Origin of the sequence: Barrientosiimonas endolithica (assembly GCF_030296655.1) — a bacterium.
In the GTDB taxonomy this organism is placed as follows: Bacteria; Actinomycetota; Actinomycetes; order Actinomycetales; family Dermatophilaceae; genus Barrientosiimonas; species Barrientosiimonas humi.
In genome coordinates, this window is sequence record NZ_AP027735.1 from 508,148 (window position 1) to 728,077 (window position 219,930).

Below are 219,930 nucleotides of genomic sequence, written 5' to 3' on the forward strand. Positions count from 1 at the left end.
GCATCGAGGCCGACCTCGCCTTCCACCTCGAGCTGGTGCGGGTCACCGGCAACGCGAGCCTGCTGCACTCCTGGCAGTCGCTCGAGGGCGCTATCCGTATGTCGTTCATGTGGGCGGGCCACGACAAGGCCGCCGGCAACATGCGCGTCGACCGGCACCGGGCCATCGTCGACGCCATCGCTGACGGCGACCCCGAGGCCGCGCGCGCGTGCGTGGTCGAGCACATGCGCGAGGCCGTGGCCAACCTGGTGCAGTGAGCCCGTCCTGCTGAACGGCGCCCGTCGAAAGTCGTTCAGTGCGTGGGGAACCCGAGGTTGACCTGGCTCTCCGACGGCTCCGGCCAGCGGGTCGTCACGACCTTGCGCCGGGTGTAGAAGTTGAACGACTCGGGGCCGTAGATGTGCGTGTCGCCGAACAGCGACTTCTTCCAGCCGCCGAAGCTGAACGAGCCGATCGGCACGGGGATCGGCACGTTGACCCCGACCATCCCGACCTCGACGTCGAACTCGAACTCACGGGCCGTCTTGCCGTCGCGGGTGAAGATCGCGACGCCGTTGGCGTAGTCGTTCGCGTTGATCAGCTCGACCGCCTCGTCGTAGGTGTCGACGCGCACGACCGACAGCACCGGACCGAAGATCTCGTCGTCGTAGACCTTCATGCCGGGCTTGACGTGGTCCACCAGCGAGACGCCGAGGAAGAAGCCGTCGCCGTCGAACTCGCGCTCGCGCCCGTCGACGACCACGGTGGCGCCCTCGTCCGCGGCGCCACCGACGTACGAACCGACCCGCTGCTGCGCCTCGCGCGTGATGAGCGGACCCATCTCCGACGCGGGGTCGGTGCCGTCACCGATGGTGAGCTTGTCCATGCGCTGCCTGATGCGCTCGACCACGTCGTCGGCGACGTCGCCGACGGCCACGAGCACCGAGATGGCCATGCAGCGCTCGCCGGCGCTGCCGTACGCCGCGGACACCGCCGCGTCGGCGGCCATGTCGAGGTCGGCGTCGGGCATCACGACCATGTGGTTCTTCGCCCCGCCCAGCGCCTGAACTCGCTTGCCGTTGCTGGCTGCTCGCTCGTAGATCGACGCGGCGATGGGGGTGGAGCCGACGAACGAGACCGCCTGGATGTCGGGGTGGTCGAGGATCGCGTCGACCGTCTCCTTGTCGCCGTTGACGACGTTGAACACGCCTGGCGGCAGGCCCGCCTCGGTGAACAGCTCGGCCAGCCAGACGGCGGCCGAGGGGTCGCGCTCGGACGGCTTGAGGATGACCGTGTTGCCCGCGGCGATCGCCGTCGAGATCATCCACAGCGGCACCATCGCGGGGAAGTTGAACGGGGTGATGCACGCGACGACACCGAGCGGCTGGCGCACCTGGTGCACGTCGACACCGGTCGCGACCTGCTCGGAGAACTCGCCCTTGAGCTGGTGCATCAGGCCGGCGCAGAACTCCACGTTCTCCAGCCCCCGCGCGACCTCGCCCGCCGCGTCGCTCACGACCTTGCCGTGCTCGCTGGTGATGATCCGCGCGAGCTCGTCGGTGCGCTCCTTGAGCAGGTGACGCATGCGGAACATCACGTCCGCCCGCTTCGCGAGCGGGACCGCCCGCCACCCGCCGTACGCCTGTGCGGCCGCGCCGACGGCGGCATCCACGTCGGCGGCGCTCGCCAGCGCGACCTGCGAGGCGACCTGACCGGTGGCGGGGTTGTAGACCGGGCCGGTGCGCTCGCCGCCGGCGACCTTGGCCCCGTCGACGTAGTGGCCGATCGTGCTGCTCATGCCTGCTCCTCGGGTCGGGCCGGCAGTCCGGGTGCCTCGGGGTCGATCTGCCGGATGATGATCGTGCAGTCCTTGTCGCCCTCGCCCTCCTCGAGCGCGCGGCGCAGCTGACCGGCCACCAGCTCGGCGGCCGGCAGCGAGAGCCCGACCGACGCGGCGCCCGCGAGCGCGAGCCCGGCGTCCTTGGCGGCCAGGTCGGCGCTGAACGTCGCGGCGAAACCGTTGTTGGACCCGGCGGTGTCGGTGATGCCGGGCACGGGGTACCACGTGCGCATCGCCCACGACTCTCCGGAGGACACGCGCGCGATGTCGTGGAAGACCTTCGCGTCGAGCCCCAGCCTGCGCGCCAGGACCGCGCCCTCCTGGGCGGCCATCATGCTGATGAACAGCATCATGTTGTTGCAGATCTTCGCGGCCTCGCCGGTGGTCGGGCCGCCTGTCGGGATCACGTTGCCGGCCATCGGCTCCAGCAGCGGCGTGGCTGCTGCGACGGCGTCGGGCTGGCCGCCGACCATGAAGGTCAGCGTGCCGGCCTGGGCGCCGCTCATCCCGCCCGAGACGGGTGCGTCGACGAAGGGCAGCCCCTTGGCAGCCGCCGCCTCGTGCAGCCGCGCGCTGGTCTCGACGTCGATGGTCGAGGAGTCGATCAGCAGGGTGCCCGGCGCGACCAGGTCGATGACCCCGGGGGCGCCCTCCGTGCCGAGATAGGCCGCCGCGGCGTGCTCGCCCTTGGGCAGCATCGTCACGACCGCCTCGGCGCCCTCGACGGCCTCGGCGGGGGAGCTCGCGGGCGTGACGCCCTGCTGCGCGGCGGCCTCGACCGCGGCGGGGGACAGGTCGAAGCCTCGGACCTGGTGGCCGGCCCGCACGAGGTTGGCGGACATCGGTCCGCCCATGTTCCCCAGGCCGATGAAGGCGATGTTCGCCATGCGCGTCTCCTTCGTCGCGTCGGTGCCCCCGACCGTACGACCGGAGCGGGTGCCGATCAATGCAGACGGACGCGCCGATATCGCACTCCCGCTGTGCGTTCGTGCACACTCGTGGCGTGCCCGCGAACCCCGACGACCTGCTCGTCCTGCTGACCGTCGCCCGGCTCGGCCGGTTCACGGCCGCGGCCGACGTGCTCGGGGTCAACCACACGACGATCTCGCGGCGAATCGCGTTGCTGGAGAAGGCGATCGGCGGTCGCGTGCTCGTGCAGACGCCGGGCGGCTGGGAGCTGACCGACCTCGGTCGCGACCTGCTCGGACCGGCCGAGGCCATCGAGCGCGCGGTCGCCGAGGTGGGGGAGCGGGCGACCGGGCGAGGCCAGCTGCAGGGCGCGGTGCGCGTCGCCTCGCCCGACGGCTACGCCATCCACTGGCTCGTGCCCGCGGTCACCCGGCTGCAGCGCGACCACCCGCAGCTGGACCTTGAGCTGATCACCGCGACGCAGCGGGCCCGCGAGGCGCGGTCGGGCGTCGACCTGGAGGTCGTGGTCGGCCGGCCTGCCGTGCGTCGCTCTGCCGCCGAGCACCTGCGCGACTACCGGTTGCAGCTCTACGCGACGAAGACGTACCTCGATCGGGCGGGCACGCCCACTGCGCTGGCCGACCTCGGCGAGCACACGCTCGTCTACTACATCGAGTCCGCGCTGCAGGTCGACGACCTCGACGAGGCCTCCCGGCGATTGCCCGCGCCGCGCTCGTCGCTGCGCTCGACGTCCGTGTTCGCCCACGTCGCAGCGGTGCTCGCCGACGGCGGCATCGGGCTGCTGCCCGACTTCCTCGCCGAGGAGGAGCCGAGCCTGCTGCGGGTGCTGCCGGACTACTCCTACGAGACGGGCTACTGGGCGGTGGTGCGGCGCGAGTCACGACGCAACCCGGCCGTGCGCGCGGTGCTGGCTGCGCTGCTCGAGTGATCCCGGCTGGTCCTAGGCTCCCGGCCGGCTCGACCCGCCGGCGCGGTCGCGGGCGGTGCGGCGCTCGGCGGTCTCGCGCTTGGTCTCGTTGACCGCCGCCTCGTAGGACGCGACCAGCGCCGCGATCGTCAGCGGCTTGAACCGCTCGACCATCGTGCGCAGCTGCTCGGGCGGCAGCCCCGACTCCTTGTACGCCGGCCACACCCGGGTGCGGAACAGCTCGGTGAGCTCGTCGGCGATCGCGCGGCCGTGCGCGGTGAAGATCTCGTGGGCGGCGACGGCGGCGTCGGTCGGCAGCCCCAGGTCGAGGATCGACACCCCGATCGACAGGTGCGCGCCCGCGACCTGGAAGCGGCCGGCGCCAGCAGGTTCGACGATGCCGAGCGTGCGCAGCGTCGCCAGGTCGCTCTTGCCGAGCCGCCGCCCGGCACGCTCGTCGAGCTCGCTGCGGCTGAGCGTCTCGGGCAGGTCGGACATCCACGGCGCGAGCAGCGTGCGGTGCAGCGCGATCGTCTCGGGCGCGGCATCGGCCGGGATGCGGGCGAGGTAGCTCTCGATCGCGGCGAGGGTGAACCCGTGCGCCTGCAGCTCGCGCACCAGCTCCAGCCGGGCGAGGTGGTCGACGGTGTAGTAGGCCGAGCGGCCCCGCCGGATCGGCGCGGGCAGCATGCGGCGCCCGGTGTAGAACCGCACGGTGCGCACCGGCACGCCGGAGCGCGTCACCAGCTCCTCGAGCGTCATCTCCGGCTCCGCCACAGCCCACACCTCCTCGTTCGGGGCCGACCCGACCCTATGCGTACGTCCACTTCTTGGACCGAAGCATAGTGACAGTGACACTGTCAGTGTTAACGTCGTCACATGGCTGAGACTCCCCAGGCGTACGTCTACGACGCGATCCGTACGCCGCGTGGCCGCGGCAAGCAGACGGGTTCGTTGCACGAGGTGAAGCCCATCGACCTCGTCACCGGTCTGCTGCGCGAGCTGCAGACGCGCAATCCCTCGCTCGACCCCGAGCGCATCGACGACGTCGTGCTCGGTGTCGTCACCCCCATCGGCGACCAGGGCTCGGACATCGCCAAGACCGCGGCGCTCGCGGCCGGGCTGCCCGAGACGGTCGCCGGTGTGCAGCTCAACCGGTTCTGCGCCTCCGGCCTCGAGGCGGTGAACCAGGCTGCGGGGCGGGTGCGTTCGGGCTTCGAGGACCTCATCGTGGCCGGCGGCGTCGAGTCGATGTCGCGCGTGCCGATGGGCTCCGACGGCGGTGCCTGGGCGATGGACCCGGCCACCGCGCTCGACCTGGGCTTCGTGCCCCAGGGCATCGGCGCCGACCTCATCGCCACGCTCGACGGATACTCCCGCGCCGACGTCGACGCCTTCGCCGCCGAGTCGCACCGGCGAGCGGCCGCCGCGCAGCAGCAGGGGCACTTCAAGGGCTCGGTGATCCCGGTCGTCGACCGCAACGGGCTCACCGTCCTCGACCAGGACGAGTTCATCCGTCCCGACACGACGGTCGACTCGCTCGCGGGGCTGAAGCCGTCGTTCAAGGACATCGGCGACATGGGTGGCTTCGACTCGGTGGCACTGGAGAAGTACCACTCGGTCGACGAGATCGACCACGTGCACCACGCCGGCAACTCCTCCGGGATCGTCGACGGCGCAGCCGTGACCCTCGTCGGCACCCCGCAGGTCGGTGAGGAGCTGGGCCTGCGTCCGCGGGCGCGGGTCGTGTCGACCGCCGTGAGCGGCTCCGACCCGACGATCATGCTGACCGGGCCGGTGCCGGCCGTGCGCAAGGCGCTGGCGAAGGCGGGCATGTCGCCGAGCGACATCGACCTGTGGGAGGTCAACGAGGCGTTCGCGGCGGTGGTCATGCGCGTCATGCGCGACCTGCAGATCCCGCACGACAAGGTCAACGTCAACGGCGGCTCGATCGCGATGGGGCACCCGCTGGGCGCGACCGGCGCGATGCTGCTCGGCACCCTCGTCGATGAGCTCGAGCGGCGCGACCTCGAGCGCGGCGCCATCACCCTCTGCGTCGGCGGCGGCATGGGCATCGCCACCGTCATCGAGCGCGTCTGACCTCTGAACTTCCATAGACCACAAGGGATTTCAATGACCACCAGCACCGACCAGGCCAGCGCGGTCCGTTACGACAAGGACGCCGACGGCATCGTCACGCTCACCCTCGACGACCCCGAGGCGAGCGCCAACACCATGAACGAGCGCTACTCCGCCGCGATGGGCGAGGCGCTCGACCGGCTCGAGCGCGAGGTCGCGGACGGCGACGTCAAGGGCGTGGTCGTCACCAGCGCGAAGAAGACCTTCTTCGCCGGCGGCGACCTGCACGCGCTGCAGCAGGTGCAGCCCGAGGACGCCGGCCGCTTCTTCGCCGAGGTCGAGGGCATCAAGGGGCAGCTGCGGCGGCTCGAGCAGATCGGGCGGCCGGTCGTGGCCGCGATCAACGGCACCGCCCTCGGTGGCGGGCTCGAGATCGCGCTGGCCTGCCACCACCGCATCGCGGTCGACGACCGCGGCACCAAGATCGGCTTCCCCGAGGTCACGCTGGGCCTGCTGCCCGGCGGCGGCGGGGTGACCCGGTCGGTGCGCATGCTCGGGCTGCAGGACGCCCTCATGAACTGGCTGCTGCAGGGCCAGCAGCGCGCGCCCCAGGAGGCCAAGGACAAGGGTCTGGTCGACGAGGTCGTCGCCTCCCAGGACGAGCTGCTCCCGGCCGCCCGCGCCTGGGTGCTCGCCCACGCGGACGACGACGAGGTCGGGCAGCCCTGGGACCGCAAGGGCTACAAGCTGCCCGGCGGCACGCCCAGCAACCCCAAGCTCGCCGCGTTCCTGCCGGCCTTCCCGGCCAACCTGCGCAAGCAGCTCAAGGGCGCCGCCTACCCCGCGCCGCGGGCGATCCTGTCGGCCGCCGTCGAGGGCGCCCAGGTCGACGTCGACACCGCGAGCCGCATCGAGTCGCGCTGGTTCACCTCGCTCGCCACCGGGCCGACGGCCAAGAGCATGATCCAGGCGTTCTTCTTCGACCTGCAGGAGATCTCCTCCGGTGCGCTGCGCCCGGACGGCATCGACAAGACCACGGTCGACAAGGTCGGGGTGCTCGGCGCCGGGATGATGGGTGCCGGCATCGCGTACGCCTGCGCCACCCGCGGCATCGACGTCGTGCTGAAGGACGTCAGCGCCGACGCGGCCGAGAAGGGCAAGTCCTACACCGCCAAGCTGCTCGACAAGAAGGTCGAGAAGGGGCGGATGACCGCCGAGGCGCGCGAGGAGATCCTCGGTCGCATCACGCCGACCACCGACGCGGCCGACCTGGCCGGCTGCGACGCGGTGATCGAGGCCGTCTTCGAGGACGCCGGGCTCAAGGCCAAGGTGTTCGCCGAGGCCGAGGAGCAGCTGCCCGACACGGCCCTGCTGTGCTCCAACACCTCGACCCTGCCGATCACCGAGCTCGCCGAGAACGTCTCTCGGCCAAGGGATTTCATCGGCCTGCACTTCTTCTCGCCGGTCGACAAGATGAAGCTCGTCGAGATCATCAAGGGCAAGGAGACCTCCGACGAGGCGCTGGCCCGCGCGATCGACGTCGTGCAGCAGATCGGCAAGATCCCGATCGTCGTCAACGACAGCCGGGGGTTCTACACCAGCCGGGTGTTCGGCACGCTGATCACCGAGGGCGTCGCGCTGGTCGAGGAGGGCGTCGACCCGGCGACGATCGAGCGCGCCGCGACCATGGCCGGCTTCCCCGCGCCGCCGCTCGCGATGCTCGACGAGGTCTCGCTGACGCTGACCCAGCACATCCGCGGGGAGGCCGAGAAGGCCGCGGCCGCCGCGGGGCAGCAGCTGCCCGAGCAGCCGGGCAGCGCCGTGGTCGACCGGATGGTCGGCGAGTTCGGCCGCAAGGGCCGGGCCGCGGGCGCCGGGTTCTACGACTACCCCGACGACGGCCCCAAGGTCTTCTGGCCGGGCGTGCGCGAGCACTTCACCAAGGCCGACGTCGACATCCCGCTGCGCGACATCCAGGACCGCTACCTGTTCGCGATGGCGCTCGAGACCGCCAAGACGTTCGAGGAAGGCGTCATCGAGTCGGCCGCCGCCGCCAACATCGGGTCGATCTTCGGCATCGGCTTCCCGCCGCTCACCGGCGGCGCCGTCCAGTTCATGCAGGGATATCCCGGCGGTCTGGCGGGGTTCGTGGCGCGTGCGCGCGAGCTGGCGAAGGCGTACGGCCCGCGGTTCGAACCCTCGGAGTGGCTGGTCGCCAAGGCCGAGTCCGGCGAACGGTTCTGAGGTGTCCGCGCCGCCCCTGGAGGGGATCCGGGTCGTCAGCCTGGCGATCAACCTGCCCGGACCGGCCGCGGCCGCGCGGCTGCGCCAGCTCGGTGCCGAGGTCGTCAAGGTCGAGCCGCCGAGCGGTGACCCGCTCGCGTTCGGCGTGCCCGACTACTACGAGCGGCTGACCGAGGGGCAGCAGGTCATGACGGTCGACCTCAAGGACGACCTGACCCCCGTCTGGAGCCTGCTCGAGACGGCCGACCTGCTGGTCACCTCGTCGCGGCCGGCGGCCCTGGCGCGGCTCGGTCTCGACTGGAAGTCGTTGCACGACAGGGTTCCTCGGCTGTGCCAGGTCGCGATCGTCGGGCACCCGGGGGAGCAGGCCGACGTGGCCGGGCACGACCTGACCTATCAGGCGAGCGCCGGCACCCTGCTGCCGCCGGCGATGCCCACGGTGCTCGTCGCCGACCTCGCCGGCGCCGAGCGAGCGGTCGCCGACGGACTGGCGGCCCTGCTCGCGCGCGAGCGGACGGGCGAGGGGCAGTTCCGGGAGGTCGCGCTCAGCGACGTCGCCGACGACCTCGCGCAGCCGGTCCAGCGCAAGATGACCGGCCCCGGCGGGTTCCTCGGCGGCGAGCTGGCGTCGTACCGGATCTACGCAGCCGCAACGGGATTCGTCGCCGTTGCAGCCCTGGAGCCGCACTTCTGGGACCGGTTGCTGAGCGAGCTCGAGCTGACCGAGGGATCGGTCGACGAGCTGGAGCGGGTGTTCGCCACGCGCTCCGCCGACGAGTGGCAGACCTGGGCGCGCGAGCGGGACCTCCCCGTCGCGGCCGTACGACAGATCACGCACGGAGAGGCTTGAGACGCATGGAGCTGACGCGGACATACCGGTCGCCGTGGCTGGACGAGGAGCTCGACGACGTGCGGCAGCTGGCCCGCACCTTCTTCGAGAAGGAGTCGGTGCCGAACCAGGAGCGGTGGGCCAAGGAGCACCAGGTCGACCGGGAGTACTGGAACGCCGCCGGCGACGCCGGGCTGCTGTGCATCGCGATCCCGACCGAGTTCGGTGGTGGCGGAGGCACGTTCGCGCACGAGGCCGTCGTCATGGAGGAGCAGGCCGCCGCCGGTGACGACGCGTTCGGCTACAGCGTGCACTCGACGATCGTGGCGCCGTACATCCTGAAGTATGGCACCCAGGAGCAGAAGGAGAAGTGGCTCCCGAAGCTCGCCACCGGTGAGCTGGTCGGCGCGATCGCGATGACCGAGCCGGGGGCCGGATCCGACCTGCAGGCGCTGCGCACGAGCGCCAGGCTGGACGGCGACGAGTACGTCGTCAACGGCTCGAAGACGTTCATCACCAACGGGACCCACGCCGACCTCATCATCGTCGTGGTGCGCACGGGCGAGGAGGAGGGCGGAAAGGGCCTGTCGCTGCTCGTGATCGAGACCGACGGCCTCGCCGGGTTCGAGCGCGGCCGCGTGCTGGAGAAGCTCGGCATGCCGGGGCAGGACACCCGCGAGCTGTTCTTCTCCGACATGCGGGTGCCGAAGGAGAACATCCTCGGCGGCGAGGAGGGCCAGGCGTTCCTGCAGCTCATGGAGCAGCTGCCGCAGGAGCGGCTGATCATCGCCGTGGCGGCCGCCAAGGGCGCCGAGCTGGCGATCGACCGCACGGTCGAGTACGCCAAGGAGCGGCAGGCGTTCGGCCGCGAGCTGATGAAGTTCCAGAACACCCGGTTCGTGCTGGCCGAGTGCGCCACCCAGGCCCGCGCCGTGCGCACCCTCGTCGACCACTGCATCGAGCTGCACCTCAAGGGCGAGCTCGACGCGCAGTCGGCCTCGATGGCCAAGTGGTTCTCCACCGACCAGCAGTGCCAGATCATCGACCGCTGCCTGCAGATCTTCGGCGGCTACGGCTACATGCTGGAGTACCCCATCGCCCGCGCCTACGCCGCCGCCCGCGTGCAGAAGATCTACGGCGGCACCAACGAGATCATGAAGGAGCTCATCGCCCGCACCCTCTGACCCGCGCAGGGCGCCCGGCCCGCCGCCCGCATTTCGTGCACCAGTGAACGATCTGCGGAGGCGGGCCGCGGGATTCCGGGCAGGCACGCCGCATTTCGTGCATCAGTGAACGATCTGCGGAGGGAGGCCAGGACATGATGGACGCGTGACCGAACCTGCCTCTCGCCGCTACGAGTTCATGGCGGTTCACGACGTCGTACGCCCCGCGCCGCCTGAGCCGGTCCCGCTCGACCTGCTCGCCCTGCGTCCGGGATCCTGGGTCGCCGACCTGGGGGCGGGATCCGGGCGGATCGCCCACCGGCTCCTGCTCGAGCACCCCGAGGTGAAGGTGCTCGCCATCGAGAGCGACGGCACCCAGCGGGCGCTGCTCCGGCAGAGCTTGGCCTCGATGCCGGCGGCCGCCGGGCGCATCACGGTGTGCCCGCAGCCGTTGCCCGACCTTCGTGCGCCCGCCCCTCTCGACGGAGCCGTGGTGCTGAACTTCCTGGCCTTTCTGCCCTGGGCCGAGCGGCCGAGGCTGTGGGCGGCGCTGCGCGAAGCGATGAATCCTGGCGGGAGGGTTCTCCTGAGCCGGGCGTTCGGGCCGTCATGGGAGACCCGGCCAGAGACGCTTGCGGAGAGTGTGTGCGTCGGTCTGGATGGCTACGAGCGCTTCTTCTCCGCCGAGGCGCTCCCGGACGGGGTCGTTCGGCTGACGCACCGGTACGTGGTCACCCTCGACGGCGTACTCGTCGACGAGTGGACCGAGACGCAGGACGTGCCGAGCGGTGACGAGATCCGGGTCGTCGCGCAGGTCGAAGAGTGCTTCTCGGTCGAGGAGGCCAGCCCCGGCTTCCTCCTCCTCACGGCGGACTGATCCACCTCGCCCGCCGCCCGCATTTCGTGCATCAGTGAACGATCTGCGGAGGCGGGCCGCGGGATTCCGGGAGGCGCGCCGCATTTCGTGCATCAGTGCACGATCTGCGGAGGCGGGCCGCGGGATTCCGGGTAGGCGCGCCATATTTCGTGCACCAGTGAACGAAATGCGGCCGGTCGGGCGGGCCTGGACCGCGAGGGCTGCCGGCCGGTCGGCGGGCGCGTCGCCGGCCCGGCATGATGAGGCGCATGAGCTCTCACACCGGACGCAAGGCCCTGGTCACCGGCGGCGCCAACGGCATCGGCGAGGCGGCGAGCCGGGCGCTCGCGGCCCAGGGTGCGACGGTCGTCGTCGCCGACCGCGACCAGCAGCGCGCCAGCACCGTCGCGGCCGAGATCGGCGGTCAGGTGTGGCCGATCGACCTGCTCGACACCGACGGCCTCGCGGGGCTGCGCCTCGACTTCGACATCCTCGTGAACAACGCCGGCATGCAGGTCGTCGCGCCGATCCAGGACTTCGACGTCGCGGCGTTCCGGCAGATCCAGCGGCTCATGGTCGAGGCGCCGTTCCTGCTCGTGCGCGCGTGCCTGCCCCACATGTACGACCGCGGCTGGGGCCGCGTCGTCAACGTCTCCTCGATCCACGGGCTGGTGGCCTCGCCCTACAAGTCGGCCTACGTCACCGCCAAGCACGCCCTCGAAGGCCTCAGCAAGGCCACGGCGCTCGAGGGCGGCCCGCACGGGGTGACGAGCAACTGCATCAACCCGGCGTACGTCCGCACGGCCTTGGTCGAGGGGCAGATCGACGCCCAGGCGCGGGAGAACGGCATCAGCCGCGAGCAGGTCGTCGGCGACGTCATGCTCGCCAAGTCGGCGATCAAGCGGCTCATCGAGCCGGCCGAGGTGGGCGCGCTGATCGCCTACCTCGCCAGCGACGAGGCCTCGATGATCACCGGTTCGTCGTACGCCATCGACGGCGGCTGGACCGCCGGCTGACCGACCCGCCGGCTGACCGATCAGCCGGCCGACCGGTCGGCCGGCTGACCGACCCGCCGGCCGAGATCGCTAGCGCCGCATGACCTTTCGCGACAACGCGTTGCCGGAGAACTGCGCGAGCTGCACCAGCACGATGATCACCACGACCGCCACCCCGGTGACGACCCAGTTGAACCGCTGATAGCCGTACGTGATCGCGAACTGCCCGAGTCCGCCGCCACCGATGGCCCCGGCGATCGCGGTCATGTCGACCACGGCCACGAGCGCGAAGGTGTAACCGAGCACCAGCGGCCCGAGCGCCTCGGGCACCAGCACGGTGCGGATGATCCGCCAGGGCGAGGCGCCCATCGCCTGCGCCGCCTCGATCACGCCGGGGTCGACGGCCACGAGGTTCTGCTCGACGATGCGCGAGATCCCGAACGTCGCGGCCAGCGCCAGCGGGAACAGCACGGCGCGCGTGCCGACGGTCGTGCCCATCACCTGCAGGGTCAGCGGCCCCACGGCGGTGATGAAGATGATGAACGGGATCGGGCGCACGATGTTGACGATCACGTTGAGCACCGTGTGCAGCCCGCGGTGGGCGAGGATGCCGCCGGGCCGGGTGGTCACGAGCAGCACGCCGAGCGCGAGCCCGAGCGCCCCGCCGACGAGCACAGTCACGCCGACCATCAGCAGCGTCTGCAGCAGGGACTCCTGCAGCAACGGCCCGAGCTGGGCCCAGTCGGTGCTCCCCATCAGGCCGACACCTCCTGCAGCGGTTCGCCCGCCGTACGTCCGTGGTCACCGGCCTCGTCGACCGCACCGATGCCGCGCAGCTCGGCGACCATCCGCTCCACCGCGTCCGGCTCGCCGCGCAGGCTCAGGGTGAACGTCGCGAGCGCCTCCTCCTTCATCGAGGTCACGCCGCCGTGCACGATCTCCAGCTCGACGCCCTGCTCGCTGGCGCGGCCGAGCACCGCGCCGAGGCTGCGGCCCGCGGCCACGGTGACGGTGACGATGCGCCCCCGGTGCCGCGTGCGCAGCTGCGCGAGGTCGTCGGCGTCGGGCACCGCGTCGAGCGTGGCGCCGACGAGGCGCCGGGTGGCCCCGGCCGTCGGGTTCGCGAAGATGTCGCGCACCGGGCCGAGCTCGGCCAGGCGCCCCGACTCCAGCACCGCCACCCGGTCGGCCAGGCTGCGCACGACCTCCATCTCGTGGGTGATCACGACGATGGTGATGCCGAGCTCCTCGTTGACGCGGCGCAGCAGCGCGAGCACCTCGCGCGTGGTGTCCGGGTCGAGCGCGCTGGTCGACTCGTCGGCCAGCAGGATCGGCGGGTTGGTGGCGAGCGCCCGGGCGATGCCCACGCGCTGCTTCTGCCCGCCGGACAGCTCCTCCGGGTAGGCCCACGCGCGCTCGGTCAGCCCGACGAAGTGCAGCAGCTCGGTGATCCGCCGATAGATCTGCTCCGGCTTCCACCCGGCGACCTCGAGCGGGTAGGCGACGTTGCCGTACACCGTGCGCGAGCGCAGCAGGTTGAACTGCTGGAACACCATGCCGATGTCGCTGCGCAGCGCGCGGATCTGCTTGGGGCGCAACGAGTTCAGCTGCTGGCCCTGCACGGTGACCGTGCCGCTGGTCGGCAGCTCCAGCCCGTTGATCAGCCGCACGAGCGTGCTCTTGCCGGCACCGGAGAAGCCGATGACGGCGAACACCTCACCCCGGCGTACGTCCAGGGTCACCTCGTCCAGCGCCGTCACCTGCGACCCGCCCCGCGAGAAGGTCTTGCCGACCCGGTCGAGGCTGATGATCGACTCGCTCATGACCCCGCCACGTCCTTCTCGAGCCGGGTCAGGATGCTGCCGAGCTGGTCGGCGGGGCGGTCGACGACGACCGACGTGCCCTTGGACTGCCGCTTCACCGCGGCGACGACCTCGGGGGAGTGGTAGAGCTGGGCGATCTTGCGGTAAGTCGGGTCGTCCTTGTCCTCGGCGCGGGCGACGACGACGTTGATGTAGGGCTCGGCCGCCTTGCTCTTCGGGTCGTCCTGGAACAGCGCCGACTTGGGGTCGAGGTTGCCGTCGAGCGCGAAGTTGTTGTTGACGACCGCGCCGTCGACCGACGGCAGCGACGCGACGGTCTGCGCGGCGTCGACCGGCTGCACCGTGACCTTCGAGGCGGCACGGTCGATGTCGGCCGGGGTCGACAGCGCGTTGCCGCCGCCCTTGAGCCTCAGCAGCCCCGCCTGCTGCAGCACGAGCAGCGCCCGCGCCTGGTTGGTGGGGTCGTTGGGGATGGCGATCTTGCCGCCCTGCGGGATCTGGTTCAGCGCCGTGTGCTTCTTGGAGTACAGCGGCAGCGGCACGACCTGGGTCGACCCGATCGGGGTGAGGTCCTGGTTGTCGTTGCTGTTGTAGCTCGCGAGGAACTGCAGGTGCTGGAACAGGTTGAGGTCGGTCTGCCCCTGCGCCAGCGCGGGGTTGGGCTGGGTGTAGTCGGAGAACGACACGAGCTTGATCTCGATGCCGTTCTCGCGGGCCAGCCGCTGCAGCGGCGGCCACCACTCCGCACTCGCCTCGGTGGTGCCGATGGTGACCTCGCGCGGCTCGTCGGCCGAGGCGCTGCCGCCGTCGTCCGCGGTCGCGCGGCCCAGGCCGAACCCGGCCGCCAGCGCGACGACGAGGCCGCCGGCGGTGATCGCCGTGCGCACACCCCGCCCGCGCGACCCGGGGTACGGCGGCAGCGGCGGGATCTGGCCCGTCGCGTCCGCGCCGGAAGAGGGGAAGACATGTCGGACGCACTCCTCGAGAAACTGCACGCCAGGATCACTGGCGCGCGAATGTGCTTGTCCGACAGGGCTGTCGGACCGGGTCTCACCTGGAGCACCCCGCCACATCCGTGAGGGTTGCCGCCCAGCCAGCCAGGGCTTGTCGCTGGGTCTCTCGACCGCCGTCCACGTTATGCATCGCATAAGGAGAGGTCAAAACGAGCGGGGGTGACCTCCCTCACCGACCGGCAGCGGATCGTTAGGCTCTGGTCCCGTGAAGGGTCCTCTCGTCGGCTATCTCGTCGTCGTCGCCGTCGCGCTCGCCGGAGTGCTGCTGTTCGGTGCGGCGATGCTGATGCGTCGGCTCCTGGCGCCGGTGTCGCAGACGCCCGCCCGGCTGACGACGTACGAGTCCGGCGTCGACCCGGTCGGTCAGGGCTGGTCCCAGTCGCAGGTGCGCTATCTCGGATTCGCTTTCCTCTACGTCGTTTTCGCGGTCGACGCGGTCTACCTCTTCCCGTGGGCGACGGTGCTGCGTGACGCCGACCTCGGGGTCGCGAGCCTGGTCGAGATGGGCATCTTCATCGGCGTGCTGGTCGTGGGGCTCGCGCACGCCGCGCGCCGCGGCCTGCTGAGGTGGACCCCGTGACCGTCGACCTGCCCACCCCGCGCGTCGGCCCGCTCCAGGCCGCCGCGCCCAAGCCGATGCGGCTGATCCTCAACTGGGGGCGGCGCTACTCGCTGTGGGTCTTCAACTTCGGACTCGCCTGCTGCGCCATCGAGTTCATCGCCGGCAGCATGGCGCGGCACGACTTCATCCGGCTCGGCGTCATCCCGTTCGCCCCCGGCCCGCGCCAGGCTGACCTGATGGTCGTCTCGGGCACGGTCACCGACAAGATGGCGCCGGCCGTGCGCCGGCTCTACGACCAGATGCCCGAGCCGAAGTACGTCATCTCCTTCGGCGCCTGCTCCAACTCCGGCGGCCCCTACTGGGACTCCTACTGCGTCACCAAGGGCGTCGACCAGCTGATCCCGGTCGACGTCTACGTGCCCGGTTGCCCGCCCCGCCCCGAGGCGCTGCTGCACGGCATCCTCGTGCTGCAGCAGCAGATCGCCGAGGAGCGCCTGACCACCCGGTCGTACGCCGACCGGCGCCGCTTCGCCGGCGCGGTCACCCGCCCGCTCGTGCGCCGGGACCAGCCGGCCGAGCCGACCGAGCCGCCGCAGGGCGACCCGTCATGAGCCTCGACGCCGAGCGGCGGGACTGCCCGCCGCAGGAGTGGTACGCCCTCCACGAGCAGCTGCGCGCCGAGGGCTTCGCGTTCTTCGACTTCCTCACCGCCGTCGACGAGACCGACCGTGACGAGGGCGGTCTCGACGTCGTGAGCCACCTCTACGACGTCACGCCCGGCGCGCTGCGGTCGGTCCTGGTGCGCACCCGCGTGCCGGAGACCGAGCCGCTGCGCAGCCTCACGACGCTGTGGCGCGGCGCCGCCTGGCACGAGCGCGAGACGCACGAGATGTTCGGCCTGGAGTTCACCGACTTCGACGACGGCAGCCGGCTCGGCATCCGCCCGCTGCTGCTCCCCGAGGGCTTCGAGGGGCGGCCGCTGCGCAAGGACTTCGTGCTCGCCGCGCGCGTCTCCAAGCCGTGGCCGGGCGCGAAAGACCCTGGGGAGTCGGGCGATTCGCCCGCGCCCCGCCGCGGCCGCCGCAAGAACCTGCCGCCCGGCGTGCCCGACACCTCGTGGGGGCCGCGGTGATGGAGATGACCTGGCTCGAGGCCGGCGTGCGCGCCGCGCTCGTGCTCGTGGCCTTCCTGGTGCTGCCGTTGCTCGTCGGCCAGACCGAGCACAAGGTGATGGCCCACATGCAGGGCCGCCTCGGCCCGATGCACGCCGGCGGGTTCCACGGCTGGGCCCAGCTGATCGCCGACGGCGTGAAGTTCACGCAGAAGGAGGACATCGTCCCGGCGGCCGCCGACCGATGGGTCTTCCGGGCCGCGCCCGCGGTGGCGCTGGTGGCGTACCTCCTCGCGATGGCCGTCGTGCCGTTCTCGCCGACCCTGGTCGGCGCCGACGTGCCCGCGAGCCTGCTGGTGCTGCTGGCCGTCTCGGGCGTCGGCGCCCTCGGCACGCTGATGGCCGGCTGGGGCTCGGGCAACAAGTACGCCCTCGTCGGCGCGATGCGCTCGGCCGCCCAGCTCGTCAGCTACGAGCTGCCGCTGATCCTGGCCTGCGCCTCGTTCGCCCTCGCCGGCGGCACCCTCTCGCTCACCGGAATCGCGCACGCGTGGACGCCGTGGTGGCTGCTGTGGCAGGCACCGGCGGCCCTGGTGCTGCTGGTGGCGGCGACCGCCGAGCTGCAGCGCCCGCCGTTCGACATGCCCATCGCCGACTCCGAGGTCGTGATGGGCCCCTACACCGAGTTCACCGGGCTGCGCTTCGCGTTCTTCCTGCTCGCCGAGTACGCCGGGATCGTCGTGATGTCGCTGCTGGTCGCCGTGGTCTACCTCGGCGGCTGGACGGGCCCGTTCGACGGCGCGCTCGGCTGGCTGTGGACGCTGCTCAAGGGGTTCGCGGTCGCGCTGCTCATCATCTGGATGCGCGTGTCGTGGCCGCGGCTGCGCGAGGACCAGCTGCAGCGACTCGCCTGGTTGGGCCTGGTGCCGCTGGCCCTGGTGCAGCTGGCGATCACCGGCGTCGGCGTCGTCCTCACCGCGTGATGTCCGTTCTCGGAGCGGCTGCTAGGTCACGTCCCTCCTGGCCGGTAGCGTGCGAGCGTTCCCGAAGGAGCCACCTCGGACGGATCACGTGATGCCTGGGCCCAGCAACCGACGCAGCCTCGTCCCGGGCCTCGTCAAGGGCATGGCCACCACCGCCCGGACGATGGCCCGACCTGCGCACACCCACCAGTACCCCGAGCGCCAGCCCGACCTGGCGCCGCGCACCCGCGGCGTCATCGCGCTGCTCGCCGAGAACTGCACCTCGTGCATGCTCTGCGCGCGCGAGTGCCCCGACTGGTGCATCTACATCGACTCGCACAAGGAGACGATCCCCGCCGGCCCCGAGGGCGGGCGCGACCGCCAGCAGAACGTCCTGGACCGGTTCGCGATCGACTTCAGCCTGTGCATGTACTGCGGGATCTGCATCGAGGTCTGCCCGTTCGACGCGCTGTTCTGGAGCCCGCACTTCGAGTACGCCGAGCACGACATCCGCGACCTGCTGCACGAGAAGGAGCAGCTGGAGGAGTGGATGCCCACCGTGCCGCCGCCCCCGCCGCTCGACCCCGGCGCGGCCGAGCCCACCGAGGCCCTCGCCGCCCGCAAGCCGGCGCGCGGCCCCCGCGTCATCCGTACGTCCGCCTCGCCCGAGGACCCGAAGGCCGGCGACGCCAAGACCGGCGAGGCCAAGACCGACCCGACGTCCGACGACCACAGGGCCGGCGACGCATGACGACGCACGACGTCTTCTTCGTGCTCGCCGGGTTGGTCACCGCTGGCGCTGCCGTGCGCGCCGTCACCACCAAGCAGCTGCTGCACGCCGCGCTGTGGCTCGTGGTGAGCCTGGGCGCGCTGAGCGGCTGCTACCTCGTGCTCGGCGCCGAGCTCGTGGCGCTGGTGCAGCTGATCGTCTACGTCGGGGCGATCGTCGTGCTGGTGATCTTCGCGCTCATGCTCACCCGCGCCCCCACCGGCCCGACCACCGCCCACGACACCAGCCCGCTGACCCGCCTCGCCGGCCTGGTCGTCGCCGCGGGCACCGGCGGTCTGGTCGCGGCGGTCCTGATCAGTGCGTACGCCGGCCGCGCCGACGTGCGCTCGCCCGGCACCGAGGCGCTCGCGACCCGGCTCTTCGGCACCTGGGTGTGGCCGTTCGAGCTGTTGTCGCTGCTGCTGCTCGTCGGGCTCGTGGCCGCGCTCGCGATGTCGCGGCTGCAGGTCGCCGCCACCCCCGAGGAGCTCGCGGGGGAGGAGCGGTGATCCACCTGCAGCTGCCGCTCGTGCTGGTCGGCGTCCTGGTCGCCACGGGGGTCTACGGCATCGTCGCGCGCCGCAACGCGGTGCTCATGCTCATCGGCGTCGAGCTGCTGCTCGCCGCAGCCGGCCTGCTGCTGGTCACCATGGGCGCCGCCCGGCCCGACCCGCTGGTCGCCGGCCAGACGCTCACGATCTTCCTCATCACCATCGCCGCCGCCGAGATCGCCGTCGCCCTGGCGGCCGTCGTCGCGGTCTACCGCGCGCGCGGCGACGTCGACCTGACCCGACGCGGCGAGGACGACGCGTGAACCTCGCCGTCGCCGGGCCGCTCCAGCCGAGCCACCTGGCCGTCCTCGCGCCGGCCGTGGGCGGTCTGCTGACCCTGCCGCTCGTGCGCCGCAGCGGCCGCGCCACCGCGGTGATCGCGCTGCTCGCCGCGCTCGTCGGGATGGCCGCGGCCGGGGTGCTGCTCGCCCAGCAGGTCACCGGCGTCGCCGTCACCGGGCCGCAGACCATCGGGTCGCTGCCGGTCGGACCCGCCCTCGACGTCCCGCTCCGGCTGCAGGTCAACCGGTGGAACGTGCTGGTCGCGGCGGCCGTCGCGGTCGTCTCGTTCGCGGTGCAGGCGTTCGCCCGGTGGTACCTGTGGACCGACCCGCGCTACCGCCAGTTCGCCGCGACCGTGGGCATCTTCACCGCCGGCATGCAGCTTGTCGTGCTGTCCGGCGACCTGCTGCTCACCCTCGTCGGCTGGGAGCTGATGGGCTGGTGCTCCTACCTGCTCATCGGCCACGACTCCGCCCGCGAGAAGGCGAGGCGGGCGGCGTACAAGTCGTTCCTGGTCACCCGGCTCGCCGACGCGCCGCTGGTGCTCGGGTTCGCGCTGCTGGCCACCAGCGCCGGCACCACGTCGATCCCCGCGGTGGTCGCCTGGTTCACCGAACCCCCGCTGGCCGGCGCGCAGACGGTGCTCACCGTCGCGATGCTCGGCGTCGTGTGCGGCGTGCTCGGCAAGAGCGCCCAGCTGCCCTTCCAGGACTGGCTGCCCGACGCGATGGAGGGTCCGACCCCCGCCTCGGCGCTCATCCACGCCGCGACGATGGTCGCCGCGGGCACCGTCGTGCTCGCCCACCTGCTGCCGCTGCTGCACGCCGCCCCGGTCGCCCGCAACGTGCTGCTCGTGCTGGCCGGCGCCACCGCCGTGCTCGCCGCGGCCCTGGCGTTCTTCCAGGACGACCTCAAGCGGCTGCTCGCCTGGTCGACCGTCAGCCAGGTGGGTCTGATGCTCGTCGCGCTGACCGTCGTGCCGAGCACCGCCGGCCCCGACCTGGCGATCATGCACCTGGTCAGCCACGCCGCGTTCAAGGCGTTGCTGTTCCTCATGATCGGCTGGCTCACCGTGCTCGTCGGCGGCACCGTCGTGCAGCGCATGTCCGGCGGCATCCGCCGATACCCGCAGACCCGCACCCTCCTCGCGATCGGGCTGCTCGCGCTCGCGGGCGTGCCCCCGACCGTCGGCTTCGTCAGCAAGGACCTGATCCTCGACGAGGCGGCCAAGCACGCCGCCGACGGCGCCCGCTCGGCGGCCCTCGGGTTCGCGGTCGTCGCGCTGACCACGGTCCTGACGGCGGCGTACGCCATGCGCGCCTGGCTCGTCGTCCAGCACCGCACGGTCTTCGAGCGGCGCTCGCTCGACACCAGCGTCGAGGACAGCCGGGTGGTCGCCGACGTCGGCATCGTCGAGCTGCTGCGCGACGCGCCGCAGGTCGACGAGTTCGGGCACGAGGCCGAACCCGCGGTCGAGTCCGACCCGCTCGAGGACGAGCCCGAGCCCACCGCCCTCGGCCGGCTCGGGCTGGTCGCGCTCGGCGCCGCGAGCCTGCTCGGCGGCGCGCTGGTGGTCACGCCGCTGCTGGACATCGAGTGGCAGCAGCCCAACTGGCTGCTCGTCGCCGCGGCGCTGCTGCTCATGCTCGCCGCCGCGCTGCTGGTGCGGGTGATGTCGTTGCGCACGCGCTACGGCGACGCCGCCGAGCACACCCCGCTGCGGTGGCGCTCGGCCGCGAGCCGGGGCCTCGGCGTCGACGGCCTCTACGTCGCGCTCGTCGCCCGGCCGGTGCTGGCGCTGGCGCGCCTCGTCGCGGCCGGTGAGCGGCAGCTCGACACGGGCGTGAGCGGACTGTCCTCTGCCGCAAGGAGACTCGGCGACTCCGGGGAGAGCCTGCACCGGCGTACGCCCTCGTCCGGGTTGGTCGCGATCCTCGCCGGAGCCCTGCTCGTCGCGCTCCTGGGGGTGGCGCTGTGGTGATCGCCATGGTGGCGGCCGTGCTCGTGCCGCTCGTGGTCGGCGGTGCGCTGGTGTGCTCCGATCGGATGCCGCGCCCGGTGGGGCAGCGCACCGCGTCGGCCGTCGCGCTCGCGGCGGCGGTGGCCTCGGCCGCGTGCGTCGGCGTGACGCTGGTCGACCGGCCGGTGCTGGACCGCCCGTGGGTCACCGCGGTCGGGATGCGGCTGCACCTCGGCGTCGACGGCATCAGCGCGCCGCTGCTCGCGCTCACCGCGGTGATCGGCGTGCTCGTGGTGCTCTACGGCATCGTGCGCCCACCGCAGGCCCGCTACGGCACCTACCTCGGGTGCCTGCTCGTCGTCGTCGGCGCCGCGCTGCTCACCTTCCTCGCGCGCGACGCCGTGCTGTTCTTCCTCGCGTTCGAGATCGTGCTCGTCCCGATGTGGTTGCTCATCAAGGGTTTCGGCGATCCGGCGACGCTCGACGCGGCCGCGGCGCGGTTCGTGCTCTACACCGTGCTGGGGTCGACGCTGATGCTCGTCGGCATCCTCGCGCTGACCTTCGCGGCCGGCACCGCCGACCTCACCGAGCTCGCCCGCACCCGCGGCTCCGCGCTCGGCACGACCCAGCAGACGATCGTCGCGGCGCTGCTGCTCGTCGGCCTCGGCATCAAGGTGCCGCTCTTCCCGTTCCACTCCTGGCTTCCGGCCGCCCACACCGCCGCGCCGACGACCGGGTCGGTGCTGCTCGCCGCCGTGCTGCTCAAGATGGGCACGTACGGCGTGGTCCGGCTGGCCGTCGGCGCCGTGCCCGACGGGTTCGCCCGGCTCGCGCCGGTGGTGGGGGTGCTCGCGGTGGTCGGGATCCTCTGGGGCGGGCTGGTCTGCCTCGTCGAGCGCTCGCTGAAGCGGCTGATCGCCTGGTCGTCGGTCGCCCACATGGGATTCGTGATGCTCGCGCTCGCCGCGGGCGGCACCCTCGGGGTGCAGGCCGCGCTGCTGGGCAACATCGCCCACGGGGTGGTCTCGGCGCTGCTGTTCTTCGTCGTCGGCGGGCTCAAGGACCGCTGGCACGGTGACGACCTCGACACCGCCCGCGAGGGGCTGCGCGACGTGCGTCCGCGGCTCGGGCTCGCACTCGTCGTCGGGATGGCCGGGTCGCTGGCGCTGCCCGGGCTCGCGACCTTCTGGGGCGAGGTGCTGACGATCCTCGCCGCCTGGGACCCCGCGCCCGGCCGGCCCGAGACGCTGTTCGGGTGGCTCGCGGTGCTCGCGGCGCTCGGCGGCGTCCTGGCCGCGGCGTACGCGCTGCGGGTGCTGCGCATCGTCTGGGCCGGCGGCGGCGCGACCGGGGCCGCAGCGGGCGACCCGCGCAGCGACGCCGACGAGACGGTCGTCGCCGAGTCGCTCGACGCCGGCGGCGCCGAGTGGGTCGTGCTCTCGGTGCTCGTGGTCGCCGTCCTGGCCGTGGGCGTCCTGCCCTCCGTCCTGCTCGCGATCAGCGAGCCCGACGTGCTGCGGATGCTCGGGGAGGTGGCCCGGTGAGCGTCACGCTCGACTACGCCGCGCTCGCCCCGGTGCTGGTCCCGGCGCTGGGTGCGCTGCTCGTGCTCGTCGTGGATGTCGTACGTCCTCGGCTGGGTGCCGCGCACTGGGCGCTCGCCGCGGTCGTGCTCTTCGCGGGCGCCGCGACCGCCGTGCCCGGGCTGCTTCCCGGCGCCGCCGAGCGGCGCACGATGTGCCTGTCCGACACCAGCTGCCTCTACGTCGTCGACCGGCTGGGCGCGGTCATCCAGGTCAGCGCGCTGGTCTCGGCCGGCGTCATCGCGCTGCTCGCCCTGCCGGTCCCGGCGCCGCGCGAGCGCGCACCCGTGTCGGTCGCGATGCTGCTCGCCTCGACCGCCGGCGCCACCGGGGTCGCCGCCGCGCGCGACCTCGGGTCGTGGCTGGTGCTGCTGGAGCTCGCCACCCTGCCGACCATCGCGCTGGTCGCCCTGCGGGCCCGGCGCTCTGCCCTCGACGGGGCGCTGACCCTGCTGGTCACCTCGCTGGTGTCGTTCGCGCTGCTCGCGATGGGCGCGGCGCTGTGGTTCGCGGCCACCGGGTCGCCGCTGCTCGATGGCGACGCGGTGCTGCGCGCGGCCGGCGAGCCGGAGACCCGGCGGGTGCTCGCGCTCGCCGTCGTCGTGCTCGTCGCCGGGCTCGGCTTCAAGCTGTCGCTGGTGCCGTTCCACGCGTGGACGCCCGAGGCGTACGCCGGGGCGTCGGTGCCCGTCGGCGGCTTCCTCGCGACCACGTCCAAGCTGGCCGCGCTCGGGGCGCTGCTCGCGGTGCTGCGCGGCGTGACCGCGCTCGGCGAGGGCGCGCTGGTGGCCGTCGGGATCGTCGCGGCGATCACGATGACCGTCGGCAACGTGCTGGCGCTGCGCGAGCGCTCGACGCTGCGGCTGCTGGCCTGGTCGACCGTCGCGCAGGCCGGCTGGGTGGTGCTGCCGCTCGCGACCGTCGCGCCGGGCGCGGTCAAGGCCGCCACCGGATATCTGTTCGTCACGAGCATCGCGACCCTGGTGGTGTTCGCCGGGGTCACCCTCGTCGCCCACGCCGAGGGCCGCGGCCGCATCCGCGACCTGACGACGCTGCGCGGGCTGTTCCGCCGCCGCCCGGTCGCCGCGCTCGCGATCTCGCTGGGGCTGCTGACGCTCGCGGGTCTGCCGCCCGCCGTGCTCGGGCTGGTGGCGAAGGTGCTGGCGCTGCGGCCGGTGGTGGTCGGCGAGCTGTGGTGGCTGGCCGTGGTCGCCGCGCTGAACGCCATGCTCGGCGTAGCGGTCTACCTGCGGGTGGTGCTCGCGATGGCCGGCCGCTCCGACCCCGACGCCGTCCACGACCGCCCGCACCCGCTGCACCTGGCCGTGGTCGCCGTGAGCCTCGTCGCGCTCGCGGTGATCAGCCTGGCCCCCAGCTGCCGCTGGGCCTGCTCGACTGACCCGCGCCGGACGTACGGCACCGCCCGGCCCTGCGAGCCCGGCGCACGGTTGGGCGGTGCTCCGCGGGAGGGTGCGCCCTGGCGCACGGTTGGGCGGGGGTCCGCGAGGGCGTACGTCTGTGCACGGTTCGGCGGTGCTCCGCCGGGGGTGCGCCCTGGCGCACGGTTCGGCGGTGGTCCGCGAGGGCGTACGCCGTCCGCGAGGCCGGGAACAACGTGGGGCTCCCGGCTCGTTCACGGGGCATGCACAACCATTTCAACGGCCTGAAGACCGCTGCCCTGTTCGGGGCGATCTTCGCCGTGCTGCTCGGCGTCGGCGCCGTGATCGGCGGCGCGAGGTATCTGTGGATCTTCGCGCTGGTCGGTGTCGCCATGACGGCGTACGGCTACTGGAACAGCGACAAGATCGCCATCAAGGCGATGCGTGCGCAGCCGGTGAGCGAGGCGCAGGCGCCGGAGATGTACCGCATCGTGCGCGAGCTGTCGACCAAGGCCGGCAAGCCGATGCCGCGGCTGTACATCTCGCCGACGTCGGCGCCGAACGCCTTTGCGACGGGCCGCAACCCGCAGAACGCCGCCGTGTGCTGCACCGCCGGCATCCTGGAGCTGCTCGACGAGCGGGAGCTGCGCGGGGTGCTCGGCCACGAGCTGATGCACGTCTACAACCGCGACATCCTGACCTCCTCGGTCGCCGCGGCGATCGCCGGCGTCATCACCTCGATCGCGCAGATGCTGATGTTCCTGCCGATGCTCGGCGGTGGCGGCAACAGCGACGACCGCCCCAACCCGCTCGCGCTGATCGCGATGGCGCTGCTCGCGCCGTTCGCCGCGATGCTCATCCAGATGTCGATCAGCCGCACCCGCGAGTACGACGCCGACGAGGACGGCGCGAAGCTCACCGGCGACCCGCTCGCCCTGGCGTCGGCGCTGCGCAAGCTCGAGCAGGGCGTCGCCGCGCGGCCGCTCGCGCCGGAGCCGCAGGTGGTCAACGCCTCGCACATGATGATCGCCAACCCGTTCCGCGCCCAGGACGTCTCCAAGCTGTTCTCCACCCACCCGCCGACCGCCGAACGCGTCGCGCGGCTGCAGGGCATGGCGGGCTACCGCGGCTGACCCGGGTGGCAGCATGAGCGTGTGTCCTCGCTCACCATCGCTGAAGCCCGTGGCCGTGCCGACCTGATCGGCGTCGCCGGATACACCGTCCACCTCGACCTCGACCAGGGCGACGAGACGTTCGCATCGCGCGCCGAGATCCGTTTCACCGCAAGCAGACCCGGCGCCAGCACGTTCCTCGACGTCGACGCGCGCGAGGTCTCCTCGATCACCCTCAACGGGCGCTCGATCGACCCCGCGACCGTCGCCGACCGGCGCGTGGAGCTGCCCGGCCTGCAGGCCGACAACACCGTCGTCGTCGAGGCGACGATGGCGTACAGCAGGTCGGGGAGGGCCTGCACCGCGCGGTCGACCCGGCCGACGGCGAGGCCTATGTCTACGGCATGAGCTTCCTCGACGCCGCGCCGTCGATCTTCGCCTGCTTCGACCAGCCCGACCTCAAGGCGCCGTACGACGTCACCGTCCACGCGCCGCAGGGCTGGACCGTCTTCGGCAACGGCGCGACCGAGCAGACCGGGCCGCAGGACTTCCGGCTCGCGACCACCAAGCCGCTGGCGACGTACTTCGTGACGGTGTGCGCCGGGCCCTGGGCCACGCTGCGCGACGAGCACGACGGGATCCCGCTGTCGATCAGCGCCCGGGCCAGCCAGCGCGACCTGCTCGAGGCGCAGGCGCCGCAGATGTTCGAGGTCACCAAGCAGTCGTTCGACCACTACCACCGGCTGTTCGGCGTGCGGTACGACTTCGGCGACTACGACCAGCTGTTCGTGCCCGAGTTCAACGCCGGGGCGATGGAGAACCCCGGCTGCGTCGTGCACTCCGACAGCATGATCTTCCGCGGCGGCATCAGCCGCGCGCAGCTGCTCGGCCGGTCCAACACCATCGCGCACGAGATGGCGCACATGTGGTTCGGCGACATGGTCACGATGACCTGGTGGGACGACCTGTGGCTCAACGAGTCGTTCGCCGAGTACATGTCGCACCGCTGCCTGGCCGAGTCCACCGAGTTCACCGAGGCGTTCGTCGACTTCGGCGCCAGCCGTAAGGCGTGGGGCTATCGCGCCGACCGGGCCCCCTCGACCCACCCCGTCGCCGGCGCGCCCGCGCCCGACGCCCACTCCGCGCTGCAGAACTTCGACGGCATCTCCTACGCCAAGGGCGCCTCGGTGCTGCGCCAGCTCATCGCCCACATCGGCGACGACGCGTTCGTCGTCGGGGTGCGTGACCACATCGAGCGCCACCTGTACGCCAACGCGGGCCTGGCCGACTTCATGTCGGCGATGGAGCGGGCCAGCGGCCGCGACCTGACCGCCTGGCAGCAGGCGTGGCTCGGGACGGCCGGCACCGACGTGGTCGCCGTGCACCTCGAGCGCGACGGCGACCGGGTGACCGGCGCGACCGGGACGCGGCACGCGCCGGTGGAGCGGCCCGCCGACCGGCCGCACACCTTCGACGTGGCCGGATACTCCGGTGGCGATCGGGTGCTGCAGGCCGACCTGACCGCCGAGCGCGACGAGCAGCAGGTGCCCGAGCTGGTGGGGCAGCGCGTGCCGGAGCTGCTGATCCCGAACGCCGCCGACCTCACCTGGGCCGAGGTCCGGCTCGACGACGCGACCCTGGCGGCCCTGCCCGAGCAGCTGGCCGGCGTGCCCGACGGGTCCGCCCGCGCCGTCGCCTGGTGCGCCCTCGACGCCGGCGTGATGACCGGCCGCGTCGACCCCCGTCTGCTGGCGGGCACCATCGCGCGCAGCTGGGGCCGCGAGAGCGACGACGGCATCCGTGCCGGCGTGGCGATGCGCATCGTGCCGCGGCTGCGCGCGTTCCTGCCCGCGGCCGAGGTGCCGGACGCCTACCGCGGCATCGCCGCCGCCGGGCGCGAGCTCTTCGACCGCTCCGCCGACGGGTCGCCCGACCAGCTGGCGGGCGCGCGGCTGGTCGCCGGGGCGAGCGACGACGTGCAGCTGCTCGGTCGGTGGCTCACCGGCGACGGCCTGCCGGAGTCGCTGCGCGACGACACCGAGCTGCGCTGGGCCGTGGCGCGGTCGCTCGCGCGCGTCGACGCCCTCGACGACGCCACGTTGCAGCGGCTCAGCGACGCCGACCGCACCATGCAGGGCGAGCTCGAGGGCATCCGCATCCGGGCGCTGCGGCCCACCGCCGAGGCCAAGGAGCAGGCGTGGGAGAGCCTCGCCCACGACGCCGACCTGTCCAACTACCAGCTCGTGGCGCACGCCGAAGGCCTTTGGGGCTCAGGCGATCCCGAGCTCCTGCGGCCGTACGTCGCGCGCTACTTCGCCGACGTCCCGCCCCTCGCCGAGCGGGTCACCGGCATGGCCCTCGGGCGAGTGGCGACCGCCGCCTTCCCGTGGCCGATGGTCGAGCAGGACACGCTCGACCGTTCGCGAGAGGCGCTGGCGCGCACCGACCTGGCCGACGACGTACGTCGGTCGATCGTGGACCAGTCGTTCCTGCTGGAGTGCGCGCTGCGGGCGCGCACGGCGTTCCCGGGTGGCGACACGCCATGACCGTGCGGTGGAGCGTGCTGGTGCAGCCGCTCGACGAGCCGTGGCCGTGGCTGGCGGAGGAGCCCGACGCCGTGCTGCGCACCGCCTCGGTCGGCAAGTGCCTGCTGCTGTCGGAGGTGGCGCGGCGCTGGGAGCGCGGAGACATCGACCCGGCGGCCCGGATCGCTTGGCGCAGCGAGGATTTCGTACGCGACTCGGGGTTGTGGCACGTGCTCGACCAGCGCGACCTCAGCGTGCTCGACGCCTGCCGGCTGGTGGGGGCGGTGAGCGACAACCTCGCGACCAACGCGCTGCTGCGCGAGGTCGGCGTCGCGCCCTGGCCGCGCTCGCGGCGCGCTACGCCCTGGCCCCGATGGCGCTGCTCGACCGGGTGCGCGACGACCGCGACCCCGCGCAGCCGGGGGTCGCCGACACGCTCTCGCGCGGCTCGGCCCGCGCCCTCGTGCGCTGGCTGCGGCTCACGCACGAGGGCGAGCTGCCCCGGCTGCCGCTGGAGTGGCTGGCCCTCGGCACCGACCTGTCGATGGTGGCCGGGGCGTTCGGGCTCGACCCGCTCGCGCACGCCGAGCCCGACCGCGGCCTGCTGCTGGTCAACAAGACCGGCACCGACGCCACCGTGCGCGCCGACATCGGGCTCGTGACCAAGCACGGCCGCACGGTGGCGTACGCCGTCGTCGCCGGATGGGAGCCCGGCGCCGACCCGCGTGACGACGTGCTCAGCCGGATGCGCGCCATCGGCGGCGCGATCCGCGACCGGTTGGGGTGAGGCGCCTCAGGGGACGACGACCGACAACGTCTCGGCGACGCAGGCGGGCTTGTCGGCGCCCTCGAGCTCGATGGTCACCTTGGTGGTGACGGTGAACCCCATCGAGGACGGCTCGACCGACACCAGCTCGACGCCGGCGCGCACGCGCGAGCCGACCGGCACAGGCGTCGGGAAGCGAACCTTGTTGGAGCCGTAGTTGACTCCCATCTTCACGCCCTCGACCTGATAGATCTGCCAGACCAGCATCGGGACGAGCGACAGCGTGAGGTAGCCGTGGGCGATGGTGCCGCCGAACGGGCCGTCCTTGGCCTTCTCGACGTCGACGTGGATCCACTGGTGGTCGCCGGTCGCCTCGGCGAACTGGTCGACCGCCTCCTGGGTGACCTGGTGCCAGTCGCTGTAGCCGAGGTGCTCGCCGACGACCTGCTGCAGCTCCTCGATGCCGTTGAACGTGCGCATGGTCATCAGTCCTTCGGCCCGCCGGCGACGTAGACCACCTGGCCGGACACGAACCCGGCGTCCTCGCTGGCGAAGAACGCCGCCATCGCGGCGATGTCCTCGGGGCGGCCGACTCGCTGCACGGGGATCTGCTGGGCCGCGGCCTGCTGGAAGGCCTCGAAGTCCATCCCGACGCGCTCGGCGGTGGCGGCGGTCATGTCGGTGACGATGAAGCCCGGGGCGATCGCGTTGGCGGTGACGCCGAACTTGCCGAGCTCGATCGCGAGCGTCTTGGTGAAGCCCTGCATGCCGGCCTTGGCCGCCGAGTAGTTCGCCTGGCCGCGGTTGCCCAGCGCCGAGGTGCTGGACAGGTTGACGACGCGGCCCCACTTGGCCTCGGTCATGTACTTCTGCGCCGCGCGGGTCATCAGGAACGCCCCGCGCAGGTGCACGCCGAGCACCGAGTCCCAGTCGTCGGTGGTCATCTTGAACAGCATGTTGTCGCGGATGATGCCGGCGTTGTTGACCAGCACCGTCGGGGCGCCGAGCTCGGTCGCGACCCGCTCGACGGCGGTGGCGACGGCCTCCTCGTCGGCCACGTCGCAGCCGACGCCGATCGCCTTGCCGCCGGCCGCGGTGATCTCGTCGGCCACCTGCTGGCAGGCGGCCTCGTCGAGGTCGAGCACCGCGACGTTCATGCCGTCGGCGGCGAAGCGCTTGGCCACGGCCGCGCCGATGCCGCGGGCGGCGCCGGTGACGATGGCAGTGCGTGTGGTCTCGGACATCCTTGCTGCTCCTAGGGATTCGCGGGTTCTGCTTCGGGTGTGGAGGTCTCGATACGGACTCGCCTAGCGGCTCGCCCTACTCGACCAGCTTGTGGGTGGTCTGGTCGACACGCTGCTGCAGGCGCTGCATCCCGCGCAACCACTTGTCGGTCTGCGCGCCGCGGAAGGCGAAGTAGTCCTTGACCTCCGGGTGCGGCAGGACGAGGAACTCCTCGGCCTCGACGGTGCGCACCAGCGCCTCGGCGACGTCGGCCGGCTGCAGCGCCCCGTCGTGCCCGATCACGTCGGCGAGCTCGCCGTCGCCCGGGCCGGGATACATGTCGGTGAGCACGCCCTGCGGGCAGATCGCGTGCACGGCGATCCCGCGATGGCCGTACGTCGCCGCCAGCCACTCCGCGAACGCCTCGGCGCCGTGCTTGGTGACGGCGTACGTCGGTTGGCCGAGGATCGTCAGCAGCCCGGCGGCCGAGGCGGTCACCACGAAGCGGCCGGACCCGCGCTCGAGCCAGCGGGGGACCAGAAGCTCGGCGGCGCGCACGTGCGCCATCACGTTGACCTGCCAGGAGTCGGCCCAGTCCTGCTCGGACGAGCCGGCCAGCCCCTCGCCGCGCGCGATGCCGGCGTTGCCGACCCACACGTCGATCTCGCCGAGGTGGTCGGTCGCGGCGTCGACGAGCGCGCGCACGCCCTCGGGCGAGGCGGCGTCTCCGGCCACCGGGTGCGCGCCCAGCCGGTCGGCGACCTGCTGCAGCGGCTCGGCCAGCACGTCGGCGACGACGAGGCGGGCGCCCTCGGCCTGCAGCCGCTCGGCGATCGCCGCCCCGATGCCGCGCGCGGCACCCGTGACGACGACCCCGGCGCCCCGCCAGTCCTGCATGCTCAGACGCCGCCGCGCAGCGTGATGCCGCCGTCGACCACCAGGGTCTGGCCGGTCGTCCAGGCCGCGTCGTCGCTCGCGAGGTAGGCGACGGCGGCGCCGATGTCCTCGGGCTCGCCCAGGCGCTTCAGCGGGTAGGGCTCGGAGACCTCTTCCTCCTTGCCCTCGTAGAGGGCCTCGGCGAAGCGGGTCTTGACCACGGCCGGCGCGACGGCGTTGACCCGGACGGTGGGTCCGAGCTCCATCGCGAGCTCCTCGGTGAGGTGGATGACGGCAGCCTTCGACACGCCGTACATCGCGATGCCGGGGGCGGGGCGCAGCCCCGCGATCGAGGCGACGTTGACGATCGAGCCGCCCCGCTCCTTCATCGACGCGGCGTACGCCTTCTTGACCCACTCGAGCGCGGCGATCACGTTGACCTCGAAGATCTTTCGCGACACCTCGACGTCGACGTCGAGCAGCGGTCCGAAGGCCGGGTTGATGCCGGTGTTGTTGACGAGCACGTCGAGCGAGCCGAACGTGTCGATCGCCGCCTTGATCGCCTCGTCCTGGTGGGCGGCGTCGTCGGCGCGGCCCGCGACGGCCAGCGCGACGTCGGGACCGCCGAGCTCGGCGACGGCGGCGTCGAGCGCCTCCTGCTTGCGCGCGGTGATGACGACCTTGGCGCCCTCGCTGACCAGGCGCTGGGCCACCGCGAGGCCGATGCCGCGGCTCGCTCCGGTGATGATCGCGACCTTGCCGTTCAACCGGTTGCTCACGCGTGCTCCTTCTGCCAGTGGCGGCTGGGAAATGCGACTAAGCGCTTGCTTAGCGTCCCGCATGGGGCCATGCTCGTCAATGGATTGCGGCATGATCCGTGCGGACCGACACGAGATCGCTCGAGGAAGGGGTGTCGATGGCACGCCAGACGCCGGCAGCTCGCCAGTCAGAGCAGGAGGCGCGCGAGCGGCTGGTCGAAGCGGCGCGAATCGCCTTCGGCAGCAACGGTTTCCACGGCACCACCACGCGACACATCGCGGCCGAGGCCGGCATGAGCCCGGCCGCCGTCTATGTCCACCACCCCTCCAAGGAGGCGCTGCTCTTCGCGATCTCGCGCGAGGGCCACCTGGCCTCGCTCGACGCGGTGAGCGACGCCGCCGCCTCCGCGGGCGCGCCGGGGGAGCGGGTGCGCGCGATCGTCCGGGCCTTCGTGCTGCGGCAGGCCGAGCACCACGACACCGCGCGCATCGTGAACTACGAGCTCGGCGCGCTCTCGCCCGAGCACCGTGCCGAGATCGACGTGCTGCGCCGCAAGATCCAGCAGACCCTGGTCGACGCCATCGTCGAGGGCGTCGACGCCGGCGCCTTCCCCGCCGTCGACCCCTCGCTCACCGCCACCGCGATCATGGGCATGTCGATCGACGTGGGCCGGTGGTACCGCGACGAGGGCACCTGGACCCCGCCCCAGGTCGCCGACCACCTGGCCGAGATGGCCGTACGCATGGTGCGCGCCTGACCCGCGCCCCCGTGCCGCTCGGGTCGATATCGACCCGGTCTGCCCGCTTCTCGCCCTCCGAACGTGTCGTTCGGGGTCGGTATCGACCCGATCTGCCCGGCTCAGCGGTAGTTCGTGAACTGCAGCGCCACGTCCAGGTCGGCGCCCTTGAGCAGCCGCTGCACCTCCTGCAGGTCGTCGCGCGACTTCGACGTCACCCGCAGCTCGTCACCCTCGATGCGCGCCTTGACCGACTTGGGGCCCTCGTCGCGGATCAGCTTGGAGATCTTCTTGGCGTTCTCCTGGCTGATGCCGTCCTTGAGCGAGGCGTCGAGGCGATGCTCCTTGCCCGACGGCTTCGGCTCCGGGTCGCCGTCGCCGCCGTAGTCCAGCGACTTCAACGAGACCCCACGCTTGACGAGCTTGGTCTGGAAGACGTCGAGCACCGCGAGGCAGCGCTCCTCGCTGTTGGCCTTCATGACGATCGCCTCGCCGGACCACTCGATCGAGGCGCCCACGCCGCGGAAGTCGTACCGCGTGGAGATCTCCTTGGCCGCCTGGTTCAGCGCGTTGCTGACCTCCTGCTTGTCGGTCTTGCTGACGATGTCGAACGAGCTGTCGGCCACGGGATCCTCCTGGACGATGACGGGTCGGCGGTCTGCGGGAAGTATGCCGGGCGCCGGGCGGGCGCCGATTGGAGCCCGGGGCGGGTTGGTTGCTATTCTCGCAGCGCTTCACGCCAGGTTGCCCGAGTGGCCAAAGGGAGCGGACTGTAAATCCGCCGCGCAAGCTTCCAAGGTTCGAATCCTTGACCTGGCACCAGCGCCGAAGGGCCTGACCGTCGCGGTCGGGCCCTTCGTGCGTCCGGCACCTCCCGGTCGGTCACCATGGACGGCGTGTACGCCACCCTCGCCCGCGGCGCCGACCTCACCGGCGAGATCGAGGTGCGCCGGTCGCGCTTCCGCGCCGTCGTGCGCCGGGTCGGCGACGAGGCCGCGGCCCGCGCGCTGGTCGAGGAGCAGCGCCGGGCCCACCGCGACGCCCGCCACCACTGCAGCGCCTTCGTGCTCGGCCCGCCGCCCAGCACCGAGCGCAGCAACGACGACGGGGAACCCAGCGGCACCGCGGGGGCGCCGATGCTGGAGGTGCTGCGCGGTCACGGCCTGAGCGACGTGTGCGCGGTGGTGGTGCGCTGGTTCGGCGGCACCCTGCTCGGCACGGGCGGGCTGGCCCGCGCCTACGCCGAGGCGGTCGAGACCGCGCTCGCCCACGCCCCGACCGTGCGCCGGGTGCGCCGCGAGCTGGTCACCCTGACCCTGCCGCACGCCGACGCCGGCCGGGTCGAGAGCGAGCTGCGCGCCCGCGACGTGCAGGTGCGCGACACGACCTACGGCGCCGACGGCGTACGCCTGCTGCTGGCACCCGCCGACGTCGCCGCGCTCACCGAGCAGGTGGCCGCCCTGACGGCCGGAGCCGTCGCGCCGGAACCGGCCGGCGCGACCTGGCTCGACCTGCCGCCGGGTCAGGGCGTGTAGACCGCGGCCTCGCCGTAGAGCTGCTGGGTGAAGCCGGAGACGTAGCCCGACTGGTCGCCCGCGCGCAGGTCGTAGGTGAGGAACATGCCGTAGCCCTCGCGCACCGTGCGCTGGGCGAACGACGCGGCCGTGCTGGCCGGGGTCTCCGACAGCTTGACCGCGGCGGGCGACAGCTGCGCCGCACCGAGCCCGGGCACCTGCGGCACGACGTACGTGCCGTAGATCGCGTTGCCGGAACCGGACAGGAACGCCCCGGCCTGCACCCCGTCGTAGACCGTGCGGGTCGTGACCGGGCCGTAGTAGTACAGGTGCAGGAACGCGTCCGGCAGCTCGGCGCGCAGCGCCTCGATGAAGTAGACGAACGAGAAGTCGTTCGGCTGGCCGGTGCCGTTGGCGCCGTAGCCGGCGTACTCGTCGTCGATGTCGACCCCGTCCAGGCCATACGCGCGGACGACGTCGGCCACCTCCCGCGCGAACGCGGCCGCCGCCTCGCGCGAGGGGAAGTTGCACACGCCCGCGCCCTGGTGGTTGCCGAGGATCGACAGCAGCACCTTGGTGCCGCGCTGCTGCAGCGGGCGGATCTGGGTGGCGGCCGCGTCGAGGGTGGCCTGCACCTGGGTGTTGAGGTGCACGTAGGCCTTGGTGCCGTCGTAGTTGATGTTGCCGGCGAAGATCACCGCCACGTCGAAGACGGGGGCGCCGCTGCTCGCCAGGGTGTACCTCCCCGCGTTGGCCAGGGCGTTGTCGTTGACCTCGACGTAGACCAGCGAGGTCGGCCCGGTCTTGCCCTCGACGGCGCGGGCGGCCGGGGCACCGAGCGGCACCAGCGGCAGGGCGAGCCCGGCGGCCGCGGTCTGCAGCATCCGGCGGCGGGTGAGGGGGAGGGGGTCTGGGCAGGCATGCGAACTCCTTCGCGAAGCGCGGTCAGTCCGGGAACTGTACCGGTTTAGCAACGGTCGCAGGGGGTTCCGCGACCCCGCTCCTGCCGCCGCGGGGCCCGGCGCGTGCTCAGTCCTTGTCGACCTCGGTGACGCCCTCGTAGAGCCCGATCTGGTTGCCGTCGGGGTCGACGAACGTCGCGAACCAGCTGGTCTCGCTGATCGGCGTCTTGTCCATGGCCACCTGGCCTCCGCCGGCCTTCACCTTCTCCAGCGTCTCGTCGATCGAGTCCACGACGACGTACGACCGGGGCTGGTCGAACCCGTCGCCGCGCGGGGCGAGCCCGCCCCCGCTGATGCCGTTGGGTGCCTGCCACATGGGGTAGCCCTCGAAGCCGGGGAGCTCGGCGATCTGCCAGCCGAACAGGTCGTGGTAGAACGCCGTCGCCCGCTGCATGTCGGTCACCGGGATGTCGAGGTGGGTGATGTCGCCGTGTGCCATGAGGCCCCCTTCGAGGAGTGCGGTCGCGGGGTCGCGCCCGTCGTTGACGACTCTGCTGCCCGAGCGCGTGCCGCGGCAACCGATTCGGCCAGGACCGGTGCTCTACGGTGCGCAGGTGAGCACCGAGCCCGCGCTGCTGCGCCTTGACCAACCGGCCGGCAGACGCCTGCTGGCCGCCGCCGTGCTGGGGTCGGGCATCGCCTTCCTCGACGGCACCGTGGTCAACGTCGCGCTGCCGCGCATCGGGGGCGAGCTCGACGCCGAGCTCGCCGGGCTGCAGTGGGTGATCAGCGGCTACACGCTGACCCTCGCGTCGCTGATCCTGGTCGGCGGGTCGCTGGGCGATCGCTTCGGCCGCAAGCGCGTATTCGCCTGGGGCATAGCGGGATTCGCGATCACGTCGCTGCTGTGCGCCATCGCCCCGACCATCCACACCCTGGTGGGCGCCCGGCTGCTGCAAGGGGTCGCCGCCGCGCTGCTGACGCCCGGCAGCCTCGCGATGCTGCAGGCCAGCTTCGCCCGCGCCGACCGGATGCGCGCGATCGGCGCGTGGACCGGGATGCTCGGCATCGCGACCGCCGGCGGCCCGGTGCTCGGCGGTTGGCTCGTCGGCATCAGCTGGCGCTGGGCGTTCGCGATCAACCTGCCGCTCGCCGCGATCACCCTGTGGCTGCTGCGCACCGCGCCGGAGTCGCGCGACGAGGAGGCCTCGGGCGAGCTCGACGTGCCGGGCATCCTGCTCGCGCCGATCGTGCTCGCGGGCCTCACCTGGGCGCTCACCGCCTGGCCCGACACCGGCGCGTCGGCGACCACGGTCGGCGCGGCCGTGCTGGGCGTCGCCGCCGCGGTGGGGTTCGTCGTGGCCGAGCGCCGGTCGCGGCACCCGATGGTGCTGCCGAGCCTGTTCACGAACAAGGTCTTCACCTCGATCAACCTGGTCACCCTGGCGATCTATGCGGCGCTGTCCGGCTCGATGGTGTTCGTCGCGCTCTTCCTGCAGGTCACCGCAGGGTGGACCCCGCTGGCCGCCGGCGCCGCGACCGTCCCGATCAGCGCGGTCATGCTGGTGCTCGCCTCGCGCTTCGGCGGCGTCGCGACGCGGCACGGCCCGCGCCTGCCGATGGTGGCGGGGGCGCTCCTGCTGGCCCTCGGGCTCGCCCTGCTGGCGCGCAGCCCCGACCAGCCGTCGTACGTCCTCGACGTCCTGCCCGGCATGCTCGCCCAGGGCCTCGGCCTGTCGATGCTCGTCGCGCCGCTGACCGGCACGGTGCTCGCGGCCGCGCCCGACTCGCACGCCGGCGTGGCCAGCGGCATCAACAACGCGGTATCGCGCACGGCCGGCCTGCTGGCCGTCGCCGGGCTGCCGCTGCTGGTGGGTCTCTCGGGCCGGGCCTACGCCGACCCCGCAGCCGTCGCCGACGCCTACCGTGCCGCGATGTGGTGGTGCGTGGGGCTGGTCCTGCTCGGGGCGCTGCTCACCGCCGTCACCCTCACCGGCCCGGCGGCGGAGCCCGCCGCGCAGCCGGCCGACGCCGATGGTGTCACTAACCCTTGACGTGACATCACTATGACGTCATAGTGGTGCGCATGGACCTCACGCCGTACGTCGACCTCCTTCGCCGCGACCTGTCCTCCGCGGCCGAGGTCGGGGGCGACCAGGGCCGGGAGGCGGCCCGCACCCTGCTCGTCGCGCTCGAGCCCGCGGCCCGACTCGCGCTCATGGAGGCGGTCGCCCAGGCGGCCGCCGAGATCAGCTCCGAGCTGCCGGCCGGGTCGGTCGAGGTGCGCCTCGCCGGCCGCGACCTCGACTTCGTCGTCGACGCCCCGCCGACCGTGCCCGAGCCGCCCGCCGCGCCCGCGCCGCCCGGCCCGCCGGGGAGGCCGACGACGGCACCCTGGCGCGCGTCACGCTGCGCCTGCCCGAGCAGGTCAAGAAGCGCGCCGAAGACCTCGCCGGAGACGCCGGCCAGTCGCTGAACACGTGGCTGGTCAACGCCGTTCGCGCGGCGACCGCCTCCGGCGGCACCGACTCGTTCGACCCGTTCCGCGACTCCGGTCGCAGTCGGCGGGGTCACTCCCGCATGAACGGCTGGCTGTAGCGCCCGCCTGACCCACCACCCACCCAGGAGCGTCGCCGCGGGCGACGCCCCGCGATGGCGTACGCCCGAGAACGCCACACCCATCCACCGCACGGAAGGCACAGACCCATGGACGAGTACGACTTCGAGACCCCCGAGCCGGTCGAGCTGCACGCCGAGCTCGGCAGCGGCTCCCTGCAGATCACGGCCGGCCAGGTCGGCGTCACCAAGGTCGCCGTCGACGGCGACGAGAGCGGTGACGTCACGGTGACGCAGGAGGGACGTCAGATCAGCATCAGGAGCCGCTCGGGGCGCCGCCTGTTCGGCGTCGGCCTCAGCGCCGACCTGGACGTCCGGGTGCTGGTGCCCACCGGCAGCGACCTGGTCGTCCGGTGCGGCTCGGCCGGCACCAGCGCCGACGGCACCTACGGCACGGGCAGCCTGCGCGCCGGCTCCGGCGGGATCCGCGTCGAGGCGTTCGCCGGCGACGCCACCGTCACGACCGGCTCCGGGGACATCGAGCTCGGGGCCGTCGGCGGCTCCCTGCGCAGCAAGACCGGCTCCGGCAGCCTCGCCGTCGGGCGCTGCGACGGCGAGGCCGTCGTCACCAGCGGCTCGGGCAGCCTCCGCTTCGACACCTTCGGCCGCCTGCTCGCGGCCAAGACCGGCTCCGGCGACCTCGAGGTCGGTCGCGCGGGGGAGCGGCTGGAGTTCAGCGCCGGCAGCGGCGACCTGCGCGTGCGCGAGCTGCGCGCCGGGCAGGTGCAGGCCAAGACCGGTTCGGGCGACATCGACCTCGCGATCCCCGCGGGCACCCCTGTGTGGACCGACCTGCGCACCGTCAGCGGCCGCGTCGACAACCAGCTGCCCAGCGTGGGTCAGCCCGCCGAGGGCGACCCGTTCGTCCACCTGCGCGTCGTCACCGCCAGCGGCGACGTCCGCCTGCAACCGTCCTGATCCGCTGCGGCGGCGGGGCCCGGATCCGCTGCACCTGCGGCCGATATCGGGGGTTGTGACGTGCGGCGGCCCGGATCCGCTGCACCTGCGGCCGATATCGGGGGTTGTGACGTGCGGCGGCCCGGATCTGCTGCACCTGCGGCCGATATCGGGGGTTGTGACGTGCGGCGGCCCGGATCTGCTGCACCTGCGGCCGATATCGGGGGTTGTGACGTGCGGCGCCCCTCCCGGTCAGACCTGCGCGATCGGGGCGGTGATCAGCCCGTCGGGGATGCCCAGCGCGTCGACCAGCGTCGACACGTGCGGCCGCAGCTGCTGGCACAGCGTGTTGACCTGCGCGGTCACCGCGCGCGACCGGGTGGTGTTCAGCCGGCCGTGCTCGAGGAACCAGGCGCGGTCCTCCTCGATCGAGGCGAGGGCGTACAGGCTGCAGACCTGGTCCATCAGCTCCTTGGCCGGGCCCTCGTCCATCTCGTCGACCGCCTCGGCGAACGCCTCCATGACCACTCGGTCGACGTGCGTGCGCGCGGCGAACAGCACGTGGTCCTGGGCGTTGTTGAACATCTCGAACGCGGTCTCCGGCGTCGCCTTGCGCAGCCGCCGGCCGACCCCTCGAGCGAGTGGTCGGCACGCTGCTCGAACATCGACAGCTGCCAGCCGCGGTCGTCCAGCGCGCTGTCGTCGTCGCGGCCCTTGGCCACGTCGAGCAGCCGCTGCAGCCGGGCGCGACCGGTGGTGCGCTCGACCAGCCCCTCGGCGACCTGCTTGCTGACCATGCTCACCATCGCGACCTGGTCCAGGTCGCCCCACATCTCCTTGTACTCGGTGAGCAGCCCCTTGGCGACCAGCTGCAGCAGCACCGTGTTGTCACCCTCGAACGTGGTGAACACGTCGACGTCGGCGCGCAGCTGGCCCAGCTCGTTCTCGGCCATGTAGCCCGCGCCGCCGCACGCCTCGCGGCAGGCCTGGATGGTGTCCAGGGCGTGCCAGGTCTGCACCGCCTTCAGGCCCGCGACGCGGGTCTCCAGCTCGCGCTGGGCCTCCTCGTCCTCCTGGCTGCGGGTGCCGGCCGTCCCCGCGCCGTGCAGCTCCTCGAGCCGCTCGGTCACCAGGTTCTGGGCCAGGCTCAGGGCGTACGACTTCGCGAGTCGGGGGAGCAGCTTGCGCTGGTGGGCCAGATAGTCCAGGACCACCGTCTCCTGCTCGGTGCCCGGCGCCTCGAACTGGCGGCGCTGGTCGCCGTAGCGCAGCGCGATCGCCAGCGCCTTCTTGGCCGCCGACCCGGCGCCGCCGCCGACGCACACCCGCCCGCGCACGAGCGTGCCGAGCATGGTGAAGAAGCGGCGGTTCTCGCTGTCGATCGGGGAGACGTACTGCCCCTCGTCGTCGATGTCGCCGAACGCGTTGAGCAGGTTGGCCTTGGGCACCCGCACCTGGTCGAAGGCGAACGTGCCGTTGTCGACGCCCGGCAGCCCGGCCTTGACGCCGTTGTCGCCGATCGTGACGCCCGGCAGTGCGTTGCCGGCCTCGTCGCGCACCGGCACGAGCACGGCGTGCACGCCGTGCGAGCCCTCGTCGGTGATCAGCTGGGCGAACACGACGGCCATCCGCCCGTCGCGGGCGGCGTTGCCGATGTAGGTCTTCACGGCCGACTCGGTCGGGGTGTGCACGACGAGGTCGCCGGTCTCGTGGTCGTACGTCGCGGTCGTCTCGAGGCGCGCCACGTTCGAGCCGTGGCCGACCTCGGTCATCGCGAACGCGCCGAGCAGCTTCCCGGTCATGATCTGCTCCAGGTGCTCGGCGTGGTGCCGCTCGGTGCCGAGCCGCGCGACGGCGCCGCCGAACAGGCCGAACTGCACGCCGAGCTTGACCAGCAGCGACAGGTCGCCGTAGCCCTGCATCTCGAACAGCACGCAGGAGGCGCCGTAGTCGCGCTCCCCGCCGTAGGCGTGCGGGAAGCCGACCCGGCCGTAGCCCTCGGCCGCGAGCTCGGTGAGCTGGCGGGTCACCCGCTCGCGCTGCTCCTCGAGGGAACCTCCGGGCTCCCCGAGCAGCTGGTCGGGGACGGCCCGCTCGCGGAACTCCTCGCGCAGGTCGCGCCAGGCTCCGTCGAGCACGGAGCGCAGCTGCGTGGCGGTCTCGGTGGGGCGGTGCTGGGTCATGTCGTGTCTCCTCGAGAGGCGGGGGGACCGTTCAGGATTCCGGCCACGCCGAAGGCGGCGAGGTCGGCGAGCTGGGCCACCACGACCTCGCGTGGCGCCCGGTCGGGCGAGACCAGCCAGCGGTCGGCCGACTCGCGGACGAAGCCGACCAGGCCGTGCGCCCAGGTCTCGGCCGCGTCGGCGTCGAGCCCGCGCGCGTTGAGCGCGGTGGTGAACACCTCCGCCAGCGCCGTCGCGACCGTGTCGGACAGGCCCGCCATCGGGTCCTCCTGCAGCGGGCCGTCGACGATGGGGCGGCGGGTGACGAAGCGATAGACCTCGGGGTCGCGCTCGACCAGGCGCAGGTAGCTGTCGATCACGGCGGTCAGCGCCGGCCGCGGGTCCCCGCCGGGCCGCAGCGCTGCCGCCTGCTCGCCGACCGAGTCGGCCAGCGCGCGCTGGATCTCGCTCAGGATCAGCTCGTCGACCGACTCGCACACCGCGAGGTAGAGGCCGACGCGATCGCCGAGGTGTCGGTAGACCACCGTCTTGCTGGTGCCGGCGACGGCCGAGATCTCGTCCATCCCCACGGTCGGGCCGTGCGTGCGGATCGCGCGCAGCGCGGCCTCGACCAGCTGGCGGCGCCGCTCCTTGCGGTGCTCGGCCCAGCGCACGTCACGGCCGTCGGGTCGGGGCGCTTCCTGGGGCGCCGGCTCAGCAGGGGTCATGGCAGAGAGGGTACCCGCTACGAGCCGTACCTGCTACTGTCGGTATCGGTAAATCTCGGTCGCCGCTCGGCGACCGACCGGGCACCCCGAGATCCAGGAGACATCGGCCATGACCCCACGCGACGCCGTCATCGTCGGCGGCAACCGCATCCCGTTCGCGCGCTCGGGCGGGCGCTACCTCAAGGCCTCCAACCAGGACATGCTCACCACCGCGATCGACGGTCTCGTCGCGCGGTTCGGCCTGCAGGGCGAGCGGCTGGGCGAGGTCGCCGCGGGCGCGGTGATCAAGCACGCCCGCGACTTCAACCTCACCCGCGAGGCCGTCCTGGGCTCGCACCTGTCGCCCGAGACCCCGGCGTACGACGTCCAGCAGGCGTGCGGGACCGGCCTGGAGACCGCGGTGCTGGTCGCCAACAAGATCGCCCTCGGGCAGATCGATGCCGGCATCGCCGGCGGGTCCGACACCACCAGCGACGCCCCGCTCGCGCTCAACGACGACCTGCGCCGCACCCTCATGCAGGCCAACTACGCCAAGACCCCGCAGCAGCGGCTCAAGGCGCTCACCAAGATCCGCCCCGCCCAGCTCGCGCCGGAGCAGCCGCGCAACGCCGAGCCGCGCACCGGGCTGTCGATGGGTGAGCACATGGCGATCACCGCCAAGGAGTGGGGCGTGCCGCGCGAGGCCCAGGACGAGCTCACGGTGCGCAGCCACCAGAACCTGGCGGCGGCGTACGACCGGGGCTTCTTCGACGACCTCGTCACGCCCTACCTCGGCCTGACCCGCGACCAGAACCTGCGACCGGACAGCACGGTCGAGGCGCTCGCCAAGCTCAAGCCGGTCTTCGGCAAGGGCGAGGGCGCGACGATGACCGCCGCGAACTCCACCCCGCTCACCGACGGGGCCGCCACCGTGCTGCTCAGCTCGCGCGAGTGGGCCGCCGAGCGCGGCCTGACCCCGCTCGCGCGGTTCGTCGACGCCGAGACCGCCGCGGTCGACTACGTCACCGGCAACGAGGGGCTGCTGATGGCCCCGGCGTACGCCGTGCCGCGCCTGCTCGCGCGCAACGGCCTGACCCTGCAGGACTTCGACTACTACGAGATCCACGAGGCCTTCGCCTCGACGGTGCTCGCGACGCTCTCCGCGTGGGAGAGCGAGGAGTTCTGCAAGGGCAAGCTCGGCCTGGACGCGCCGCTCGGCTCGATCGACCGGGACAAGCTCAACGTCAACGGCTCCAGTCTCGCGGCGGGCCACCCGTTCGCCGCCACCGGCGCGCGCATCGTGGCCTCGCTGGCCAAGCAGCTGCACGAGAAGGGGTCGGGCCGCGGCCTGATCTCCATCTGCGCGGCGGGCGGCCAGGGGGTCGTGGCGATCCTCGAGGCCGCATGAGCGGCATGAGTGGCATGAGCGGCACCAGCGACAAGCGACGGAACGTGACGAACGTGGAGGACCAGAAGTGACCGACACCTACTCCCAGCTGGTCAACAACGGCATGGGCAAGACCGTCGCCACCCGGCTCGGGCTGCCCCGGCCGGCGACGCTGCGGCGCTACGAGAAGGGCCAGCCGCTGCTCGAGGCGCCCGCGGCGGTCGGCACCGTCGCCGACGGCACGAGCGGCCAGGCCGCGCGCGGCATCGTCGTCGCCTCGGGTGCCGAGGCGGTCGACGCGACGCCCGAGACGACGTACGCCGGCAAGCTCGGCGCGGTCGTGCTCGACGCGACCGCCGCCGCGACGATCGACGACCTGGAGCAGCTGCGCGCGATCCTCGCGCCGGCCGTGAAGGCGCTCGGCAAGAACGGCCGCGTCGTGATCCTCGGCACCACGCCCGCCGAGATCGACGACGTCGAGCGGGCCGCCGTGCAGCAGGGGCTCGAGGGCATCATGCGCAGCATCGGCAAGGAGCTGCGCGCCGGCGGCACGGCCAACCTGCTGTGGCTCGACGGCGACGCCCAGGGCGACGCGGCGCTGCTCGCGGCTCCGCTGCGCTTCCTGCTCTCCAGCCGCTCGGCGTACGTCAGCGGCCAGCCGCTGCGCGTGCGCTCCGCCCAGGTGAGCGAGGCCGACGACTGGACCAGGCCGTACGTCGGTCAGACCGTCGTCGTGACCGGCGCCGCCCGGGGATCGGCGCGGCCATCGCCAAGGTCTACGCCCGGGCCGGGGCCCACGTGATCGCGGTCGACATCCCGGCGGCCGGCGAGGCGCTCGCCAAGGTCGCCAACGAGATCGGCGGCACCGCGCTGCAGCTCGACATCACCGCGGCCGACGCCGGCCGGCGGATCGCCGACGCGGTCGCCCAGCGCGCCGAGGCGCTCGACGTGATCGTGCACAACGCCGGCATCACCCGCGACAAGCTGTTCGTCAACACCGACGCCGACCGCTGGGGGAGCGTGCTCGACGTCAACCTGCGCGCCGAGATGCGCATCGACGACGTGCTGCTCGACCCGTCGGTCAAGGGCGGGCTGCGCGACGGCGGGCGCATCGTGAGCGTCGCCTCCACCAGCGGCATCGGTGGCAACCGCGGCCAGGCCAACTACGCCGCGTCCAAGGCCGGGGTGATGGGCATGGTGCGCCGGCTCGGGGAGCAGCTGCGCGACCGGCAGATCACCGTCAACGCGGTGGCGCCCGGCTTCATCGAGACCGAGATGACCTCCAAGATCCCGTTCGCCACGCGCGAGGTGGGGCGCCGCATCAACTCGCTGATGCAGGGCGGTCAGCCGGTCGACGTGGGCGAGACCATCGCGTTCCTGTCCGAGCCGGGCAGCGCGGGGGTCACCGGTCAGGTGCTGCGGGTCTGCGGCCAGAGCCAGCTCGGGGCCTGACCATGACCCGCACCATCGAGCTCACCCGTGAGCCGCGGCTGGCCGGTCTGTTCGCCAAGGCGGTCGCTACGTCCGCCGGCCGCGGCGGGGCGCTGCCCGACCTGGAGGTCGTGCGCCCCGACGTCAAGGTCGATCCTGCCGCGCTCGCGGCCTACGACCGGGTCTGCGGCTTCCCGCTGCGCGACGAGCTGCCCTCGACCTACCTGCACGTGCTGACCTTCCCGCTGCAGGTCGCGCTGTTCGCCGACCGCTCCTACCCCTACCCGCTCACCGGGTCGGTGCACCTGAGCAACCGGATCGTGCAGCACCGCCCGGTGGGGGTGCGCGAGCCGCTGCGGCTCAGCGTGCGCGCCACCGACGCCACCCCGCACCGGCGCGGCGCCACGGTCGACATCAAGGGCCAGGTGCACGCCGGCGAGGAGCTGGTGTGGGAGGGCAGCAGCACCTACCTCTACCGCGGGCAGAAGGCCGAGGGGAGGTGCCGCCCAAGGCCGACGAGCCCGAGGCGGTCGACGGCACCGGCGCGCTGTGGCGCCTGCCCGGCGACCTCGGGCGTCGCTACGCGGCGGTCAGCGGTGACGTCAACCCGATCCACATGTCCCGGCTCGGCGCCAAGGCGCTGGGCTTCCCGACGACGATCGTGCACGGCATGTGGAGCGCCGCGCGGATGCTGGCGGCGGTCGAGAACCGGGTGCCGCCGGCGTACGTCTACGACATCGCCTTCGGCAAGCCGGTGCTGCTGCCCTCGACCGTGAAGTTCGTCGCGCACGACGGCCCCGACGGCGTCTGGCAGCTCGCGCTGCGCAACGCCAAGAAGGGCACCGTGCTGGCTCGCGCGTCGGTCGGCCCGGCCGGCGCCGGCTCGATTTCGTGATCGGCGAGGTGAGCGTGTAACCTCGTCGCTGCGCTACCGCGGCGCACCACCCCAAGACCCAGCCGGTCAGGGATGGCGCGCGTCCGGTGGAGGCAGGCCCCCATAGCTCAGTCGGCAGAGCGTCTCCATGGTAAGGAGAAGGTCAACGGTTCGATTCCGTTTGGGGGCTCGGGTTCAGAGCAGCCGGCCCACCCGGGCCGTGCGGCTCGACCGCAAGGCGGGGTAGCTCAGCTGGTTAGAGCGCACGACTCATAATCGTGAGGTCGCGGGATCGAGTCCCGCTCCCGCTACTGAAACACTCGTAGCACCGACAGCACGCACGCTGCGCCGCCGCGGCGCGGCTCGAAGCACAGACCGTTTTCCGAGAGCAGGTTGCCCCGATGGCCAAGAAGAGCCTTGACGTCCGCCCCAAGATCACGCTGGCGTGCACCGTCTGCAAGGAGCGCAACTACATCACCAAGAAGAACCGTCGGAACAACCCCGACCGGCTCGAGATGATGAAGTACTGCCCGCGCGACGGCAAGCACACCCTGCACCGCGAGACCCGCTGACGCCGCGCGTCACACGCGTTCCGACGCCGCCCCGGCCCACCCGGCCGGGGCGGCGTCGTCGTTCTCCCCGGGCGCGGGACGCGCGGGTGCGGGTGTTCCCGGGCCCACGCCGTACGCCGGCCGCCACGGCCGTACGCTCGTCACCATGCCGGTCAACGCAGCGGTCGAGGGACGTCAGTATCCCCCCACCGAGCCCTACCAAGTCTCCCGCGCCAAGATCGCCGAGTTCGCGGCAGCGGTGGGCGCCACCGACCCGCTGCACACCGACCCCGAGGCGGCCCGCGCCGCGGGCTACGCCGACGTCGTGGCGCCGCCGACGTTCCTGGTGAGCGTCGCGCAGCAGGGTGAGGCCGCCGCGATCGTCGACCCCGAGGCCGGCATCGACTTCACCCGCCTGGTGCACGGCGAGCAGGCGTTCGAGCACCACCGCCCCGCCATCGCCGGCGACGAGGTGACCGCGCAGACCACGGTGACCAAGGTGCGCACGGCCGGCGGCCACAGCATGGTCACGCTGACCACCGAGGTGCGCGCGGGCGAGGACCCGGTGTGCACCACCACGTCCGTCATGGTCGTCCGAGGGAGTCCTGATGCCCGCGCTCGCCGACGTCGAGGTCGGGCAGCAGCTGCCCGGCCGCACGATCCACCTGGAGCGCGCCGACCTGGTGCGCTACGCCGGGGCCAGTGGCGACTTCAACCCGATCCACTGGGACGAGCGCACGGCCACCGGCGTCGGCCTGCCCGACGTCATCGCGCACGGGATGCTCACCATGGGCCGGGCGATGGACGTCGTCGCGGCCTGGGCGGGCGACCCGGCCCGGGTGGAGTCCTGCTCGACCCGGTTCAGCGGGATGGTGCCGGTGCCGCACGACGGCGGAGCCGACCTCGAGGTCGGCGGCGTCGTCAAGGCCGTCGACCCCGAGCGGGGCACGGTCGAGGTCGAGCTGACGGCCACCAGCGGCGGCGCCAAGGTGCTCGGCCGCGCCCGCGCGACGGTGCGTCTCGACTGATGCGCGAGCTGCACGACGCGCCGCTGGCGCCGCTCACCACCATGCGGGTCGGCGGACCCGCCCGACGGCTCGCGGTCGCCGACACGACCGACGAGCTGGTCGACACCGTCCGCGAGGTCGACGACGCCGAGGAGGCGCTGCTGGTGCTGTCCGGCGGCTCCAACGTCGTCATCAGCGACGACGGCTTCCCCGGCACCGTCTGCCGCATCGCCACCTCCGGCATCGAGGTCGAGCGCTCCGACGCCGACGCGGTGCTGGTGCGGGTGGCCGCGGGCGAGGTGTGGGACGACGTGGTCGCCCGCGCCGTGGCCGAGGACTGGTCGGGCATCGAGTGCCTGTCGGGCATCCCCGGGCTCACCGGCGCCACACCGGTGCAGAACGTCGGCGCCTACGGCCAGGACGTCGCCCAGACCATCACCGAGGTGCGCGTCTACGACCGCGCCGAGCAGCAGGTGCGCGCCATGAGCGCCGAGGAGTGCCGGTTCACCTACCGGCACTCGCTGTTCAAGGCCTCGGGCCGTTACGTCGTGCTCGACGTGGTCTTCCGGCTGGAGCGGTCCGGGCTGTCCCAGCCGATCTCGTACGCCGACCTCGCCGTCGGCCTCGGCGCCGAGAAGGGCGACCGGGTGCCGCTCGCCGAGGCGCGCGAGGGGGTGCTGGCCCAGCGGCGGCGGCGCGGCATGGTGCTGGAGGAGGCCGACCACGACACCTGGTCGTGCGGGTCGTTCTTCACCAACCCCCAGCTCGACCACGTGCAGCTGACCGAGCTGCTGCGCCGCTCGGCCGGGCTGCTCGGGCCCGACGTCGTGCCGCCGCAGTTCCCCGGCGCGAACGGCTCGACCAAGACCAGCGCCGCGTGGCTGATCGACAAGGCGGGCTTCGGCAAGGGCTACCGGATGCCCGGCCCCGCGGCCCTGTCGACCAAGCACACGCTCGCGATCACCAACCGCGGTTCGGCCACCGCGCGCGACGTCGCCGACCTCGCGCGCGAGGTGCGCGACGGCGTGCGCGAACGATTCGGCGTCACGCTGGTCAACGAGCCCGTCTTCGTCGGTCACTCGCTGTAGCGTTCCGCCCACGACGCAGGGGAGGGGTGGGCAGGTGACGCGACACGGTCGGCCGGACCGGCTCGGCAGGGGCGGCGCAGCGACGGCACTCGTGCTGGCGCTGCTGCTGGCGAGCGGGTGCACGACGAGCGGCGGGCAGGGGGCCGCCTCCAGCGCGAGCTCCACGCCCGGCGCGAGCAACAGCGCCGCGACCCGCGGCTCCTCGCCGAGCGCCGTGTCGACGAGCGCTCCGTCGATGAGCTCGACGAGCGCGTCCTCCCCGGGCAGCTCCACCACGAGCTCGGCCCCCGCCCGACCACCGACCCGCAGCAGGCCGCGGCGGCCAAGCCCTACCTCGACAAGGCCGACGCCGCCGGCGAGGTCGAGCAGGTGATGCCCGGATATCGCGTCGTGCAGAGCGAGCGCTGCGTGGTCGTGGGCGACCTGCTCGAGGGGCAGCTGCGGCGCCACCTGCGCGAGTGCGACACCGCGGTCCAGCGCATCCGGCGCGGCTGGCCGAAGCCGCTGCCGCAGGAGAAGGTCCTGGTGCTGGCGCCGGAGAGCGACCAGGCGTTCACCACCCTGCTGCGCGTGACCGCGGAGGATTCCGAGGGGCAGATCTCGGGGTGGACCGGCCAGTTCGTCGTCGCCCGGCACCTGGGCGGATTCACCACCGAGGACCAGGTCTATGAGCTGACCCAGGTGATCTTCCTGTTCCTGGCCATGCCCAACCCGTGGTCCGGGGGCGTCGCGTGGGTCAGCGCCGGGGCCGCCCTGTGGCTCGCGGAGGAGTCGATGCCGGACGGCGCGCTCCCCGTCGACGAGATGCTCCTGGACGTCATGCCGCCGGCCGACCGGCTCGACGCCCTCCCTGCCGACGAGGACGTCGACACCGAGGTCTTCGGCTGGCCGTACAGCTATGCGGCGGCGGTCTTCGTGGTCGAGAGCTTCGGCAAGGACGCCCTCGTGCGGCTGCTCGAGCGGCAGAACGTCACCGGCATCACCGACGACGAGGCCGTGCGCCCCGTGCTGGGCATCTCCTACGCCGAGCTCGACCGCCGCTTCTCCGCCTGGATCAAGCGCCAGCTGGCCGGGCTCGAGCCGGCGCCCGGCGACGAGGGGACGGCCTGACCTGCCCCGAGGGGTCTGGTGGCCGCGGCGCGCGCGACCTACCGTGGTGTGACCCAGGTCACCACGAGGAGGTGGGGCCGGTGCTGTCGCCCCTGGTCTGGTACGCCGCGCTGTGCGTCGGCCCGGCCGCGGCCTTCGCGCTGCTCGAGCGGGGGCGCGCGCCTGGACCGGGGCCGACCCGATCCGCCGGCCGGGCGTGAGCGCACCACCCGCCCCCGTCGTACGCCCTCCGCGCCCGATCGAGCTGCTCGCCGACGACCTCGGCCGGCTGCGCGACGAGCTGGCCCGGCTGCGCCGGTCCGGCGGCTACGCCCGGCGCCACCACATGCTCGCGACAGCCCTGGCCTACGACGACGCGCTGCGCGACTGCTGCCGCGCCCTGGACGTGCCGGTCGAGATGACCAGCGCGCCGCTCGACCCGGTCGAGCGGCTGCGCCTGGAGGCCGAGCTGGAGGCCGCCGGCCTCACCTGGTGACGCGGCGGCCCGGGCCATCGGCTCACGTCACCAGCGTGCCGAGCTGGGAGATCGAGGACCACGCCAGCCACAGGGTGACCAGCCAGGCCAGCACGCCGACGAGCAGCAGCGCGCGTGGGTAGGCGTAGCCGTCGAGCAGGTCGGCGCGGCGCCAGGCCACCCACAGCAGGATGCCGACCCCGACGGGCAGGATCAGCCCGTTGATCGCGCCGGCCAGGATGAGCATCGTCGTCGGGGTCTGACCCAGCGCGAGGAACAGCACCGCCGCGAGCGCGATGAACCCGGCGACCATGAGGTTGCGGCGCTGCTCGAGGCGCCGGCCGAACGAGACGATGAACGACACGCAGGTGTAGGACACCCCGATCACCGAGGTCAGCCCGGCCGCCCACAGCACGAGCCCGAAGAAGCGCCGCCCGATCTCACCGGCCGCCGCCTCGAACGCGGTGCCGGCCGGGTTGTCCGCGGCGAGCGTCGTGCCGCCGGCCACCACGCCGAGGATCGCGAGGAACAGCACGACCCGCATCGCCGCGGTCACCAGGATCCCGGTGATCGATCCGCGGGTGATGGCCGGCACCTGGTCGCGCCCGGAGATGCCGGCGTCGACGAGCCGGTGGGCGCCGGCGTAGGTGATGTAGCCGCCGACCGTGCCGCCCACGAGGGTCGTGATCACGACCAGGTCGATCTGCGACGGCGCGACCGTCTCGCGCAGCGCCTGCCCGACGGGCGGGTCGCTGACCACGGCGGCATAGGCCGTCAGCCCGAGCATGAGCAGGCCCAGCACGACCACGACCTTGTCCATCGCGGCGCCGGCCCGCCGGACCAGGAAGATGCTCACGGCCAGCACGGCGGACAGGGCCGCGCCGAGACGTACGTCGATGCCGAGCAGGGTGTTCAGGCCGAGGCCCGCACCGCCCACGTTGCCGATGTTGAACGCCACGCCGCCGAGCACGACGCAGGCCGCGAGCAGCACCCCGAGGCCGGGGCGCACCCGCTGCCCGAGCTCCTGGGCGCGCAGGCCGGAGACGCCGATGATCCGCCAGACGTTCAGCTGGATCGCGATGTCGATGAGGATCGAGACCACGATCGCGAACGCGAACGCCGCGCCGAGCCGCCCGGTGAACGTGGCGGTCTGGGTGATGAAGCCGGGCCCGATGGCGCTGGTGGCCATCAGGAACATCGCGCCCAGCAGCCCGGTGGGTGCCGCGCGACGCAGCCGCCCGCCCGTGCTGGAGGCGTCGCCGGCGGGTGCCGCGCCGGTCACCGCTCGCCCGAGGTCGCGGCGACCGCCCGCACCAGCAGGGCGCGGGTCTGACCGATGATCTGGGCGCGGTTGCGCTCGAAGCCCGGCGCGCTCAGCACGTCCCGGTCCTGCGGCAGCCCGTCGAGCACGGGGGTGTGGATGTGCCCGCCCGGCAGCGACGGACGTACGGCGTCGCGCAGCAGGGTGGCGCGGTAGGCGATCTCGTTGGACAGGTAGTTGCCGCCGCCCCCGGCGCGCGCCTTCGAGCCCGGCGTGGGCCCGTCAGCTCGCACCGTGCCCGGGCTCGGCGCGGCCCGGCACGCGGTCGTCACCGGCCCGTCCGGCGTGCTCGCGTCGACCTCGGTGACCTGCGTGTTGTGCGCCACCGGGAACGGCCCGGTGGAGCCGGCCGCCATCTGCGCCATCGGCAGGGTGGCGCTGGTCCACTGCGGCTGCGGCGTCACGGTCGGGATGCCCGCGCGGATCGGCACCCGGCCGCGGTAGCACACGCCCTCGTTGTCGCCGAAGCCCGCGCGCCAGGCGCCGTTGGTCTGTTCCAGGTCGAACCGGCCGGGCCGGCCCTGCGAGGTCGTGGCGAACAGGTCGATCCGGTCCCGCCCGACGTACGTCGGCAGCAGCGTGCGCTCGACCATCCCCTGCTCGAAGTCTCGCCAGCGCACCGGGAACAGCGCGGTCTCGATCCGGGCCGGCCCCGCCGGGGTCTGCACGACGGTCCCGTCGAGCGCCAGGGCGGTCGCGCCGGACGGGTTCCCCTGGCGGATGTCGCGGTCCAGCGTGAACGGGTCGAACCCGGTGAGCACGACCCGCTTGGTCCCGGGCCGGCCCTGCAGCCGGATGTCCTCCTGGCCGCGGCTGACCCGGTCGAGGCGCGCGATCAGGTCGGTGCGCTGGGTCTCGGTGAGCTCGAACCGCGGCTCCCACTGGCGCAGCGCGGCCACCATCGCGAGCCGGGTCCAGTAGAGCGGGCGGTCGTCGCTGCGGTCGAGGGTGCCCATCGGCACCTGCCCCTGCGCGCGCTGCACGGCGGTGCGCCACAGTCGCTGCGCGGTGGTCTGCACGACGCGCTCCGCAGCCTTCGCGCTGCCCGCACGGCACAGCCGGTCGGTGAAGTCGCTGCGCAGGTCCTCGAAGCCGCCCTCCACCACGAAGCGGCGCGCCTGCGGCTGCTCCAGGAAGGCCTCTTCGTACGGCAGCGCGACCGTCGTGTCGATGCAGCCGGCGCTCGTGGGGCGGGCTGCGGTGGCGGCGGGTGCCGGCGGTGCACCGAGGGCGAGGGCGCTGGCCAGGGCGGTGGCCGCGACGAGCGCGCGGCGTGCGGGCAGGGGCATGAGGGGGCTCCGATCGGCGAGGGGCGGCGCGGGGCCGGCCGAGCGGACCTGGTCCGCCGGGTCGCCCGCGCCGGGCACGAACGGAGGGGAGTCTAGGAACGCGCGCTGTCCGCGCGGGGTTGCGGCGCCGCGGATCCCGCAGATCGCGCGTGGACGTACGAAATGCGGCGGGCCACCCCGGAATCCCGGCGAGGCGCTGCTCAGATCGTGCGTGGACGTACGAAATGCAGCGGGCCGGGCCGAGGGCTACCGCGCCCAGGCGTCGATGTCCTCGAGCGCGCCGCGCTTGACGTCCTCGGGCGCGCGCGAGGCGCGCACCGACGAACGGGCCAGGTCGGCGAGCCCCGCGTCGTCGAAGCCCAGCTCGTCGCGGGCGGCGTCGTACTGGTCGACCAGGCGCGAGCCGAACAGCAACGGGTCGTCGGCGCCGAGGGCGACGGTGGCGCCGGCGTCGACCAGGCGCCGCAGCGGGACGTCCTCGAGGCCGGGGTAGACCCCGAGCGCGACGTTGCTCGCGGGGCACACCTCCAGCGCGACCCCCGCGTCGACCACCCGGTCCAGCACCACGTCGGACTCGGCGCTGCGCACGCCGTGCCCGAGCCGGTCGGGGCCGAGGAGTCCAGCGTCTGGCTGACCGCGGCCGGTCCGAGCAGCTCGCCGGAGTGCGGCACGCTGGCCAGCCCGGCGTCGCGCGCGATCTCGAACGCCTTCGCGAACTCCGGTGTGCTGCCTCGCCGTTCGTCGTTGCTCAGCCCGAACCCGACCACCTCACCGGGCCGGTCGCCGGCGTGCCGGGCCGCCAGCCGCGCGAGCGTGCGGGCGTCGAGCGGGTGCCGGATGCGCGAGGCGGCGACCACCACCCCGACCCCGGTGCCGGTGTCGTCGCTGGCCGAGCGGGCCTCGTCGAGGATGATCTCCAGCGCGGGCGTGATGCCGCCGACCGGCTGGGCGTACGACGTCGGGTCGACCTGCAGCTCGAGCCAGCGCGACCCCTCGGCCGCGTCGTCCTCGGCGGCCTCGCGCACCAGCCGGCGCAGGTCGTCCTCGCCCCGCACGCAGGCCCGCGCGGCGTCGTACAACCGCTGGAAGCGGAACCAGCCGCGCTCGTCGGCCGCCGACAGCTGGGGCGGCCAGTCCGCGAGCAGCGCCTCGGGCAGCCGCAGCCCCCGCGCGCGCGAGCTCGCGCAGCGTCTCGATGCGCATCGATCCCGTGAAGTGCAGGTGCAGGTGCGCCTTGGGCAGGTCGCGGGTCGAGCGCCGGGGCTGCGCGGGCTGGCCGGTCACGCCTCGTCGGAGTCCTCGTCGACCACGTGGACCGCGGCCTCCTCGGCGGAGTCGGCCGCGCCGTCGACCCCGACGTCCTCACCGACCAGCTCGGACTCGGCGTCCTCGTGGCTGCCCTCGTCCTCGGCGACCAGACGCCCGGCGCGCTCGTCGCCGACCTCCCCGTCGGACAGGAAGTCGTCCTCGGCGGGGATCGCGTCGGGGTCGTCGCCGCCGACGTTGGTCACGTCGGGGTTGGCCAGCGGGTCGTCGACGGCCAGGTTGGGGTCGGGCTCCTCCTCGGAGAGTCGCTCGTCGAGGCTCTCGCCCTCGAAGACCTCCTCGGCCGTGTCGAACGTGCCCTTGGCGGGCCGGTCGGCGGGGGAGTAGCCCTCGTCGAGGGGGTCGTCGACGCCGCGGTCGTCCAGCGTCTCGTCGGGCTGCAGCTGGCCGAGGTCGTTCAGGCCGTACGCCGTCAGCTCCTCGTCGGATGCCTTGTCGTACTCGCTGTTCGCGGCGTCGTCGCTCATGGTGCCGAACCTACCCGCGCTCGGCCCGCTGCCGCCGGGGTGGGCCGCCTCGCGGTTGCCGGGGTCGGCCCGCTCGGTTCGCGTCGTCCCCACCCGGTCGCGTATGCTCGTTCCTCGGGTGGTTGACGACAACCATGATGAGTGCTGTCCGCAGGCCACCCCCGCGCCGCCGGTCCCGCCCCGGCAGCGAAGGGCACTAGCTCAATTGGCAGAGCACCGGTCTCCAAAACCGGGGGTTGGGGGTTCAAGTCCCTCGTGCCCTGCACCGACCTGCTGTCCCGAGCAGCACCGACGAGGAAGAAGTGATCTGCGTGAGCACATCCAGCACCGCGGAAGACCGTGGCGCAGGGCGCAGCGCGCAGCAGAAGCCCAAGGGCAACATCTTCGTCCGGATGGCGCTGTTCGTCCGGCAGGTCATCGACGAGATGCGCAAGGTCGTCTGGCCGACGCGCCAGGAGCTCGCCCAGTACACCGTGGTCGTGCTGATCTTCGTGATCTTCGTGATGCTCTACATCGTCGGGCTCGACGAGCTGTTCAAGCGGTTCGTGAGCTGGGTCTTCGGCGCAGCCGGCTGACCCTGACCCGGCCGACCGCGCCGGTGGGGCCGGTGCGGGCAGCGCACGACCCACAGCACATCCACGCAGCGACAAGGAAGCAGGTCCATGACCGACCAGAGCCCCCAGGAGCAGGAGGCCGGCGTCGTCTCCGACGACACCGAGGCCCTGAGCGAGCCCATCGGGGAGCAGGCCGAGGTCGTCCTCGACGAGCCGCAGTCGCAGCAGGACGCCGACGCCGACACCGAGGCCGAGCTCGACGAGGCCGCCACCGCGGTCGCCGAGGGTGAGGGCGACCTGGCCCCGGTCGAGGACGACGAGACCGAGACCGAGGTCGTCACCGACGACGCGGACGGCGACGACGCCGAGGAGACCGGCGAGGCCGGCACCGACGACGAGGCCGACGAGCCCGCCGAGGACCCGCGCGAGGCGTTCATGGCCGAGCTGCGCTCGCAGTTCGGCGAGTGGTACGTCATCCACTCCTACGCCGGTTACGAGAAGCGGGTGAAGACCAACCTCGAGAACCGCATCGTCTCCTTGACCATGGAGGACTACATCTTCCAGATCGAGGTCCCGATGGAGGACTTCTCCGAGATCAAGAACGGGCAGAAGAAGACCGGCACCCGCGTGCGGATGCCCGGTTACGTGCTCGTGCGCATGGACCTCACCGACGAGAGCTGGGGCGCGGTGCGCCACACCCCCGGCGTCACCGGCTTCGTGGGCAACGCCCACCAGCCCTCGCCGCTGTCGCTCGACGAGGTCATGACGATGCTCAACCCGACCTTCGAGGAGCCCGAGACCAAGCAGGCCGCGGCGGCCGAGACCGGCGGCGCGGCCCCGCGCACCGGCACCTCCGCCCCGACCACCGAGGTCGACTTCGAGGTCGGCGAGTCCGTCACGGTCATGGAGGGCCCGTTCGAGACGCTGCCCGCCACGATCTCCGAGATCAACACCGACACCCAGAAGCTGAAGGTGCTGGTGTCCATCTTCGGCCGGGAGACCCCGGTCGAGCTGTCGTTCAACCAGGTCGCCAAGATCTGACCGCGCGACACCCCCGTCCGCGACGCGGGCGGGACTGCAACCGGGTCATCGCCCACGGCGTCGGCCCACGAACCGCAAGGAAGTAGAGCATGCCCCCCAAGAAGAAGGTCGCCGGCTTCATCAAGCTGCAGATCCAGGCCGGCCAGGCCACCCCGGCTCCGCCGGTCGGCCCGGCGCTGGGTCAGCACGGCGTCAACATCATGGAGTTCGTCAAGGCGTACAACGCCGCGACGGAGGGCCAGCGCGGCAACGTCGTGCCGGTCGAGATCACGGTCTACGAGGACCGCTCCTTCACCTTCATCACCAAGACGCCCCCGGCCGCCGAGCTGATCAAGAAGGCCGCCGGCGTGAACAAGGGCTCGGGCGAGCCGCACAAGGAGAAGGTCGGCAAGCTGACCAAGGACCAGGTGCGCGAGATCGCCGAGATGAAGATGGCCGACCTGAACGCCAACGACATCGACCAGGCCAGCAAGATCATCGCCGGCACCGCCCGGTCGATGGGCATCACCACCGACTGACGTCGGTGACCACCGTGGTTGGGCCGGCGCTGGCCCGTACAACCACACCTCCCACGAAGAACCAGGGCCGCGCGAGACGCGGCCGAAGGAGAGCACCATGAAGCGCAGCAAGAACTACCGCGCCGCCGAGGAGAAGATCCAGGCGGACAAGCTGTACGCCCCGCTCGAGGCCGTGCGGCTGGCCAAGGAGACGGCGAGCACCAAGTACGACTCCACCGTCGAGGTGGCGTTCCGGCTCGGCGTCGACCCGCGCAAGTCCGACCAGATGGTGCGCGGCACCGTCAACCTGCCCAACGGCACCGGCAAGACGGCCCGCGTGCTGGTCTTCGCCAACGGTGACAAGGCGGCGGCGGCCGAGGCGGCCGGCGCCGACTTCGTCGGCTCCGACGAGCTGCTCGACAAGGTCGCCGGCGGCTGGACCGAGTTCGACGCGGTCGTGGCCACCCCCGACATGATGGGCAAGGTCGGCCGGCTCGGAAAGGTGCTGGGCCCGCGCGGTCTGATGCCGAACCCGAAGACCGGCACCGTCACGATGGACGTGGCCAAGGCCGTGTCCGACATCAAGGGCGGCAAGATCGAGTTCCGCATCGACAAGCACGCCAACCTGCACTTCATCATCGGCAAGGCGAGCTTCGACGAGAAGGCGCTGGTCGAGAACTACGCCGCGGCGCTCGAGGAGATCCTGCGGCTGAAGCCGGCCGCGTCCAAGGGCCGCTACATCACCAAGGCCACGATGAGCACCACGATGGGCCCGGGCATCCCGCTGGACTCCAGCCGGACCAAGAGCCTGCTCAGCGAGGAGGCCGGCGAGTCGGCCTGACCGACCCGTCCGAGCTCGTACGCCAGGCGCCCGTCCCCACCCGGGGGCGGGCGCCCCGCGTTCTCTCAGGTTCGCGGCGCATACTGGCACCCACTCACGGCCGACCACCGTCGGATCCCGAGACCGAGGAGCCTCCATGAGCGCCACCACGAAGCGACTGACCGTCGGCGCCGGCGTCACCCTCGCCGCAGCGCTCGCCGTCAGCGGCTGCCAGTCCAGCCAGCAGGCCACCGACACCTCCGCGGCACAGCCCGCAGCCGCGCCGAGGGCCGGTGCGCAGGTCGACGGCAAGGACCTCGCCGGCAAGCTGCAGTCCGCCTCGCTGGCGGCGAAGTCGGTGCGGGTCTCGCTCACCGGGTTCGGGGAGTCCGCCGCCATCGGCAGCGCCGACCTGGCGTTCGTCTCGCCGCAGCGCACCGACCTGCAGGTCAGCGCCACCGACGCCCCCGGCAAGCAGCTGCGCATGGTCGACGGCACCGTCTACCTGTCCGCGCCCCAGGGCGTGGCGAACGGCGGCAAGCCGTGGGTCTCGGCGTCGCAAGACTCCCAGAACCCCTATGCCAAGGCCGGTGTGCAGCTGCTGCAGCAGGCGCTCCAGCAGGCCCCGACCGCCCAGGCCGGCATCGTCGCGCGCAGCAAGGTCACCACCGTCGGCAGCGAGAAGGTCAACGGCGTCGACGCCACCCGATACCGCCTCGCCACCCCGCTCGGCTCGGTCGTCGACCAGCTGGCCAAGGGGCTGCCCGCCTCGGTCCGCGAGGACCCGGAGGCCGGGCGGATGCTCGGCATGGTGCGGCAGATGACCCAGGGCGTCACGGTCACCCAGGACCTGTGGGTCGACGGCGGCAACCGTCCGCTGCGCCTGGAGCTGACCGTGCCCGACCTGCTGCGCAGCATGGGCCAGGGCGCGAGCGGCCAGGGCTCGGACAAGGCCGCGGCCGCTTCGGGCGAGAAGGTGACGCTGACGTACAGCCGCTGGGGTGCGCCGGTGCAGATCACCGCGCCGCCGGCCGGTCAGACCCAGCCGGTCGAGGACGCCTGGGGCGACCAGCTGCCCCGCAAGGGCGGCAGCCCCGCCTGACCCGACGGCGCTCGTCCACAGGTTCCGGCCCGTTCGGACGCACCGCCCGGCGGTCACGCCCTACAGTCCTGCTCACCTCCTGATGTCGACACCGGGTCGACGGGGGCTCTGAGGGGATCGAGGGTCATGACCGTTCACCGCTTCCGCCTGCCCGTGTGCGGTGTCGCCGCGCTGCTGGGCGCCACCGTGCTCACCGGCTGCCAGTCCGGCGGCGACGACGCCGCGACCTCGGCCGCGACGCCCAGTGCCGCCACGTCCAGCACCGCACGCGCCGCGAGTCCCGCGGCTCCTGCGGCCACCACCACCGCTCCGGCCGTGGCGACGAGCGCCTCGGCCGCCGCGCCCCCGCCGGGCACCGTGGTCGACGGCGCGACGTTCGGCCGGCGCATCGAGCAGGCCACCCGGTCCGCCAAGACGGTGCGGGTCAGCATGCCGGCCCCGGACGACCCCTCCCAGTCGCTCGACGCCGACATGGTCTTCGTCAGCCCGACCCGCACCGACCTGTCGATGGCCTTCCCGGTCGAGAACCCGCAGGACGAAGGCTTCGAGCTGCGGATGGTCGACGGCTCTCTCTACTTCTCCAACCCCGACCCCGAGATCGACGCACAGTGGCTCTCGGCCGACGAGGGCACCCGCAACCCGTTCGCGCAGACGCTGGTCGGGATGATGCAGGAGAGCGCGCGCGTCGCCCCGGCCGACCAGTCCGCGCTGTACGCCAAGAGCCGCGTCACCGCGGTGGGTCCCGAGCGGGTGGCCGGCACGCAGACCACGCGCTACCGCGTGGCGGTCCCGATGACGGTCGTGCTGGACGGCGTCGAGAAGTCCTACCGCTCCACGGGCGGGCTCGACCCCGAGCTGGAGAAGGAGCTGCCGCGGCTGCGCCAGCAGGCCAAGGGCCAGACCCTGACCCAGGACGTGTGGGTCGACGCGCAGCACCGTCCGGTCCAGGCGGAGGTGGCCACCCCTGACCTCGGCGGACCGAAGACCGAGCCGATGACGATCACCTACAGCCGGTGGGGCAAGCCGGTCACGGTCGAGCGCCCGCCGGCCGACCAGACGCAGTCGGTCGACACCGCGTGGGGCAGCGAGGTGCCGCCCTGGCTGGAGTGACGCGTGCCACCCGTTCGCGTTTTTGGCCTCTGTCCACTTTCGGTTACGGTGTTCTTTGTTACTGATCCGTAGCACCTGGGGGAGCAGAAGTCATGAGCGCTGTGTCGCGCCGCGCCGTCGCGCGGGGGCCGTCTGGAGCCTGCCGGTCGTGGCGGTGGGAGCAGCCGCTCCGACCTTCGCCGCGTCGCGGCCGTGCCCGACGTTCCCGCCGGGCTCGGACTGGAACACCCGCATCACCGCCGGTCGGCCGTCCTCCATCGGTGGGGGCTACGGCTGGGGCGGCAACACCTTCTCGGTGTTCCGTGACGCGACCACCAGCGGCGGGTTCACGCTCACCTCGAGCACCACCATCTCCGGCCTGATCGCGGGTCAGACCTACACGATGGAGGTGGCGATCGGCTGGAACTACGGCAACAGCAGCGCCTCGAGCAGCACCGCGGCCGGCGCGCGCATCCGGGTCGACGGCACGGAGGTGCTCAGCGGCCAGACCCGCACGGCGGACCTCGGCGGCACCCCGGGACGCAGACGTACACCGTCACGTTCACCGCCCGCGACGAGACCGCCAGCCTGGACCTGGAGATCTACGTCCTCGCGCGCACCTTCGGGCGCAGCGCGTCCGACGACGTCTACATCAACATGCCGACGTTCACGAACTGCATCCCGCGCTGAGCCCGGCGTCGCCGATTTGGTCCGCCGGTCGTCTCGGCCGTACGCTGGGACCACCAATGACCGCCGGTCGTCGGCGCACCGAGAGGTGCGACGACCGAAGGTCCCGCCAGGTGCGGGCGACCAGCGCAGGTGAGCAAGGCCCGTGTGCCGGTGGCGACACCGCGCACGCGTGCGGCACGCACCGCGTGCCCTGAGAGCCCCGCGCGCCTGCGCCGGGGCTCGTTCCATGTCCGGGCTCCTTCGTCCGACCGGCCTCGAGCCCGGAAGGAGGACCGCATGCCCAACGCTCAGAAGGACGCGGCGATCGCCGACCTCGCGGAGAAGTTCCGCACGTCGACGGCGGCCGTGCTCACCGAGTACCGCGGACTGTCGGTCGCCCAGCTGACCAAGCTGCGCACCGACCTGCGCGAGCACGCGACCTACTCCGTGGTGAAGAACACGCTCACCCAGCGGGCTGCGCAGGAGGCCGGCGTCACGGCTTTCGACGGCCAGCTGGAGGGCCCGACCGCGATCGCCTTCATCACCGGTGACCCGGTCGAGGCGGCCAAGGGCCTGCGCGACTTCGCCAAGGAGAACCCCTTCTCGTCATCAAGAGCGGTGTGCTGGACGGCAACCCGCTCACCGGCGACGAGATCAACAAGCTCGCGAACCTCGAGTCGCGCGAGACCCTGCTCGCCAAGCTGGCCGGCGCCATGAACGCCCAGCTCAGCCAGGCGGTCTACCTGTTCGCCGCTCCGCTGTCGCAGACCGCTCGGGTCGTCGACGCGCTGCGCGCGAAGGTGGAGACCGAGGGTCCCGTCACCGACGAGCAGGCCCCCGCGAACGAGCCCGAGGCCGCTGCGGCCGAGGGCAGCACCGACGTCGCCGAGGGTGGCGACGAGGGCTGATCCGCACCCCGCGGACCACCCAGCCAGAACCCACGCCACTCACGGCACCGAGCGGCCCCGGCCGCCCGGATCAGACAGAAAGGACGCCATCATGGCGAAGCTCAGCAACGACGAGCTCCTTGAGGCCTTCAAGGAGATGACCCTGATCGAGCTCTCGGAGTTCGTGAAGCAGTTCGAGGACACCTTCAACGTCACCGCCGCGGCCCCGGTTGCCGTCGCGGGTGCCGCCCCCGCCGCTGGCGGCGGCGACGCCGGTGCTGCCGAGGAGCAGGACGAGTTCGACGTCATCCTCGCCGCTGCCGGTGACAAGAAGATCCAGGTCATCAAGGAGGTCCGCGCGCTGACCTCCCTCGGCCTGAAGGAGGCCAAGGACCTCGTGGACGGCGCCCCCAAGCCCGTCCTGGAGAAGGTCGACAAGGCTGCTGCCGAGAAGGCCAAGGAGCAGCTCGAGGGCGCCGGCGCCACCGTCGAGCTCAAGTGAGCCTGATCTCCTAGATCACGCCGAACGGCGCGTGACCCCCATGTCGGGGTCACGCGCCGTTCGCGTTCCTGCGGGCTCTCGTGAGGCGGCTCGCGGGACGGGCGGCTCAGGCCGTCGTGGGCGCGACGGGCGCGACCACGCCGTCCTCGTCCGGCTCCAGCTCCCCGCGCAGCGAGCGCAGCGCGCGGTGGGTGTTGCTGCGCACGGCGCCGGTCGACATCCGCAGGGCCTCGGCCGTCTCGGTCACCGACAGCTCCTCGAGGTATCTCAGCACCACGACCGCCCGCTGCCGGGGCGGCAGCCGGGTCACGAGCCGCACCAGGTGGTCGCGCGTCCACGCGGCGTCGAGGTCGACGACCACGGCCTCCTCGTGGTCGCGCACCGCGGCGTCCGACACGACCTCCCGACTGGCCGCGCGCCGACGGCCGGTCAGGAACTGGTTGACCATCATGGTGCGCAGGTAGGCCCCGACCGACCGGCTCGCGACGACCCGCTCCCACCGGTGGATGGCCTGCGCGAAGGTCTCCTGCAGCAGGTCCTCGGCGTCCTGGCGGTGGCCGGTGAGCGACCAGGCGAGCGCGCTCAGCCGCCCGCCGTACGTCCTCAGCAGCTCCTCGAGGTCACGGTCCGTCGGCGTCGCGCGGCTCATGACGCGCCGCCGACCTTGCCGGCCGTCACGCTGCTCAGCCGGGTCGCGACGTCCCGTGCCGTGGCGGCCGCGGCGGGGTCGGGGGCCAGCGGCTCGTCGTAGCTGGCCCGCGGGTCGTCCCAGGCGATCTCGGCCGCGGTGCTGACGACGTACGTCCCGACCCGGACGACGGCGGTGGCCGCCGAGCGGTGCCGTCGCGGGTCCTCGCGCGCGACGTAGAGGAAGTGGGTCGCCGGGTCGGTGCCCGCCCAGCTCGCGCGAGGCATCTCGGCGCTGCCGGGCGTGGCCGCGCCGGGCTGCGCCCCGCTCTGCGGCGCGGAGATCTGCCCGGTGTAGGCCAGGATCGCCCGCTGCGCCTGCTGCTCGCTCGGGAAGACGTTGACGACGACGTACGCCCCGTCCAGCTCGCCGGCGCGCTCGCGGATGACCAGCCGGAACGTGGTGGCCGTGGGCACCCCGTCGCCGGTGAGCGGGCACGTCTCCAGCGTGCCGACGGCGACCCCGCCGGCCATGCACACGCCCTGCGCGAGGTTCCCTCCGCGGAACCCGCCCACGGGCGGCGCGCCCGTCGACCAGCCCTGCGGGAGCTCGGAGCCGACGGGGAGCAGCTCGGGAGAGATGACCTCGCCGCCCACCGGCACCGGCTCGGCCGACGGGTCCTTCATCGTGGTCTCGTCGCTGCCGGGCACCGCGCGGCCCTGGGTGGGCGGGAAGCCCGAGCGGCGCTGCAGGTCGGCGGTCGCGAGGGCCGCGCGGGTGGCGATCCGTTCGGCGAGCGGCTGGTTCTCGGCATAGCCGGCGGCGGTCACGAGCACGTCGCCGACGCGCACCACCGCGAGGGCCGCACCCGGGCCGATGCCCTGCGCCTGCGGGTCGGTGTCGTTGCCCTGACGGGGGCCGGCCGGCGGGTTCAGCTCGTACGGCTGCAGCCGCCACAGCTGGTGCGTCGCCGCGTCCTGCCCGGCCCACGGCCGGGACTCCGGGGTCTGCGGCCAGCGGCAGTAGCCGGTGTTGTCGCGCAGCTGCTGCAGGGCGGCGGCGCCCTTGCCGGTGGTGAACCCGAGCACCATCGCGCGCAGCTGGCGCGGGCTGCTGGTCGACTCGGTGAACGACATCGCGATCGGCTGCAGCGCCTGCTGGGCGCCCGGTGCCTGGCAGTTCATGCCCATCGCCGGCACGTCGCCGCTGGCCTGGGTGCCCGTCGCGCTCAGCCGCACGCCGTCGTAGTCGCCCGGCGCGAACTCCTCGGGGAAGACGTACCGCTGCTGCTGCAGGAGCCGCTGCCGGTATCCCTCGATCGCGGCCCGGTCGCCCTGGCTGACCGGGTCGTTCGGGATCGACGGCGCCGTCGCGACCCCGGTCACCTGCGAGTCCAGGCGCAACGGGGCGCCGCCGCCCGCGAGCAGCACGCTCGCGGCGAGCGCCGCGGCGGCCGCACCCACCCCGGCCGTGCTCCAGGCGCGACGACGGCGCTGAAGCCGGCCGGCCCGGCGCCGGGCGCCGGCGATGACGGCCGGCGCGGGCGGCTGCGGCGGCTCGAGCCGGTCGTACGCCTGCAGCAGCGCCCGTTCGAGGTCGTCCTGCGGTGCCTGCTGGCTCACTCTGGTCATGGTGCCCTCCCGGGGTCGTGGTGACCTGCCCTTCGTAGGAGGAGACGAGGTGAACCCGCCGGGCGTCACGCCCAGAGGTGCCGCCGGGGCCCGCTCAGCCGCCTGCGGCGAGCCGGTCGTCCGGCGAGCGCTCCTGCTCGGCGAGGCCGCGCAGGGTCTCGTACGCCCGGTGCGTCGTCGAGCGCACCGCGCCGGGCGACATCGACAGGGCCTGGGCGATCTGCTCGGTGGAGAAGTCCTCGAGGTAGCGCAGCACCAGCACGGCGCGCCGACGGCGGGCCACCTCGGCGAGGGCGCCGTCGACCCACCGCTCGGCCGGTGGCAGGGGAGAGCGGACGCGGTCGTACGCCTGCTGCAGCTGCTGCGCCAGCGCGTCGTCCCGGGCGGTCGAGGTCGCCGGTCCCGCGCGGGGGACTGCTCATGGCGTTCATCGTGGCCCTCCTGAGGGTGGTCCGTCGGGTTCTCCCTCCAGACGCGGTGGGCCGGCGCGGATGTCACGGCGCGTCCGCGGATGTCACGACACGCCGCGCGCCTCTTGACCGGTGACCCCGCGGCGGGCCACCATCGTCGGCAACAACGCGGATCGTCAGGCCGCCCGAGACCAGCACAGGGCCGGGCTGGAGGCGGTTCGCGACAGACGGCACGGGGCCTGCGGAGGCCCACTAGACATGCTGCCCTCCCTTCGGTATGCTGTCGCTTTGCGCTGCCCTGTGCTCACCCTCTCTCGCCATCACTGACGATGTTCGGCGCTCTTCGTGCTGCGTCCGTTGAGAACCACGTCGATGGCTGGTCCGGGAAGCCGGGCGGTGCTGCCCGCCGCTCAGTAAGGCTCTGGAAGGACCCCTTCGTTGGCTGCCTCGCGTACTGCGACTCAGACTCTGTCCTCGGCAAAGACGGCTTCTGGTCGTCTGTCCTTCGCGAAGATTCGCGAACCCCTCGAGATCCCTGACCTGCTCGCCCTCCAGACGGAGAGCTTCGACTGGCTGCTCGGCAACGAGCGCTGGCAGGAGCGCGTCGCCGCCGCCAACTCCGGCGGCAAGGTCACGGTTCCCGAGCGTTCCGGTCTGGAGGAGATCTTCGAGGAGATCTCCCCGATCGAGGACTTCTCCGGCTCGATGTCCCTCTCGTTCCGCGACCACCGGTTCGAGGACATCAAGTACTCCATCGAGGAGTGCAAGGAGAAGGACATGACCTACTCCGCTCCGCTGTTCGTCACGGCGGAGTTCATGAACAACAACACCGGCGAGATCAAGAGCCAGACGGTCTTCATGGGCGACTTCCCGCTCATGACCGACCGCGGCACCTTCGTGATCAACGGCACCGAGCGCGTCGTCGTCTCGCAGCTGGTCCGCAGCCCCGGCGTCTACTTCGAGCGGTCGGTCGACAAGACCTCCGACAAGGACGTCTACACCGCCAAGGTCATCCCGAGCCGCGGCGCGTGGCTGGAGTTCGAGATCGACAAGCGCGACATCGTCGGCGTGCGCGTCGACCGCAAGCGCAAGCAGTCGGTCACCGTGCTGCTGAAGGCCCTGGGCTGGACCGAGGCGCAGATCCTGGAGGAGTTCGGCGACTTCGAGTCGATGCGCCAGACCCTCGAGAAGGACCACACCGCCGGCCAGGACGAGGCCCTGCTCGACATCTACCGCAAGCTGCGCCCGGGCGAGCCGCCGACCAAGGAGGCCGCCCAGACGCTGCTGGACAACCTCTACTTCAACGGCAAGCGGTACGACCTGGCCAAGGTCGGTCGCTACAAGATCAACAAGAAGCTCGGCCTCGAGGAGCCGCTCTCGGAGTCGACGCTGTCGGTCGACGACATCGTCGCCACGATCCGCTACCTCGTCGAGCTGCACGCCGGCAACGAGACGATGCCGGGCCGTCGTGACGGCGAGGACGTCGAGGTGCGCGTCGAGGTCGACGACATCGACCACTTCGGCAACCGTCGCCTGCGCAGCGTCGGCGAGCTCATCCAGAACCAGGTCCGCACGGGCCTGTCGCGGATGGAGCGCGTCGTGCGCGAGCGGATGACCACCCAGGACGTCGAGGCCATCACGCCGCAGACCCTGATCAACATCCGGCCGGTCGTCGCCTCCATCAAGGAGTTCTTCGGCACCAGCCAGCTGTCGCAGTTCATGGACCAGAACAACCCCCTCGCGGGGCTGACGCACAAGCGTCGCCTCAACGCGCTGGGCCCGGGTGGTCTGTCCCGTGACCGCGCCGGCATGGAGGTCCGTGACGTCCACCCGAGCCACTACGGCCGCATGTGCCCGATCGAGACCCCCGAGGGTCCCAACATCGGTCTGATCGGCTCGCTGGCGTCGTACGGCCGGATCAACCCGTTCGGGTTCGTCGAGACTCCCTACCGCAAGGTCGTCAAGGGCAAGGTGACCGACGAGGTCGTCTACCTGTCCGCCGACGAGGAGGACGAGCACGTCATCGCCCAGGCGAACGCGCCGCTCACCGACGACCAGCACTTCGCCGAGGAGCGGGTCCTGGTCCGCACCAAGGGCGGCGAGGCGACCGACGTCCCCGCCGACGAGGTCGACTACATGGACGTCTCCGCGCGCCAGATGGTGTCGGCGGCGACCGCGCTGATCCCGTTCCTGGAGCACGACGACGCCAGCCGCGCGCTCATGGGCGCCAACATGCAGCGTCAGGCCGTGCCGCTGGTGCGCTCGGCCTCGCCGCTGGTCGGCACCGGCATCGAGTACCGCGCGGCGCTGGACTCCGGTGACGTCGTGCGGGCCGACAAGGCCGGCGTCGTCGAGGAGATCTCGGCCGACCTGGTGACGGTGGCTGCCGACGACGGCACCCGCCAGACCTACCGCATCGCCAAGTTCACCCGCTCCAACCAGGGCACCTGCTACAACCAGCGGGTCGTGGTGAACGAGGGCGACCGTCTCGAGGTGGGCGCCGTCATCGCCGACGGTCCCGCGACCGACGGTGGCGAGATGGCGCTCGGGCAGAACCTGCTCGTGGCGTTCATGCCGTGGGAGGGCCACAACTACGAGGACGCGATCATCCTGTCGCAGCGCCTCGTGCAGGACGACGTGCTGTCCTCGATCCACATCGAGGAGCACGAGATCGACGCCCGCGACACCAAGCTGGGCCCTGAGGAGATCACCCGGGACATCCCGAACGTCTCCGAGGAGGTCCTGGCCGACCTCGACGAGCGCGGCATCATCCGCATCGGCGCGGAGGTGCGCGACGGCGACCTGCTGGTCGGCAAGGTCACGCCCAAGGGCGAGACCGAGCTGACCCCGGAGGAGCGCCTGCTGCGCGCCATCTTCGGCGAGAAGGCCCGCGAGGTGCGCGACACGTCGATGAAGGTGCCGCACGGCGAGACCGGCACGGTCATCGGCGTCAAGGTGTTCGACCGCGAGGACGACGACGAGCTGCCGCCCGGCGTCAACCAGCTGGTGCGTGTCTACGTCGCCAACAAGCGCAAGATCACCGACGGCGACAAGCTCGCCGGCCGCCACGGCAACAAGGGCGTCATCGCCAAGATCCTGCCCGTGGAGGACATGCCGTTCCTCGAGGACGGCACGCCGGTCGACATCGTGCTGAACCCGCTCGGTGTTCCCTCCCGCATGAACCCCGGCCAGGTGCTCGAGCTGCACATGGGCTGGGCGGCCTCGCGCGGCTGGGACATCGAGGGCACCCCCGACTGGGCCGCGCGCATCCCGCAGGACGCGCGCACGGCCGAGCCGAACACCCGCATCGCGAGCCCCGTCTTCGACGGCGCCCGCGAGGAGGAGATCCGCGGTCTGCTCGACTCGACCACGCCGACCCGTGACGGTCAGCGCCTGGTCGACAACACGGGCAAGGCGCGGCTGTTCGACGGGCGTTCCGGCGAGCCGTTCCCGGACCCGGTCGCGGTCGGCTACATGTACATCCTCAAGCTCCACCACCTGGTCGACGACAAGATCCACGCGCGCTCGACCGGCCCGTACTCGATGATCACGCAGCAGCCGCTGGGCGGTAAGGCCCAGTTCGGTGGCCAGCGGTTCGGCGAGATGGAGGTGTGGGCGCTCGAGGCCTACGGCGCCGCCTACGCGCTGCAGGAGCTGCTGACGATCAAGTCCGACGACGTCACCGGCCGGGTGAAGGTCTACGAGGCGATCGTGAAGGGCGAGAACATCCCCGAGCCGGGGATCCCCGAGTCCTTCAAGGTGCTCATCAAGGAGATGCAGTCGCTCTGCCTGAACGTCGAGGTGCTCAGCTCCGACGGCCAGACGATCGACCTGCGCGACTCCGACCAGGAGGTCTTCCGCGCCGCGGAAGAGCTCGGCATCGACCTGTCTCGGCGCGAGCCGAGCAGCGTCGAAGAGGTCTGATCTCGAGCCCGGGCGCCGCGGCGACGCGGCGCCCGGGATGAGGTCGACAACGCGAATATCACTGACACTCAACTGATTTCAGACTTCTAGAACCACGAAAGAAGGACAGCGAACGTGCTGGACGTCAACTTCTTCGACGAGCTTCGGATCGGCCTGGCCACTGCCGACGACATCCGTCAGTGGAGCCACGGCGAGGTCAAGAAGCCGGAGACCATCAACTACCGCACCCTCAAGCCCGAGAAGGACGGCCTCTTCTGCGAGAAGATCTTCGGCCCCACCCGGGACTGGGAGTGCTACTGCGGCAAGTACAAGCGGGTCCGCTTCAAGGGCATCATCTGTGAGCGCTGCGGCGTCGAGGTGACCCGCTCCAACGTGCGCCGTGAGCGCATGGGCCACATCGAGTTGGCCGCCCCGGTCACCCACATCTGGTACTTCAAGGGTGTCCCGAGCCGGCTCGGCTACCTGCTCGACCTGGCGCCGAAGGACCTCGAGAAGGTCATCTACTTTGCGGCCTACATGATCACCTCGGTCGACGAGGAGCAGCGGCACGCCGACCTGCCCTCGCTCGAGGCGCAGATCGAGGTCGAGAAGAAGGAGATCGAGAACCGCCGCGACGGTGACGTGAACACCCGCGCGAGCAAGCTCGAGGCCGACCTCGCCGAGCTCGAGAAGGAAGGCGCCAAGGCCGACGCGCGCCGCAAGGTGCGCGAGTCCGCCGAGCGCGAGATGAACCAGATCCGCAAGCGCGCCGACCAGCAGGTCGAGCGGCTCGAGCAGGTCTGGGACCGCTTCAAGAACCTCAAGGTCCAGGACCTCGAGGGCGACGAGGTGCTCTACCGCGAGATGCGCGACCGGTTCGGTCTGTACTTCGAGGGCGGGATGGGCGCCGCGGCGCTGCAGAAGCGTCTCGAGACCTTCGACCTGGACGCCGAGTCGGAGTCGCTGCGCGAGATCATCGCGACCGGCAAGGGTCAGAAGAAGACCCGCGCCCTGAAGCGGCTCAAGGTCGTCACCGCCTTCCAGCAGACCAAGAACAGCCCCACGGGCATGGTCCTGGACTGCGTGCCGGTCATCCCGCCGGACCTGCGCCCGATGGTGCAGCTCGACGGTGGCCGCTTCGCGACCTCCGACCTCAACGACCTCTACCGCCGGGTCATCAACCGCAACAACCGTCTGAAGCGACTGCTGGACCTCGGGGCTCCCGAGATCATCGTGAACAACGAGAAGCGGATGCTGCAGGAGTCGGTCGACGCGCTGTTCGACAACGGCCGGCGCGGTCGTCCGGTCACCGGCCCCGGCAACCGGGCGCTGAAGTCGCTGTCCGACATGCTCAAGGGCAAGCAGGGCCGCTTCCGGCAGAACCTGCTCGGCAAGCGCGTCGACTACTCCGGCCGTAGCGTCATCGTGGTCGGCCCGCAGCTGAAGCTGCACCAGTGCGGTCTGCCCAAGCAGATGGCCCTGGAGCTGTTCAAGCCGTTCGTGATGAAGCGTCTGGTCGACCTCGACCACGCGCAGAACATCAAGTCGGCCAAGCGCATGGTCGAGCGCGCGCGTCCGGTCGTGTGGGACGTCCTCGAAGAGGTCATCACCGAGCACCCGGTGCTGCTCAACCGTGCGCCCACGCTGCACCGCCTCGGCATCCAGGCCTTCGAGCCGCAGCTGGTCGAGGGCAAGGCCGTCCAGATCCACCCGCTCGTCTGCTCGGCGTTCAACGCCGACTTCGACGGTGACCAGATGGCCGTGCACGTGCCGCTGTCGGCGGAGGCCCAGGCCGAGGCCCGCATCCTGATGCTGTCCTCGAACAACATCCTCAAGCCGTCCGACGGCCGTCCGGTGACCATGCCGACCCAGGACATGATCATGGGTCTGTTCCACCTGACGTCCGAGGTCGAGGAGGGGCAGACGGGTCGAGCCTTCTCGTCCGTCGCCGAGGCGCGGATGGCGTACGACGCCGGCGAGATCCAGCTCGGCACGCCGATCAAGGTGCGCATCGACGACTTCGTGCCGTCGGTCGACGCTCCGCTGCCCGAGGGTGCCCAGCTGGGCGAGGACGGCCGCGCCGTCAGCGCCCTGGTGGAGACCACCCTGGGTCGCGCGCTGTTCAACGACACGCTCCCGGAGGACTACGCCTTCGTGAACGTGCCCGTCGACAAGAAGGGTCTGTCGGCGATCGTCAACGACCTCGCCGAGCGCTACAGCAAGGTGCAGGTCGCGGCGTCGCTGGACGCGCTCAAGGAGGCCGGTTTCTACTGGGCCACCCGCTCGGGCACGACCGTGTCCATCGCCGACGTCGTCATGCCGGACAAGACCGAGATCCTGGCCGGCTACGAGACCAAGGCGGCCAAGGTCCAGCAGCAGTTCGACCGCGGTCTGATCACCGACGACGAGCGCCGTCAGGAGCTCATCGAGATCTGGACCCAGGCGGCCAACGACGTCTCCAAGGCGATGGAGGAGAACTTCCCCAAGAAGAACCCCATCTACCGGATGGTCTCCTCGGGTGCGCGTGGTAACTGGTTCCAGCTGCGCCAGCTGGCCGGCATGCGTGGCCTCATGGCCAACCCGAAGGGCGAGATCATCCCGCGCCCGATCAAGGCGAACTTCCGTGAGGGTCTGTCCGTGCTGGAGTTCTTCATCTCCACGCACGGCACCCGCAAGGGTCTGGCCGACACCGCTCTGCGGACGGCCGACTCGGGTTACCTCACGCGTCGTCTGGTCGACGTGTCGCAGGACGTCATCATCCGTGAGGACGACTGCGGCACCGAGCGCGGCCTGACCCTGCCGATCGCGCAGCGCAACGCCGACGGCGAGCTCGTCGAGCACGAGGACGTCGAGACCTCGGTCTACGCGCGGACGCTCGCGTCCGACGTGGAGGTCGACGGAGAGGTGCTGGCCGCGGCCGGTGCCGACCTGGGCGACGTCAACCTGGACAAGCTGGTCGCCGCGGGCGTCGAGGAGGTCAAGGTCCGTTCGGTCCTGACCTGCGAGTCGCGCGTCGGCACCTGCGCCAAGTGCTACGGCCGCAGCCTGGCCACCGGCAAGCTGGTCGACATCGGTGAGGCCGTCGGCATCATCGCGGCCCAGTCGATCGGTGAGCCCGGCACGCAGCTGACCATGCGCACCTTCCACACCGGTGGTGCCGCGGGTGACGACATCACCCAGGGTCTGCCGCGTGTGGTCGAGCTGTTCGAGGCCCGCACGCCCAAGGGTGTGGCGCCGATCGCCGAGGCCAGCGGCCGGGTGCAGATCGAGGAGACCGACAAGGCTCGTCGCATCCTGCTCACCCCGGACGACGGCTCCGAGGAGCACGCCTACCCGGTCAGCAAGCGTGCGCGCATGCTGATCGAGGACGGTCAGCACGTCGAGGTCGGCACGCTGCTGGTGCAGGGTGCGATCGACCCCAAGCAGGTGCTGCGCATCCTCGGCCCGCGCGCGGTGCAGAAGCACCTCGTCGACGAGGTGCAGAGCGTCTACCGCCAGCAGGGTGTGTCGATCCACGACAAGCACATCGAGGTCATCGTGCGGCAGATGCTGCGCCGCGTGACGATCATCGAGGCCGGCGACACCGAGCTGCTGCCCGGTGAGCTCGCGGAGCGTTCGCGCTTCGAGGACGAGTCGCGCCGTGCGGTCGCCGAGGGCGGCCGGCCGGCGTCGGGTCGCCCCGACCTGCTCGGGATCACCAAGGCGTCGCTCGCCACCGACTCGTGGCTCTCGGCCGCCTCCTTCCAGGAGACGACCCGGGTGCTCACCGAGGCGGCGATGCACGCCAAGAGCGACCCGCTGCTGGGCCTGAAGGAGAACGTCATCCTCGGAAAGCTCATCCCGGCGGGCACCGGCCTGACGCGCTACCGCAACGTCACGGTCGAGCCCACCGAGGAGGCCAAGGCGGCGCTGTACGCCCTGCCCGACTACCAGGCCTACGACTACCCGGTCTTCGGCCCGGGCAGCGGCGAGGCGGTGCGGCTGGACGACGCGAGCCTCGGGTTCTCCGACGGCTGACGAAGCGCGTAGTGAAGCAACGACCGTGCGGCGCAGCTCCCGGGAAGGAGCTGCGCCGCGCGGCGTTGTAGCAGGTGTACGGATTTGGCGGCGTGTCGGCGCGCCGGTACGCTTGATCCTCGTGCGTGGGCTCTGCCCTGCCCCGATAGATCGCCCGATGCTCGGCGCGACAGTTCGCGGGCATCAGGCCCCCACACGCCCCCGCCGGGCATCCGCAGGAGTTGTTCCTGCCGGAAGTGCAGGGGAGGGCGCTGGCTGACACACCCGACCGCGTGGGTCGGATGGGAAGCCGGACCAACCAAGGAGCTCGACGACGGCGTACGCGCCTGTCGCCGGCAGACAAGACGAAACGACAAGGTCGGAGAACAGGTTGCCTACCATCAACCAGCTCGTCCGCAAGGGTCGCCAGGACAAGGCCAGCAAGGTCTCCACCCCGGCTCTTAAGGGCAGCCCCCAGCGACGCGGCGTGTGCACCCGCGTCTACACCACCACCCCGAAGAAGCCGAACTCCGCGCTGCGCAAGGTCGCGCGCGTGAAGCTGACCTCGGGCATCGAGGTCACCGCTTACATCCCGGGTGTGGGCCACAACCTGCAGGAGCACTCGATCGTGCTCGTGCGCGGCGGTCGTGTGAAGGACCTGCCGGGTGTGCGCTACAAGATCATCCGCGGCTCGCTCGACACCCAGGGTGTCAAGGGCCGCCAGCAGGCCCGTAGCCGTTACGGCGCGAAGAAGGAGAAGAAGTAATGCCTCGCAAGGGCCCCGCTCCGAAGCGCCCCCTGGTCGTCGACCCGGTCTACGGCTCGCCGCTGGTCACCCAGCTGGTCAACAAGATCCTGCTCGACGGCAAGAAGTCGACCGCTGAGCGCATCGTCTACGGCGCCCTCGAGGGCTGCCGCGAGAAGACCGGCACCGACCCGGTCGTCACGCTCAAGCGCGCGCTCGACAACGTCAAGCCCGCCCTGGAGGTCAAGTCCCGCCGCGTCGGTGGTGCGACCTACCAGGTCCCGGTCGAGGTCAAGCCCAACCGTGCGGTGACCCTGTCGCTGCGCTGGCTGGTCGGCTACTCCCGGCAGCGCCGCGAGAAGACGATGACCGAGCGCCTGATGAACGAGATCCTCGACGCGAGCAACGGCCTGGGTGCCGCGGTCAAGCGTCGTGAGGACACCCACAAGATGGCCGAGTCCAACCGGGCCTTCGCGCACTACCGCTGGTGACCCGTCGGTGCGTCGCGACCGGCCCGCCGGTCGCGACGCACCAACGCAGCGGTTCCACCGCTGTTCGATACTGACGAACTCACGAGAGACGAGAAGAGACTCCTGTGGCACAGGACGTGCTGACTGACCTCAACAAGGTCCGCAACATCGGGATCATGGCGCACATCGACGCCGGCAAGACCACGACGACCGAGCGGATCCTGTTCTACACCGGCGTCAACCACAAGATGGGCGAGACGCACGACGGCGCCTCGACCACCGACTGGATGGAGCAGGAGAAGGAGCGGGGATCACCATCACCTCCGCCGCCGTCACCTCGTTCTGGAAGGGCTACCAGATCAACCTGATCGACACGCCCGGCCACGTCGACTTCACCGTCGAGGTCGAGCGCAACCTGCGCGTCCTCGACGGCGCCGTCGCCGTCTTCGACGGCAAGGAGGGTGTCGAGCCGCAGTCGGAGACCGTGTGGCGTCAGGCCGACAAGTACGGCGTCCCGCGCATGTGCTTCATCAACAAGATGGACAAGATGGGCGCGGACTTCTACTTCTCCGTGCAGACGATGGTGGACCGCCTCGGCGCGACCCCGCTGGTCATGCAGCTGCCGATCGGTGCCGAGTCCGACTTCGAGGGCGTCGTCGACCTCATCTCGATGAAGGCGCTGACCTGGCGCGGCGAGACCAAGCTCGGTGAGGAGTACGCCACCGAGGAGATCCCCGCGGACCTGCAGGCCAAGGCCGAGGAGTACCGCAACCACCTGATCGAGAAGGTCGCCGAGGCCGACGAGGAGCTCCTCGAGAAGTACCTCGGTGGCGAGGAGCTGACCGAGGACGAGATCAAGCAGGGTGTGCGCAAGCTGACCCTCGCCAACGAGGTCAACCCGGTCTTCTGCGGCACCGCGTTCAAGAACAAGGGCGTGCAGCCCCTGCTCGACGCGGTCATCGACTACCTCCCGAGCCCGATCGACGTCAACGGCGCCGACGGCCACCAGCCCGGTGACGAGGAGACGGTGATCCACCGCAACGCGGACGCCGAGGAGCCGTTCGCGGCGCTGGCGTTCAAGATCGCGGCGCACCCCTTCTACGGCACGCTGACCTACATCCGGGTCTACTCCGGCCAGATCACCGCCGGCTCGCAGGTCATGAACGCGACCAAGGGCAAGAAGGAGCGTCTGGGCAAGCTGTTCCAGATGCACGCCAACAAGGAGAACCCGGTCGACAAGGCCTCGGCGGGTCACATCTACGCGGTCATCGGACTGAAGGACACCACCACCGGTGACACCCTGTCCGACCTGAACGAGCAGATCATCCTCGAGTCGATGACCTTCCCGGAGCCGGTCATCCACGTGGCGATCGAGCCCAAGACCAAGGGCGACCAGGAGAAGCTCGGCACGGCCATCCAGCGCCTGGCGCAGGAGGACCCGACCTTCACCGTCCGCCTCGACGAGGAGACCGGCCAGACCGTCATCGGCGGCATGGGCGAGCTCCACCTCGACATCCTGGTCGACCGCATGAAGCGGGAGTTCAAGGTCGAGGCCAACGTCGGTGCGCCGCAGGTCGCCTACCGCGAGACGATCCGTCGCCCGGTCGAGAAGTACGACTACACCCACAAGAAGCAGACGGGTGGGTCCGGCCAGTTCGCGAAGGTGCAGATCACCTTCGAGCCGCTGGAGACCACCGAGGGTGAGCTGTACGAGTTCGAGAACAAGGTCACCGGTGGTCGCATCCCGCGGGAGTACATCCCCTCGGTCGACCACGGCATCCAGGAGGCCATGCAGCTGGGTGTGCTCGCCGGCTACCCGCTGGTGGGCCTGAAGGCCACGCTGCTCGACGGCGCCTACCACGACGTCGACTCCTCGGAGATGGCGTTCAAGATCGCCGGTTCGATGGCGCTCAAGGAGGCCGTCCGCAAGGCCGACCCGGTGCTGCTCGAGCCGATGATGGCGGTCGAGGTGCGCACGCCCGAGGACTACATGGGCGACGTCATCGGCGACATCAACTCCCGCCGTGGCCAGATCCAGGCCATGGAGGACATCAGCGGTGCCAAGGTCGTCCGCGGCCTCGTCCCGCTGTCGGAGATGTTCGGGTACGTCGGCGACCTGCGTTCCAAGACGCAGGGTCGTGCGAACTACACGATGCAGTTCGACTCCTACGCCGAGGTTCCCCGGAACGTCGCCGAGGAGATCATCAAGAAGATCCGGGGCGAGTGACGCGTATCCTCGCGTCAGCCCACCGGTAAGGAAAGAGAAACCCAACCGGCGCCGCCCCGGCGCCGCAAGCACGTCCTTGAAGGAGGACCCCAGTGGCTAAGGCCAAGTTCGAGCGGACCAAGCCGCACGTCAACATCGGCACGATCGGTCACGTCGACCACGGCAAGACGACGCTGACCGCTGCCATCACCAAGGTTCTGGCGGACAAGTTCCCGCAGTTGAACAAGGCTGCGGCGTTCGCTGACATCGACAACGCTCCCGAGGAGCGTCAGCGCGGTATCACCATCAACGTCTCGCACCAGGAGTACGAGACCGACAAGCGGCACTACGCCCACGTCGACGCCCCGGGTCACGCCGACTACGTGAAGAACATGATCACCGGTGCGGCTCAGATGGACGGCGCGATCCTCGTGGTCGCCGCCACCGACGGCCCGATGCCGCAGACCCGTGAGCACGTGCTGCTCGCGCGTCAGGTCGGTGTGCCCTACATCCTGGTGGCGCTGAACAAGGCCGACATGGTCGACGACGAGGAGATCCTCGAGCTCGTCGAGATGGAGGTCCGTGAGCTGCTGTCCAGCCAGGAGTTCGACGGCGACAACGCCCCGGTCGTGAAGGTCTCGGCGCTCAAGGCGCTCGAGGGCGACGCCGAGTGGGTCAAGTCGGTCGAGGACCTGATGGACGCGGTCGACGAGTCGATCCCGGACCCGGTGCGCGACACCGACAAGCCGTTCCTGATGCCGATCGAGGACGTCTTCACGATCACCGGTCGTGGCACCGTCGTCACCGGCCGCATCGAGCGCGGTGTGCTGAACGTGAACCAGGAGGTCGAGATCGTCGGCATCCGCCCGGAGAAGCAGACCACCACGGTCACCGGCATCGAGATGTTCCGCAAGCTGCTCGACGAGGGTCGTGCGGGCGAGAACGTCGGCCTGCTGCTGCGCGGCACCAAGCGTGAGGACGTCGAGCGCGGCCAGGTCGTCGTGAAGCCGGGTTCGATCACCCCGCACACCGAGTTCGAGGCGCAGGTCTACATCCTGGGCAAGGACGAGGGTGGCCGTCACACGCCGTTCTACGACAACTACCGCCCGCAGTTCTACTTCCGCACCACCGACGTGACCGGCGTCGTGCACCTCCCCGAGGGCACCGAGATGGTCATGCCGGGCGACAACACCGAGATGACCGTCGAGCTCATCCAGCCTGTCGCCATGGAGGACGGCCTGCGCTTCGCGATCCGCGAGGGTGGCCGCACCGTCGGCGCCGGCCGCGTCACCAAGATCATCAAGTGACGATCTGCTGACGCACTAGCTGCACGCGCAAGGCCCCGGGCTTCGGCCCGGGGCCTTTCGCATGCCTGCGCACGGGCGGCGCACGGTGCGGCGGTGGTCCGGCGGGGGTGCGGTGGGGCGCACGGTTGGGCGGTGGTCCGCGAGGGCGTACGGGCGGTTGGGCAGAGCACGGTGCGGCGGTGGTCCGGCGAGGGGTGCGGTGGGGCGCACGGGTCGGCGGTGGTCCGGCGGGGGTGCGCTGGGGCGCACGGGTCGGCGGTGGTCCGCGAGGGCGTACGGGCGGCTGGGCAGCGGTGGTCCGCCCGGGGGTGCGGGGTGGTCAGCCCTTGTCGGCGCCGCTGGTGAGGCCCTCGGTGAGCCAGCGCTCGGCGATGCCGTACAGCACGATGATCGGCACGGTGAGGATGACCGAGCCGGCCATGAGGACGGTCTTGGGGACCTCGATGCCGTTGGACAGCTGCGACAGGCCGAGGAGACCGTCCAGTCCTCGCGCTTGGCGGCCAGGAACAGCAGCGCGAACAGGAACTCGTTCCAGGCGATCATGAACACGAACAGCGCGGTCGACATGATCGAGGGCAGCGACAGCGGCAGCGTGATGCGCAGCAGCGTCTGGGCGCGACTGGCGCCGTCGATCGCCGCGGACTCCTCGATGCTGACCGGGATGGTCTCGAAGTAGTTGCGCAGCATGTGGATCGCGATCGGCACGGTCTGCACGACGTAGACGAGCATCAGCCCGACGAGCGAGCCGGCGAGGCCGAGCTTGCTGAACCCGATGACCAGCGGGATCGCGAGCACGATGACCGGGAACAGGTAGACCGACAGGAACAGCGCGCTCACCGTGCGGCGACCGAAGAAGTCGAGCCGGGCGACGGCGTACGCGCCGAGGACCGACACGATCATCGTCAGCACCATCGCGAGCAGCGCGACCTCGAGCGAGTTGCGCATGAAGCCCAGGAAGCCCTGGCCGCCCTCGTCCTCGGGGGCGAGCACGTCGCGGTAGGTCTGGGTGGTGAAGACCTTGGTGTCGTACCAGAGCCGGCCGGGGTTCTTCAGCAGCTCGTCGATGGGGACGAACGACAGCAGCACCATGTACAGGAACGGGAAGACCGTGATCACGACCAGGCCGGCGATGACGACCCAGCGGCCGATGCCGAAGACGCGGTTCTGCAGGGCGTGGCGGTTCATGCGTCCTCCCGCTCCGTGCGGTTGAGCCACTTCAGGTAGAGCAGCAGGAAGACCACCATCACCAGCGACAGCACGACCGCCTGGGCGGCCGCCGCGCCGGCGTCGAACCGGCCGGTGAGGTAGTCGTACACCCGGACGGCGGCGACCTCGGTGCCGGCGGTGCCGCCGGTGAGCAGGTAGACGTCGTCGAACTTGTTGAACGTCATGATCAGGCGCAGCACCGCGAGCAGCGCGATGACCGAGGCCAGCTGCGGCAGCAGGATGTGCCGGAAGCGCTGCCAGGGCGTCGCGCCGTCGACGATGGCCGCCTCGGTGATGTCGCGCGGGATCGCCTGCAGCCGGGCGAGCAGGAACATGAACGCGAACGGGAAGTAGCGCCAGATCTCGAACGCGATCACGGTCAGCAGCGCCAGCGGCTCGACGCCGAGGAAGTCCTTGGCCTGGTCCCAGCCGAGGAAGCGCTGGCCCCAGACGTTGGCGATGCCGTACTGCGTGTTGAGCATGACCTGCCAGACGAAGGCGACGGCCACGACCGGGGCGACGTAGGGCAGCAGCATCGCCGAGCGCACCAGCCCGCGGCCGGGGAAGGCGTCGCGCAGGGCCAGGGCGGCGAGCAGACCGAGCGCGATGGAGCCGACGGTCGCGGCGACGCTGTAGACCACCGTGGTCAGCATCGAGCTCCAGAAGCCCCGGGCGCCGAGCACCTCGCGGAAGTTGTCGAGGGTGAGCGGGCGGAACGGGCTGGCCTCGCGGATCTGCAGGAACGACAGGTCCTGGAAGGCGATGAGCACGTTCCACAGCACGGGGATCACGACGACCGCGATGACGACGATGACGGTCGGGGAGACCATCAGCAGCCCGTCGCGGTTGTCCTTGCGGCTGCGGCTGAACGTGCGCTCGCGGTCGTTGTCCGCGCCGCGCGGCGCGGCCGGGGTGGTGGGGACCTCGGGTGTCGGGTCCGAGGCGGTGGTCGCAGGCATCGCAGTCCTCCTCAGCTGCCCGACGTGGCGATCTCGTCGACGGCGTCGCGCGCCTCGCGCGCCGCGCCGGTGGGGGTCATGGAGCCGTTCGCCATGCCGGCCACCGCCTTGGAGATCGGCAGCTCGGCCGAGACGGGGCCGAGGATCGAGCCCTGCCCCTGGGGGATGGCCCACCGGTTGAGGTTGGTCCAGACCCCGGAGATGGCGTTCATCGTCTGCGGGTCGTAGACCGCGTCGAGGCGGCGCTTGGTGTCGACGCCCGAGGGCAGTCGCCGCCAGGCCTGGACGTACGCCTGCGACCCGGGGGTCGGGCCGAGCCGGGCCGGGAACTTGCCCTCCGGCGCCATGCCCATCCACTGGGTGTAGCCGTCACCCAGGGCGTAGCTGATGAGCCGCTTGGCGCCGGTGGTGTTCTGGCCCTTGATCACCGCCCACGACGCGACCTCGCCGAAGCCGCCGGCGCCGGTGCCGTCGGGACCGTTGACCGCGGTGACGACGCCGCTGTTCTTGGCCAGCCACGTCCGGTCGCGCTGGCACGGTCCGCAGGTGGGCAGCGCGTCGTTGCGCAGCCCGGCGAGCTCGTCGAGGATGAACGTGGACCACAGGACCATCGCCGACTGGCCCGAGAAGTAGCTGGCCCGGGTGGTGTCGACGTCCTGCCGGCCGTCGGGGAGAAGGAGCGGGCGAGCTGGTCGTACGTCGACCAGGTCCGCTCGCAGGGCGGGTCGGTGATCTGCACGGCGCCCGCGCGGTCGACCAGCTGGCAGTCGTTGCCGAGCGCGAGCGACTCGAACGACTGCTGGGTGAACACGTCGGCCGGGTCGGTGCTGAGCGTGATGCCGAACTGCTTGTCGCGGGTGAGGGTGCGCGCGGCGCGCACGAGGTTGTCGTACGTCGTCGGTGGCTGGAGCCCGGCCTGCCGGAACAGGTCCTTGCGATAGACCAGCACCTGCGCCCACCCGTCGGAGGGGACCGCGAGCGACTCCTGGCCCTCGCTGGTCATCTGCACGGTGCGCGGGGCGAAGGTGTCGCGGCCGAGCTGGTTCATCACCTCGGTCGCGGCCGGGCGGTCGAGCACGTCGAACCGGTCGAGCTGGCGGACGTAGCCGAGCGGCAGGCCGCCGACGACGTCCGGAAGGTCACCGGTCTGCGCGGCGCTCGCGATGAGCTGCGGCAGCTGGGCCTCGTCGACGGCGACCAGCTCGGCGCTGACACCGGTGCTGCGGGTGAAGCCCGCGAGCATCGCGCGCTGCGCGGCGATGCGGTCGGTCTGGGCCTCCAGGCTCCAGACGACGATCTGGTTGGGCGGGCGCGGCTCGTCGTCGGCGCATCCCGCGAGCGCAGGGGTCAGCGCCAGCGCTGCCGCGGCGGCAGCGGTCGCGGCGCGAGCACGTCGGCGCATGAGACCTCCCTCGGTGTGGACCACCCCTCATAGGACCGCGTGGGGGGCCTGCTGGGAAAGGCTTTTCGCAGAATTTCACCCCTGCGGGTACGCGTGACGTGCGTGACAGCAGTGACCGGTGTGCCGTCAACGGCGGCGCGCGCGGTGGGCCGCGGCCTTGACCCGGTTCTGGCAGCGGGTCGAGCAGAACCGGCGGTGGGCGTTCTTGGACAGGTCGACGTAGACCCGGTCGCAGGCCGGTGCCGCGCACACCCCCAGGCGGCTGCCGAGGTCGCCGCCGATCGCCATGGCCAGGCCCGCGGCGATGCCGGCGGCCCAGCCGCGCTCGAAGCTGTCGTCGGGGCCGTGGAAGTGCAGGCCGTAGCCGCCGTCGGGGCGCAGGTCCAGCTCGGGGCGGGCGCGGGTGTCGCGCAGCATCCGGTTCACCAGCTCGGCGGCCCCCGCGAGGTCGTCGCCGTCGAGCAGACCGAAGACCGAGCGGGCCCGGCGCACGTGCGGCAGCAGCGACTGCGCCTGCTGCTGCGTGGGCGAGCTGTCGTAGCCCGCCGCGGTCAGCGCCACGCGCACGGCGTCGCGCAGCGGCGCGCCCGCGGGCTCGGCCACGGCTCGTCCGCCGTCCTCCCCGGGGGACAGGGCGTTCACCAGGGCCACGGTCGCGCCGATAATGCGTCGAACGTGACTGTTGAAGTGCATTTCGGTAGTCATCTAGCCTCCGGGTCATGTCACTGGACAACGAGCGTACGACAGTCACGGGCCGGTCGCGCGGCGGCACCACGCGAATGCTGCTCCCGCTGGTGGTCGCCCGCGTGGTCAACCGGCTCGGCGGCTTCTCGATGGGCTTCCTCGGCGCCCGGCTGAGCGTCGACCTGGGCGCCCCGATGTCGCTCGTCGGGCCGGTGCTCGCGATCTTCGGGCTGTGCACGATCCCCTCACGCGTGCTCGGCGGGGTGCTGGCCCACCGCATCGGCTCACGGCGCACGCTGGTCGTCGGCCTGCTCGCCTGCGCGCTCGCCCAGGCGGTGGCGGCCCTCGCCGGCAGCGTGGCGACGGTGGTGCTGGGCGCGGTGCTGCTGGGGCTGGCCCAGGAGATCATCGAGCCGGCCACCCAGGGCTTCGTCGCCGAGCAGGTGCCGGCCGAGCGGCGCGCGTCGGGGTTCGCGCTGCTGTCGGCGGCGATGTCGGTCGCCGGGGTGCTGGCCGGCGCGGTCGCCGGGCTCGTCGCGCCGTTCGGCGTCGCCTGGCTGTTCGGCGTCGACGCGATCACGAGTCTCGCGGCGGCGGCCGTCGTGGCCGTGCTGCTCGTCGACGTCCGGCCCCCGCGCGAACCGGGCCGCTCCTGGCGGCGCTCGCTGTCGCCGCGGCTGCTCGCCTGGACCGGGGTCGGCACCGTCTACGGCACGCTCGTGATGGTCGTCGTCCTCTTCTTCCCGCTGTCCGTGGTGCGCGCGGGCCATCCGACGGCGTACGCCGGGTGGCTGCTCGCGGTCGTCGCCGGCTTCGCGGTGCTCGCCCAGCGGGCCGTGGCGCACCTGGAGACGCGCGTCCGACCAGCGCTGCTGCTCGTCGCCGGCTACGTCGTGCTCGCCGGCGGGCTCGCGCTGTGGGCGACGGGCACGGTGACCGGCCTGCTCGTCGGGGCGGCCCTGGAGGGGGCGAGCGGGTCGCTGCTGCTCGGGACGCAGCAGGCGGTCGCGGCCGGGATGGCCCGGCCGGGTGACGAGGCGGCGGTGATGACGACGTACGGCCTGTCCTGGGGTGTCGCGGCGGTGCTGGCTCCGCTGGTCGGCGCCCCGCTGCTCGAGCGCGGGCCGCAGCTGCTGTGGGGCGCGGCGGCCGCGCTCGCCGGGCTGCTGGCCGCCGGGCACCTGGCCGCCCACCTCGCCGGGAGGGTGCGAGGTGGGCGGAGCCGGGTGCGGGCGGTGGCTCAGTGACCGACCCAGCAGCGGGTGGGACGGAACCCGGTGGGCGCGTCGTCGAGCGACAGCTCGAACGTGGACCACCCCGGCGCGTCCTTCTCCTCGCCGACGCCGCTGTCGGTCAGCGTGCGGCCCGAGGCGTCGGAGCACACGACCGACAGCAGGTTCGCCGACCCCTTGCCCACCGTGCGGTAGCGGCCGCTGACCTTCGGCGTGCCGGTGTCGGTCTGTCCGAACGAGAACGACGGGTCGACCTCGGCGACCGTCGCGTAGTCGTCGGGCTGGTTGTCCTTGATGCGCAGCGAGACCCGGGTGGCCGACGTCTCCGCGCCGCTGAGCGTCTTGCTGGACGCGAGCACCTTGATCTCGTCGGTCAGGCCGCCGACGGGCACCTGCTCGTCCTGGATGGCGACCACGTCGCCGCGGGCGTCGCGCAGCACGAACTGCACGGTCACGGTGCCCCGCTCGGTGGAGGTCGCGCGCAGCACGGCGAACAGGTTGGTCGTCGAGCTGCTGCCGGAGCTGTACGCCCCCAGCCGCTCCACCGTGACCCGGGTCGCCGGGCCCGGTCCCAGGTTGCCGAGGGTGGCGTTCACCGTCGTGTCCGGGGCGAGCTCGCCGTGCTTCACCGGCGCCTCGGGGAGGCGCCGCCCGTCGCGGGCGGGCCGGGGTTGTCCGCGGGCGGGGTGGTCGCGCCGGTGCCGGCGGAGCTCGGGGTCGCGGTGCTGGAGCCGGGGGCCGTGCTGGGTCCGGAGGTGCTGGACGGTCCGGACGGGGCCGCGCTCGACGAGGTGGTCGTGGGCGGCGCGTAGTCGGTGATGGTGTCCGGCGCGTCGTCCCCCTGGCAGGCGGTCAGCCCGAGGGCGAGGCTCGCGGCGAGGGCGAGCGAGGCGGTGGTGCGGGAGGTGCGCATGGCGGGCGTCCTTTGCGATCGTGAACACGGAACGCCGGTATGAGTGTTTGCAGCTGCGAACGGTTCCATCGACTTCTGCGCGGGGCCGGCGACGCCGGTGAGACGCCCGGGAGCGAGGCCCGCGGCCCCTGCGACAATCGAGGGACCGCCCGTCTGAACCAAGGAGACGTCCCGTGGCTCTTGCCGACCTGTCCGCCGCCGAACTCGCCGACGCGCTCGCGACCCAGCGCACGGCGTACGACCGGATCCGCGAGCAAGGGCTGACGCTCGACCTCACGCGCGGCAAGCCGTCGAGCGAGCAGCTGGACCTGTCGGAGGAGCTGATGCGGCTGCCGCAGGGGCACACCGCGGCCGACGGCACCGACGTGCGCAACTACGGCGGGCTCGCGGGCCTGCCCGAGCTGCGCGAGATCTTCGCCGAGCTGCTCGGCGTCGAGCCCCGCCAGCTCGTCGCGGGCGGCAACAGCAGCCTGACGATGATGGCCGACACGCTGAAGAACCTGCTGCTGCACGGCGGCGTCGACTCCGAGCGGCCCTGGCTGCAGGAGGAGAAGGTGACCTTCGTCTGCCCGGTGCCCGGCTACGACCGCCACTTCGCGCTGCTGGAGTCGCTCGGCATCGAGATGGTCACCGTCCCGATGAACGCCGACGGTCCCGACGTCGAGGCCGTACGCCGGCTGGTCGCCGACGACCCGTCGGTCAAGGGCATGTGGCTGGTCCCGACCTACGGCAACCCGACCGGGATCACCTGCAGCCAGGAGGTCGCGGCGGAGCTGACCGCCATGCCGACCGCCGCGCCGGACTTCAAGATCCTGTGGGACAACGCCTACGCGCTGCACCACCTGACCGAGGACGAGACCAAGTCGGCCGACGTGCTGTCGCTGGCGTCGGCCGCGGGCAACCCGCACCGGCCGGTGGTGTTCGCCTCGACCAGCAAGATCACCTTCGCCGGGGCGGGCGTGGCCTTCCTGGCCGGGTCGCCGGAGACCGTGAAGTGGTTCACCGGCCACCTCGGCAAGAGCTCGATCGGCCCCGACAAGGTCAACCAGCTGCGGCACGCGCAGTTCTTCGGCGACGCCGACGGGGTGCGCGCCCACATGGCCAAGCACCGCGAGATCATCAAGCCCAAGTTCGACGCGGTCGAGCGCATCCTGAGCGACGACCTCGGCGACTCCGGCGTCGCGCGCTGGACCACGCCGGAGGGTGGCTACTTCGTGAGCCTCGACGTGCTGCCCGGCACCGCCGGTCGCGTGGTCGAGCTGGCCAAGGACGCCGGGGTCGCGCTGACGCCGGCAGGGGCGTCGTTCCCCTACGGCCAGGACCCCGACGACACCAACATCCGGCTCGCGCCGACCCTGCCGCCGCTCGCCGAGGTCGAGTCGGCGATGGCGGTCGTCACGACCTGCGTGCTGCTCGCGGCGGCCGAGAAGCTCAGCGCCGGCTGAGCCGAGGGCGTCCACCGAAGCCGAGAGCGGCGGCGGCCGCGAGGCGGGCGCTGATCAAGGGGCTGGCGCGGCCCGGCCGCGCAGGCTTGAGCAAGTCTTGAACCTGCGTTCACCCGGGCCTGACCGACGCGCGAGCAGCATGGGGCTCGTCCGTCCCCCTCCGGAGGAGCCCCATGCTCACCTGCGCCCGTCGCGCGCTCGCCGTGGTCGGCGTCGCCGCACTCGCCGCCACCACCCCGACCTGGACCGCCGGCCCGGCCAGCGCGGCGACCTCGCCCCCGGCGGCCGTCAGCGTCGCCGACTACTACGCCGGCACCGAGGGCCTGACCGGTCTGCCCCTGAAGAACAAGCTCAACGACATCGTCAGCACCCAGTCCGTGCTGACGTACGACCAGGTCTGGGACGCGCTGCGCCGCACCGACGAGGACCCGGCCAACCCGAACAACGTCATCGAGCTCTACACGGGCAGGTCGACCCCGAAGACGAACAACGGGGGAGACGTCGACAACTGGAACCGTGAGCACGTCTGGGCCAAGAGCCACGGCGACTTCGGCACGACTCCCGGGCCCGGCACCGACCTGCACCACCTGCGCCCGACCGACGTGACGGTCAACGCCGACCGCGGCAACCTCGACTTCGACAACGGCGGCACGCAGAACGACGAGGCGCCGGGCAACTACGCCGACGGTGACTCCTGGGAGCCGCGCGACGCGGTCAAGGGCGACGTGGCGCGGATGATCCTCTACATGGCCGTGCGCTACGACGGGGACGACGGGGCGCCCGACCTGGAGGTCAACGACCAGGTCAACAACGGGTCGGCGCCCTACCACGGCCGGGTCTCGGTGCTGGTCGCGTGGAGCGCGCAGGACCCGCCGGACGCGTTCGAGCAGCGGCGCAACGAGACGGTCTACGCGATCCAGGGCAACCGCAACCCGTTCGTCGACCGCCCCGAGTGGGTCGAGGCCATCTTCTGACGCAGGCGGCGCACCAGCGGTGCGTCCCCCTCCCCTCACGGGAGCGCGCCGCCGGTGCGCCTCGTGAGCGCGACCGACCCGCAGGTCTCCACCCCTGGGCGCGCCCGCGGACCAGCCTTCGGGAGCGAGGACCGCGACGGCAACCCTGCGGGCCGAAACTGCCGCCAGACTGCCGCTCGCGCCGGCCCCGGCGTCAGGTGCCGGGCTCCTCCCAGTCCCAGGCGAAGCCGTACGACCCGGGCGGCACGTCCTTCAGCGCCAGCTGGACGAGGGGCTCGCGCTCGTGGCTGACCGCGCCGGTCACCTCCTCGCGGCCGGCGGTCGCGGTGACCTGCCACAGCCGAGCCGGCGGCGCCTCGAACTCCACGCTGACGGCGAGCGAGGCCATGCCGCGACGCGAGCCGCGCAGGACCCGGTGGGAGGGCTCGCCCGCGTCGTCGGGCTCGAGCACGGTGTAGTCGATGACCGCCGACTCGCCCTCCTGGAGCGGGCGGGCGAACTGCAGGCCGAAGATGACCAGCCCCAGCGTCGGGACCTCGCGGCGGCCCGCGACGGTGCAGCCGTGCACGTCGCTCAGCTGGACCCGGGGAGCACCAGGGGGTCGGCCGCGTTGATCAGGCAGGTCCCGCGCACGCCGTCCTCCAGCGCCAGGATCACCGCGTGGTAGCGACACTCGACCATCCGTCGCGAGGCGGAGATGCGCGCCCGGCTGGAGACGTGGGTGTAGCGGATGTCCTTGCCGTACTCCTCGGCCAGGAAGCGGCTGACCTGCTCGTCGTCGGTGACCCCCGTCCGGGCGAACAGCCGCTCGAACGGAGCCATCGGGACCTGGGCCCAGGTGCGCAGCAGCCGGGCGCGCTCGGCGCGCGGCAGCGCCAGCGCGGTGGCGAGCGACTCCAGCGTCGCGAGGTGCGGCTCGCGCACCTCGTCGCGCTCGAGCGCGCGCAGCGTGCGCACCGACACGCCCGCTCGTTCGCTCAGCTGCTGCTGGGTGAGTCCGTGCTCGCGGCGCAGGGTGCGCAGGAGGGCGGCGCGCTGGTCCATGTGCCGAGTATCACCGCCCCGGGGGCTGGTGCTCGGAGGCCGGGACGGTCGTCTCGCAGGGCGAGGAAGGTCCAGGCCTGCTGCACGGGCGGGGGAGCGACCTGGGAGACTGCCGCTCATGACCCCCGACCAGGCCGAGCAGGTGTCGGCGACGCCGGCGTTCTTCCTGGCCGGTGGCACGGGCATCTCGGCCGAGACGCTGGGCAACATGATCCTCGGGCAGTTCCCGACGGTGTCGTTCCAGACCCGCAAGATCCCCTTCATCAAGTCGGTCGAGCAGGCCCGCCAGGTGGTGGCGCTGGTCGACGCGGCCAAGACCGACGCGGTCACCCCGCTGGTCTTCTCCACGGTGGCCGACGAGGAGATCCGCGCCGAGCTGATGAAGACGGTGTGCGCGTTCATCGACCTGTTCGGCTCGCACCTGGACATGGTCGAGCGGGTGCTGCACGTCAACGCCGCCCACGACGTCGGGAGCGTGCACGGCATCGCCGACCAGCGGGCGTACGAGGCCCGGATGAAGGCCATCGACTACTCCATGGAGCACGACGACGGGCAGAGCCTGCGCGCGCTGGAGCAGGCCGACCTGATCCTCGTCGCGCCGTCCCGGTGCGGCAAGACGCCCACGTCGATGTACCTCGCGATCCAGCACGGCCTCAAGGTCGCGAACTACCCGTTGGTCGAGGAGGACTTCGAGTCCAGCGACCTGCCCCGCCCGATCCGGCCGTACGCCGACCGCATCTTCGGCCTGTTGTCGACCCCGCAGCGGCTGAGCCAGGTGCGCAGCGAGCGCCGACCGGGCTCGCGCTACGCCACGCTCGCGCAGTGCAGCTACGAGCTGCGCCGGGCCGAGGCGCTCTACGCCACCCACCGCATCCCCTCGGTCAGCTCGGCGAACATGTCCGTCGAGGAGATCGCCGCGGTGATCCTGCAGAACCTCGACCAGCGCCCACGCAGCTGAACCCGGCCGCGACGACCCCAGAGCAGCACCTCGGAAGGACACCGCAGATGACACGCAACGTGGAGTGGTTCGCCGACCTCGGCCTCGACGACGTCGAGCGGGTCGGGGGCAAGAACGCCTCCCTCGGCGAGATGGTGCAGCACCTGGCCAAGGCCGGGGTGCAGGTGCCCGACGGCTTCGCCACGACGGCCGAGGCCTACCGCCGCTTCCTGACCGAGGGCGGGCTCGCCGACGACATCAACGCCCAGCTGCGCGCGCTCGACGTCGACGACGTGCGCGAGCTGGCCCGGTCGGCCGCAGCATCCGCGAGACCATCGAGTCCCACCCCTTCCCGGAGGACCTCGAGCAGGACATCCGCGACAGCTACGACCGGCTGGTCGAGGAGAACGGCGAGGAGGTCTCCTGGGCGGTGCGCTCCAGCGCGACCGCCGAGGACCTGCCCGACGCGAGCTTCGCGGGGCAGCAGGAGACCTTCCTCAACATCAAGGGCATCGACAACGTCCTGCACGCGATCAAGCTGGTCTACGCCTCGCTCTACAACGACCGGGCGATCGCCTACCGCGTGCACAGCAACTTCGACCACGAGGCCGTCGCGCTGTCGGCCGGCATCCAGCGGATGGTCCGCTCCGACGTGGGCGCCTCGGGCGTGATGTTCACGATCGACACCGAGTCCGGCTTCGACGACGCCGTGTTCATCACCTCGTCGTACGGCCTCGGCGAGGCGGTCGTGCAGGGCGCCGTCAACCCCGACGAGTTCTACGTCTACAAGCCGGCGCTGCGCGCCGGCCGCCCGGCGATCCTCAAGCGCGGCGTGGGCTCCAAGGCCATCAAGATGGTCTACACCGACGACGCCGGGGTCGGGCGCACCACCGAGTTCGTCGACGTCGAGGAGGCCGAGCGCCCGCTGCTGTCGCTGACCGACGACGAGGTCACCCAGCTGGCCGAGTACGCCCTCAAGATCGAGGAGCACTACGGCCGCCCGATGGACATCGAGTGGGGCAAGGACGGCGTCGACGGCGGGCTGTACATCCTGCAGGCCCGGCCCGAGACGGTGAAGTCGCGCCAGGCCGGTTCGACCCTGCAGCGGTTCAGCCTCGCCGAGCGCGGCACGGTCGCCGTCGAGGGCCGCGCCATCGGTCAGAAGATCGGCGCCGGCGCCGTGCGCACGCTGCGCTCGGTCGAGGACATGCACGAGTTCCAGACCGGCGAGGTGCTGGTCGCCGACATGACCGACCCCGACTGGGAGCCGATCATGAAGCGCGCCAGCGCGATCGTCACCAACCGCGGCGGGCGCACCTGCCACGCGGCGATCATCGCCCGCGAGCTGGGCATCCCGGCCGTGGTCGGCACCGGCAGCGCGACCTCCGCGCTCACCGACGGCCAGGAGGTCACGGTCTCGGCGGCCGAGGGCGACACCGGGTTCGTCTACGAGGGCAAGCTCGACTTCTCGGTCGACGAGACCTCGCTGGACTCCATGCCCGACATCCCGGTCGGCATCATGATGAACGTCGGCACCCCCGACCAGGCGTTCGAGTTCTCCCGGCTGCCCAACAAGGGCATCGGCCTGGCGCGCCTGGAGTTCATCATCAACCGGCAGATCGGCATCCACCCCAAGGCGCTGCTCGACCTCGAGGCCGGCGGCGGCAACCTCTCGCCCGAGCTCAAGGCCGAGATCGAGGCGCTGACCGCGGCCTACGACAGCCCGCGCGAGTTCTTCGTCAAGCGGGTCGCCGAGGGCGTCTCGATGCTGGCGGCCGCCTTCGCGCCCGAGCCGGTCATCGTGCGCATGTCCGACTTCAAGTCCAACGAGTACGCCAACCTCGTCGGCGGGACGGCGTACGAGCCGGACGAGGAGAACCCGATGATCGGCTACCGCGGCGCCTCGCGGTACCTGTCGGAGGACTTCGCCGAGTGCTTTGCGATGGAGTGCGCGGCGCTGCGCCACGTGCGCGACGAGATGGGCCTCACCAACGTCAAGGTGATGATCCCCTTCGTGCGCACCCTCGGGGAGGCCCAGGGCGTCACCGACCTGCTGGCCGAGCACGGGCTCGAGCGCGGCAAGAACGACCTGCAGGTCGTGATGATGTGCGAGATCCCGAGCAACGCGGTCAACGCCGCCGAGTTCCTCGAGTTCTTCGACGGGTTCTCGATCGGCTCCAACGACATGACCCAGCTGACGCTGGGGCTGGACCGCGACTCCTCGCTGGTCGCCGACAAGTTCGACGAGCGCGACCCGGCCGTCAAGCAGATGCTCAGCATGGCCATCACCGCCTGCCTCGACCAGGGCAAGTACGTCGGCATCTGCGGCCAGGGCCCCAGCGACCACCCCGACCTCGCGGAGTGGCTGATGGAGCAGGGCATCCAGACGATGTCGCTCAACCCCGACACCGTGGTCGAGACGTGGATGCGGCTGGCCCGCAAGGTCGGCACCGCGCCGGCGGAGGAGTCCGAGGCGCCCGCAGGCTCGTGAGCCCCGGCGGGGGCGTGCTGCGCGGGCCGGCGGCCTAGTCGTCGGAGAGCGTCATCGAGACGATGCGCCGCCCGGCCAGCAGCACGCCGCCGGCGAGCACCACGAGCGCGGCGAGGATGGCGTACGCCGTGGGCACGGGCTGAGCGGCCTCGGCCGTGACGTCGCTGGCCGCCTGGAGCACCGAGGTGCCCCAGCTGCGCGCCGACAGCCACTTCGTCGGGCCGATCAGCCCGGCGATGGTCGACTCCCAGATCAGCCAGTAGGCCAGCGCGCCCACCACGCTGCGCCGCAGCGCGACCGCGAGCGCGGTGAAGATCCCGACGTACGCCACACCCGAGACCGCGCTGCCCGCCACGATCGCGAGGGGCAGGCCGTCGCCGGGGTGCAGCACCATCGCCGAGATCCCGAGCGGCAGCACGCCGAACACCACCACCGCGCCGAGGATCACCAGGGCCTTGCTCAGCACCAGGGCCACCCGGGAGATCGGCTTCACCAGCAGCTGGATGATCGAGCCGTCGTCGAACTCCGTGGAGATCAGCGTGGTGGTGCAGATCAGCGTGACGACCGGCACGACCACGCCGATGCCGAAGGTGCTCAGGAAGTTCTGGGTGGCGGTGCCGTCCATCGCCGCGAACCGCTGCTGCACCAGGGTGAGCGCGATCAGCAGCACCGGCAGCGCGAGCAGCAGGAGCACCCGGGCGCGGCCGAGGAGCGAGCGCAGCGCCAGGCGCACGACCGGTCCGCTCAGCGGGGACGTGCCGCTCGGCGCGGCGTTGCCGGCGGGCAGGGGGCCGGGCGGGGCCGGCTGCGGGGTGGCGGGCGGTGGGGTCGTCATGCGTTCACCAGGTAGGAGAAGACGCTCTCGAGCGACTCGTCGGTCGGCGTGAGCTCGAGCAGCCGGATGTCGTGGGCGCGGGCGATGCGGGGGACGGAGTGGGCGAACCGGCCCAGGTCGTCGGTCTCGACCTCGAGGGTGTGCCGGTCGCGCAGCCGGGCGCCGCGCACCGACGGGTCGGCGAGCAGCAGGGCCGCGAGCCGACGGTTGTCGGAGGAGCGCAGCCGGTACTGGTTGGGCCGGTCGGTCATCAGCCGGCGGATCTCGGCGAAGTCGCCGGAGGCGGCGTGCCGGCCCGCGACCACGACCTCGACGCGGCGGGCCAGCTGCTCGACCTCCTCGAGGATGTGCGAGCTGAACACGATGGTGCGGCCGCGCTGCCCGAGGTCGGTGAGCAGGTTCATCATCTGCCGCCGCTGGATCGGGTCCATGCCGTTGAACGGCTCGTCGAGCAGCAGCACCTGCGGGTCGTGCACCAGCGCCGAGGCGACCTTGATCCGCTGCCGCATGCCCTTGGAGTAGGTGTGCACCTTGCGGCCGGCCGCGTCGGCCAGGTCGACCAGCTCGATCGCCCGCTCGGTCGCGGCCGCCGGATCGGACACCTGCTGCAGGTCGGCGCTCAGGCGCACCAGCTGACGGCCGGTGAGGAAGTCGTACAGCTGCTCCTGGACGGGCACCAGGCCGATGTCGCGATAGACCGACACCCGCTCGCGCACCGGCCGGTCGCCCAGGGTGACCGACCCGGCCGACGGCGGCAGCAGACCGGCCATCATCGACAGCAGGGTCGACTTGCCGGCGCCGTTGGGGCCGAGCAGCCCGGTGATGCCCGGGCTGAGCACCATCGAGACGTCGTTGACCGCGACGACGTTGCCGTACCACCGGGACACGCCCGCGAGCACCAGGTCGGTCACAGCGAGGCCGCCTTCCGGGTGCGGGCGAGCAGGATCGCGGTCGGGACCAGCACCCAGGCGGCCGCCACCACGACGAAGAAGAGCGTCCACCCGGGGGTCGTCACGCGGGGGAGCAGCTCGATCGGCGTCGGCTGGTCGAACAGCCCGCTGACCAGCGCGGCGACCGCGGTGAACGGGTTGAGCGCGGCGGCGACGAAGGCGAGCGTCTCGTTGACGTTCTCGTACGCGATCCCCAGCAGCGCGGTGACCATGCCCGAGGTGATCATCAGCGTGACGATCACGCCGGTGACCGACAGGCCGGTGCGGGTGGTCAGGGCCGAGACCATCGCCGAGATGGCCGCCAGCATCACCGCGAGGATCGCCATGCCGGCGAGGGCGGCGAGGTAGGCCTTGGTGTGCTGGCCGACCGGCAGGTCGGAGCTGATCGCGACCCCCACCAGATCGTCAGCGGCACGGCGACGATCGCGAACACCGCGGTCGCGAGGGCCGCGAGCCGCACCAGGATCAGCGTCGTGCGCGAGACCGGGCGGGCGAAGTAGAGCACGATCGTGCGGTATCGCAGGTCGCGCGCGAAGAGCACGGGCGCCTGGGCCGCGACGAAGACGGTGAGCAGCAGCTGGGTCCAGAACGGGTAGCCGAAGTAGGTCGACAGCGGCCCGAACAGGTCGGCCCGGTCCGACAGGGACATCCGCTTCAGCTGGATGATGATGCCGGCCAGCACCAGCGCCGGCACGAACATGATGATCGTCACGACCCAGGGCACGATCTTGGCCTTGCCGGTGCGGCCGATGCCGAAGCAGTGGGCGAGGGCGGTGCGGAACAGCGAGCCCGCGACCGCCCCGGGAGAGCGGCGCTGCCCGGTGAACCGGCGGTAGCCGATGTCGTGGATGACCCCGCTGGGCCCGGACGTGCTCATCGGGCGCCTCCCGTCGCCTCGAAGACCTCTTCGAGCGTGTGGTGGATCTCCTGCACCCGCACCAGCCCGAGGCCGAGGTCGGTGACGACGTCGCGGACCACGTCGAGCGCGCGCGGGTCGTCGATCCGCACCCGGATCCGGTCGCCGTCGGGCGCGGCCTGGATGCCGCGGTCGAGCAGCGCCTGGCCCACGCGCCGGTCGGAGCCGGACGGGCCGAGCACCTCGACCAGCACGGTGCCGGTGGTCTGGGTCAGGTCGGTGGTGGCCGAGGCGCGCAGCAGCCGGCCGCTGTCGATGACGACGACGTGGTCGGCCGTGCGCTCCAGCTCGCCGAGCAGGTGGCTGGTGACGATCACCGAGATGCCGAAGTCGTGGCCGATGCGCGAGATCAGGTCGAGCATGTCGTCGCGCGAACGCGGGTCGAGCCCGTTGGTGGGCTCGTCCAGCAGCACCAGGCGCGGGTCGTGCACGATCGCCTGCGCCAGCTTGACCCGCTGCCGCATGCCGGTGGAGTAGCCGCCGATGGGCCGGTGCCGCTCCTCGGCGAGCCCCACGTGGCGCAGCACGTCGGCGGTGCGCTCGCGGGCGTCGGTGCGCGGCAGCCCCGACACCTGCGCCATGTGCAGCACGAACTCGGCGGCCGAGACGTCGGGCGGCAGCGCGTCGTGCTCGGGCATGTAGCCCACGACCGCGCGGATCGCGGCGCCGTGCGTGCGGGTGTCCATGTCGAGCACCCGCGCCTCGCCGGCGGTCGGCGCGAGCAGCCCCAGCAGCACCTTGATGAGCGTGGACTTGCCGGCGCCGTTGACGCCCACGATCCCGGTGACCCCGGCCGGCACGCCGACGCTGAGCGCGTCGAGGGCGCGGACCCGGGGATACTGGACCGTCAGATCTCGGGTCTGTACGACTGGTGCCCCCACGCGAGGCACCCTAGCCTCCGGGGCGGCCGGTTCCGGCTCGATTTGGCCGCGTGCCGCGGACTCTGGCACACTGGACAAGTTGCTTGTTGCGCGGCGCTGACCTCGGTCGGCCCGTCACCCCCGAGCAGCGCGCAGGACCCGTTCGCGGGGCCGCCGCACATCGGAGCAAGCCCCGGTCCGTCAGGACCGACCCACACCATCGGATCGATCGTTCCGGTGTGCCGCGAGGCCACCGCGACACACCCGAGCGCGTGGGTCGGAGCACAAGCCCGACGCACCGGCCACGGACGTTTGTTGTTGTTGGACGCGAGAGAGAGACGCGAGCGAATGGCGGGACAGAAGATCCGCATCCGGCTGAAGTCGTACGACCACGAGGTCATCGACAGCTCGGCGCGCAAGATTGTCGACACGGTGACCCGTGCCGGTGCCACGGTCGTGGGCCCCGTGCCGCTGCCGACGGAGAAGAACGTCTTCTGCGTCATCCGGTCGCCGCACAAGTACAAGGACAGCCGCGAGCACTTCGAGATGCGCACCCACAAGCGCCTGATCGACATCGTGGACCCGACCCCCAAGGCTGTCGACTCGCTGATGCGTCTGGACCTCCCGGCCGACGTCAACATCGAGATCAAGCTCTGACCGGGCAAGGGAGGAACGACTCACCATGACTCACATCACGGAGCGCCCGGTCAAGGGCGTCCTCGGCGAGAAGCTCGGCATGACCCAGGTCTGGGACGCCGAGAACCGCCTCGTCCCCGTCACCGTCATCCAGGCGGGCCCCTGCGTCGTCACGCAGGTCCGCGGTGACGACGACGGCTACCACGCGGTGCAGATCGGCTACGGCCAGATCGACCCGCGCAAGGTCACCAAGCCGCTGAAGGGCCACTTCGACAAGGCCGGCGTGACCCCGCGTCGTCACCTCGTCGAGGTGCGCACCTCCGACGCCGCCGAGTACGCCCCCGGCCAGGAGATCACCGCCGAGGCCTTCGAGGCCGGCGCGGTCGTCGACGTCGTCGGCACCACCAAGGGCAAGGGCTTCGCCGGTGTCATGAAGCGTCACGGCTTCTCCGGTGTCGGCGCCTCGCACGGTGCGCACCGCAACCACCGCAAGCCGGGTTCGATCGGTGGCTGCGCCACCCCGGGTCGTGTCTTCAAGGGCATGCGCATGGCCGGCCGCATGGGCGGCGTGCGCCAGACGACCCAGAACCTCACCATCCACGCCGTCGACGCCGAGAAGGGTCTGCTGCTGGTCAAGGGCGCTGTGCCCGGTCCCCGCGGCGGCATCGTCCTCGTCAAGTCGGCCGCGAAGACCGCTGCGAAGGAGGCCTGAGCGAGATGACGACCGTCGACATCCTGGGGCCGACCGGTGCCAAGTCCGGCACCACCGAGCTGCCCGCCGAGATCTTCGACGTGCAGACCAACGTCCCGCTGATCCACCAGGTGGTCGTGGCCCAGCTCGCCGCTGCGCGCCAGGGCACCCACGCCACCAAGACCCGCGGCGAGGTCCGCGGCGGTGGCCGCAAGCCGTACCGCCAGAAGGGCACCGGCCGGGCGCGTCAGGGCTCGACCCGCGCGCCGCAGTTCGCCGGCGGTGGCACCGTCCACGGCCCGCAGCCGCGTGACTACAGCCAGCGCACCCCGAAGAAGATGAAGGCTGCCGCGCTGCGCGGCGCCCTCTCCGACCGGGCGCGGCACGGCCGCATCCACGTCGTGGCCGGTGTCGTCGAGGGCGACGCCCCGTCGACGCGGTCCGCGGCGACGCTGCTGGACGGGCTCAGCGAGCGCAAGAACCTGCTCGTGGTGCTGCACCGCGACGACGAGGTCGGCGCCAAGAGCGTGCGCAACCTCGCCGACGTGCACCTGATCTGGTCCGACCAGGTCAACACCTACGACGTGCTGTGCGCCGACGACGTGGTCTTCACCCAGGCCGCGCTCGAGCACTTCCTGAGCTTCGGCGAGCAGGCCCGGGTCGCGGCGAAGGCCGCCAAGGAGGCCAAGAAGGCTCCGGTCGAGGCCGAGCAGAGCGAAGGGGACAACTGACCATGAGCACTGGACGCAAGGACCCGCGCGACATCCTGATCGCGCCGGTCGTCTCGGAGAAGTCCTACAGCCTGCTCGACGAGGGCAAGTACACCTTCCTCGTCGACCCGCGGGCCAACAAGACCGAGATCAAGGTGGCCGTGGAGCAGGTCTTCGGCGTGAAGGTCGACTCGGTGCACACCATGAACCGCCCGGGCAAGACCCGCCGGACCCGCTTCGGCACGGGCAAGCGCAAGGACACCAAGCGCGCGATCGTCTCGCTGCGCGAGGGCTCGATCGACATCTTCGGCCAGGTTGGCTGAGGAGGGACTGACTGATGGCTATCCGTAAGTACAAGCCGACGACCCCCGGTCGTCGCGGCTCGAGCGTGGCCGACTTCGCCGAGGTCACCCGCTCGACGCCGGAGAAGTCGCTGGTCCGCCCGCTGACCAAGTCCGGCGGCCGCAACGCCTCGGGCCGCATCACCACCCGGCACATCGGTGGTGGCCACAAGCGCGCCTACCGCGTCATCGACTTCCGTCGCGCCGACAAGGACGGCATCCGCGCGAAGGTCGCTCACATCGAGTACGACCCCAACCGCACCGCCCGCATCGCGCTGCTGCACTACGCCGACGGCGAGAAGCGCTACATCATCGCGCCGAGCCGGCTGAAGCAGGGCGACTGGATCGAGAACGGCCCCAACGCCGACATCAAGCCCGGCAACAACCTGCCGCTGCGCAACATCCCGACCGGTACGGTCGTCCACTGCATCGAGCTGCGGCCCGGTGGCGGTGCGAAGATCGCCCGCTCGGCCGGCGCCCGCGTGCAGCTCGTCGCCAAGGACGGCCCCTACGCGCAGCTGCGCATGCCCTCCGGTGAGATCCGGAACGTCGACGTGCGCTGCCGCGCCACCGTCGGCGAGGTCGGCAACGCCGAGCAGAGCAACATCAGCTGGGGCAAGGCCGGCCGCATGCGCTGGAAGGGCAAGCGCCCGACCGTGCGCGGTGTCGCGATGAACCCGGTTGACCACCCGCACGGTGGTGGTGAGGGCAAGACCTCCGGTGGACGCCACCCGGTCAGCCCGTGGGGTCAGCCCGAGGGCCGCACCCGCCGCCCCAACAAGGAGAGCGACAAGCTCATCGTGCGTCGCCGCCGTACTGGCAAGAAGCGCTGATAGGAGCCATTCGAGATGCCACGCAGCCTGAAGAAGGGCCCCTTCGTCGACGACCACCTTGCCAAGAAGGTGGAGGCGCAGAACGAGGCGGGCACCAAGAACGTCATCAAGACCTGGTCCCGCCGGTCGATGATCACCCCCGACATGCTCGGCCACACCCTCGCGGTGCACGACGGCCGCAAGCACGTCCCGGTCTTCGTGACCGAGGCGATGGTCGGTCACAAGCTCGGCGAGTTCGCCCCGACCCGCACCTTCAAGGGTCACGAGAAGGACGACCGGAAGGGGCGCCGCCGCTGACGCGGTGGCCCGTGACGAGCCATGACTGAGACGAACGACAGTAGAGGTACAGCGATGGAAGCCAAGGCGCAGGCGCGGTACGTCCGTGTGACGCCGCAGAAGGCCCGCCGCGTCGTGGACCTGATCCGTGGGAAGCAGGCCACCGAGGCCGTCGCGGTGCTGCAGTTCGCGCCCCAGGGGCGAGCGAGCAGATCCGCAAGGTGCTGGAGAGCGCGATCGCCAACGCGCGCTATGCAGCCGACCAGGCTTCCGCGCCGTTCGATGAGCGCACGCTCGTGGTGAGCGAGGCGTACGTCGACGAGGGCCCGACCATGAAGCGGTTCCGCCCGCGGGCCCAGGGCCGCGCGAGCCGGATCAACAAGCGCACCAGCCACATCACGGTGCGTGTCGCACAGCCGCAGAAGACGACCGCCGAGGAGGCAACTGATGGGTCAGAAGGTCAACCCGAACGGCTTCCGACTCGGCATCACCACCGAGCACAAGAGCCGCTGGTTCGCTGACAGCAACAAGCCGGGTCAGCGTTACCGCGACTACGTCAAGGAGGACGTCGCGATCCGCCGCCTCATGTCCACGGGCATGGAGCGGGCCGGCATCAGCCGGGTCGAGATCGAGCGCACCCGCGACCGGGTCCGCGTCGACATCCACACCGCCCGTCCGGGCATCGTCATCGGCCGCCGCGGCGCCGAGGCCGACCGCCTGCGCGGTGAGCTGGAGAAGCTCACCGGCAAGCAGGTTCAGCTGAACATCCTCGAGGTCAAGAACCCCGAGGCCGACGCTCAGCTGGTCGCCCAGGGCATCGCCGAGCAGCTCTCCGCCCGCGTGTCGTTCCGACGCGCGATGCGCAAGGGCATGCAGTCGGCGAGCCGGGCCGGTGCCAAGGGCATCCGGGTGCAGGTCTCCGGTCGCCTCGGTGGCGCCGAGATGAGCCGCACCGAGTTCTACCGCGAGGGTCGGGTTCCGCTGCACACGCTGCGCGCGAACATCGACTACGGCTTCTACGAGGCCCGCACCACCTTCGGCCGCATCGGCGTGAAGGTCTGGATCTACAAGGGTGACCTCACCGCCAAGGAGCTGGCGCGCGAGCAGGCCGCCGCCCCGTCGCGCCCGTCGCGCGGCCGCCGTGACGGCGACCGTCCGGGCCGTGGCGACCGTGGCGACCGGGGTGGCCGTGGCCGCCGCGACGCTGCTCCCGCGCAGGAGACCCCGGCCGCCGCTCCGGCGACCGAGGCCGCTCCCGCCGAGGCGACGAGCACCGAGGAGGCGAGTCCTGATGCTGATTCCCCGTCGAGTCAAGCACCGCAAGCAGCACCACCCCAAGCGTGGCGGCGCTGCCAAGGGCGGCACCACCGTGGCGTTCGGTGACTACGGCATCCAGGCCCTGGAGCCGGCGTACGTCACCAACCGTCAGATCGAGTCCGCTCGTATCGCGATGACCCGCTACATCAAGCGTGGCGGAAAGGTCTGGATCAACATCTACCCGGACCGCCCGCTCACCAAGAAGCCCGCCGAGACCCGCATGGGTTCCGGTAAGGGCTCGCCCGAGTGGTGGGTCGCCAACGTCAAGCCCGGCCGCGTCATGTTCGAGCTGTCGGGTGTGTCCGAAGAGGTGGCACGCGAGGCGCTGCGCCTGGCGATGCACAAGCTGCCGATGAAGTGCCGCTTCGTCGCGCGTGAGGGTGGTGACTTCTGATGGCAGTCGGTTCCAAGGACCTGATGCCCGAGCAGCTGCGCGGCATGGACGACGCGGCGCTCCGTGAGGAGCTCGGCAAGGCCAAGCAGGAGCTGTTCAACCTGCGGTTCCAGTCGGCCACCGGCCAGCTGGAGAACAACGCCCGGCTCCGGGCGGTCCGCAAGGACATCGCGCGGATCTACACCGAGATGCGTGAGCGCGAGCTGAGCATCGGCCGCGCGCCGCAGGCCGAGACCGAGCCGGCCGAGCAGAACGAGAAGGAGAGTGTGGGCTGACATGGCCGACAACACCGCCGACGTCGAGACCGGCCAGGCCGACACCGACCGCAACTACCGCAAGACCCGTCGGGGTTACGTGGTGAGCGACAAGATGGACAAGACCGTCGTGGTCGAGGTCGAGGACCGCGTCAAGCACGCGCTCTACGGCAAGGTCATGCGCCGCTCCAGCAAGGTGAAGGCGCACGACGAAGAGAACACCGCCGGCATCGGCGACCGCGTTCTCATCATGGAGACTCGCCCGATGTCCGCCACCAAGCGGTGGCGTCTGGTCGAGATCCTCGAGCGCGCCAAGTAAGACGTCCGGGGCCAGACCCCGAACCAAGACCCGTATCCGTTCCACCAGGCTCGCGCCGCCGCGGCGGTCCGAGAACCAGTGAGACGACAGGAGAGAAACTGTGATCCAGCAGGAGTCGCGACTTCGCGTCGCCGACAACACCGGTGCCAAGGAGATCTTGTGCATCCGGGTTCTCGGCGGCTCGGGCCGTCGCTACGCCGGCATCGGTGACACCATCGTGGCCACCGTCAAGGACGCCATCCCCGGCGGCAACGTCAAGAAGGGCGATGTCGTCAAGGCCGTCATCGTGCGCACCGTCAAGGAGAAGCGCCGCCCGGACGGTTCCTACATCAAGTTCGACGAGAACGCCGCCGTCATCCTCAAGGGCGACGGCGACCCGCGCGGAACGCGCATCTTCGGCCCGGTGGGTCGTGAGCTGCGTGACAAGCGCTTCATGAAGATCATCTCGCTCGCGCCGGAGGTGCTCTGAGGCCATGGCGACCAACAAGCCGAAGATGAAGATCAAGAAGAACGACCTCGTGCAGGTCATCACCGGTCGCAGCCAGGACAAGGGCGGCGACAAGGGCAAGCAGGGCAAGGTCATCGCGGTCTACCCCGAGAGCCAGCGCGTGCTGGTCGAGGGCGTCAACCGGATCACCAAGCACACGCGTGCCGGTGCCGGTGGCTCTGCCTCGGGTGGCATCGAGGTCGTCGAGGCGCCGATCCACGTGAGCAACGTGGCCATCGTCGACCCCGAGGACAACAAGCCGACGCGCGTGCGCATCCGCGAGGAGCAGGTGGAGCGCGACGGTCGTACCAAGACGGTCCGCACCCGGGTTTCCGCGCGGACCGGTAAGGACCTGTGATGACTGACGTGACCGAGACCACCGAGACCGTGGCCGACGCTCCGGCCGAGAAGGTCACCCCGCGGCTCAAGCAGCGCTACCGCGAGGAGATCAAGGACGCCCTGCAGGAGCAGTTCAGCTTCGCCAACCCCATGCAGGTGCCGACCGTGACCAAGGTCGTCGTCAACATGGGTGTCGGCGACGCCGCCAAGGACTCCAAGCTGATCGAGGGCGCCATCCGCGACCTCGCGACCATCACCGGCCAGCGGCCGGCGGTGACCAAGGCGCGCAAGTCCATCGCGCAGTTCAAGCTGCGCGAGGGCATGCCGATCGGTGCGCACACCACGCTGCGCGGCGACATGATGTGGGAGTTCCTGGACCGGCTGATCGCGATCGCGCTGCCGCGCATCCGTGACTTCCGTGGCCTGTCGCCCAAGCAGTTCGACGGCAACGGCAACTACACCTTCGGTCTCAACGAGCAGTCCATGTTCCACGAGATCAACCAGGACAAGATCGACCGCGTCCGCGGCATGGACATCACGGTCGTCACCACCGCCACCAACGACGACGAGGGGCGGGCCCTGCTCAAGCAGCTGGGCTTCCCGTTCCGGGAGAACTGAGAACGATGGCCAAGACTGCGCTTGTCAACAAGGCGAACAAGAAGCCGAAGTTCGCGGTGCGCGCCTACACCCGCTGCCAGCGGTGCGGCCGCCCGCACTCGGTCTACCGCAAGTTCGGCCTGTGCCGGATCTGCCTGCGCGAGATGGCGCACCGGGGCGAGCTCCCGGGCGTCACCAAGAGCAGCTGGTAAGCACCCCACCTTTCACCGACTCACCAACACCGTAGGTCGGCCGCGGCGAACCGCCCGCAGCTGAAACCCCGGTGAGGAAGGGCAGAAGCCCACCATGACCATGACCGACCCGATCGCGGACATGCTGACGCGAGTGCGGAACGCCAACTCGGCGCACCACGACTCGACGTCCATGCCCTTCTCGAAGCTGAAGTCGCACATCGCGGAGATCCTGGAGGCCGAGGGCTACATCGCCGGCTGGCAGGTCGAGGACGCCGAGGTGGGCAAGACTTTGACCATCGACCTGAAGTACGGCCCCAACCGGGAGCGCTCCATCGCGGGCGTCCGGCGGGTGTCCAAGCCAGGTCTGCGCGTCTACGCCAAGTCCACGAACCTCCCGAAGGTTCTGGGCGGGCTGGGCGTCGCCATCATTTCCACGTCGTCCGGCCTCCTGACCGACAAGCAGGCGGCCGCCAAGGGTGTGGGCGGGGAAGTCCTCGCCTACGTCTGGTGATCTAGGGACCAAGGAGGAGATCTACAGATGTCACGAATCGGACGTCTTCCGGTCCCGGTGCCGAGTGGTGTCGAGGTGACCATCGAGGGGCAGGACGTCAGCGTCAAGGGCCCCAAGGGCCAGCTGGCGCTCACCGTCGCCGAGCCCATCACTGTCGCCAAGGGTGAGGACGGTGCCGTCGAGGTCGCCCGCCCCGACGACGAGCGCGAGTCGCGTGCGCTGCACGGCCTGACCCGCAGCCTCATCAACAACATGGTCGTCGGGGTGACCGACGGCTTCACCAAGAAGCTGGAGATCCACGGCACCGGTTACCGCGTCACCGCGCGCGGCACCGACCTGGAGTTCGCTCTCGGCTACAGCCACTCGATCACGGTGAAGGCCCCCGAGGGGATCCAGTTCGCCGTCGAGAACCCGACCCGATTCTCGGTCTCGGGCATCGACAAGCAGCTCGTCGGTGAGGTCGCGGCCAACATCCGCAAGCTGCGTCGTCCCGACCCCTACAAGGCCAAGGGCGTGCGCTACGAGGGCGAGCACATCCGCCGCAAGGTCGGAAAGGCCGGTAAGTAAGCCATGGCAAAGATCATCAAGCGCGCCAGCAGCAAGAGCGCCGCTCGCGACCGTCGTCACCTGCGCGTGCGCAAGCACGTCACGGGCACGCCCGAGCGTCCCCGCCTGGTCGTGTCGCGCTCCAGCCGCCACGTCTTCGTGCAGCTGGTCGACGACACCGTGGGCAAGACGCTCGCGTCGGCCTCGACGATGGAGAGCGACCTGCGCGGCTTCGACGGCGACAAGACCGCCAAGGCCAAGCGCGTCGGCGAGCTGCTCGCCGAGCGGGCCAAGGCGAGTGGAGTCGAGGCCGTCGTTTTCGACCGTGGCGGCAACCGCTACGCCGGTCGTGTCGCGGCGATCGCCGACGGCGCCCGCGAGGAGGCCTGACCCTGTGAACGTCGCCCTGAACAACCGCTTCGAGAAGAGGAACCACTGATGGCTGGACCACAGCGTCGAGGCGCCGCTGGTAACGCCCAGGGTGCGAGCGACAACACCAACAGCAACGACCGCGACAACCGCCGGGGTGGCGGCCGCGGCGGTCGCGACCGCGACAACCGTCGCGGTGGCGGCGACGACCGCAACCAGTACCTCGAGCGCGTCGTCACCATCAACCGCGTGGCCAAGGTCGTGCAGGGTGGCCGCCGCTTCAGCTTCACCGCGCTGGTCGTCGTCGGTGACGGCGACGGCACCGTCGGTGTCGGCTACGGCAAGGCCAAGGAGGTCCCCGCCGCGATCGCCAAGGGTGTCGAGGAGGCGAAGAAGAACTTCTTCCGCGTCCCGCGCATCCAGGGCACCATCCCGCACCCGGTGCAGGGTGAGGCCGCGGCCGGTGTCGTCCTGCTCCGTCCGGCCTCGCCCGGTACCGGTGTGATCGCCGGTGGTCCGGTGCGCGCCGTGCTGGAGTGCGCCGGCATCCACGACGTGCTGTCCAAGTCGCTCGGCTCGGACAACGCGATCAACATCGTCCACGCGACCGTGGCCGCGCTGCAGGGCCTGGAGCGGCCCGAGGCCGTCGCCGCGCGTCGTGGCCTGCCGCTGGACGCCGTCGCCCCCGCTGCCATGCAGCGCGCGATGGCCGAGGGCCAGGCCGAGAAGGCCGAGAAGGCGGCTGCTGCCGCCGGGACGGGGGCGTGATGTCGCAGCTGAAGGTGACCCAGATCCGTTCGGAGATCGGCGGCAAGCCGCAGCACCGCGAGACCCTGCGTTCGCTGGGTCTGAAGCGCATCGGCCACACCGTCGTCAAGGAGGACCGGCCCGAGTTCCGCGGCATGGTCCGTTCGGTCGCCCACCTGGTGACCGTGGAGGAGGTTGACTGATGGCCGACAGCACGAAGGCCGAGAAGGGCGCGGACGAGAAGGTCCACGCGCTGAAGCTGCACCACCTGCGTCCGGCCCCCGGCGCCAAGACCGCCAAGACCCGCGTGGGTCGCGGTGAGGGCTCCAAGGGCAAGACCGCCGGCCGCGGCACCAAGGGCACCCAGGCCCGCTACCAGGTGCCCGCCGGGTTCGAGGGTGGTCAGACGCCGATCCACATGCGGCTCCCGAAGCTGCGTGGGTTCCGCAACCCGAGCAAGGTGTACTACCAGGTCGTGAACCTCGACACCATCTCGACGCTGTTCCCCGAGGGCGGCGACGTGACGGTGGCCGAGCTCGTGGCCAAGGGCGCGGTCCGCAAGGGCCGCCCGGTGAAGGTGCTCGGCACCGGCGAGCTGACCGTGGCGGTCAACGTCACGGCCGACAAGTTCTCCGGCTCTGCCAAGGAGAAGATCGAGGCTGCGGGCGGTTCGGTCACCAACGCGTGACCCCGTCTCAGTAGTGCGACGCCCCGGGTGAACCGGCCCTGCACGGGCCGGAGCGCCCGGGGCGTCGTGCTGCAGGTATCGTCTCTTTTCGTTCACGACCAGCCACCGACGGTGGCACGCAGGAGGACCAGTGCTCACCGCCCTCGGCCGCGCGTTCCGGACGCCGGATCTGCGCAAGAAGATCTTCTTCACCCTCGCGGTGATGGCGCTCTTCCGCCTCGGCTCGCACATCCCGACCCCGGGCATCAGCTACGACCTGGTGCAGCAGTGCCAGCGGGCTGCGTCCTCCAGCGGCAACCTGCTGGGCCTGGCCAACCTGTTCAGCGGTGGCGCGCTGCTGCAGCTGAGCATCTTCGCGCTCGGGATCATGCCGTACATCACGGCCAGCATCATCGTGCAGCTGCTGACGGTGGTCATCCCGCGCTTCGAGCAGCTGAAGAAGGAGGGGCAGAGCGGCACCGCGAAGATGACGCAGTACACGCGTTATCTCACGATCGGACTGGCGCTGCTGCAGTCGGCCACCCTCGTCACCACCGCCGCGCGCAACCCGGGAGCGCTGCTCGGCGCGCAGTGCACGCAGATCATGCCCGACCAGAGCCTGCCGACCCTGGTCATCATGGTGCTCACGCTGACCGCCGGCACCGGCCTGGTCATGTGGCTGGGTGAGCAGGTCACCGAGCGCGGCGTCGGCAACGGCATGTCGCTGCTGATCCTCACCTCGATCGCTGCCAGCGTGCCCGCCTCGATCTGGGCGATCCGCACCCAGGGCTGGGGCCGCTTCGCCCTGGTGATCGTCATGGGCCTCGCGATCACCACGGCCGTGGTCTTCGTCGAGAACTCCCAGCGCCGCATCCCGGTGCAGTACGCCAAGCGGATGATCGGGCGCCGGTCCTACGGCGGGACGACGACGTACATCCCGCTGAAGCTGAACATGGCCAACGTGATCCCGCTGATCTTCGCCAGCTCGCTGCTGTCGCTGCCGACGCTGCTCGCGCAGTTCACGATGCCGGCGCCGGGCTCGACCGAGGAGCCGGCCGCCTGGGCGCAGTGGGTCACCGAGAACCTCTCGCCGACGACCGGCGGTGTCTGGTACGCCGCGCTGTTCACCGGCATGATCCTGTTCTTCACGTTCTTCTACGTGTCGATCACCTACCAGCCCGACGAGGTCGCCGACAACCTCAAGCAGGCCGGCAGCTTCATCCCGGGCGTGCGCGCGGGCAAGGCCACCGCGCAGTACCTCGGCTACGTGCTCAACCGCATCACGACCGTGGGTGCGATCTATCTGTCGGTGCTGGCGCTGATCCCGCTCGTCGCGTTCGACGTGCTCGGGGCCGACCAGAACTTCCCGTTCGGCGGCGCCTCGATCATCATCCTCGTCGGTGTCGGGCTCGAGACCGTCAAGCAGATCGACGCCAAGCTGCAGCAGCACCACTACGAAGGGTTCTTGCGGTGACGGCTGCGGCCGACCACCGTGCTCGTTCTCGATCGCTCAGGGAGTCTCCGTCATGCGCTTGATCATCCTTGGACCGCCCGGTGCCGGAAAGGGCACGCAGGCCGAGCGGCTCGCTGCCGAGCGGGGCATCCCGCACATCTCCACCGGCGACATCTTCCGCAGCAACATCAAGAACGAGACCCCGCTGGGGCTGCAGGTCAAGGGCATCCTCGACTCGGGCGGCTACGTGCCCGACGAGGTCACCGACCAGATCGTCGCCGACCGGCTGGCGCAGCCCGACGCGCAGCAGGGGTTCCTGCTCGACGGCTACCCGCGCACCATGCCGCAGGTGCAGGCGCTCGACGCGCTCATGGAGCAGCAGGGCCAGCCGCTGGACGCGGTGCTCAAGCTGACCGTCGTCGAGGGTGAGCTGGTGCAGCGTCTGCTCGAGCGCGCGCGCACCTCGGGTCGCACCGACGACACCGAAGAGGTCATCCGCGAGCGGCAGGCCATCTACGAGCGGGAGACCGCGCCGCTGGCCGCCTACTACGCCGAGCGCGGCCGGCTCGTGGAGATCGACGGCATGGGTTCGGTCGACGAGGTCGCCGGCCGCATCGGGGCCGTCCTCGACGGCCTCGGCCGCTGACCCGCGGCCTGTCCATGGTTCGCCTCGGTCGATCGACCCTGCCCGCCAAGACCCCCGACCAGGTGCGCACGATGCGCCGGGCCGGGCTGGTCGTCCGGCAGGCGCTGGACGCCGTCGCGGCCGAGCTGGCCCCGGGGCGCACCACCGGTCACCTCGACGCGGTCGCCGCGCGGGTCATCGAGCAGGCCGGGGCGACGCCGAGCTTCCTCGGTTACCACGGCTTCCCGGGCGTCGTGTGCGTCAGCGTCAACGACGAGGTCGTGCACGGCATCCCCGGTGAGCGGGTGCTCGAGGCCGGCGACCTGGTGTCGGTCGACTGCGGCGCGATCGTCGACGGCTGGCACGGCGACGCCGCGTTCACCGCGGTGGTCGGGGAGAGGCCGCCGCCCGGCCCGAGGACCTCGAGCTCAACGCCCTGACCGAGGACGCGCTGTGGGCGGGCATCCGGGCGCTGCACCCGGGGGAGCGGCTGCACGAGGTCGGCGCGGCCGTGCAGGACCTGGTCGAGGCCGAGGCGGCCCGGCGCGGTCGCACGTTCGGGATCCTCGACGGCTACACCGGCCACGGCATCGGCACCGAGATGCACCAGGAGCCCTCGGTCTACAACGAGCGGGTGCGCGAGCGCGGGCCCAAGGTGCGCGTCGGCGCCACGATCGCCATCGAGCCGATGATCACCCTCGGCACCCACGAGTCGCACGAGCTCGACGACGACTGGACCGTCGTCACCGACGACGGCTCGCGCGGTGCGCACTGGGAGCAGACCGTCGCCGTCACCCCCGGTGGGCTGTGGGTGCTGACCGCCGCCGACGGCGGCGAGGCGCGCCTGGGCGACCGGTACGCCCCGCTCGACGGCTGACGTACGCCCTGCACCGCCCGATTTCGCGGAACGACACCCCTGCGCGTAAACTTGATCCTCGGTCACGTCTGTGCGTGATCGTCCTGGTCGTTCCCATCCGAGGGGCGGCCGCCAACCAACGGATTGTGGAGGACATGGCCAAGAAGGACGGTGTCATCGAGATCGAGGGCACGATCGTCGAAGCTCTCCCGAACGCGATGTTCCGGGTGGAGCTGACCAACGGTCACAAGGTGCTCGCTCACATCTCCGGGAAGATGCGTCAGCACTACATCCGGATCCTCCCCGAGGACCGGGTCGTGGTCGAGCTCAGCCCGTATGACCTGTCCCGCGGCCGGATCGTCTTCCGCTACCGCTGACCCACGCGGGACCGGCCAGCCGGCCGGGCCCGTGCGCACCACCCAGAGAAAACCCACCCGTCGACTCACGTCCCCGTGATTCGGCCTGACTTCGAGACGGTAGGCAGATGAAGGTCCAGCCGAGCGTCAAGAAGATCTGCGACAAGTGCAAGGTGATCCGCCGCAACGGCCGGGTCATGGTGATCTGCGACAACCTGCGCCACAAGCAGCGTCAGGGCTGAGCACCAGCACGACTCGCGGTCTTCGACCGCACGCCACAACTGCATCCACGCACCACCCGACCCCTGCCGGTCAGCTCCGGCCGACCGCAGGACGTCACCCCCGGCGCGAAGGCCGGGGACCCAGCAACCAGCCACTCCGGCTGACGCGGGACCGGCGGTGCGTCTCACACCTTCGCACCGCACCCAAGGAGAACCCGCCACCATGGCACGACTCATCGGAGTCGACCTGCCGCGCGAGAAGCGCGTCGAGGTCGCCCTGACCTACATCTTCGGCGTCGGCAAGACCCGCGCCGCCGAGACCCTCGCCGCGACGGGCGTCAGCCCCGACACCCGCGTGCGCGACCTCAGCGAGGAAGAGGTCGTCAAGCTGCGCGACCACCTCGAGAGCAGCTTCCGCCTCGAGGGCGACCTGCGCCGTGAGGTCGCCGCCGACATCCGCCGCAAGGTGGAGATCGGCAGCTACCAGGGTCTGCGCCACCGCCGTGGCCTGCCGGTCCACGGCCAGCGCACCAAGACCAACGCCCGCACCCGCAAGGGTCCGAAGCGGACTGTGGCTGGCAAGAAGAAGGCCACCAAGTAAGTCCCGCTGTCATCGGTCCGACTGAGACGAGACAGCACAGCCGGACGTACCCCAAAGCCTTATTCCGCTAGCACAGGAGAAACACCATGCCTCCCAAGACCCGAGGGTCCGCGGGCGCCAAGAAGGTGCGCCGCAAGGTCAAGAAGAACGTCGCCGCCGGCCAGGCGCACATCAAGAGCACGTTCAACAACACCATCGTGTCCATCACCGACGAGACCGGTGCCGTGATCTCGTGGGCCTCCGCCGGCCAGGTCGGCTTCAAGGGCTCGCGCAAGTCCACCCCGTTCGCCGCGCAGATGGCGGCCGAGGCCGCCGCCCGCCGCGCCATGGAGCACGGCATGCGCAAGGTCGACGTCTTCGTCAAGGGCCCGGGCTCCGGTCGTGAGACCGCGATCCGCTCGTTGACCGCCACCGGCCTCGAGGTCGGTGCCATCAGCGACGTCACCCCCACGCCGCACAACGGCGTTCGCCAGCCCAAGCGCCGTCGCGTCTGACCGGCCGACCTTCCTAGGAGATACGAACCATGGCCCGTTACACCGGCCCCATCACCAAGAAGTCGCGCCGGCTCAAGACCGACCTCGTCGGCGGCGACAAGAACTTCGAGATGCGCCCCTTCCCGCCCGGCCAGCACGGCCGTGGCCGGGTGCAGGAGAAGGAGTACCTGACCCAGCTGCAGGAGAAGCAGAAGGCTCGCTTCACCTACGGCGTCATGGAGAAGCAGTTCGTCCGCTACTACAAGGAGGCGGCGCGTCGCCCCGGCAAGACCGGTGACAACCTGCTCATCCTGCTGGAGTCGCGGCTCGACAACGTCGTCTACCGCGCCGGCCTCGCCCGCACCCGGCGTGCGGCCCGCCAGCTCGTGACGCACGGTCACTTCGAGGTCAACGGCCAGCGCGTCGACGTCCCGTCCTACCGGGTCGAGCAGTACGACATCATCACCGTCCGCGAGAAGTCGCGCGAGACCTTCCCGATCCAGCTGGCTCGGGAGACCTTCGGCGAGCGTCCCGTCCCGGCGTGGATGCACGTCTCCGACGGCACCCTGCAGATCCTGATCCACCAGCTCCCGGTGCGCGAGCAGATCGACGTTCCGCTCACCGAACAGCTGATCGTGGAGCTGTACTCGAAGAACTGACGCTCCTTCGTCGCGTCGTTCTTCGTCGTACCGCTCCCCGCTCAGCTGCCGCGCTCTTTGGCTCGGCTCCTCGCAGGCCGGGCGGCGGACGGGCTCGCACGCTCGCTCCGTCCGCCGCCCGCCCTGGTCGTCGCCTCGCGGCCGTCGACCTTCTGAGGTGGCCGGGTCTCCCGGGCTCTTGCCACACGCTGGTCGAGTAGGGCGAGGCGCTAGCCGAGCCCGTATCGAGACCGGCACACGTTGGTCGAGTGGGGCGAGGCGATAGCCGAGTCCGTATCGAGACCGGCACACGTTGGTCGAGTGGGGCGAGGCGATAGCCGAGTCCGTATCGAGACCGGCACACGTTGGTCGAGTAGGGCGAGGCGCTAGCCGAGTCCGTATCGAGGCCAGTGCAGAACCACAACCGAATACGGCAGTTCACGGACCGATGTGACTGCCGGTCTTCACGAGGCGTCATATAGCGGTCGCCCGTGGGAAGGAAATCACCGTGCTCATCGCACAGCGCCCCACCCTCAGCGAGGACGTTGTCTCCGAGAACCGGTCCCGGTTCGTCATCGAGCCGCTGGAGCCGGGCTTCGGCTACACGCTCGGCAACTCCCTGCGTCGTACGCTGCTCTCCTCGATCCCCGGTGCCTCGGTCACGAGCCTGCGGATCGACGGTGTGCAGCACGAGTTCTCCACGGTCCCCGGGGTCAAGGAGGACGTCACCGAGATCATCCTCAACATCAAGGGCCTGGTCGTCTCCTCGGAGCACGACGAGCCGGTCGTGATGTACCTGCGCAAGCAGGGCCCCGGCGCGGTCACCGCTGCCGACATCGCGCCGCCCGCCGGTGTCGAGGTGCACAACGCCGACCTGCACATCGCGACCCTGAACGACAAGGGCAAGCTCGAGATGGAGCTGACCGTCGAGCGCGGCCGCGGCTACGTCTCGGCGCAGCAGAACAAGTCGGCCGACAACGAGATCGGCCGCATCCCGGTCGACTCGATCTACAGCCCGGTGCTGGCCGTGACCTACAAGGTCGAGGCCACCCGAGTCGAGCAGCGCACCGACTTCGACAAGCTCATCGTCGACGTCGAGACCAAGAACTCGATGGCCCCGCGCGACGCGATGGCCTCCGCCGGCAAGACCCTGGTCGAGCTGTTCGGCCTGGCCCGCGAGCTCAACGTCGAGGCCGAGGGCATCGACATGGGCCCGTCGCCGACCGACGCGGCCCTGGCCGCCGACCTGGCGCTGCCGATCGAGGACCTCGAGCTGACCGTGCGGTCCTACAACTGCCTCAAGCGCGAGGGCATCCACAGCGTGGGTGAGCTCGTGGGTCGCAGCGAGGCCGACCTGCTCGACATCCGCAACTTCGGGGCCAAGTCGATCGACGAGGTCAAGGACAAGCTGCGCGAGATGGGTCTGCAGCTCAAGGACAGCCCGCCCGGGTTCGACGCGAGCGCCATCGCCGACCGTTACGAGGACGACGACCTGCAGGGCGAGGGCGACGACGCCAGCTTCGCCGAGGACGAGCAGTACTGAGCCGCTGAGACCGGCCGAGCCCGCGAGGGCGTACGCCGGAGCGAGAAGGAGACACCATGCCTACCCCCACGAAGGGCCCCCGCCTCGGCGGCGGCCCCGCGCACGAGCGGCTCATCCTGGCCAACCTGGCTACGCAGCTGTTCGAGCACGACCGCATCACCACCACCGAGGCCAAGGCCAAGCGGCTGCGTCCGCTCGCCGAGCGTCTGGTGACCTTCGCCAAGCGTGGCGACCTGCACTCGCGCCGTCGCGTGCTCACGGTCGTCCGTGACAAGGGCGTCGTGCACCGGCTGTTCGAGGAGATCGCGCCCGACATGGCCGAGCGTCCCGGCGGCTACACCCGCATCACCAAGATCGCGCCGCGCAAGGGTGACAACGCCCCCATGGCCGTGATCGAGCTGGTGCGCGAGGCCGTCGTGAGCAAGCCCAAGCGCGCCGTCGTCGCCGAGGCCGAGGGCGCCACCAAGCGCGCGGCCAAGGAGTCCGCCGCCGAGGAGACCACCGAGCCGCAGGCCACCGCCGCCGCGCCGGTCGTCGACGCCGAGACCGCTGCGGCCACCGAGGCGCCGGTCGACGACGCCGCCGCGGCCGACGAGGCCAAGGACGCCGGCGAGGGCACCGACGGTGGCTTCGGCCCCGACTCGGCCGCCCCGACCGCCGACGGCTCGGCCCCCGAGGGCTTCGACGTCAAGGGCAACAAGGACTCGATGAAGTACCACGTGCCCGGTTCGCGCTGGTACGACTCCACCGAGGCCGAGGTCTGGTTCCGCACCGCGGACGCCGCCGTCGCCGCGGGCTTCGCGCCCGCCGGTGGCGAGGACGCCCAGCAGACCGACAAGGACGCCTGACCGGTCGCGCACCCGCGCAGCACGCACCGCCGCCCCGGCACGACTCGATCGTGCCGGGGCGGCGGTCTGTCGTGGGTCAGGCGTTGAGCGCTAGTATTTGCGCATGCATGCAAGTACGCATCCTCCGGCCTGGAGCGACGATGTCGTGACCCTGGCGGTCGAGGTCCTGCGGGTGCTGGCCGACCCCACGAGGCTGCAGCTGGCCGGTCTGCTGCTCGACGAGGAGCGCTCGGTCTCCGAGCTCGCCGCAGCCCTGGGGAAGCCGACCCCCGCGGTGTCGCAGCACCTGGCGAAGATGCGGATGGCGCGCCTGGTGATCACGCGCAAGCAGGGGACCTCGGTGCTGTACCGGGTGGAGAACGACCACGTGCGTCAGCTGGTCACCGACGCGATCGGGCACGTGGAGCACCTGCTGGACGACGTCCCGGCGCACCACCGCGTCGCAGGAGAGTCATGACCGGCCGGCACGAGCACGGTCACGACCACGAGCACGAGGTGGGCGCCTGGGCGCGCGTGCGGCATGCCACCTCGGAGCTGCTCGGCGGCCACTCGCACGATGCTGCCGACCAGGTGGACGAGGCGCTCGAAGCCGACGCCCGGGGCCGTCGGGCGCTGTGGATCAGCCTGGCGGCGCTGCTGGTCACGGCCGTGCTGCAGGGGGTCGTGGTGGTCTTCACCGGGTCGGTCGCCCTGCTGGGCGACACGCTGCACAACCTCGTCGACGCCGCGACGGCCATCCCGCTGCTCGTCGCGTTCTGGCTGGCGCGGCGCCCGGCGAACGACCGGTTCACCTACGGTTACGGCCGGGCCGAGGATCTCGCCGGTCTCTTCGTCATCGTGATGATCGCCCTGTCCAGCGTGCTCGCGGGGTGGGAGGCGATCTCCCGGTTGATGGACCCGCGCGGGGTCTCCTACGTCTGGGCCGTGGCGCTCGCCGGACTCATCGGGTTCGCCGGCAACGAGCTGGTCGCCCGATACCGCATCCGGGTGGGGCGGCAGATCGGTTCGGCCGCGCTGGTCGCCGACGGGTTGCACGCCCGCACCGACGGCTTCACCTCGCTGGCGGTCGTGCTGGGCGCGATCGGCATCGCGGTCGGCTGGTCGTGGGCCGACCCGGTCATCGGCCTGCTGATCGCGGTCGCCATCCTCGGGGTGCTGCGCTCGGCCGCCAAGCAGGTCGGGGCTCGCCTGATGGACGCCGTCGACCCCGACCTGGTCGGGCGCGCGCGTGCCGTCATGCGCGACACCCCAGGGGTGCTGGGTGTCCGGTCCGTGCGGCTGCGGTGGATCGGCCACACGCTGCACGCGGAGGCTGACGTGGAGGTGGCCGGGCGTGCCACCGCCGAGGCGGCGCACGACGTCGCCCATCGCGTCGAGCAGCGCCTCATGGGGCAGCTTCCGAGGATGACCGCGGCCGTGATCCATGTCAGTCCCAGGCCCGCGCGCACCGAGCTCAGCGGCTGCACCGAGGGTGAGGACGCCGCCTAGACTCGGCGGGTGCGCCTCCGAGTCGACTTCGCCTACGACGGCACCGACTTCTCCGGGTGGGCCGCCCAGCCGGGGCGGCGGGCGGTCGAGAGCGAGCTGTCGGCGGCGCTGAGCCGGGTGCTGCGCGCCCCGGAGCCCGTGCGGCTCGTGGTGGCCGGGCGCACCGACGCCGGGGTGCACGCGGCCGGCGCGGTCTGCCACGCCGACGTCGACGAGACCGCGTTCGCTGCGCTGCCCGGCCGCTCCGACCGGACGCCCCAGGAGGCGGCCGTCACCCGCCTCAACGGCGTGCTGCCGCCCGACGTGGTCGTGCGGGGCGTCCAGGTGGCGCCGGAGGGGTTCGACGCGAGGTTCTCCGCGCTGCGGCGCCGGTACCGCTATCGGCTGTGCGACGACGTACGTCGGCTGGACCCGGTCCGTCGGCGCGACACCGTCGTGCACAAGCGGGCGCTCGACGTCGCCGCGATGGACGCCGCCGCACGAAACCTGTTGGGGTTGCACGACTTCGCCGCGTTCTGCAAGAAGCGGGAGGGCGCAACGACGGTGCGCACGCTGCTGGACTACTCATGGGTGCGCGGGGCCGACGGGGTGCTCGAGGCGACCGTGGTGGCCGACGCGTTCTGCCACTCGATGGTGCGTTCGCTGGTCGGGGCCGTGGTGCCCGTGGGCGAGGGGCGGCGGGAGGTCGACTGGCCGGCGCAGGTGCTGGCGGCAGGTCGGCGCGACCCGGCGGTGGCGGTGATGCCCCCGCACGGCCTGTCGCTCGTCGAGGTGGTCTATCCGCCGGACGACCGGCTGGCCGAGCGGGCTACTCAGGCTCGCGCGACCCGTGAGCTTCCGGCGACTGCGCGTCGCGCGCCCGACGAGCCCGGACCCGGCGAACCACCCACCAGATGATCAGGATCGCGAGAACGACGACGACGACCTTCTGCATCGGGCCGGTGACGTTCTCGACGAGGTACCACCGCCGGCCCAGCTGGTAGCCGGCGACGATGAACACGCTGTTCCAGATCAGGCTGCCGAGGCCGGTGAGCAGCGTGAAGCGCAGCAGGTTCATCCGCTGGACCCCCGCGGGGATCGACACGAAGCTGCGCACCAGCGGCACCATGCGGCCGAAGAAGACGGCCTTCTCGCCGTGCCGGTCGAACCAGCCGACCGACTTGTCGACGTCGGCCGCGTCGAGCAGCGGCATGCGCTCGGCGATCAGGCGCAGCCGCTCGACCCCGACCAGCGCACCGATCCAGTAGAGCGTCAGCGCCCCGACCACCGAGCCGATCGTCGTCCAGACGATGGCGCCGACCAGCGACATGCTGCCCTGCGCCGCGGTGAACCCCGCGAGCGGCAGGATGACCTCGCTCGGGATCGGGGGAAGAGGTTCTCGAGCGCGACGGCGAGTCCGGCACCCGGAGCCCCGAGCGCCTCCATCATGTCCACGGTGAACCCGGCGATCCCGCCGGGCTGGCCGGGGTCGGCGGCGGACGTCGGCAGGGCGTGCAGCGCCTGCTGCGCCGTGCTGGCGATCATGGAGGGGCTCCTGGGAGGTCGTCGTCGCACGGCGGCGATCTGGTGTCGGGTCGAGGTGGCAGTCCAGCACACCCGGCTGGATGGTTGCTGGGCGTCTGCCGAACGTGTCACCCGGCGTGCCGGCCGTCACGATATCCCCGCGAGCCGGCTCGGGCGCAGCCGAAGGCGTACGTCGGTGCCGGGGGTGAGCTGGGCCAGCAGGTCGGTCTCGGCCGGGTCGAGCACGGCGACCACCGGATAGCCGCCGGTGGTGGGGTGGTCGGCGAGGAACACGATGGGGCGGCCGTCGGGCGGCACCTGCACGCAGCCGCGCACCACCCCTCGCTGGGCAGCTGGTCGTCCCGGCTGCGGTCGAGCGCGGGTCCGTCGAGCCGCACGCCCACCCGGTCGGTGTCCGCGGAGACGGTCCAGGCGCCGTCGAGGCGGTCGCGGCTCGCGCCGGTCAGCCAGTCGGCGCGCGGGCCCCAGGTGGCGCCGAGCGTCAGGCCGGTGGTGGGCAGCGCGAACGGCGCGACCTGCTGGTCCACCGCAACGGCGCCGGCGGGTCGGCCGACCTCGAGCCGGACGCCGGGGCGCAGCGGGGCGGGGCCGAGTCCAGAGGTGGGGTCGCTGCTCAGGCTGCCGAGAACCGTGGGGACGTCGACGGACTCGGCGACGCCGCCGCGCACGGCGAGATAGGTGCGCAGGCCGGCCGAGGCCGCTCCCAGGGTGAGGGTCTGTCCGGCGGCGAGGGCGACCGGCAGGCCGAGGCCGACCTGCTGGTCGTCGACCGTGACCACGCACGGCGCGCCGCCGACGGCGACGGTCACGGGCGCCTCGACCTGCAACCGCAGCCCACCCAGCAGCGTCTCGACGGCCGCCGCCCCGGGATCGTTGCCGAGCAGCCGGTTGAGCGCGCGCAGCGTGGTGCGGTCGGCCGCCCCGGACGGGGGCACGCCGAGGGCGCGGTGGCCGGGGCGGCCCAGGTCCTCGACGAGCGCGAGCCGGTCGACCTGCTCGACGAGGAGACTCACGGTGCCTCCCTGTCGGTGAACCGCACGAGGGTGCCGGGCTGCAGCAGCGAGGGCGGGTCGCGGTCGGGGTCGAACAGCGTGACGTCGGTGCGCCCGACGATCTGCCAGCCGCCGGGGGAGTCGGACGGGTAGACCGCGCTCAGCCCGGCCGCGAGGGCGACCGAGCCGGCGGGGATGCGGGTGCGGGGCGTGTCGCGGCGCGGCACGGCGAGGTCGTCGCGCTCGCCCGAGAGGTAGCCGAATCCCGGTGTGAACCCGAGGAACTCGCAGGTCCAGGCCTGAGCCGTGTGCCGGCGTACGACCTCCTCGGGCGACACGTCCAGCAGGGTGGCGACCTCGGCCAGGTCCGGGCCGTCGTACGTCACGGGGACGGTCACGGTGGGCGCGTCGGCTGCGGGGGCGGTGGGCGTCTCGAGCGGGCGGCTGCGCAGGTCGTCGGCGAGGGCGCTGGGGTCGACGCCCGGGTCGAGCACGAGCAGCACGGTGCGGCTCGCCGGGACGATCTCGCGCACGCCCGGCGGCGGTTCGGCGTGCAGCGCGGCGGTGAGGGCGCGGCGGTGCCCCGGCTCGTCGAGCTCGACCAGCAGCGCCTGCTCGCCGACGGGCAGCAGCCGCATCACGCGAACGGCCGGATCGTCACTCCGGCGTCGGCGAGGACCGCGCGCACGGCGGTGGCGGCAGCGACCGCGTCGGGGGAGTCGCCGTGCAGGCACACCGAGTCGGCGTCGACCGCGACCGTGTCGCCCGAGGTCGTCTCGACGACGCCCTCGACGACCATCCGGCGGGCGCGATCGGCGATCTCGTCGGCGTCGTGCAGCACGGCGCCGGGCTCGCTGCGCGGCGCGAGCGTGCCGTCGTCGGTGTAGGCACGATCGGCGAAAGCCTCACGGACCGTGGGGATCCCGGCGTCCTCGGCCAGGTCGAGCAGCACCGACCCGGGCAGGCCGAGCAGCGGCAACGTCGGGTCGAGCTCGCTCACCGCGCGCACCACCGCGGCCGCCTGCCCCTGGTGGTGCACGACGGTGTTGTAGAGCGCGCCGTGCGGCTTGACGTAGCGCACCCGGGTGCCCTGGCTGCGGGCCACGGCGTCGAGCGCCCCGATCTGGTAGACGACGTCGGCGTAGAGGTCGTCCGGCGAGACGTCGACGAAGCGCCGCCCGAAGCCCGCGAGGTCGTGATAGCCGACCTGCGCTCCGACGCTCACCCCTGCTCGGACGCCAGCGCGCAGGTGCGCACGAGCGTGGCCGGGTCGCCCGCGTGGAAGCCGCACGCGACGTTGGCCGAGGTGACCACCCGCAGCAGCGCCTCGTCGTCGCCGAGCTGCCAGCGGCCGTAGGACTCCCCGAGGTCGGCGTTGAGGTCGACGGTCGCCATGGGGCAAGCCTGCCACCTGCCCCCGCCCGTACGCCCTCCTCACCGCGGCACGTCACGGAACCAGACCTCCCGGTCGGCGGGGTCGGGCCCGCGCCGGGCCCGGACGGGCGGGGTGCCGCGCACCGGGGCGTGGTGGTCGAGTGCCGTGACCAGCAACCCCTCGCCGCCGGTGAGGTCGGGCAGCCGGGCGGCGAGGCGAGGCACCTGGTCGGTGGCGAGGTGGGCCTCCAGGTGGGCGTGGCTGCCGTCGGTGGTCGAGGTCTGCAGCGTGCCCCCGAGCCGGCCGAGCAGCGACACGACCGTGCCGAACGCCGCGTCCGGCAGGTCGACCTCGACCCGGTCGACCGGCTCGCACACCCCGGTGCCCGCCTCGTCGAGCGCCGCGCGCAGGACGACCGGGGCGAGGTGGCGGAAGTCGCCGGCCACCGACGAGACCGACTTGTCGAACTTCTGGTGCGGCTTGCTCTGCCGTGGGTAGTACCCCGAGGCCGTCATCGTGACGAGGCAGTCGGTCACCTCCCAGCCGAACCGCCCCTGCCGCAGCCCCGCGCGCACCCCCTCCTCGGTCGCGGCCACGAAGGCCGGCGGCAGGTTGCCCCGCTCGGTGCCGGGGGAGAACGCCACGCCGGAGCCGACCGGCGCCGGCTCGACCCGCAGCCCGATCGTCGCGAGATAGGGGTTGCCGCCGGTCTTGATCCGGTCGAGCCCGGTCCCGGTGCCGGCGACCCGTTCGACGCAGACGACCGAGGTGGGGAGGAAGCGGGTGGCCACGGCGTACCGCTCGCGCAGCAGCGCCTCGATGACCTCCTCTGCACCTCGCCGTGCAGCCGGACCGCCGCCTCGCCCGCCTCCTCGTCGAGGGTCAGGTCGATCAGCGGATCCTCGTCGGCGAGCTCGGCCAGCCCGGCGAACATCGCGGTGCGCTGCGCGGGGTCGAGCGGCTCGACCAGGGCCTGGAGCGTGGCGGGCGGGAAGCGGTGCGCTCGTCGTCGCGGCGGTCGGCCGATCACGTCACCGACGCGCGCGGCGGGCAGGCCGCGCAGCACCGCGATCTCTCCGGCGCGCACGCGCCGTTCGTCCTGCAGCCCGCCCGGGCGACTCACCTCGATGCGGGTGACCCGGCGCGCCGCGGAGTCACCGACGACGAGCTGCTCGCGCACCCGGATCTGACCGGACCACAGGCGGATCCACGCCCGGCGTGCACCCTCGGCGTCGTGGTCGACGGCGAACACGCTGGCGGCGGTGGGGGTCTGCTGCTCGCTCGCCCGGGGCAGGACCTGCCGCAGCGCGGACCGCAGCTGGGGAGGCCGGCGCCGGTCACGGCCGACCCGACCAGCACGGGAGCGAGCCGACCGGCGGCGGTGGCCCGGCGCAGCGCCTCTGCGACCTCCACCTGGTCGATGGGCCCCTCGTTCGCCCACCGCTCCAGCAGGCGGTCGTCGGAATCGGCGACCGCCTCGACGGTCGCCTCGTCGGTCAACGAGATCGTCTGCGCCGCAGCGGTTCTCGTACCCTCGCCGAGCGCGTGGGTGAGAGGCGCGACGTGCGGACCCAGCCGACGACGTACGTCGGTGAGGACTCGACCGACATCGGCACCTGATCGGTCGATCTTGTTGACGAACAACAGGGTTGGGACTCCGATGCGTCGCAGCGCGCGCCACAGCACGACGGTCTGCGGCTGGACCCCCTCGACGGCGGACAGCACGAGCACCGCCGCGTCGAGCACGGTGAGCGAACGCTCGACCTCGGCGATGAAGTCGGGGTGGCCGGGGGTGTCGAGGATCGTGACGGCCAGGTCGTCGAGGGCGAAGGAGGTGACGGCCGCGCGGATGGTGATCCCGCGGCGCCGCTCCAGCTCCATCGAGTCGGTGGCGGTGGTGCCGTCGTCGACCCGGCCGAGGGAGTCGACGGCACCGGCCTCGAAGAGGAGGCGCTCGGTCAGGCTGGTCTTGCCGGCGTCAACATGCGCGACGATCCCGAGGTTGAGCAAGGACATGGGGCAGCTCCAGGGCAGAACGGATGGGGGTCCGGAACTGGCTGGGAGCTGCGCGCACGAGGGTGCCCTTCTGACTCGGTGACTGGTGCGCCCAACCTGGCACGGGTGCGGGACGGGGCGCACCCGGTTTTCCCGGTCGGTGTCACACCTGGGCCGCGGGCGGTGTCTCCCCCTGTGACCGCCGGAACGAAAGGACCCGCCTCATGGCCCGCATCAGCCTCGACCCGCCCCGGACGCTCGTGACCCGAGCCGTCTCGTGGTTCTCCCGCCGGACGTACGGCGCCGACCTCGACCCCAGCCGCGCGATGGGCCATCACCCGAGCCTGCTGCTCACGGTGGGCCGCTTCGAGCAGCGGCTCGCTCGCTGGGACGCGCTCGACCCGCGGCTGAGGCACCTCGCCGTGATGGGTGCCGCCCACGCCATCGGTTGCCGGTGGTGCACCGACTTCGGCTACTGGCTCTCCGCCACCGACGGACTCTCGGAGGACGTGCTGCGCGACGTGCCGACCTGGCGCACCAGCGACCGCTTCACGCCGGTCGAGCGGCAGGTGCTGGCGTACGCCGAGGCGATGTGCGCCACCCCCGACGAGGTCACCGACGAGATGGTCGCCGCCCTCGACTCGGCGCTCGGCACCCGTGCCCTCGTCGAGCTGACCATGATGGTGGCCGTGGAGAACCAACGGTCGAGGTTCAACAGCGCGATGGGCCTCACCAGCCAGGGGTTCGCCGACCGCTGCGGGGTGCCGGCATGACGGATCCGCAGTCGTTGCAGGCGGATTCGACGACCGAGTTCGAGCAGCTGCGCCCGCGGCTGTTCGGCGTCGCCTATCGGATCCTGGGGGTCGTGGCCGACGCCGAGGACGTCGTCCAGGAGACCTGGATCGCCTGGCAGGCTGCCGACCGCACCGGTGTCGCCGCGCCGTCCGCCTATCTCACCAAGGTGGTCTCCAACCGGGCGCTCAACCGGTTGCGTGACACCCGCCGGCGCCGCGAGGACTACGTCGGTCCGTGGCTCCCCGAACCGCTCGACACCAGCCGCCGACCCGACGAGGCGGCCGAGATCGCCGACTCGGTGTCCTACGCGCTGATGGTCATGCTCGAGCAGCTGACCCCGCTCGAGCGGGCCGCCTTCGTGCTGCGCGAGGTCTTCGACGTGCCCACCTCCGAGGTGGCCGAGTCGCTGGCCAGCACCCCCGCCGCCGTACGTCAGCTGGTCGCTCGTGCCCGCGCCCACCTCACCGAGCGGGACCGGGCGTACGACGTCGACCCGAGCGAGCACCAGCGGATCGCCCGCGCCTTCCTCGTCGCGCTGGCCGGCGGCGACCTGGACGGCGCCACCGCGCTGCTCGCGCCGGACGTCGTGCTCGTGACCGACGGCGGCGGGGTGCGTCGTGCGGCGCTGCGGCCCATCGAGGGCCCGGACCGGGTGCTGCGCTTCGCCGTCGGGCTGGCGACGAAGAACCCCGGGTACACGGTGGAGGTGCGCGAGCTCAACGGCGTCCCGTCCGCGGTGATCCGGCGCGGCGAGGAGGTCACGACCATGCACCTGCGCATCGTCGACGGCCGCGTGGACCGGATCTTCTTGGTGCGCAACCCGGGCAAGCTCGGCGACCTGGGGCTGACGCCGAATCCGGGATGACGTCCGGGGCGCGCAGCAGCCAGACTGCTGACCCCGTGGGCCACATCGACGTCAACGACATCGTCTTCTCCCTCCCCGACGGCCGGCCGCTGCTCGGCGGGGTGAGCCTGCGCGTCGGCGACGGCGCGAAGGTGGCGCTGGTCGGACCCAACGGCACCGGCAAGACCACCCTCATGCGGATCATCAGCGGCGAGCTGGCGGCGCAGGACGGGGCGATCACCCGCACCGGAGGGCTCGGCGTGATGTCGCAGTTCGTCGGGCGCACCGGCGAGGGCACCCGCAGACCGTGCGCGACCTGCTGGTGAGCGTCGCCCCGCCCGACGTGCGCACCGCGGCCCGGGCGGTCGACGCCGCCGAGCTCGAGATCATGGAGCGCGACGACGAGCCGGCCCAGATGGCGTACGCGCAGGCCCTGGCCGACTGGGCCGACGTCGGCGGCTACGACCACGAGACGCTGTGGGACGTCTGCACCGTCGCGGCGCTCGGGGTGCCCTTCGAGAAGGCCCAATGGCGTGATCTGACAACGCTTTCCGGCGGCGAGCAGAAGCGGCTGGTGCTCGAGGCGCTGCTGCGCGGACCCGACGAGGTGCTGCTGCTCGACGAGCCGGACAACTACCTCGACGTGCCGACCAAGCGCTGGCTCGAGCAACAGCTGCAGGCGTCCGACAAGACCGTGCTGCTGATCAGCCACGACCGCGAGCTGCTCGACCAGGTCGCGACGAGCATCGCGACGCTCGAGCCGACGGCGGCAGGAAGCATCGCGTGGGTGCACCCAGGTCGGTTCGCGACCTACCACCAGGCGCGGGCCGACCGGATGGCGCGGCTGGAGGAGCTGCGCCGGCGCTGGGACGAGGAGCACGCCAAGCTGAAGGCGCTGGTGCAGATGTACAAGCAGAAGGCGGCCTACAACTCCGACATGGCCGCGCGGTACCAGGCCGCGCAGACCAGGCTGCGCCGCTTCGAGGACGCGGGCCCACCCGAGGCGACGCCGTACGAGCAGAACGTGAAGATGCGGCTGCGCGGCGGGCGGACGGCCAAGCGGGCGGTCGTCGCCGAGCGCCTGGAGCTCACCGGTCTGATGAAGCCGTTCGACCTGGAGGTCTGGTACGGCGAGCGGGTCGCCGTGCTCGGCTCGAACGGCTCGGGCAAGAGCCACTTCCTGCGGCTGCTGGCAGCGGGCGGCAGCGACCCGGACGTGGAGCACCAGCCGGTCGGGGACGTACGCCCGGAGCCGGTGGCGCACGCCGGCGCCGCCCGCCTCGGGTCACGGGTGCGACCGGGCTGGTTCAACCAGACCCACGAGCACCCCGTCTGGTCCCGCCGGACCCTGCTGGAGATCCTGCACCGCGGCGACGACCACCGCGCCGGGATGCCGCGCGACCTGGCCTCGCGCGCGCTCGACCGCTACGAGCTGGCGCGGGCGGCCGAGCAGCGCTTCGGGTCGCTGTCGGGCGGGCAGCAGGCCCGCTTCCAGATCCTGATGCTGGAGCTGTCCGGCGCCACGCTGCTGCTGCTCGACGAGCCCACCGACAACCTCGACCTGCACTCGGCCGAGGCGCTGGAGGACGGGCTCGCGGCGTTCGACGGCACGGTCGTCGCGGTCACCCACGACCGGTGGTTCGCGCGCGGGTTCGACCGGTTCCTGGTCTTCGGCGCCGACGGCAAGGTGCGTGAGTCGCCCGACCCGGTCTGGGACGAGACCCGGGTGCGTCGGGACCGGTGACGGAGCTGCATCTGGCGTGACAGACCGGGTCGGTATCGACCCGAACTGCCCGCGGCCGCCGGGTCAGTCGGCGTCCGGGTCGCCCTCGCGGAACGGAATTCCGCGCTGCGCGGTGGCGGCGCCCAGTGCGTCGACCAGCTCGCCGAACTGCTGCTCGGTCACCATGCCGAGCCCGACGTCGACGCGGCCCTGGCCGTTCGTCGTCGGCTTCAGGGAGAGCCGCTGGTCGTCGGTCAGCGTCGAGGCGAAGCCGTCGTGGTCGCGCACGTGGATGCGCACCGAGTGCGGCGCGTGCCCGGCCGTGCTGCGCTGCGCCTTGCCGTGCGTCAGGTGCTCGACCCCCGACACCGCCTGCCACGGGATGCGCATCTGCTCCGGCCCGACCAGCCCGGGCTCCTCGACCGCGATGGTCAGCAGGTCCTCGCCGGTCCTGCGCGCCAGCGCGAACCCGTTCACCGCCATCAGCCCGGCGGCCAGGCCGCCGCCGAGCCCGATCAGGACGAAGGTGACGTTGCGGATCCGGAAGCCGCCGCCCGCGATGTCGATGACCGCGAGTGCGAGCAGCAGCAGCATCGCGACCGTCACGACGCTCATCCGCACCGCGACCTTCCGCTCGCGCGCGGGGTCGGTGTAGAGGGCATAGCTGCGGCCGGGCGTCGCCGGCGCGGGGTGGGGCACGGTCACGGGGGAGCCTCCTCGGAGGGGTCGGGGCGGGACGAACCTACAGACGCACTCGCCGGCCGATCCGCTCCACGCGGGACTGCTCACCCGGCGCTGCCGGCGCTCGCAGGCTCAGCGCGGGTCGACCGGCAGCAGAGCGGTGTACGCCGTCACCCGCCGGGCGCCGGGCGTCCCCGCTCCGATGCGCCGGTATCGGGCGACCACCTCGCTCAGCTCCGCGCGCAGGGCGGCCAGCTGCTCCTCGCTGACCAGCACGAGGGCGTCCTGCAGCCCCGCCTCGTCCTGCCACACCGGCTCCCACGCCTCACGGTCGTCGATCCAGGCGTGCGCCTTCTCGGCGAAGTGGTCGACGTAGTCGTGGGCCAGCCAGGCGCCCATGCCGTCGTCGTCGCCGAGGTTCGCGGTGGCGAGGTCGTCACCGTCGTCGTCGGCCTCGGCCAGCGCCCACACCCGGGTCTTGGCGTTGCCGAGCCCGGTGTCCTCCACCAGCCCGGCCCCGGCCAGCACCCGCACGTGATAGCTCGTCGCCCCCGTGTGCGTGCCGAGCGCCTGGGCGAGCTCGGTGGCGGTGGCGCCCCCGTGCAGCCGCAGGTGGGCGACGATGCGCGAGCGCAGCGGGTGGGCCAGCAGCCGCCACGCCGGCGTCGCCTCGGGGGTGTCCGCGGGGGTCATGTTTTGCACAATACGTGTGCAAAAGCCGGCGAGCAAGGTCTGCCGGCCCCCGACGTACGACCGAAAAGCCTTGTGCGACAACGTGATCCGGGCGGTTGGCACGATTTGGGAGGGGTGTCTGCACCCCCGTAACATGGTGGGTCGGTGCTGAACCGGGTGCGCAACCCGCAGCACGAGCAGACCCCGAAGCAACAACGACCGAAGGTGACGAACCGTGCGTACGTTTACCCCCAAGCCGGCCGAGGTCAACAAGGACCGCGTCTGGCACGTCATCGACGCCACTGACGTGGTGCTCGGCCGGCTGGCCAGCCAGACGGCGATCCTGCTGCGCGGCAAGCACAAGCCGACCTTTGCCCCGCACGTCGACACGGGTGACTTCGTCATCATCGTCAACGCGGACAAGGTGGCGCTGACCGGCGCCAAGCTGGAGCAGAAGAAGGCCTACCGCCACTCGGGCTTCCCGGGCGGGCTCAAGGCTGTCTCCTACACCGACCTGATGGCCAAGGACCCCGCCAAGGCTGTCGAGAAGGCCGTGCGCGGCATGCTGCCGAAGAACTCCCTCGGGCGTCAGCAGCTGAGCAAGCTCAAGGTCTACGCCGGCGCCGAGCACCCGCACGGTGCGCAGAAGCCGGTCCCGTTCGAGATCACCCAGGTCGCGCAGTAAGCCCGGCCCCCTGAGCCTTTAGACAACCAAGGAGAACCGTGGCTGACCAGACCCAGCTCGACGCCCTCGAGGCCGACGAGCCGCAGCTTCAGAACTACACCAGCGAGAGCACCGAGGCCCCGGCCGAGGGCGAGGAGGTGCGCCGTCCGAGCGCGTCCGCGCCCGGTTCGGGCACCGGCCGCCGCAAGCAGGCCATCGCCCGCGTGCGCATCGTCCCGGGCACCGGCGTGTGGAAGATCAACGGCCGCACCCTGGAGGAGTACTTCCCGAACAAGGTGCACCAGCAGGAGGTCAACGAGCCCCTGAAGGTGCTCGAGCTCGACGGTGCGTACGACGTGCTCGTGCGGGTGCACGGCGGTGGCCCCTCGGGCCAGGCCGGTGCCGTCCGCCTGGGTGTCGCGCGCTCGCTCAACGAGGTCGACGCCGAGCTCAACCGCCCGGCCCTGAAGAAGGCCGGCTTCCTGACCCGTGACGCCCGCGTCCCGGAGCGCAAGAAGGCCGGTCTCAAGAAGGCCCGCAAGGCGCCGCAGTACAGCAAGCGCTGATCGCGCGAGCCGCCTGGAGCGGCACCCGGTGTGTCCGGGTGCCGCTCTCGGCATGTCCGGGGGAGTATTTTCCGATGCACCGCCGACCGGGGGTCGGGCGGGGGACTGAGCGAGAGGTGTCCTGAAGGATGAGCCGACTTTTCGGAACCGATGGGGTGCGGGGCCTCGCGGGCGTCGACATCACCGCGGAGCTGGCGCTGTCGCTCGCGACGGCAGCCGCCCGGGTGCTCGGCGACGGGCCCGACCGCCGCGCCAAGGCCGTGGTCGGGCGCGACCCGCGCGCGTCGGGGGAGTTCCTGTCGGCCGCGGTCGTCGCCGGCCTGGCGTCCGCCGGCATCGACGTGTACGACGTGGGCGTGCTGCCCACGCCGGCCGTGGCGTACCTGACCGCCGACACCGGCGCCGACTTCGGCGTGATGCTGTCCGCGTCGCACAACGCGATGCCCGACAACGGCATCAAGTTCTTCGCCCGCGGCGGGCACAAGCTGCCCGACGACGTCGAGGACCGCATCCAGGCCGCCATGGACGAGCCGTGGACCCGCCCCACCGGTCCCGACGTGGGCCGGGTGCACACGATGGACGACGGCGCGACCCGCTACATGTCGCACCTGCTCAAGGCGCTGCCGCGCCGGCTCGACGGCCTCAAGGTCGTCGTCGACGCGGCGCACGGCGCGGCCAGCGAGGTCTCGCCGGAGATCTTCCGGCTGGCCGGGGCCGAGGTCGTGACCATCGGCGCGCGGCCCGACGGGCTGAACATCAACGACGGCTACGGCAGCACCCACCTGGAGCGGCTGCAGGTGGCCGTGCTCGCCCAGGACGCCGACCTCGGCATCGCCCACGACGGCGACGCCGACCGCTGCCTCGCGGTCGACGCCGAGGGCACCGAGATCGACGGCGACCAGATCATGGCCGTCCTCGCGCTCGACCTGCTGGAGCGCGGCCAGCTCGCGCAGGACACCCTCGTCGCGACCGTGATGAGCAACCTCGGGCTGCTCAACGCGATGAAGGAGCACGGCATCCAGGTCGAGCAGACGGCGGTGGGCGACCGCTACGTCCTGGAGCGGATGCGCGAGGGTCGCTTCTCCCTCGGGGGCGAGCAGTCCGGCCACGTCATCCTGCTCGAGCACGGCACCACCGGCGACGGGGTGCTGACCGGCCTCATGCTGGCCTCGCGGGTCGCCGCCACCGGGCGCTCGCTCGCCGACCTCGCGGCGGTCATGACCCGCATGCCGCAGGTGATGATCAACGTGCGCGACGTCGACAAGAACGCCCTCGGCGGCAACGCCACCGTGCAGGCCGCGGTCGCCGACGCCGAGCGCGACCTCGGCGACGACGGGCGGGTGCTGCTGCGCAAGTCCGGCACCGAGCCGGTCGTGCGGGTCATGGTCGAGGCCGACACCGCCGAGCGCGCGGAGGCCGTGTGCGAGCGGCTGGTCGAGGTCGTCCGCTCCGAGCTCGCCCTGGCCCCCGCGGTGTGAGACCGGCGACGGCGGCCCAGGCACCTGCGCGGACCTACCCCCGAACGCCCCCGACCAAAGGCGGTCGAGTAGGCCAGACCCACGGTGGTCGAGTAGGCCAGTCCCACGGTGGTCGAGTAGGCCAGTCCCACGGTGGTCGAGTAGGCCAGTCCTACGGTGGTCGAGTAGGCCGGAGCGAAGCGGAGGCCGTATCGAGACCGGGTCACCTTGTCGCGTGGTGACCGAACGGCGCCAGGAGGCGTGAGTACGCCTGTGGTGACGTCGGAATCGCGAGTCGCCGAGGGCGTACATCGCCAGAGTGGTCACGACCTAACAAACTGGTCGGTTGCAAGTGGCCAGTCTTTTAGTTCGTGACCAGCCTGGGCGGGGTCGTTCCTGACCCGACCGCGCGAAGTCGACACGACCCTGCGCTGTTGACACACAGTGCTGCTACAGCACGCAGATCTGTCAACAACGTCAGTCCGTGTCAACAACGTCGGGGGCTGTCAGGAACGTCATCACCGCGACCCGGCAGACCGGGCCATCCACGGGCCGGCTTCCGCCCCCGGCGGCATCTCTCCGACCAACCCGTGGATCGCGGAGGTCGTCGTGTGCTCGTGGGCTCTGGCGAGCGGGTCAGGCCGCCTGCGCCTCGCGTACGTCGTCGGCCAGGCGGGTGAGCACGTCACGCAGGGCGGTGACGACCTCGTCGTGCTCGGCGGGGTTCTCGCCGAGGCGCGAGATCGGCAGCGAGGCGGTCGGCTCGTCGTGCGGTGCGCCGCCCGCGATGCCGGCGGCCTTCAGCGCCTCCTGCTGGGCCCACTGGCCGCCGTACTGCGACAGGGCGGCGCCGATGGCGCCGACCGGCTTGCCCTTGATGGGGGCCTCGCCGTAGGGCCGGGAGGCCCAGTCGATCGCGTTCTTGATCACGGCGGGGAGGCCGCCGTTGTACTCCGGGGTGATCACCAGGAGCGCGTCGGAGTCGGCGACCTGACGGCGCAGCTCGGTGACGGTCTCGGGCACCTCGGGACCGTCGACGTCGTCGCTGTAGAACGGCAGCCGCTCCAGGCCGCGGGCGATGCGGACCTGCACGCCCTCGGGCGCGGCCTCCTGGGCGGAGTGGGCGATGGCTCGGTTGACGGAGTCGGCGCGCAGGCTGCCGACGAGGACCAGGACGGTGGTCACGGGATCTCCTGGGGAGGGGTGCGGGCGGAACAAAACGGACTGTAGTCCGCTTCGTGGTCGCCGTGCACGTCGGGCGTCCACCGCGTGGGACGATGCGGGCATGCAACGAGGCGGTGCCGAGACCCTCTGCGGGTCCGCCCTGCCGCTCGTCGACTCCCCGCTGGTCGCCGCCGCGGGCGGGCGCGAGGTCCGCCAGGACGCCGCGCGCAACGCCGCCAAGATCCTCGACGCCGCGACCCGCCTGGTCGACCGCGACGGGGTCGAGTCGGTGACCATGGACGCCGTCGCCGAGGCGGCCGGGGTCGGCAAGGGCACGGTGTTCCGCCGCTACGGCAGCCGGGCCGGCCTGATGGGCGCGCTGCTGGACCACACCGAGCTGCAGTTCCAGCGGGCGATGCTCACCGGCCCGCCCCCGCTCGGCCCGGGCGCGCCCCCGCGCGAGCGGCTGCTGGCGTTCGGCGCCGCCCGGCTCGAGCTGGTGCTGCGCCACCGCTCGGTGCTGCTCGCCCGGGGCGACGCCCCGCACGGCGCCCGCGGTGCGTACGACCTCGCGTGCACCCACGTCCGTCACCTCCTGCGCGAGGCGGGCGTCCAGGGTGACCTGGAGCTGCTCGCCGAGCAGCTGGTCAGCCTGGTCGAGCCGGGCTGGGTGCACCGCCAGGTCGGACCGGCCGGGCGCTCGCGCGAGCGCACCCTCGCCGCTTGGGAGGACCTGGTGCGCCGCGTGCTCGACGCGCCCGCTGCGACCTCCCCCGCCGCCTCCGGGGCGCGGTCGTGACGCGGTTGTCGCGACGTGGCGAGGTCGAGCCGTTCCACGTCATGGAGGTGCTCAAGGCCGGTGCCGAGCGCGCCCGCACGCACGGTGACGTGATCCTGATGTGCGCCGGTCAGCCGTCCACCCCGGCCCCGGCGGTCGTGCGCGAGGCGGCGGCCCGCGCGCTCGACGAGCACGTCCTGGGCTACACCGAGGCCACCGGCATCCGGCCGCTGCGCGAGGCGATCGCCGCGCACCACGCACGGACGTACGCCATCGACGTCGACCCCGACCAGGTGGTCGTGACGACCGGCAGCTCCGGTGGTTTCACCGCCCTCTTCCTCGCCGCGTTCGACCCCGGCGACGTGGTGGCGATGACGCGACCCGGCTACCCGGCATACCGAAACACGTTGCAGTCGTTGGGTGTTCGCGTGCACGAGCTGGCCTGCGGGCCCGAGACGAGGTTCCAGCCGACGGTCGAGATGCTCGAGCAGCTGCCCGAGCCGCCCGCCGGTCTGATCCTCGCCAGCCCGGCGAACCCCACCGGCACGGTCATCGACGAGCACGAGCTCGCGGCCATCGCCCGCTGGTGCTCCGAGCACGGCACGCTGCTGGTGAGCGACGAGATCTATCACGGCGTCTCGTTCGGCCGGCGCTGCGCGAGCGCGTGGGAGACCTCGCGCGACGCGGTGGTCGTCGGGTCGGTGAGCAAGTTCTTCTCGATGACCGGGTGGCGGCTGGGCTGGATGTTGCTGCCCGAGCCGCTGGTGCGCCCGGTCGAGCTGCTGTCGGGCAACCTGTCGATCTGCCCGCCGGCGCTGGCCCAGCACGCCGCGCTGGCCGCGTTCAGCCCCGAGGCCCAGGCCGAGCTCACCGGCCACGTCGAGCGGTACGCCGTCAACCGGCAGCTGCTGGTCGACCGGCTGCCCGAGCTCGGCATCACCAGCTATGCCCCGCCCGACGGCGCGTTCTACGCCTGGTGCGACGTCGGCCACCTCACCGACGACTCGACCGCCTGGTGCGCCCGGCTGCTGGCCGAGACGGGGGTGGCGATCACCCCGGGTGTCGACTTCGACCCGGTCGACGGTCGCCGCTTCGTGCGGCTCAGCTTCGCCGGTTCGACCGCCGAGGTCTCCGAGGCGATGGACCGCCTCGCTGCGCGTCTCAGCAGGTGACGCCGCGCGGGAAGCACCCGGCCACGGTCGTACGTTGGACCAGGCACCATCCCCTGCACCCGAAAGGACGTTGTTGTCATGGCAGAAGCCATCACTGACGAGCTCTACGCCACCGCCGCCACCGCCAAGGGCGGCCGCGAGGGCACGGTCAAGAGCGCCGACGGCGTGATCGACCTGCCGCTGGGCAAGCCGGGCAGCACCAGCAACCCCAAGGCCAACCCCGAGACGCTGTTCGCGGCCGGCTACGCCTCCTGCTTCTCGGGTGCGCTCGCCGCGGTCGCGGGCAAGGAGGGGCTGGACGTGTCGGAGTCGACCGTCACGGCCAACGTGCACTTCGGCAAGACCGACTCCGGCTTCGGCCTCGCGGTCGACATCTCCGCCGACATCCCCGGTGTCGACGCCGCCAAGGCGCAGGAGCTGGTCGAGGCAGCCCACCAGCTGTGCCCCTACTCCAAGGCCACCCGCGGCAACATCGAGGTCAACGTCAGCGTCGCCTGACAACCTCAGAAATTGATCGAGACGACCAGGCACGCCTGGTCGTCTCGATCAATTTTGAGGTACGCGCGTGGCCGGGTCCGCCTTCAGGCAGCCAGCCGACGGCGTACGCCCGCGGACAGCTGGTCCACCGCGACGATCAGCACCAGCACCACCAGGATCTGGGTCAGCATCTGGTCGAACTGGAAGGTCTTGATCGAGCGGGTGATCAGCAGGCCGATGCCGCCCGCGCCGACCAGGCCCAGCACCAGCGAGCTGCGCACGTTGACGTCGAAGCGGTAGAGCAGGAGGCCGACCCACTGCGGCATGACCTGCGGCAGCGTGGCGTTGGCGATGCGCTGGCTCGGGCTCGCGCCCGCGGTGGCCAGCGCCTGCCCCGGGCCGGGGTCGACGTCCTCCATCGACTCGGCCCACAGCTTGCCCATCACGCCGGTGTTGTGGCAGATGATCGCGAGGATGCCGGCGAACGGGCCGAGCCCCACCGCGGTCACGAAGATCAGCGCGAACACGATGTCCGGGACGGCGCGCAGCACGCTGAGCAGCCACCGCGCCGCGTGGTAGGCCGCGGGGTGGGCGGTGCCGCGCGCGGCCACGGCGGCGAGCGCCAGCGAGAACGGGATCGACAGGGTGGTGCCGAGCAGCCCGATGGCCAGGGTGATCAGCGACGCCTCGATCGCCGGCCGCAGCACGGTGGCCCAGTCGAGGTCGGGCGGGATGGTGTCGGCGAGGAAGGCGGCCATGCCCTGCCACCCGGTCACCAGCAGCGAGGGGCTGACGTCGGTGAGCAGGAACGCGGCGACGTGCGCGGCGACCAGCACCGTCAGCAGGGTCGCGACGAGGGCCCGGCGCCGGCCGCGGCGGGGGTCGGCCGGGACGGGCAGCGTCCGGGCGGAGCCGGTGAGCGTGGTCATGCCGCCACCTCCAGCGGGGTCGCGCCGGCGTAGAGCAGGTCCAGGTTGGCCGCGGACACGGTGCCCGCGGGCTGGTCGAGCAGGAGACGCCCGTCGCGCAGCCCGACCGTGCGGTCGGCATGGCGTGCGGCGAGCGCCGGCTGGTGCAGCACCGCGACGACTGCGAGACCCTCGCTCCGGGCCAGGTCGCGCAGCAGCGACATGACCTGCTCGGCCGCGCGCGGGTCGAGCGCGGAGACCGGTTCGTCGGCGAGCAGCACCGGGGCCCGCTGGCACAGGGCGCGCGCGACCGCGACCCGCTGCTGCTGCCCGCCGGAGAGCCGCCCGGCCCGGTCGTGCGCCCGGTCGGCGAGGCCGACCCGGTCGAGGCAGCCCATCGCCTCCTCGCGCAGGGCGGTGGGGAACAGCGCCGGAGCGAGGCCGCGCCAGCCGAGGCGGCCCAGCCCGCCGGCGCACACGTTGTCCAGCACCGACCGTCGCGGCACCAGGTGCACCCGCTGGAACACCATGGCCACCGGTCGCCCGCTGACGTGCTGCTCGGCGGCCACCTCGACGGAGCCGGCGTCGGGGACCTCCAGCCCGGCGACGCAGCGCAGCGTCGTGGACTTGCCGCACCCGTTGGGGCCGAGCAGCGCCAGCAGCTCACCGGACCGGACGTCCAGGTCGAGCCCGTCGAGCACGGTGCGCCCGGCGTACGCCTTCGTCAGGCCGCGCAGGCGCAGCGCGGCGTCGCGCGTGGTCATCTCAGACATCCTCTTCGCTCAGCTTCATCGTCTTGGCCAGGTCGAACATCGGCCGGTAGGACTCCTTGGTCACCGGCACCATCGGGCCGGGCGGGGTCACGTCGAGGAACCCGGCGACCTTCTCGACGTCCTTGGGCGAGAGCTGCAGCAGCGCCTCGCGCACGGCCTTCTTGAACGCCGGCGGCGCGTCGCCGCGCACCGTGATCGGGTCGTTGGGGATCGGCTCGGAGGTCCAGATCCGGCGGTAGTCCGCGGGCCGGAAGGTTCCGGCCTTGGTCGCGGTGGCCAGCGTCTGGCTGTTGATCTGGGCGGCGTCGACGGTGCCGCCGGTCAGGGCGAGCAGCGACTCGGGGTGCCCTCCGCTGTACGTCGTGCGCACCTGCCCCTCCTTGAGGCCGGCGCGGGTGAGGGCATAGCGCGGGAGGGCGTCGCCCGAGGTCGAGCCGGGGAGCCCAGGGCGAGCGACCGGCCGCGCAGGTCGGCGAGAGTGCGGACGGGGAGTCCTTCTTGACCCAGATGCCCGCGGTGTAGGTGGACGGCTTCCCGTCGGCGGTGCCGAACGAGGCGACCGGCTCGGCCCCCGCGCGCTGACTGGCGAAGACGAAGCCGAGCGGTCCGAACTGGCCGAGGTCGAGGCGCTTGTTGCGCATGGCGAGCACCTCGGCGCTGTAGTCCTCCACGATCTGCAGCGAGACGGGGCAGTCGAGCTTCTTCTCCAGGGCGCCCGCGAGGACGCGGTAGGCCGGCTCGAGCTTGGCCGGGTCTTCGTAGGGCTCGACGCCGAAGCGCACCTCGCCGCCGGGGCAGGTGTCGCTGCCGCCGGCGGCCTCGCTGGAGGAGCAGGACGTGAGGGCCAGGGGCATGGCGACGGCGAGTGCGGCGGCACAGGCGCGCAGGCGGTTTCTGGACATGGCGGGGCCTTTCAGGGGAGGCAGGGGGTGGCGGAGCAGGGGTTGCGAGGTCGAGGAGGTCAGGGGCGGGGGAAGGTGCGCCGGGCGAGTCCGAACGAGAGCGTCATCCCGACGCCGGAGGTCACGGTGATCACGCGCAGACCCGGCCACGGTTCGACGTCGAGCACGTCGGTGGCGGGGCTGCTGGCGTACACGCCCTGCCAGCGCTCGAGCACGGGCAGCGCGGCCGTCTTGAGCAGCCGGGCGAGCGCGGTGTGCAGCTGGTGCTCGACCGCGGCCGACAGGAACGGCTCGGGCGTCGCGGCGTAGTCGTGCGAGTCGCCGACGAGCAGGGTGCCGTCGGGCAGCTGGGTGAGCATCAGGTTCGCCTGGGCCGCGAGCAGCCTCGGCGCGGTGGACTCCAGGTGCCGGCGCAGCGGCACCAGGTCGGCGACCTCGCCGAACGCGCCGTAGCGCAGCACCGAGGTCGCCGTCAGCAGCGCCGGCCGCACCTGCGGCCCGGGTGCGGCCAACCGGGTCATCTGCAGGCTGCACCGCTCGACCCGGTGCTCGTCGGCGACCGCGGGGAAGAGGTGGTCCAGGTCGTGCCCCGAGCAGAGCACCACCTGCTCGGCGCGGATCGTGCCGCGGTTGGTGTCCACGCGCGTGCCGATCGAGTCGGTCTGCACGCCGATCACGTTGTGCCGCCAGCAGATCGGCACGCCGGCAGCCTCGAGCCAGCCGGCCAGCCGGGGCGCGGTGGTGCGGGGGTCGACGCGCAGGTCGTGCCGCAGCCGCAGGCCGCCGCGCAGCTGCTCGCCGGCCAGCCCGGCCAGCTCGTCGTCCAGGTCGGAGCGGTCGAGCAGGGTGGCGTCGCCGGGCCTGGCCGCGGCGAACGCCTCGAGGACGTCGAGGTCGGCGCGGTCGCCGGCGAGCACCACGGCGCCGGCCTCGTCGACCGGGATGCCGGTGCGCCGCGACATGGTGAGCCAGCCCTCGCGGGAGGAGCGGGCGAGGTCGCGCAGCGACTCGGGCTGGGCGGTCACGCAGGCGTGGCCGAAGTTGCGGATGCTGGCGCCGGCGGGTCGTGCGTCACGGTCGAGCACGACGACCGATCGGCCCTGGCGGTGGGCCTCGAAGGCGTGCGCGAGGCCGACGATGCCGGCCCCGACGACGACCACGTCGGCGGCGGAGGGGAGCAGGGTGGGAGAGCTGAGCACGGCTCCACTGTGCGTGCTCGTCGGGCTGGTACGCCAGCCAGAACGGCACTTGTACAGACAAGTTTGACGAGCGTTCACTGTCGGACAGATCCCGTTCACTTCAAGGAAGATTCGGGGATAGACGAGGCCGCACGATCCTGTGGCGGCCGGCTTGCGCGGGCCGAATCGACACTTGTACGGTCAACTCGTGACCCCGCCCCACAGCACGAGTCCGCTGCACGTCCGGCTGGCCGACACCCTGCGCGAGCGCATCCGCTCCGGCGCCTGGCCGGCCGGCTCCTCGCTGCCCAGCGAGGCCGAGCTCGGCCAAGAGTTCGGCGCCTCGCGCGGCACCGTGCGCGCTGCCGTGCAGGCGCTTCGCGCCGAGGGGCTCGTGGTCGGCGGCCGCGGCCGGCCACCGGTCATCCGCAACGCCCCGCCGGCCCAGAGCTTCTCGTCGTTCCTGTCGTTCACCCGCTGGGCCGAGTCGATGGGTCGGGTGCCCGGGCAGCGCACGCTCGAGGTCGCGCGCCGGCCCGCCGACGACGAGACCGCGGCGGCGCTGGGACTCGGTCCGGGGCAGCCGGTGGTGCAGGTGCTGCGCCAGCGCCTGCTCGACGGCGCGCCGTGCCTGGTCGAGCGCACGAGCTTCACGCTCGAGGCGGGGTCGGCGCTGTTCGGTTTCGACGCCGACTCCGGCTCGATCTTCCAGTTCCTCATCGACCAGGGCGTCGACCTCTATCGCGGCCAGCACGTCATCGACGCGGTCGGGGCCGACGCGACCGACGCCGACCTGCTCGGGGTGCAACCGGGGGCGCCGCTGCTGCGCGTGCGCCGCACCACCTCGTCCCGGGAGGGTGCGCCGCTGGAGTTCTCCGACGACCGCTACCTCCCGGGCCTGGCCAACTTCACCATCGAGAACACGATGGACGCCGCGCCGGCGCTGGTGCGCGTCCAGACCGTCGAAGGGACCGCCTCGTGACCCGCCCCGCTCTCGCCGCGCTCGACATGGCCGGCACCACCATCGACGACCACGGCCTGGTCTACGACGTGCTGCGGGAGGTGGTGGAGGACGTCGTGCCATCCGTGCGCGCCGACGACCTGCAGCGCCACATGGGCACCGAGAAGGCGCACGCGATCCGGGCGCTCGCGGCAGCCGGCGGCGTCGAGCTCACCGACGAGCAGGTGGCCGAGCGGTTCGACACGTTCCGCAGCCGGCTGGCCGGCCGCTATGCCGACCGGCCGCCCGTGCCGCTGCCCGGGGTCGAAGACGCGCTCGCGGCGTTGCGGGCCTCCGGTGTGCGGGTTGCGCTCACGACCGGCTTCTCGCGCGACATCGCGAATTCCCTTGTGGAACAGCTGAACTGGCGTGACAGCATCGACGCGCTCGTCTGTGGTGACGAGGTCGCGCAGGGCCGGCCCGCGCCGTACATGATCTTCCGGGCCATGGAGCGCACCGGCGTGCTCGACCCGCGCGAGGTGCTGGCCGCGGGCGACACCGCCGTCGACCTGCAGGCCGCCACGCACGCCGGTTGCGGGTGGCGCGTGGGGGTGCTCACCGGGAAGGCCGACCGCGCCGCGCTCGAGGCGCAGCCGCACACCCACGTCGTCGAGGGCGTACGCCTGCTGCCGCAGCTGCTGAGGCTCGCCGCCGCCTGAGGAGGGGAGGCGGCTCAGTGGGCCAGCACCTCGTCACCCACCCGGATCTCGCCGGTGGAGTCGGGGATGAGGTTGGTCGCGAACAGCGTCTTGCTGCCGGAGCGGCGATAGCGCGCCAGCGTGCGGATCGGCTCCTTGCCGGTGTCGAGGCTCGTGAGGTCGATGGTCGTCATGACGCAGCGCTCGTTGGGCTTGGCGTTGCGCATCCGGACCCCGCCGATCGTCAGGCCGGCCCAGCGGTCCTCGGCGAACGGCTCGTCGCAGTCGAGCACCAGGTTCGGCCGAAAACGCTGCATCGGCAACGGATCTGGAGCCTCGTCCCCGCGCTCGAGGGCGTCGGACACCATCCACTCGTTGAGCTGGCGCAGCGAGCCGGTGGTGGCGACGGTGACCGGATAGCCGTCGGCGAACGCGGTGTGGTCGCCAGCGCGGGCATGCGCCGGGTCCAGGCGCCGGGCACTCGGGTCGGGGCACCACACCAGCCGTACGTCCTCGCGGCCGATCGCGCGCCCGACCCACTCGTGCGCCTCCGCCGCAGCAGGGAGGGCGCCCAGCCGTTGCGAGAACAGCTGCACCTCGACCCGGTCGCCGTCGACCGGCTCGTCCACCTCGAGCGGGGAGTCCGGGTGCGCGCAGCCGCAGCGCCGAGGTCACCTGCGGGTCGGTGCGCGCGGTGTCGGAGGTGATGCGGAACAGCGCATGCACCTCGCGCGCGGTGACGGCAGCGCCGTCGCCGTCGACGACCATCCACGAGCGGTCGTCGACGAGCCCGCGCAGCTGCACCTGGGCCGCCTCGACCGGCCGGATCGCGCTGCTCTTGAGCGGGTGCAGGTTGATCGCGAGGATCTTCACGAGCGCCTCACCGGTGCTGGGTGAGCAGGCCGGTGTCGACGTCGTAGAGGAACCCGCCGACCTGCACCGTGTCGGGGATCAGCGGGTGCGAACGCACCTTGGCGACGTCCTGGGCGAGGGCGTCGAGCTGGTCGCTGATGACGTGGAAGCTCTGCCACGAGGCGTCCTGACCGGCCGACTCGCCGATCGTGCGGCGCAGCTGCTGCTCCGACGCCGAGGCCATCGCGCAGCGGGTGTGCGGCACGACGAGCACCCGCTGCACGTTGAGCAGGTGCACCCCGAGCACCATCGCCTCGAGCGCCGAGTTGTCCACGCGCCCACCGGGGTTGCGGAAGATCTTCGCGTCGCCGGGAGCGAGCCCGATCATGCCGAGCGGGTCGATGCGCGAGTCCATGCACGTCACGATCGCCACGCCGGCGCGCGCCACACCGTCGAAGCCGCTGAGCGAGAACGACTGTGCGAACTCACGATTCGCCGACAACAAGTCGTCGAACGAGCCGTTGATCTGGGAGTTGTCGGTCACGTCGCTCACAGTCCTGGCCTCGTCGTGATGGTGAATGCGGTCGGCTTCGCGGTCGCGGCGAAGAAGTCGTTGCCCTTGTCGTCCACCACGACGAAGGCGGGGAAGTCCTCGACCTCGATCTTCCAGATCGCCTCCATGCCGAGCTCGGGGTACTCCAGCACCTCGACGCTCTTGATGCAGTCCTGCGCGAGCCGCGCCGCCGGGCCGCCGATCGAGCCGAGGTAGAAGCCGCCGTGCGCGGCGCACGCGTCGGTGACCTGCTTGCTGCGGTTGCCCTTGGCGAGCATCACCATCGAGCCGCCGGCCGCCTGGAACTGGTCGACGTAGGAGTCCATCCGTCCCGCGGTCGTCGGGCCGAACGACCCGGAGGCGTAGCCGTCGGGCGTCTTGGCCGGCCCGGCGTAGTAGACCGCGTGGTCGCGCAGGTAGTCGGGCATCGGCTCGCCCGCGTCGAGCCGCTCCTTGATCTTCGCGTGCGCGATGTCGCGGGCCACGACCAGCGGGCCGGTGAGCGACAGCCGGGTCTTGACCGGGTGCTTGGTCAGCTCGGCGCGGATGTCGTCCATCGGCCGGTTGAGGTCGATGCGCACGACGTCGTCGTCGGCGCCGTCGGACTGCTCGCCGCCGAGCTGGGCGTGGGTGGTGTCGGGCAGGAACCGCGCCGGGTCGCGCTCGAGCTCCTCGATGAACACGCCCTCGGGCGTGATCTTGCCGAGGCACTGCCGGTCGGCCGAGCAGCTGACCGCGACGGCCACGGGCAGCGACGCGCCGTGCCGCGGCAGCCGCACCACGCGTACGTCGTGGCAGAAGTACTTCCCGCCGAACTGCGCGCCGATGCCGAACTGCCGGGTCAGCTCCAGCACCTGCTCCTCGAGCTCGCGGTCGCGGAAGCCGTGGCCGGTGACGGCGTCACCCTCCTTGGGGAGCTCGTCGAGATACTTGGCACTGGCGTACTTCGCCGTCTTGAGCGCGAGCTCGGCGCTGGTGCCGCCGATGACGATCGCGAGGTGGTAGGGCGGGCACGCGGCCGTGCCGAGCGAGCGCAGCTTCTCGTCGAGGAAGGCCATCATCCGCTCGGGGTTCAGGATCGCCTTCGTCTCCTGGTAGAGGAAGGACTTGTTGGCCGAGCCGCCGCCCTTGGCCATGAACAGGAACTTGTACGCCGTCTCGTGCCCGGGCGCGGTGTCGGCGTACAGCTCGATCTGGGCCGGCAGGTTGGAGCCGGTGTTCTTCTCCTCCCACATGCTCACCGGCGCCATCTGGGAGTAGCGCAGGTTGAGCCGGGTGTAGGCGTCGTAGACACCGCGCGCGATGGACCGCTCGTCGGGCGGGCCGCCGGCGTCGCCGACCAGCACCTGCGAGCCCTTCTTGCCCATGACGATCGCCGTGCCGGTGTCCTGGCACATCGGCAGCACGCCCGCCGCCGCGATGTTGGCGTTCTTGAGCAGGTCGAGCGCGACGAACTTGTCGTTGTTGGACGCGGCGTCGTCGTCGAGGATCGAGCGCAGCTGGGCCAGGTGCGCCGGCCGCAGGTAGTGCGCGATGTCGTGCATGGCGGTGTCGGTGAGCAGCCGCAGCGCCTCGGGGTCGACCTCGAGGAAAGTACGCCCGCCGGGGCCCTCGACCGTGCGCACGCCCTCGCGGGTGAGGAGGCGGTAGCTCGTCTCGTCGGGGCCGATCGGAAGCATGTCTTCGTACGCGAACTCCGCCATGCCCCAAAGGGTATCCGCGGATCGGGACCACCCCGACACGGGCGAATCGGAGTGGCCTAGTTGGTGGCGGTCGTCACAACGCCGGGTGTAGACCTGGTGCCACCAACTTCATGGAGGAGGAGGCTCGATGCAGCACGGAGCACGCCACAGGCGTACCGCCGTGGCCGTGGCCGTCGCCCTCGCAGGGACGCTCGGTCTGGCCTCCTGCGGTGACGACAGCTCGTCCGGCGGCGGCACCCAGACGCTGACGTGGTACATCAACCCCGACGTCGGTAACGCCGACCCCAGCGCCGAGAAGGGCGGGCAGGCCTACCTCGCGAAGGTCTGCTCCGACGCCTCCGGCGGGCGATACCGGATCAACGTGCAGCTGCTGCCCAACAGCGCCAGCGACCAGCGCATCCAGCTGCTGCGCCGGCTCGCCGCGGGCGACCGCACGATGGACCTGATGAGCATCGACCCGGTGTTCGTGCCGGAGTTCGCCCAGGCCGGCTACCTGGCCCCGGTGCCGGAGTCGCTGACACCGCAGTTCACCCAGGACCGGGTGCGCTCGGCCGTCCAGGCCTCGACGTGGGACGGCAAGCTGGTCGCCGTCCCGTTCTGGGCCAACACCCAGCTGCTCTGGTACCGCAAGTCCAAGGCGCAGCAGGCCGGCCTCGACATGAGCCAGCCCGTCACCTGGGACCAGCTCATCCAGGCGGCGCGCTCCAGCGGCACCGACCTCGGTGTGCAGTCCTCGCTGTACGAGGGCTACGTCGTGTGGATCAACGCGCTCATCGCCGGCGCCGGCGGCAAGATCGTCAACAACCCGGGCGCGATGGGCGAGGACGTCCAGCTCGGCATCGACAGCCCCGCTGGCCGCGAGGCCGCGCGGATCATCAGCACGATCGCCAAGGGCGGTCTCGGCGGTCCGTCGATGAGCACCAGCGAGGAGACCGAGTCGCTCGACCTGTTCAAGGCCGGCGGCGCCAACTACCTGGTCAACTGGCCCTACACGTACGGCGCGCTGACCGGCGACAAGTCCGACGTCGCGGCGACCACCTACCCCCGGACGGTCGAGGGTCGCAACGCCGCACCGCCGTACGGCGGGATCCAGCTGGGCGTCGGCGCCGAGAGCCGCAACCCCGACCTCGCCTACCAGGCCGCCGCGTGCATCACCAACGAGAAGAACCAGGCGACCTACATGGCCAAGGCGGGCAACCCGGCCAGCCGCAAGTCCTCCTACCAGGACCCGGCCGTGCTCAAGGCGTTCCCGAACGGCATCGCCCAGACGATCTCCCGGTCGCTCGACCAGGCGGTGCCGCGCCCGCAGTCGCAGTACTACGGCGACATCTCCACCGGTCTGCAGCAGCGGTTCAGCCCGCCCAGCTCGGTGACCCAGCAGACGCCGAAGACCGCGCAGAATTTCATCCAGGACGTGCTGAAGGGTGAGGCCCTGCTATGAGCACCATCTCCACCGCGGTCGAGTCGCCGGAGACCGACGAGCGCAAGCGCAGGCCGGGCCTCAGCGACCGCGCCAGGGGTGAGCGCAACCTCGGCTGGAAGCTGGCCGGGCCGGCGTTCGTCATCATGCTGCTGGTCACGCTCTACCCGATCGCCTACGCGATCTACCTGTCGCTGTTCAGCTACCGCCTCACCGACCCCGAGGCGCGACGGTTCGTCTTCCTGCAGAACTACACGACCGCGCTCACCGACCCGCTGTTCTGGGAGGCGTTCGTCACCACGTTCATCATCGTGGTGGTCACCCTGGTGATCGAGCTGGTGCTCGGCATGGCGATCGCGATGCTGATGCACCGGGTCGTGATCCCGCGCCGCACGCTGCGCACGGTGGTGCTGATCCCGTACGCCATCATCACCGTGGTCTCGGCGTTCTCCTGGCTGTTCGCGGCCCAGGTCGGCACCGGCTTCTTCAACCACTGGCTCAACGCGTTCACGTTCGGTGCGTTCCCGCTGGACTACGACTGGTTCGGCGGCCGCTGGTCGGCGCTGACGATCATCTGCCTGTCGGAGATCTGGAAGACCACGCCGTTCATGTCGCTGCTGCTGCTGGCCGGGCTCGCCCAGGTCGACAGCGCGATGGAGGAGGCGGCCAAGGTCGACGGCGCCACCTGGTGGCAGCGCTTCCGCAAGGTGGTGCTGCCCAACATGAAGGCCGCGCTGATGGTGGCGGTGCTGTTCCGCACGCTCGACGCCATCCGGATCTACGACAACCCGCAGGTGATGACCGGCGGTGCGAACAAGACGATGACGTTATCCATGCTCGTCGCGAACGAGACGATCAACCGCGTCGAGATCGGCATCGGGTCGGCGCTCGCGGTGATCCTGTTCGTCATCGTGCTGATCGTGGCCGCGATCTTCGTGCGCGGCTTCAAGGTCGACCTGACCGGTGGAGGAAGTAGGCGATGGAGACCAAACCCAGCCCCAAGACCCGCAACTGGTTGTTCGTCGCGTCCATCGTCATCATGATCTGGACCGCGATCCCGCTGCTGTGGATCCTGGCCACGTCGTTCAAGGGCACCGAGGCGCTCGCCGACTCCGAGCAGAACCGGTTCGGCAACTTCTGGCCCAAGGACCCGACGCTGGAGAACTACAAGCTGATCTTCACCGGGGAGGCCAGCGACCTGTTCAACCCGGCGCTGCGCAACTCGCTGATCGTCTGCCTGGTGGCGACGCTGATCAGCGTGGTGCTGGCGACGTTCTGTGCGTACGCCATCTCGCGCCTGGACTTCCCCGGCAAGAAGACGATCCTCACCACGGCCCTCGCGGTGTCGTTCTTCCCGGTCATCGCGATGGTGACGCCGCTGTTCAACCTGTGGCGGCAGATCGGTCTGTTCGACACGATCCCGGGTCTGATCATCCCCTACCTGGCGCTCACCCTGCCGCTGTCGATCTGGACCCTGACGGCGTTCTTCCAGCAGATCCCGTGGGAGATGGAGCAGGCGGCCCAGGTCGACGGGGCGACCAGCTGGCAGGCGTTCCGCAAGGTCATCGCCCCGCTGGCCGCGCCGGGCGTGTTCACCACGGCGATCATCGCGTTCTTCACCGCCTGGAACGACTTCGTGTTCGCCTCCAACCTGACGTCCTCCAACAGCGCCCGCACGGTGCCCGCCGCGCTGGCGTTCTTCACCGGCGCCAGCCAGTTCACCCAGCCGACCGGTGCGATCGCCGCCGCGGCGGTCGTCGTCACCATCCCCGTCGTGATCCTGGTGCTGCTGTTCCAGCGCCGCATCGTCGCCGGCCTCACCTCGGGCGCGGTCAAGGGCTGACCGCCCGCCGTCCAGCCCTCGCGCCAGAAGGAGCAGAACGCAATGTCCAGCATTGAGCTGAAGAACATCTCCAAGCAGTACGACGACGGTTACCAGGCCGTCACCGACGTCAACCTCGACATCGCCGACGGGGAGTTCGTGATCCTGGTCGGCCCGTCCGGGTCGGGAAAGTCGACCCTGCTGCGGATGATCGTGGGGCTGGAGGACATCTCCTCCGGTGACCTGCTCATCAACGGCAAGCGGGTCAACGACCTGGCGCCGCGCGACCGCAACCTCGCGATGGTGTTCCAGAACTACGCGCTCTACCCGCACCTCACCGTGTTCGAGAACATCGCCTTCCCGCTGCGGCTGTCCAAGGGGTCGCACAGCGAGGAGGAGATCAAGAGCAAGGTCAACGCCGCCTCGTCGATGCTCGAGCTCGACGACCACCTCGAGCGCAAGCCGGCCAACCTCTCCGGTGGTCAGCGCCAGCGCGTCGCGATGGGCCGAGCGATCGTGCGCGACGCCGACGCGTTCCTGTTCGACGAGCCGCTGTCCAACCTCGACGCGAAGCTGCGCGGCCAGATGCGCACCGAGATCGCCCGCATGCAGCGCCGGCTCGGCGTCACGACCGTCTACGTCACGCACGACCAGACCGAGGCCATGACCCTCGGTGACCGGGTCGCGGTGCTGAAGAAGGGCGTGCTGCAGCAGGTCGCGAGCCCGCGCGAGCTGTACGAGCAGCCGGTCAACCTGTTCGTCGCGGGCTTCATCGGGTCGCCGCCGATGAACTTCCTGCCGGCCGAGGTCGAGGGCGGGGTGCTGCGCCTGCCGTTCGCGGACGTACCCGTCAGCGGTGCGCTCGCCGACCGGGTGCGCGACCTGGACCTGGTGATCGTCGGCATCCGCCCGGAGTACTTCAAGGACGCCTCGCTCGGCGGCTCCGAGGGCGTCGACTTCACGGCGGTCGTCGACCAGACCGAGTGGCTCGGCAACGAGCAGTACGCCTACATCCCCTACGAGACGCACCCCGGGGTGCAGGGACGGCTCGACGAGCTGGACCGCGAGCTCGACGGTGAGGGCATGCGGCCGCAGGTCGTGGTCAACCTCGACTCCCGCTCGCGGGTGCGCGAGGGCGCCGAGGCGCAGCTGACGTTCGACCCGAGCCTGATGCACGTCTTCGACCCCAACACGGGCGAGAACCTCACGCGCGACGAGGACAAGGCCGCCGAGATCGCCCGCGACAGCGAGGAGCAGCGCAAGTCCGCGCTGGAGCGCGCGCAGCGGCTGGCGAGCGAGCAGAGCGAGCGCCCGCAGCAGCGCGAGCAGACCGCCTGATCGCGACCCCGCCCGCCGACGACGATGGGCGGCGGGGGAGCGTACGCCTTCGCCGGGCTTACGTTGGTGCCATGAGCGATCGCAAGAGCGTCCTGATCACCGGCGGCACCCGAGGCATCGGGCGTGCGTGCGTCGACGCGCTCGCCGACGACTGGCACGTCATCGTGGGCGGGCGAGACGAGAGCGCGGTGCGTTCCCTCGTCGAGTCGCTGCCCTCTGCCGCGCCGTTCGTCGCCGACCTGGGTGACGAGCACTCCACCGCCGCGGCGGTGGAGGCTCTCGGGCTCGACCGGCTCGACGGCCTGGTCCACTCGGCGGGGGTTGCGGGCGGCGCGGCCACGCCCGAGTCGAACCGCGCGATGTGGCGAAACATGTTGGAGCTCAACGTGATCGCCGTGTCGGAGCTGACCCGGCTGCTGCTGCCCGCGCTGGTCGCCGCGCAGGGCACGATCGTCACGATCAACTCCGGCTCGGGTCTGCGCGCGAGCGGCAAGGGTGGGCACTACCCGGCGTCGAAGTTCGCGCTCACCGCGCTCACCGACGTGCTGCGCGAGGAGCTGCGCCCCGACGGGGTGCGGGTGAGCTCGGTGCACCCCGGACGGGTCGACACCGACATGCAGCGCGAGCTCGTGGCCGGCGAGAACCGGGCGTACGACCCCGAGGAGTTCCTGCGGCCGGAGTCGGTGGCCGTGGCGGTGCGCACCGCGCTGACCGCGACGCCCGACGCGACCTACGAGACCATCTCGATCCGTCCGGGGCCGGCGGCGACCAACCGACGCACCAGCTGAGTCCCGTTGTGGCTCAACCGAGCTCGTCGCGGCGCGGCGGCTGGGCACCCTGGCGCGACACGGTGATCGCCGAGCTGCGGATGGCCAGGTCGACCGCCTGCAGCAGCTGGTCCTTGGCGGCCATGCGCAGCCGTTCGCGCGCGTCGACCCCGCCGAGCAGACCCTGGTCGAGCAGCCCGGCGATCAGGCCGGACATGAACGAGTCGCCGGCGCCCACCGTGTCGGCGACCTCGGCGCGCACGCCCGGCACCTCGACGGTCTCGCCGGTGGCCGTCACGTGCACGAGGGCGCCGTCGGCACCCCTGGTCGCGACGACGAGGGCGGGGCCGAGGCGGCCCCACAGCCGCAGGATCTCGGCCGTCGACGTCTCGTCGCCGTGCAGCCAGGAGATGTCCTCGTCGCTGGCCTTGACCACGTCGCTGAGCCCGACGATCTGCTCCAGGTCGGAGCGGACGTCCTGCGGCTCACCCATGAGCGTGGGACGCACGTTGGGGTCGTACGAGATCGTCGACTCGGCCCGACCGCGCAGCAGGGCCTCGCGCACCTGCGTCGCGCCGGGCTGCATCAGCGCACCGATCGATCCGGTGTGCAGGTGGTCGAAACCGGTGGGCACCTCCGCGAGGTCCCACGCCAGGTCGAACTCGTAGGTGGCAGAGCCGGATTCGTCGACCGTGGCGGTCGCGGTCGCGGTGCGCTCGGCGTTGCGGCTGCCAGGGGTGAGGCCCACGAAGTCGTGGCCCAGGTGCTCCTCGATCAGCCGGCCGTGGTGGTCGGTGCCGATGCTCGTGGCGAGCTCGACGTGGTGGCCGAGCCGGGCCAGGCCGACGGCGACGTTGAGCGGGCTGCCGCCGACGTGCTCGCGGGTCTCCCCGGAGGACTCCTTGACGATGTCGACGAGCGCCTCGCCGACGACCAGGCTGCGGGCGCCCACGGTCACGGGGTCCGGCCGGGGCCGGCGTAGCCGGCGAGCTTCTCGATCTGGTGCTGGGCCTCGATCAGCCGGATCGTGCCGCTGCGCGAGCGCATCACGAGCGACTGCGTCGTGATGCCGCCGGAGCGGTATCGCACGCCCTTGAGCAGCTCACCGTCGGTGATGCCGGTGGCGACGAAGAAGCAGTTGTCGCCGCGCACCAGGTCGTCGGTGGACAGCACCCGCTCGAGGTCGTGACCGGCGTCGACCGCGCGCTGCTTCTCGTCGTCGTCCTTCGGCCACAGCTTGCCCTGGATGACGCCGCCCATCGACTTCATCGCGCACGCCGCGATGATGCCCTCGGGGGTGCCGCCGATGCCGAGCAGCAGGTCGATGCCGGTGCCCTCGCGGGCCGCCATGATGGCGCCGGCCACGTCACCGTCGGTGATGTAGCGGATGCGCGCGCCGGCCTCGCGCACCTCGCGCGCCAGCTGTTCGTGACGGGGGCGGTCGAGCATGACGACGGTGACGTCGGAGACGCTCTCGTGCTTGACCTTGGCGACCCGGCGGATGTTCTCGGCGACGGGCAGGCGGATGTCGACGACGTCGGCCGCCTCCGGGCCGGTCGCGAGCTTGTCCATGTAGAACACGGCGCTGGGGTCGTACATCGAGCCGCGCTCGCTCACGGCCAGGACGCTGACGGCGTTGGTCATCCCCTTGGCGGTGAGGGTGGTGCCGTCGATCGGGTCGACCGCGACGTCGACGTCGGGGCCGGTGCCGTCACCGACCTGCTCGCCGTTGTAGAGCATCGGGGCGTCGTCCTTCTCGCCCTCGCCGATCACCACGGTGCCGTTCATCGACACGGTGGAGATGAGCGTGCGCATGGCCTCGACCGCGGCGCCGTCGGCGCCGTTCTTGTCGCCGCGGCCCACCCAGCGGCCGCCGGCCATGGCCGCGGCCTCGGTGACCCGTACGAGCTCGAGCGCCAGGTTGCGGTCGGGAACTCGGGTGCTCGTGCTCGGATCTTGGGTCATGTCGCTCCTCGGGACGGCAGCTTCGGCGCCGAGCGCCGGCGCTGCGCCGACTCTATCGACCGGCTCAGGCGTGCGGACCGGCCCGTGGTGAGCCCGGCCAGGAGCATCGGGGACCATGGGGGCGTGCCCGCCACCCTCGCCCAGCAGACCCAGCCGTCCCCGCAGACGCCCGCCCGGCGCCGGGGGATGAGCGGCTCGGCCCGCAGCATGATCATCTCGATGCTCGTGGTGCTCGCGGGGTGCGCGGTCTGGATCGCGATGGTCCCGCGGGTGAGCACCACCGCGCAGCCGGTGCAGAACGTCCCGGCCATCGCCCGGGAGGTCGGCATCCAGCAGCGCTGGGACGTCGCCGTGCCGGCCGGGCTCGGCGAGCAGTGGGTGCCGGTCAACGTGCGGCTCATCCGGCTGGAGAACCAGCCGCCCACCTGGCACGTCGGCTATCGCGCACCCTCGGAGGACTTTCTCTCGATGGAGCAGACGCAGCGCGGCGACGCGGCGTGGGTGGCCAAGCAGACCAACAACGGCACCCCGCAGGGACAGGTCTCGCTGGACGGCGCGACCTGGCAGCGGTTCACCGCGGGTGACCGCCGCAGTCTCGTACGCACCGAGCCGCTCAGCGGGCTGCGCACCGTGGTCCTGGGCGAGGCCGACTGGCCGGAGCTGGAGGCGTTCGCGAAGTCGCTGGAGCCGACCCGTCAGGGCACAGCCACGGGTCGCTGACGGGCGGACCGTGTCAGGGGACGCAGGCGGTCGGCTACCTCGGCTGCCGACCTCAGCCGACCCTCGGCGATGTCCAGAACGAGGTCGAACTTCTCGTCGTCGGAGGCGACGACAGGGACACCGTTGAGCCCGAGGAACAACCGGGTCGCCAGGAGGGCCGTCCGCTTGTTGCCGTCGACCAGTGCGCGGTTCGTGATCAAGGACGACAAGAGCGCGGCGGCCTTGGTGACGACGTCGGGGTAGGCCTCGTTGCCCAACGCGCTGGCCCGCGGGCGGGCGAGCGCGGACGCAATCAGTCCCCAGTCGCGCACCTGGGGCGGCCTCCCGAGCGCCGCGCGGGCACACGCCAGCACGTCGTCGAGGTCGAGGTAATCGACCTGGTCGGTCACGCGTCCTCGAAGCGACGAAGCACGTCGGCATCCTCGGTGACGATCTGTGTCAGGAGTTCGTCCCGCAGCTGTCGCCGGTGCGCGGTGTAGTCCTCGATCGCCTGGACGACGACGGCGTGCATCGACCGGCCCTCGCGCTCGGCCGTGTCGCGCAACGAGGCGGTTTGCTCATCGGTGAGCCGAAGCGTCATGGCCATGACCGGATGATACCGCGCGGTATCATCCCTCGTCGGTCGTGGCGGCGTCGAGGCGCTGCTCGGCGGAGTCGAGGCGGCGCTGGCAGTGCGCCGCGAGCTTCTCGCCGCGCTCCCACAGCCGCATGCTCTCGTCGAGCCCGGCCGAGCCGCCCTCGAGCTTGCTGACGATGCTCACCAGCTCGTCGCGGGCGTCCTCGTAGGACAGGTCGGCGATGTCGGCGTCGGCCTCGTCGTCGGAGCCCTCGGACCCGACGGCCGGGTCGTCGGCGTCGTCGAGGCTGGCGTCGTCGAGACCGGTGTCGTCGAGACCGGTGTCGTCGAGCGTCTCGTCGGACTCGTCAGGATCTGCCATGCCCGCAGCCTAGGAGACCGGGGTGACAGCGAAGTCGCCGTGGGCGACGGTGACGCGCAGGGTCTCATCGGGGTCGACGTCGGCCCGGTCGAAGACGACCTGCCCGTCGGCGTGGCGGACCACGGCATAGCCGCGGCGCAGGGTCGCGTCGGGGGAGAGCGCCCGCAGCTGCGCGCGCAGGTGGCCCAGGCGGTCGTCGGCGCGCTCGAGCCGCAGCTGGGCACCGGCCCGGCCGCGGCGGTGCAGCTCGACGACCTCGCCGCGGCGGATGGTGACGAACGTGCTGCGGTCGGCGAAGGCCGGGCGGGTGCGGGTGGCCTCGAGCCGGTGGCGCTCGTGGCGCACGCGCGAGCGCAGCGCCTGCATCGCGCGACCCCGGGCGGCGGCGATCTGCTGCAGCTCGGCGGCGATGTCGGGCACGACCACCTTGGCCGCGTCGGTGGGCGTGGAGGCCCGCACGTCGGCGACGAAGTCGAGCAGGGGCGCGTCGACGTCGTGCCCGATCGCGCTCACCACGGGGGTGCGCGCGTCGGACACCGCCCGCACCAGGGCCTCGTTGCTGAACGGCAGCAGGTCCTCGACCGAGCCGCCGCCGCGCGCCACCACGATGACCTCGACCTCGGCCAGCGCATCGAGCTCGGCCAGCGCCCGGCTGACCTCCTCGACCGTCGTGGGCCCCTGCACCGCGACCTCGCGGATCTCGAACTGCACCGATGGCCAACGGCGGCGGGCGTTCTCGACGACGTCACGCTCGGCCGCGCTGTTGCGCCCGGTGATCAGGCCGACGCGGCGGGGCAGGAACGGCAGCGGCCGCTTGCGGCCGGCGTCGAACAGGCCCTCGCTGCGCAGCAGCTGCTTGAGCTGCTCGACGCGGGCCAGCAGCTCGCCGATGCCGACGTGGCGGATCTGGCGGGCGTCCATCATCAGCGAGCCGCGCTTGGTCCAGAAGACGGGCTTGGCGTGCACCACCACGCGGGTGCCCTCCTGGATGCTCGGGCCCATCGCCGCGAGCGTGGTGGCCGGGGCGGTGACCGACAGCGACATGTCGGCCTCGGGGTCGCGCAGCGTGAGGTAGCAGGTGGCCCCCGGCGGTTGAGCTGCATGATCTGGCCCTCGACCCACAGCGGCACCATCTTGTCGACGTAGTCGGAGATCTTCAGGCTGAGCTTGCGCACCGGCCACGGCTGCTCGGCCGTGGTGTCGGAGGCGCGCTCGGGCAGGGGAAGACTCACGGGGGCAGCGTAGGCGTCGCCGCCGACACGGGGGCGCTGACGCAGGCGGTGGCTACGCTCCCGACCCGTGCACCCGATCGCCCAGGCCGTCGTCGCGGCGCTGGACGACGCCTTCCCGCCCGTCGACGGGCGCTGGACCCGGGTGCCGCTGTGGCGGCCCGGCCTCGAAGGTGTCGTGGCGATGACGGGCCACGCCTTCGTGGCAGTCGGCGACGACGTCACCGACACCCGCCTCGACGAGCTCGGGGCCGACGGCTTCGGCGGCGCGGCCGACGCGCGGTTCACCGTGGCGCTCGCCGGCACCGGATATCTCGAGGTCCACGACCTGCTGCTGGCACGGCGCGCCGAGCGCACCCCGGCACCGCAGCGGTGCCGCGGCCCGACCTGGCCGACCACCCGCGCGTACGTCTGGCTCGCCTGCTCCGCGACGACGTCACCGTCCACGGGTCGCCCGACCCGGCGCTCGGCGACGTGATCACTCTTGGCCGTGGCGTCGCCGGGCTCACCGAGCTCGGCCTGGAGCTCGACCCGGACGGGCCTGCGCGACGGGGCGCGGGCGTACTCGCTGCGGCCCTGGGCATCCCCGAGCCGGGGACGCCCGTCGTGGCGGCCTGCGCGCCGGGCAACACGCGTGCGGTGCGGCGGTTCCTCGCGGCGGGATTCGTGCCCGTCGGGTCGGTGCAGCTGTGGCTGCCGGAACGGCCGTCCGGAGGCGTTGCGACCGGCGTCTAGCATGGAACGCATGACCGACACCGCCGCCCCGGCCCAGGCCAGCGACGCCGCGACGCCCGACGAGAGCGCCACCAAGCGGGTGCTGCTCGCCGCGCCCCGCGGCTATTGCGCCGGCGTCGACCGCGCCGTCGTGACGGTCGAGAAGGCGCTCGACCTGTACGGCCCGCCCGTCTACGTCCGCAAGCAGATCGTCCACAACAAGCACGTCGTGACCACGCTGGAGAAGCGCGGCGCGATCTTCGTCGACGAGACTGACGAGGTGCCCGAGGGCGCCACCGTCATCTTCTCCGCCCACGGCGTCGCGCCGGTGGTGCACGACGAGGCGAAGGCCCTCTCGCTGAAGACGATCGACGCCACCTGCCCGCTCGTCACGAAGGTGCACCGCGAGGCCGTGCGCTTCGCCGACGACGACTACGACATCCTGCTCATCGGCCACGAGGGCCACGAGGAGGTCGTCGGCACCTCCGGCGAGGCGCCCGAGCACATCACGCTCGTGCAGAGCCCCGACCACGTCGACGAGGTCGAGGTGCGCGACCCCGAGAAGGTCGTCTGGCTCTCGCAGACCACGCTGTCGGTCGACGAGACCATGGAGACCGTGCGGCGCCTGCGCGAGAAGTTCCCCCAGCTGCAGGACCCGCCGAGCGACGACATCTGCTACGCCACGCAGAACCGCCAGCTCGCGGTCAAGCAGATGGCTCCCGAGACCGACCTGATGATCGTCGTCGGCTCCACGAACTCCTCGAACTCGGTGCGCCTCGTCGAGGTCGCGATCGAGCACGGCGCCAAGGACGGCCACCTGGTCGACTACGCCGACGAGATCGACGAGTCGTGGCTCGAGGGCGTCCAGACCGTCGGCGTCACCTCCGGCGCGTCGGTGCCCGAGGTGCTCGTGCGTGACGTGCTCGACTTCCTCGCCCGGCACGGTTTCGAAGACGTCAAGGCCATCACCGCCGCCGAGGAGAGCCTGCTGTTCGCGCTCCCCAACGAGCTGCGCCGCGACCTCAAGGCCCGCCAGGGCAAGGAGGCCGACAAGATCCGCCACGACGCCGGTTCGCTGCACTGATCGACTGACGCGCCGGTCCGCGTGACGTCACATCCCCCGATATCGGCGCTTGTGACGGTTACCGCGGGTCGCGCGACGTCGCAACCCCCGGTATCGGCCCTTGTGACCGCTTCCGCGGGTCGCGCGACGTCACAACCCCCGATATCGGGTCTTGTGACGCGCTCCTGGCCACCCCACCCCCGCCGTACGTCCTCAGCCGGCGTCGCGCGTCCGCTCGCTCTCCCCGCGGCGGGGAGCGGCGTGGGGAGGTAGCCCGGCGCCGGCCAGCCCCAGATCGAGCTCGGGGCGGGCGTCGTCGGCGGTGGCTGCGGCGAGCAGCTCGGGCGCGGACAGGCTGCGCGGGGTGGCCTCGATGGGTGGCACCTCGGGCAGCTCGGAGTCGGCCAGCCCCAGCTCGTGCATCTTGCGGCCGGTGGCCAGCACGCGCGACTCCAGCGACCCCACCAGCTGGTTGTAGTTCTCGACGCTGCGCCGCAGTGAGCCGCCCATCGCTGCGACGTGCTTGCCCATCGTGCCGAGCCGCTCGTGCAGCTGGCGGCCGAGGTCGAGCAGCTCGCGCGCGTTGCTGGTGAGCGCGTCGTGCTGCCAGGCCAGGGCCACGGTGCGCAGCAGCGCCATCAGCGTGCTCGGCGAGGCCAGCACCACCTTGCGGGCCAGGGCGCGGTCCATCAGCGACGGGTCGCTCGTCAGGGCGTCGGCGAGCATCGCGTCGGCGGGCACGAAGCAGACGACCATCTGTGGCGCGTCGTCGAACGCCGACCAGTAGGCCTTGGCCGCCAGCGTGTCGACGTGGCCGCGCAGCGCCCGCGCGTGCGCCGCCAGGGCGTCGGCGCGCTGCGTCGCGTCGAGGCCGTCGGCCTGCGCGTCGAGGAAGGACGTCATCGGCGCCTTGGCGTCGATCACCAGCACCCGCTCCCCGGGAAGGCGCACGACCACGTCGGGCCGGACGCGCACGTCGTGGCGCGTCACCGCGCTCACCTGCTCGTCGAAGTCGCAGCGGGACAACAGCCCGGCGTGCTCGAGCACGCGGCGCAGCTGCAGCTCGCCCCAGGCGCCGCGCGCCGTCGAGGAGTTGAGCGCACCGGCGAGGCTCGCGGTCTCGCGGTGCAGCGAGGCGGTGCTGGTGGCGACCTCGCCGAGGCGGGAGGTGAGCCGGCCGTACTGCTCCTGCCGGTCGCGCTCTAGCGTCTGCACCTGCTGCTCGACCCGGCCCAGCGCGTCACGCAGCGGGCTCAGCGCTGCCGCGGTCTGGGCGTCGTCGGCGACCGTGGCCTCGAGGTCGACCACGCGCTCGCGCAGCAGGTCGCGCTCGGTGCTCACCGCAGCGGTGCGCGCGGCGAACGACTGGCGCAGCCACGCCGCCGCACCGAGCGCGCCGACGACGAGGCCGACGAGCAGGCCCACCAGGGCGATCACGATCTCCATGCCGAGCAGGCTGCCATCCGGCACCGACAACGGTGGCCGCTAACCTCGCTCCGATGCCAGAGGGACACGTCACGCACCGCATCGCGGGGGCGCTCAACCGCGCGTTCGCGGGCCGCGTCGTGCGTTCGACCAGCCCGCAGGGCCGCTTCGACGAGGGGGCCGCGCGCTTCGACGGGCACGTGTTCGACCACGCCGAGGCCTACGGCAAGCAGATGTTCCTCGCCGCGCAGGATGTCGACGACATGGTCAACATCCACCTGGGGCTCATCGGCAAGTTCGCGCTGACCCCGACGTACGACCTGCCCGAGGTGGGTCAGATCCGCTGGCGTATGCAGACCGAGGACCCGCCGATGACGATGGACCTGCGCGGCGCCACCGTCGTGGCGCTGCGCACGCCCGAGGAGGTCGAGCAGATCGTCGCGCGGCTCGGCCCCGACCCGCTGCGCACCGACGCCGACCCCGAGGTCGCCTGGGCGCGAATCCATAAGAGCGCCAGCCCGATCGGCGTGCTGATGATGGACCAGAAGATCTTCGCCGGCGTCGGCAACATCTATCGGGCCGAGACGCTCTTCCGGAACCGCATCGACCCGTTCATGCCCGGAAAGTTCTTGCGGCGCAACGAGTTCGAGGCGCTCTGGGACGACCTCGTCGAGCTGATGCCGCTCGGCGTGCGCGACGGGCGCATCGACACCGTGCACACCGACCACACGCCCGAGGCGATGGGGCGTGCCGCGCGCGTCGACCGGCACGGCGGCGAGGTGTACGTCTATCGACGGGAGGCGCAGCCGTGTCTCGTCTGCGCAACGCCGGTCAGCAGGGTCGAGCTGGCGTCGCGAAACCTGTTCTGGTGCAAGCGGTGTCAGCCTCGGTCGCGGCGACGGGCCGTGCGCGGCTGACTGACCGACGAGCGTGCGCCGGGCAGGGCGCGGCTCAGTCGTGGACGTGGGCGCGGCGTTCGACCATCCGGCTGCGCGCCCGGTGGAAGAAGGCGGCGTCACGGCTCTCGGCGTAGGCCCAGCCGGCGCGCAGCGAGAGCACCGTGAGCAGGCCGGAGGCGATGAGTCCGCCGAAGTTCAGGCCGAGCTGTGCGGCGCTGCCGACGAACTCGTCGACGTCCCACAGGGCGAGGCCGAGCGCCATCCCGCCCGCGGCCGGCACGGTCGTGACGGAGATGAAGACGCCCACCATGGCGTTGGACTTGTCGGTGGCCATCGCGAGCACCCCCGCCGCGCCGGCCAGCAGGGCGACCACGAACGACCACTGGTCGGGTTTCCAGATGAAGCCGGTGAGCGGTCGAGGGCCGGTGATGGACAGGGTGTCGATGAACCCGGTGCGCAGCCCGAGCCAGGCCAGCGCCGCGGTGGTGAGGATCGCGAAGACGAACCCGGAGACGAGCAGGACCAGCGACCGGCGGACCAGCTGGAGGTGCCCGAGCCCGAGCCCGGTGCAGATCGCGGCGATGAGCATGAACTCCGGCCCGACGACCATCGCGCCCACGACCAGCACGGGGGAGTCGGTGATGATCGCGACCCCGGCGAGCAACGTCGCGAGCAGCAGGAACAGGTAGTACGACACCGTGGGGGTCGCGGCGGACTCCGCCTGGTCGAGCACGACGTCCCAGATCACGGCGTCGTCGGCCTCGCCGGGCGCGTCGTGCTCGATGCGGGCCGCCTGGTCGAACGGCGTGGCGGCCGGCCGGGTGAGAACGATGCCGCCGCGCGTGGCCACCCCGATCTGGCGCAGCTGGCCCACGACCGAGCCGACCAGCTCGCGGGCCACGTCGGCCTCGAAGACGTCGCCGACCGGCTCGAGGGAGGCGCCGCGGACGTACGTCACGTTGCAGATGCCGCCGTTGTCGGTCAGCAGGTCGCGCACGTCGTCGCCGAGCTCGGTCGGGACGGTCAGCCGGAGGTGCAGGAGCCCGCTCATGCGGGTGATCCTGCCGCAGCCGGCACCGGATCAGCTCTCGTAGTTCTCCACGACGCTCTGCGGGCGGACCTCGGCCTCGCTCGCCGGCTCGCCGAACTCGCGCTTGGCGTCGCGCTGGCGCAGCAGGTCCCAGCACTGGTCGAGCTGGCGCTCGATGTCGGCCAGCTTGCGCTGCTCGTCGGCCGCGGAGATCTCGCCCTTGCCGAGCTGGCTGCGCAGCTGGTGCTCGGCGTCGACGAGGTCCTTGATGCGGGTGTGGATGTCGGGGTCGCTCATGGGGGCATCGTGCCACTCGGCGCCGACATCAGTCCTGCAGCACCCCGAGGTAGCGGCGGGGCACGTGGGCCAGCAGGCCACGGTCCAGCGCGATCACCGTCGGCGAGTGCTCCTGGGTGGGGTGCAGGTCGGGCAGGTCGTCGTGGTGGGAGAAGGGTGCCTGGCTCTCGGCCTGCAGGACGGCCGGCGCCGCTCCTTCGAGCAGCAGCAGCACGCTGATCCGGCGTCGGCGGTTGATGCCGGTGCCGCGGCTCGCGGCCAGGCGTGAGCGCTCACGCACCCGGATGCCGACGGCGCTCACCTGCGTCCAGGACAGGTCCCACCCGCGCGGGCCGGTGCGGCGGATGCCGGCCGCGTCGATCTGCAGCTGCTGCGGACGGATGGTCAGGCCGCCGAGGAGGAGGAACAGGCTCAGACCGGTGAACATCGCCCCGACCAGGCCGCCCATCACGCGCTCACCCGTCCCGCTCAGCCCGTTGGTGGCGAAGGCGGCGGACCACAGCGTGGAGCTCCCGAGCAGCAGGCAGCCGGCACCCGCCAGCAGGATCAGCAGCCGGGTGCGCTGCGGGGCCAGCTCGATCGACACCGGCCCGTACGCCGGTTGCCGGCTGGCGGAGTCCGGCGCCGGGAGCGGGGGCGCAGCGCTGGGCCGGGCGGGTTCCTCGAACGTCGGACCCGGCGGCGTGGTGACGGGCGCCGGCTCGGCCAGCGCGGGCGTACCGCCCTGCAGCTGCGGCTCCGACGGTTCGGGCAGCAGCGGCGCCCGCCGCAGCCCGAGGAACGCGAGCACGGCCAGCGACAGGGCGAGGAGGGCGTACCGCTCGTCGGCCTGGAGGGCGTACGCCGAGCCCAGCATGAGCCCGAACGCGCCCGCCACGACGGGCAGGGGCAGGCGCCGAGTGCCCGGTCCGAGCTGCCAGAGCATGGCCGCCACCAGACCCACGACGAACAGGACCCCCACCCACCCGGGCAGCCGCCCGACGATCTCGGTGAGGCCGGCGGCGGTCGTGACCATCAGGTTGCTGCTGAGGAAGGCGACGGTCAGCAGGGTCCGCCGGGGGTGGCTCATGGCGGCATGCTGTCAGCAGTCCGGCGACGGCGACGTAGGATGCATGTCTCGTGGCACTCACCATCGGGATCGTCGGCCTGCCCAACGTCGGCAAGTCGACCATGTTCAACGCCCTGACCAAGAACAACGTGCTCGCCGCGAACTACCCGTTCGCGACGATCGAGCCCAACGTCGGGGTGGTGCCGCTGCCCGACCCGCGCCTCACCCAGCTCGCCGAGGTGTTCAGCAGCGAGCGGATCGTCCCCGCCACCGTGTCGTTCGTCGACATCGCCGGCATCGTCAAGGGCGCGTCCGAGGGGAGGGGCTCGGCAACAAGTTCCTCGCGAACATCCGCGAGGCCGACGCGATCTGCCAGGTCGTGCGCGCGTTCGTCGACGACGACGTGCACCACGTCGACGGCAAGATCGAGCCGGCGTCGGACCTGGAGACCATCAACACCGAGCTGATCCTGGCCGACCTGCAGACCCTCGAGAAGGCGGTGCCCCGCCTCGACAAGGAGGTCAAGGGCAAGAAGACCGACAAGTCGGTCCTCGACGCCGCGCTCGCCGCGCAGGCGGTCCTGGAGGAGGGGCGTACGCTCTTCGCCGCCGGCGTGGACACCGCGCCGATCCGCGAGCTCGGACTGCTGACCGCCAAGCCGTTCCTGTACGTGTTCAACGTGGACGAGGACCAGCTCACCGACGAGGCGTTCCAGGCCGAGATGTCGAAGCTGGTCGCCCCCGCCGAGGCGATCTTCCTCAACGCCAAGCTCGAGTCCGACCTCGCCGAGCTGTCCGACGAGGAGGCCGCCGAGCTGCTGGAGTCGGTCGGTGTCGAGGAGCCGGGCCTGCACCAGCTGGCGCACAAGGGTTTTCGCACGCTGGGGCTGCAGACGTACCTCACCGCTGGGCCGAAGGAGTCGCGCGCCTGGACGATCCCGGTCGGCGCCACCGCCCCCGAGGCCGCGGGCGTCATCCACACCGACTTCCAGAAGGGCTTCATCAAGGCCGAGGTCATCTCGTTCGACGACCTGGTCGACGCCGGCTCGGTCGCCGAGGCCCGCTCGCGCGGCAAGGCGCGGATGGAGGGCAAGGACTACGTGATGCACGACGGCGACGTCGTGGAGTTCCGCTTCAACGTCTAGCGATGCCGGCCGTGTTGGCGTTCGTGCAGATGGCTGACGTGCTCCAGGATCCACCGATGTTGGTGCTGTACGACCTGTGTCGGGAGTCGCGAGGCCAGTGGGGTGGTCTTCAGCGAGTGCTAGCATCGATGCAATCAGGCCGGAGGTGATTGACGTGTCGTCCATCGTCGTTCGCGGGCTCGACGAGTCCGTCAAGGCCAGGCTTGCCGCGCAGGCGAAGCAGCATGGTCGGTCCATGGAGGCCGAAGTCCGTGACATTCTGACCAAGGCCGCGACCCGACCCAACATCGGCCTCGCACTCCTCGAGGCGGGGCAGGCTACGGGCGGTGTCGAGGAACTTCCGGTGCCTGAACGTGCCGACACCGCTCGGGCTGCCGACTTCTCGTGATCATCCTCGACACCAACGTCGTGTCCGAGGTGCTCAAGCCTCAGCCCGACGCGCGCGTAGTCGCGTGGTTGGAATCACTGACCGACGACGTCGCAATCACTGCTGTCACTCTGGCCGAACTCCTTGCGGGCCTCCGCCGCCTGCCTGCCGGCATGCGGAAGGAAGATCTCACGGCCCGGGTTGAGTCCGCGATCAGGCCCTACCGCGACACCGGGGCGATCATTGCCTTCGATGTACTTGCAGCACCTCGGTATGCAGAGATCCTGGCGGTCCGCGAACGCGGTGGTCTGCCGATCTCGACCGGGGACGCGCAGATCGCGGCGATCTGCCGAGCCCACGACGCGACCTGCGCGACGCGCAACGTGAAGGACTTCGTGCACACGGGCATCGCGCTCATCGACCCGTGGACGGGGAAGCGCAGTCGCCGACTCCGTGACGCCCGCCCCTACCGAAAGGCTCTGCTCATCCCCGTCATCGTCCCTCGCCCTCGCGGGCCGAACTCGGTGGCGGTGGAGGGCCGTCCGCTGCGAGGGTCCTCTGTATGAGCCTTCCCACCCCGACGCTGGAGACCGAGCGGCTACGGCTGCGGCCGTTCGTCGACGGTGACGCCGACGACCTGTTCGCCCTGCAGAGCGACGCTCATGTGCTGCGCTACTGGGACTCCTCGCCGTGGACCGACCGCAGCGCGGTCGCGAGGTTCATGGAGGGCAACCGCGCGATGGAGGCCGGCGGGACGGGTGCTCGGGTGGTGATGGAACGTACGCCTGACGGCGCCTTCGTGGGCTGGTGCACGTTCAACAGCTGGAACCCTGGTTTCCGCAGTGCCACGCTCGGCTTCTGCCTCGTCGAGCCGGCGTGGGGTCGCGGCTATGCGGCGGAAGGAGCTGGTGCGTTGCTGCGCTGGGCCTTCTCGACGTTGGACCTGAATCGCGTTCAGGCCGAAGCGGATACGCGCAACGCGGCCTCCGCGCGCGTGCTCGAGAAGCTCGGCTTCGTCCTCGAGGGAACGTTGCGCGAGGACTGCATCGTCGACGGCGTCGTCTCCGACTCGTGGGTCTACGGGCTCCTGCGGCGTGACTGGGACCAGCGAACGTCCTAGCCCGGGTGCGCCCGCACCCCGCGCAGCACTGGCCGCCGGATGCCGGGTCTCGGCCTCACCTGGCATCGAGCGGTATCCCACTTGGTATACTCGCCGTCGTGGCGGCGACGATCAAAGTGAGCGAGGAGCTGCGCGACCGGATCAACCGGGATGCGCAGGAACGGGGCGTGACTGCCGCCGGTCTGATCGAGCGTCTCCTCGACGCGCACGAGCGTCGTCAGCGCATGGCGGCCGTCGGTCGCGCGGCCCGAAGTGCCGACGCCGACTACTGGGACGAGGCACACGCATGGGATGTCGCCCTCGAAGATCCTGGCCGCGGTGAGTGAGCTGCGTCGGGGCGCCGTCGTCTGGGTGGAGCTGGACCCCGTCCGCGGCAGGGAGCAGGCGGGTCGGCAGCCGGCTCTCGTGGTGGCGAGCGACCTCTATCTCGAGCAGGTTGATTCGCTCGCGATCATCCTTCCGGCGACGACCACCGATCGTGGCTGGCCCAACCACGTGCCGCTGACGGGCTCGCGGCTGCGGCTGTCGAAGCCGACCTACGCCATGACCGAGCAGCCTCGGACCGTGACGCGAGACCGGATCGCCGAAGAGGCGGGGCAGGTCGACGCGGCTACGATGCGCGAGGTCGACATGTGGCTGCGCGACTTCCTCGCGCTGCCGCAGTAGCGCCGGGTCTCGAGCCTCCTGGGCGGATGTCCCGACGGGGACGAGGCCCGGTGCCTCGGCCGACTGACGCACATGAGTGGTCCCGGACGACGGACCGGCACAACACCCGGATGCGGCCCTCTGCGACCGGATTCGACCGGTTGTGCCGGTCGGTTGTCGGGTCCGTCGACCGACAGGCGCTAATCGATGTCCGATCTGTTCGGACAGCGTGGTCAGTCGCGCCGCGCCTCGCGGATCTGCTCCACCAAGATGTCGCCGTGGCCGGCGTGCCGGGCCAGCTCGGCGATCATGTGGCCGTAGACGAAGCGCAGGTTGACCGGACCCTGGTGCCACATGCACTCGTCGTCCAGCTCGTGCTCGGCCGCGATGGTGCGCGAGCGGGCGCACGCGTCGAGAAACCCCTGGCGCACGTTCTCGATCGTGTCGTCTTCGGTGAGCACGAAGCTCTCGTCGACCGTGTCCGGCAGCCCGAGCTCCTGGCGCGGCACACCGGCCACGCGCGAGTGGAACCAGATGCGCTCCACGAAGGTCGCGTGCTTCACCAGGCCCATGGGCGTGGTCAGCGAGGGGACCAGCCGCGAGCGCGCCTCGGCCTCGTCGGCGTCGTCGAGGATCCGGGCGATCTCGGCCCGCTGGACGTCGAGAAGGCCCTCGAGCAGCTCCCGCTCGGTCGCGACGTGGAGGTTCATGCTCCGAATGCTAGGTGCGGCGTGCATCTGGACAGGACAAAGCTGCGCGTGCCCACGAGATGCCGCGGGAGTCGTGGCCCCCGGCCGCGTTCGTCCCGTCCAGATGCACGCCCGGTCGCCCCGTGGGTGCCCGTTGACTCCGCCCCACCCACGACCTACCGTCGTCGCAGCCGCGCGAGGCGGTTCCTGGATCGGCAGACAGGCCCACTGAGCCGCCGCCCGCACGCCGCGGGCGAGCCGCCCGGGCCGCGACGGCCCCGCACGTGGGAGGGCCGATGACGCGCCTCTGGATCAAGAACCCTCTCGGGGTCTTCACCGCCGACGACACCCCTGACGCACCCGACGCATCCGGCGGTCTGGTCGTCGAGAACGCTGTGATCACAGAGGTTCTCGCGCGCGGCGCTGAACCGTCGGCGCCGGTCGAGGAGGTGTTCGACGCCTCGCAGCACGTGCTCACGCCGGGGCTGATCAACACCCATCACCACTTCTACCAAACCCTCACCCGCGCCTGGGGGCTCGTCGCCGACGCCGAGCTGTTCCCCTGGTTGACCGGCCTCTATCCCGTATGGGCCCGACTCACCCCGCGCGCGCTCGAGCTGGCCACGACCGTCGCGCTCGCCGAGCTGTTGCTCTCCGGCTGCACGACCGCGGCCGACCACCACTACGTCTTCCCGCCAGGGCTCGACGAGGCCATCGACATCCAGGTCTCCGCCGTACGCCGGCTCGGACTCCGCGCGACCCTCACCCGCGGCTCGATGACGCTCGGTCAGGACGACGGCGGCCTGCCGCCGCAGTCGGTCGTGCAGCCCCTCGACACGATCCTGGAGGACAGCGCGCGGCTGGTGCGGACGTACCACGAGACCGGTCCGGGCGCCCAGGTGCAGATCGCCCTCGCGCCCTGCTCGCCGTTCTCCGTCACCACCGACGCGATGCGTGAAAGTGCCCGTCTGGCAACGGAACTCGACGTCCGGCTGCACACGCACCTCGCCGAGACGCTGGACGAGGAGGACTTCTGCCGCGAGCGGTTCGGGATGCGCACGGTCGACTACCTGGAGTCCGTCGGGTGGCTGACCGACCGCACCTGGCTCGGCCACGGCATCCACTTCGACGACGAGGAGATCAGCCGGCTCGGCGAGGCGGGGACGGCCGTCGCTCACTGCCCGACGTCGAACATGCGCCTGGCCTCGGGGATCGCCCGCGTGCTCGAGCTGGAGGACGCCGGGGTGCCGGTCGGTCTCGGGGTCGACGGGTCGGCCTCCAACGACGCCTCCACGATGGTCGCGGAGGTGCGTCAGGCGCTCTACCTGCAGCGGCTGCGCTACGGCGCCTCGGTGCCGGTGCACCGCGCGCTGGCCTGGGGGACCCGCGGCTCCGCGCGGGTCCTGGGCCGCGACGACGTGGGCGTGCTCGCCGTGGGCAAGCAGGCCGATCTCGCGCTGTGGCGCCTGGACGAGCTGCGCTTCTCCGGCAGCCACGACCCGGTGGCCGCGCTCGTGCTCTGCGCGGCCGACCGCGCCGACCGCGTCATGGTCGGCGGGCAGTGGCGGGTGGTCGACGGGCGCATCCCCGACCTCGACGTCGACGCGCTGGTCGCCGAGCACAGTGCTGCCGCTCGTGGCCTGATCTCAGGCTGAGCCAAGCCGCCCCGGCTAGCCTGGCTCCATGGGCTCCGGAGAGGGTGGTCGCTTGTCGCCCCAGGAGGTTCCGGGCGAGGAACCCAAGGTGGTGTTCGACCAGATGCTGCGCACCTTCGCCCCGGCCCGCGAGGACGAGCTGGTCACGTTCGTGCGCGAAGACCTGCGCACGATGCGGGTCGAGCTGCAGCGCTTCATGCTGGAGTACGAGTTCGGGCTGCGTGAGGTCGAGACCAAGCTCGACATCCTGCGCGAAGAGTTCCTGCACATGCACGAGTACAACCCGATCGAGCACGTCTCGACGCGGGTCAAGTCGCCCGAGAGCATCCTGGAGAAGGTCGCCCGGCGGGGGACGGCGTACGACCTGATGTCGATCCGCCGCGAGATCACCGACATCGCCGGTGCGCGCGTGACGTGCAGCTTCAGCCAGGACGTCTACCGCATCTTCGACCTGCTCACCCAGCAGCACGACGTGACGGTGCTGCGCGTCAGCGACTACATCGCCGAGCCCAAGCCCAACGGCTACCAGTCGCTGCACGCGGTCGTGCAGGTGCCGGTCTTCCTGTCCAGCGGCGCGGTCGACGTGACGGTCGAGATCCAGTTCCGCACGATCGCGATGGACTTCTGGGCGTCGCTGGAGCACAAGATCTACTACAAGTACGACCGCAACGTCCCCGAGCGCATCCTCACCGAGCTCGCCGACGCGGCGACGACCGCCGCCGAGCTGGACGTACGCATGGAGCGGCTCCACCGCGAGCTGCACGGCCGGGGCGACCCGGCCTGAGTCGTACGCCCGCTCGCCGCTGTTGACCCGGCGGCCACGTGGCGTTCGCCGCAGGTTCCCCGAGGGCGTACCGGTGGCACCCGGTCGTGCGATGGAATGCCCTCATGGTGCAGCACATGAACCTCCGCGAGTACATCGACAAGCTGCGGATCGAGGGTTACACGGTCCAGGACGCCGAGGGTGAGGACCCGGTCCTGATCACGCCCGACGGCAAGGCGGTCGAGACCTGGCGGCAGGGCTACCCGTACGAGGAGCTGCTCGACCGGGAGACCTACGACGAGGAGAAGTACAAGCTGCAGGTGGAGCTGCTGAAGTTCCAGTACTGGAGCCAGGAGGTCGGCGCCAAGCACGTGCTCGTCTTCGAGGGCGCGACGCCGCCGGCAAGGGCGGCACGATCAAGCGGTTCATGGAGCACCTCAACCCGCGCTCAGCCCGGGTCGTCGCGCTGAACAAGCCGTCCTCGACCGAGCAGGGGCAGTGGTACTTCCAGCGCTACGTCAACCACCTGCCGACCGCGGGGGAGATCGTGCTGTTCGACCGCAGCTGGTACAACCGCGCGGGCGTCGAGCGGGTCATGGGGTTCGCGACCGACGAGGAGTACGACATCTTCATGAAGCAGGCGCCGCAGTTCGAGCGGATGCTCGTCGACAGCGGCATCACCGTGACGAAGATGTGGTTCTCGGTCACCCAGGACGAGCAGCGAACTCGCTTCGCGCTCAGGCAGATCGACCCGGTGCGCCGGTGGAAGCTGTCGCCGATGGACCTGGAGAGCCTCGACCGGTGGGAGGAGTACACCGCGGCCAAGGAGGCCACGTTCGAGCTCACCGACAAGAAGTACGCCCCGTGGATCGTCGTGAAGAGCAACGACAAGAAGCGTGGCCGGCTCAACGCCATGCGGGCGTTCCTGCACCAGTTCGACTACGACGGCAAGGACACCGACGTGGTGTTCGCGCCCGACCCCAAGATCGTCAGCCGCGCGAAGCACACCGAGGGCGACTGAGGCCCGGGGCGGTGTGCGGGGGCCGGTCAGGCCCGCCGGTCGGTCAGGCCTGCGCGCGCTGCGGCCAGGCGCGCGCCCACGCGACGACCTGCCGCACAGTCTCGTCGTCGTCCTCGGCGAGGGAGTCGAGCAGCTCCTCGCTCACCGACGGGTTGGCCGCGACCCACGTGCGCACCTGGGGCGCGGGGTCGGCGGCCAGTCGGGCCAGCAGCTCGGCCGGGGCGGCCGGCTGCCGCGCCACGCACGTGCGCACCGAGTCCTCGTCGTCGCCGGCGAGCCGAGTGAGGACGTCGGCGGGGCAGTGGTGGTTGAGCGCCGCGCTCTCGCGGATGCGCGGGTCGGGGCTCTCGGCGAGCAGGCGCAGTCGCCGCACCTTGCCCTCGGTCACCGGCGGCGTCGGGTGCACCGCGCGAATCTCCTCCGGGGACAAGCGTTCTCCCGCCGAGCTGCGCAGCTGGGCACGCTGCTGCTCGCTCAGGAAACTCACGCACGACATCGCGATCCTCCGAGTGGTGGGCTGCAGGAACTCCACCGTAACCATGGCGGCGGCCATAGCCTGAACGGATGCGACGGACCATGGCAGCGGGCGCGGCCTCCGCTCTCCTTGTTGCCGGCTGCAGCGGCGACGCGGGCGACGGCTCGCCGGCGAGCTCGACGCCCGGTGGGCAGAGCGCGGCGTCGTCGTCTGCGGCTGCGCCCAGCGGGCCGGCGACAACGACCTCGTCTGGTCGTTCTCGGCTCGACACCGTGCGAGCGACCAAGCGGCTGCGGGTGTGCACGACCGGTGACTACCGCCCGTTCACCTACCTCGATCCGGCGACGAAGGCGTACAGCGGGATCGACGTGACCATGGCGAAGAGCCTCGCGGCCTCGCTCGGGGCACAGATCACCTGGGTGCCGACCACTTGGAAGAACCTCATGCCTGACTTCCTCGCGAAGTGCGACATCGGGATGGGCGGCGTCTCGATCTCCACCGACCGGGCTCAGCGGGCGTTCTTCTCCGACCCCGTGCTGACGGAGGGCAAGACGCCGATCACGCTGTGCCGCAACGTATCCAAGTTCGACACCGTCGCCGAGATCAACCGACCGGGAGTTCGATCGATCACTCCCGAGGGCGGCACCAACGAGGAGTTCGCCGTGGCGAACTACCCCAAGGGGAGGTGATCAGGTGGAAGGACAACAACACGATCTTCGACCAGATCATCGCCGGGAAGGCCGACGTCATGACGACCGACGCCAGCGAGACCGTCTGGGTGGCCAACGAAAAGCCGCAGCTGTGCGCCGTGCACCCCGACAAGCCGTTCAACTTCAGCCAGAAGGGCTACCTGCTCCCGCGCGGGGACGTCGACTTCAAGGCGTACGTCGACCAGTGGCTCAACATCGCGCGCAACGACGGCACGTGGCCAGCGGCCACGAAGCCCTGGTTCGGCGACCAGCAGCTGCGCTGACTTCGGAAATTCGGCTGCGGGGGCGCGCGGCCGGGTTATAGCGTCAGGGATTCCCCCACCCCCGAGGAGTCCGCGCACGCATGCCCGTCACCGACCCTGCCGACCTGCTCGCGGCGTACGACGAACAGCTGCGCACCGAAGCCGAAACGCCTTCTGCCATATCGGTTTCCGCGAACGGACCGTTGCGGTTGGTCACGTTCTCCGGCGGGAGGGGTTTCATCACGTATCGCGACCTGGGCGACCTGAACGAGGCTGGCATCCGACGGCTGGTGCCGAGTGCGCTGGCGCATTTCCGGGCCGACCCGCAGATCTCCCGGGTCGAGTGGAAGACCCGAGGGCACGATCGTGCCCCTGGGCTGCACGACGCGTTGTGCGACAACGGGTTCGCGCCCGGCGAACCGGAGTCGATCATGATCGGTGACGCGGGGCTGCTCGACGTCGAGGTGCCGCTGCCCGAGGGCGTCACCGTCCGAACCGTCAGCGACGAGAACGACGTCCGCGCGATGAGCGCGATGCAGGACGAGGTGTTCGGCGACCCGGTGACACCGGCGCACGCCGACCAGCTGCTGGCGCGCCTGGCCCGCGGCGACGGCATGACGCTGTGAGTCGCCAAGGTCGACGGCCAGGTGGTCAGCGCCGGTCGCCTGGAGCCCGTGCCGGGCACCGACTTCGCCGGGATCTGGGGCGGCGCGACGCGACCCGAGTGGCGCGGCCGTGGCATCTACCGCGCGCTCACCGCGGCGCGGGCGCGGGCCGCGCTCGCCGCCGGAAAGACCCTGATCCACAGCGACTCCACCGAGTTCTCGCGCCCGATCCTCGAGCGCGCCGGCCTGGTCAAGGTGTCCACCACCACGCCGTACGAGTGGCGCCGCAGCTGAGCCGTACGCCCTCGCTCGGCCGGGAATGACCCACGTCACCGGGCACATACTTCACTCCGGGAACAACTGAGCCGCCTTCTGCCTTGATATGGCAAGACTCAACTTTCAAGGAGTGGCATGACCCAGAACCTCAGGCTGCCGGTCCTGTTCCTGCAGGACCAGGTCGCCCTACCCGGAATGACCATGCCCATCGAGCTGGACGACCAGGCGCGCGCCGCGGTCGAGGCGGCCCGAGCGGGCTCCGACGGCAGGCTGCTGCTCGCCCCGCGCGTGGGCGACCGGTACCCGACCTTCGCCGTCGTCGCCAGCATCGAGCAGATCGGCCGGATGCCCGGTGGCGCCCGCGCCGCCGTCCTGCGCGCCGAGAGCCGCGCGCGCATCGGCCAGGGCGTGACCGGCCCCGGCGCCGCCCTGTGGGTCGAGGCCGAGACGGTCGACGACCCCGACGTCACCGAGCGGGCGCGCGAGCTGGCCACGGACTACAAGCGCGTGCTGGTCGCCGTGCTCGAGCGGCGCCAGGCGTGGCAGATCATCGACGTCGTCAATGGCGTCCAGGACCCGGCGCAGCTGGCCGACATGGCCGGCTGGGCGTCCTACCTCACGCTCGACCAGCGTGTCGAGCTGCTGGAGCAGCTCGACCTGGAGCAGCGGCTGGAGTCGCTGATCGCGTGGACGAACGACCACCTCGCCGAGCAGGAGGTCTCCGACAAGATCGCCGACGACGTGCGCGAGGGCATGGAGAAGAGCCAGCGGGAGTTCCTGCTGCGACAGCAGCTCGACGCCATTCGCAAGGAGCTCGGCGAGGGCGAGCCGGAGGGTGCGGACGACTACCGCACCCGCGTCGAGTCCGCCGACCTGCCCGACGCGGTCCGCGAGGCCGCGCTGCGCGAGGTGGGCAAGCTGGAGCGCGCAAGCGACCAGAGCCCCGAGGGCGGCTGGATCCGCACCTGGCTCGACACCGTCCTCGAACTCCCTTGGAACGACAGGACTTCCGACCGCACCGACATCAACGCGGCGCGCGAGGTGCTCGACGCCGACCACCACGGGCTCGACGACGTGAAGGACCGCATCGTCGAGTACCTCGCCGTGCGCGCCCGTCGCGCCGAGCGCGGTCTCGAGGTCGTCGGCGGCCGCGGCTCCGGCGCGGTGCTGGCGCTCGCCGGTCCGCCCGGCGTCGGCAAGACCTCCCTCGGGGAGTCCGTGGCACGCGCGCTCGACCGGAAGTTCGTACGCGTGGCGCTGGGTGGCGTCCGCGACGAGGCCGAGATCCGTGGTCACCGGCGGACGTACGTCGGGGCCCTGCCGGGCCGCATCGTGCGGGCGATCAAGGAGGCCGGCTCGATGAACCCGGTCGTGCTGCTCGACGAGATCGACAAGGTCGGCAGCGACTTCCGGGGCGACCCGGCGGCCGCGCTGCTCGAGGTGCTCGACCCGGCGCAGAACCACACGTTCCGCGACCACTACCTCGAGCTGGACCTCGACCTGTCCGACGTGCTGTTCATCGCGACGGCCAACGCGCTGGAGACCATCCCGCCGGCCCTGCTGGACCGCATGGAGCTGGTCTCGATCGACGGCTACACCGAGGACGACAAGGTCGCCATCGGCCGTGACCACCTGCTCCCGCGGCAGCTGGAGCGCGCCGCGCTCGGCGCCGACGAGGTGACGATCACCGACGCCGCGCTGCGCGAGATGGCCGCCAACCACACCCGCGAGGCGGGCGTGCGTCAGCTCGAGCGGCTCATCGGCAAGGCGCTGCGCAAGGTCGCGACCGAGCTGGCCACCGACAAGGCCCAGGTCCCGGTGACCGTTGACGTCGCCGACCTGCGCGGCTACCTCGGGCGGCCACGGTTCACGCCGGAGTCCGAGGAGCGTACGGCCGTGCCCGGCGTCTCCACCGGCCTCGCCGTGACCGGCATGGGCGGCGACGTGCTGTTCGTCGAGGCCAGCGCGCCCGTCACCGACGAGCCGCTCCAGCCGGGGAGGGCGGCACCCGCCTGACCCTCACCGGGCAGCTCGGCGAGGTGATGAAGGAGTCGGCGCAGATCGCCCTGTCCTACCTGCGGGCGCACGGCGCCGAGCAGGGCATCGACGCGGCGCGGCTGCGCGGCTCGGTCCACCTGCACGTGCCCGCCGGGGCGATCCCCAAGGACGGCCCCTCGGCCGGCGTCACGATGGTGACGGCGCTCGCGTCGCTCGCCTCGGGGCGCTTGGTGCGCGGTGACGTCGGCATGACCGGCGAGGTCACGCTGAACGGTCGCGTGCTGCCGATCGGCGGCGTGAAGCAGAAGCTGCTCGCCGCCCAGCGGGCCGGGCTGAAGACCGTCTTCGTCCCGCAGCGCAACGAGCCCGACCTGGACGACGTGCCCGACGAGGTGCTCGCCGAGCTGGACGTGCGTCCGGTCAGCGACGTGGCCGAGATCCTCGAGTACGCCCTCGAGCCGGCCGCGCAGCAGGGTGGCGCCGTGGCGGCGTGACCACGCCCACCCCGCAGGTGATGGCCGGCGCCTTCCGGGCGCCGGCCGTCACCGTTGTCCACCGGGTTCCTGGGGCGCGCACCGGGGCCGCGGAGAAAAAGTTCTTGAAACGTGTAACGCCCCGCAGACCCCTAGCGATATGACCAGTGAAGCGAGGCGCCACCCGGACCCCCGAGCGGGTGGCGCCTCGCTTATTCATGAGCTCAGCTCCTCCTCCGGCAGTCCGTCGCAGGCTCGGTTCGCCTTTGTGAGCTCGGCTCCTCCTCCGGCAGACCGTCGCAGGCTCGGTTCGCCTTTGTGAGCTCGGCTCCTCCTCCGGCAGACCGTCGCAGGCTCCGGCCTGCCGGCATCGTCGCCGAGCTGGGCCTGCCGGCATTGTCGCCGAGCTGGGCCTGCCGGCATCGTCGCCGAGCTGGCCGTTCCGGTCGCTGGGCACCCGGTCCCGTGGACGTACGCCGTGAGCGACGATGAGCGCATGGACGCCGAACAGCTTCGGGCGCAGCAGGCGCCGCTGCGCGAGAAGTACGCCGCCGACCCCACCGCCGCCAAGACGCCCGTGCGGGCGCAGGGCAGCTTCCGCGAGCCCGGCGTGACCGCCACCATCGAGGGTTTCGCCGGCCCCGTCCGCGCCGGGCTGCACGAGTCCACTGGCGGCGACGGCTCCGACGCCTGCTCCGGCGACATGCTGCTCGAGGCGCTGCTCGGCTGCGCCGGCGTCACGCTGCGCGCCGTCGCGACCTCGATGGGCGTCGAGCTGCGCTCGGCCGACCTGCGCGCCGACGGCTTCTTCGACGCCCGCGGCACCCTGGGCATCGACCGCAGCGCCCCGGTCGGCCTGACCGACGTGGTGGTCACGGCCACGCTCGACACCGACGCCGACAACAAGGCGCTCGAGCGTCTGGCGCGCTCGACCGAGCGGTACTGCGTCGTCGGTCAGTCGCTCAAGGAGCCGGCGCGCTTCGAGGTGCGCCGGGCGTAGTCACAGCGTGCGCCGCTGCGCAGCGTCGAGACACCCAAAAATGATCGAGGCGGATCGGCATGCCGATCCGCCTCGATCATTCTTGAGGTTGGGGCCCGGCTTCAGGCCAGGACGTCGACCATCTCGTAGTCGGAGACCCCGGACGCCAGCGCCGCGAGGTGCTGACGGGTGTCGCCGAAGGTGCGGTCGATCTCGGCGAGCCGCCCGGCGAGGTGGCCGACGGCGTACTCCGCCGTCATGCCGATGCCACCGTGCAGCTGGATCGCCTCCTGGCCGACGCGCCGGCCGGCCTGCCCGATCACGACCTTGGTGCGCGACGCGGTGACCGCGTCGCCCGGGTTCTCCGCGATCGCCATGGCCGCGAAAAGCGCTGTGCTGCGGGCGAGCTCGAGCTCGGCGTACATATCGGCGGCGCGCTGGGTGAGCGTCTGGAACGTCATCAGCGGCACGCCGAACTGCTTGCGCGTCTTGAGGTACTCGGTGGTCAGCTGCAGCGCGCCCTCCATCGCGCCGAGCGCCTCGCCGGCCAGCGCGACGATGCCGAGGCACAGCGCCTCGGTGAGCACGTCCGCGGCGCGGTCGGGGCCGACCAGCAGCGTGGCCGGGGTGTCGGACAGCGCCACCAGCGGACCGGAGCCCTCGGGCACCTGAGCCAGGAACAGTCCGAGCCCGCCGCCGGTGCTCGCCGGCACGACGACGTACGCCGCGCTCGCCAGCGAGGGGACCGGCCCCTTGGTGCCGGTGAGCTTGGCCTCCTCACCCGTGCCGGTTGCGGTCACGGCGGTCTCGAGCGGCGACCAGGCTCGGCCCGGCTCGGCCAGGGCCGGCAGCACGAGGGCCTCGCCGGAGAGCGCCTGCTCGAGCACGTCGGAGCTCGAATCCGCCTTGGTGAGAACGTAGTTCGCGACCAGGGCATCGGCGTACGCCGTGCGCACCCCGCGGCGTCCGAGCTCGGACGCGACCACGCTCACCTCGACCGGGGAGGCGCCGAAGCCGCCGTCCTCCTCGGGGAAGGGCAGGCCCAGCGCGCCCAGCTCGGCCAGGGCGGCCCAGGTCTTCTCGTCGTTGTCGGTCGGGCCGACGGGGGCGTTGCCGTCGCCGTACTGCGGCGCGTGCCGCTCGGCCAGGGTGCGCACCGCGTCGCGCAGCGCCTTCTGCTCAGCGTCGATCGTGAAGTCCATGGTCAGCCCTTCAGTCCGAGGATGCCGGTGGCGATGATCTGGCGCTGCACCTCGTTGGAGCCGCCGTAGATCGAGGCCTTGCGGAAGTTGAGATAGGTCGGCATCGCGCTCGCGGTCCAGTCCCACTCGGCGCCGAGCGCGCCGGACTCCCAGGACAGCGCCGACGGACCCGCGATGTCGACGATGAGCTCGAGCACGTCCTGCTGCAGCTGCGAGCCGCGCAGCTTCAGGATCGACGACGCGGGGTCGGGCTTGCCCTCCTTGGAGCCGGCGGCGACCCGCAGCACGGTGAGCTCCAGCGCCATGACCTGCGTCTCGAGCTCGGCGATGCGGGCGGCCAGCAGCGGCTCCTCGAGCAGCGTGCCGTCACCCGAACGCACCTGGGAGGCATAGGTTTTCGCGTCGGCGAGGCGTCGCTTGATCGAGCCGACCGGGGCCACACCGACCCGCTCGTTGCCGAGCAGGAACTTGGCGTAGTCCCAGCCCTTGTTCTCCTCGCCGACCAGCTGGTCGGCAGGCACCCGCACGTTCTCGAAGAAGACCTCGTTGACCTCGTGGCCGCCGTCGATCAGCTGGATGGGGCGCACGGTCACGCCGGGGGACTTCATGTCGATGAGCAGGAAGGAGATGCCCTGCTGCTTCTTCGGGGCGTCGGGGTCGGTGCGCACCAGCGCGAAGATCCAGTCGGCGTGCTGGCCCAGGGTGGTCCAGGTCTTCTGCCCGTTGACGACGTACTCGTCGCCCTCGCGCACCGCGGTCGTGCGCAGCGACGCGAGGTCGGAGCCGGCGTCGGGCTCGGAGAACCCCTGGCACCACCAGATGTCGAGGTTGGCGGTGTCGGGCAGGAAGCGCTTCTTCAGCTCTTCGCTGCCGAACGTCGCGATGACCGGGCCGACCATGTTGGCGTTGAACGCCAGCGGCGGCGGCACCGACGCGGCCTGTATCTCCGAGAGCCAGATGTGGCGCTGCAGCTCGGTCCAGTCCTGGCCGCCGTACTCCGTGGGCCAGCCGGGCACCGCCAGACCGGCGGCGTTGAGCAGGCGCTGGCTCTGGCGTACGTCGTCGGGCTCGACCTCACCGCCCGCATGCCAGCGATCGCGCAGGTCTTGGGGGATCTCGGTGGTGAAGAACTCCCGCATCTTCGTCTGGAAGGCGGCGTCCTCGTCGCTGAGCTTGCGATGCATGCGCATCCTCCTGAGGCGTGGTCGACGCGACCATACTAAGCGGTTGCTTACCTGATGTGGGAAGGGATCTGCGCGATTCACCGGCGTGGCGGGCGGGAGCGGCGTGCCAGGATGAGGCATGGCTGACGAGAGCACCCGCGAACCCGCCCCCGAGGTCGCCGTCCCGGCCGACAGCGCGCCCGACGGCGCCGTGATCGTCGGTGTCGACGGGCAGGAGCACGACGCCACCGTGGTCACCTGGGCCGCCGACGAGGCCGCCTCGCTGGGCCGGCCGCTGCACCTGCAGGAGGTCGTCGACCTCGGCATCAGCCTGATGGCCGGCGAGGGATACCTGCCCATGACCTCCCTGCCGGCCGACACGCTGGAGGGGAGGCCTCGACGCTGGCGCGCGCAGCGCAGGTCGCGCGCGCCCGGCAGCCCGAGCTCGCCGTGACCGCGTCGTCGGTGCCGGGGTCGGTCGCCGGGGTGCTCGTCGAGCTGAGCCGGACCGCCGCGGCCGTCGTCGTGGGCGGTGGCGGTGAGCCGAGCCGCCCGTTCGTCGGCTCCACCGCGCTGTCGGTCGCCGCGCACGCGCAGTGCCCCGCCGTCGTGCTGCCCGACCGGCTGACCGGCGCGTCCGGCCGGGTCGTGGTCGGCGTCGACGGCAGCAAGCAGAGCGGCGCCGCCGTCGACTTCGCGCTGTCCTACGCCGCCCGCCACGGCGCGACCCTGCGCTGCGTGGTGGCCTGGTCGATCGAGGTCGTCGACGGCGCCGTCGTCACCGAGCCCGGCACCCCCGAGTGGGAAGCCGTCGAGACCAAGCACCGGGCGCTCGTCGAGCGCGTGCTGGCCGACCGGCGTACGGCCTTTCCCGACGTGCCCGTCGAGATCGAGATCCGCCGCGCCAAGGCCGCGACCGCGCTGCTCGAGGCGGCCGCGGGCGCCGACCTGCTGGTCGTCGGAAGCCGGGGGCGCGGCGGGTTTACCGGCATGCTGCTGGGCTCGGTGAGCAAGCGCGTGCTCGAGGGCTCAACGATGCCGGTGGCGGTGCTGCACAAGGGCGAATGACGCGACTGCCCCTGTCCCGGCCCTTGTCCCTGCCCCCTTCTCCGGATGAAACCGGGTTTCGTGCGTCTGACCCCGATGCATTGAGGTCTAACGCACGAAACCCGGTTTCATGCGCTCCGACTCCGCTGGGGTGCGGTCAGAGCGCTAGAACCGCGTTTCAGCGGGTGGGGGAGGGGGCGGCGGTCGTACGCCCGGCGCGGGTGAGTGCGTAACCCACCACCACGAGGGCGGCCCCGACGGCGGGCACGAACCGCATGCCCACCAGCTCGATGCCACCCGCCTCGAACGGCGCGACGAAGCCGGCGCAGGCGACCATCACCAGCCCGACGAACGCCACGGCGGTGCCGAGCACGGCGAGCGGGGCGGGTGGCGCCGCCACCTGGCCCGCGCCCTGCTCGGCCCGGCCCAGCGCGAGCACGAAGGCCACGGTGACGAGCGCGGACAGCGCGATCCACACCAGCTTCCAGGCCCACCAGGCGCCGCTGGCGATGGCGGGCAGGGGCGCGTCGAGCGCCAGCAGGATGCCGGCCGCGGCGGCGAATCCGCTGAGGTGCCAGAGGAACACGGTCATGATGCGCAGGTTCACCCCGACCGTCGCGGCCCACGGGCCGGGGCGCTGCAGCCACCGCGCGAGCGCCGGCCGCAGCAGCATGAGCAGCGACAGCTGCAGCAGCGCGACCAGCACCACGCAGATGCTCGGCGGCATCATGTTCGACACCTTCTGCCCGGGCAGACCGATCATGCTGACGGGGTAGTCGCCCAGCTGCGTGGCCACGAGCAGCAGCGCCACGGCCGCCGCGGCGCCGGCCACCCACGCGAGGCGGGGCAGCCGCTGGAGCCGGCCGTCGGCGTACCAGAACCCCAGCTCCTGGCAGAGCCCGAAGACGAGCGCGTAGTTGAGGAAGGCCAGCGCCGCCCAGCCGGTGCCCTGCGCCTGGTCGAGCAGCAGCACCCCGGCCGGCAGCACCGTCGGCAGCAGCAGTGGCCACCGGCGGTGGACCGCCAGCTGCGCGGGCGCGAGCAGCGCGAGGAGCAGGTAGATCGCGAGGAACCACAGCGGCATCGCGGCGGCGGTGCCGGCGGCGTCGAGCGCTCGCTCGGGTGCGCCGAGCGCGACCGCCACCCAGGCCCCGACCAGCCAGACCGCGAGGAAGATCAGCGTCGGCCGCAGGACCCGGTCGACCCGGCCGGCGAGGTAGGCCGCGACCGGGCGGCGGGTGCCGTCGGCGCGCGGCGCGAGCGAACGGTGGTTGGCGAACCCGGCGGCGAGGAAGAACAGCGGCATGACCTGGAAGAGCCAGGTGAGCGGCTGCGCCCAGGTGGCGACCTCGAGCACGTTGCGCAGCCGCAGCGATCCCTCGACCCGCTCGGGCGCGGCCATCGTCCAGTGGCCGAGCACCACGACGAGGATGCTCGCCGCGCGCACCGCGTCGACCACCCGGTCGCGGTCGGCCGGGGTGCGGGCGTCGAGCTCGGCGGGGCTCGGGCGGGCGGTGGTCACCTGGTCGAGTCTGCCGCGTCCTGCGCCCGGGAGCGCGCCGATCACGAACCCTGACGGGCCAGCGGCGCTCCCACGATCGCGGCGAACCGGTCGGCGAGCAGGTCGCCGAGCGCCCGCAGCTCACCCTCGGCGGCACGTACGTCGTCGGCGGCTGCCGCGACGTCGATGCCGTCGGCGCGGGGCAGGTTGGCCGACGGCTTGTCGACGGTCCAGGCGTCGAAGATCTGCGGGCCGGCCTCGGGGTGGAACTGCACGCCCCACGCCCGCGGCCCGACGCGGATGGCCTGCGGCGAGCCGTCGGGGGCTTCGGCCAGCAGCGTCGCCGCGGCGGGCAGCCGCACGACGACGTCGTCGTTCCACTGCACGACCGGGCGGCGGTCGAGGTCGTCCAGCAGCGGGTCTCCCGCGCCCTCGCCGGTGAGCCGGATCGGGGTGACGCCGGTGGCGTGGCCGTGCGGGTTGCGCCGCACCTCGCCACCCGCGGCGACGGCGAGGAGCTGGTGACCCAGGCATACGCCGAGAGTGGGGACGTCACGCGAAAGCGCTTGCTGCAGCAACGATTTCACCTGCGGCAGCCACGCGAAGTCGGCGTCGTCGTCGGCCCCCATCTCGCCACCGAGCACCACCAGCGCGGTGTGCTCGTCGAGCGAGTCGGGCAGCTGCTGGTCGGCCTCCGGGCGGTAGGGCCGGCGCACGTCCAGCTCGAGCCCGGTCGCCGCCCACCGCTCACCCAGCCAGCCGGGCGGGCAGGAGTCCTCGTGCTGGACCACCAGCACGCCGCGCGCCGCCACGGCTCAGAGCTCAGCGATCGACGCCGGCGCCTCGGGCTCGCCGCCGATCGGCACGTCGGCCGACGGGTCGGTGAGCAGCGTCTCGACCGAGTGCGGCTGGATCGTGCCGGCCTGGATGTCCTCGGCCCAGTGGCAGGCGACCCGATGGCTCTCGGGCACCCCCGCGATCTGCACCGTGCGCAGCTCGGGGCGCTCGTCGTCGCAGCGCGTCTCCTGCCGCCACGGGCAGCGGGTGTGGAAGCGACAGCCGCTCGGCGGGTTCGCCGGGCTTGGCAGGTCACCCTGGAGCAGGATCCGCTCGCGCCGGTCCTCGACGGTCGGGTCGGGCACGGGCACCGCCGACATGAGCGCCTTGGTGTAGGGTGCAGCGGCTCGGCGTACAGGTCGTCGGCCGCCGCCTCCTCGACGATCGACCCGAGGTACATCACCCCGACGGTGTCGCTGATGTGCCGCACCACGGCCAGGTCGTGCGCGACCACCAGATAGGTCAGGTCGAACTCGTCCTGCAGCTGCTCCAGCAGGTTGATCACCTGCGCCTGCACCGAGACGTCGAGCGCGCTCACCGGCTCGTCGGCGACGATGAGCTTGGGGTTGACCGACAGCGCCCGGGCGATGCCGATGCGCTGGCGCTGCCCGCCGGAGAACTCGTGGGGATACTTCCGCAGCGCCTGCGGCGGCAGCCCGACGGCGGCCAGCAGCTCGCGCAGCCGCTCCTGCGCCTCCCCCTTGTTCTTGGTGAGCCCGTGCGCCTCCATGCCCTCCAGCAGCAGCGACTCCACCGTCTGCCGCGGGTCGAGGCTCGACAGCGGGTCCTGGAAGATCATCTGCATGTCCTGCCGGCGGCGCCGCAGCGGCTCGCCGTCGAGCTGGGCCAGGTCGGTGCCGTCGAACTCCACCGATCCTGCGGTCGGCTCCTCCAGCTTCAGCAGCGCTCGGCCCAACGTCGACTTGCCGCAACCGGATTCGCCGACAAGGCCGTACGTCTCGCCCCGCCGGATCTGCAGGTCCACCCCGTCGACGGCATAGACATAACCGATCGTCTTGTCGAAGATCACGCCCCGCTTGATCGGGAAGTGCACCTTGACGCCGCGCGCGTCGAGCAGCACGTCGTCACCCGCGGGCGGGCGGGTCTGGTCGGTCTCGGTGGCCACGGTCGACATCAGGCCTCCTGGGGGTTGCGGGCGGGGGCGTCGCCGGAGTCGGGCGGCAGCGGGTTGAAGCAGCGCAGCAGGTGCGGCCCCTCGACACCCTGCTCGATCGGCTCGAGCGCAGGGGCCGCCTCGACGCACCGGTCGATCGGCTGCGAGCAGCGCGGCTGGAACGCGCACGCGTGGGTCCACGGGAGGTTGTCGGCGACCGAGCCCGGCACCGGGTTGAGCGGTTCGTGCCGGTCGGCGTCGAGCCGCGGGATCGAGCCGAGCAGCCCGCCGGTGTAGGGGTGGCGCGGGTCGGCGAACATGTCGTGGCGACCGGCCCGCTCGACGATGCGGCCGGCGTAGAGCACGTTGACCTCGTCGACGAGACCGGCGACCACGCCCAGGTCGTGGGTGATCATGATCAGCGCCGTGTCGGACTCGCGCACGAGGTCCTGCAGCAGGGTGAGGATCTGCGCCTGGATCGTCACGTCGAGCGCCGTGGTCGGCTCGTCGGCGATCAGCAGCCGCGGCTTGCAGGCCAGCGCCATCGCGATCAGCGCGCGCTGACGCATCCCGCCGGACAGCTGGTGGGGATATTCCTTGAGCCGCCGGTTGGGGTCGGGGATGCCGACCTTGTCGAGCAGCTCGCGCGCCTCGGGCATGGCCTGCTTGCGCTTCTTGCCCTGGTGGCGCTCGATGACCTCGGTCACCTGGATGCCGATCGGGATCACCGGGTTCAGCGACGACAGCGGGTCCTGGAAGATCATCGCCAGGTCGCGCCCGCGCCGGTCGCGGCGCTCGCGGTCGCTGAGCGACAGCAGGTCGGTGCCGTCGTAGAGCACCTCGCCGGTGATCCGGTTGCCGCGCTTGGGCAGCAGCCCCATGATCGCCATCGACGTCACCGACTTGCCGCAACCGGACTCGCCGACGAGTCCGACCGTCTGGCCGGGGCGTACGTCGAAGCTCACCTTGTCGACGGCGGTGAACGGCTCGTCGCCGCGCCGCTGGAAGACGACCGACAGGTCGCGCACCTGCAGCAGCGGCTCGCCGCCGGTGCCGCCTGCTGGCCTGCGGTCGGTGGTGGGGGCGGTCATGCGCCGATCACCTCCTGCTCTTGGGGTCGAGGGCCTCGCGCAGCGACTCACCGAGCAGGGTGAAGCCGAGGGCGGTGACGATGATGCACGCGGCCGGCCAGAAGGCCAGGTGCGGATACGTGTCGAACAGCGACTGCGTCTGACGCGAACCGAGCATCTGGCCCCACTCCGGCGAGTCGTCGGTGACGGCGCCCAGACCGATGAAGGTCAGGCCGGCGGCATCGATGATCGACGTCGCGAGCACCAGGGTCGCCTGCACCAGGATCGGCGCGAGCGAGTTGGGCAGCATGTGCCGCAGGACGATCGCCCGCTGCCTGACCCCGAGCGCCCGTGCCGCGAGCACGTGGTCGCTGTGCCGCTGGGCCAGCATCGAGCCGCGCAGCAGCCGCGCGAAGATCGGGATCTGCACGATCGCGATGGCCACGATCAGGGTGTTGTTCGAGGCGCGGCCGTAGAGGGTCGCGATCGCGGTGGCCAGCAGGATCGAGGGGATCGACAGCATCACGTCGACCACGCGCATGATGGCCGAGTCGATCCAGCCGCCGAACGCACCGGCGAGCGTGCCGAGGATCAGGCCGCCGATGAACCCGCCGATGGTGGCGAGGAAGCCGATCTGCAGCGTCTGCCGGCTGCCCCAGATCAGGCGGGAGAGCAGGTCACGCCCGAACGGAGACCCGTCGGCTCCCAGCGGTGAGCCGGGCTCGGGACCTGGCACCGGGTTGTTCGCGGAGGACACCTTGTCGATGAGGACGCGTGCGGCCGGGTCGTGCGGGGCGAGCCACGGCGCGAAGATCGCCAGCAGCACGACCAGCCCGGTCAGCACCGCACCGATCCAGAAGGCGGGGTTGCGGCGCAACCGCTTCCAGGCGCTGGCCAGCAGGCTGGTGCCCTCGCCGCCGGCGACCTTGCCGGCCTCGGCGACCTGGCCACCCCTCGGGAGGGGCCGGCGGTGGACTCCGCGAGCGCGTCGATGCGCTCCTTCTTGCGGGTCATCGGGTTCAGGGAGCTCATCGCGGCCTCACCGGGTCCTGACGCGCGGGTCGATGATGGCGTAGCCGATGTCGACGAGCAGGTTGACGACGACATAACCCGCGGCGGCCATCAGGATGAACACCTGGATCACGGCGTAGTCGCGCAGCTGGATGGCGCTGGCCAGCGACTCGCCGATGCCGCCCCAGACGAAGACCCGCTCGGTGAGCACCGCCCCGCCGAGCAGCGCGCCGATCTGCAGACCGAGCGTGGTGGTCACCGGGAGCAGGGCGTTGCGCAGCACGTGCCGCCACCGGATCGTGCGCGCGGTGAGGCCCTTCGCCTCGGCGGTGCGGACGTAGTCCTCGTCGAGTACGTCGAGCACCGCGGCGCGGGTGATCCGGAAGATCACCGCGAACGGGATGGTGGCCAGCGCGATCGAGGGGAGGATCAGGTGCTGGATGGCGTTCCAGGCGGCGTCCCACTCGCGGGTGAGGATCCCGTCGAGCACGAAGAAGCCGGTGACCCGGGTGGCGTTGATGTCGCCCTGGCGCCCCTGCAGCGGCAGGATCTGGTTGTCGATCGCGAAGAAGTACTTCAGCACGAACGCCAGGAAGAAGACCGGCACCGCGACGCCGACGAGCGAGCCGATGATCGACATGTTGTCGAAGATGCCGCCGCGGCGGCGCGCCGCGAGGTAGCCCAGCGGCACCCCGAAGAGCACCGCGATGAAGATGGCCGTCACCGACAGCTCGAGGGTGGCCGGCAGCCGCCGCAGGAACAGGTCCATCGCGTCGGTGCCGGGCAGCACGCCGGTGGAGGTGCCGAAGCGTCCCTGGAAGGCGTTACCGAGGAACGTGAGGTACTGCTGGAAGACGGACTTGTCGAGCCCGAGCTGAGCGCGCAGCGCGGCGCGCTGCTCGTCGTTGCAGCGCTCGCCGCAGATGGCGTCGACCGGCCCACCGGGCAGGGAGCGCGTCCAGGCGAACAGCAGGATCGACAGCACGAACAGCACGCCGATCATCTGCAGCACGCGGCGCACGATGAATCTGAGCACAGCGACCTTCCGGGGACGGGAGTCAGGCGGGGCAGCAGCGGGGTGGCCGCCCACGACGTCTGCGTGCGCGGCCACCCCGGCTAGGTCACTTCTTCTCGGCGGTGGCGAAGTCCTCCGCGGTGAGCGGGCTCGGCACGACACCCGTCACGTTCTTCGCGAAGACGATCGCCGGCGGGCTGCTCGAGATCGGCAGACCGACCATGTAGTCCTTCATGAGCTTGCCCATGAGGTTCTTGTAGGCGGTCGTGCGCTGACCCTCGTTGACGATGCCGTCGGCGTCCTTGATCTCCTTCAGCAGGGTGTTGCCGAACGGGTAGCCGTCGACGCCGAAGGCGCCACCGGGCGAGCCGAAGAAGTTGGCGACGAAGTTGTCGGCCGTGTTGTAGTCACCGGTCCAGCCCAGGAAGAACGCGTCGGCCTGGCCCTGGTCGGTGCTGGTGAGGTAGCCGCCGTTCCACGGCTTGGTGACCGGCTGCACCTTGACGCCGATCTTCTCCCAGTCGCTCTTGACCTGCTGGAACACCTTCTGCGGGTCCGGCATGTACGGCCGGCTCACCTCGGAGGGGTACCACAGCTTGATCGTGAGGTTGGACTTGCCGGCCTGCTGCAGCAGCTGCTTGGCCTTGTTCGGGTCGTAGTTGTACTTCGTGACGTCCTTGTTGAACCCGTCGACCGTGCTCGGGATCCACTGCGTCGCGACCGTCGCGCCCTCGGGCAGCTGGGTCTTGACGAACTGGTCGCGGTTGATGCCGTACATCAGCGCCTGGCGGACCTTGAGGTCCTTCAGGTCCGGGTTCGCCTTGGGGTTCAGGCCCAGGTAGAGCAGGTTGAACGCCGGGCGGATCTGCAGGTTCTCGTCCTGCTTGAGCTTCGGCCAGTCGACCGGGTTGGGCAGGTCGTAGCCGTCGATCGTGCCGGCGGCCAGCGCCTGCTTGCGGGCGGTCTCGTCGGGGATGATCTTGAAGACGAGCCGGGCCGGCTTGGCCTTGTCGCCCCAGTAGTCGTCGTTGCGGACCATGGTGATGGTCTTGTTGGCCTCGTCGTACTTCTCGAGCTTGAACTTGCCCGTGCCCGTGGGGTACTTCAGGGCGTACTCGGAGTAGGTGTAGCCGTCGCCCTGCGGGGTGATGTTGTTGGCCTTGTACTTGTCCATCGCGGTCGGGCTCTGCATGGAGAACGACGGCAGACCCAGCAGCGCGGGGAACTTCGAGGTCGGGCGGTTGATGTCGATGACGACCTGGTTCGCGCCCTTGGGCGTGCAGCTCTTGTAGAGCGCCTCGGCCGCACCCTTGGACTTGAAGCCGCCCATGTTGTCGGCCCAGTAGGACGCGGCGGTCTGGCCGGCGGCGTTCTGGTCGAACATGCGGGTGAAGTTCTTGCAGACCGCGTCGGCGTTGAACGCCGTGCCGTCGGTGAACTTGACGTTCTGCTGCAGGTCGAAGGTCCAGGTCTTGCCGCCGTTGGACGGGGTCCACTTGGTGGCGAGGCCGGGGGCCAGGTCGGCCGTGCCGGGCTTGAAGTCGACGAGCGTCTCGAAGATCTGGCGCGCGGGCCGGAACGTCTCGCCGTCGGTGCCGTAGAAGGGGTCGAACATGGCCGGGGCGCCGGCGGCGCCGAAGGTGATCGTGTCGCCGCCTCCGCCGGAGCCGCTCGCCCCTGCTGAATCCTCGCGATCGGACGATGCGCACGAGGCGAGCGTCAGGGTGACTGCGCTCACCGCGGCCAGGGCTGCGACCCTGCGGTTGACCGTCATGGGTACCTCTCATGCTGGGACGGGCTCCAGGCCGTGCGGGCACGCCTGAGGCACGTGATCGAAGTGGTGTGACCCTACCCACACGGCCAGGTTCGCGCGGGGCAGTTGCGCAGGCCCGTGTCCGAGTCGAGACCTCCCGCGAACGCCTCGATACGCTCGCCCGGTGGCGCGGCGACTGGTGGTGGGGGCGGCGCTGGTCGACGACCTGGTTCGCCCCACGGTGCTGCTCGCCGCGCGGCGCACCGAACCCTCGCGCCTGGCCGGCGGGTGGGAGCTGCCGGGCGGCAAGGTCGAGCCCGGCGAGACGCTCGAGGCCGCGCTGCACCGGGAGATCGCCGAGGAGCTCGGGGTGCAGGTCGAGCTCGGCGACGTCGTCCCGGGACCGCTCACCGGTGAGCAGGTGAGCGGCCTGTGGCCGCTGGGGGAGGCGTACGCCATGCACGTGCGCTGGGCGCGCACGACCCGCGGCGAGGCGCGGCCTCTGGAGGACCACGACCAGCTGCGCTGGCTGACCAAGAACGACCTGTACGACGTCGCCTGGCTGCGCGACGACCTGCCGGTCGTGCGCACGCTCGAGTCGCGATTCGGAGCAACGCGCCCGGCCTGAGACACTGACCGTCGTGCCAACTCAGACCCGCAGCGACGTGCGCAACGTCGCGATCGTCGCCCATGTCGACCACGGCAAGACCACCCTCGTGGACAAGATGCTCTGGCAGACCGGGGCGTTCGGCGAACGCGACACCGTCGAGACCACCGGTGAGCGGGTGATGGACTCAGGCGACCTGGAGCGGGAGAAGGGCATCACGATCCTCGCCAAGAACACCGCGATCCACTACACGGGTCCGGCGGCGCAGGACTCCGGCATCACCATCAACATCATCGACACCCCCGGCCACGCCGACTTCGGCGGCGAGGTCGAGCGCGGCCTGTCGATGGTCGACGGCGTGGTGCTGCTGGTCGACGCCTCGGAGGGCCGCTGCCGCAGACCCGGTTCGTGCTGCGCAAGGCGCTCGCCGCGCGCATGCCGGTCATCCTGTGCATCAACAAGGTCGACCGTCCCGACTCGCGCATCGAGGAGGTCGAGGACGAGACGTACGAGCTGTTCATGGACCTGCTCGACGACGCCGAGGGGCACGCCGACCAGCTCGACTTCCCGGTGGTCTACGCCTCGGCCAAGGCCGGCGTCGCCTCGACCGTGCGTCCCGCGAACGGCGAGCTGCCCGAGGGCGACGACCTGGAGCCGCTCTTCCGGACGATCGTCGAGACCATCCCGGCGCCGGCGTACGACGACGCGAAGCCGCTGCAGGCACACGTCACCAACCTCGACTCCTCCAACTTCCTCGGGCGCCTGGCGCTGCTGCGGGTGCACAACGGCCAGATCCGCAAGGGGCAGCAGGTCACCTGGTGCCGCGCCGACGGCAGCCAGCAGAAGGTGAAGATCACCGAGCTGCTGATGACCAACGGTCTGGAGCGCGAGCCCGCCGAGCAGGCCGGGCCGGGCGACATCATCGCCGTCGCGGGCATCCCCGACATCACCATCGGCGAGACGCTGGCCGACCCCGACAACCCCGAGCCGCTGCCGCTGATCACGGTCGACGAGCCGGCCATCTCGATGACGATCGGCACCAACACCTCCCCGCTGGCGGGCAAGGTGCGCGGCTCCAAGGTCACCGCGCGGCTGGTGAAGGAGCGGCTCGACCGCGAGCTGATCGGCAACGTGTCGCTGCGCGTGCTGCCGACCGAGCGCCCCGACGCCTGGGAGGTGCAGGGCCGCGGCGAGCTGGCGCTCGCGATCCTCGTGGAGCAGATGCGGCGCGAGGGATACGAGCTGACCGTCGGCAAGCCGCAGGTGGTCACCCGCGAGGTCGACGGCAAGGTGCACGAGCCGGTCGAGCACCTCACGATCGACACCCCCGAGGAGCACCTCGGCACGATCACCCAGCTGATGGCCGCCCGCAAGGGGCGCATGGAGCAGATGACCAACCACGGCACCGGCTGGATCCGGATGGAGTTCAAGGTGCCCTCGCGCGGGCTCATCGGCTTCCGCACCCAGTTCCTCACCGACACCCGCGGCACCGGCATCGCCCACCACGTGTTCGACGGCTACGAGCCGTGGCACGGCGAGATCAAGACCCGGCAGTCGGGCTCGCTGGTCGCCGACCGCACGGGCGTGGCGACGACGTACGCCATGTTCAACCTGCAGGAGCGCGGCACGATGTTCGTCGAGCCGACGACCGAGGTCTACGAGGGCATGATCGTCGGCGAGAACTCCCGCGCCGACGACATGGACGTCAACATCACCAAGGAGAAGAAGCTCACCAACGTGCGCTCCTCCACGGCCGACGTGCTCGAGCGGCTGATCCCGCCGAAGCACCTGTCGCTCGAGGAGTCGCTGGAGTTCTGCCGCGAGGACGAGTGCGTCGAGGTGACGCCCGAGGCCGTGCGCATCCGCAAGGTGCAGCTGAACGCCAACGACCGTGCCAAGGCGGCCTCCCGCGCCCGGCGCGACGGCTGAGGATTTTTCGCGAGGAGGCGCAATCCCTTTGCGGTGGTTGCTGATTCACGCACACCCCGACGACGAGACGCTGTGGACCGGGGTCGCTGCCGCGCACCTTCTGGAGCGCGGCGACGAGGTGCACGTGCTCACGATGACCCTCGGCGAGGAGGGCGAGGTCATCCCTGCCGACCTGCGTCACCTCGAGCTGCCGGCCGGGCAGCCGCGTGCCGCCGACGCGCCCGACCCGCTCGCGGACGTACGCCGGGGTGAGCTCGACGGGGCCATGCGGGCGCTGGGCGTGACCTCCTGGGCCGTGCTCGGCGACGAGCCGGGGGAGCCGCGGGTGCGCGACTCCGGCATGGTCGGGACGCCGTCGGCCGAGCATCCACGGGCGTTCGTCGGGGCCCCGCCGGAGCAGGTCGCGCCGGCCGTGGCCGAGCGGGTGCGCCGTCTCGCGCCCGACGCCGTGCTGACCTACGACCGCACCGGCGGCTACGGCCACCCCGACCACGTGCGCACCCACGAGGTGACGCTCGCGGCGCTGCGGCTGCTGGACGACCCGCCCGCGCTGTACGCCCGGGTCACCCCCGAGTCGTGGTGGCAGCAGGACCTCGCGCGGGTCGGTGACCTGCTCACCCCCGAGCGGCGCGACGCCTGGCGGGTCGGCGCGCCCGCCGACGACCACACCGCGCGGCTGTCGGTCGTGCCCGACGAGCAGGTGACCCACGTCGTCGCCGACGCCGCGGCCGTGCCGCGGCAGGTGGCCGCGCTGACCCAGCACCGCACCCAGGTGCGGTTGCTGGGGAGCCGGCGCAGGCGTACGCGCTGAGCAACGACATCGCCCTGCTGCTCACCGGCCGGGAGGCCTATCAGCAGCTGGACGTCGCGACCGGTGAGCCGCTCGCGGCGGGCGGTGACCCGCGTCCGCTGGGAGGGCAGGCATGACCGACGACGTCGACCCCGACTTCTACCGCCGGGCCGTCTCGCGGTTCGCCTCCGGCGTCACCGCCGTGACCACGGTCGCCGACGGGCAGGACTACGCCATGACGGCCAACGCGATCGCCTCGGTCTCGCTCGACCCGGTGCTCATGCTGGTCTCGGTCGAGCAGGAGGCGCGCTTCCACGACGCCATCCTCGAGGCGGGGGTCTTCGGCATCAGCGTGCTCGCGGCCGACCAGCGCCCGACGGCGGCCTGGCTGGCCACCCGCGGGCGCCCGCTGCACGGGCAGCTCGACCGCGTGCCGCACCACCGCGGCGAGGCGACGGGGGTGGCGCTGCTGGACGACGCGCTCGCGACGTTCGAGCTCGCCACGACCGCCGTGCACCCCGCTGGTGACCACTCCATCGTCGTCGGGCACGTACGCTCGGTGCAGGCGAGCGAGCGGCCGGGGAGGCCCTGCTCTACTACCGCGGACGATTTGGAGCAGCGAAGTGACCCACGGCGACCCGGGCGGGCCCGACGTGCCCCGCACGCGCGCGACCGCGCGACCGACGGACGAGCAGCCGGGGGCCGCTCGGTCTGGAGCAGCATCTGGCTCCGGCTGGGGCTCACCGCGCTGGTGCTGGTCGGCGCCTACCTCGCCCTCGCGCTCTGGCAGGGCGACCGCATCGCGTCCGGCACCCAGGTCGCCGGGGTCGACGTGGGCGGCCTGAGCCAGGACGACGCCCGCGCCAAGCTCACGAGCGAGGCCTCGACCCTCGCCACCCGCCCGGTCACCGTCGAGGTCGGCGACGAGCGGGTGCAGGTCGTCCCGCGCGACGCCGGCCTGGCCATCGACGTGCCGGGCTCGCTCGCGGGGCTCGGTGAGCGCAGCCTCAACCCCGCCGACGTGCTCGGCAAGCTCACCGGCGGCAGCGAGCGCGACGCCGAGGTCACGGTCGACCGCACCAAGCTGGGCGACGCCCTCTCGGCGGCCGCGGGCACCGTGCTGGAGTCGGCCCCCAAGGACGGCAGCGTCTCGATCGAGGGCGGCAACGTCTCGGTCGTGCGCTCGACCCCCGGTCAGGGCATCGACGCCGAGGCGGTGGCCGAGGAGATCGCGTCGGGCTGGCCGGCCAAGACGCAGTTCTCCGCGCCCGTCGCGTCGCGGCAGCCGCGGCTGACCAACGCCGAGATCGACCGGTTCGTGCGCGACGTCGCGACCCCCGCGACCAGCGGTGCGGTCACCGTCAAGGTCGACGACACCAGCGCCGAGCTCTCGCCGCGCCAGCTCGCGACGGTCACGACGATCAAGCAGAGCGGCGGCAAGCTCGCCGCCACCGTCGACGGGGCCGAGGCCGCCGACCTGCTGCTGGAGCAGAAGCCCGACCTCACCGTGCCGGCGCGCAACGCCAAGGCCACCATCACCGACGGCAAGCCGCAGGTCACCCCCGCGCAGGACGGCAAGAAGCTCGACGAGGCCAAGCTCGGCCCGGCGGTGCTCAAGGCGATGACCTCCAGCGACAGCCGCACCGTGAACGCCCCGGTCGTCGTCGAGAAGCCGCAGGTCACGACCGACGACCTCAAGGGCATCGACCTCACCAGCCAGATCAGCGAGTTCCGCTCGAAGTTCCCCAACACCCCGAGCAACAAGGTGCGCACCCAGAACATGCGGGTCGCCCTCGCCGCGATGAACGGCACCGTGGTCGGGGTCGGGCAGCAGTTCAGCCTGATCCAGACGCTCGGCGGCGAGCTCACCCCCGACAAGGGGTACGGCGCGGCGCCCACCATCCAGGGCGGCAAGGAGCGCGCGGCCCAGGGCGGCGGCGTCTCCCAGGTGTCGACCGCGCTCTACAACGCGGCGTTCTTCGCCGGCGTCCAGCTCGACGAGCACAAGGCCCACTCGTTCTGGATCGAGCGCTACCCCGCCGGTCGCGAGGCGACCCTGTGGGTCCCGAAGATCGACAACAAGTGGACCAACGACACCGACAAGCCGATCGTCGTCCAGAGCTTCATCGAGGGTGACGAGGTGGTCATCCGCTTCCTCGGCCAGCGCAAGTACACCGTCGAGACCTCCTCGAGCGAGAAGTACAACATCCGCCAGCCCAAGACCGTCCGCGACGACGACCCGGGCTGCCTGCCGGTGCCCACCAACATCGGGTTCGACATCGACGTGACCCGGGTGCTCAAGCAGGGCGACAAGGTCGTACGCACCGAGAAGGAGACGACCAAGTACGCCGCCGCCGACCGCGTCATCTGTACGAACACCTGATGGGTTCAGCTCCTCCTCCGGGAGCCGCTTGCTGCGCTGCGTTTGCGGATTGTTCTGTCCCGGCTCCTCCTCCGGGAACCGCTTGCTGCGCTGCGCGGCTCCCGGCATCGTCGCCGAGAGGCCCGGCATCGTCGCCGAACCGCCGGACCGTCAAGATGGGGCGATGACCACCGAGCTCGTGTCGCGGTTGCGCGCCGCCGGGGTGCGCGACGTGCTCGACGACAGCACGAACCGCGCGGCCTACTCCTCCGACGCCTCGCTCTACCGCCTGGTGCCGAGCGCCGTCGTGCGACCCCGCGACCGTGACGAGGTGCTGGCGACGCTCGCCGTGTGCCGCGAGCTGGGCGTGCCCGTCACCGCGCGCGGCGGGGGACCTCCATCGCCGGCAACGCGGTCGGGACCGGCGTGGTCTTCGACTTCAGCCGGCACCTCGGGAACGTGCTGTCGGTCGACCGCGAGGCGGCGCGCGCGGTCGTGCAGCCCGGCACGGTGCACGCGACCCTGCAGAAGCAGGCGCTCGCGAACGGGCTGCGCTACGGCCCCGACCCGTCCTCGCACTCGCGCTGCACGATCGGCGGGATGATCGGCAACGACGCCTGCGGCAACCGGGCGCTCGGCTACGGCAAGACCTCCGACAACCTGCTCGGCCTCGAGCTGGTCACCGCCGGCGGCGAGGTGCTGCGCGTGCGGCACGGCGACGAGCGGGCGCAGGTGCTGGCCGGGTCGCCGCTGCTGAGCGGCCTGGACGAGATCGTCGGCCGGCACCTGAGCACCATCCGCACCGAGCTCGGCCGGTTCAACCGGCAGGTCTCCGGCTACGCCGCGCAGCGGCTGCTGCCCGAGCAGGGGTTCGACGTGACCCGGCTGATGGCCGGCAGCGAGGGGACGCTCGGCATCGTCACCGAGGCCGAGGTCGCCCTGGTCACCGAGCCGGAGCACCGGATCCTGGCCGTGCTCGGCTATCCGGACATCTCGACGGCCGGGGCCGCCGCCGTCGCCCAGCTGGAGTTCGGCCCGGTCGCGGTCGAGGGCATCGACCGGCGCATCGTCGAGATCCTCACCGCGCGCCGTGGCCCGCAGGCCGTGCCCGACCTGCCGCTCGGCGACGGCTGGCTGCTCGTCGAGCTCGCCGGAGACGACCGGGCCGAGGTCGTCGCGCGCGCCGAGGCGCTGTGCGCGGCGTCGGGCGCCGTGGAGGCCAAGGTCGTCACCGACCCCGCCGAGGCCGCGATGATCTGGCGGGTGCGCGAGGACGGCGCCGGTCTGTCCGGCCGCAGCCCGCGCGACCGGCCGGCGCACGCCGGGTGGGAGGACGCCGCGGTGCCGCCCGAGCGGCTCGGCGACTACCTGCGCGACTTCGACGAGCTGCTCCTGCAGCACGACCTGACGGGGCTGCCCTACGGTCACTTCGGCGACGGCTGCCTGCACATCCGCATCGACTTCCCCTCGAGAAGCCAGGCGGCACAGAGGGATTCGGCGACTTCCTCAACGACTCCGCCGAGCTGGTCGCCTCCTACGGCGGGTCGCTGTCGGGGGAGCACGGCGACGGCCGCGCGCGCAGCGGGCTGCTCGACCGGATGTACTCCGCCGACGCACTCGGGCTGTTCGCCGAGATCAAGCGGCACTTCGACCCCGACAACCTGCTCAACCCGGGCGTGCTGGTCGAGCCCGCCACACCCACCGCCGACCTGCGCGTCCCGCAGGCGCGGCCGGTGCGCGAGAAGCTGGTGCTGGCGTACGTGCACGACGGGGGTGACTTCAGCCAGGCGGTGCACCGGTGCACGGGCGTCGGGCGCTGCCGCGCCGACAGCACCGGTTCGGGCGGCGTGATGTGCCCGAGCTATCTGGCCACGGGGGAGGAGAAGGACTCCACCCGCGGCCGGGCCCGCGTGCTGCAGGAGATGGTGAACGGCACTGTCGTCAAAGGGTTCTCGGCTCCCGAGGTGCACGACGCGCTCGACCTGTGCCTGTCCTGCAAGGGGTGCCTGTCGGACTGCCCGACCGGCATCGACATGGCGAGCTACAAGTCCGAGGTGCTGCACCAGACGTACAAGAAGCGGGTGCGGCCGCGCGCGCACTACGTGCTCGGGCAGCTGCCGCGCTGGGTCCGGCTGGGCAGCCGGATGCCCAGGGTCGTCAACGCGATGTTCGGGGTGGGGGAGCGGTTCGCCCAGGCCAAGAAGCTGGCCGGGGTGGACCCTCGGCGCAGCATCCCGCCGCTCGCGACGGAGACCTTCCGGTCGTGGGCGACGGCGAACGGCGTTGGTGTCTTTGCGAACTCGGCCGATCCCATCGACGGTCGGGAGCCGGTGCTGCTGATCGTCGACACCTTCTCCGACCACTTCTCTCCCGACCTGGCGAAGGCCGCCGTGCGGGTGCTGTGGCAGGCTGGTTACGAGCCGCTGATCACCGAGCGGTCCGGCTGCTGCGGCCTGACCTGGATCTCCACCGGGCAGCTCGACGCCGCGCGCAAGATCCTCGGCAGCCACCTCGACGACCTGCTCGGCGCCGCCCGGCTCGGGCTGAAGCTCGTGGGCCTGGAGCCGTCGTGCACCGCCGTGCTGCGCTCCGACAGCCTCGAGCTGACGCCGGGCGAGACCGCGGAAACCGTTGCGGTGCAGGTGCGCACGCTCGCCGAGCTGCTGCGCGACACCCCGGCTGGGAGCCGCCGCAGCTCGACGGGTTGCGCGTCGTCGCGCAGCCGCACTGCCACCACCACGCCGTGATGTCGTGGTCCGCCGACGCCGAGCTGCTGCGCCGAGCCGGCGCGGACGTACGGCGGTTGGGCGGGTGCTGCGGGCTCGCCGGCAACTTCGGCGTCGAGCTGGGCCACCACGACGTGTCGGTCAAGGTCGCCGAGCACCAGCTGCTGCCCGCGCTGCGCGACGAGCCCGACGCGGTGCTGCTCGCCGACGGCTTCTCCTGCCGCACGCAGGCGGCCGACCTGCTCGACCGCCGCGGCGTCCACCTCGCCCAGCTCCTGGACCCCGAGGCCACGGTGGTCGAGTAGCCGCCCCACGGTGGTCGAGTAGCTGCGCGAGGGACGAGCGCGGCGTATCGAGACCCCGCACCCCACGGTGGTCGAGTAGCTGCGCGAGGGACGAGCGCGGCGTATCGAGACCCCTCACCCCGGGGTGGTCGAGTAGCTGCGCGAGGGACGAGCGCGGCGTATCGAGACCCCGCCGTTATCCGGAGGCGCCGCCGGCCGAGGCTCGATACCGTCACGCCGTGACCACCGAGCAGCCGACCATCCTGGCCACGTCCGGGGGCATCCGTCCCGGCGACCGAACCCGTTGGGAGTTCAGCGAGCTCACCGATCTGGCGGTCGACCTCGCGGGCATCAGCGGACGCGCGCCGAAGGTGTGCTTCCTCGGCACCGCCGGTGGCGACGACTCGGCGTACGTCTCCTTCTTCTACGAGGCGGCGGTCGCGGCCGGCTTCGCGCCGAGCCACGTGGCGGTGCTCTCGATGCCGAACGTCGCCGACATCACCGAGCACCTGCTCGCCCAGGACGTGGTGTGGGTCGGCGGCGGCAGCGTCGCCGGGCTGCTCGCGCTGTGGCGCCTGCACGGTGTCGACCAGGCGATGCGCGCGGCGTGGGAGGCCGGAGTCGTCCTGACCGGCGTCTCGGCCGGGTCGATCTGCTGGCACGTCGGCGGCACCACCGACTCCTTCGGGCCGGACCTGCGCGTGGTGTCCGACGGCCTGGCGCTGCTGCCGTTCTCCAACGGCGTGCACTACGACTCCGAGGAGCAGCGCCGCCCGAAGTTCCAGGCCGCGATCGCCTCCGGTGAGCTGCCGGCGGGCTACGCCACCGACGACGGCGTCGGTCTGCTCTATCGCGGCACCGAGCTGGTGGAAGCGGTCAGCGAGAGCGACGGCAAGGGCGCCTACGAGGTCCGCCGCGGCGAGGACGGCCTGGCGGTCGAGACGCCGCTGGACGTACGCCGCCTCTGAGGCCCGCCGCTGCCGATCTGCCCACAGCAGAATCGCGAGCCCGGACGGGCGCGCGCGACGTACCGTCGAGGCATGACCCGGTTGTGGCGCGAGATCCTGGGCGAGACCATCCGCGAGGAGCGGCTGTGTCGCGGGCTGCGGCTGGTCGACGTCGCCGCGGCAGCAGGCATCTCGCCGCAGTATCTCTCGGAGGTCGAGCGGGGCCGCAAGGAGCCGTCCTCGGAGATGGTCGAGGCGGTGGCGGGGGCGCTGCTGCTCAGTGCGGTCGACCTGATCCGCCTGGCGGCCGGCACCGTCGAGGTCGTTCGGGACCTCGCCGCCCGCACCGAGGTGGCGCCTGCGCAACGCGTGGAGGCCCCGGGTCAGGTGCTCGCGCTCGTGGCTTGAGCGACGAGGTTCGCTGCCGTCGCCCTCGGCTGCATGACGTAGTCCACCAGCCCGTACGCCTTCGCCGCCTCCGCGTCCAGCACGGCATCGCGGTCGGAGTCCAGGCGCACCTGCTCGGGCGCCCGGCCGGTGTGCAGCGCCAGCACCTCCTCGAGCTGGCGCCGCAGCCGCAGGATCTCGTCCGCCTCCACGATGAGGTCCTGGATCGCGCCGCGGCTGCCGCCCTTGGGCTGTTGCAGCATGACGCGTGAGTGCCGCAGGATCGCCCGCTGGCCGGGCGCGCCGCCGGCGAGCAGCGCCACCGCGGCCCCGCACGCCTCGCCCACGCACGTCGTGCCGACCGGCGCGCGCAGGAACTGCATGGTGTCGTAGATCGCCAGCGCCGCGTTCATCTCGCCGCCGGGGGAGTTGACGTAGAGGTTGATCGGCCGGTCCGGCTCGTCGGCCTCCAGGTGCAGCAGCTGCCCGATGATCGCGTTGGCGACGCCCTCGTCGATCGGTGTGCCGACGTACACGATCCGCTCGCGCAGCAGGTGCGTGAACAGGTCGACGACGCGCTCGCCGCGGCTGTCGCGGGAGACCACGTTGGGAATGAGGTAGGAGCTCACGCCGCCGCCCCCACCTGGTCGAAGTCGGAGACGACGTGGTCGAGGAAGCCGTACGCCTTCGCCGCCTCCGCGCTGAACCACCGGTCTCGTTTGGCGTCGTCGAAGACCTTCTCGAACGGCTGCCCGGTGCGCGCGGCGGTGATCCGCATGACCTGGTCGATAAGCTCGCGCAGGTCCTCGGCCTGCAGCTCGATGTCGGCGGCCGAACCGCCGAATCCGGCCGACCCCTGGTGCAGCAGCACGCGCGAGTGCGGGAGGGCGTACCGGTGCCCGGGATCGCCTGCGGTCAGTAGGAACTGGCCGGCGCTCGCCGCCATCCCGAGGGCGAGCGTCGACACCGTGCACGGCACGGCGTCCATGGCGTCGGCGATCGCCAGCATCGCCGGCACGGAGCCGCCGGGGGAGTTGATCCAGAGCTGGACACCCTTGCGCGGGTCGCTCTTGGCGAGCACCCACAGCTGGCTGATCAGCTGGGTGCCGCCATGGTCGTCGAGCTCGCCGTCGAGCAGCAGGATGCGGTGGAAGAACAGCTCGTCCTGGATCCGCTTCTCCAGCGGTGCGTACGTCGTCGTGTCGGTCATGCGCCCAGCGTCGGCGAGTCCCGCGGCCGGGTGAAGAGCGCGCTGCCGTCGGCGGATCTGCCTGGGGCAGAACGGGGTTCGTCTGCTGGTCGAGCTGGGGGGACTGCGCGAAGCGTTCGGACGCGCTCGCACAGGGGCGGGCGTAGGCCGATCCTTCTTGCCGGATCCGGTTGAACCGTTCGTCCGGTCTTGGGGGTCGCGCCCCGAGAGTCAGGCGTGGCCGCCGCGGACCTGCCGGTACGCCTGTGTCGCCAGCACCAGTCCGGTCACCGACAGCGGCACGCCGACCGCACGCTCCGCAGGGGAGCGGGACAGGGCGTTGGCGGGAATCCCTATGGCGCAGTAGGCCGCTGCGCCCGCAAGCGTCCGGCGCCGGACGGTCTGGCCGCCGAGCCGCCCAGTCGCGGCAGCAGCGACAGCCAGCGCGGCGGGCGCCGCTGCGGCGCTGGTTGCTCGAAGCGTCGGAGGCAGCACCCCGGAGTGCCGGCCACCCCACGCGGCCGAGCCCCACGGCGCCCCGCCCGCCAGAGCAGCCTGAAAGGCGGCGACGCCTGCCGCCCACGCCGCGAACCCCCGGTCCCACCGCATGCGGTCCACGCTAGGCCGCGCAGGCGTACGCCTGGGGCCGATATCGGGGGAAATGACAGCTGCCGGTGGCGTACGCGTGTCACGAAGGCCGATGTCGGGGGATATGACAGCTGCCGGTGACGTACGCGTGTCACGAAGGCCGATGTCGGGGGATATGACAGCTGCCGGTGGCGTACGCGTGTCACGAGGGCCGATGTCGGGGGATATGGCAGCTGCCGGGTCTCGATACGCGGCTCGGCTAGCGCCTCGCCGCTACTCGACCGGCTTGGGGCGCTGCTCGACCGGCTTGGGGCGCGGGGTGGGCGTAGACGTAGTCGTGGTGCACGGTGAACCCGAGCGACCGGTACAGCGCGACGCCGGGCTCGTTGTCGGCCGTGACCTGCAGGTACAGCGAGCCCGCGTCGGCGCGCTGCGCCTCGCGCACCAGCGCCGCCAGCACGCGCCGCGCCAGACCCTGCCGCCGCAGACGCTCCTGCACGTGCACCGCGAAGACGCCCGCCCACCCGGGCGAGACCGCCAGCCGTCCGACGGCGTCGGGCACCTCAGCGGCACCGAGCGTGACGTGGCGACCGTCGCGCACCTGGCCGAGCATCGCGGTCAGCGTCGTCTCGTGCTGCTGCTCGCGCGGTGTGGCGCCGCTGATCCACCGCGCGTCGACCGCCTCGGCCACCCGCGCCGTCGGGTCGTCCGGCACCTGCGCCAGCGCCAGCGCGACGTCGTCGGTCGCGGCCGTCATCACGAGCGTCCGCGGCATGGTCTGCCACCCGCGCGCGAGCACCGCGGCGCCCAGCGGATCCTCCGCAACCTCGAAGCCGACCGGCCCGAAAACCTGCACCAGTGCTGGCTGTTCGCGGTCGGCGTACCACTGCTCGACCTGATCCAGAGCCGCCTCGACGTCCAGCCCGGGGTCGCCGAGCGGCAGCGCGCTGTTGCCCCGCCCGGTGTAACCGTCGGCGGCCCGCAGCAGCCACCGGCCGAGCCACTGCGACTCCAGCGGCGGCATCCCGCCGACCATCAGCTCCTGCAGGTCGGTCGCCGAGATCGCCCGGTGCGGCCGGCCGCGCCGGCTCGGCGGAGGCGGCACCCGCTTGGCGGCGACCACGGCCGCCCGCGGGACGCGCACGTCACCCCGCCGAGTGCGTACGACCGCCGTCGACTCGTCCAGCCCGACCAGGTCGCCAAGTGCATCGGTGAGCGATCCGTCCGCATCGCGGAACCGCAGGACGACGCGGTCGCCCACGCTGACGCGGGACTCGGCGGGAGTGAGGCAAGGCTCACTGCGCGGGTCCGGGGTCACCTCGGCATACTAGGTACTGCTCGTGCACAGCACCCGGCTCGGACCGGTGCGCACCGTTTGCCAGGAGGATCCTTCCGTGACCTATGTCATCGCTCAGCCGTGCGTCGACCTCAAGGACAAGGCCTGCATCGAGGAATGCCCGGTCGACTGCATCTACGAAGGCAAGCGGTCGCTGTACATCCACCCTGACGAGTGCGTCGACTGCGGCGCCTGCGAGCCGGTCTGCCCCGTCGAGGCGATCTACTACGAGGACGACACCCCCGAGGAGTGGGCCGACTACTACAAGGCCAACGTCGAGTTCTTCGACGACCTCGGCAGCCCCGGCGGTGCGGCCAAGCTCGGCATGATCGACAAGGACCACCCGATCATCGAGGCGCTGCCTCCGCAGGAGCACGACGAGTGAGTCCGTCGGGCCGCCACCACCGGCTGACCCGGCGTTCGTGATCGCGTGACGCTCCAGCTCCCCGACTTCCCGTGGGACAGCCTGGCCGCGGCGAAGGCCCGCGCCCAGGCGCACCCCGACGGCATCGTCGACCTGTCGGTCGGCACGCCCGTCGACCCGACGCCGCCGCTGCTGCAGGACGCGCTGCGCGCCGCCGCCGACGCCCCCGGCTACCCCCAGACGTGGGGCACCCCCGCGCTGCGCGAGGCGGTCAGCGGCTGGTTCGCGCGGCGCCGCGGCGCGAACGGCGTCGACCCCGACGGGGTGCTGCCCACGGTGGGCTCCAAGGAGCTTGTCGCGTGGCTGCCCACGCTGCTCGGGCTCGGCCCGGGCGACCAGGTGGCCTTCCCCGCGGTGGCCTACCCGACGTACGACGTCGGCGCCCGCATCGCGCGCGCCGAGCCGCGCCCGATGACCAGCCTCGTCGGGCTCGGCCCGGGCGCGGCGCCGAAGCTGCTGTGGCTCAACACGCCCAGCAACCCCACCGGCCAGGTGCTCGGCGTCGAGCACCTCAAGAAGGTCGTCGACTGGGCGCGCGAGCGCGGCGTCGTCGTCGCGAGCGACGAGTGCTACGCCGAGCTCGACTGGCGCGACGACGCCGACGGGCCGACGACCCCGAGCGTCCTGGACGACCGCGTCACCGGCGGCGACCACCGCGGCCTGCTCGCGGTCTACTCCCTGTCCAAGCAGTCCAACCTGGCCGGCTACCGCGCGGCGTTCCTCGCCGGCGACCCCGCCCTGGTCGGCCAGCTGCTCGAGGTGCGCAAGCACGCCGGGATGATCGTGCCGTGGCCGGTGCAGCGGGTCCTTGAGACCGCGGTCGGCGACGACCAGCACGTGGCTGCCCAGAAGACGACGTACGCCCGTCTCCGCTCGGTCCTGCTCGCCGCCCTGCGCGAGAGCGGCTGGCGAATCGACCACAGCGAGGCCGGGCTCTACCTGTGGGCGACCCGCGGCGAGCCCGCCCGGGCCACGGTCGACGCCCTCGCCGAGCAGGGGATCCTCGTCGCGCCGGGCGACTTCTACGGGCCGACCGGAGCCCAGCACGTGCGCATCGCGCTCACCGCCACCGACGAGCGGATCGAGGCCGCGGCGCAGCGGTTGCGCTCGGCTTGACGCTCGGTCAAAACCGACCGTTCTGGGCCGACCGGGGCCCTCGCTGCAGGCGGTTGACCCTGGGGTAACGTCGGCCTCGCTGACTTCCCGGCGCCAGCCGGGCTGGAGAGGAACGGACTGCACATGACTACCGAAGGCGCCGCCACGCTGAAGGCGGGCGACCGAGAGCTGGAGCTGGCCCTCCAGCCCGCGACCGAGGGCAACTCCGGCTACGACATCTCCGCGTTGCTGAAGGAGACCGGCAACACCACGCTGGACGTTGGCTTCGTCAACACCGCGTCGTGCCAGTCGGCGATCACCTACATCGACGGCGACGCCGGCATCCTGCGCTACCGCGGCTATCCCATCGACCAGCTCGCCAAGGAGTCCACCTTCCTGGAGGTCTCCTACCTGCTGATCTACGGCGAGCTCCCCACCCAGCAGCAGCTCGAGGAGTTCACCGCCCGGGTGAGCCGCCACACGATGCTGCAGGAGGACCTGAAGGACCTGCTCGCGGCGTTCCCGCGCGACGCGCACCCCATGTCGGTGCTGTCGGCGGCGGTCTCGGCGCTCGGCACCTTCTACCCCGACGCCCTGTCGATCACCGACGAGGAGCAGATCGACCAGTCGTCGGTGCGCCTCATGGCCAAGCTGCCGACCATCGCGGCCTACGCCCACAAGAAGAGCCAGGGTCAGCCGACGCTCTACCCCGACAACCGCCTCGACCTGGTGAGCAACTTCCTGCGGATGACCTTCGGGGTCCCCGCGGAGGAGTACGACGTCGACCCGGTCGTCTCCAAGGCGCTCGACCAGCTGTTCATCCTGCACGCCGACCACGAGCAGAACTGCTCCACCTCGACGGTGCGCCTGGTCGGCTCGGGCCACGCCAACCTGTTCGCCTCGATCAGCGCCGGCATCCACGCGCTGTCCGGCCCGCTGCACGGCGGCGCCAACTCGGCGGTGCTCGCGATGCTCGACGAGATCGACGGCAGCGACGACGACGTCGACACCTTCATGAAGCGGGTGAAGAACAAGGAGGCCGGCGTCAAGCTGATGGGCTTCGGCCACCGGGTCTACAAGAACTACGACCCGCGCGCCGCCATCGTGAAGGAGACCGCTCACGAGGTGCTCCAGAAGATGGGCGTCAACGACCCGCAGCTCGACATCGCGATGCGGCTCGAGGAGATCGCGCTCAAGGACGACTACTTCGTCGAGCGCAAGCTCTACCCGAACGTCGACTTCTACACCGGCCTGATCTACAAGGCCATGGGCTTCCCCACCGACATGTTCACGGTGCTGTTCGCCATCGGCCGCCTCCCGGGCTGGATCGCCCAGTGGCGCGAGATGATGAACGACCCGGCCACCAAGATCGGGCGCCCGCGCCAGGTCTACATCGGTGAGACCGAGCGCGCGTACGTCGGCATGAACCAGCGCTGACCCCGCGCCGCCCGGCATCGTCGACGGCGGCACACAACGTACGACGGCGGACCACGTATGACGTGGTCCGCCGTCGTCGTATCTGTCCGCCGTCGTGGCCGGAGGGCTGAGTGCCGGGGCCTACGCGAACGGGATCGGCGCGTAGCCGCGGCAGGCCGGACGGAACGACTTGGGGCCGTCGGCCAGGGCGTTCATCGTCAGCTGCAGCGTCGGGTCGTCCAGGTAGATCAGCGCGTGGCCGGTGAAGTCGCCCGGGCAGCGCTCCTGCAGCAGCACGTTGTTGACGTCGTCACCCTCCAGCGCCTGGGTCTGGTACGGCGTGACGACCTTGTCGTACTTGGTCATCACGACCGTGTAGCTGGGGCCGGTCGGCACCCGGTTGCCGTCGGCCCACAGCTCGCGCGTGTAGTCGCTGGAGTAGGTCTGGTCGATCGCGCCGGGGAACTGGCCGAACTCCGACAGCCCGGTCACGAAGCCCATCGCGTTGAACGTGTTGCCGAGGGTGACGATGCCGTTGAGGTCGGTGCCGTGCGAGCTGGGCGCCCAGCCGACGTAGTGGTCGACCTGCGAGGCGCCGCCCATCTTCTTCATCCACCACATCGGCACGGAGCCGCCCTGGGAGTGGCCGACGATGTCGACCTTGGCCGAGCCGGTCGAGGTGCGCACCCGCTGCACGAACGAGGCGAGCTGGTTGGCCGAGTCCTTGATGTGGCCGAGGCCGCCGACGCGGCCGAACGACGCCGCGGTCATGCCGTAGTTCAGGGCGTAGACGCAGTAGCCGGCGTTCTTCAGGCGCGGCGCGATCTTCACGAAGCTGGAGCCCATGTTGGTGAACGTGCCCGGGACCAGGATCACCGGGTTGGGCTTGTCGGCGCTGGGCTTGCAGGTCCAGTCGTTGGCGCCGCGGACGTAGCCGGGAGCGGCGGCGTAGTTGGCCAGCGACTCGGCGAGGCCACCCTCGGGGAGCGGGGCGGCCTGGGCCGGGCTGGCCGAGGCGATGCCGATGCCGACGGCGGCCAGGGAGGCGCCCGCACCGAGGGTCAGGGCGCGCAGGCGGGAACGGGTGGGGGTCTGACGGTGCAGCATGACGTGCTCCATGCGGGTCGGGGGAACTGCCGATCCACCGGAGGTTACTGTGACGTAGGTCACGACGGGGGTTTGCGAGCCCGCCGTTCCGCAGGGTGAGCGGCGGGGATCAGCCCAGCCGGATGCGTACGTCCGTCGCGCCGACCGGGTCGCGCGCCGGCTGCCAGGACCACCCGGCGCGCCCGCGCTGGCGCACCCACTCGCGGTCGCCGACGGTCACCCGGGTGATGCCCTCGGCCTGGGCGTGCGCGACGGCCCAGGTGCCGAGCGTGCGCGCGGTGGTGACGTCGCCGCCGTCCGCGCTCACCGTCGCGCCGTCCGCCTGGGCGCGCACGCCCGTCTGCTCGCGCAGCTTGGTGACGACCTGCGCCGCGCTGCTGCTCTCGGTCGGCGGGTCCAGCCGGCACCCGACCGCGCCCGGCGCGGCCCCGGAGAGGGCGTCGGTCATGACGCGCCCCTCGGTCTCGTGGTCGGCGTAGGCGTCGGGGAAGCCGCTGCGCTGGACCTCCTGGGCCACCTGGGTCAGCGGGCGGGTCTGCCAGCCGTCGACCTGCACGAGGTGGCGGTAGAACTCGCCGCTGGCGTACACCGGGTCGGCGACCTGCTCCAGCGTGCCCCACCCCTGGCTCGGGCGCTGCTGGAAGAGTCCGACCGAGTCGCGGTCGCCGTAGGCGAGGTTGCGCAGCTTCGACTCCTGGATCGCCGTCGTCACCGCGACGTTCGCGGCGTAGCGCGGCAGGTCCCGCAGGGTCGTGCCGACCGTCACGATCGTCGCCGCGTTGGCGGTCTGCTCGGGCGTCAGCTTCTCCTCGCTCTCACCCGAGCGCAGGAGGCAGCTCTCGTTGCCGAAGTAGTTGCTGAGGTACTGATAGGCCTGCCACCCGCCGAAGCCGAGCGCGGCCACGAGCACGAGCGGCAGCAGGCAGCCGACGAGCCGCACACCCCGGCCGCGCGGCTGGTGCTCCTCGAACGTGAATCCGTCGTCGTGCCAAGCATTCTCGTCGTCGGCGAACAGGGGTTCGTCGTGCTCCTCGGCACGACGACGGCGGGGCAACGCAGGTGCTCCGCGTCAGTCGTTGGCGTGCAGGGCATCGTTGAGCGCGATGCCGTGCCCCTTGCGGGTGCGGGCCTCGACGACGCCGGTGGTGGAGTTGCGGATGAACAGCACCCCGTCGCGGCCGGACAGCTCCTTGGCCTTGACGACCGAGCCGTCCTCCAGCGTGACCTTGGTGCCGGCCGTGACGTAGAGCCCGGCCTCGACCACGCAGTCGTCGCCGAGCGCGATGCCGACGCCCGCCTGCGCGCCGACGAGGCAGCGCCGGCCGATCGACACCCGCTCGGTGCCGCCCCCGGACAGCGTGCCCATGATCGAGGCGCCGCCGCCGATGTCGGAGCCGTCGCCCACGACGACCCCCTGCACGATGCGCCCCTCGACCATCGAGGTGCCGAGGGTGCCGGCGTTGAAGTTGCAGAAGCCCTCGTGCATCACCGTGGTGCCGGCGGCCAGGTGGGCCCCGAGGCGCACCCGGTCGGCGTCGGCGATGCGCACCCCGCTCGGCACGACGTAGTCGGTCATCCGCGGGAACTTGTCGACGCCGAAGACCTGCACCGGTCCTCGGCGCGCAGCCGCAGCCGGGTCTGCTCGAACCCCTCGACCGCGCACGGGCCGACGTTGGTCCAGACCACGTTGCTCAGCACGCCGAACAGCCCGTCGAGGTTGATCGTGTTGGGCTCGACCAGGCGGTGCGACAGCAGGTGCAGCCGCAGGTAGGCGTCGGGCACGTCGGCCGGCGCGGCGTCGAGGTCGATGACCGTGGTGACGACGGACGTACGCACTCCCCGGGCGGGGTAGGCCTGGGCCAGCTTCTCCAGCTCGGCCGGCGCGGCCGCGCCGTCGGGCACCTCCCCGAGGGCGGGCGTCGGGAACCAGGTGTCGAGGAGCTGGCCGGCGTCGGTCTCGGTGGTGAGGCCGTGGCCCCAGGCGGTGCGCTGATCCGTCATGGCGCCCAGGGTAGGGCGCGCGCCGGCGACGCCCCGGGGTGGTTCGCGAGGTGAGCCACCGCCGTGCGCGAGGATGGCCGCATGCCGACCCCGCACCTCGACCTGAGCGCCGACGTGGTCACGCTGACCGCGGCGGTGTGCGACATCCCCTCGGTCAGCCGCGACGAGCAGGCGCTCGCCGACGCCGTCGAGACCGCGCTGCGCGCCGTGCCGCACCTGGAGGTGCTGCGCGACGGCAACGCGGTCGTGGCGCGCACCGACCTCGGCCGCGACGAGCGGGTGCTGCTCGCCGGCCACCTCGACACGGTGCCGCTCACCGACCCGCCCAACCTGCCCGTGCGCCGGGTGGACGGGCTGCTCTACGGCCGCGGCACCACCGACATGAAGGGCGGGGTCGCCGTGCAGCTGGCCCTCGCGGCGACGCTCGCCGAGCCCAACCGCGACGTGACCTACGTCTTCTACGACTGCGAGGAGATCGAGGACGAGTCCAACGGCCTCGGACGCCTGGCGCGCACCCACCCCGACTGGCTCGCGGCCGACTTCGCGGTGCTGCTCGAGCCGACCGACGGCGGGGTCGAGGGCGGCTGCAAGGGCACCCTGCGGGTCGACGTCACCACCAAGGGCATCGCCGCGCACTCGGCCCGGCCGTGGAACGGGCACAACGCGATCCACGACGCGGGCGAGATCCTGACCCGGCTGTCGGCGTACGAGCCCGAGACCGTCACCGTCGACGGGCTGGACTACCACGAGGCGCTCAACGCCGTCGGCATCAGCGGCGGGATCGCGGGCAACGTGATCCCCGACGTGTGCCGGGTGTCGGTGAACTACCGCTTCGCGCCGACCAAGAACGCCGAGGAGGCGCTGGCCCACGTGCGCGGCGTCTTCAGCGGCTTCGACGTCACCCTCGGCGACAGCGCCGACGGGGCGCTGCCCGGGCTCGACCGGCCCGCCGCGCAGGCCTTCGTCGCGGCGCTCGGGCTGCCGGTCACCGCCAAGCAGGGCTGGACCGACGTCGCCCGGTTCAGCGCCCTCGAGGTGCCCGCGGTCAACTTCGGCCCGGGCGACCCCAACCTCGCCCACACCGACGACGAGCGCTGCCCCGAGCAGCAGATCACCGATGCCGAGGCCGCGCTGCGGCGCTGGCTGGAAGGAGCCGGAGCGTGACCGACCAGACCCGACCCACCGGGGGCGAGGACTACTTCAAGGGCGCGACGATGCTGCGCGGCCGCAACGTCCCCCAGACGACGACCGACCAGCGGCTGCTCGACCGCTCCGACTCGGCCGAGTGGGTGCACACCGACCCGTGGCGGGTGCTGCGCATCCAGAGCGAGTTCGTCGAGGGCTTCGGCGCGCTCGCCGAGCTGGGCCCCGCGATCAGCGTGTTCGGCTCGGCCCGCACCAAGCCGGGCAGCGCCCACTACGAGCTCGCCACCGAGGTCGGCCGGCTGCTCGTCGAGGCCGGCTACGCCGTCATCACCGGCGGCGGCCCCGGCACCATGGAGGCCGCCAACAAGGGCGCCAGCGAGGCCGGGGAGTCAGCGTCGGGCTCGGCATCGAGCTGCCCTTCGAGACCGGGCTGAACCCCTACGTCAACCTCGGCATCAACTTCCGATACTTCTTCGCGCGCAAGACGATGTTCGTGAAGTACGCCGAGGGATTCGTCGTGCTGCCAGGCGGATTCGGCACTCTCGACGAGCTGTTCGAGGCCGTCACCCTGGTGCAGACCCGCAAGGTCACCCAGTTCCCGCTGGTGCTGCTCGGCAGCGACTTCTGGGCGCCGATGCTCGACTGGGTGCGCGGCACGCTGCTCGCCGAGGGCATGATCGGCGAGCGCGACCTCGACATGCTGCAGGTGCTCGACGACCCGGCCGAGGCCGTCCGCGCCGTCGTCGGTGACCAGCCCGTCCAGGGCACCGGCCGCGAACCTGACTGAGTCTTTCTGGCTCAGCTCCTCCTCCGGCAGACGTTTGCTGCGCTGCGCGTCTGCCGGCATCGTCGCCGAGCCGCGCCGACCCTTACGAGCCCGGCTCGCCGCCGACGTACGACCGTGGCGGCGCGTCGCGCGGGCGGGTGGCTTATCGTCGGGGCGTGATCGCCCTCCTGCTCGCGCTGCTCGTGGTGGTCGTCGGCCTCGCGGTGGCCATCGCCATCGGACGCATCCCCGTGACCGGGATGGACGACGCCCCGAGCACCAGTCCGTTCGACCCGCTGCCCGAGGGCCAGGTCACCGACGATGACCTGCAGCGGCTCCGCTTCGACCAGACGCTGCGCGGCTACCGGATGAGCCAGGTCGACGCGACGCTGGACCGGCTGCGTGACGAGCTGCGCGACAAGGACCGCGAGATCGCGCGGCTGCGCGGCGACGTCGACACCTACGCCGAGCGCGACTACGCAGAGCGCGACGCCGACGCCTACTCCGAAGACACCTGAGCCCGTGGCGCCCGTCCGAGTCGTCCGCGAGGTCGAGGCCGACGTCCAGCGGCTGTGGCAGGTCGTCACCGACTGGCCGCGCCACGGTGACATCGTCCCGCTGACCGAGGTCGTCTCCGACGGCTCCCAGGTCGTCGGCATCACCGGCCTCGGGCCGCTGCGCTTCCGCGACCCGATGGCGCTGCGCGACATGGTGCCCCCGAGGGTGACCGGCCCGGCTCCGTCCGCCTCGAGAAGCAGGGTGCGGTGCTCGGCGGCTGGGCCGAGATCGAGGTCAGCGCGCTCGGCCCCGGCCGCAGCCGGCTGGTCTTCACCGAGGAGATCTGGCCGCGCCCCGACGCCGTCGGCAAGCGGCTCGGCGCCGTCGCGACCCCGCTCACCCGGCTGTTCGTCCGGCTGCTCGTCGACGGGCTCGTGCGCGGCGCGCAGGACCCGCCCCGATGACCCCTGAGGCACCGACCCCCGACGGGCTCGTCGCGGGGCCCGACGGCCGCCTGCGCTGCGCGTGGGCCGGCAGCGCCCCCGACTACCTCGACTACCACGACCACGAGTGGGGCCGCGAGGTCCGCGGCGAGACCCCGCTGTACGAGCGGCTCACCCTCGAGGCGTTCCAGTCCGGTCTGGCGTGGATCACCATCCTGCGCAAGCGTCCGGCCTTCCGCGCGGCGTTCGCCGGGTTCGACCCCGAGGTCGTCGCCCGGTTCGGTGACGACGACGTCACCCGGCTGATGGCCGACGCGGGCATCGTGCGCAACGCCCGCAAGGTGCAGGCCGCGATCACCAACGCGCGCGCCGTGCTGCGGCTGCGCGACCAGGGCGGCCTCGACGAGCTGTTCTGGTCGCACCGGCCGACGGACCACCGCCGGCCCCGCACGCCCGCGGACGTCCCGGCGAGCACGCCCGAGTCGGTGGCGCTCGCCACGGCGCTGAAGAAGTCCGGCTTCGCGCACGTCGGACCGACGACGATGTATGCGGCGATGCAGGCCTGCGGGGTGGTGGACGATCATCTCGAGGGATGCGTGAGCGGCCGGGAGGGCCGCGACGCCGCAGCAGCACAGGCAGCACCGGCCGGGGAGCAGGATGACGACCACGATGACCGAACCAGACGCATCGGCCGCACCGGCCAGCGAGCGGGGCCGCGCGGGCTCCCCGTGGCGCCGGCTCCTGGAGCAGCGCTTCCTGCCCCTGGTCGTCGCCGGCTACCTCGCGTGCCGGTTCTTCTCGTTCGTGGTGATCTCCCTCGTCGCCGGCCACCAGGACCCCGGTGGCATCCCGCGCGGGCCCGAGGACGGCGTACAGCCCGGTTATCTGGACATGACGCGCGTCTGGGACGGCGACTGGTACCGCCGGATCGTCGAGGAGGGCTACCCCGACGTGCTGCCGCGCGACGAGCAGGGCGAGCTGCAGCAGAACCAGTGGGCGTTCTACCCGCTGTTCCCGATGCTGGTGCGCGCGCTGATGACCGTCACCGGCGGGTCGTTCGGCCTGGTCGCCTCGAGCCTGGCGCTGGTGCTCGGCACCGCCGCGGCCGCGGTCATGGCGGTGCTGCTGCGCGACCGCGTCGGCCCGTTCGTCGCGCTGTGCGCGGTGCTCGTCTACGCCGCCTCGCCGCCGTCGCCCACGCTGCAGCTGGCGTACACCGAGTCGCTCGCGATGCTGCTGCTCACCGGCTTCCTGCTCGCGGTCTCGCGCGAGAAGTGGGGCGTCGCGATCGCCCTCGCGCTGCTCACCGGGCTCGCCCGCCCGATCGCCGTCCCGCTCGGTCTCGTCGCGCTCGTCGCGGTGATCTGGCGCTGGCGCGACCGCCACGACCGCCCGATCGGCCGGGGTGAGTACGCCGCGATGCTCGGCGCGCTCGTCGCGTGCGGCGTCAGCGGCCTGATGTGGGCGACGTACGCCGGCTGGCGCACCGGCATCCGCTCGGCCTACACCGACACGATGGCCACCTGGCGGGCCGAGGGCGAGATCCACCCGTTCACGCCGTGGTTCAAGAACGCCGGGTACGCCCTCGGCGACACCACCGGTCCGCTCCTGGTCGTCGTGCTCGTCGGGCTGGTCGTGCTCGCCTTCGCGGGCCCGTGGGCCGCCGGCCTCGGGCCGGTGCTGCGCACCTGGTCGCTCGGATACCTGCTCTACCTCGGTGCCGTGCTCGACCCGTGGACCAGCACCTACCGCTACCTGCTGTTCCTGTTCCCGCTCGCCGTCGTCGCGATCGGCGGCGGCTGGGCGCGCACCGACCCCCGCGCCCGCGAGTTCCGGTTCACCGGCCTGCGCACGGTGGTGCTGGTCGGCCTCGGCCTCGCCTGGCAGGTGTGGTGGATCTGGGAGCTGCTGCGCATCATCCCCCAGCAGATAACCCGATCTAGTTTCCTTGGCCTCGGCTCCTCCTCCGGCAGGGGCTTGCTGCGCTGCGCCCCTGCCGGCATCGTCGCCGAGGCGCGCGCTGGGTCACCGCCCGGTGCGCGTACCGAGGCGCACGGTTGCGCGGTGGACCGCTGAGGGGTGCGGCTGGGCGCACGGTCGGGCGGTGGACCGCCGAGACGGGTCAGCGCCCGTGGAAGGTCGGCTTCTCCTTGGCGAGGAAGGCCTCCACGGCGTCGCGGTGGTCCTGGGTCGCGCCGGTGCGGGCCATCAGCTCGCCCTCGTTCTCCAGCGACTCCGCCAGGTCGTGGCTGGCGGCGAAGCCGACGGCGCGCCGCACCGAGCCGTACGCGATCGTCGGGCCCGCCGCGAGCCGTCCCGCGAGCTCGGCGGTCGCCGCCGGCAGCTCCTCGGCCGGGACCACCCGGGTCGCGAGGCCGAGCCGGTCGGCCTCGTCGGCGCGGATCGTGCCGCCGAGCAGCAGCAGCTCCTTGGCCTTGGCCACGCCGACCAGCCGCGGCAGCGTCCACGACGACCCGGTGTCGCAGGACAGCGCGATGCCGGTGAAGGCCAGGTTGAAGCTCGCGGTGTCGGCCAGCAGCCGGAAGTCCGCGGCGAACGCCAGCGACGCGCCCGCGCCCGCGGCCACCCCGTTGAGCGCCGCGACCACCGGCTTGTCCATCGTCGCGAGCAGCGTGACGATCGGGTTGTAGTGCTCGCGCACGGTGACGCCCAGCTCGCCGGAACCGTCGCGCAGCCCGGCCACGTGCTCCTTCAGGTCCTGCCCGACGCAGAACGCCCGGCCGGTGCCGGTCAGCACCACCACCCGCGCCTCCGGGTCCTGCGCCACCGACCGCAGGGTCGCGAGCAGCGCGTCCTTGGTCGCGTTGTCGAGGCTGTTCATCGCCTCCGGGCGGTTCAGCCGCACGGTGGCCACCCCGCCCTCGAGCTCGAGCACGACGGGGCCCTGCGTGGACTCGCTCATGACACTCCTTGCTGGTCGAGGCAGGCGTCGACGTACGCCGACGCCCGGGGGAGCAGCGCGCTGCTCAGTCGGTCGAAGCAGGCAGCCGCACGGTCGCCGGCCCAGTCTGCGGGAAGCACCGCGTCGGGCAGCCCCGGGTCGCGGAAGAGGAACTTGCGCCACTCGTGCACGAGCTCGGTGCGCCGGGCGTACGCCGTGCGCTCGTCGAGCCCGTCGACGTCGGGCACGAGCGTGCCCGCCCACCGCACGAACCCGTCGTACGCCCTCGTCAGCTCGGCGAGGTCCCACAGCTCGGCCGCGAGCGCGCGTCCGTCGCCGTCGAGCTCGGCCGAGAACGCGTGCACCGGCACCTCGCCGACGGCGCTGTCGAGCTCGGGGGAGGGGCGCGGCGCGATCCAGGTGTCGGCCGACATCCGGGCGTAGCCGAGGTAGGTCAACGAGTCGGCGACCCGCGCCCGGTGGCTGCGGTCGGCGATCCGCTCGGCCAGCACGACCAGGTGCCAGCGGCCGTCCCAGCCGGGTGCGCTGCTGCGATAGATGCGCTCCCACGCGGCCGACAGGCGCCGCTCGGCCCGCGGGGTCATCGCGTAACCGCGGGTGCCGTCGTGCTCGTGCGCCTCGAGCCACCCCTCGCGGCTGAGCCGGGAGACGGCGGTGCGCACCGCCTCGGGCCGCACGTCGACGGCGCCGAGCAGCCGCACCACGGAGGCGATCGGCGCCCATCCACCCCGGCGGGCGAGGTGATCGCCGTACAGATCGAAGACGGCGGCCCGGGCGTGCATGAGCACAGTTTGCCGCAGCGGGCTCCTGTGAGATTTCCCCCAGGGCGCTCGGGCAGGGGATAATGCCTGCAGCAGCAGAGCGCTCGTGACGGCTGACCGAGGCAGGACGACCGCGTGACTTCGGCGCTCGGATGAGTCGCGCGACAGAAAGGGAGACCCATGGCGGCGATGAAGCCCAGGACCGGTGACGGCCCGCTCGAGGTGACCAAGGAGGGCCGCAGCATCCTGCTGCGCATGCCCCTGGAGGGCGGTGGCCGGTTGGTCGTCGAGATGAACGCCGAAGAGGCGAAGGCGCTCGAAGACGCCATCAAGGGCTGCATCGGCTGAGCCAGCCCCGTCGTCGACGGCCCCGATCCGCACGCCGGGTCGGGGCCGTCGTACGTCCGGCCCCAGCGGGCGGGGGAGGCGCCGCACCCGCACGGGCGGACGGGCGTACCTTCCCCTGACAGACCCGCGGGCATCGGGTTTCATGACGCCATGGCTCGATCACGACACCTCGCCGTTGTCCAGGCCGGCGGTCAGGGTTCGCGCATGGGAGTGCTCACCGAGGAGCGCGCCAAGCCCGCCCTGCCGTTCGCCGGCTCCTACCAGCTCATCGACTTCCCGCTGTCGAACCTGCACCACAGCGGGATCGACTGGGTGTGGCTGTGCCTGCAGTACCAGGCCGACACCCTGCACGACGTCGTCGCCAACGGGCGACCGTGGGACCTCGACAAGACCCGCGGCGGCCTGCGCCTGGTCTTCCCCCGCCAGACCAGCGGTGACGGGGACGACCTCGACGAGGGCTTCGCCACCGGCAACGCCGACCAGCTCTACCGCATCCGTGAGGCCCTGGCCGAGTCCGACGCCGACGTCGTGCTCGTGATGAGCGCCGACCACGTCTACGAGATGGACTACACCGACGCCATCCGCACCCACGAGGAGGCGGGCGCGGAGTGCACGGTGGTGACCACCACGACCTCGATCGAGGAGGCGGCCAGCCACGCCACCGTCGAGTCCGCCGCCGACGGCACGGTCACCCTGTTCGAGTACAAGCCGGAGAACCCCACGACCGGCACCATCGCCACCGAGGTGTTCGTCTACGACCGCGAGCTGCTGGTGCAGGGGCTCGAGGAGCTCGCCGACCAGCTGGCCGACGAGGCCGAGGAGGGCGACAGCGGTCTCGGCGACTTCGGCGAGCACCTGCTGCCCTGGTTCGTCGACCGCGGCAAGACCGTGGTGCACGCGCTCGAGGGCTACTGGATGGACGTCGGCCGGCCGGAGACGTACCTCCAGGCGCACCGCGACATGATCGAGGGCAAGGTCGACGCGTTCGACGCGGACTGGCCGATCCTCACCCAGCAGCCGCAGCGCGAGCCGGCCCGGTTCGACAAGGGCTCGGTGGTCGAGGACTCCTTCGTCAGCCCCGGCGCGGTCGTCGCCGGCACCGTCAAGCGCAGCGTGCTCGGCCCGGGCGTGCGGGTCGAGAAGGGCGCCACGGTCACCGACTCGGTGATCTTCAGCGACACCGTCGTGCGCGCCAAGGCGCAGGTGAGCTGGTCGATCGTCGACGAGGACGTGACCATCGGCAAGGGCGCGGTGGTCGGCGGGCGGCCGCGCAAGCGCCCGGTGCCCAGCGAGTCGATCACGATGATCGGCACCGGCGCCCGGGTGCGCGGCGGCGGCACCGTGAAGATGGGCGAGCAGGTCGCCCCGCGCGGGCGCCGCTGACACCGGGCGGCCGGGCCGGCCGCCGTCCTGCCTCAGCCGCGCAGGACGGCGGTCAGCAGCCCGTCGCCGACCGGCAGCAGCGTCGTGACCAGGCGCTCGTCGTCACGCAGCTGCTTGCCGAGGTCGCGCAGCACCACGGTGGTCTCGTCGCGCACCGCCGGGTCGCCGACCCGGTCGTGCCACAGCATGTTGTCCAGCACGAGCGTGCCGCCGGGGCGCAGCAGCCGCAGCGCCTGCTCGACGTAGGCGGGGTACTCCGGCTTGTGCCCGTCGACCAGCACGAGGTCGTACGCCCGGTCGGCCAGGCGCGGCAGCACGGCGAGCGCGCTGCCCACGATGGTGCGGGTGCGCTGCGGGGGATAGCCGGCGGAGGCGTACGCCTGCTTGGCCGCGCGCTGGTGCTCCGGCTCGATGTCGATGGTGGTGAGCACCCCGTCGCGGGGCATCCCGCGCAGCAGCCACAGACCCGAGGAGCCGGCGCCGCTGCCGATCTCGACGACCGCGCGCGCGGCCGTCGCCGCGGCCAGCACGCTGAGCGCCGCACCCACCGCGGGGGCCACCGGGGTCGCGCCGAGCTCGTCGCCCCGCCGCCGGGCCGCCTCGATGGCCTCGGGCTCGGTGGGGAACTCCTCGGCGTAGGCCCACGTTGTGGGTCGCATGGTGCTCATGGTCCCGACTGTAGTGGCGCGCCGCCGGCCGGCCGCAGCCGCGCGCGGTCGGACCCCGCATGCTGCGTGGCCAGCCGGTGCACAGCAGACGTCCAGGTTCACGCCCGAGAATGGGGACATCGGCGGTGCCGGGGCATCGCCGCAGAAAGGTGAACCGACCATGAGCACCGACTCGACGATCCTGCGCGGCCGTCCGCGCACCGAGGTGCCCGACGAGGCGCCCCCGGCTGGGAGCCGCCCAGCTGGGAAGAGATCGTCACCGAGCACTCCGCCCGCGTCTACCGCCTGGCCTACCGGCTGACCGGCAACGTGCACGACGCCGAGGACCTCACCCACGACGTGTTCGTGCGGGTGTTCCGCTCGCTGCACTCCTACCGGCCCGGCACGTTCGAGGGCTGGCTGCACCGGATCACCACCAACGTCTTCCTCGACAAGATGCGCCGCAAGCAGCGCATCCGCTTCGACGCGCTCGCCGACGACGCCGCCGCCCGGCTGCCCAGCCGCGAGGTCGGCCCCGAGCAGCAGCTCACCGACGCGCAGTTCGACGACGACGTGCAGCGCGCGCTCGACGCCCTGCCGCCCGACTTCCGCGCGGCCGTCGTGCTCTGCGACATCGAGGGGCTGTCGTACGACGAGATCGCCGCGACCCTCGGCATCAAGCTCGGCACCGTGCGCTCGCGCATCCACCGCGGCCGCGCCCAGCTGCGCGACGCGCTGGCCCACCGCGACCCGGCCGTGCGCGCCGCCGCGCGGGTCGAGACCCCGACCGCGCCGCTGTCCCCGGTGGTGGCCGGCACCTGATGACCTCGGCGCCCCGGATGCTGCGACGCGACCCTTCCGAGGGTCGCCATCTGGGTGACCTCGTGCACGACTACGTCACCGACGCCCTGCCGGGCGACCAGGCGCACCGCGCCGACCAGCACCTGCTCGTGTGCGGCATGTGCCGGGCCGCCGTCGACCAGGAGCGCCGGCTCATCGCGAGCCTGCAGGCGTTCCCCGCCCCGGGGCGGCACCAGGACCTCGTGAGCGGCCTGCTCGGCCTGGCCCAGGAGCTGCCGGCCCCGCCCCCGCCGCCGGCGCGCCCCACCGGCCGGCCCTGCCCGAGCATCGTCTCCACCGGGGCGCCCGCGCAGTACCAGTCGGCCCGCCACTCCCTGGCCGCGGCGCTGGTCGCCGTGGTCGGCTGCGCCGGAGCCGCAGCCGTCGTGGCCACCGTCCCGGCGCGCACCGCCCAGCCGGGCCGGGCCCCCGCGACCCCGATCACCTCGGTCCAGCTGCGCGGGCTGCCCACGACCGGCAGCGGCGTCGGACCGGTCGCCGCGAACCGCGCCGAGGAGGACGCCCGGGCGGCCACCGGTGGCGCCACCGTGCGCCTGCAGACCGGTGCCGTCATCCGGGTTCCGTGACGCCCCGCCCCCTGCGGCACAATCCCAGTCATGACCGACGACCGATCCGGCAGCACGCCTGCCTCCGGCCGGCGCCCTGACGGCACTGCGCCGGACACCCCCGCCGGGTCGGCCGACCCCACCCCGCCCCCGTCAAGCACGCCGCCGCCGACCACGCAGCCGATCGACCTCGACAGCACCGGTGCCATCGGCCGCGCCCCGGCGCCCGCCCAGCAGCCGGACGGGTCCGCACCCCAGGCGCCCCGCTGGTCGACCCGGCCCAGCCAGGGAGCCGCGCCGCTGCCCGGCGCTCGCCGACCGGGCGGACCAGGCGGTCCCGGCGACGGGCGTACGTCCGCCGCGCCTGGCCCGGTCCCGCCCGGTGCCACCGGCGCAGCTGCGGCACCGGCCTCCTCGGGAGTCCCGGCCACCGCCGCGACCCCCGTCTCGGCGGCCGCGCCACCCGCTGCACCGCCGCGTCGGGGCCGGGGCGGCCTGGTCGCGGGAGCCGTCGCCCTCGCGCTGCTCGCCGGCGGCGCGGGCGGCCTCGCGGGCGCCGCGCTGAGCGACCGGCAGCAGGAGAGCGCCGCGCAGTCCGGCCAGGTCACCGACCCTGACGTGTCCCAGGTGGCGCAGTCGGTGCTGCCCGGCGTCGTGACGCTGCGGGTGGGGGAGAGCGCGAGCTCCGGCGGCGTCGGCGGCAGTGAACGCTCCGGCACCGGGTCGGGCTTCGTGATCCGTCAGGACGGCTACATCCTCACCAACAACCACGTCGCGACGGCGGCCGGCGAGAACGGCAAGATCACCGTGGTCTTCGCCGACGGGGAGCAGGTGCCCGCGACCCTGGTCGGGCGCGACGCCTCCTACGACCTGGCCGTCGTCAAGGTCGACAAGACCGGCCTGCCGACGCTGCTGTTCGGCAGCTCCGACCGGGTCAAGGTCGGCAACCCGGTGATCGCGGTCGGCGCGCCGCTGGGGCTCGACAGCACCGTCACCACCGGCATCGTGTCCGCGCTGAACCGGCCGGTCGTGGCCGGGCAGAGCCAGGACCAGCGGTCGTACATCAACGCGGTGCAGACCGACGCCGCGATCAACCCCGGCAACTCCGGCGGCCCGCTGGTCGACGAGCGCGGTCAGGTCGTCGGGATCAACACCGCCATCGCGCGGGTGCCCGGCTCCAGCTCGGGCAGCGGCGGCAACATCGGCCTCGGCTTCGCCATCCCCGCCGACACCGCCAAGCGCACCGCCGACCAGCTCATCAAGTCGGGCAAGGCCGAGCACCCCGCGATCGGGGCGCTGCTCGACCAGAGCTACACCGGCGAGGGGGCGCGGATCACCGGCTCCGGGTCGACCCCGGCCGTCACCCCCGGCGGGCCCGCCGACAAGGCCGGGCTCAAGGACGGGGACGTCGTGCTGAGCATCGACGGGCGCAAGGTCACCAGCGCCGACATGCTCATCGTCACGATCCGGTCCAAGGCCGTCGGGGACCGGGTGCGGCTGTTGGTACGGTCCGGGGGCAGCGAACGCACGGTCGAGATGGTGCTCACCGCGGGCGCGAGCTGAGCAGGCACCCAGTGACCACGACCAGACGCGCGAGGAGGGGCTGAGCAGGTGGAGCTGTTCGGGATCAACACGACCGAGTTCCTGATCGTGCTCGTCCTCGCCATGCTGGTCATCGGGCCCGACAAGTTGCCCGAGTACGTCCAGAAGCTGCGCGAGGGCATCACCAAGGCCCGCGAGATGGCCGACGGAGCGCGCTCGCAGCTGAAGGACCAGATGGGTCCGGAGTTCGAGGACATCAACTGGCGGCAGTACGACCCGCGGCAGTACGACCCCCGCGCCATCGTGCGTCAGGCGCTGTTCGACGAGCCCCGGCCCGAGGACCCCGCAGCGGCGCAGACGATGCCGGACCGCACCCCCGACCACGTGCCCGAGACCCCCGCGCAGCCGGACTACCTGACCCGGTTCGACCCCGACCGCGCCACCCCCTGGGACATCGACGCGACCTAGGGAGCCGTTGGTCTCCCGGAGCGCCCTGGGGCCCGCGCGGCGAACCGGTCGTTGCCGACTCGCTGTTCCGCGGTCCCCGCCAGCGCGCCTTTACTCTGGGGCGGCTCGTGCGCCAGCCGGCGGGGTCTCCTGGCGCACTACCTGCCCCAGAGTAAAGCCGCTGACGCGGCACCCCGGGGGCGAGGCCGCTGCCCAGGGGCTCAGCGCCCGGCGGGCGTGAGGCCGAGGGAGCGGCCGGCGAGGCCGCGGGAGCGGGAGCTCAGCGAGCGGGCGATGCCGCGCAGGGCCGTGCCGGCGGCGCTGTCGGGGTCGGTGAGCACGACCGGGGTGCCGTTGTCGCCGCCCTCGCGCAGGCGGGTGTCGAGCGGCACCTGGCCGAGCAGCGGCACCTGCGCGCCGACGCTGCGGGTGAGCGACTCGGCGACGGTGCGGCCGCCGCCGCTGCCGAACAGCTCCTGACGGGAGCCGTCGGGCAGCTCCAGCCACGACATGTTCTCCACGACGCCGACGATCCGCTGCTTGGTCTGCAGCGCGATCGCGCCGGCCCGCTCCGCCACCTCGGCGGCAGCCTGCTGCGGGGTGGTGACGACCAGGATCTCGGCGCCCGGGATGAGCTGGGCGACGGAGATCGCGATGTCACCCGTGCCGGGCGGCAGGTCGAGCAGCAGCACGTCCAGGTCGCCCCAGAAGACGTCGGCGAGGAACTGCTGCAGCGCGCGGTGCAGCATCGGGCCGCGCCAGACGACCGGCTGGTTGCCGGGCACGAACATGCCGATCGAGATGACCTTCACCTCGTGGCTGATCGGCGGCAGGATCATGTCGTCGACCTGCGTCGGGCGGTGCTCGACGCCGAGCATGCGGGGCACCGAGAAGCCGTAGATGTCGGCGTCGACCACGCCGACCTTGAGGCCCTCCTGGGCCAGGGCGGCCGCGAGGTTGACCGTGACCGACGACTTGCCGACGCCGCCCTTGCCGGAGGCGACGGCGTAGACCCGGGTCAGCGACCCGGGCTTGGCGAAGGGCACCTCGCGCTCGGCCTGGCCGCCGCGCAGCTGCTCCTTGAGGGAGGCGCGCTGGTCGTCGCTCATGACCCCGAGCTGTACGTCGACGCCGGTGACGCCCTCGACGCCCGAGACGGCGGTGGTGACCCGTTCGGTCAGGGTCGCCTTGAGCGGGCAGCCGGCGATGGTGAGCAGCACGGTGACCCGCACCTGCCCGGCGTCGCTGATCTGCACGTCGTCGACCATGCCGAGCTCGGTGATGGGGCGACGGATCTCGGGGTCGTCGACGGTCGCGAGCGCGGCCTGAACGGCGTCCTGGGTGGGGATGGCGGACATATCACCATCGTAGGTCGAGCCCGGTGCGGCTCGACCAGCGGTCAGCCCTGGCGCGACTGCTGCGCGTCGGCGGCCTTGTCCGGCTCCTGCGGACGCAGCGTCCCGCGCTCCTCCAGCTCCTCCAGCAGCGAGCGCAGCTCGGAGCGCACGAAGTCGCGGGTCGCGGTGTCGCGCAGCGCCAGGCGAAGCGACGCCACCTCGCGGGTGAGGAACTCGGTGTCGGCGAGGGCCCGCTCGTCGCGGGCCCGGTCCTGCTCGAGCCCTACCCGGTCGCGGTCGTCCTGCCGGTTCTGCGCGAGCAGGATCAGCGGGGCGGCGTAGGACGCCTGCAGCGACAGCAGCAGGGTGAGCAGGGTGTAGTTCAGCGCTCGCGGGTCGAACTGCGCCGACTCGGGCATGAACGTGTTCCAGCCGAGCCACAGGACCACGAAGATGGTCATCCCCATGAGGAACGTGGCGGTCCCCATGAACCGGGCGAACCGCTCGCTCCACACGCCGAAGCGCTCGTTGTCCCAGGGCACCCGGGGCAGCAGACGGCCGCGCCGCTCCAGCGGTTGGTCGAGCCGCTGCTGCGGACGCTCGCGCCGGGCCAGTCGCTTGGCGCGCTGCCCCTCGCGCGTCTCGCGGTCGCGGCCGCGCTCGTCGGACGTGCCGCGCTCAGCCACGGCGACCTCCGATCGTGGTGGGGCGCGGCTGCTCGCCGCTGTGCAGCTCGTGACGGCGCTCGCGCCAGTCGTCGGGCAGCACGTGGTCGAGCACGTCGTCGACCGTGACGACACCGACGAGGCGGCCGGCGTCGTCGCACACGGGCATGGCGACCAGGTTGTAGGTCGCGAACGTGCGGGTCACCGCGGCCAGCGGCAGCGAGGGGTCGATGGGCTCCACCGAGCTGTCGACGACCTGGCCGACCGCGCTGTGCGGCGGCTCGCGCAGCAGCCGCTGCGTGTGCACCATCCCGATGTAGCGGCCGGTCGGCGTCTCGTGCGGCGGCCGGGTGACGAACACCGCCGACGCCAGCGCCGGCGCGAGCTCCTCGCGGCGCACCATCGCCAGCGCCTCGGCGATGGTGGCGTCGGGGCCGAGCAGCACCGGCTCGGTGGTCATCAGACCACCGGCGGTGTTCTCGTCGTACGTCAGCAGGCGCCGCAGGTCGGCCGCGTCGTCGGGCTCCATCCGCTGCAGCAGCGCCTCGGCCTGCTCGGGCGGCAGGTCGGCGAGCAGGTCGGCGGCGTCGTCGGGCTCCATGGCCTCGAGCACGTCGGCGGCGCGGTCGGTCGCGAGGCCGGCGATGATCTCGACCTGGTCGTCCTCGGGCAGCTCCTCGAGCACGTCGGCGAGCTTGTTGTCGTCGAGCGCCGCCGCGACCTCGGCGCGACGCTCCGGCTCCAGGTCGTGGATGACCTCGGCCAGGTCGGCGACGCGCAGGTCGTCGTAGGTCTCCAGCAGCCGCTCGGCGCTCTGCGCCTTCGAGCGCTCCTGCAGCCCGCTGACCTCGTCGACCGGCACCAGCGCCGTGGCGCCGGAGCGGCGTCGGGTCAGCCGGGACAGCGCCTGGCTCGCCGACGAGGAGGCGCTGGGGCGCCGGACGAACACCTTGACGAGCATCCAGTCGCGCCGGGCGTTCTGCTCGAACGCGACGTCCTCGACGATCGCGTCGTAGTCGCCCTCGGGGCTGGCGACCCGAACGGTGCGGTCGAGCAGGTTGGCGACCACCTGCTTCTCGCCGGTGCGCGCCTCGAAGCGGCGCATGTTGACCAGGCCGGTGGTGATCACCGCGCCCGCGTCGATCGCGGTGACGCGGGTCATCGGCACGAACACCCGCCGGCGACCGTGCACCTCGATGACCAGCCCGATGGCGCGCACGCGCTGCGGGCTGCTGAAGGTGACGACGACGTCGCGGACGCGGCCCACCTGGTCACCGACGGGGTCGAAGACCGGCAGACCCGCCAGCCTGGAGACGAAGACCCGGGTGCTCATCGGGCTCAGGTTAGCGAGCGCCCTCGGGGTGGGGCGTGCCCGCCCGTGGTGTCGGCGACGGTCACGTCGGCACGCTCCAGGTCGGGTGCCAGGGCCAGCACGGTCACCCCGGTGTCGGCCCACCGCTGGGGCAGCTCGGCGGGCAGTATGTCGGCGTTGAGCCGCTCGGCGGCCAGCGCCGCGGCCGCCTCGGGCCACGCCCGATCGTCGACGGGCAGCACGCGCACGGCGCACGGCAGCACGGCGAGTCGAGCGCGAGAATCCTTGCCGCGCAGCACGATCGACGCTTCGTCGCCGAGGAACGGCAGCGGCTGCTCGCCCGGTCCGGTCACGAGCAGGACCTGCTCGTCGTGGTAGGCGAACCACGCGGCGACGGCCTCGTCCGGGGTGACGCCGACCCACAGCACGCTGCTCTTGCTGAGCGCCTCGTGGACGAGTCGGCCGACCGGCGGGGGCGTCTCGTCGGCGGGGGACTTCGGGCTGGGGGGCGTCGTCACGCGACCAACTCTAGGCAGTGCGCCGAGGGGTGATGGAGATCACGTCGTTCGATTGGAAACTTTTCGACGTCGAAACTATTGTACGTAGTGCAAGGTCACCGACGAGGTCAGGCGAAGGAGGGGGACCGTGAACACGACCATGTACACCCGCGGCGGGCAGGCCATCGTCCGCGCCGCGGACGTCTACCGCACCGAGCGGATGCGCAACCGCGCCCGGCGCGTGCTGTGGCTCAGCCGGTGAGCTGACCACCACGAGACAAGCCCTCTGCCTTCTCGGCAGGGGGCTTCTTCGTGCTTCCCCGAGAGACCTCTCTCGGGAACTGGTGCAACCGGGCACGACTGGCGTACGTCTTGTCCGTAGATGGGTCAGGGGGCTCATCGCGCCGTCCCAGCGGCGAGACACGTGAAGGAACGGACAAATGAACAGCAACACTGTGATCGACCGGCGCATCGCGCTGCAGGGGGCGGCCGCCGCAGGGGCCCTGGGGGTCATCGGGCTGGCGAACGCCGGAGGGGCGAGCGCCGCGTCAGGGGAGCGCCGCGGCCGCGCCGGCGCCCAGCATCCTGCCCGCCGCGACCTACCCGGTGCTGCGGGTGGGCTCGACCGGGACGGCCGTGCGCGACCTGCAGAGCAAGCTCTCCGGGGCGGGCTTCTGGCTCGGCTCCGTCGACGGCTCGTTCGGGAGCCTGACCCAGCAGGCCGTGTACGCCATCCAGAAGTACCACCGGCTCAGCCGCGACGGCGTGTGCGGGCCCATCACCTGGGGCAAGGTCAACCTGCGGCGACGCCCGGTCGCGCGCAGCACGTCCTACTCCCACATCGAGATCGAGAAGAGCCGCCAGCTGTGCTACGTCGTGAGCGGCGGCCGGGTGCAGTTCTGCTTCAACACCAGCACCGGCTCCAACAAGCCGTTCTACGCCTGGGGCAAGTGGTACAACGGCCAGACGCCGAGCGGCACGTTCAAGTGCTACCGCTACGTGCCGGGCTGGTACAACAACGCCCTCGGCGCGCTGTACCGCCCGGTCTTCTTCAACGGCGGCATCGCGCTGCACGGCTCGACGAGCATCCCGCCCTACCCCGCCTCGCACGGCTGCTGCCGGCTGTCGACCCGGGCGCAGGACCTCATCCTGGGCCGCGGCGACCTCGGCATCGGCCGCACGGTGGTCGTCTACTGAGCCCGATGTTCACCGGGGAGTGGCCCGCCGCACCCGCGGTGGGCCACACTCTCTGGATGAGCACACCAGGCATGACGCCGCGCGCCGGCCAGCAGCTGCTGACCCTCCAGTACCCCATGTCGCTCGGGGTCTTCGACGACTACGCCGGAGCCCAGCGAGCCGTCGACCACCTGTCCGACAAGGACTTCCCGGTCGAGAACTGCATGATCGTGGGCACTGAGCTCAAGCAGGTCGAGCGAGTCACCGGGCGCCTCACCTGGGGGCGCATCCTGCTCGGCGGCGCCCTCAGCGGTGTCTGGCTGGGTGCGTTCGTCGGCCTGATCTTCTCGCTGTTCGGCACGAGCGAGAGCGTGCTGTCGATCCTCGCGTCGACGATGCTGTTCGGTCTGCTCTTCGGTGTCGCCTGGGCCGCCGCCGGCTATGCCGTCACCCGCGGCCGCCGCGACTTCACCTCGGTCACCCAGGTCGTGGCGACCAAGTACGAGGTGCTCGTCGAGCACAGGTTCGCCGAGCGGGCCCGCGAGCTGCTCGCGCAGATCGACGGCGGCCCGTCGCTGACCGGCTGAACCGGGTCAGGGCCGGCCGATCACGACCGGCCGGCCCAGGACCGAGCGGTCAGGACCGGTCGCCCGACCAGATGCCGGCGATCCACGCCTCGACGTCGTCGGCGGCCCGCGGCATGAAGCCCGACAGGTTGTCGCAGCCGTCCTCGGTGACCAGGACGTCGTCCTCGATGCGCACCCCGATGCCGCGCAGCTCCTGCGGCACCAGCAGGTCGTCGGCCTTGAAGTACAGCCCCGGCTCGACGGTGAGGATCATCCCCGGCAGCAGCTCGGCGTCCTTGTAGTCCTCGGCCCGGGCGAGCGCGCAGTCGTGCACGTCCAGCCCCAGGTGGTGGCTGGTGCCGTGCACCATCCAGCGGCGGTGGTACTGCCCGGTCTCGCTGTCGAGGGTCTGCTCGACGTCGATGCCGTCGGGCAGCAGGCCCCAGTCGTACAGGTGCTCGGCGATGACCCGGATCGCGGCGGCGTGCACGTCGGAGAACTTGTTGCCCGGCCGCACCGCGGCGATCCCGGCCTCCTGCGCGGCGAAGACCGCGTCGTAGACCTTGCGCTGCGCCGGCGAGAAGCGCCCGCTGACCGGGAGGGTGCGGGTGATGTCGGCGGTGTAGAGCGAGTCGACCTCGACGCCCGCGTCGAGCAGCAGCAGGTCGCCCTCCTTGACGTCGCCGGTGTTCTTGATCCAGTGCAGGGTGTTGGCGTGGTCGCCCGAGGCCGCGATGGAGTCGTAGCCCACGCCGTTGCCCTCGTGGCGGGCGTACAGCCCGAAGACGCCCTCGACCCAGCGCTCGCCGCGGCCGCGGCGGACGGCCTCGGGCAGGTCGGCGACGACTGCCTCGAAGCCGTGCGCGGTGGCCTCGACCGCGCGGCGCATCTCGCCGATCTCGTGCTCGTCCTTGACCATCCGCATGGTCGACAGCTGACGGGCGAACTCGGCGTCGAGCTCGCGCTGCTTCTCGGTGCGCTCGTCGGTCTGCCCCTGCGCGCTGCGCGCCCGCTCGACCAGGGCGCGCACGTCGACGTCGGCGTCGGCGACCACGCGCAGGTCGATGCTGCCGGCGTCCTTGGCCACCGCGTCGGGCAGCTCGTCCACGTGCCGGGCGGTGAGACCCAGCTCGGCCTCGACGTCTGCGAGGGTCGGGCGCGCGCCGACCCAGAACTCGCCGTAGCGGCTGTCGCCGAAGAACTCCTCGGTGTCGCGGCCCGCGAGCGGGCGGAAGAACAGGACCGCCTCGTGCCCGGCGGGCTCGCCGTCGTCGCCGGTGAGCGGCTCGAGCACCAGCACCGCGTCGGGCTCGCGGTCGCCGCCGAGCCCGGTGAGGTAGGCGAAGGCGGTGTGCGGGCGGAAGACGTAGTCGGTGTCGTTGCTGCGCACCTTGAGCCCGCCGGCGGGGATCACCAGCCGCTCACCGGGGAAGGCGGCCGACACCTCGGCCCGGCGCCGGGCGGTCGCGTCGGCGGCAGCGATGCGCTCGGGCGGCGTCTGGTCGCGCTCGGCCCAGCCCTGCGCGACGAAGTCGCGGAACTGCGCGGTGTGCGGCTTGCTGCGGTGCTCGGCCTGGTGCTGCTTCTCGCTCACGGGTTCATCGTTGCACGGACGACATTTCGATGTTGAACAAGACCCGGTCTGCCGTGCACAGTTGACCGGTGCCCGCTTCTGTTCCCCACGCTCGTCGTACGCCGACCCCCGGCGAGCTGCGCGACCGCGCCGGTCGCGTGCTCCGCGCCACCAAGCCGCCCACCCTGGCGATCGGGGTGCGCGGCGACGAGCACGGTCCCGAGGACCAGCGCGCCCGCGAGGTCATCGACCTGGTGCTGCGCCTCGGCGAGACCCTGCTCGCCACCGGTTCGTCGGCGTCCGACGTCACCAGCACGATCCTGCGCCTGACGAGGGCGTACACCGTGCGCTCGGTCAACGTCGACGTCACCTACACCTCGCTGACCGTCTCCTACCACCGCGGGCCCTACCGCGACCCGGTGACCGTGATGCGCGTGGTGCCCACGATGGCCGCCGACTACACCAGGCTGGAGGGGCTGCAGGCGCTGGTGCGCGACATCGTCGAGGAGGGCCTCGACCTGCCCGACGCGCGGGAGCGGCTCGACGAGATCGTCGCCGCCCACCACCCCTACCGCCGCTCGGTGGTCACCCTGTCGATGGCGCTGCTGGGTGGCGCCGTGGCGGCGCTCCTCGGCGGCGGGATCGTGCTGATCCTGCTGGCGGCCGGCACCGCGGCGCTCGTCGACCGGCTGCAGCGGAGCCTGTCGCTGCACGGGCTCCCGGCGTTCTTCTCCCAGGCGGTCGGCGCGGCCGTGCCCACCGTCGTCGCGCTGCTGCTGTGGGCGGTCGCCGCGCGGTCCGACTACGACATCCCCGTCTCGCTCACACCCTCGATCATCGTGGCCACGGGGGTGGTCGTGCTGCTGGCCGGCCTGTCCGTGGTCAGCTCGGCGCAGGACACCATCGACGGCTACTACGTCACCGCCGGCGGGCGCGCCTTCGAGGTGCTGATCCTGTCCTCCGGCATCGCCGTCGGGGTGCTCGCCACCCTGGCGATCGGCCAGCGGCTCGGGGTGCCGCTGCACGTCAACCCCAACATCGGGTTCGCCGGCAACCTGCTCGTCGAGACGGTCGCGGCCGGAGTGGTGGCCGCCGCGTACGCCGTCGCGTCCTACACCGGCATGCGCGGCATCGCCTTCTCCACGGCGATCGGCGCGTTCGGCTGGGTGCTGTTCCGGCTCGGCATGCAGCTGTTCGACATGTCGCCGATCACCTCGACCGCGGTCGCGGCCTGCGCGGTGGGGGCGCTCGCGCAGACCATCGCCAGCCCGTTCCGGGTGCCGGCGCTGGCGCTGAGCACCGCGGGCATCGTGCCGCTGCTGCCCGGTCTCGCGGTCTTCCGCGGCATCCTCGACCTGGTCGACCCCGGTGGTGCCGCCGACGCGGGTACGACCACGCTGGTCACCGCTGCCGCGACCGGGATGGCCATCGCCGCCGGCGTCTCGCTGGGGTCGCTGCCGATCCGCCGGCTGCGCGCCGACCGGGTGCAGCGCCGGCTCCTGCGCCGCGCCGCCGCCGACCCGCGCGAGTAGCCCGCGACACAAGCTGGTCGAGTAGCCGCGCGAGGGACGAGCGCGGCGTATCGAGACTCGCGCGGCGTACGAGACCCGCCGCGGACGTACGACCGGCTCGGCTCAGTCCGTCGAGGTGCTTGGGGTGCTGCTCGGAGCGGGGGAGTCGCTGGAGGTCGACGAGCTCGTGCTGTCGCCGTCCTCCCCGTCCTTGTCGCTGTCCGAGGACGTTGCGTCGGACGACGTTGCCTCGGACGACGTCGGGCTCGTGCTGCCGGGCGTGCTGCTGGGGGCGGGCGGCGCTCCCCACGACCAGGAGTTGAGGATGCCGTTCTGCACCCCGCCGGTCGGGCCGGCGTTGCTCGACGCCGAGGTCATCGTGGTGATGAAGACGCTGCCGTTCTGCACCAGGTAGTACTGCGTCTGGGTGACCGGGATCTCCTCGGTCGTGCGGGTCATCCGGTATCCCGCGGCCGGCACGCCCCCGATGGTCCGGTCCGCGAGGCGCGTGACGGTGGCGCCCTTCTGCCGCTGGGCGATCATCCCCTGCTCGACCAGCTCGCCGAGCGGCGGCGGCTCCTTGAGCGAGGTGCGCACGACGCTGAACGAGGGATAGATCTTGCCCGCCTGGTCGGGGGAGCGCAGGAACAGCACGGTGCTCGGCTGCTTCCCGGTGTCGTCGGCCCATCCCTCGGGAGCGGCCACCCCGAACGACTTGTCCTTGGCGGCGACGGCCCCCTCGGCGGCGTCGGTCTGCAGGTTGGTCGGGCCGGGCACCTCGAGGGTGGTCGGCAGCGACGGCGCGTCGCTCGGCACCTGCGACTCGTCGACCGACACCGCGCACGAGGTGAGCACGGCGGCCACCGGGAGAGGCAGGAGCAGACGAAGCAGACGCGGGCCGATCACGCTTCCCGAGGCTACGTCAGGCCGACGGGTCTGCCTCGGCGGCACGCGGACGCCCCGCGCCGTTCGGCGGCGCGCACGGGAAAGGCCCCGGATCCGCGGGGGATCCGGGGCCTCTCGTCGGCCGTACGTCGTCGCCGGCTCAGACCGGACGAGCGGACTTGGCGTTGTAGTACTGCGTCGACTCCGGCTTGTAGAGCAAGATGATGGCGCCCAGTCCGACGAGCCAGGTGAGCACGAGGATCAGAAGGATCGGGGCCGTCGCTACGCCCGCCATGAGGTTGAACAGCAGACTCAGCGTGGAGATCACGAACAGAACCGTCGCAACGATGCGTGCCCACTTCTTGCCGTCACCGTTGAACTTAGCCATGAGCAGCCAGAGCACGACGCCGATCACCGCGCC

General features: G+C 71.8%; 228 protein-coding genes, 4 tRNA genes, 24 pseudogenes and 1 riboswitch (2 of these 257 only partly in view). Of the genes and pseudogenes, 161 read left to right on the plus strand and 95 right to left on the minus strand.

Features of this window, described 5'->3' with window-relative positions:
- Positions 1-257 carry the 3' portion of a GntR family transcriptional regulator gene (locus QUE40_RS02545; protein ID WP_289232233.1) on the plus strand. 400 nt of this gene lie to the left of the window's left edge, so 257 of the gene's 657 nt are visible here — the last part of the coding sequence; its start codon lies beyond the left edge, outside the window; its stop codon occupies positions 255-257.
- 35 nt (positions 258-292) lie between these two features.
- On the opposite strand, the gene QUE40_RS02550 is transcribed toward QUE40_RS02545, so the two are convergent.
- Complete coding sequence (locus QUE40_RS02550) at positions 293-1,777, minus strand: CoA-acylating methylmalonate-semialdehyde dehydrogenase (RefSeq protein WP_289232234.1); 1,485 nt, start codon at positions 1,775-1,777, stop codon at positions 293-295.
- Positions 1,774-2,706, minus strand: a complete 933-nt coding sequence (gene mmsB / locus QUE40_RS02555; protein ID WP_289232235.1) for a 3-hydroxyisobutyrate dehydrogenase — start codon at positions 2,704-2,706, stop codon at positions 1,774-1,776. Before mmsB ends, QUE40_RS02550 begins: the two co-directional genes overlap by 4 nt.
- Before the next feature lie 116 nt (positions 2,707-2,822).
- Here mmsB and QUE40_RS02560 point away from each other — a divergent pair, with 116 nt between their 5' ends.
- A complete protein-coding gene (locus tag QUE40_RS02560) occupies positions 2,823-3,677 on the plus strand; it encodes a LysR family transcriptional regulator (protein WP_236022210.1) in 855 nt (284 codons plus the stop codon).
- A gap of 12 nt (positions 3,678-3,689) precedes the next feature.
- Here QUE40_RS02560 and QUE40_RS02565 read toward each other — a convergent pair whose 3' ends face one another.
- A complete protein-coding gene (locus QUE40_RS02565; RefSeq protein WP_289232236.1) occupies positions 3,690-4,433 on the minus strand; it encodes a MerR family transcriptional regulator in 744 nt (247 codons plus the stop codon).
- 102 nt (positions 4,434-4,535) lie between these two features.
- Here QUE40_RS02565 and QUE40_RS02570 point away from each other — a divergent pair, with 102 nt between their 5' ends.
- From QUE40_RS02570 to QUE40_RS02595, 6 genes are all read left to right on the plus strand, one after another.
- Complete coding sequence (locus QUE40_RS02570; protein ID WP_142004274.1) at positions 4,536-5,756, plus strand: acetyl-CoA C-acetyltransferase; 1,221 nt, start codon at positions 4,536-4,538, stop codon at positions 5,754-5,756.
- Between the two features lie 33 nt (positions 5,757-5,789).
- On the plus strand, positions 5,790-7,979 hold the full coding sequence (locus tag QUE40_RS02575) for a 3-hydroxyacyl-CoA dehydrogenase NAD-binding domain-containing protein (RefSeq protein ID WP_289232237.1): 2,190 nt from the start codon (positions 5,790-5,792) through the stop codon (positions 7,977-7,979).
- Position 7,980: 1 nt separating this feature from the next.
- Positions 7,981-8,829: a CoA transferase gene (locus tag QUE40_RS02580; protein WP_289232238.1), complete on the plus strand. Its 849-nt coding sequence runs from the start codon at positions 7,981-7,983 to the stop codon at positions 8,827-8,829.
- Between the two features lie 5 nt (positions 8,830-8,834).
- Complete coding sequence (locus tag QUE40_RS02585) at positions 8,835-9,992, plus strand: acyl-CoA dehydrogenase family protein (protein ID WP_289232239.1); 1,158 nt, start codon at positions 8,835-8,837, stop codon at positions 9,990-9,992.
- A gap of 145 nt (positions 9,993-10,137) precedes the next feature.
- Positions 10,138-10,848 carry an SAM-dependent methyltransferase gene (locus tag QUE40_RS02590; RefSeq protein WP_289232240.1) on the plus strand — a complete coding sequence of 237 codons (711 nt, stop codon included), beginning with the start codon at positions 10,138-10,140 and terminating at the stop codon, positions 10,846-10,848.
- A 248-nt stretch (positions 10,849-11,096) separates the two neighbouring features.
- Positions 11,097-11,843, plus strand: a complete 747-nt coding sequence (locus QUE40_RS02595) for an SDR family oxidoreductase (protein WP_142004278.1) — start codon at positions 11,097-11,099, stop codon at positions 11,841-11,843.
- Between the two features lie 69 nt (positions 11,844-11,912).
- Here QUE40_RS02595 and QUE40_RS02600 read toward each other — a convergent pair whose 3' ends face one another.
- The 3 genes from QUE40_RS02600 to QUE40_RS02610 are packed head-to-tail and all read right to left on the minus strand — an operon-like array spanning position 11,913 to position 14,640.
- Positions 11,913-12,578 (minus strand): methionine ABC transporter permease, encoded by a 666-nt coding sequence (locus QUE40_RS02600; RefSeq protein WP_142004279.1) that lies wholly within the window; start codon positions 12,576-12,578, stop codon positions 11,913-11,915.
- Positions 12,578-13,645, minus strand: coding sequence for a methionine ABC transporter ATP-binding protein (locus QUE40_RS02605; RefSeq protein WP_289232241.1), 1,068 nt, complete (start codon positions 13,643-13,645; stop codon positions 12,578-12,580). The genes QUE40_RS02600 and QUE40_RS02605 overlap by 1 nt, the downstream gene beginning before the upstream one ends.
- A complete protein-coding gene (locus QUE40_RS02610; protein ID WP_289232242.1) occupies positions 13,642-14,640 on the minus strand; it encodes a MetQ/NlpA family ABC transporter substrate-binding protein in 999 nt (332 codons plus the stop codon). Before QUE40_RS02610 ends, QUE40_RS02605 begins: the two co-directional genes overlap by 4 nt.
- 18 nt (positions 14,641-14,658) lie before the next feature.
- Positions 14,659-14,770, minus strand: a riboswitch (SAM riboswitch).
- Positions 14,771-14,863: 93 nt separating this feature from the next.
- Between QUE40_RS02610 and QUE40_RS02615 the strand changes: the two genes are divergently transcribed.
- The 15 genes and pseudogenes from QUE40_RS02615 (at position 14,864) to QUE40_RS02680 (ending at position 28,241) form a co-directional block, all read left to right on the plus strand.
- On the plus strand, positions 14,864-15,238 hold the full coding sequence (locus tag QUE40_RS02615) for an NADH-quinone oxidoreductase subunit A (protein WP_289232243.1): 375 nt from the start codon (positions 14,864-14,866) through the stop codon (positions 15,236-15,238).
- A 56-nt stretch (positions 15,239-15,294) separates the two neighbouring features.
- Complete coding sequence (locus QUE40_RS02620) at positions 15,295-15,831, plus strand: NADH-quinone oxidoreductase subunit B (protein WP_289232993.1); 537 nt, start codon at positions 15,295-15,297, stop codon at positions 15,829-15,831.
- Positions 15,828-16,352, plus strand: coding sequence for an NADH-quinone oxidoreductase subunit C (locus tag QUE40_RS02625; protein ID WP_289232244.1), 525 nt, complete (start codon positions 15,828-15,830; stop codon positions 16,350-16,352). Before QUE40_RS02620 ends, QUE40_RS02625 begins: the two co-directional genes overlap by 4 nt.
- 5 nt (positions 16,353-16,357) lie before the next feature.
- Positions 16,358-17,314, plus strand: coding sequence for a complex I subunit 1/NuoH family protein (locus QUE40_RS02630; protein WP_289232245.1), 957 nt, complete (start codon positions 16,358-16,360; stop codon positions 17,312-17,314).
- A gap of 91 nt (positions 17,315-17,405) precedes the next feature.
- A complete protein-coding gene (locus QUE40_RS02635) occupies positions 17,406-18,044 on the plus strand; it encodes a NuoI/complex I 23 kDa subunit family protein (protein WP_289232246.1) in 639 nt (212 codons plus the stop codon).
- The gene (locus QUE40_RS02640; RefSeq protein ID WP_289232247.1) at positions 18,041-18,571 is read left to right on the plus strand and encodes an NADH-quinone oxidoreductase subunit J family protein; all 531 of its coding nucleotides are present in this window, start codon (positions 18,041-18,043) and stop codon (positions 18,569-18,571) included. The genes QUE40_RS02635 and QUE40_RS02640 overlap by 4 nt, the downstream gene beginning before the upstream one ends.
- Positions 18,568-18,876: an NADH-quinone oxidoreductase subunit NuoK gene (gene nuoK / locus QUE40_RS02645; RefSeq protein ID WP_142004288.1), complete on the plus strand. Its 309-nt coding sequence runs from the start codon at positions 18,568-18,570 to the stop codon at positions 18,874-18,876. Before QUE40_RS02640 ends, nuoK begins: the two co-directional genes overlap by 4 nt.
- Entirely contained in the window at positions 18,873-20,876 is a 2,004-nt protein-coding gene (locus QUE40_RS02650; protein ID WP_289232248.1) for an NADH-quinone oxidoreductase subunit 5 family protein, read from the plus strand. Before nuoK ends, QUE40_RS02650 begins: the two co-directional genes overlap by 4 nt.
- Positions 20,877-20,881: 5 nt before the next feature.
- Positions 20,882-22,399 (plus strand): complex I subunit 4 family protein, encoded by a 1,518-nt coding sequence (locus QUE40_RS02655; protein ID WP_289232994.1) that lies wholly within the window; start codon positions 20,882-20,884, stop codon positions 22,397-22,399.
- Complete coding sequence (locus QUE40_RS02660) at positions 22,396-24,105, plus strand: NADH-quinone oxidoreductase subunit N (protein ID WP_289232249.1); 1,710 nt, start codon at positions 22,396-22,398, stop codon at positions 24,103-24,105. Before QUE40_RS02655 ends, QUE40_RS02660 begins: the two co-directional genes overlap by 4 nt.
- Positions 24,081-24,950, plus strand: a complete 870-nt coding sequence (htpX, locus tag QUE40_RS02665; RefSeq protein ID WP_289232250.1) for a zinc metalloprotease HtpX — start codon at positions 24,081-24,083, stop codon at positions 24,948-24,950. The genes QUE40_RS02660 and htpX overlap by 25 nt, the downstream gene beginning before the upstream one ends.
- 21 nt (positions 24,951-24,971) lie before the next feature.
- On the plus strand, positions 24,972-25,337 hold the full coding sequence (locus QUE40_RS02670) for a gluzincin family metallopeptidase (RefSeq protein WP_289232251.1): 366 nt from the start codon (positions 24,972-24,974) through the stop codon (positions 25,335-25,337).
- Positions 25,286-27,475 carry an aminopeptidase N gene (pepN, locus tag QUE40_RS02675; RefSeq protein WP_289232995.1) on the plus strand — a complete coding sequence of 730 codons (2,190 nt, stop codon included), beginning with the start codon at positions 25,286-25,288 and terminating at the stop codon, positions 27,473-27,475. The genes QUE40_RS02670 and pepN overlap by 52 nt, the downstream gene beginning before the upstream one ends.
- A pseudogene (locus tag QUE40_RS18810) lies at positions 27,472-27,726 on the plus strand (serine hydrolase); the annotation flags it as partial. The gene pepN and the pseudogene QUE40_RS18810, both read left to right, overlap by 4 nt.
- Positions 27,727-27,827: 101 nt before the next feature.
- Positions 27,828-28,241 carry a serine hydrolase gene (locus QUE40_RS02680; protein ID WP_289232252.1) on the plus strand — a complete coding sequence of 138 codons (414 nt, stop codon included), beginning with the start codon at positions 27,828-27,830 and terminating at the stop codon, positions 28,239-28,241.
- A gap of 6 nt (positions 28,242-28,247) precedes the next feature.
- Here QUE40_RS02680 and QUE40_RS02685 read toward each other — a convergent pair whose 3' ends face one another.
- From QUE40_RS02685 to QUE40_RS02700, 4 genes are all read right to left on the minus strand, one after another.
- Positions 28,248-28,706, minus strand: a complete 459-nt coding sequence (locus tag QUE40_RS02685; protein ID WP_350227055.1) for a MaoC family dehydratase — start codon at positions 28,704-28,706, stop codon at positions 28,248-28,250.
- The gene (gene fabG / locus QUE40_RS02690) at positions 28,706-29,464 is read right to left on the minus strand and encodes a 3-oxoacyl-ACP reductase FabG (protein WP_289232253.1); all 759 of its coding nucleotides are present in this window, start codon (positions 29,462-29,464) and stop codon (positions 28,706-28,708) included. The genes QUE40_RS02685 and fabG overlap by 1 nt, the downstream gene beginning before the upstream one ends.
- Before the next feature lie 76 nt (positions 29,465-29,540).
- The gene (locus QUE40_RS02695; protein ID WP_289232254.1) at positions 29,541-30,341 is read right to left on the minus strand and encodes an SDR family oxidoreductase; all 801 of its coding nucleotides are present in this window, start codon (positions 30,339-30,341) and stop codon (positions 29,541-29,543) included.
- A 2-nt stretch (positions 30,342-30,343) separates the two neighbouring features.
- Positions 30,344-31,099 (minus strand): SDR family oxidoreductase, encoded by a 756-nt coding sequence (locus tag QUE40_RS02700; protein ID WP_289232255.1) that lies wholly within the window; start codon positions 31,097-31,099, stop codon positions 30,344-30,346.
- A gap of 137 nt (positions 31,100-31,236) precedes the next feature.
- On the opposite strand from QUE40_RS02700, the gene QUE40_RS02705 reads away from it, so the two are divergent.
- A complete protein-coding gene (locus QUE40_RS02705) occupies positions 31,237-31,836 on the plus strand; it encodes a TetR/AcrR family transcriptional regulator (RefSeq protein WP_142004299.1) in 600 nt (199 codons plus the stop codon).
- Positions 31,837-31,937: 101 nt separating this feature from the next.
- On the opposite strand, the gene QUE40_RS02710 is transcribed toward QUE40_RS02705, so the two are convergent.
- A complete protein-coding gene (locus QUE40_RS02710) occupies positions 31,938-32,441 on the minus strand; it encodes a YajQ family cyclic di-GMP-binding protein (RefSeq protein WP_289232256.1) in 504 nt (167 codons plus the stop codon).
- Positions 32,442-32,553: 112 nt separating this feature from the next.
- On the opposite strand from QUE40_RS02710, the gene QUE40_RS02715 reads away from it, so the two are divergent.
- Positions 32,554-32,637: transfer RNA gene (locus QUE40_RS02715), tRNA-Tyr, on the plus strand.
- A 65-nt stretch (positions 32,638-32,702) separates the two neighbouring features.
- Positions 32,703-33,350, plus strand: coding sequence for an IMPACT family protein (locus tag QUE40_RS02720; protein WP_142004308.1), 648 nt, complete (start codon positions 32,703-32,705; stop codon positions 33,348-33,350).
- On the opposite strand, the gene QUE40_RS02725 is transcribed toward QUE40_RS02720, so the two are convergent.
- Together QUE40_RS02725 and QUE40_RS02730 are read right to left on the minus strand one after the other, a co-directional pair.
- Positions 33,338-34,213 carry an endo-beta-N-acetylglucosaminidase H gene (locus QUE40_RS02725; RefSeq protein ID WP_289232257.1) on the minus strand — a complete coding sequence of 292 codons (876 nt, stop codon included), beginning with the start codon at positions 34,211-34,213 and terminating at the stop codon, positions 33,338-33,340. The genes QUE40_RS02720 and QUE40_RS02725 overlap by 13 nt on opposite strands.
- A 145-nt stretch (positions 34,214-34,358) precedes the next feature.
- The gene (locus QUE40_RS02730) at positions 34,359-34,730 is read right to left on the minus strand and encodes a VOC family protein (protein ID WP_142004310.1); all 372 of its coding nucleotides are present in this window, start codon (positions 34,728-34,730) and stop codon (positions 34,359-34,361) included.
- A 115-nt stretch (positions 34,731-34,845) separates the two neighbouring features.
- On the opposite strand from QUE40_RS02730, the gene QUE40_RS02735 reads away from it, so the two are divergent.
- The 3 genes from QUE40_RS02735 (at position 34,846) to QUE40_RS02745 (ending at position 37,765) form a co-directional block, all read left to right on the plus strand.
- The gene (locus tag QUE40_RS02735) at positions 34,846-36,285 is read left to right on the plus strand and encodes an MFS transporter (protein ID WP_289232258.1); all 1,440 of its coding nucleotides are present in this window, start codon (positions 34,846-34,848) and stop codon (positions 36,283-36,285) included.
- A gap of 32 nt (positions 36,286-36,317) precedes the next feature.
- Positions 36,318-36,707: a hypothetical protein gene (locus QUE40_RS02740; protein WP_289232259.1), complete on the plus strand. Its 390-nt coding sequence runs from the start codon at positions 36,318-36,320 to the stop codon at positions 36,705-36,707.
- Positions 36,708-36,937: 230 nt separating this feature from the next.
- Positions 36,938-37,765 carry a DUF4097 family beta strand repeat-containing protein gene (locus QUE40_RS02745; protein WP_289232260.1) on the plus strand — a complete coding sequence of 276 codons (828 nt, stop codon included), beginning with the start codon at positions 36,938-36,940 and terminating at the stop codon, positions 37,763-37,765.
- 231 nt (positions 37,766-37,996) lie between these two features.
- On the opposite strand, the gene QUE40_RS02750 is transcribed toward QUE40_RS02745, so the two are convergent.
- The 3 genes and pseudogenes from QUE40_RS02750 to QUE40_RS02760 all read right to left on the minus strand — a co-directional run bounded on the left by QUE40_RS02750 (position 37,997) and on the right by QUE40_RS02760 (position 40,634).
- The gene (locus QUE40_RS02750) at positions 37,997-38,329 is read right to left on the minus strand and encodes an acyl-CoA dehydrogenase (protein ID WP_289232261.1); all 333 of its coding nucleotides are present in this window, start codon (positions 38,327-38,329) and stop codon (positions 37,997-37,999) included.
- A 323-nt stretch (positions 38,330-38,652) separates the two neighbouring features.
- A pseudogene (locus QUE40_RS02755) lies at positions 38,653-39,927 on the minus strand (acyl-CoA dehydrogenase family protein); the annotation flags it as partial.
- Positions 39,924-40,634 carry a TetR/AcrR family transcriptional regulator gene (locus QUE40_RS02760; protein WP_142004315.1) on the minus strand — a complete coding sequence of 237 codons (711 nt, stop codon included), beginning with the start codon at positions 40,632-40,634 and terminating at the stop codon, positions 39,924-39,926. The pseudogene QUE40_RS02755 and the gene QUE40_RS02760, both read right to left, overlap by 4 nt.
- A gap of 109 nt (positions 40,635-40,743) precedes the next feature.
- Here QUE40_RS02760 and QUE40_RS02765 point away from each other — a divergent pair, with 109 nt between their 5' ends.
- The 3 genes from QUE40_RS02765 (at position 40,744) to QUE40_RS18820 (ending at position 43,452) form a co-directional block, all read left to right on the plus strand.
- Positions 40,744-42,021 carry an acetyl-CoA C-acetyltransferase gene (locus tag QUE40_RS02765; protein ID WP_142004316.1) on the plus strand — a complete coding sequence of 426 codons (1,278 nt, stop codon included), beginning with the start codon at positions 40,744-40,746 and terminating at the stop codon, positions 42,019-42,021.
- Between the two features lie 67 nt (positions 42,022-42,088).
- Positions 42,089-42,802, plus strand: a complete 714-nt coding sequence (locus QUE40_RS18815; RefSeq protein WP_350227056.1) for an SDR family oxidoreductase — start codon at positions 42,089-42,091, stop codon at positions 42,800-42,802.
- On the plus strand, positions 42,799-43,452 hold the full coding sequence (locus QUE40_RS18820; protein ID WP_350227057.1) for an SDR family oxidoreductase: 654 nt from the start codon (positions 42,799-42,801) through the stop codon (positions 43,450-43,452). Before QUE40_RS18815 ends, QUE40_RS18820 begins: the two co-directional genes overlap by 4 nt.
- Here the strand turns inward: QUE40_RS18820 and QUE40_RS02775 are convergent.
- On the minus strand, positions 43,410-43,862 hold the full coding sequence (locus tag QUE40_RS02775; protein ID WP_289232262.1) for a hypothetical protein: 453 nt from the start codon (positions 43,860-43,862) through the stop codon (positions 43,410-43,412). The genes QUE40_RS18820 and QUE40_RS02775 overlap by 43 nt on opposite strands.
- 185 nt (positions 43,863-44,047) lie before the next feature.
- Here QUE40_RS02775 and QUE40_RS02780 point away from each other — a divergent pair, with 185 nt between their 5' ends.
- The 9 genes and pseudogenes from QUE40_RS02780 (at position 44,048) to QUE40_RS02820 (ending at position 48,536) form a co-directional block, all read left to right on the plus strand.
- Positions 44,048-44,326: a MaoC/PaaZ C-terminal domain-containing protein gene (locus QUE40_RS02780; RefSeq protein ID WP_289232996.1), complete on the plus strand. Its 279-nt coding sequence runs from the start codon at positions 44,048-44,050 to the stop codon at positions 44,324-44,326.
- Between the two features lie 96 nt (positions 44,327-44,422).
- Positions 44,423-44,495: transfer RNA gene (locus tag QUE40_RS02785), tRNA-Thr, on the plus strand.
- A gap of 47 nt (positions 44,496-44,542) precedes the next feature.
- Positions 44,543-44,616, plus strand: a tRNA-Met gene (locus tag QUE40_RS02790).
- Positions 44,617-44,706: 90 nt separating this feature from the next.
- Entirely contained in the window at positions 44,707-44,877 is a 171-nt protein-coding gene (gene rpmG / locus QUE40_RS02795; RefSeq protein WP_142004319.1) for a 50S ribosomal protein L33, read from the plus strand.
- 145 nt (positions 44,878-45,022) lie between these two features.
- Positions 45,023-45,397: pseudogene (locus QUE40_RS18825) on the plus strand (FAS1-like dehydratase domain-containing protein); the annotation flags it as partial.
- A 67-nt stretch (positions 45,398-45,464) separates the two neighbouring features.
- Positions 45,465-45,884 carry a MaoC/PaaZ C-terminal domain-containing protein gene (locus QUE40_RS02805; protein ID WP_142004321.1) on the plus strand — a complete coding sequence of 140 codons (420 nt, stop codon included), beginning with the start codon at positions 45,465-45,467 and terminating at the stop codon, positions 45,882-45,884.
- Positions 45,884-46,951, plus strand: coding sequence for a UDP-N-acetylmuramate dehydrogenase (locus QUE40_RS02810; RefSeq protein WP_289232264.1), 1,068 nt, complete (start codon positions 45,884-45,886; stop codon positions 46,949-46,951). Before QUE40_RS02805 ends, QUE40_RS02810 begins: the two co-directional genes overlap by 1 nt.
- A gap of 117 nt (positions 46,952-47,068) precedes the next feature.
- Positions 47,069-48,061 carry a hypothetical protein gene (locus QUE40_RS02815; RefSeq protein ID WP_289232265.1) on the plus strand — a complete coding sequence of 331 codons (993 nt, stop codon included), beginning with the start codon at positions 47,069-47,071 and terminating at the stop codon, positions 48,059-48,061.
- Between the two features lie 196 nt (positions 48,062-48,257).
- Positions 48,258-48,536: a hypothetical protein gene (locus tag QUE40_RS02820; protein ID WP_289232266.1), complete on the plus strand. Its 279-nt coding sequence runs from the start codon at positions 48,258-48,260 to the stop codon at positions 48,534-48,536.
- 22 nt (positions 48,537-48,558) lie between these two features.
- Here QUE40_RS02820 and QUE40_RS02825 read toward each other — a convergent pair whose 3' ends face one another.
- The 4 genes and pseudogenes from QUE40_RS02825 to QUE40_RS02840 form a co-directional block, all read right to left on the minus strand.
- Entirely contained in the window at positions 48,559-49,713 is a 1,155-nt protein-coding gene (locus tag QUE40_RS02825; protein WP_392426342.1) for an NRAMP family divalent metal transporter, read from the minus strand.
- Positions 49,714-49,793: 80 nt separating this feature from the next.
- Positions 49,794-51,125: a PA0049 C-terminal domain-containing protein gene (locus QUE40_RS02830; protein WP_289232267.1), complete on the minus strand. Its 1,332-nt coding sequence runs from the start codon at positions 51,123-51,125 to the stop codon at positions 49,794-49,796.
- Positions 51,126-51,371: 246 nt separating this feature from the next.
- A pseudogene (locus QUE40_RS02835) lies at positions 51,372-52,328 on the minus strand (adenosine deaminase).
- Positions 52,329-52,405: 77 nt separating this feature from the next.
- Positions 52,406-52,918 (minus strand): DUF5709 domain-containing protein, encoded by a 513-nt coding sequence (locus QUE40_RS02840; protein ID WP_289232268.1) that lies wholly within the window; start codon positions 52,916-52,918, stop codon positions 52,406-52,408.
- 190 nt (positions 52,919-53,108) lie between these two features.
- Between QUE40_RS02840 and QUE40_RS02845 the strand changes: the two genes are divergently transcribed.
- The 10 genes and pseudogenes from QUE40_RS02845 (at position 53,109) to rplL (ending at position 60,079) form a co-directional block, all read left to right on the plus strand.
- Positions 53,109-53,181, plus strand: a tRNA-Trp gene (locus tag QUE40_RS02845).
- Positions 53,182-53,229: 48 nt separating this feature from the next.
- Positions 53,230-53,493, plus strand: a complete 264-nt coding sequence (secE, locus tag QUE40_RS02850; RefSeq protein WP_142004327.1) for a preprotein translocase subunit SecE — start codon at positions 53,230-53,232, stop codon at positions 53,491-53,493.
- 87 nt (positions 53,494-53,580) lie between these two features.
- The gene (gene nusG / locus QUE40_RS02855) at positions 53,581-54,513 is read left to right on the plus strand and encodes a transcription termination/antitermination protein NusG (RefSeq protein WP_289232269.1); all 933 of its coding nucleotides are present in this window, start codon (positions 53,581-53,583) and stop codon (positions 54,511-54,513) included.
- A gap of 89 nt (positions 54,514-54,602) precedes the next feature.
- A complete protein-coding gene (rplK, locus tag QUE40_RS02860; RefSeq protein WP_142004329.1) occupies positions 54,603-55,031 on the plus strand; it encodes a 50S ribosomal protein L11 in 429 nt (142 codons plus the stop codon).
- Between the two features lie 97 nt (positions 55,032-55,128).
- Positions 55,129-55,851 (plus strand): 50S ribosomal protein L1, encoded by a 723-nt coding sequence (rplA, locus tag QUE40_RS02865; RefSeq protein WP_142004330.1) that lies wholly within the window; start codon positions 55,129-55,131, stop codon positions 55,849-55,851.
- A 136-nt stretch (positions 55,852-55,987) separates the two neighbouring features.
- Complete coding sequence (locus QUE40_RS02870) at positions 55,988-56,932, plus strand: SCO4651 family lipoprotein (RefSeq protein ID WP_289232270.1); 945 nt, start codon at positions 55,988-55,990, stop codon at positions 56,930-56,932.
- A gap of 126 nt (positions 56,933-57,058) precedes the next feature.
- Positions 57,059-58,042 carry an SCO4651 family lipoprotein gene (locus QUE40_RS02875; RefSeq protein WP_289232271.1) on the plus strand — a complete coding sequence of 328 codons (984 nt, stop codon included), beginning with the start codon at positions 57,059-57,061 and terminating at the stop codon, positions 58,040-58,042.
- Between the two features lie 148 nt (positions 58,043-58,190).
- Positions 58,191-58,844 (plus strand): hypothetical protein, encoded by a 654-nt coding sequence (locus QUE40_RS02880; RefSeq protein ID WP_289232272.1) that lies wholly within the window; start codon positions 58,191-58,193, stop codon positions 58,842-58,844.
- Between the two features lie 143 nt (positions 58,845-58,987).
- Positions 58,988-59,598: pseudogene (gene rplJ / locus QUE40_RS02885) on the plus strand (50S ribosomal protein L10).
- Positions 59,599-59,689: 91 nt separating this feature from the next.
- Positions 59,690-60,079 carry a 50S ribosomal protein L7/L12 gene (gene rplL, locus QUE40_RS02890; RefSeq protein ID WP_142004335.1) on the plus strand — a complete coding sequence of 130 codons (390 nt, stop codon included), beginning with the start codon at positions 59,690-59,692 and terminating at the stop codon, positions 60,077-60,079.
- Between the two features lie 106 nt (positions 60,080-60,185).
- On the opposite strand, the gene QUE40_RS02895 is transcribed toward rplL, so the two are convergent.
- From QUE40_RS02895 to QUE40_RS02905, 3 genes are all read right to left on the minus strand, one after another.
- Positions 60,186-60,728 carry an RNA polymerase sigma factor gene (locus QUE40_RS02895; protein WP_289232273.1) on the minus strand — a complete coding sequence of 181 codons (543 nt, stop codon included), beginning with the start codon at positions 60,726-60,728 and terminating at the stop codon, positions 60,186-60,188.
- Complete coding sequence (locus QUE40_RS02900) at positions 60,725-62,329, minus strand: hypothetical protein (protein ID WP_289232274.1); 1,605 nt, start codon at positions 62,327-62,329, stop codon at positions 60,725-60,727. Before QUE40_RS02900 ends, QUE40_RS02895 begins: the two co-directional genes overlap by 4 nt.
- 103 nt (positions 62,330-62,432) lie before the next feature.
- Positions 62,433-62,708 carry a sigma factor-like helix-turn-helix DNA-binding protein gene (locus QUE40_RS02905; protein WP_350227126.1) on the minus strand — a complete coding sequence of 92 codons (276 nt, stop codon included), beginning with the start codon at positions 62,706-62,708 and terminating at the stop codon, positions 62,433-62,435.
- Positions 62,709-63,186: 478 nt separating this feature from the next.
- Here QUE40_RS02905 and rpoB point away from each other — a divergent pair, with 478 nt between their 5' ends.
- The 6 genes and pseudogenes from rpoB (at position 63,187) to tuf (ending at position 75,375) form a co-directional block, all read left to right on the plus strand.
- A complete protein-coding gene (gene rpoB, locus QUE40_RS02910; protein ID WP_142004338.1) occupies positions 63,187-66,672 on the plus strand; it encodes a DNA-directed RNA polymerase subunit beta in 3,486 nt (1,161 codons plus the stop codon).
- A gap of 114 nt (positions 66,673-66,786) precedes the next feature.
- A complete protein-coding gene (locus QUE40_RS02915) occupies positions 66,787-70,668 on the plus strand; it encodes a DNA-directed RNA polymerase subunit beta' (protein ID WP_142004339.1) in 3,882 nt (1,293 codons plus the stop codon).
- Positions 70,669-71,038: 370 nt separating this feature from the next.
- Entirely contained in the window at positions 71,039-71,413 is a 375-nt protein-coding gene (gene rpsL / locus QUE40_RS02920) for a 30S ribosomal protein S12 (protein WP_142004340.1), read from the plus strand.
- A complete protein-coding gene (gene rpsG / locus QUE40_RS02925; protein WP_142004341.1) occupies positions 71,413-71,883 on the plus strand; it encodes a 30S ribosomal protein S7 in 471 nt (156 codons plus the stop codon). Before rpsL ends, rpsG begins: the two co-directional genes overlap by 1 nt.
- Positions 71,884-71,987: 104 nt before the next feature.
- Positions 71,988-74,089: pseudogene (fusA, locus tag QUE40_RS02930) on the plus strand (elongation factor G).
- A gap of 92 nt (positions 74,090-74,181) precedes the next feature.
- Positions 74,182-75,375 (plus strand): elongation factor Tu, encoded by a 1,194-nt coding sequence (tuf, locus tag QUE40_RS02935; protein ID WP_142004343.1) that lies wholly within the window; start codon positions 74,182-74,184, stop codon positions 75,373-75,375.
- 15 nt (positions 75,376-75,390) lie between these two features.
- On the opposite strand, the gene QUE40_RS02940 is transcribed toward tuf, so the two are convergent.
- The 5 genes from QUE40_RS02940 to QUE40_RS02960 all read right to left on the minus strand — a co-directional run bounded on the left by QUE40_RS02940 (position 75,391) and on the right by QUE40_RS02960 (position 79,584).
- Positions 75,391-76,560, minus strand: coding sequence for a carbohydrate ABC transporter permease (locus tag QUE40_RS02940; RefSeq protein ID WP_289232275.1), 1,170 nt, complete (start codon positions 76,558-76,560; stop codon positions 75,391-75,393).
- Complete coding sequence (locus QUE40_RS02945; protein ID WP_289232276.1) at positions 76,557-77,540, minus strand: carbohydrate ABC transporter permease; 984 nt, start codon at positions 77,538-77,540, stop codon at positions 76,557-76,559. The genes QUE40_RS02940 and QUE40_RS02945 overlap by 4 nt, the downstream gene beginning before the upstream one ends.
- 11 nt (positions 77,541-77,551) lie before the next feature.
- Positions 77,552-77,968, minus strand: coding sequence for a hypothetical protein (locus QUE40_RS02950; protein ID WP_289232277.1), 417 nt, complete (start codon positions 77,966-77,968; stop codon positions 77,552-77,554).
- Entirely contained in the window at positions 77,965-78,942 is a 978-nt protein-coding gene (locus QUE40_RS02955; protein WP_289232278.1) for an ABC transporter substrate-binding protein, read from the minus strand. Before QUE40_RS02955 ends, QUE40_RS02950 begins: the two co-directional genes overlap by 4 nt.
- A gap of 126 nt (positions 78,943-79,068) precedes the next feature.
- Positions 79,069-79,584 carry a CGNR zinc finger domain-containing protein gene (locus QUE40_RS02960; protein WP_289232279.1) on the minus strand — a complete coding sequence of 172 codons (516 nt, stop codon included), beginning with the start codon at positions 79,582-79,584 and terminating at the stop codon, positions 79,069-79,071.
- A gap of 77 nt (positions 79,585-79,661) precedes the next feature.
- Here QUE40_RS02960 and QUE40_RS02965 point away from each other — a divergent pair, with 77 nt between their 5' ends.
- Entirely contained in the window at positions 79,662-80,873 is a 1,212-nt protein-coding gene (locus tag QUE40_RS02965) for an MFS transporter (RefSeq protein ID WP_289232280.1), read from the plus strand.
- Here the strand turns inward: QUE40_RS02965 and QUE40_RS02970 are convergent.
- Both QUE40_RS02970 and QUE40_RS02975 read right to left on the minus strand, forming a co-directional pair.
- A complete protein-coding gene (locus QUE40_RS02970) occupies positions 80,867-81,487 on the minus strand; it encodes a hypothetical protein (protein ID WP_289232281.1) in 621 nt (206 codons plus the stop codon). The genes QUE40_RS02965 and QUE40_RS02970 overlap by 7 nt on opposite strands.
- Positions 81,484-81,771: a hypothetical protein gene (locus tag QUE40_RS02975; protein WP_289232282.1), complete on the minus strand. Its 288-nt coding sequence runs from the start codon at positions 81,769-81,771 to the stop codon at positions 81,484-81,486. Before QUE40_RS02975 ends, QUE40_RS02970 begins: the two co-directional genes overlap by 4 nt.
- Positions 81,772-81,944: 173 nt before the next feature.
- Here QUE40_RS02975 and QUE40_RS02980 point away from each other — a divergent pair, with 173 nt between their 5' ends.
- Positions 81,945-83,216 (plus strand): aspartate aminotransferase type Ic, encoded by a 1,272-nt coding sequence (locus QUE40_RS02980; RefSeq protein WP_289232283.1) that lies wholly within the window; start codon positions 81,945-81,947, stop codon positions 83,214-83,216.
- 173 nt (positions 83,217-83,389) lie between these two features.
- The gene (locus tag QUE40_RS02985; protein WP_289232284.1) at positions 83,390-84,190 is read left to right on the plus strand and encodes an endonuclease I family protein; all 801 of its coding nucleotides are present in this window, start codon (positions 83,390-83,392) and stop codon (positions 84,188-84,190) included.
- Between the two features lie 193 nt (positions 84,191-84,383).
- On the opposite strand, the gene QUE40_RS02990 is transcribed toward QUE40_RS02985, so the two are convergent.
- Together QUE40_RS02990 and QUE40_RS02995 are read right to left on the minus strand one after the other, a co-directional pair.
- On the minus strand, positions 84,384-84,758 hold the full coding sequence (locus tag QUE40_RS02990) for a hypothetical protein (protein ID WP_289232285.1): 375 nt from the start codon (positions 84,756-84,758) through the stop codon (positions 84,384-84,386).
- A gap of 5 nt (positions 84,759-84,763) precedes the next feature.
- Positions 84,764-85,234: a helix-turn-helix domain-containing protein gene (locus tag QUE40_RS02995; RefSeq protein WP_289232286.1), complete on the minus strand. Its 471-nt coding sequence runs from the start codon at positions 85,232-85,234 to the stop codon at positions 84,764-84,766.
- 118 nt (positions 85,235-85,352) lie between these two features.
- Between QUE40_RS02995 and QUE40_RS03000 the strand changes: the two genes are divergently transcribed.
- Both QUE40_RS03000 and ppsA read left to right on the plus strand, forming a co-directional pair.
- Positions 85,353-86,192, plus strand: a complete 840-nt coding sequence (locus QUE40_RS03000) for a pyruvate, water dikinase regulatory protein (protein WP_142004352.1) — start codon at positions 85,353-85,355, stop codon at positions 86,190-86,192.
- Positions 86,193-86,239: 47 nt separating this feature from the next.
- Positions 86,240-88,662: pseudogene (gene ppsA, locus QUE40_RS03005) on the plus strand (phosphoenolpyruvate synthase).
- A 34-nt stretch (positions 88,663-88,696) separates the two neighbouring features.
- Here the strand turns inward: ppsA and QUE40_RS03010 are convergent.
- From QUE40_RS03010 to QUE40_RS03030, 5 genes are read right to left on the minus strand one after another with little or no spacing between them, the layout of a single operon-like run.
- Positions 88,697-89,497, minus strand: a complete 801-nt coding sequence (locus tag QUE40_RS03010; protein WP_289232287.1) for an ABC transporter permease — start codon at positions 89,495-89,497, stop codon at positions 88,697-88,699.
- Positions 89,494-90,408 (minus strand): ABC transporter ATP-binding protein, encoded by a 915-nt coding sequence (locus tag QUE40_RS03015; RefSeq protein ID WP_142004355.1) that lies wholly within the window; start codon positions 90,406-90,408, stop codon positions 89,494-89,496. The genes QUE40_RS03010 and QUE40_RS03015 overlap by 4 nt, the downstream gene beginning before the upstream one ends.
- Positions 90,405-90,773, minus strand: coding sequence for a hypothetical protein (locus QUE40_RS03020; protein WP_289232288.1), 369 nt, complete (start codon positions 90,771-90,773; stop codon positions 90,405-90,407). Before QUE40_RS03020 ends, QUE40_RS03015 begins: the two co-directional genes overlap by 4 nt.
- Positions 90,755-91,324: a hypothetical protein gene (locus tag QUE40_RS03025; RefSeq protein WP_289232289.1), complete on the minus strand. Its 570-nt coding sequence runs from the start codon at positions 91,322-91,324 to the stop codon at positions 90,755-90,757. The genes QUE40_RS03020 and QUE40_RS03025 overlap by 19 nt, the downstream gene beginning before the upstream one ends.
- Entirely contained in the window at positions 91,321-92,244 is a 924-nt protein-coding gene (locus QUE40_RS03030; protein ID WP_289232290.1) for an ABC transporter ATP-binding protein, read from the minus strand. The genes QUE40_RS03025 and QUE40_RS03030 overlap by 4 nt, the downstream gene beginning before the upstream one ends.
- 327 nt (positions 92,245-92,571) lie before the next feature.
- Between QUE40_RS03030 and rpsJ the strand changes: the two genes are divergently transcribed.
- The 34 genes and pseudogenes from rpsJ to truA all read left to right on the plus strand — a co-directional run bounded on the left by rpsJ (position 92,572) and on the right by truA (position 112,450).
- The gene (gene rpsJ, locus QUE40_RS03035) at positions 92,572-92,880 is read left to right on the plus strand and encodes a 30S ribosomal protein S10 (RefSeq protein WP_006946210.1); all 309 of its coding nucleotides are present in this window, start codon (positions 92,572-92,574) and stop codon (positions 92,878-92,880) included.
- 25 nt (positions 92,881-92,905) lie between these two features.
- Positions 92,906-93,571, plus strand: a complete 666-nt coding sequence (gene rplC / locus QUE40_RS03040; protein WP_142004358.1) for a 50S ribosomal protein L3 — start codon at positions 92,906-92,908, stop codon at positions 93,569-93,571.
- Positions 93,572-93,576: 5 nt separating this feature from the next.
- Positions 93,577-94,281, plus strand: a complete 705-nt coding sequence (gene rplD / locus QUE40_RS03045) for a 50S ribosomal protein L4 (protein WP_142004359.1) — start codon at positions 93,577-93,579, stop codon at positions 94,279-94,281.
- Between the two features lie 2 nt (positions 94,282-94,283).
- The gene (rplW, locus tag QUE40_RS03050; RefSeq protein ID WP_142004360.1) at positions 94,284-94,583 is read left to right on the plus strand and encodes a 50S ribosomal protein L23; all 300 of its coding nucleotides are present in this window, start codon (positions 94,284-94,286) and stop codon (positions 94,581-94,583) included.
- Between the two features lie 14 nt (positions 94,584-94,597).
- Entirely contained in the window at positions 94,598-95,434 is an 837-nt protein-coding gene (rplB, locus tag QUE40_RS03055) for a 50S ribosomal protein L2 (RefSeq protein WP_142004361.1), read from the plus strand.
- A 15-nt stretch (positions 95,435-95,449) separates the two neighbouring features.
- The gene (gene rpsS / locus QUE40_RS03060) at positions 95,450-95,731 is read left to right on the plus strand and encodes a 30S ribosomal protein S19 (protein WP_142004362.1); all 282 of its coding nucleotides are present in this window, start codon (positions 95,450-95,452) and stop codon (positions 95,729-95,731) included.
- A 54-nt stretch (positions 95,732-95,785) separates the two neighbouring features.
- Positions 95,786-96,132, plus strand: a pseudogene (gene rplV, locus QUE40_RS03065) (50S ribosomal protein L22); the annotation flags it as partial.
- A gap of 25 nt (positions 96,133-96,157) precedes the next feature.
- Complete coding sequence (gene rpsC, locus QUE40_RS03070) at positions 96,158-97,093, plus strand: 30S ribosomal protein S3 (RefSeq protein ID WP_289232291.1); 936 nt, start codon at positions 96,158-96,160, stop codon at positions 97,091-97,093.
- Positions 97,002-97,421, plus strand: coding sequence for a 50S ribosomal protein L16 (gene rplP / locus QUE40_RS03075; protein WP_142004365.1), 420 nt, complete (start codon positions 97,002-97,004; stop codon positions 97,419-97,421). Before rpsC ends, rplP begins: the two co-directional genes overlap by 92 nt.
- Positions 97,421-97,696 carry a 50S ribosomal protein L29 gene (gene rpmC / locus QUE40_RS03080; protein ID WP_142004366.1) on the plus strand — a complete coding sequence of 92 codons (276 nt, stop codon included), beginning with the start codon at positions 97,421-97,423 and terminating at the stop codon, positions 97,694-97,696. The genes rplP and rpmC overlap by 1 nt, the downstream gene beginning before the upstream one ends.
- Position 97,697: 1 nt before the next feature.
- Entirely contained in the window at positions 97,698-97,994 is a 297-nt protein-coding gene (gene rpsQ / locus QUE40_RS03085; protein ID WP_142004367.1) for a 30S ribosomal protein S17, read from the plus strand.
- 100 nt (positions 97,995-98,094) lie between these two features.
- Positions 98,095-98,463: a 50S ribosomal protein L14 gene (gene rplN, locus QUE40_RS03090; protein WP_142004368.1), complete on the plus strand. Its 369-nt coding sequence runs from the start codon at positions 98,095-98,097 to the stop codon at positions 98,461-98,463.
- Positions 98,464-98,467: 4 nt separating this feature from the next.
- Positions 98,468-98,839 carry a 50S ribosomal protein L24 gene (gene rplX, locus QUE40_RS03095; protein WP_142004369.1) on the plus strand — a complete coding sequence of 124 codons (372 nt, stop codon included), beginning with the start codon at positions 98,468-98,470 and terminating at the stop codon, positions 98,837-98,839.
- The gene (gene rplE / locus QUE40_RS03100; RefSeq protein WP_289232292.1) at positions 98,839-99,438 is read left to right on the plus strand and encodes a 50S ribosomal protein L5; all 600 of its coding nucleotides are present in this window, start codon (positions 98,839-98,841) and stop codon (positions 99,436-99,438) included. Before rplX ends, rplE begins: the two co-directional genes overlap by 1 nt.
- A gap of 5 nt (positions 99,439-99,443) precedes the next feature.
- Entirely contained in the window at positions 99,444-99,629 is a 186-nt protein-coding gene (locus tag QUE40_RS03105; RefSeq protein WP_052594758.1) for a type Z 30S ribosomal protein S14, read from the plus strand.
- A gap of 94 nt (positions 99,630-99,723) precedes the next feature.
- On the plus strand, positions 99,724-100,122 hold the full coding sequence (gene rpsH / locus QUE40_RS03110; RefSeq protein WP_142004371.1) for a 30S ribosomal protein S8: 399 nt from the start codon (positions 99,724-99,726) through the stop codon (positions 100,120-100,122).
- Between the two features lie 27 nt (positions 100,123-100,149).
- Entirely contained in the window at positions 100,150-100,689 is a 540-nt protein-coding gene (gene rplF, locus QUE40_RS03115; protein WP_142004372.1) for a 50S ribosomal protein L6, read from the plus strand.
- 3 nt (positions 100,690-100,692) lie between these two features.
- A complete protein-coding gene (rplR, locus tag QUE40_RS03120) occupies positions 100,693-101,058 on the plus strand; it encodes a 50S ribosomal protein L18 (RefSeq protein WP_289232293.1) in 366 nt (121 codons plus the stop codon).
- Positions 101,059-101,106: 48 nt separating this feature from the next.
- Positions 101,107-101,805, plus strand: a complete 699-nt coding sequence (gene rpsE / locus QUE40_RS03125; RefSeq protein ID WP_142004374.1) for a 30S ribosomal protein S5 — start codon at positions 101,107-101,109, stop codon at positions 101,803-101,805.
- A complete protein-coding gene (gene rpmD / locus QUE40_RS03130) occupies positions 101,805-101,987 on the plus strand; it encodes a 50S ribosomal protein L30 (protein ID WP_142004375.1) in 183 nt (60 codons plus the stop codon). The genes rpsE and rpmD overlap by 1 nt, the downstream gene beginning before the upstream one ends.
- Positions 101,987-102,472, plus strand: a complete 486-nt coding sequence (rplO, locus tag QUE40_RS03135; RefSeq protein ID WP_289232294.1) for a 50S ribosomal protein L15 — start codon at positions 101,987-101,989, stop codon at positions 102,470-102,472. The genes rpmD and rplO overlap by 1 nt, the downstream gene beginning before the upstream one ends.
- 130 nt (positions 102,473-102,602) lie before the next feature.
- Entirely contained in the window at positions 102,603-103,925 is a 1,323-nt protein-coding gene (gene secY / locus QUE40_RS03140; RefSeq protein ID WP_142004377.1) for a preprotein translocase subunit SecY, read from the plus strand.
- Between the two features lie 52 nt (positions 103,926-103,977).
- Positions 103,978-104,550 carry an adenylate kinase gene (locus QUE40_RS03145; protein ID WP_211344513.1) on the plus strand — a complete coding sequence of 191 codons (573 nt, stop codon included), beginning with the start codon at positions 103,978-103,980 and terminating at the stop codon, positions 104,548-104,550.
- Positions 104,551-104,564: 14 nt separating this feature from the next.
- Positions 104,565-105,406 (plus strand): annotated as a pseudogene (gene map, locus QUE40_RS03150) (type I methionyl aminopeptidase).
- Positions 105,407-105,540: 134 nt separating this feature from the next.
- The gene (gene infA, locus QUE40_RS03155) at positions 105,541-105,762 is read left to right on the plus strand and encodes a translation initiation factor IF-1 (RefSeq protein ID WP_006592631.1); all 222 of its coding nucleotides are present in this window, start codon (positions 105,541-105,543) and stop codon (positions 105,760-105,762) included.
- 107 nt (positions 105,763-105,869) lie between these two features.
- Complete coding sequence (gene rpmJ / locus QUE40_RS03160) at positions 105,870-105,983, plus strand: 50S ribosomal protein L36 (RefSeq protein ID WP_007928044.1); 114 nt, start codon at positions 105,870-105,872, stop codon at positions 105,981-105,983.
- Between the two features lie 202 nt (positions 105,984-106,185).
- Positions 106,186-106,563, plus strand: a complete 378-nt coding sequence (gene rpsM, locus QUE40_RS03165; RefSeq protein ID WP_142004379.1) for a 30S ribosomal protein S13 — start codon at positions 106,186-106,188, stop codon at positions 106,561-106,563.
- Positions 106,564-106,649: 86 nt separating this feature from the next.
- The gene (gene rpsK / locus QUE40_RS03170) at positions 106,650-107,057 is read left to right on the plus strand and encodes a 30S ribosomal protein S11 (RefSeq protein WP_142004380.1); all 408 of its coding nucleotides are present in this window, start codon (positions 106,650-106,652) and stop codon (positions 107,055-107,057) included.
- Between the two features lie 29 nt (positions 107,058-107,086).
- Positions 107,087-107,695: a 30S ribosomal protein S4 gene (gene rpsD / locus QUE40_RS03175; protein WP_142004381.1), complete on the plus strand. Its 609-nt coding sequence runs from the start codon at positions 107,087-107,089 to the stop codon at positions 107,693-107,695.
- 487 nt (positions 107,696-108,182) lie between these two features.
- Positions 108,183-109,217, plus strand: a complete 1,035-nt coding sequence (locus tag QUE40_RS03180; RefSeq protein ID WP_289232295.1) for a DNA-directed RNA polymerase subunit alpha — start codon at positions 108,183-108,185, stop codon at positions 109,215-109,217.
- Positions 109,218-109,273: 56 nt separating this feature from the next.
- Positions 109,274-110,065, plus strand: a complete 792-nt coding sequence (rplQ, locus tag QUE40_RS03185; RefSeq protein WP_289232296.1) for a 50S ribosomal protein L17, sunset domain variant — start codon at positions 109,274-109,276, stop codon at positions 110,063-110,065.
- A 145-nt stretch (positions 110,066-110,210) separates the two neighbouring features.
- On the plus strand, positions 110,211-110,522 hold the full coding sequence (locus QUE40_RS03190) for an ArsR/SmtB family transcription factor (protein WP_289232297.1): 312 nt from the start codon (positions 110,211-110,213) through the stop codon (positions 110,520-110,522).
- Positions 110,519-111,553 carry a cation diffusion facilitator family transporter gene (locus tag QUE40_RS03195; protein ID WP_289232298.1) on the plus strand — a complete coding sequence of 345 codons (1,035 nt, stop codon included), beginning with the start codon at positions 110,519-110,521 and terminating at the stop codon, positions 111,551-111,553. The genes QUE40_RS03190 and QUE40_RS03195 overlap by 4 nt, the downstream gene beginning before the upstream one ends.
- Before the next feature lie 9 nt (positions 111,554-111,562).
- Complete coding sequence (gene truA / locus QUE40_RS03200; RefSeq protein WP_289232299.1) at positions 111,563-112,450, plus strand: tRNA pseudouridine(38-40) synthase TruA; 888 nt, start codon at positions 111,563-111,565, stop codon at positions 112,448-112,450.
- On the opposite strand, the gene QUE40_RS03205 is transcribed toward truA, so the two are convergent.
- The 7 genes and pseudogenes from QUE40_RS03205 to QUE40_RS03235 form a co-directional block, all read right to left on the minus strand.
- Positions 112,362-112,862: a DedA family protein gene (locus tag QUE40_RS03205; protein WP_350227058.1), complete on the minus strand. Its 501-nt coding sequence runs from the start codon at positions 112,860-112,862 to the stop codon at positions 112,362-112,364. The two genes, truA and QUE40_RS03205, sit on opposite strands and share 89 nt — an antisense overlap.
- Positions 112,805-113,077 carry a hypothetical protein gene (locus QUE40_RS18830; protein WP_350227059.1) on the minus strand — a complete coding sequence of 91 codons (273 nt, stop codon included), beginning with the start codon at positions 113,075-113,077 and terminating at the stop codon, positions 112,805-112,807. The genes QUE40_RS03205 and QUE40_RS18830 overlap by 58 nt, the downstream gene beginning before the upstream one ends.
- 126 nt (positions 113,078-113,203) lie before the next feature.
- Positions 113,204-114,090, minus strand: a pseudogene (locus QUE40_RS18835) (5-oxoprolinase subunit C family protein).
- On the minus strand, positions 114,087-114,707 hold the full coding sequence (locus tag QUE40_RS03220) for a 5-oxoprolinase subunit B family protein (RefSeq protein ID WP_289232300.1): 621 nt from the start codon (positions 114,705-114,707) through the stop codon (positions 114,087-114,089). Before QUE40_RS03220 ends, QUE40_RS18835 begins: the two are co-directional and overlap by 4 nt.
- Positions 114,707-115,464, minus strand: a pseudogene (locus QUE40_RS03225) (LamB/YcsF family protein). Before QUE40_RS03225 ends, QUE40_RS03220 begins: the two are co-directional and overlap by 1 nt.
- Positions 115,465-115,503: 39 nt before the next feature.
- On the minus strand, positions 115,504-116,235 hold the full coding sequence (locus tag QUE40_RS03230; RefSeq protein WP_289232301.1) for a hypothetical protein: 732 nt from the start codon (positions 116,233-116,235) through the stop codon (positions 115,504-115,506).
- Between the two features lie 328 nt (positions 116,236-116,563).
- Complete coding sequence (locus tag QUE40_RS03235; RefSeq protein ID WP_289232302.1) at positions 116,564-117,460, minus strand: GTP-binding protein; 897 nt, start codon at positions 117,458-117,460, stop codon at positions 116,564-116,566.
- Positions 117,461-117,663: 203 nt separating this feature from the next.
- Here QUE40_RS03235 and QUE40_RS03240 point away from each other — a divergent pair, with 203 nt between their 5' ends.
- The 3 genes and pseudogenes from QUE40_RS03240 (at position 117,664) to QUE40_RS03250 (ending at position 120,822) form a co-directional block, all read left to right on the plus strand.
- A complete protein-coding gene (locus tag QUE40_RS03240) occupies positions 117,664-118,212 on the plus strand; it encodes a carboxymuconolactone decarboxylase family protein (RefSeq protein ID WP_289232303.1) in 549 nt (182 codons plus the stop codon).
- Complete coding sequence (gene sigJ / locus QUE40_RS03245) at positions 118,209-119,099, plus strand: RNA polymerase sigma factor SigJ (protein WP_289232304.1); 891 nt, start codon at positions 118,209-118,211, stop codon at positions 119,097-119,099. Before QUE40_RS03240 ends, sigJ begins: the two co-directional genes overlap by 4 nt.
- Before the next feature lie 35 nt (positions 119,100-119,134).
- Positions 119,135-120,822, plus strand: a pseudogene (locus QUE40_RS03250) (ABC-F family ATP-binding cassette domain-containing protein).
- A 63-nt stretch (positions 120,823-120,885) separates the two neighbouring features.
- Here the strand turns inward: QUE40_RS03250 and QUE40_RS03255 are convergent.
- Together QUE40_RS03255 and QUE40_RS03260 are read right to left on the minus strand one after the other, a co-directional pair.
- Positions 120,886-121,506: a hypothetical protein gene (locus QUE40_RS03255; RefSeq protein ID WP_289232305.1), complete on the minus strand. Its 621-nt coding sequence runs from the start codon at positions 121,504-121,506 to the stop codon at positions 120,886-120,888.
- A 108-nt stretch (positions 121,507-121,614) separates the two neighbouring features.
- The gene (locus QUE40_RS03260) at positions 121,615-122,175 is read right to left on the minus strand and encodes an ArsR/SmtB family transcription factor (RefSeq protein ID WP_289232306.1); all 561 of its coding nucleotides are present in this window, start codon (positions 122,173-122,175) and stop codon (positions 121,615-121,617) included.
- Positions 122,176-122,389: 214 nt separating this feature from the next.
- Here QUE40_RS03260 and rplM point away from each other — a divergent pair, with 214 nt between their 5' ends.
- The 3 genes from rplM (at position 122,390) to glmM (ending at position 124,862) form a co-directional block, all read left to right on the plus strand.
- Complete coding sequence (gene rplM, locus QUE40_RS03265; protein ID WP_142004396.1) at positions 122,390-122,839, plus strand: 50S ribosomal protein L13; 450 nt, start codon at positions 122,390-122,392, stop codon at positions 122,837-122,839.
- A 38-nt stretch (positions 122,840-122,877) separates the two neighbouring features.
- Positions 122,878-123,384, plus strand: a complete 507-nt coding sequence (gene rpsI, locus QUE40_RS03270) for a 30S ribosomal protein S9 (RefSeq protein ID WP_142004397.1) — start codon at positions 122,878-122,880, stop codon at positions 123,382-123,384.
- A 128-nt stretch (positions 123,385-123,512) separates the two neighbouring features.
- Positions 123,513-124,862, plus strand: a complete 1,350-nt coding sequence (gene glmM, locus QUE40_RS03275) for a phosphoglucosamine mutase (protein ID WP_289232307.1) — start codon at positions 123,513-123,515, stop codon at positions 124,860-124,862.
- Between the two features lie 615 nt (positions 124,863-125,477).
- On the opposite strand, the gene QUE40_RS03280 is transcribed toward glmM, so the two are convergent.
- Positions 125,478-126,026: an NAD(P)H-dependent oxidoreductase gene (locus QUE40_RS03280; RefSeq protein ID WP_142004399.1), complete on the minus strand. Its 549-nt coding sequence runs from the start codon at positions 126,024-126,026 to the stop codon at positions 125,478-125,480.
- Positions 126,027-126,126: 100 nt separating this feature from the next.
- Here QUE40_RS03280 and QUE40_RS03285 point away from each other — a divergent pair, with 100 nt between their 5' ends.
- From QUE40_RS03285 to QUE40_RS03295, 3 genes are all read left to right on the plus strand, one after another.
- Entirely contained in the window at positions 126,127-126,804 is a 678-nt protein-coding gene (locus tag QUE40_RS03285; protein ID WP_289232308.1) for a TetR/AcrR family transcriptional regulator, read from the plus strand.
- 41 nt (positions 126,805-126,845) lie between these two features.
- Complete coding sequence (locus QUE40_RS03290) at positions 126,846-127,955, plus strand: pyridoxal phosphate-dependent aminotransferase (RefSeq protein ID WP_142007361.1); 1,110 nt, start codon at positions 126,846-126,848, stop codon at positions 127,953-127,955.
- Between the two features lie 78 nt (positions 127,956-128,033).
- On the plus strand, positions 128,034-128,453 hold the full coding sequence (locus QUE40_RS03295) for an organic hydroperoxide resistance protein (protein ID WP_142004401.1): 420 nt from the start codon (positions 128,034-128,036) through the stop codon (positions 128,451-128,453).
- 83 nt (positions 128,454-128,536) lie between these two features.
- On the opposite strand, the gene phnE is transcribed toward QUE40_RS03295, so the two are convergent.
- From phnE to QUE40_RS03320, 5 genes and pseudogenes are all read right to left on the minus strand, one after another.
- A complete protein-coding gene (gene phnE / locus QUE40_RS03300) occupies positions 128,537-129,361 on the minus strand; it encodes a phosphonate ABC transporter, permease protein PhnE (RefSeq protein ID WP_289232309.1) in 825 nt (274 codons plus the stop codon).
- A complete protein-coding gene (locus QUE40_RS03305) occupies positions 129,358-130,104 on the minus strand; it encodes a phosphonate ABC transporter ATP-binding protein (RefSeq protein ID WP_289232310.1) in 747 nt (248 codons plus the stop codon). The genes phnE and QUE40_RS03305 overlap by 4 nt, the downstream gene beginning before the upstream one ends.
- 1 nt (position 130,105) lies before the next feature.
- Positions 130,106-130,492: pseudogene (locus QUE40_RS03310) on the minus strand (PhnD/SsuA/transferrin family substrate-binding protein); the annotation flags it as partial.
- Positions 130,493-130,658: 166 nt separating this feature from the next.
- Positions 130,659-131,015, minus strand: a pseudogene (locus QUE40_RS03315) (PhnD/SsuA/transferrin family substrate-binding protein); the annotation flags it as partial.
- Positions 131,016-131,074: 59 nt separating this feature from the next.
- Positions 131,075-132,214, minus strand: coding sequence for a TIGR03364 family FAD-dependent oxidoreductase (locus QUE40_RS03320; RefSeq protein ID WP_289232311.1), 1,140 nt, complete (start codon positions 132,212-132,214; stop codon positions 131,075-131,077).
- 187 nt (positions 132,215-132,401) lie between these two features.
- Here QUE40_RS03320 and QUE40_RS03325 point away from each other — a divergent pair, with 187 nt between their 5' ends.
- Complete coding sequence (locus QUE40_RS03325) at positions 132,402-133,175, plus strand: GntR family transcriptional regulator (RefSeq protein WP_142004405.1); 774 nt, start codon at positions 132,402-132,404, stop codon at positions 133,173-133,175.
- On the plus strand, positions 133,172-133,852 hold the full coding sequence (locus QUE40_RS03330; protein ID WP_289232312.1) for a phosphonatase-like hydrolase: 681 nt from the start codon (positions 133,172-133,174) through the stop codon (positions 133,850-133,852). Before QUE40_RS03325 ends, QUE40_RS03330 begins: the two co-directional genes overlap by 4 nt.
- Positions 133,853-133,866: 14 nt before the next feature.
- Here QUE40_RS03330 and QUE40_RS03335 read toward each other — a convergent pair whose 3' ends face one another.
- The 4 genes and pseudogenes from QUE40_RS03335 to QUE40_RS03350 all read right to left on the minus strand — a co-directional run bounded on the left by QUE40_RS03335 (position 133,867) and on the right by QUE40_RS03350 (position 136,939).
- Entirely contained in the window at positions 133,867-134,460 is a 594-nt protein-coding gene (locus QUE40_RS03335) for an MOSC domain-containing protein (RefSeq protein WP_289232313.1), read from the minus strand.
- A gap of 64 nt (positions 134,461-134,524) precedes the next feature.
- Positions 134,525-134,704, minus strand: a pseudogene (locus QUE40_RS18840) (MOSC N-terminal beta barrel domain-containing protein); the annotation flags it as partial.
- Positions 134,705-134,711: 7 nt separating this feature from the next.
- On the minus strand, positions 134,712-135,227 hold the full coding sequence (locus tag QUE40_RS03345) for a beta-class carbonic anhydrase (RefSeq protein WP_142004407.1): 516 nt from the start codon (positions 135,225-135,227) through the stop codon (positions 134,712-134,714).
- A 5-nt stretch (positions 135,228-135,232) separates the two neighbouring features.
- Positions 135,233-136,939 carry a fumarate hydratase gene (locus QUE40_RS03350; RefSeq protein WP_289232315.1) on the minus strand — a complete coding sequence of 569 codons (1,707 nt, stop codon included), beginning with the start codon at positions 136,937-136,939 and terminating at the stop codon, positions 135,233-135,235.
- A gap of 166 nt (positions 136,940-137,105) precedes the next feature.
- Here QUE40_RS03350 and QUE40_RS03355 point away from each other — a divergent pair, with 166 nt between their 5' ends.
- From QUE40_RS03355 to QUE40_RS03375, 5 genes are all read left to right on the plus strand, one after another.
- Positions 137,106-138,380, plus strand: coding sequence for an extracellular solute-binding protein (locus QUE40_RS03355; RefSeq protein WP_289232316.1), 1,275 nt, complete (start codon positions 137,106-137,108; stop codon positions 138,378-138,380).
- Positions 138,377-139,402 carry a carbohydrate ABC transporter permease gene (locus QUE40_RS03360; RefSeq protein WP_289232317.1) on the plus strand — a complete coding sequence of 342 codons (1,026 nt, stop codon included), beginning with the start codon at positions 138,377-138,379 and terminating at the stop codon, positions 139,400-139,402. Before QUE40_RS03355 ends, QUE40_RS03360 begins: the two co-directional genes overlap by 4 nt.
- The gene (locus QUE40_RS03365; protein ID WP_142004411.1) at positions 139,339-140,202 is read left to right on the plus strand and encodes a carbohydrate ABC transporter permease; all 864 of its coding nucleotides are present in this window, start codon (positions 139,339-139,341) and stop codon (positions 140,200-140,202) included. Before QUE40_RS03360 ends, QUE40_RS03365 begins: the two co-directional genes overlap by 64 nt.
- 42 nt (positions 140,203-140,244) lie before the next feature.
- Entirely contained in the window at positions 140,245-141,519 is a 1,275-nt protein-coding gene (locus QUE40_RS03370) for an ABC transporter ATP-binding protein (protein ID WP_142004412.1), read from the plus strand.
- A gap of 71 nt (positions 141,520-141,590) precedes the next feature.
- The gene (locus tag QUE40_RS03375) at positions 141,591-142,307 is read left to right on the plus strand and encodes an SDR family oxidoreductase (protein ID WP_142004413.1); all 717 of its coding nucleotides are present in this window, start codon (positions 141,591-141,593) and stop codon (positions 142,305-142,307) included.
- 13 nt (positions 142,308-142,320) lie between these two features.
- Here the strand turns inward: QUE40_RS03375 and QUE40_RS03380 are convergent, their stop codons facing one another.
- Both QUE40_RS03380 and glpX read right to left on the minus strand, forming a co-directional pair.
- Positions 142,321-143,238 (minus strand): carbohydrate kinase family protein, encoded by a 918-nt coding sequence (locus QUE40_RS03380; RefSeq protein WP_289232318.1) that lies wholly within the window; start codon positions 143,236-143,238, stop codon positions 142,321-142,323.
- Between the two features lie 2 nt (positions 143,239-143,240).
- Positions 143,241-144,251, minus strand: a complete 1,011-nt coding sequence (gene glpX / locus QUE40_RS03385; protein WP_142004415.1) for a class II fructose-bisphosphatase — start codon at positions 144,249-144,251, stop codon at positions 143,241-143,243.
- Between the two features lie 123 nt (positions 144,252-144,374).
- Between glpX and QUE40_RS03390 the strand changes: the two genes are divergently transcribed.
- Positions 144,375-144,971, plus strand: a complete 597-nt coding sequence (locus QUE40_RS03390; protein WP_289232319.1) for a DUF4245 domain-containing protein — start codon at positions 144,375-144,377, stop codon at positions 144,969-144,971.
- On the opposite strand, the gene QUE40_RS03395 is transcribed toward QUE40_RS03390, so the two are convergent.
- Genes QUE40_RS03395 through xseA form a run of 4 tightly spaced genes read right to left on the minus strand, consistent with a single transcriptional unit; the run spans position 144,947 to position 147,031 of the window.
- On the minus strand, positions 144,947-145,360 hold the full coding sequence (locus QUE40_RS03395; RefSeq protein ID WP_289232320.1) for a type II toxin-antitoxin system death-on-curing family toxin: 414 nt from the start codon (positions 145,358-145,360) through the stop codon (positions 144,947-144,949). The two genes, QUE40_RS03390 and QUE40_RS03395, sit on opposite strands and share 25 nt — an antisense overlap.
- Positions 145,357-145,557 (minus strand): DNA-binding protein, encoded by a 201-nt coding sequence (locus QUE40_RS03400; RefSeq protein WP_289232321.1) that lies wholly within the window; start codon positions 145,555-145,557, stop codon positions 145,357-145,359. Before QUE40_RS03400 ends, QUE40_RS03395 begins: the two co-directional genes overlap by 4 nt.
- Before the next feature lie 22 nt (positions 145,558-145,579).
- Complete coding sequence (locus tag QUE40_RS03405) at positions 145,580-145,909, minus strand: exodeoxyribonuclease VII small subunit (RefSeq protein ID WP_289232322.1); 330 nt, start codon at positions 145,907-145,909, stop codon at positions 145,580-145,582.
- Positions 145,910-145,918: 9 nt separating this feature from the next.
- The gene (gene xseA / locus QUE40_RS03410) at positions 145,919-147,031 is read right to left on the minus strand and encodes an exodeoxyribonuclease VII large subunit (protein ID WP_350227060.1); all 1,113 of its coding nucleotides are present in this window, start codon (positions 147,029-147,031) and stop codon (positions 145,919-145,921) included.
- Positions 147,032-147,208: 177 nt separating this feature from the next.
- Between xseA and QUE40_RS03415 the strand changes: the two genes are divergently transcribed.
- The 3 genes from QUE40_RS03415 to QUE40_RS03425 are packed head-to-tail and all read left to right on the plus strand — an operon-like array spanning position 147,209 to position 148,936.
- Positions 147,209-147,616, plus strand: a complete 408-nt coding sequence (locus QUE40_RS03415) for a hypothetical protein (RefSeq protein WP_289232323.1) — start codon at positions 147,209-147,211, stop codon at positions 147,614-147,616.
- Positions 147,613-147,873 (plus strand): hypothetical protein, encoded by a 261-nt coding sequence (locus QUE40_RS03420; protein WP_289232324.1) that lies wholly within the window; start codon positions 147,613-147,615, stop codon positions 147,871-147,873. Before QUE40_RS03415 ends, QUE40_RS03420 begins: the two co-directional genes overlap by 4 nt.
- 10 nt (positions 147,874-147,883) lie before the next feature.
- Positions 147,884-148,936 carry a 4-hydroxy-3-methylbut-2-enyl diphosphate reductase gene (locus QUE40_RS03425; RefSeq protein WP_142004420.1) on the plus strand — a complete coding sequence of 351 codons (1,053 nt, stop codon included), beginning with the start codon at positions 147,884-147,886 and terminating at the stop codon, positions 148,934-148,936.
- A 192-nt stretch (positions 148,937-149,128) separates the two neighbouring features.
- Here QUE40_RS03425 and QUE40_RS03430 read toward each other — a convergent pair whose 3' ends face one another.
- Positions 149,129-150,361 (minus strand): DNA recombination protein RmuC, encoded by a 1,233-nt coding sequence (locus QUE40_RS03430; protein ID WP_289232325.1) that lies wholly within the window; start codon positions 150,359-150,361, stop codon positions 149,129-149,131.
- A 53-nt stretch (positions 150,362-150,414) separates the two neighbouring features.
- Between QUE40_RS03430 and QUE40_RS03435 the strand changes: the two genes are divergently transcribed.
- Complete coding sequence (locus tag QUE40_RS03435) at positions 150,415-151,257, plus strand: Fpg/Nei family DNA glycosylase (RefSeq protein ID WP_289232326.1); 843 nt, start codon at positions 150,415-150,417, stop codon at positions 151,255-151,257.
- A gap of 34 nt (positions 151,258-151,291) precedes the next feature.
- Here the strand turns inward: QUE40_RS03435 and QUE40_RS03440 are convergent, their stop codons facing one another.
- Genes QUE40_RS03440 through QUE40_RS03450 form a run of 3 tightly spaced genes read right to left on the minus strand, consistent with a single transcriptional unit; the run spans position 151,292 to position 153,635 of the window.
- Positions 151,292-152,290 carry a DUF389 domain-containing protein gene (locus QUE40_RS03440; protein WP_289232327.1) on the minus strand — a complete coding sequence of 333 codons (999 nt, stop codon included), beginning with the start codon at positions 152,288-152,290 and terminating at the stop codon, positions 151,292-151,294.
- A 30-nt stretch (positions 152,291-152,320) separates the two neighbouring features.
- Positions 152,321-152,566, minus strand: coding sequence for a DUF2630 family protein (locus QUE40_RS03445; protein WP_142004424.1), 246 nt, complete (start codon positions 152,564-152,566; stop codon positions 152,321-152,323).
- Positions 152,567-152,594: 28 nt separating this feature from the next.
- A complete protein-coding gene (locus QUE40_RS03450; protein ID WP_289232328.1) occupies positions 152,595-153,635 on the minus strand; it encodes a hypothetical protein in 1,041 nt (346 codons plus the stop codon).
- Between the two features lie 50 nt (positions 153,636-153,685).
- Between QUE40_RS03450 and ychF the strand changes: the two are divergent.
- The 6 genes and pseudogenes from ychF (at position 153,686) to QUE40_RS03480 (ending at position 156,911) form a co-directional block, all read left to right on the plus strand.
- Positions 153,686-154,758 (plus strand): annotated as a pseudogene (gene ychF, locus QUE40_RS03455) (redox-regulated ATPase YchF).
- A gap of 154 nt (positions 154,759-154,912) precedes the next feature.
- Positions 154,913-155,146, plus strand: a complete 234-nt coding sequence (locus tag QUE40_RS03460; protein WP_289232329.1) for a FitA-like ribbon-helix-helix domain-containing protein — start codon at positions 154,913-154,915, stop codon at positions 155,144-155,146.
- On the plus strand, positions 155,143-155,691 hold the full coding sequence (locus QUE40_RS03465; RefSeq protein ID WP_289232330.1) for a type II toxin-antitoxin system VapC family toxin: 549 nt from the start codon (positions 155,143-155,145) through the stop codon (positions 155,689-155,691). The genes QUE40_RS03460 and QUE40_RS03465 overlap by 4 nt, the downstream gene beginning before the upstream one ends.
- Complete coding sequence (locus QUE40_RS03470; RefSeq protein WP_289232331.1) at positions 155,688-156,245, plus strand: GNAT family N-acetyltransferase; 558 nt, start codon at positions 155,688-155,690, stop codon at positions 156,243-156,245. The genes QUE40_RS03465 and QUE40_RS03470 overlap by 4 nt, the downstream gene beginning before the upstream one ends.
- 98 nt (positions 156,246-156,343) lie before the next feature.
- A complete protein-coding gene (locus tag QUE40_RS03475) occupies positions 156,344-156,571 on the plus strand; it encodes a ribbon-helix-helix protein (RefSeq protein ID WP_142004430.1) in 228 nt (75 codons plus the stop codon).
- The gene (locus tag QUE40_RS03480; RefSeq protein WP_289232332.1) at positions 156,564-156,911 is read left to right on the plus strand and encodes a type II toxin-antitoxin system PemK/MazF family toxin; all 348 of its coding nucleotides are present in this window, start codon (positions 156,564-156,566) and stop codon (positions 156,909-156,911) included. Before QUE40_RS03475 ends, QUE40_RS03480 begins: the two co-directional genes overlap by 8 nt.
- 212 nt (positions 156,912-157,123) lie before the next feature.
- Here the strand turns inward: QUE40_RS03480 and QUE40_RS03485 are convergent, their stop codons facing one another.
- Complete coding sequence (locus QUE40_RS03485) at positions 157,124-157,600, minus strand: DinB family protein (RefSeq protein WP_289232333.1); 477 nt, start codon at positions 157,598-157,600, stop codon at positions 157,124-157,126.
- Positions 157,601-157,875: 275 nt separating this feature from the next.
- On the opposite strand from QUE40_RS03485, the gene QUE40_RS03490 reads away from it, so the two are divergent.
- From QUE40_RS03490 to ppk2, 3 genes and pseudogenes are all read left to right on the plus strand, one after another.
- Positions 157,876-159,234 carry an 8-oxoguanine deaminase gene (locus tag QUE40_RS03490; RefSeq protein WP_289232334.1) on the plus strand — a complete coding sequence of 453 codons (1,359 nt, stop codon included), beginning with the start codon at positions 157,876-157,878 and terminating at the stop codon, positions 159,232-159,234.
- A 172-nt stretch (positions 159,235-159,406) separates the two neighbouring features.
- Entirely contained in the window at positions 159,407-160,018 is a 612-nt protein-coding gene (locus QUE40_RS03495) for a GTP pyrophosphokinase (protein WP_236022429.1), read from the plus strand.
- Positions 160,019-160,122: 104 nt separating this feature from the next.
- Positions 160,123-161,018: pseudogene (ppk2, locus tag QUE40_RS03500) on the plus strand (polyphosphate kinase 2).
- A gap of 43 nt (positions 161,019-161,061) precedes the next feature.
- Here the strand turns inward: ppk2 and QUE40_RS03505 are convergent.
- Positions 161,062-161,505: a variant leucine-rich repeat-containing protein gene (locus QUE40_RS03505; protein ID WP_142004436.1), complete on the minus strand. Its 444-nt coding sequence runs from the start codon at positions 161,503-161,505 to the stop codon at positions 161,062-161,064.
- Positions 161,506-161,582: 77 nt separating this feature from the next.
- Here QUE40_RS03505 and QUE40_RS03510 point away from each other — a divergent pair, with 77 nt between their 5' ends.
- From QUE40_RS03510 to QUE40_RS03530, 6 genes and pseudogenes are all read left to right on the plus strand, one after another.
- Entirely contained in the window at positions 161,583-162,182 is a 600-nt protein-coding gene (locus QUE40_RS03510) for a transporter substrate-binding domain-containing protein (protein ID WP_433997038.1), read from the plus strand.
- A complete protein-coding gene (locus QUE40_RS19595) occupies positions 162,179-162,466 on the plus strand; it encodes a type 2 periplasmic-binding domain-containing protein (RefSeq protein WP_433997039.1) in 288 nt (95 codons plus the stop codon). Before QUE40_RS03510 ends, QUE40_RS19595 begins: the two co-directional genes overlap by 4 nt.
- An 80-nt stretch (positions 162,467-162,546) precedes the next feature.
- A pseudogene (locus tag QUE40_RS03515) lies at positions 162,547-163,344 on the plus strand (GNAT family N-acetyltransferase).
- A gap of 117 nt (positions 163,345-163,461) precedes the next feature.
- Positions 163,462-165,342 (plus strand): AAA family ATPase, encoded by a 1,881-nt coding sequence (locus QUE40_RS03520; protein WP_289232335.1) that lies wholly within the window; start codon positions 163,462-163,464, stop codon positions 165,340-165,342.
- 26 nt (positions 165,343-165,368) lie between these two features.
- Positions 165,369-165,818: a S16 family serine protease gene (locus QUE40_RS03525; protein ID WP_289232336.1), complete on the plus strand. Its 450-nt coding sequence runs from the start codon at positions 165,369-165,371 to the stop codon at positions 165,816-165,818.
- Between the two features lie 475 nt (positions 165,819-166,293).
- Complete coding sequence (locus tag QUE40_RS03530) at positions 166,294-166,797, plus strand: OsmC family protein (RefSeq protein WP_289232337.1); 504 nt, start codon at positions 166,294-166,296, stop codon at positions 166,795-166,797.
- Positions 166,798-166,898: 101 nt separating this feature from the next.
- Here QUE40_RS03530 and QUE40_RS03535 read toward each other — a convergent pair whose 3' ends face one another.
- Together QUE40_RS03535 and QUE40_RS03540 are read right to left on the minus strand one after the other, a co-directional pair.
- Positions 166,899-167,978 carry an acyl-CoA dehydrogenase family protein gene (locus tag QUE40_RS03535; protein WP_289232338.1) on the minus strand — a complete coding sequence of 360 codons (1,080 nt, stop codon included), beginning with the start codon at positions 167,976-167,978 and terminating at the stop codon, positions 166,899-166,901.
- A gap of 2 nt (positions 167,979-167,980) precedes the next feature.
- On the minus strand, positions 167,981-169,162 hold the full coding sequence (locus QUE40_RS03540; protein WP_289232339.1) for an acyl-CoA dehydrogenase family protein: 1,182 nt from the start codon (positions 169,160-169,162) through the stop codon (positions 167,981-167,983).
- A gap of 118 nt (positions 169,163-169,280) precedes the next feature.
- Between QUE40_RS03540 and QUE40_RS03545 the strand changes: the two genes are divergently transcribed.
- Together QUE40_RS03545 and QUE40_RS03550 are read left to right on the plus strand one after the other, a co-directional pair.
- Complete coding sequence (locus tag QUE40_RS03545) at positions 169,281-169,595, plus strand: hypothetical protein (protein ID WP_289232340.1); 315 nt, start codon at positions 169,281-169,283, stop codon at positions 169,593-169,595.
- Positions 169,592-170,209, plus strand: coding sequence for a universal stress protein (locus tag QUE40_RS03550; RefSeq protein ID WP_289232341.1), 618 nt, complete (start codon positions 169,592-169,594; stop codon positions 170,207-170,209). The genes QUE40_RS03545 and QUE40_RS03550 overlap by 4 nt, the downstream gene beginning before the upstream one ends.
- 157 nt (positions 170,210-170,366) lie before the next feature.
- Here QUE40_RS03550 and QUE40_RS03555 read toward each other — a convergent pair whose 3' ends face one another.
- The 7 genes and pseudogenes from QUE40_RS03555 to QUE40_RS03585 all read right to left on the minus strand — a co-directional run bounded on the left by QUE40_RS03555 (position 170,367) and on the right by QUE40_RS03585 (position 178,474).
- Positions 170,367-171,710, minus strand: coding sequence for an acyltransferase family protein (locus QUE40_RS03555; protein ID WP_289232342.1), 1,344 nt, complete (start codon positions 171,708-171,710; stop codon positions 170,367-170,369).
- A 41-nt stretch (positions 171,711-171,751) separates the two neighbouring features.
- Complete coding sequence (locus QUE40_RS03560; protein ID WP_350227061.1) at positions 171,752-172,501, minus strand: type 1 glutamine amidotransferase; 750 nt, start codon at positions 172,499-172,501, stop codon at positions 171,752-171,754.
- 3 nt (positions 172,502-172,504) lie between these two features.
- Positions 172,505-173,661: pseudogene (locus QUE40_RS03565) on the minus strand (ABC transporter ATP-binding protein).
- Positions 173,661-174,731 carry an ABC transporter ATP-binding protein gene (locus QUE40_RS03570; protein WP_289232343.1) on the minus strand — a complete coding sequence of 357 codons (1,071 nt, stop codon included), beginning with the start codon at positions 174,729-174,731 and terminating at the stop codon, positions 173,661-173,663. The pseudogene QUE40_RS03565 and the gene QUE40_RS03570 overlap by 1 nt, the downstream one beginning before the upstream one ends.
- 7 nt (positions 174,732-174,738) lie before the next feature.
- Positions 174,739-175,587, minus strand: coding sequence for an ABC transporter permease (locus QUE40_RS03575; protein WP_289232344.1), 849 nt, complete (start codon positions 175,585-175,587; stop codon positions 174,739-174,741).
- A gap of 162 nt (positions 175,588-175,749) precedes the next feature.
- Complete coding sequence (locus tag QUE40_RS03580; protein WP_211344517.1) at positions 175,750-176,757, minus strand: ABC transporter permease; 1,008 nt, start codon at positions 176,755-176,757, stop codon at positions 175,750-175,752.
- 85 nt (positions 176,758-176,842) lie between these two features.
- Entirely contained in the window at positions 176,843-178,474 is a 1,632-nt protein-coding gene (locus QUE40_RS03585; protein ID WP_350227062.1) for an ABC transporter substrate-binding protein, read from the minus strand.
- Between the two features lie 199 nt (positions 178,475-178,673).
- Between QUE40_RS03585 and QUE40_RS03590 the strand changes: the two genes are divergently transcribed.
- From QUE40_RS03590 to QUE40_RS03620, 9 genes and pseudogenes are all read left to right on the plus strand, one after another.
- Positions 178,674-179,117: a (deoxy)nucleoside triphosphate pyrophosphohydrolase gene (locus tag QUE40_RS03590; RefSeq protein WP_289232346.1), complete on the plus strand. Its 444-nt coding sequence runs from the start codon at positions 178,674-178,676 to the stop codon at positions 179,115-179,117.
- 13 nt (positions 179,118-179,130) lie between these two features.
- Positions 179,131-181,025: pseudogene (typA, locus tag QUE40_RS03595) on the plus strand (translational GTPase TypA).
- A gap of 37 nt (positions 181,026-181,062) precedes the next feature.
- Positions 181,063-181,836 carry a PIG-L family deacetylase gene (locus QUE40_RS03600; protein ID WP_289232347.1) on the plus strand — a complete coding sequence of 258 codons (774 nt, stop codon included), beginning with the start codon at positions 181,063-181,065 and terminating at the stop codon, positions 181,834-181,836.
- 112 nt (positions 181,837-181,948) lie between these two features.
- Positions 181,949-184,198: a VanW family protein gene (locus QUE40_RS03605; RefSeq protein ID WP_289232348.1), complete on the plus strand. Its 2,250-nt coding sequence runs from the start codon at positions 181,949-181,951 to the stop codon at positions 184,196-184,198.
- A 405-nt stretch (positions 184,199-184,603) separates the two neighbouring features.
- A pseudogene (locus QUE40_RS18845) lies at positions 184,604-185,793 on the plus strand (FAD-binding oxidoreductase); the annotation flags it as partial.
- A gap of 117 nt (positions 185,794-185,910) precedes the next feature.
- Positions 185,911-186,924 (plus strand): (Fe-S)-binding protein, encoded by a 1,014-nt coding sequence (locus tag QUE40_RS18850; protein WP_350227127.1) that lies wholly within the window; start codon positions 185,911-185,913, stop codon positions 186,922-186,924.
- Positions 186,924-187,208: a hypothetical protein gene (locus QUE40_RS18855; RefSeq protein ID WP_350227063.1), complete on the plus strand. Its 285-nt coding sequence runs from the start codon at positions 186,924-186,926 to the stop codon at positions 187,206-187,208. The genes QUE40_RS18850 and QUE40_RS18855 overlap by 1 nt, the downstream gene beginning before the upstream one ends.
- Before the next feature lie 218 nt (positions 187,209-187,426).
- Positions 187,427-188,155, plus strand: a complete 729-nt coding sequence (locus QUE40_RS03615) for a Type 1 glutamine amidotransferase-like domain-containing protein (protein ID WP_289232349.1) — start codon at positions 187,427-187,429, stop codon at positions 188,153-188,155.
- A 72-nt stretch (positions 188,156-188,227) separates the two neighbouring features.
- Positions 188,228-188,542, plus strand: coding sequence for a helix-turn-helix domain-containing protein (locus QUE40_RS03620; RefSeq protein ID WP_289232350.1), 315 nt, complete (start codon positions 188,228-188,230; stop codon positions 188,540-188,542).
- On the opposite strand, the gene QUE40_RS03625 is transcribed toward QUE40_RS03620, so the two are convergent.
- From QUE40_RS03625 to QUE40_RS18860, 4 genes are all read right to left on the minus strand, one after another.
- The gene (locus QUE40_RS03625; protein ID WP_289232351.1) at positions 188,518-189,150 is read right to left on the minus strand and encodes a ClpP family protease; all 633 of its coding nucleotides are present in this window, start codon (positions 189,148-189,150) and stop codon (positions 188,518-188,520) included. The genes QUE40_RS03620 and QUE40_RS03625 overlap by 25 nt on opposite strands.
- Complete coding sequence (locus QUE40_RS03630; RefSeq protein WP_289232352.1) at positions 189,147-189,731, minus strand: ClpP family protease; 585 nt, start codon at positions 189,729-189,731, stop codon at positions 189,147-189,149. The genes QUE40_RS03625 and QUE40_RS03630 overlap by 4 nt, the downstream gene beginning before the upstream one ends.
- Before the next feature lie 210 nt (positions 189,732-189,941).
- Entirely contained in the window at positions 189,942-190,319 is a 378-nt protein-coding gene (locus tag QUE40_RS03635; RefSeq protein WP_289232353.1) for a hypothetical protein, read from the minus strand.
- 238 nt (positions 190,320-190,557) lie between these two features.
- Positions 190,558-191,616, minus strand: coding sequence for a GNAT family N-acetyltransferase (locus QUE40_RS18860; protein ID WP_350227064.1), 1,059 nt, complete (start codon positions 191,614-191,616; stop codon positions 190,558-190,560).
- 76 nt (positions 191,617-191,692) lie between these two features.
- On the opposite strand from QUE40_RS18860, the gene fdxA reads away from it, so the two are divergent.
- The 3 genes from fdxA to QUE40_RS03660 all read left to right on the plus strand — a co-directional run bounded on the left by fdxA (position 191,693) and on the right by QUE40_RS03660 (position 194,590).
- Complete coding sequence (fdxA, locus tag QUE40_RS03650; protein WP_142004459.1) at positions 191,693-192,019, plus strand: ferredoxin; 327 nt, start codon at positions 191,693-191,695, stop codon at positions 192,017-192,019.
- 45 nt (positions 192,020-192,064) lie between these two features.
- Positions 192,065-193,174 (plus strand): succinyldiaminopimelate transaminase, encoded by a 1,110-nt coding sequence (dapC, locus tag QUE40_RS03655; protein WP_289232354.1) that lies wholly within the window; start codon positions 192,065-192,067, stop codon positions 193,172-193,174.
- Between the two features lie 123 nt (positions 193,175-193,297).
- Positions 193,298-194,590, plus strand: a complete 1,293-nt coding sequence (locus QUE40_RS03660; RefSeq protein ID WP_142004461.1) for a citrate synthase — start codon at positions 193,298-193,300, stop codon at positions 194,588-194,590.
- 120 nt (positions 194,591-194,710) lie between these two features.
- Here the strand turns inward: QUE40_RS03660 and QUE40_RS03665 are convergent, their stop codons facing one another.
- From QUE40_RS03665 to dapD, 3 genes and pseudogenes are all read right to left on the minus strand, one after another.
- Positions 194,711-195,676 (minus strand): esterase/lipase family protein, encoded by a 966-nt coding sequence (locus tag QUE40_RS03665; RefSeq protein WP_142004462.1) that lies wholly within the window; start codon positions 195,674-195,676, stop codon positions 194,711-194,713.
- 109 nt (positions 195,677-195,785) lie between these two features.
- Positions 195,786-196,730: a hypothetical protein gene (locus QUE40_RS03670; protein WP_289232355.1), complete on the minus strand. Its 945-nt coding sequence runs from the start codon at positions 196,728-196,730 to the stop codon at positions 195,786-195,788.
- A 15-nt stretch (positions 196,731-196,745) separates the two neighbouring features.
- A pseudogene (gene dapD / locus QUE40_RS03675) lies at positions 196,746-197,677 on the minus strand (2,3,4,5-tetrahydropyridine-2,6-dicarboxylate N-succinyltransferase).
- An 81-nt stretch (positions 197,678-197,758) separates the two neighbouring features.
- Here dapD and dapE point away from each other — a divergent pair.
- From dapE to QUE40_RS03705, 6 genes and pseudogenes are all read left to right on the plus strand, one after another.
- Complete coding sequence (gene dapE / locus QUE40_RS03680; RefSeq protein ID WP_289232356.1) at positions 197,759-198,841, plus strand: succinyl-diaminopimelate desuccinylase; 1,083 nt, start codon at positions 197,759-197,761, stop codon at positions 198,839-198,841.
- Between the two features lie 50 nt (positions 198,842-198,891).
- Positions 198,892-199,610, plus strand: a pseudogene (locus QUE40_RS03685) (LOG family protein).
- 155 nt (positions 199,611-199,765) lie between these two features.
- Positions 199,766-200,107, plus strand: a complete 342-nt coding sequence (locus QUE40_RS03690; RefSeq protein ID WP_289232357.1) for a DivIVA domain-containing protein — start codon at positions 199,766-199,768, stop codon at positions 200,105-200,107.
- A gap of 246 nt (positions 200,108-200,353) precedes the next feature.
- Entirely contained in the window at positions 200,354-200,551 is a 198-nt protein-coding gene (locus QUE40_RS03695) for a hypothetical protein (RefSeq protein WP_289232358.1), read from the plus strand.
- Positions 200,548-201,069, plus strand: a pseudogene (locus tag QUE40_RS03700) (DNA-3-methyladenine glycosylase I); the annotation flags it as partial. The gene QUE40_RS03695 and the pseudogene QUE40_RS03700, both read left to right, overlap by 4 nt.
- Positions 201,070-201,199: 130 nt before the next feature.
- Positions 201,200-202,606, plus strand: a complete 1,407-nt coding sequence (locus QUE40_RS03705) for a hypothetical protein (RefSeq protein ID WP_289232359.1) — start codon at positions 201,200-201,202, stop codon at positions 202,604-202,606.
- Between the two features lie 46 nt (positions 202,607-202,652).
- Here the strand turns inward: QUE40_RS03705 and QUE40_RS03710 are convergent, their stop codons facing one another.
- Both QUE40_RS03710 and QUE40_RS03715 read right to left on the minus strand, forming a co-directional pair.
- Positions 202,653-203,453: an enoyl-CoA hydratase/isomerase family protein gene (locus QUE40_RS03710; RefSeq protein ID WP_289232360.1), complete on the minus strand. Its 801-nt coding sequence runs from the start codon at positions 203,451-203,453 to the stop codon at positions 202,653-202,655.
- On the minus strand, positions 203,450-204,235 hold the full coding sequence (locus tag QUE40_RS03715; RefSeq protein WP_142004469.1) for a PaaX family transcriptional regulator: 786 nt from the start codon (positions 204,233-204,235) through the stop codon (positions 203,450-203,452). Before QUE40_RS03715 ends, QUE40_RS03710 begins: the two co-directional genes overlap by 4 nt.
- Before the next feature lie 159 nt (positions 204,236-204,394).
- On the opposite strand from QUE40_RS03715, the gene QUE40_RS03720 reads away from it, so the two are divergent.
- Together QUE40_RS03720 and QUE40_RS03725 are read left to right on the plus strand one after the other, a co-directional pair.
- A complete protein-coding gene (locus QUE40_RS03720; RefSeq protein ID WP_142004470.1) occupies positions 204,395-204,562 on the plus strand; it encodes a DUF3117 domain-containing protein in 168 nt (55 codons plus the stop codon).
- Between the two features lie 204 nt (positions 204,563-204,766).
- Positions 204,767-205,945 (plus strand): glucose-1-phosphate adenylyltransferase family protein, encoded by a 1,179-nt coding sequence (locus tag QUE40_RS03725; RefSeq protein ID WP_236022224.1) that lies wholly within the window; start codon positions 204,767-204,769, stop codon positions 205,943-205,945.
- A 32-nt stretch (positions 205,946-205,977) separates the two neighbouring features.
- Here the strand turns inward: QUE40_RS03725 and QUE40_RS03730 are convergent, their stop codons facing one another.
- Positions 205,978-206,613: an O-methyltransferase gene (locus QUE40_RS03730; protein WP_289232361.1), complete on the minus strand. Its 636-nt coding sequence runs from the start codon at positions 206,611-206,613 to the stop codon at positions 205,978-205,980.
- A gap of 252 nt (positions 206,614-206,865) precedes the next feature.
- Here QUE40_RS03730 and sigE point away from each other — a divergent pair, with 252 nt between their 5' ends.
- From sigE to QUE40_RS03750, 4 genes are read left to right on the plus strand one after another with little or no spacing between them, the layout of a single operon-like run.
- Entirely contained in the window at positions 206,866-207,414 is a 549-nt protein-coding gene (sigE, locus tag QUE40_RS03735; protein WP_289233002.1) for an RNA polymerase sigma factor SigE, read from the plus strand.
- Positions 207,414-208,019 (plus strand): anti-sigma factor, encoded by a 606-nt coding sequence (locus QUE40_RS03740; protein ID WP_142004474.1) that lies wholly within the window; start codon positions 207,414-207,416, stop codon positions 208,017-208,019. Before sigE ends, QUE40_RS03740 begins: the two co-directional genes overlap by 1 nt.
- 30 nt (positions 208,020-208,049) lie before the next feature.
- Positions 208,050-209,561: a S1C family serine protease gene (locus QUE40_RS03745; protein ID WP_289232362.1), complete on the plus strand. Its 1,512-nt coding sequence runs from the start codon at positions 208,050-208,052 to the stop codon at positions 209,559-209,561.
- 48 nt (positions 209,562-209,609) lie between these two features.
- Entirely contained in the window at positions 209,610-210,008 is a 399-nt protein-coding gene (locus QUE40_RS03750) for a twin-arginine translocase TatA/TatE family subunit (protein WP_142004476.1), read from the plus strand.
- 200 nt (positions 210,009-210,208) lie between these two features.
- On the opposite strand, the gene QUE40_RS03755 is transcribed toward QUE40_RS03750, so the two are convergent.
- The 4 genes from QUE40_RS03755 to QUE40_RS03770 are packed head-to-tail and all read right to left on the minus strand — an operon-like array spanning position 210,209 to position 213,819.
- Positions 210,209-211,345 (minus strand): Mrp/NBP35 family ATP-binding protein, encoded by a 1,137-nt coding sequence (locus tag QUE40_RS03755; RefSeq protein ID WP_289232363.1) that lies wholly within the window; start codon positions 211,343-211,345, stop codon positions 210,209-210,211.
- Positions 211,346-211,386: 41 nt separating this feature from the next.
- Positions 211,387-212,010: a DUF1003 domain-containing protein gene (locus QUE40_RS03760; RefSeq protein ID WP_142004478.1), complete on the minus strand. Its 624-nt coding sequence runs from the start codon at positions 212,008-212,010 to the stop codon at positions 211,387-211,389.
- Complete coding sequence (locus QUE40_RS03765; protein ID WP_142004479.1) at positions 212,003-213,322, minus strand: magnesium transporter MgtE N-terminal domain-containing protein; 1,320 nt, start codon at positions 213,320-213,322, stop codon at positions 212,003-212,005. The genes QUE40_RS03760 and QUE40_RS03765 overlap by 8 nt, the downstream gene beginning before the upstream one ends.
- A gap of 5 nt (positions 213,323-213,327) precedes the next feature.
- Positions 213,328-213,819: a hypothetical protein gene (locus QUE40_RS03770; RefSeq protein ID WP_289232364.1), complete on the minus strand. Its 492-nt coding sequence runs from the start codon at positions 213,817-213,819 to the stop codon at positions 213,328-213,330.
- A gap of 594 nt (positions 213,820-214,413) precedes the next feature.
- On the opposite strand from QUE40_RS03770, the gene QUE40_RS03775 reads away from it, so the two are divergent.
- Entirely contained in the window at positions 214,414-214,995 is a 582-nt protein-coding gene (locus tag QUE40_RS03775; RefSeq protein WP_289232365.1) for a L,D-transpeptidase family protein, read from the plus strand.
- Positions 214,996-215,051: 56 nt separating this feature from the next.
- On the plus strand, positions 215,052-215,561 hold the full coding sequence (locus tag QUE40_RS03780; RefSeq protein WP_289232366.1) for a YflT domain-containing protein: 510 nt from the start codon (positions 215,052-215,054) through the stop codon (positions 215,559-215,561).
- Between the two features lie 49 nt (positions 215,562-215,610).
- Here the strand turns inward: QUE40_RS03780 and QUE40_RS03785 are convergent, their stop codons facing one another.
- On the minus strand, positions 215,611-217,134 hold the full coding sequence (locus QUE40_RS03785; protein WP_289232367.1) for an aminopeptidase P family protein: 1,524 nt from the start codon (positions 217,132-217,134) through the stop codon (positions 215,611-215,613).
- Between the two features lie 68 nt (positions 217,135-217,202).
- Here QUE40_RS03785 and QUE40_RS03790 point away from each other — a divergent pair, with 68 nt between their 5' ends.
- Positions 217,203-218,645: a threonine/serine exporter family protein gene (locus QUE40_RS03790; protein ID WP_142004483.1), complete on the plus strand. Its 1,443-nt coding sequence runs from the start codon at positions 217,203-217,205 to the stop codon at positions 218,643-218,645.
- Positions 218,646-218,747: 102 nt separating this feature from the next.
- On the opposite strand, the gene QUE40_RS03795 is transcribed toward QUE40_RS03790, so the two are convergent.
- Positions 218,748-219,530: a DcrB/PsbP domain-containing protein gene (locus QUE40_RS03795; protein WP_289232368.1), complete on the minus strand. Its 783-nt coding sequence runs from the start codon at positions 219,528-219,530 to the stop codon at positions 218,748-218,750.
- 139 nt (positions 219,531-219,669) lie between these two features.
- A protein-coding gene (locus tag QUE40_RS03800; protein WP_289232369.1) for a hypothetical protein crosses the window boundary here: on the minus strand, positions 219,670-219,930 show its final stretch. Its footprint extends 423 nt past the window's final position; only the last 261 of its 684 coding nucleotides appear in the window; the start codon falls outside the window, past its right edge — the gene reads right to left on this strand; the stop codon is at positions 219,670-219,672.

Coding starts and splice junctions, on each gene's coding strand:
- QUE40_RS02550 (WP_289232234.1), bottom strand. CDS start 1,777: ATGAGCAGCACGATCGGCCACTACGTCGACGGGGCCAAGGTCGCCGGC.
- mmsB (WP_289232235.1), bottom strand. CDS start 2,706: ATGGCGAACATCGCCTTCATCGGCCTGGGGAACATGGGCGGACCGATG.
- QUE40_RS02570 (WP_142004274.1), top strand. CDS start 4,536: ATGGCTGAGACTCCCCAGGCGTACGTCTACGACGCGATCCGTACGCCG.
- QUE40_RS02575 (WP_289232237.1), top strand. CDS start 5,790: ATGACCACCAGCACCGACCAGGCCAGCGCGGTCCGTTACGACAAGGAC.
- QUE40_RS02585 (WP_289232239.1), top strand. CDS start 8,835: ATGGAGCTGACGCGGACATACCGGTCGCCGTGGCTGGACGAGGAGCTC.
- QUE40_RS02595 (WP_142004278.1), top strand. CDS start 11,097: ATGAGCTCTCACACCGGACGCAAGGCCCTGGTCACCGGCGGCGCCAAC.
- QUE40_RS02600 (WP_142004279.1), bottom strand. CDS start 12,578: ATGGGGAGCACCGACTGGGCCCAGCTCGGGCCGTTGCTGCAGGAGTCC.
- QUE40_RS02605 (WP_289232241.1), bottom strand. CDS start 13,645: ATGAGCGAGTCGATCATCAGCCTCGACCGGGTCGGCAAGACCTTCTCG.
- QUE40_RS02620 (WP_289232993.1), top strand. CDS start 15,295: ATGCGGCTGATCCTCAACTGGGGGCGGCGCTACTCGCTGTGGGTCTTC.
- QUE40_RS02625 (WP_289232244.1), top strand. CDS start 15,828: ATGAGCCTCGACGCCGAGCGGCGGGACTGCCCGCCGCAGGAGTGGTAC.
- QUE40_RS02630 (WP_289232245.1), top strand. CDS start 16,358: ATGACCTGGCTCGAGGCCGGCGTGCGCGCCGCGCTCGTGCTCGTGGCC.
- QUE40_RS02635 (WP_289232246.1), top strand. CDS start 17,406: ATGCCTGGGCCCAGCAACCGACGCAGCCTCGTCCCGGGCCTCGTCAAG.
- QUE40_RS02640 (WP_289232247.1), top strand. CDS start 18,041: ATGACGACGCACGACGTCTTCTTCGTGCTCGCCGGGTTGGTCACCGCT.
- QUE40_RS02655 (WP_289232994.1), top strand. CDS start 20,882: ATGGTGGCGGCCGTGCTCGTGCCGCTCGTGGTCGGCGGTGCGCTGGTG.
- htpX (WP_289232250.1), top strand. CDS start 24,081: ATGCACAACCATTTCAACGGCCTGAAGACCGCTGCCCTGTTCGGGGCG.
- QUE40_RS02680 (WP_289232252.1), top strand. CDS start 27,828: ATGGCGCTGCTCGACCGGGTGCGCGACGACCGCGACCCCGCGCAGCCG.
- QUE40_RS02685 (WP_350227055.1), bottom strand. CDS start 28,706: ATGACCATGCGCACGTTCAACGGCATCGAGGAGCTGCAGCAGGTCGTC.
- fabG (WP_289232253.1), bottom strand. CDS start 29,464: ATGTCCGAGACCACACGCACTGCCATCGTCACCGGCGCCGCCCGCGGC.
- QUE40_RS02695 (WP_289232254.1), bottom strand. CDS start 30,341: ATGCAGGACTGGCGGGGCGCCGGGGTCGTCGTCACGGGTGCCGCGCGC.
- QUE40_RS02705 (WP_142004299.1), top strand. CDS start 31,237: ATGGCACGCCAGACGCCGGCAGCTCGCCAGTCAGAGCAGGAGGCGCGC.
- QUE40_RS02720 (WP_142004308.1), top strand. CDS start 32,703: ATGGACGGCGTGTACGCCACCCTCGCCCGCGGCGCCGACCTCACCGGC.
- QUE40_RS02725 (WP_289232257.1), bottom strand. CDS start 34,213: ATGCTGCAGACCGCGGCCGCCGGGCTCGCCCTGCCGCTGGTGCCGCTC.
- QUE40_RS02730 (WP_142004310.1), bottom strand. CDS start 34,730: ATGGCACACGGCGACATCACCCACCTCGACATCCCGGTGACCGACATG.
- QUE40_RS02740 (WP_289232259.1), top strand. CDS start 36,318: ATGGACCTCACGCCGTACGTCGACCTCCTTCGCCGCGACCTGTCCTCC.
- QUE40_RS02745 (WP_289232260.1), top strand. CDS start 36,938: ATGGACGAGTACGACTTCGAGACCCCCGAGCCGGTCGAGCTGCACGCC.
- QUE40_RS02750 (WP_289232261.1), bottom strand. CDS start 38,329: ATGTTCAACAACGCCCAGGACCACGTGCTGTTCGCCGCGCGCACGCAC.
- QUE40_RS02760 (WP_142004315.1), bottom strand. CDS start 40,634: ATGACCCCTGCTGAGCCGGCGCCCCAGGAAGCGCCCCGACCCGACGGC.
- QUE40_RS02765 (WP_142004316.1), top strand. CDS start 40,744: ATGACCCCACGCGACGCCGTCATCGTCGGCGGCAACCGCATCCCGTTC.
- QUE40_RS02780 (WP_289232996.1), top strand. CDS start 44,048: ATGTCCCGGCTCGGCGCCAAGGCGCTGGGCTTCCCGACGACGATCGTG.
- rpmG (WP_142004319.1), top strand. CDS start 44,707: ATGGCCAAGAAGAGCCTTGACGTCCGCCCCAAGATCACGCTGGCGTGC.
- QUE40_RS02805 (WP_142004321.1), top strand. CDS start 45,465: ATGCCCGCGCTCGCCGACGTCGAGGTCGGGCAGCAGCTGCCCGGCCGC.
- QUE40_RS02810 (WP_289232264.1), top strand. CDS start 45,884: ATGCGCGAGCTGCACGACGCGCCGCTGGCGCCGCTCACCACCATGCGG.
- QUE40_RS02825 (WP_392426342.1), bottom strand. CDS start 49,713: ATGTTCCTGATGGCCACCAGCGCCATCGGGCCCGGCTTCATCACCCAG.
- QUE40_RS02830 (WP_289232267.1), bottom strand. CDS start 51,125: ATGCCCCTGCCCGCACGCCGCGCGCTCGTCGCGGCCACCGCCCTGGCC.
- QUE40_RS02840 (WP_289232268.1), bottom strand. CDS start 52,918: ATGAGCGACGACGCCGCGAACAGCGAGTACGACAAGGCATCCGACGAG.
- nusG (WP_289232269.1), top strand. CDS start 53,581: ATGACCGACCAGAGCCCCCAGGAGCAGGAGGCCGGCGTCGTCTCCGAC.
- rplK (WP_142004329.1), top strand. CDS start 54,603: ATGCCCCCCAAGAAGAAGGTCGCCGGCTTCATCAAGCTGCAGATCCAG.
- rplA (WP_142004330.1), top strand. CDS start 55,129: ATGAAGCGCAGCAAGAACTACCGCGCCGCCGAGGAGAAGATCCAGGCG.
- QUE40_RS02870 (WP_289232270.1), top strand. CDS start 55,988: ATGAGCGCCACCACGAAGCGACTGACCGTCGGCGCCGGCGTCACCCTC.
- QUE40_RS02875 (WP_289232271.1), top strand. CDS start 57,059: ATGACCGTTCACCGCTTCCGCCTGCCCGTGTGCGGTGTCGCCGCGCTG.
- rplL (WP_142004335.1), top strand. CDS start 59,690: ATGGCGAAGCTCAGCAACGACGAGCTCCTTGAGGCCTTCAAGGAGATG.
- QUE40_RS02895 (WP_289232273.1), bottom strand. CDS start 60,728: ATGAGCCGCGCGACGCCGACGGACCGTGACCTCGAGGAGCTGCTGAGG.
- rpsG (WP_142004341.1), top strand. CDS start 71,413: ATGCCTCGCAAGGGCCCCGCTCCGAAGCGCCCCCTGGTCGTCGACCCG.
- QUE40_RS02940 (WP_289232275.1), bottom strand. CDS start 76,560: ATGAACCGCCACGCCCTGCAGAACCGCGTCTTCGGCATCGGCCGCTGG.
- QUE40_RS02945 (WP_289232276.1), bottom strand. CDS start 77,540: ATGCCTGCGACCACCGCCTCGGACCCGACACCCGAGGTCCCCACCACC.
- QUE40_RS02955 (WP_289232278.1), bottom strand. CDS start 78,942: ATGCGCCGACGTGCTCGCGCCGCGACCGCTGCCGCCGCGGCAGCGCTG.
- QUE40_RS02965 (WP_289232280.1), top strand. CDS start 79,662: ATGTCACTGGACAACGAGCGTACGACAGTCACGGGCCGGTCGCGCGGC.
- QUE40_RS02975 (WP_289232282.1), bottom strand. CDS start 81,771: ATGCGCACCTCCCGCACCACCGCCTCGCTCGCCCTCGCCGCGAGCCTC.
- QUE40_RS02985 (WP_289232284.1), top strand. CDS start 83,390: ATGCTCACCTGCGCCCGTCGCGCGCTCGCCGTGGTCGGCGTCGCCGCA.
- QUE40_RS02995 (WP_289232286.1), bottom strand. CDS start 85,234: ATGGACCAGCGCGCCGCCCTCCTGCGCACCCTGCGCCGCGAGCACGGA.
- QUE40_RS03000 (WP_142004352.1), top strand. CDS start 85,353: ATGACCCCCGACCAGGCCGAGCAGGTGTCGGCGACGCCGGCGTTCTTC.
- QUE40_RS03010 (WP_289232287.1), bottom strand. CDS start 89,497: ATGACGACCCCACCGCCCGCCACCCCGCAGCCGGCCCCGCCCGGCCCC.
- QUE40_RS03020 (WP_289232288.1), bottom strand. CDS start 90,773: ATGGCGATCCTCGCGGTGATGCTGGCGGCCATCTCGGCGATGGTCTCG.
- QUE40_RS03025 (WP_289232289.1), bottom strand. CDS start 91,324: ATGAGCACGTCCGGGCCCAGCGGGGTCATCCACGACATCGGCTACCGC.
- rpsJ (WP_006946210.1), top strand. CDS start 92,572: ATGGCGGGACAGAAGATCCGCATCCGGCTGAAGTCGTACGACCACGAG.
- rplC (WP_142004358.1), top strand. CDS start 92,906: ATGACTCACATCACGGAGCGCCCGGTCAAGGGCGTCCTCGGCGAGAAG.
- rplD (WP_142004359.1), top strand. CDS start 93,577: ATGACGACCGTCGACATCCTGGGGCCGACCGGTGCCAAGTCCGGCACC.
- rplW (WP_142004360.1), top strand. CDS start 94,284: ATGAGCACTGGACGCAAGGACCCGCGCGACATCCTGATCGCGCCGGTC.
- rplB (WP_142004361.1), top strand. CDS start 94,598: ATGGCTATCCGTAAGTACAAGCCGACGACCCCCGGTCGTCGCGGCTCG.
- rpsS (WP_142004362.1), top strand. CDS start 95,450: ATGCCACGCAGCCTGAAGAAGGGCCCCTTCGTCGACGACCACCTTGCC.
- rpsC (WP_289232291.1), top strand. CDS start 96,158: ATGGGTCAGAAGGTCAACCCGAACGGCTTCCGACTCGGCATCACCACC.
- rplP (WP_142004365.1), top strand. CDS start 97,002: ATGCTGATTCCCCGTCGAGTCAAGCACCGCAAGCAGCACCACCCCAAG.
- rpmC (WP_142004366.1), top strand. CDS start 97,421: ATGGCAGTCGGTTCCAAGGACCTGATGCCCGAGCAGCTGCGCGGCATG.
- rpsQ (WP_142004367.1), top strand. CDS start 97,698: ATGGCCGACAACACCGCCGACGTCGAGACCGGCCAGGCCGACACCGAC.
- rplX (WP_142004369.1), top strand. CDS start 98,468: ATGGCGACCAACAAGCCGAAGATGAAGATCAAGAAGAACGACCTCGTG.
- rplE (WP_289232292.1), top strand. CDS start 98,839: ATGACTGACGTGACCGAGACCACCGAGACCGTGGCCGACGCTCCGGCC.
- QUE40_RS03105 (WP_052594758.1), top strand. CDS start 99,444: ATGGCCAAGACTGCGCTTGTCAACAAGGCGAACAAGAAGCCGAAGTTC.
- rpsH (WP_142004371.1), top strand. CDS start 99,724: ATGACCATGACCGACCCGATCGCGGACATGCTGACGCGAGTGCGGAAC.
- rplF (WP_142004372.1), top strand. CDS start 100,150: ATGTCACGAATCGGACGTCTTCCGGTCCCGGTGCCGAGTGGTGTCGAG.
- rplR (WP_289232293.1), top strand. CDS start 100,693: ATGGCAAAGATCATCAAGCGCGCCAGCAGCAAGAGCGCCGCTCGCGAC.
- rpsE (WP_142004374.1), top strand. CDS start 101,107: ATGGCTGGACCACAGCGTCGAGGCGCCGCTGGTAACGCCCAGGGTGCG.
- rpmD (WP_142004375.1), top strand. CDS start 101,805: ATGTCGCAGCTGAAGGTGACCCAGATCCGTTCGGAGATCGGCGGCAAG.
- rplO (WP_289232294.1), top strand. CDS start 101,987: ATGGCCGACAGCACGAAGGCCGAGAAGGGCGCGGACGAGAAGGTCCAC.
- QUE40_RS03145 (WP_211344513.1), top strand. CDS start 103,978: ATGCGCTTGATCATCCTTGGACCGCCCGGTGCCGGAAAGGGCACGCAG.
- infA (WP_006592631.1), top strand. CDS start 105,541: ATGGCCAAGAAGGACGGTGTCATCGAGATCGAGGGCACGATCGTCGAA.
- rpmJ (WP_007928044.1), top strand. CDS start 105,870: ATGAAGGTCCAGCCGAGCGTCAAGAAGATCTGCGACAAGTGCAAGGTG.
- rpsM (WP_142004379.1), top strand. CDS start 106,186: ATGGCACGACTCATCGGAGTCGACCTGCCGCGCGAGAAGCGCGTCGAG.
- rpsK (WP_142004380.1), top strand. CDS start 106,650: ATGCCTCCCAAGACCCGAGGGTCCGCGGGCGCCAAGAAGGTGCGCCGC.
- rpsD (WP_142004381.1), top strand. CDS start 107,087: ATGGCCCGTTACACCGGCCCCATCACCAAGAAGTCGCGCCGGCTCAAG.
- rplQ (WP_289232296.1), top strand. CDS start 109,274: ATGCCTACCCCCACGAAGGGCCCCCGCCTCGGCGGCGGCCCCGCGCAC.
- QUE40_RS03195 (WP_289232298.1), top strand. CDS start 110,519: ATGACCGGCCGGCACGAGCACGGTCACGACCACGAGCACGAGGTGGGC.
- QUE40_RS03205 (WP_350227058.1), bottom strand. CDS start 112,862: ATGTCGCTGGTCGGCGCCATCGTCTGGACGACGATCGGCTCGGTGGTC.
- QUE40_RS18830 (WP_350227059.1), bottom strand. CDS start 113,077: ATGATCGCCAGCACGGCGCAGCAGGCGCTGCACGCCCTGCCGACGTCC.
- QUE40_RS03220 (WP_289232300.1), bottom strand. CDS start 114,707: ATGCGGCTGCTGCCCGTCGGCGAGCAGGCGCTGCTGGTCGAGCTCGAC.
- QUE40_RS03235 (WP_289232302.1), bottom strand. CDS start 117,460: ATGTCCTTGCTCAACCTCGGGATCGTCGCGCATGTTGACGCCGGCAAG.
- QUE40_RS03240 (WP_289232303.1), top strand. CDS start 117,664: ATGGCCCGCATCAGCCTCGACCCGCCCCGGACGCTCGTGACCCGAGCC.
- sigJ (WP_289232304.1), top strand. CDS start 118,209: ATGACGGATCCGCAGTCGTTGCAGGCGGATTCGACGACCGAGTTCGAG.
- QUE40_RS03260 (WP_289232306.1), bottom strand. CDS start 122,175: ATGACCCCCGCGGACACCCCCGAGGCGACGCCGGCGTGGCGGCTGCTG.
- glmM (WP_289232307.1), top strand. CDS start 123,513: ATGAGCCGACTTTTCGGAACCGATGGGGTGCGGGGCCTCGCGGGCGTC.
- QUE40_RS03285 (WP_289232308.1), top strand. CDS start 126,127: ATGCAACGAGGCGGTGCCGAGACCCTCTGCGGGTCCGCCCTGCCGCTC.
- QUE40_RS03290 (WP_142007361.1), top strand. CDS start 126,846: ATGGAGGTGCTCAAGGCCGGTGCCGAGCGCGCCCGCACGCACGGTGAC.
- QUE40_RS03295 (WP_142004401.1), top strand. CDS start 128,034: ATGGCAGAAGCCATCACTGACGAGCTCTACGCCACCGCCGCCACCGCC.
- phnE (WP_289232309.1), bottom strand. CDS start 129,361: ATGACCACGCTCACCGGCTCCGCCCGGACGCTGCCCGTCCCGGCCGAC.
- QUE40_RS03305 (WP_289232310.1), bottom strand. CDS start 130,104: ATGACCACGCGCGACGCCGCGCTGCGCCTGCGCGGCCTGACGAAGGCG.
- QUE40_RS03350 (WP_289232315.1), bottom strand. CDS start 136,939: ATGGCGGAGTTCGCGTACGAAGACATGCTTCCGATCGGCCCCGACGAG.
- QUE40_RS03360 (WP_289232317.1), top strand. CDS start 138,377: ATGAGCACCATCTCCACCGCGGTCGAGTCGCCGGAGACCGACGAGCGC.
- QUE40_RS03365 (WP_142004411.1), top strand. CDS start 139,339: ATGGAGACCAAACCCAGCCCCAAGACCCGCAACTGGTTGTTCGTCGCG.
- QUE40_RS03370 (WP_142004412.1), top strand. CDS start 140,245: ATGTCCAGCATTGAGCTGAAGAACATCTCCAAGCAGTACGACGACGGT.
- QUE40_RS03375 (WP_142004413.1), top strand. CDS start 141,591: ATGAGCGATCGCAAGAGCGTCCTGATCACCGGCGGCACCCGAGGCATC.
- glpX (WP_142004415.1), bottom strand. CDS start 144,251: ATGACCCAAGATCCGAGCACGAGCACCCGAGTTCCCGACCGCAACCTG.
- QUE40_RS03400 (WP_289232321.1), bottom strand. CDS start 145,557: ATGGCCATGACGCTTCGGCTCACCGATGAGCAAACCGCCTCGTTGCGC.
- QUE40_RS03405 (WP_289232322.1), bottom strand. CDS start 145,909: ATGGCAGATCCTGACGAGTCCGACGAGACGCTCGACGACACCGGTCTC.
- QUE40_RS03425 (WP_142004420.1), top strand. CDS start 147,884: ATGACCGACACCGCCGCCCCGGCCCAGGCCAGCGACGCCGCGACGCCC.
- QUE40_RS03430 (WP_289232325.1), bottom strand. CDS start 150,361: ATGGAGATCGTGATCGCCCTGGTGGGCCTGCTCGTCGGCCTCGTCGTC.
- QUE40_RS03435 (WP_289232326.1), top strand. CDS start 150,415: ATGCCAGAGGGACACGTCACGCACCGCATCGCGGGGGCGCTCAACCGC.
- QUE40_RS03440 (WP_289232327.1), bottom strand. CDS start 152,290: ATGAGCGGGCTCCTGCACCTCCGGCTGACCGTCCCGACCGAGCTCGGC.
- QUE40_RS03445 (WP_142004424.1), bottom strand. CDS start 152,566: ATGAGCGACCCCGACATCCACACCCGCATCAAGGACCTCGTCGACGCC.
- QUE40_RS03450 (WP_289232328.1), bottom strand. CDS start 153,635: ATGAGCCACCCCCGGCGGACCCTGCTGACCGTCGCCTTCCTCAGCAGC.
- QUE40_RS03470 (WP_289232331.1), top strand. CDS start 155,688: ATGAGCCTTCCCACCCCGACGCTGGAGACCGAGCGGCTACGGCTGCGG.
- QUE40_RS03485 (WP_289232333.1), bottom strand. CDS start 157,600: ATGAACCTCCACGTCGCGACCGAGCGGGAGCTGCTCGAGGGCCTTCTC.
- QUE40_RS03490 (WP_289232334.1), top strand. CDS start 157,876: ATGACGCGCCTCTGGATCAAGAACCCTCTCGGGGTCTTCACCGCCGAC.
- QUE40_RS03495 (WP_236022429.1), top strand. CDS start 159,407: ATGCGGGTCGAGCTGCAGCGCTTCATGCTGGAGTACGAGTTCGGGCTG.
- QUE40_RS03510 (WP_433997038.1), top strand. CDS start 161,583: ATGCGACGGACCATGGCAGCGGGCGCGGCCTCCGCTCTCCTTGTTGCC.
- QUE40_RS03520 (WP_289232335.1), top strand. CDS start 163,462: ATGACCCAGAACCTCAGGCTGCCGGTCCTGTTCCTGCAGGACCAGGTC.
- QUE40_RS03525 (WP_289232336.1), top strand. CDS start 165,369: ATGAAGGAGTCGGCGCAGATCGCCCTGTCCTACCTGCGGGCGCACGGC.
- QUE40_RS03530 (WP_289232337.1), top strand. CDS start 166,294: ATGGACGCCGAACAGCTTCGGGCGCAGCAGGCGCCGCTGCGCGAGAAG.
- QUE40_RS03535 (WP_289232338.1), bottom strand. CDS start 167,978: ATGGACTTCACGATCGACGCTGAGCAGAAGGCGCTGCGCGACGCGGTG.
- QUE40_RS03540 (WP_289232339.1), bottom strand. CDS start 169,162: ATGCATCGCAAGCTCAGCGACGAGGACGCCGCCTTCCAGACGAAGATG.
- QUE40_RS03545 (WP_289232340.1), top strand. CDS start 169,281: ATGGCTGACGAGAGCACCCGCGAACCCGCCCCCGAGGTCGCCGTCCCG.
- QUE40_RS03570 (WP_289232343.1), bottom strand. CDS start 174,731: ATGACCGCCCCCACCACCGACCGCAGGCCAGCAGGCGGCACCGGCGGC.
- QUE40_RS03605 (WP_289232348.1), top strand. CDS start 181,949: ATGACCGACGACGTCGACCCCGACTTCTACCGCCGGGCCGTCTCGCGG.
- QUE40_RS18855 (WP_350227063.1), top strand. CDS start 186,924: ATGTCGTGGTCCGCCGACGCCGAGCTGCTGCGCCGAGCCGGCGCGGAC.
- QUE40_RS03620 (WP_289232350.1), top strand. CDS start 188,228: ATGACCCGGTTGTGGCGCGAGATCCTGGGCGAGACCATCCGCGAGGAG.
- QUE40_RS03630 (WP_289232352.1), bottom strand. CDS start 189,731: ATGACCGACACGACGACGTACGCACCGCTGGAGAAGCGGATCCAGGAC.
- QUE40_RS03635 (WP_289232353.1), bottom strand. CDS start 190,319: ATGCGGTGGGACCGGGGGTTCGCGGCGTGGGCGGCAGGCGTCGCCGCC.
- QUE40_RS03660 (WP_142004461.1), top strand. CDS start 193,298: ATGACTACCGAAGGCGCCGCCACGCTGAAGGCGGGCGACCGAGAGCTG.
- QUE40_RS03665 (WP_142004462.1), bottom strand. CDS start 195,676: ATGCTGCACCGTCAGACCCCCACCCGTTCCCGCCTGCGCGCCCTGACC.
- dapE (WP_289232356.1), top strand. CDS start 197,759: ATGCCGACCCCGCACCTCGACCTGAGCGCCGACGTGGTCACGCTGACC.
- QUE40_RS03705 (WP_289232359.1), top strand. CDS start 201,200: ATGACCGAACCAGACGCATCGGCCGCACCGGCCAGCGAGCGGGGCCGC.
- QUE40_RS03710 (WP_289232360.1), bottom strand. CDS start 203,453: ATGAGCGAGTCCACGCAGGGCCCCGTCGTGCTCGAGCTCGAGGGCGGG.
- QUE40_RS03715 (WP_142004469.1), bottom strand. CDS start 204,235: ATGCACGCCCGGGCCGCCGTCTTCGATCTGTACGGCGATCACCTCGCC.
- QUE40_RS03720 (WP_142004470.1), top strand. CDS start 204,395: ATGGCGGCGATGAAGCCCAGGACCGGTGACGGCCCGCTCGAGGTGACC.
- QUE40_RS03725 (WP_236022224.1), top strand. CDS start 204,767: ATGGGAGTGCTCACCGAGGAGCGCGCCAAGCCCGCCCTGCCGTTCGCC.
- QUE40_RS03730 (WP_289232361.1), bottom strand. CDS start 206,613: ATGAGCACCATGCGACCCACAACGTGGGCCTACGCCGAGGAGTTCCCC.
- QUE40_RS03740 (WP_142004474.1), top strand. CDS start 207,414: ATGACCTCGGCGCCCCGGATGCTGCGACGCGACCCTTCCGAGGGTCGC.
- QUE40_RS03745 (WP_289232362.1), top strand. CDS start 208,050: ATGACCGACGACCGATCCGGCAGCACGCCTGCCTCCGGCCGGCGCCCT.
- QUE40_RS03755 (WP_289232363.1), bottom strand. CDS start 211,345: ATGTCCGCCATCCCCACCCAGGACGCCGTTCAGGCCGCGCTCGCGACC.
- QUE40_RS03765 (WP_142004479.1), bottom strand. CDS start 213,322: ATGAGCACCCGGGTCTTCGTCTCCAGGCTGGCGGGTCTGCCGGTCTTC.
- QUE40_RS03780 (WP_289232366.1), top strand. CDS start 215,052: ATGAGCACACCAGGCATGACGCCGCGCGCCGGCCAGCAGCTGCTGACC.